The following is a 206,732-nucleotide window of genomic DNA, read 5'->3' as shown; positions in this document are numbered from 1 at the left end:
TCATCCGCTGCCTCAAACGCTACCTCGCCCGCGAGATCTATCCCCGCCTCATCGCAGACCTCGCCGCCATACCCAGCACAGCTTGACAATCCATAGGAGCATCTTCGGGGCCCTTGCGAGGCGCTGGCCGGACCGGAAAAGCCGGGCTGAAAAGCGCCCGGCCGAGCCACAAGTGGTAGCACCTCGCACCCGACGTCAAGCCCGATCCCTTCGGGTGCGTGGCTGGGTTTCGTTTGGTCACCTAGCTCTTGGCCACCAACGCTCGGCCGCACATCGCTCGGCAGCACAACTCTCGACTGCCCAGCGCTCCGCCGCCGCGCCTGCCGCCAGCGCTCGTCCAGCGTGCCGTGCCCTGCCGTCCTCCGGGCTTCCTCCCCCAGGCGGGGCGTCAGGACGCGATGCGGCGGGTGCGGCGTGCTTCCAGCCTGCGCTGCAGGTGGTCGGCGGTCAGTTCGAGTTCGTAGGTGCGCAGGGCCTGGTAGCGCGGCGAGACGCGGAGCCCGAAGGTTCCGCTGAGGCGTTCGATCGCCGACGCCGACCGGTCGAGCCGCCTCCTCGCCGCGTCCAGGCCGCCCGCGCGCAGCATGCGCAGGCAGTTCTCCGCCTCGCAGTTGTACGAGCGGAGCATCAGCGCCGACCAGTCCTCGACGAGCCTGCGGCCGGTCGCGTCCGATCCGTTGTAGGTGACCTGCCCGCCACCTTCGATCGCCGCGCCGGTCTTGATCAGGGTCTTCATCTCGTCGTGGACCAGGTCCAGCTGCGCCTGGTGGTCCGCCGCGGCGTCGGTGCGGAACACGCCGGCTCGCTGGAAGGTGAGTTCTTCCTTCAGCGGCTGGAGTTCGGCTCTCGCGTTGGTGATCCGGTGCCGCAGCGCTACTAGTTCGGCACCGGCTCTGTCCACCTCTTCCAACGCGCTGGTCTGCGCCGTTCGGGCTTCGCCGATCCGGGAGAGGAGTTCCTGCAGACCCTCCACGGCCTGCTCCAGCTCAGCGATCCGGCGGTCTTTGCGCCCGAGCATGCTTACCTCCCCGATCAGCGACGAAAGGCCCATGACCGTTCCATCGCAAGGGGGAATCCGCCGTTATCTCCAGCGCTATGCACTCACACCATCGAGTGATCCCACGAAACGGACGAACCCTTCGGGGTCCTCGCTCGTGGCGGACTGCTGCAAGATCACGCTGGTCGCGCCCGCGTCGGCCACGGAAGCCACCAGGTCCGTGACGAACGCACGGTCGCGCGAGTCCGTCTCCACGTAGACGACTACGGGGTGCGTGCGGGTCGAGCTGATCGCCTTGACCCGCACGAGGTCGGCGGAGGCGTCGAGGACCGTGCCGTCGCCCACCTCACCGGCGAGGTCGAGGGTCTTCATGCCCAGTCCGCCCACGTAGATCGGCATCGGCGCGGCGGGCGGCCAGTCCAGGGCGACATCGGTCAGGTTCACGTACCGGCCGGACACCGTCACGCGTTCGCCGGCCAGCAGCGCCTTCAGGGCGACGGTGTACTCGCGCAGCAACGTCAGCGGTGACGCCACCCGCGCGCCGACCTGACCCATCCAGTCCTGCACGCCGTGCCCGACGGCCAGCGTCACGCGGCCGGGGAACAGGCGTTCCAGAGTCGCGGTCTCCATCGCGGTCAGCGCCACGTTGCGCAACGGCACCGGCAGCAGCCCGACGCCGACCTTCAGACGAGAGGTCCAGGCCAGGGCGGCGGACGCGCAGGCGATGCCGCTCTCCAGGAAGCAGTCCTCCCACAGCCACAGGGAATCCACTCCGGACTCCTCCGCGGCGAGGACGACGGAACGCAGGTTCTCGGGAGGGAGCTGGGGCCGGTAGACAACGCCGAGTGTGGTCACCCCACCAACCTACTACCGGCCCCCGACAGAGCTACGACGTCAGCACCCGCAGTTGTGGTACGTGACGTCCCAGTGGTTCGACTCCAGGTAGTAGACGTTGCCGGCGTTGGAACGCCACTTGTTGCCACCGATGGAGGTGAAGCTGCCCTTGATGTAGTTGGTGACGCAGCTGCTCAGCCGGTAGTCGACCTTGTAGCCGTTCCAGTGCGAGTAGGTGCCCGACGCGTGGCCGGTCTCCGTGCCGCCGGTGATGGTCAGCGCGCAGCCCGAGGCGCTCTTGAACGTCTTCGCGCCCGCGATCGTCGTCTGGTTGATCTGCTCGAACGACGTGCAGTTCGGGCGGTTGCGGTCGCTGCAGCCGCCGCTGGACGTCCAGGAGATGCCGGCCGCGCGCAGCTGCGCGGTCGCCTGGGCGTGGGTGTACTTGGCAGGGGCCGCCGACGCGACGGACGCGCCCATGATCAGAGCGGCGAACATCGCGATCACGGCTGCGATCGTGCGAACGAACATGTGCTCTCTCCTTCAAGCCCGAAGCAAGGTGCCGCGGAAGCTAGGAAGGAGCGGTAAAGGAAGGCCTAAAGCGGTCTTTGGCCGATCTTTGGCGCCACCGTGGACAGTTCCGGTCATCACCAACGATCGGAGCAACACCATGCGCATTCGCCACGCCGTAGCGGCGACCGCCCTCTCGCTGGGGCTGCTGGGCGGCATGAGCGGCATCGCCCAGGCCGCGCCGGAGGGTCCCTCCGAGCAGGCGACCGCCTCTCAGGTGGAGGCCGCGGCCGGGTACGGCGGCTCCATCAGCCGCACCGAGGTCATCAAGCGCGCCAAGGACTGGTGGGACCGCAAGGTCCCGTACAGCCAGTCGGCTTACGCCTGGGACGTCAACAAGGGCAAGAAGTACCGCACCGACTGCTCGGGCTTCGTGTCCATGACGTGGAAGCTCACGTCCAGCCTCAACACGTCCACTTTGGACAGCGTGGCCACGAAGATCTCGTGGGCGAACCTCAAGCCGGGCGACATGATCCTGCGCAACGGCCACGTGAAGCTGTTCGAGAAGTGGGCCAACTCGGCCAAGACCTCCGCGTGGATCTACGAGGAGGGCAGCACCGCCACGGACATGGACCACGAGACCGTGACGATCTCGTCGCTCAAGAGCGGCGGCTACGCCCCGTGGAAGTACAAGAAGATCACGGGCTGACCGACGCGAGGCCCCACCGAGCCGGCCACTGGTGCACCTCTCCCATCTCTCTGGTGCCCAGCCGCGTGAACAGGCCGGCGGCCTCGTCCCAGGAGCGGTCCGCGCCCTCGACGTCCCCCAGACGGGCGTGGACCGCTCCCAGGTCGCGCAAAGTCCGAGCACGCCACAACGGCAGGCTCAGGTCGTTCCACACCGGCAGCAGATCGGCCAGCACGGCCCGTGCGCCGGCGTGGTCGCCCGCCGCGAGCCGCCACTCCCCCAGCGTGCGGCGGACCAGGGCCTCGCCGAACCGGTCCCCGACGTCGCGGCAGCCGTCCAGCGCCTGCCCGATCAACTCCTCGGCCTGGTCGAGGAAACCCCGGCGCAGCAACACCTTCGCCAACGCCTGCGCGGTGTAGCAACCGAGCAGTTCGTCCCCGATGCCCGCGACCATCTCGTGCGCGCGCCGGATGTGCTCCTCGGCGAGGGCCAGTTCGCCGCGCGCCCGGTGCACCAGCCCTATCCCGCGCGCCGCCAACGCCTCGCCCCGGCGGCTGCTCGCCCGCCGGTACACCTCCGCGGCCTGCCGCAACGTCTCGAACGCACCCGCGTCGTCGGCCAGTTCCCTTTTGATGGAGCCGATTCCGTACAGCGCGTGCGCCTCGCCCTCCAGGTCGTGGGACGCCAGCAGCTCACGGGCGCGGTCCAGCGCCTCCAGCGCGCACGGGTACTGGCCGAGGTCCCGGCACACCATGCCGATGCCGTTCATCGCGACGGCCTCACCGCGCTGGTCTCCCAGGCCCACGAACAACGTCTGCGCGGTGTCGAACCAGGACCGCGCCTCGACCAGGTTGTCCCGCTTGTAGTGCATCTGCCCGAGGCTGCACCGCAGCACCGCCTCCAGCCGCACGTCCCCGGTCCGCCACGCCGCCTCCAGCGCGGCCGTGTGCGTCCTTTCCCAGGCCTCGTACCGGTTCCTGAGCCCGAACCAGGCGAACACCAGCACCTCGGCGAGCTGCGCGCCGATCTCCACCAGGCCGAGCTCGGCCGCCCGTTCCACCAGCCGCACGAGCAGCGGTTCCTCGTGGGCGAACCACGCGTCCTTGTCGGCGGGCCGCGCCACCGGGGCGAGCACGCCCAGCGAGTCCTGCATCCGCGGCACGGCGAGGAACAGCTGCTCGGTCAGCCCGTCCACAGTGGACAGCGCCGCGACGACGGCCCGGCGCACCACGTCCTCCCGGTCGGGCAACGGGTCCTCGGCCTCGGCGAGCTCGCGGGCGTGCAGCCGCACCAGCTCGTGCATCCGGTACCGCGCGCTGCCGATCACGTCGAGCAGCCGTGCGTCCACGAGCTGGTCGAGCACGTCCTCGTCCAGCAGGTGCACCCACAGGAAGCTCGGCACCTCGGGCAGCCCGAGGAACCCGAAGATCCGGTACGCGCGGCGGGCGTTCGCGTCGAGCGCCCGGTAGGTCAGCTCCAGGCTCGACCGCACCGCCAGGTCGTCGGCCACCAGCTCGTCGAGCCGCGACCGTTCGTCCGACAGCCGCCTGACGAGCTTCGACACCGGCCAGTGCGCGCGTCCCGCGAGCCGCGCGCCGGTGATGCGCACCGCGAGCGGCAGGTAGCCGCAGAGCCGCGCGACCTCGTCGGCCTGGTCCGGTTCCGCGGCCACCCGGTCGTCGCCGAGGATGCGCCGCAGCAACGTCACGGCCTCGTCGTTGCCCAGCACGTCGAGCGGGATCCGGCGCACGCCCTCGAGCCCGCACAGCCTGCTGCGGCTGGTGATCAGCGTCAGGCAGCCCGGACTGCCCGGCAGCAGCGGCCTGACCTGCGAGACGCTCGTGACGCCGTCCAGCACGATCACGACCCGCCGCCCGCTGACCGTGGCCCGCCACAGCGCCGCGCGTTCCTCGGCCGACTCCGGGATCCGTTCGCTCGGCACGTCCATCGCCCGCAGCAGGGCGTCGAGCGCGCCGGACGGCGAGTGCAGGTCCACGAACAGCTGCCCGTCCGGGTAGCGGTCCGCCAGCCGGTGCGCCGCGTGCACGGCCAGCGCCGACTTGCCGACACCGGCCGGTCCCTCGATCCACCAGACGCCGCCGTCGCCGTCGAGCAGCCGGGACAGCTCCCGGTCGCGGCCGGTGAAGTCGCCCGCGTCGCGCGGCAGGTAGTTGCGGCGGCTGTCCCGCGAGCCCTCCAGCACGTCCCGGTAGAGCTGCTGCAACTGCTCACCGGGCTCGACGCCGAGCTCGTCGACGAGCACCTTGCGCGTCTCGCGGAACACCCGCATGGCGTCCGCCCGCCTGCCCGCCCGCGCCAGCGCCGTCATCAGCTGCCCGCGCAGCCGTTCGGCCAGCGGGTACTCCGCGACGAACGCCCCGAGCCGGTCGACCAGCTCGGCGTGGCGGCCCAGCGCCAGTTCCGCGTCGACCCACGCCTCGGCGGCGGCGAGCCGTTGCACGTCGAGGGTCTGCGCGAACACCACCGGCGTGCCGCGCCACAGCTGCAACGCGCTGTCCAGGGCCTCGGCCTTGAGTTTGAGGTCGACTTCGTCGTGGGCTCGCGCCACGAGCCGGCGGAACGCGTGCAGGTCGACGGACTCGGGGTCGGTGTTCAGCACGTAGCCCGCGGCCCGGTGCTCGACCGGCAGCCCGGTGCGGCGCAGGCTGGAGATGTGCACCTGCAGCGACTTGCGCGCCTGCGGCGGCGGTTCCTCACCCCAGATGAGGTCGATCAGGCGCTCGACGGGCACGATCTTGCCGCACTCGACCGCCAGGACGGCTAAGATCTGCGCGGGCTTCGGCGGCACCGTCGGTTCCACCGGCCCGAGAATCCTGATCTCCACTGCGCCCCCACCAGTGTTGAAGATTCACCAAGTCCTGCACGGCATTGCCAAATTTTGACGCAGCCCGGCATTCCGGGGTTCCACTTCCAGGTGAATGCACTCGAACGGACGCAGATCTGGATGCAACCAGACCAGACCCCGCTCCGTCCAGCCCACTTTCAGTGGGCATGAATGTGAACTTTCGTTCCCTTTCTAGAGGCTGCTTTTGAGACGCCTGAACTCCTCCGCGAGCGCCGGCAACTGCCAGTGGGCGTTCAGCCCGCTCGGATTCGGCAGGATCCACACCCGCACCCCGCCCACCGTGTCCTGCTGCGCCCCGACCTGTGCTTTCTTCCGGCCGAACGCGGCCCGGTACACCGTCACGCCGAGCACCGCGAGAACCTTCGGTGAATACCGCTCGACCTTTTCGGTCAGCTCCACCGCACCTTGCTTCATTTCGTCAATTGTCAATTCGGCGGCCTGGGCGCTCGGGCGGGCGACGACGTTCGTGATGCCGAGCCCGAGATCGAGCAGTTTCTCCTGCTCAGCCGGTGCGAACTGGTACGGGGTGAACCCGGACGAATGCAGCGCGGGCCAGAACCGGTTTCCGGGCCGAGCGAAGTGGTGCCCGGTCGCCTCGGACACGAGCCCCGGGTTGATCCCGCAGAACAACACGTCGAGTCCGGGCTTGATCACATCGGCAATCACCTGACGAGTTTACGGTGGTGCCGTGCGCCCCATCCTCTTCCTCGACGTCGACGGCCCGCTGCTGCCGTTCGGCGACGGCGTCCCCGGCGATCCCGGTCTCCCCCGCCTCGACCCCGCGCACGGCCCGTGGCTCGCCGCCCTGCCGTGCGAGCTGATCTGGGCCACGACCTGGATGGACGACGCCAACACCCACATCGCGCCCCTGCTGGGCCTGCCACCCCTCCAGGTCGCGAACTGGGCGGACGACGAGGAACCGGAGAACTGCCTGCACTGGAAGACCCGCGGCCTGACAGCGATCGCCGGCACCCGGCCGTTCGCCTGGGTGGACGACGAGATCAGCGAGACCGATCGCCGCTGGGTCGCCGAGCACCACGGCAACGCCCTGCTGCACGCGGTGAACCCGCGGCACGGCCTGACCGACGCCGACTACCTGACCCTCGACGCCTGGCTGCGCACGCGCTGAGCACTTGGCCAGGAGTCCTGTCCGTGGCCGCGCTCGCTTCACGAGCGCGTTTCACGTTGCCGGGGTGCACGCGGGGAGCTTTCGTTCGCGCTGGGCGCACGCGAGGGTCCCGCGTGCGGCAGGGAAACGTGAAGCGGGTTCGGGTGGGGCGGACAGGGCTTCCGGGCAGTTGCCCAGCGACGCGCTAGGCGTCAGCGGGAACGCGCGGGCGGGGCGTCCACATCGTGTACCCGGCGCGGCGGGCGTCCTCCGGCGAGTGGAAGAACGCGTCGCCCTTCATGCGCTTGTAGTACGGCGAGTCGGGCGTGTGGAACATCATCGTGCGCGAGTTCGCCTTGATGGCGGGCACGGCGGCCGCGGGCTCCTCCATGATCGACAGCGGCCGGGCCTCGGCCGCCGCCGCGTCGCGCGAGCGCATCGTCAGCCACGTCAGCAGGACGCCGGCCAGGAACGCGCCCGCGCACAGCAGGAACATCTGGAAGAAGAACCCGAACACCGAACAGCTCCTAGCCCGTAGTGGTGAAGTCCTCGTCGACGCGCAGTCCGGGGGCGGCCGAGCGCAGCGCGTCGCTCAGCGACCCCGCGCGCTGCGGGTCCGCCACGCGTGCCGACGCGGTCAGGTGTCCTTCGTGGACGACACCGGTGAACTCGGTGACGCCCCGGTCGAGCACGGCCCGCAGCAGCGCGGCGGCCACGGCGGCGCTGACGGGTGCGCGGTCCCCGAGCGTCATCACGTCGGTGACCCTGCGGTCCGACAGGGCGCGCACGGCGTCCACGACCTGCTGGCGTTCCCCGGCGGACGCGGCGGTGCCCGCCAGCACGACCTCGGCCGGCCGCACCGCGATCACCAGCTGACCGGGTGCCACGGCCGGAGCGGGGTGCGCGGCGAGGCCCACCGAAGCGAGCAGGGCAGGCACGACGAGTGCGCCGACGGCAACGCGTTGCGGCAACTGCACGCGCTTGGCCTATCTCAAATGCTTGGTCGACTTCCACCGCCCCGGCGGGAACCAGCAGGACGCCGGGCCGGAATTCACTCTTTGGTGGAAACCACCACGGGTTCGCCACCGGACACCAGCCGCCAGTCCGAGCCCGCGAACGCGGCGGGGTCGAGCGAGCCCGCCGCCTTCACCCAGTCGATCAGCAGCTGCCGGATCTCCTGCTGCCGGTTGTGCAGCACGGGCGCCGCCGCGACGTGCGGGAAGTCGCCGCCGCCCGCCTGCCGGTAGTTGTTCACGGCCACGGCGAACTCGGCCGAGTCGTCGATCGGCCGCCCGTCGTAGGACAGCGCGCGGATCCGCGCGCCGGCCGGGGCGGCGATGTCGATGTCGTACGTCAGCGGCGCCGACAGCCCGTACGCGATGTCGAAGTTGTAGTCCGGCACGTCGTGGGAGACCTGCGCGGCGGTGAACGGTCCCGGGCCGGAGACCTGCGCGAAGTACCGCGCCGACTCCTCCAGGAAGTCGCGCAGCTGCCCGCCCGTCATCCGCACGCCCACCAGCGTGTTGTCGAAGATGTAGAGCCCGGCCACGTCCCGGACGGACACGTCCCCCGCCGGGATCGCCGCCGCCCGGTTGAAGGGCGCGCACAGCGACAGCACCGGCAACGACGTGGACTTCGCCAGTTCCAGCGCCTGCACGTGGTTGATGAACCGCAACGCGGGCGTGTCCTCGAACCGCGAGCGCGCCGCCGACATCGCGGCCGTGCACGTGCCCACCCGCGCGTTGACGTACGACACGACCTTCTCGTGGTCGCGCCGCAGCAACCGCACGATCCGCGGGTCCTCGTCCACGGAAGCCGACGACAGCACCGAGGCCCGCGACTCGGTGAGCTCCCAGCGCCCGTCGTGGCGCAGGTCGAACTCCATGACGGACAAGCGCTTGCCCCAGAACAACGGCTCGGTCAGCAGCACCGGCCGTCCGGTCACCTTGTTCACCACGGTCCGCGACGGGATCTCCACGTGCGCGTGCCCGACCAGGATCGCGTCGATCCCCGGCACCGTCTCGGCCACCAGTTCGGCGCAGTTCTCCGGGAACGGCACCTGGTCGCCGAGCGACGACGACAGGTCGGCCCCCGAGTGCGCCACCACGATCACCAGGTCGGACTTGCGGCGGATCTCCGGAACCCAGTGCAGCGCCTGCTCCACGAGCCCCGGGAACGTCAGCACGCCGTCGACGTGGGCGCGGTCCCACACCGCGATCCCGGGGTTGGTGAGCCCGAGGATCCCGATCTTCAACGGCGCCCCGCCGGTGCGCCACACCGTCTTCACCACGTACGGCGGGAACGCGGGCAGTCCCGTCGCGACGTCCACCGCGTTCGCCGCCAGCAACGGGAAGTCCAGCTGCCGTTCGAACGTCCGCAGCACCTTCAGCCCGTAGTTGAACTCGTGGTTCCCCAGGGCCGCGGCGCTGTAGCCGATGGCGTTCATCGCCGCCGCCATCGGGTGCACGTGCCCGCCACGCGCGATGGGTTCGACCTTCGCGTAGTAGTACGCGAGCGGGGTGCCCTGGATGGTGTCACCGGCGTCGAGCAGCAACGTCCGATGCCGCCCGACCGCCGACCGCACGTCGTTCACCAGGGTCGAGATCTTCGCGAGCCCGACGTCGTTGTGCGCGTGGTCGTCGAACTCGCGGTTGAGGTAGTAGTCCCAGTTGAACAGGTTGCCGTGCAGGTCTGTCGAACCCATCACCGTCAGGGTGAACGTCCGCACGCTCACCTCCGGTCGTGGTCGGGCTGATCACCCGACCATAACCGCTCACACTTGACCCCAAATCACCTCGTGGGAGGGGCCTGCCCGGTCCGCTGACCGCGTTGACCGGGTTCGACGACGCTCGTGGCGACGGACCTGCCGTCTTCTGTGGTGGCGATCACCGTCACGGTGTCCCCCTTCTCGACACCTTCGGCCACGGTGTCGGCGTCGATCACGTACGTCTTGGAGTAGCCGTCCGTCGACTTCACCTCGACGGAGGAGTCGCTGATCGCGGTCACCTCGCCGGTCTGGAACTCGCCGTGCGTCGTGTCGCCGAAGCCGAGGCCCCCGCGCAGGCCGCCGCCCATCCCGTCCGGCGGCGCGCCGCCCATGCCGCCGGGTCCTCCCGCGCCCATCGCGTCACCCTGCTGGTTCGTGCCGCTGGCCGCGTAGATCGCGACGCCTCCGGCACCGGCGATCGCGACGGCGATGGCCACGGCCGCCACCGTCTTCTTCGCGGTCCACGCGGGGCGAGCCTGCTCGACGGGCTGCGGTGCTCCCCACTCCGGGGGCTGTTGTTCGGTCATGGGGCAACCGTCGCGGCCGCGCCTGTGCCGGACCTGTGTGCGCCGTAGGCCTGAGCTGTGGGGATCGCTCACAGCTGGTACACAGGATCCGCGTTCACGATGGGAGCCATGCGCGCGATGAAGACCGAACTCCGCAGGCCGGACGGAACGCCGGTCCGGGTGCTCGTCGTCGACGACGAGTCCACCCTGGCCGAGCTGATGTCGATGGCGCTGCGCATGGAGAAGTGGGACGTGCGCACGGCGCTCGACGGCACCACGGCCGTGAAGACCGCACGGGAGTTCCGCCCGGACGTCGTCGTGCTCGACGTGATGCTGCCCGACTTCGACGGCTTCGAGGTGCTGCGCAAGATGCGCGCGGAGGCCCCGATCCTGCCCGTGCTGTTCCTGACGGCGAAGGACGCCGTCGAGGACCGCATCGCCGGGCTGACCGCCGGGGGCGACGACTACGTCACCAAGCCGTTCAGCCTGGAGGAGGTCGTGCTGCGGCTGCGCGCACTGCTGCGGCGCACCGGCGTGACCGACGCGGACGCGGGCACCCGGCTGGTCGTCGGCGACCTGTCGCTGAACGAGGAGACCCGCGAGGTCGAACGCGCCGGCACGTCGATCGACCTGACCGCCACGGAGTTCGAACTGCTGCGCTACCTCATGCGCAACCCGAAGCGGGTGCTGAGCAAGGCCCAGATCCTGGACCGGGTGTGGAGCTACGACTTCGGCGGCCAGGCGAACATCGTCGAGCTCTACATCTCGTACCTGCGCAAGAAGATCGACGCCGGGCGCACCCCGATGATCCACACGATGCGAGGCGCCGGGTATGTCCTCAAGCCTGCGACCTAGAACCCTGCGGGCGCAGCTCGTCTCGGGCCAGATAGTCCTGCTCACCGCGCTGTGCCTGGTGATCGGCGGGGTGTCGGTGCTCGCGCTGCACGCGTTCCTGCTCAACAACCTCGACCGCGAGGTCACCATGATGCGGCCGGGACCGCCCGGCCAGCAGTACGGTCCGCCCGGCATCAACGCGCGGATCTTCCCGGACGGCAGCGTCGCGGGCACCGTCGAACGGCCCGGCTGGGACGCGCCGCGCCTGCTCACCGCCGACGAGATCAGGGTGCTCGAGGCCGCGCCGTCGACCATCAACACCGTCGACCTGGGCGACGCCGGCGAGTTCCGCGTGGTCACCGACCGGATGGGCATCAAGGGCCTGCCGATGTCGAACGTCACCGACATCGTCTGGCAGATGGTGTGGATCCTCGCCGGGTTGCTCGTCGCGGGCGTCGCGGCGGTGGCGCTGGCGGGCCGGGTGATCGTGCGGCGCGCGCTCGTGCCGCTGGACCGCGTCGCCGAGACGGCCACCCGCGTCTCCGAACTGCCGTTGCACGAGGGCGAGGTCGCGCTCGCCGAACGCGTACCGGAGGAGGACACCGATCCCGCGACGGAGGTCGGCAAGGTCGGCCTGGCGCTCAACCGGATGCTCGGCCACGTCGACCAGGCCCTGAAAGCCCGGCACGACAGCGAAACGCGCGTCCGCCAGTTCGTCGCGGACGCCTCGCACGAACTCCGCACGCCGCTGGCCGCCATCCGCGGGTACGCCGAGCTGACCCGGCGCACCGACGCCGACGTGCCGCCCGAGATCACGCACGCGATGGGCCGCGTCGAGTCCGAGGCGGTGCGGATGACCTCGCTCGTCGAGGACCTGCTGCTGCTCGCCCGCCTCGACGCCGGCAGGCCGTTGGAGAGCGAGGACGTCGACCTCTCCCGGCTGGTGCTCGACGTCGTCGGTGACGCCCGGATCGCGGGCCCGGACCACCGCTGGAAGCTCGCCCTGCCCGGCGACCCGGTGACGATCACCGGTGACGTGCAGCGGCTGCACCAGGTCATCGGCAACCTGCTGTCCAACGCCCGCACGCACACCCCGCCCGGCACCACCGTGACCACCGGCCTGTCCGTCCACAACGGACAGGTGGACCTGACCGTCACCGACGACGGCCCCGGCGTCCCGCAGGGCCTGGAGGTCTTCGAACGCTTCGCGCGCGGCGACTCCTCGCGGTCGCGTGCGGCCGGCAGCACGGGCCTCGGCCTGTCGATCGTGGCGGCCGTGGTCGGCGCGCACGAGGGTGAAGTGTCCGTGGCGAGCCGTCCCGGCCACACCACCTTCACGGTTTCGCTGCACACAGGTCGCTCACAGCAGGGGCACACGACCGACCCAGCGTAGGCCGCGAGGCTCGTCGCCATGAGACGAGAACGCCTGGCGCTGGCGGCCCTGCTGATCGCGACCGGCGCGCTGTACCTGTGGCGGCTGGGGGACTCGGACTGGGCCAACGCCTACTACTCGGCCGCCGCGCAGGCCGGTGCGACGAGCTGGAAGGCGTGGTTCTTCGGTTCCTCCGACGCCTCGAACGCGATCACCGTCGACAAGACGCCCGCCTCGCTGTGGGTGATGGGCCTGTCCGCCCGGCTGTTCGGCGTCACCGCGTGGAGCATCCTGGTGCCGCAGGCGCTGATGGGCGTCGGCAGCGTCTGGCTGCTGTACTCGACCGTGCGCCGCTGGTTCTCCCCCGCCGCCGCGCTGATCGCCGGCGCGGTGCTCGCGTTGACCCCGGTCGCCGTGCTGATGTTCCGCTTCAACAACCCCGACGCGCTGCTGGTGCTGCTGATGATCGCGGGCGCCTGCTGCGTGACCCGCGCGGCCGAGAAGGCCAGTCCGCTGTGGCTCGCGCTCGCCGGCGTCGCGATCGGGTTCGGGTTCCTCACCAAGATGCTGCAGGCGTTCCTGGTGCTGCCCGCGTTCGCGCTGGCGTACCTGATCGCCGCCCCCACGACCGTCGGCAGGAAGCTCCTGCACCTCGCGGGCGCGTTCGGTGCGATGGTCGTGGCGGGCGGCTGGTGGATCGTGGCCGTCGAGCTCACGCCCGATCGTCCGTACATCGGCGGCTCGCAGACGAACAGCGTGCTCGAACTGACGCTGGGCTACAACGGGTTCGGCCGCCTCACCGGCGACGAGGTCGGCAGCGTCGGCGGTGGCCGGGGCTGGGGAACGGCCGGCTGGAGCCGGCTGCTGGGCGCCGAGATGGGCACTCAGATCGCGTGGCTGCTGCCCGCCGCCGTGGTGCTGCTGGTCGCCGGGCTGTGGCTGACTCGGGGCCGCGCCCGCACGGCACTCGCGCTGTGGGGTGGCTGGCTCGTGGTCACCGCCGGCGTCTTCAGCTTCATGAACGGCATCATCCACTCCTACTACACCGTCGCACTGGCCCCCGCGATCGCCGCGATCATCGGTATCGCCGCCACCGAACTCTGGGAACGACGTGCGGAACCCGTTGCGGCGGCAGTGCTCTCCGGTTCGGTCGCTCTCTCCGCGCTGCAGTGCTACGTCCTGGTCAACGGCTTCTCCACGCCCGTCGCGCTGCTCGTGCTGATGACGGGCCTGATCGCCGCCGTAGGCCTGGTGCTGTCGTTGCGCTGGGCCATCCCCGTGGCCCTGATCGCCGCCCTGCTCGGCCCGACCACCTACTCGTTCGCCACCGTCACCACGCCGCACACCGGGGCGTTGCCCGTCGCAGGCCCGTCGAACGGCCGGATGGGCGGCAGGGGCGGCGGCCTGCTCGACGCCACCACCCCGGACGCCGAGGTGACGAACCTCCTGCGGGACAACGCAAGCAAGTACAAATGGGTCGCCGCCACCATCGGCTCCAACAACGCCGCGGGCCTCCAGCTCGCCTCCGGGCAGCCGGTCATGGCGCTCGGCGGCTTCAACGGCACCGATCCCGCCCCCACCCTCGCCGAGTTCCAGGAGATGGTCCGAAGTGGACAGATCCACTTCTACGTCAGCGCCGGACGGATGATGCAGGGCGAGACCGGCAGCGACGCCGCCCACGAGATCGCCGAGTGGGTCGCCCAGAACCACACCGCGACCACCGTCGCCGGTGCCACCCTCTACGACCTGGACGCGTCATGACCGCCACCCTCACCCCCGCGCCCGCCGCGGCGCCGCCCGCCCCGGAGCGCGACCCGAAACCGGTGCACCGCCTGGCCTTCTTCGCGTTGCTGGCCGGAACGGCCGTGCTGTACCTGTGGAACCTGACCGCCTCCGGCTACGGCAACGAGTTCTACGCGGCGGCGACGCAGGCGGCGTCGCAGAGCTGGAAGGCGCTGCTGTTCGGCTCGCTCGACCCCGGCAACACGATCACCGTCGACAAGCCGCCCGCGTTCCTGTGGGTGAGCGGTCTGTTCGCGAAGGTGTTCGGCTTCTCCAGCTGGACCGTGCTAGCCCCCCAGGCGTTCGAGGGTGTTGCGGCCGTCGCGCTCCTCCACGCGACGGTGAAACGCACCTCCGGCCCGCTCGCGGCCCTGTTCGCGGGCGCCGCCTTCGCGCTGACTCCGGTGGCGGCGTTGATGTTCCGCTTCAACCTGCCGGACGCCCTGCTGGTGTTGCTGATGGTCGCGGCCGCCTACTGCACGGTCCGCGCGCTGGAGAAGGCGAGCCCGCTGTGGCTGGCGCTGGCCGGCACCGCGATCGGCTTCGCGTTCCTCACCAAGATGTTGCAGGCGTTCCTGGTGCTGCCCGCCCTCGCGCTGGCGTACCTGGTCGCCGCGCCCACCTCGCCGTGGAAGCGCCTGCTGCACCTGCTCGGCGCCGGTCTCGCGGTGGTCGTCTCGGCGGGCTGGTTCATCGCGCTGGTCGACCTCTGGCCCGCCGGCAGCCGTCCGTACATCGGCGGCTCGACCGACAACTCGTTGTGGGAACTGGCCATCGGCTACAACGGCCTCGGCCGCATCTTCGGCAACTCCGGTGGCGGAGGGGGCGGCGGGATGGGCGGCAACGGCAACATCGGCTTCGGCGGTGAGACGGGCATCGGCCGGTTGTTCGGCGCCAGCATGGGCCCGGAGATCTCCTGGCTGCTGCCCGCCGCGCTGATCGGCCTGGTCGCCGGACTGTGGTTCCTGCGCCGGGCACCACGCACCGACCGCACCCGTGCGGCGCTGGTGCTGTGGGGCGGCTGGCTGCTGGTGAGCGGCGCGGTGTTCAGCTTCATGAGCGGCATCACCCACCCCTACTACACGGTGGCGCTGGCTCCCGCGATCGCCGCTCTGGTCGCCATCTCCGGTCGCGAGCTCTGGCGGGGCAGGGCGCACTTCCCGGCGCGCACGGCGTTGACGGCGATGGTCGCGGTGACCGGCGTGTGGGGCTACATCCTGCTCGACCGCACCCCGGACTGGGCGCCGTGGCTGCGCTGGCTGCTGCTGGCCGTCACCGCGCTCGCCGTGCTGGCCCTGGTGTTCGGTCTCGACCGCCGCTGGGTGGCCGGAGTGCTCGTCGTGGCCGCGTTGCTCGGCACGTCCGGGTACGCGGTCGCCACCGCCGCGACGACGCACAGCGGCTCGATCCCGTTGTCCGGCCCGCGTTCCCAGCAGGGCGGCGGCATGCGTGGGGGCACCTCGTCCGCGGAGGTCGTGCAGCTGCTCAAGACCACGGACACCGAGTGGGCCGCGGCCACCACCGGAGCCCAGAGCGCGGCGGGACTCCAGCTGGCGTCCGGCCGTCCGGTGATCGCGATCGGCGGCTGGAACGGCAGCGACCCCGCCCCGACGTTGGAGGAGTTCCAACAGCTCGTCGCCGACGGCAAGGTGCGCTACTACGTCGAAGGTGGACGGGGTGGAGGTCCCGGTGGCGGCAACGAGATCGGCGAGTGGGTCGCCGCGAACTTCACCGCCACCACGGTCGGCGGCCAGACGCTCTACGACCTGACGGGCTGACCGTCAGAGGCGGCCGGTGTCGGCGGGGAGGACCTCCGCCGACACCGGCACGAACACCTCGGCGGGTTCCTGATCCGCCCACAGCAACGGCACCAGGTCGGCGCCGCGCTTGAACAGCCACGGCACGCCCTTGAGCACCAGCCACGCGAGGTGGTGCCACACCGTCAGTTCGCGCCCGCCCGAGCACTCCAGGCTGACCTCGCCGAACTCGTGCCCGGCCGCCCGCAGTTCCGCCGCGAACGCCCGCGCGAGCATCCGGTGCCCGCGTTCGGACGGGTGCAGCCGGTCGACCGCCCACGTCTCCAGCTCGTACGCGCCGGGCATCGTGTGCAGGTCGACGCACCGGACCCCGTGTCGTGCCACGACGACGTCGACCACGCGGTTGTACTCGTCGATGCGGTCCTTGAGCACCCGCCGCAGCCGGCCGGGCAACTTGAACACGCGGCCCTGGTCGTGGAACCGCACGGTGACCACCGAGACCCCGGCGGCGGTCAGCTCGCGGCAGACGTGGTCGAGGTCCTCGTGCATCCGCCGCACCGAGAAGTCGGACCGGAGCGTGTCGTTGACGCCGGCGATGACGACGGCGGCGGTGGGCTCGTCCCGCAACGCCTGCGGCAGCTGGGTGCGCCTGACGTCGGCCAGCCGGGCACCGGAGACGGCGTAGTTGCGGTAGCCGTTGTCCGTGCAAGCGGACGAGAGGATCGGGCCGAAGCCGCGCCAGCCGCCGGGCACGAGGTCGCCGATCCCGACCGCTGTCGAGTCACCGAGTAACACCAGCACGCGAAACAGCTTCGGCTGGCCCGGTGATCCGGGAATGACCGTGCGGGAACGGTTCAGCGAAATGCTGGGTAAAGCGGGAGTTCGAGCACCTCGGGGCCGTACCGGTCGGCCAGCGCCCCGATCACCGCGTCGGCGTGCGACGCGACCGTCTTCTCACCGAGGATCAGCGCGTCCGACCGCAACCTCAGCCAGCGGCCGGCGAGCACCACACTGCGCGGCGGGGCACCGGCGTCCGGTTCCGGCATGGGCTTCGACAAGGCGCGCCACGTCGCGAGCCACACCCACAGCAGCTGGGCCTCCAGCAGCCGGGGTAAGAGGATCGCGTCGTCGTCCATCTCGGGCCACACCGACCCGACCTCGGCCCGCCAGGCGGCGACCATGGCCTCGGACATGCCGGGCGGCAGCCCCCACCCGCACCAGCAGGACGGGAACGGCACCCGCAGGGCGGCGGCGTCGAACACGATGTCGCGGACGCACCCGCCCTCGAAGTCGACGAACCGCACCCCGCGCGAGGTGACGAGGTGGTTGTCCGGGCACGACGTCGACGGGCTGAACGCGCGCCGCCGCGACGTGCTGAACGCCCGCGCCGCACCGGCCGCGAACTCGACGGCCTGCGTCGACGTGGCGACCCCGAGCGTGGTCTCCAGCAGCCCCGGCAACCCCGCGATGGCCGCGTGCACGTCGACGGCGATCGGGTCCTGGCAGCACTGCGCACCGGCCCGGCGCATCAACGCGTCGAAGTCCGCGTCCCTGCCCGCCGTCGTGGCGTGCAGCCGGCCCATCGCGTGCGCCCACGACAGCAGCCCTCGTTCGGCGGCCCGCGCGTCCTTGGCGTGCAGCTTCTCCGACAACCGGGGCGCTCGCCCGAGGTCCTCCAGCACGACCAGGCGGGTGCCCGCGTCGTGCGCGAAGAGTTCGGGGGTGGCGCGTTCCTCGGCCGGCAACGCCGTCAGCAGCTGGTGGCTGACGGCCTCGTGCGCCCACGGATCGCGGTCGCCGCTCGCCTCCGGATACCGCTTCACGACGAGCGTGCGCGGCATGGAGAACGGCGACGAGGCCACTCTCACCCGAATCACGACGGAACGACCGGTACCCCCGAGAGCCTCGGGGTCCGCGAGGCGCACCTGTGCGCCCAGTCGCCTGGTCAGTACCCGCTCAGCCGCCCCGACAGCGTCCAAGATCTCTGGTGAAGTCGTGTCGGGAGGGCCCGCGGTGATCTCCACGCTCATCCCCTCCGACCCTACTCCCCATGTCCGTGAGCCGGACCGACGCTAATCGGGCCAGGCCGCGACCACCACCACTCGTTGGTAACGGCTCGCGCTGTTCCCGAATCCCCCTACGACGTGTGGACGTGTGAAAACACCTTCCGTTGCCCACTACGCACCGATCAAGGCGCTCGATCGACGCGCACACGTCAATACCGATCAAGTAGCTGCTCGATCGGGCGAACCGGTCTCATGTTCTGAGACGCGGGGAGGCGCCCCGAGGGTTGCCTCCCCGCGTAGATGACGTGACCCGGAACGTGGACGGGCGCATTCACGCTCAGCAGGGCGCCTCGCGGCACCGCCCCCACGTCCCCGTACCACCAGTACGAGGACGCGGGGGCGGCACCACGATCCACCCGTCTGACCGCGAATCCACCCGGCAACGTTCCGGGCCACGCCACCAAAGATCGTCAGGCCTTCTCGGCTGCCTTGTCGGCGGCCTTCTCCTGGGGCTTCGCGTCCACTCCGGCCTCCTTGCGCTGGAGCGCCGTGATGGGCGCCGGCGCCGCCGTCAGCGGGTCGTAGCCGCCACCCGACTTCGGGAACGCGATGACCTCGCGGATCGAGTCCGCGCCCGCGAGCAGCATGCAGAGGCGGTCCCAGCCGAGCGCGATGCCGCCGTGGGGCGGGGCGCCGTACTTGAACGCGTCGAGCAGGAAGCCGAACTTCTCCTGCGCCTCCTCGGCGCCGATGCCCATGACGTTGAACGCGCGCTGCTGCACGTCGGCGCGGTGGATACGGATGGAGCCACCGCCGAGCTCGTTGCCGTTGAGGATCACGTCGTAGGCGTAGGCCAGCGCCTCGCCCGGGTTCTCCTCGAAGCTGTCGATCCACTCCGGGGTCGGCGAGGTGAACGCGTGGTGCAGCGCCGTCCAGTTGCTGCCGCCGACCGCGACGTCACCGGCCTCGAGCTTGTCGACCGACTCGAACATCGGGAAGTCGACGACCCACGCGAACGCCCACGCGTTCTCGTCGACCAGGCCGACGCGGTGCGCGATCTCGACGCGCGCGGCACCGAGCAGGGCGCGCGCGTCCCGCGGGTCGCCCGCGCCGAAGAAGATGCAGTCGCCGGGGTTGGCGCCGGTGGCCTTCGCGAGACCGTCGCGCTCGGCGTCGGTCAGGTTCTTCGCGACCGGGCCGCCCAGCGTGCCGTCCTCACCGACCAGCACGTACGCGAGGCCCTTGTGGCCGCGCTGCTTCGCGAACTCCTGCCACGCGTCGAGCGTGCGGCGCGGCTGCGAGGCACCGCCCGGCATGACCACGGCACCGACGTACGGCGCCTGGAACACGCGGAACGTCGTGTCCTTGAAGTACTCGGTGAGCTCGGTGAGCTCCAGCTCGAAGCGCAGGTCCGGCTTGTCCGAGCCGTACTTGGCCATCGCGTCGGCGTAGGAGATCCGGCGGAACGGCAGCGGCAGCTCGACGCCCTTGGTCTCCTTCCAGATCGCGGCCAGCAGCTTCTCGGTCAGGCCGATCACGTCGTCCTGCTCGACGAAGCTCATCTCGATGTCGAGCTGGGTGAACTCCGGCTGGCGGTCGGCGCGGAAGTCCTCGTCGCGGTAGCAGCGCGCGATCTGGTAGTAGCGCTCCAGGCCACCGACCATCAGCAGCTGCTTGAACAGCTGCGGCGACTGCGGCAGCGCGTACCAGGAACCCGGACGCAGCCGCGCGGGCACCAGGAAGTCACGCGCGCCCTCGGGCGTCGACCGGGTCAGGGTCGGCGTCTCGATCTCGACGAACTTCTCGGAGTGCAGCACCTCGCGGGCGATGCGGCTGACCTCGGACCGCAGCCGGATGGCCTTGGCCGGCGCGGCGCGGCGCAGGTCGAGGTAGCGGTGCTTGAGCCGCGCCTCCTCGCCCGGCTCGACCTCGCTCTCGACCTGGAACGGCAGCGGCGCGGCCTCGTTGAGGACCTCGAGCTCGCTCACGTAGACCTCGATGGCGCCCGTCGGCAGCTCGGGGTTCTCGCTGCCCTCGGGCCGCGCGCTCACCTCGCCGGTGACCTTGACGACGTACTCGCTGCGCAGCCGGTGCGCGCGCTCCGCCATCTCGCCCTCGCGGAAGACGACCTGCGCGACGCCGCTCGCGTCCCTCAGGTCGATGAAGATGACACCGCCGTGATCCCGCCGGCGAGCGACCCACCCGGTGAGGGTGACGGACTGCCCGGCGTGCTCGGCCCGGAGTGATCCGGCCTCGTGCGTGCGCAACACGGTGGTGGCTCCTTGTAGACGAAGTAAACCTTGCCGTCAAGGCTAGCCGGAGCCACCGACAGATTTTCAGGCAGGGCTTTCTCCCTGCTCAGATGATCTTTTCCAGCACGGCTCCGCCCTGGCCCACGCCGCCGCCCAGCCGGGATCGACCTGCTCGGCGTCGCCCCACTCCGCGATCCGCCGGAGCAGGTCCGCCAGTGCGGCCCGGTGGTCCTCCCGCAGCCGCGGCAGCACCTCCACCACGAACGGCAGCATCGCGGTGGCGGCCGGGCACACGAATCCGCCCTCCTCGTGCACGGTCTCGTCCAGGTCCCGGATGGCCTGCTCGACCACCTCGGGATCGTCCGACAGCAACGCCCTCAGGTGCCCCGGCGTGTCCAGCGCGGGCCCGTAGGCGTGGTCGATCGAGTGCCACGGCACGTCGTCCAGCCCTTCGAGGCTCATCCCAGCTCCAGCAGCACCGACGTGGCGAGCGTCGACACGCGTTGCCCCAGCGACGTCACGCCCTGGTCGTGCACCCGCTCGGCCACGAGATCCCGGTGCTCGCGCGCCATCGCCACGCCCACCAGCCACACCGCGAACGCCCTCAGCCGCACGTCCGGGTCGGCGATCCACACCGGCACGAACGGCACGACCTGGCCCACGTCGGTGGTGTCGCGTTCGAAGAGGCGGCGCAGGTGGTCGAGCGCTTCGGTCCGCCACGGCAGCACGTCCACCAGTGCCAGCACGAGGTCGATGCCGTCGAAGTCCTTGGGGCCCACCAGCCAGAGCACGTGCTCCAGCACCTCTTCGTAGCCCATCTCGAACGACCCGGTGGCGAGGAACAGCTCCAGGTCTCCGGTCAGGCCGCGCAGGATCACGTCGGCGTCGGGCCCGGTCGCGGCCGACACGAGCATCCGCGCCGGCTGCTCGACGTCGGGCAGGTCCCGCAGCCACGTCACCGCCGCCTCGTCGCCCCGGCCGGCGTACTCCGTGACGACGATCACCAGGCACAGCCGCGTGGCCGGGTCGAACTCCTCCTCCCAGCGCGCGGACAGGGCGGGCAGCACGGGCGCGCTGTCGCCGAGCCCCTTGCCCAGCACGAACAACACGCCGCGCCGCACCGCCGCCGAGCCGTGGCCGAGCAGCGCGAGCAACGCCGGTTTCGACGCCTCGAACGCGGGCGGCCAGCTCGGGTGCACCCCCGCGGAACCGCTGCCCCCGGCCACCGCGATCGCGCCGCACAGGTTCTCCAGCAGCCACTCGCGGCTGGGGGTGTTGTCGTGCGCGACGAGGTCCAGCAGGAACGGCCACGCCGCCGCCGTCGCCTCGCTGACCTCCCCCGGCTCACCGGTCAGCTGCCGCACCAGTTCCTCGTGCGGCTCGACGGACGTCCTGGCCTGCTTCAGCAACCGAGGAAGGTCGTCGGCGTACCCGTCATGACTGCGCAACCGGTACCAGTCGATCTTCTTGAGACCCTCCACCATGGACGTCAGCATAGGAAAAAGGCCGCGACCGGGGGTCGCGGCCTTCTCGGTGCGGCAGCTCAGCTCACGCGGTGGGCGCGAGGTACAGCAGGCGGTTCGGCGAACCCGAACCCGGGTTCGTCACCTTCGACGGCGTGGACTGGCCGATCAGGTACGAGGCGACCTGGGCGGGCGTCGCGCCGGGGTTCGTCGAGAGGTAGCGAGCGGCGGCACCCGCGACGTGCGGGGTGGCCATCGACGTGCCCGAGATGGTGCTCGTGGCGGTGTCGGAGGTGCTCCAGGACGAGGTGATGTCGCGGCCGGGGGCGAAGATGTCGAGCACCGAGCCGTAGTTCGAGAACGACGAGCGGGCGTCGTTGCGGTCGGTGGAGCCGACCGTGATCGCCTCCGTCACGCGGGCCGGCGAGAAGCCGGACGCGTTGGCGTTGGAGTTGCCCGCCGCCACGGCGAACGTGACGCCCTTGGCGATGGCGTTGCGCACGGCCGTGTCGAGGGTGGCGTTGGCGCCGCCGCCGAGGGACAGGTTCGCGACGGCCGGCTTGGCCGCGTTGGCACCCACCCAGTCGATGCCGGCCGCGACGCCCGCGAGGGTGCCGGAGCCGTTGTTGTCGAGCACGCGGACGGCGACGACCCGAGCGGCCTTCGCGACGCCGTACTGCGAGCCCGCGATGGTGCCGGCGACGTGCGTGCCGTGGCCGTTGCCGTCCTGCGCGACGTTGTCGTTGTCCACGAAGTCACGGCCGTTCACGGCGCGGCCGCCGAACGTGGAGTGGCTGATGCGGACACCGGTGTCGATGACGTACGCGGTCACGCCCGAGCCGGTCGAGGTGTAGCTGTAGGAGCTGTTGAGCGGCAGGTTGCGCTGGTCGATGCGGTCGAGACCCCACGACGGCGGGTTCGTCTGCGTGGCCTGCGTGTGCACGACCTGGTCGGCCTCGACGAAGTCCACCGACGGGTCGGCGGCCAGGCGCTTGGCCTGCTTCTCGGTGAGCTTCACGTTGAAGCCGCCGAAGGTCTTGTACTCGCGCTCGACCGAGCCGCCGAAACGGGAAGCGAGGGCGTGCCCGTTCGTCTTGCCCTCCTTCAGCTTCACGATGAAGGAGCCGGCGATCTTCTCGGGGTGGTTGAGGGACAGCACCTCGCCCTCGGCGGCGTAGGCGCTGGGAACCATCAGAACCGACATGGCGAGGGTCGCCGCGCCGGCACCGGCCAGGAACCGGATCTTTCGCGTCATGATTGCAATCCGTTCTTTGCAGGGGAACGAAGCGCTTTCGACGTTATGGAGAGATCCGGTTCCTGCCAAGGGTGTCTTAGGGATTAAGACGGGCTTGCATTGCCGGACAATTCACCTTTCACAGGGATGGCGGCCAGTAGAGGATACGGTTGACGGGTGGCGTGCCCGCAGTGGCCGTGGTAACCAGCGCGCGCTCGACCTGCGCGGGCGTGGCCGCGCGGTTGCGCTCCAGGTACCGGGCCGCGACACCGGCCGCATGCGGTGCCGCCATTGAGGTTCCGCTCAGCGTGGCGGTCGCGGTGTCCGAAGTGTTCCAGGCGGACGGGATGCCGACGCCCGGCGCGTAGAGGTCCACCAGCGGTCCGTAGTTGGACGAAGGTGCCTTGGTGTCGTTCTGCGTCAACGCTCCCACGCAGATCGCCTGCGAAACCCGTTGCGGCGACGAGTTGACCGGGTCGGTGTTGCTGCCGCCCGCCGCGAGCGTGTACGAGACCCCGGAGTCGATCGACTTCTTCACGGCGGTGTCGAGCGCCGCGGAAGCGCTGCCGCCCAACGACATGTTGGCGACCGCGGGCTTGACGGCGTTGCGCGTCACCCAGTCCACGCCCGCGATGACCCCGGCGATCGTGCCGGACCCGGACCCGTTCAGCACGCGCACGCCCCACACCGTCGCCTGCTTGGCGACGCCGTGCTTGGTGCCGGCGGCGATGCCCGCGACGTGCGTGCCGTGCCCGTTGTCGTCCTGTGCGATCGCGTCGTTGTCGACGGTGTCCCAGCCGTCGCGCGCCCGGCCGCCGAAGTCCGCGTGCGTCACACGCAACCCGGTGTCGATCACGTAGATGTTCACGCCACGACCGGTGGTCGTGTACTCGTAGCGCTGGTTCAACGGCAACGCGCGCTGGTCGATCCGGTCCAGCCCCCACGGCGGGTCGAGCTGGGTGCCGAGCGCGTGCACGACCCCGTCACGCTCCACAGAGGACACGTTGGGGTCGGCCTTCAGCGCACGCAGCTGGGACGAGGACAGCCGCGCGCTGAACCCGTTGAAAACACTCGAATACCTGTACTCGACCGTGCCGCTGAACGACGACACGGCTCCATCCTTGAGCACCACGATGTACGACGACGTGGCCGCGGACGCCGGGGCGACCACGACCGAGGCTGTCAGGGCAGCGACTGCCAGCAGGGCTCTCACGGGCAGGTTTCCTTCCGGTTGCAGGGGAAACGGCCCCGGCTCGCGAGAGGAGCCGGGGCCGCACATCACGGGACTGCCGGGTTCAGCTGGTCGGCGCCCAGTACAGGAGCCTGGTCGTCGTGCTCGGGCCGGGGTTGGTCACCTTGCCGTTGGTGGCGTTGCTCGTGATCGCGGTCGCCACCTGGGCGGGCGTCACGTTCCGGTTGCCCTGCAGGTAGCGGGCCACCACACCGGCGACGTGCGGCGACGCCATCGAGGTGCCGGAGATCGTGTTCGAGGCCGTGTCACTGGTGTGCCAGGCGGAGGTGATGCCGCCGCCGGGTGCGAACACGTCGACGACCGGGCCGTAGTTGGAGAAGGAGGAACGGGCGTCGGTGCGCTCGGTGGAGCCCACGGTCAGCGCCGCCGCCACGCGCGCGGGCGAGGTGTTCGCCGCGTTCGTGTTGGAGTTGCCCGCCGCGACGGCGAACGTCACGCCGCGGGTGATCGCCCCGCTCACGGCGTTGTCGAGCGAGGTGTTCGCGCCGCCGCCCAGCGACATGTTGGCGACAGCGGGTTTGACGTGGTTGTTCGCCACCCAGTTCACGCCGGCGACGACACCGGCGATGGTGCCCGAACCCGAGTTGTTCAGCACGCGGACACCGATGATGGTCGCCTGCTTCGCGACGCCGTAGGAGGTGCCCGCGACGGTGCCGGCGACGTGCGTGCCGTGGCCGTTGCCGTCCTGCGCGACGGCGTCGTTGTCCACGAAGTCGTAGCCGTTGCGGGCGCGGCCGCCGAAGTCGCGGTGGGTGATGCGGACACCGGTGTCGATGATGTAGGCGTTCACGCCGGAACCGGTGGAGTTGTAGGTGTAGCGCTGGTCGAGCGGCAGGGTGCGCTGGTCGATCCGGTCGAGCCCCCACGACGGCGGGTTGACCTGGGTCGCCTGGATGCTGACCACCTGGTCGCGTTCCACGTACTCGACCGCGGGGTCAGCGGCGAGTCTGCGCGCCTGGGCGTCGCTCATCTTCACCGAGAAGCCCTGGAACACGGCGTCGTAGACGTGGCCGACCTGACCGCCGAACCGGGAACCGAGAGCCTGCGCGCTCGCGGTGACCGCGTTGTCCTTGAGCTTGACGATGAAGCTTCCGGCGATGTTCTGACCGGGCGAGACGCGGATCTCGCCCACCGCGGCGGTGGCCGGTGCCGCGAACGCGGCGATCATGACCGCCGAACCCAGCAGAGTTGCAGTCTTGCGCATTGTGCAGTCCTGTTCGTCGCAGGGATGCAGCAGGGAAACCGACGGGCCTATTGGCGGCGTAATAGTCCCGAGATCTGAACCTGGCGGGTTTCCCAGCCGGTGAAAACCGCCGATCGGCTGTACCGCGTTCCCTTTGCTGCCGATAGCCTTCCGATCTTGACTCCGTGAAACCGGAGGACCGATGCTCACGATTTACCCACCGCGCGAGGAGCTCGCCGACCTTCTCGTGACGGGTCCGTTCGCGGACGCGTTGCGGGTCGCGATCCAGGTGCGGGGACTCAGCCTGGAACGGTTGCAGCACCGGCTGAAGGTGCGGGGCGCGCCGATCAGCGTGACGGCGCTGAGCTACTGGCAGTCGGGCAGGCGCAGACCCGAGCGCCCCGAGTCGTTGATGGCCCTCGCGCACCTCGAGGACGTGCTCGGGTTGCCCGAGAGCGCTCTCAGCCGCCTGCTGGGACCACCGCGGCCGCGAGGCCGTTCGCGCAGGCGGGAGCCGTCCGCACGGGCCGCGTGGGACTCCTCCGGCCTGGCGCTGACCGCCCAGCACGACCGGGTGGACGTCGCGGCGTGCGGCGGGGTGCGCGGCGTCCGGTCACGTCAGGTCATGCGGGCGAGTTCCGCCAATGTGGACCGCTGGATCCTTTGTCAGGAAACGGGTTCCGCGCAGCCCGCGCTCACCGCCGTGCGCTCCTGCCGGGTCGGGAGGATCGCCCGCGAACGCACGAACGGCGTGCTCGTCGCGGAGCTGTTGTTCGACGAACCGATCTCCGCGGGCGAGTCCGTCGCGATCGAGTACGAATTGGTCTATCCACATCCGACGGCCGAGCACACGCATTTCCGCCGGTTCGCCGAACGCGTCCACGACTACGTGCTGGAGATCAAATTCCAGGACGCACCGGACGCCTGCGAGCAATTCGCGACCGGCCCCGCCGGAACGGAGGCGGGCGGCGTGGCCCCCGCCGCCGTGGACGACGGGGGTTACGCGCACGCGGCCGCGCTCGACTTCGGTCCCGGCGTCTACGGAATGCGCTGGAGCAGCTCCACGAATGCGCCGGGGTCGTCCACCCAGGGGAAGTGACCGGCACCGGCCTGCAGCGCGAACCGGGCGCCGGGGATCAACGCCGCGTACTCCCGCGCGCGGTTGGGCGGCAGCGCGACGTCGTGCTCGCCGCTGAGGAGAACCGTTGGCACATCGAGCTCTCCCAGCGCCGCGCGCACCTGCGCCGGGTCGAACGCGCCCTCGGCGTAGAACTCGGCGGCGGCCTCGTCGTTGCGCGGGTGGTCTTCGAGCGCGCGTGCGGCGTCGTCCCAGCGCCCGTGGTGGAACGGGGCGATCTTCGCGAACGCGTCCTCGCTGAGGTTCCCGGCCCAGATCTCCTCGAACCCCTGGATCGCCTCGGCGTACCAGGGTTCTGCCGACCGCCGCAGCGCCACCGCGCGGCGGTCGTCGTCGGTCACGTCGATGCCGACCACGCGCGCACTGGGCGCGATGAGCACGAGTTCCTCGACGTGCCGCGGAAAACGGGTCGCGTACAGGATGGCGAGCGTGCCACCCGCGGAGTGCCCGAGCAGCCGCAGCCGGTCGAGCCCCAGGTGCTGCCGCAACGCCTCGACGTCGTCGGCGACGTGGTCGGCGCGGTAGCTGTCCGCCTTCTCCGATTCGCCGGTACCGCGCAGGTCCAGCCTGATCACGTCGCGCAGCGGCAGGCCGCCCAGGTACGACGAGGCCTGCATCGGCCCGCCGGGCAGGCAGATCACCGGGTCGTCGGCCTCGCCGTGGTGGACGAGGCCGACGCCGTTCGAAGTGAAGGTCCCCATGCCCCGCAGTGTGTCAGTAGGACCGGGGAAGCTTCAGCGAGTTCTGCGCGACGAAGTTGAGCACCATCTCCCGCGACACGGGCGCGATCCGGGACAACCGCGACGACGCGAGCATCGAGGCGAGGCCGTACTCCCGGCTCAGCCCGTTGCCGCCGTGGATCTGGATCGCCTGGTCGACCGCGGCCGCGATGGCCTCGCCCGCCGCGTACTTGGCCATGTTCGCGGCCTCGCCCGCCTCCTTGTCGCGGCCGGAGTCGTAGAGCGCGGCGGCCTTCTGCGTCATCAGCCGGGCGAGTTCGATCTCGACGTGGACCTTCGCGAGCGGGTGCGCGAGGCCCTGGTGAGCACCGATCGGCGTGTCCCAGACCTGCCGCTCCTTCGCGTACTTCACGGCCTTGGCGACCGCGAGCCGCGCGGACCCGGTGGCCATGCTCGCACCCATGATCCGTTCGGGGTTGAGCCCGGCGAAGACCTGCAGCAGCCCCTGGTCCGGCGAGCCGACGACCGCGTCGGACGGCAGCCGGACGTCGTCGAAGAACAGCGTGAACTGCTTCTCCGGCATGAACAGGTCCATGTCGATCTCCTGCCGGGTGAAGCCCTCGGCGTTCGTCGGGACGACGACGAGCACCGGTCCGGTCTCCAGGATCGCGACGACGAGCACCGCGTCGGCCTCGTCGACGCCGGAGATGTAGGTCTTGCCGCCCTTCAGCACCCAGTCGTCGCCGTCGCGGCGCACGCTCGTGCGGAGCTTGTGCGAGTTCGACCCCGCGTCCGGCTCGGTGATCGCGAACGCCATCTTGAGCGTGCCGTCCGCGAAACCGGGCAGCCACTTGGCCTTCTGCTCGTCCGTGCCGAACCGGGCGATCACCGTCGCGCAGATCGCCGGCGAGACCACCATGAGCAGCAACGGACAGCCCGCCGCCGCGAGCTCCTCGCACACCGCCGCGAGGTCACCGATGCCGCCGCCACCACCGCCGAACTCCTCCGGTACCGCGACGCCGAGGTAGCCGAGTTTGCCGGCCTCCTCCCACAGTTCGGTGGTCTTCTCCCCCGCCCTCGCCTTGGCGGTGAAGTAGTCGTGGCCGTACTTCGCGCCGAACTCGGCGACGGCCTTGCGCAGCGCGATCCGCTCTTCGGACTCGACGAAGCTCACTGTTCCTCCACTACGACCAGGACGTCTCCGGCGTTGACCTGCTGGGCGTTCTCCACGAGCAGTTCGGTGACCGTGCCCGCGTTCGTCGCGAGCACGCGGTGTTCCATCTTCATCGCTTCCAGCACCAGGAGTTCGGCACCGGCTTCGACGGAGTCGCCCTGCGCGACGCTGACCCGGACCACGGTGCCGGGCATCGGCGCGACGGTCGCGCCGGGCGCGAGCTTCGTCTCCGGCTCGGGGAAGCGCGGCACGACCTTCAGCGTCACCGATCCGCGCGACGAGTCGACCTCGACCACGTCGCCGTAGCGGGCCACGTGGAACGGCACCCGCACGCCGTCCAGGTCCAGCACGACCGTGTCCGGCGTGGCCTGCGCCGGGTCGTACTCGACCTCGACCAGCTCCTCGCCGTGCAGGAACCTCGCCTTCGGCCGCTGCGACCGGACGTTGCGCCAGCCCAGCGGCAGGTGACCGATCCTCCGCGTCGCGGCGGACGCCAGCGCCGCCGCGAGCGCAAACGGTTGCGGGTCAACGGACCTGCTGAAGTCGTGCTCGTCGAGGAACCCGGTGTGGGTGTCGCCGTTCAGGAAGTCGGCGTCGCTCACCACGTCCACGAGCAGCTGCCGGTTCGTCACCAGCCCGTGGATCCGCGCGTTCTCCAGCGCCGTCACGAGCTTGCGGGCCGCGGCCCTGCGGGTCGGCGCGTACGCGATCACCTTGGCCAGCATGGGGTCGTAGTGCACCGACACCACCGAGCCGTCCTCGACGCCGCTGTCCAGCCGCACGTCGCCGGGCACCTCGAACCGGTGCAGCGTGCCGCTCGCGGGCCGCCAGTCGTGCGCGGGGTCCTCGGCGTACAGCCGGACCTCGATCGCGTGCCCGCGCGGTTCCGGTGCCTCCGCGGGCAACCGCGCGCCCTCGGCGATCCGCAGTTGCCACTGCACCAGGTCCACGCCGTACACGAACTCGGTGACCGGGTGCTCGACCTGCAGCCGCGTGTTGACCTCCAGGAAGTGGAAGTCCTCGCCCTTCAGCATGAACTCGACGGTGCCCGCGCCGACGTACCCGATCGACTCGGCCGCCGCCGTGGCCGCCGCGAACAGCCGCTGCCGCACGTCGTCGCCGACCGCCGGGCTCGGTGACTCCTCGACGATCTTCTGGTGCCTGCGCTGGATCGAGCACTCGCGTTCGCCGAGCGCCCACACCGTGCCGTGCGCGTCGGCGAGGACCTGCACCTCGACGTGCCGCGCCTGCTCCAGCAACGGCTCGCAGAACACCGTGGGGTCGCCGAACGCCGACTCGGCCTCGCGCCGCGCACTGGCGAGCGCGTCCGCGAACCCGGACCTCTCCCGGACGATCCGCATGCCGCGCCCGCCACCACCGGCGGACGCCTTGATCAGCACCGGGAACTCGGTGACGGTCTCGGGATCGAGTTCGGGCAACGTCGGCACGCCGGCCGCCGCCATCCGCTTCTTGGCCGCGACCTTCGAGCCCATCGCCTCGATGGAGTCAGGCTCCGGCCCGACCCACGTGAGTCCCGCGGCCTGCACCTTGCGGGCGAAGCCGGCGTTCTCGCTGAGGAATCCGTAGCCGGGGTGCACCGCGTCGGCACCGGCCTTGACCGCCGCCTCCACGAGCAGGTCGGCCCGCAGGTAGGTCTCGGCGGGCGACGCGCCGGGCAGCCGGACCGCGAAGTCGGCCTCCCGGACGTGCGGCGCGTCGGCGTCCGGGTCGGAGAACACGGCGACCGTGCGGATGCCGTTGTCCTTGCAGGTGCGGATGATCCGGCGGGCGATCTCGCCGCGGTTGGCGATCAGCAGACTCTTGATCATCTCGCTCACATCCGGAAGACGCCGAAGCCGTCGGCGCCCCTGATCGGTCCGCTGTGGACAGCGGAGAGGCACAAGCCGAGCACGGTCCTGGTGTCGCGCGGGTCGATCACGCCGTCGTCGTAGAGCTTCCCGGACAGGAACGGCGCGAGCGACTGCTCCTCGATCTGCGCCTCCACCATCCTGCGCATGGCGGCGTCGTGCTCCTCGTTGTACTCCTGTCCCTTGGCCATCGCGGCCTGCCGCCCGACGATCGACAGCACGCCCGCGAGCTGGGCCGGGCCCATCACGGCCGACTTGGCGTTGGGCCACGTGAACAGGAACCGCGGGTCGTACGCCCGGCCGCACATGCCGTAGTTGCCCGCGCCGTAGGAGGCGCCCATCGTGATCGTCAGGTGCGGCACCCGGCTGTTCGAGACGGCGTTGATCATCATCGAGCCGTGCTTGACGATGCCGCCCTGCTCGTACTGCGCGCCGACCATGTACCCGGTGGTGTTCTGCAGGAACACCAGTGGCGTGTCGCTCTGGTTCGCCAGCTGGATGAACTGCGTGGCCTTCTGCGACTCCTCGCTGAACAGCACACCCCGCGCGTTGGCGAGGATGCCGACCGGATAGCCGTGGATGCGCGCCCAGCCGGTGACGAGGCTGTTGCCGTACAACGGTTTGAACTCGTCGAAGTGCGAACCGTCGACCAGCCGCGCGATGACGTCGCGCGGGTCGAACGGCACCCGCTGGTCCTCGGAGACGACGTCGAGGATGCTCTCCGCGTCGAACAGCGGCTCCTCGACGGCGGCGGGGTCGGGCCCGAGCTTGCGCCAGTTCAGCCGCGCGACCACCCGCCGTGCCAGCCGGATCGCGTCGGTCTCGTCCTCGGCGACGAAGTCCGCGAGCCCGGACGTGGCGCCGTGCATCGTCGCGCCGCCCAGCGACTCGTCGTCGGCGTCCTCGCCGGTCGCCATCTTGACCAGCGGCGGACCGCCCAGGAACACCTTGGAGCGGTCCTTGATCATGATCACGTAGTCGGACATGCCCGGCACGTAGGCACCACCGGCTGTCGCGTTGCCGAACACCGCCGTGACCGTCGGGATGCCCGCCGCGGAGAGCCTCGTCAGGTCGCGGAACGCCCGCCCGCCGGGGATGAAGATCTCGCTCTGCGTCGGCAGGTCCGCGCCGCCCGACTCGACCAGGCTGACCAGCGGAAGCCGGTTCTGCAACGCGATGTCGTTGGCCCGCAGCGACTTGCGCAACGTGTACGGGTTCGACGAGCCACCGCGCACCGTCGGGTCGTTCGCGACGATCACGCACTCGACGCCCTCGATCCGCCCGATGCCCGTGACGCACGAGGCGCCGACCGGGAAGTCGGTGCCCCACGCGGCGAGCGGGGACAGCTCCAGGAACGGGCTGTCCTCGTCGATCAGCAGCTCGACCCGTTCGCGGGCGAGGAGCTTGCCGCGCTTGTGGTGCCGTTCGACGTACTTCGGCCCACCTCCGGCCAGCGCTTTGGCGTGTTCGGCGTCGAGGCCCGCGATCTTCGCGAGCAGCGCCTCCCTGTTGCCCATCAGGCGAACCCCAATCGTCGTGCCGCGAGCTCGGTCATCACTTCACTCGCCCCGCCCCCGATGCCGAGGATGCGGGCGTCCCGGTAGTGACGCTCCACTTCGGACTCCCGCATGTACCCCATGCCCCCGTGCAACTGCACCGCCTCGTCGACCACGGCGCCGCACGCCTCGACGGCGGCGTTCTTCGCGAAGCAGACCTCGGTCACGCAGTCCTCACCGCGTTCGATCCGCGCCGCGACCTCCCGCGTGTACGTCCGCGCCAGGTCGATCCGTTGCGCCATCGTGGCGAGCTTGTGCCTGATCACCTGGTTCTTGATGAGCGGCTTGCCGAACGTCTCGCGGTGGCGCGTCCACTCGACGGTCAGGTCCAACGCCCGTTGCGCGGTGGCGTACGCCTCGACCGCCATCGTCACGCGTTCGACCTGGAACTGCCGCATGATCTGCGCGAACCCCTGGTTCTCCTCGCCGACCAGGTTCGCGACCGGCACCCGCACGTCGTCGAAGTGCAGTTCGGCGGTGTCGCTGCAGTGCCAGCCCATCTTGTCGAGCTTGCGCCGGGTGAACCCGTCCTCGACCACCAGCAGCGAGATGCCCTGGTAGCCCTCACCGCCGGTGCGCACCGCGGTCGTGACGAAGTCCGCGCGGCACCCGGAGGTGATGAAGACCTTCTCGCCGTTGACGACGTAGTGGTCGCCGTCGCGGCGCGCGGTGGTCCGGATGGCCGCGACGTCGGAGCCGGCACCGGGTTCGGTGACGGCGAGGCTGCCGATCTTCTCGCCCCGGATCGCGGGCTTCGCGAACCGCTCGATCAGATCGTCGTTGCCGGACTGCCAGATGTGCGGGATGGCGATGCCGAGCGTGAACAACGCCGCCATCACCCCCGACGAGCCGCCGTTCTGGATGATCTCCTCGGTCAGCGCGACCGAGTCGAGCAGGTCGCCGTGCTCGAACCCGATGCCGAGCAGGTCGAGCGCCGCCGCCTTCTCGTGGAGTTCGCGCGGGATCTCGCCGTCGCGTTCCCACTGGTCGAGGTGCGGCACGATCTCCTTGCGGGTGAAGTCCGCGACGAGTTGCCGGAGTTCCTTGCGCTCGAACAGGTCCCTCGTGATCACAGCAACTCCTCCGGGATCTCGACAACCCTCGCCCGCAACCACTCGCCGAGTGCCTTGGCCTGCGGGTCGAACCGGGTGCTGCTCGCCACGCCGTCACCGAGCAGGCCGTGCAGCACGAAGTTGAGCGCTTTCAGGTTCGGCAGCTCGTACCGGCTCACGTCCTGCGCTTCCGGCAGCAGCTCCTTGAGCTTCTCGACGGTCAGGAACCCGGTGAGCCACGCGAAAGCCGCGTCCGATCGCACCCACACGCCGAGGTTCGCGTCGCCGCCCTTGTCCCCGCTGCGCGCACCCGCGATCGTTCCCAACGGCCTCTTCACAGCATCACCGCCTCGGCGCTGACCTCGTCGCGGTGCACGTAGGCCGCCCGGTAGACCCCGAACGGCGTGCCGTCGCCCGGCGGCGCGGTCACGTGGAACCCGGGGTAGCTCGCGAGCGCCAGCTCGATGGCCGCCCGGCTGAACCCCTTGGCCCGCTTGGGGTCTGCGGTCTTGATCATGACGTGCAACAACGCGCTGGCCTGCTCCTCGGTCGCCGCGTCGGCCTGGTCGGTCCGCGCCAGCGTCCACGTCAGGCCGTCGTCACCGATCGCGTCGTGCAGCTGCCGTCGCACCAGCTCGGCCTTGGCCTCGACATCCAGTCCGGTGAGGACGAACGTGGTCGAGTTCCGGAAGCCGCCCAGCGTGTTCAGGCACACCTTGAGCGTGTCCGGCGGCGGAGAACCCCGGACGCCGCTGATCCGGACCCCGCGCTCGTGTTCTTCGAGCCGGATCGTGTCGAAGTGCGTGGTGACGTCCGGCCCGAGGTACTCCGGCGCGCCGATCTCGTACAGCAGCTGTGCCGTCACGGTGTCGACGGTGACCGCGCCACCCGTGCCGTCGTGCTTGGTGATCAGCGACGACCCGTCCTCGTCGATCTCCGCGATCGGGAAACCCGGTCGGGTCACGTCGATCTCGGTGAAGAACGAGTAGTTGCCACCCGTGGCCTGCGTGCCGCATTCCAGCACGTGGCCCGCGACCGTGGCGCCCGCCAGCCGGTCCCAGTCGTCGCGCGCCCAGCCGAAGTGCGCCGCCGCGGGCCCCACGACCAGGCTGGCGTCGGTGACGCGGCCGGTGACCACGACCTGTGCGCCCTGGTTCAGGCACTCCGCGATCTCCCACGCGCCGAGGTAGGCGTTGGCGGTGAGCGCGTCGGGAAACCGGGCCTTGAGGTCGTCGCCGGTCACGTAGCCGACCTTGGCGTCGAGCTTGCGCGCCAACCCCTCCGGGTTCAGCCCGCCGGCGTTCACGACGATCTTGACGCCCCGGTCGAGCGCCAGCGCCAGGCAGTCCTCCATCTGCCGCAGGAACGTCTTCGCGTACCCCAGCGACGAGTCCTTCATCCGGTCGCGCCCGAGGATCAGCATGGTCAGCTCGGCGAGGTAGTCGCCGGTCAGGACGTCGAGCTCACCGCCCTCCAGCTGCTCGCGCATCGCGGACAGGCGGTCGCCGTAGAAGCCGGACGCGTTGCCGATCCGGATCACCGTCCACCACCGGGAGGCCCCGCGAAGGCCTGCGCGATCGGCACCCACTCCTGCGCGACCGGCCCGACGGCCTCGATCGCGAGCTCCTCGCGGTTGCGCCGCTGCGTCACCAGCCACGCGAAGTCCAGCGCGGGCCCGGAAACCCGGTTCTCCGCGTCCTGCGGCCCCCACGTCCACAGCTCACCGGACGGCCCGGTCAGCTCGACCCGCACCGGCACCTCCGGCACCGCCAGCCCGTTGAGCAGGAACGCGAACCCCATCGTCCGCACCCCGATGTGGCACACGTGCTTGATGCGCGCGGTCGGCTCCCGCACGACGCCCAGCGCGTCGGCGACGTCCTGGCCGTGCGCCCAGGTCTCCATGATCCGCGCGGTGGCCATCGACGCCGGGCTCATCGGCGGCCCGAACCAGAGGATCTTGCCCTCGGCCTTCGCGAGGTGCTCCCGCAGCGCCGCGCGGCTGTCCCGCCACAGCTCCACCAGGTCCGGCAGCACGGCCGCCTCGGCCGCCGTCCGGTCCACGATGTCGGCGGTCAGCGGCTGCGCCTTGAACGCCTCGGGGTCGGTGATGGCGAGGATCGCCGCCTTGTCCGTCCACATGAGATGACCGATCTGGTGCCCGACGGTCCAGCCCTCCGCCGGCGTCGGCACCGAGAAGTCGGCGCCCTGGACGATCTCGTCCAGCGAGCGCGACTCGGCGTCGAGATCGGCCAGCAGTTCCGTGATCACAGCTGTTCCTCCAGCATCCTCGCCCAGTACCGCACGACGTGCGCGCGGCGCTTGGCGTCGTCAGCGAGTTGGTTCGCCAAAGCCAGCCCGCGCACCAGGTCCAGGGTGGCCTGCACCGCGTCCTTCACGCCGGGCTCGCTGTCGTCCACGTCGAGCAGTTCCAGCGCGAGCCGGTACACCTCGCGCCCCAGCCGTGCCTGCAACTCGAGCACCTGCGTGCGCAGTTCGGGATCGGTGCGCGCCGCCACCCACAGCTCCAGCGCGGCGGTGAACAGGTCGCTCGCGTGGAAGTCCGCGATCAGCTCCACGACGGCATGGGTGCTCTTCTCGGCGATCTCCGCGCGCCGCCTGAGCACCTCGACGCTCTCCGCACCGACGTGCTCCACGGCCGCCGCCACCAGCTCACCGCGCGTGCGGAAGTGGTGCAGCTGGGCGCCGCGGGAGACGCCCGCGCGTTCGGCCACCTCGGTCGTCGTGGTGCCCGACCAGCCGCGTTCCACCAGGCACTCGACGGTCGCCTCCATCAGCTTCCGCTTCGTCTCCCGCGTGCGGTCCGCCTGGCGCTGCCTCGTCTCCACGCGGCCGAGTCTTCCGCCGAACAAACAAACAGTCAAGACTGCTTGTAAGTACGCTTGCTAGCGTCCGCGACCGATGAGCATCGTGGAACGCCTGCGCGCCGCCGGCTGCGTCTTCGCCGAAGAGGAGGCCGCGCTACTCGAAGAGGCCGCCGAGTCGCCGCGGCACCTGGAAGAGCTGGTGACCCAACGGGTCAACGGCCTGCCACTCGAACACGCCGTCGGCTGGGCGATGTTCTGCGGGCAGCGGATCGTGGTCACCAGGGGCGTCTTCGTCCCCCGCCACCGCACCGAACTCCTGGTGGACCTCGCCACCGACCTGAACCCGTCCGTCGTCGTCGACCTGTGCTGCGGCTCGGGAGCGGTCGGCGCCGTGCTCCAGCACCGGCTGCCGCACGCCGAGGTGCACGCAGCCGACATCGACCCCGTGGCTGTCGCGTGCGCGCGCCAGAACCTCGCCGACGTCCACGAGGGCGACCTGTTCGACGCCCTCCCTCCCCACCTCAAGGGCACCATCGACGTCATCGTCGCCAACGTCCCGTACGTGCCGACCCTCGACATCCCGTTCATGCCGGTCGAAGCCCGCGACCACGAGGCCCGCGTGGCCCTGGACGGCGGCACGGACGGCCTGGAGGTCCTGCGCCGGGTGGCCGTCCAGGCGGTGACCTGGCTGCGGCCCGGCGGGCACCTGCTGAGCGAGACCAGCGAGCGCCAGGCCCCTGCCGCACTGGTCGCGTTCACCGCCGCAGGACTCACTGCCAAGCTCGTGACCAGCGAGGACAGCAACGCGGTGGTCGGACGCCGCTAAGTTCCGTACAATGTACGGTATGTCGTACGACGAGGTCATGCAGTGGTTCGAGAAGTGGGACGCGCTCGCGGTGGAGGGCGACGTCGAGGCGATGGCCGACATGGCGCTGTTCCCGATCAACACGGTCACCGACGGCTCGGCGACGTCGTGGGACCGCGAGACGTTCCTCAGGGAGATGGGCGCCCAGCTGGGCGGAGACGTGCAGATGGAGTCCACCAGGACGCCGCACTTCATCAACGACAACCTGGTCTTCGTCATCACGGACGGCACGATCAACGGGATGACGGTGCGCTACGGCGACCTGCTCACGCGGGTCGGCGGCGAGTGGAAGTTCCAGACGATGGCCCAGGGCGGGTGGGCCTAGCGCGCAGACGGCCCCGGGGAAGAGGGCGTCCGCGTCCAGCGATGATCACAGCAGGGTGAGTTGTTCCTGGTCCACGCGGGGCGCCGGCACACCGACCGGCAGGCTTCCGTCGGGCCACACGCCGTCGTCGTCGCCGGGCACCCCGGTGACGGCGTCGGTGGAACGCCCGCGTGGCGCCAGCCCGTGCTTCTCGATCAGCGGGACCACGCGCGCGGCCAGCCGGGCGCGGTACCGCTTGTCCACGTAGGACCGGTTGCCGTACAGGTACCGGTACGTCTCCACGAGGTCCGGGTGCTCGCGTCGCAACCAGGTCGCGAACCACTCCTTCGCCCCGGGCCGCAGGTGCAGCGGCAGCACGGTGACGCCCGTGGCACCCGCCGCCGCGATCTGCTCCAGCAGGAAGTCCAGCTGCTCCACCGAATCCGTCAACTCGGGCAGCACCGGCGCGACGAACACCCCGCACGGCAGGCCCGCCTCACGGACCTTGCGCACCAGCTCCAGCCGCGCGGCCGGCGTCGGCGTGCCCGGCTCCAGCGACTTGTGCAGGTCGCGGTCCATCAACGCGAGCGAGACGGCGATCCCGACCGGCACGACCTCCGAAGCCGCGGTGAGCAACGGCAGATCACGCGCCAGCAGGGTGCCCTTCGTGAGGATCGAGAAGGGCGTGCGGGAGGCGGTCAGCGCCTCGATGATCCCTGGCATCAAGGCGTACCGCCCCTCCGCCCGCTGATAGGGGTCGGTGTTCGTGCCGAGCGCCACGTGTTCCTGCTTCCAGCGGGACGACCGCAGCTGGCGCGACAGCACCTCCCCCGCGTTGACCTTGACGATCAGCTGGTTGTCGAAGTCCTTGCCGGTGTCCAGGTCCAAATAGGAATGAGTCTTGCGGGCGAAGCAGTTGTGGGACACGATCCCGTTCGCGATGAAGTCCGCGGTGCCGGTCGAGATGTCGTAGAGGGTCTTCTCCCCCAACGGTTCCACGGACACGACGCCGAGCGGCTGCTGCGACTTGATGGCCACGCCGTCGATGTCGCGCTTGCGGGTGATCGCCGGGTCGACGGTGTGGAAGAAGCGCAGGTTCTCCCGCAGCCCGCCGCGCAGCCGCACGACCCGCACACCACGACGGCGGCGCAGCTCCTCGATCGCGAAGTCGAAGTCGAAGTGCTTCAACGCCAGGCAGATCGCTTCCAGCACGGTGGCGTTGCGCGTCGAGAGCCGCAGGATGCTGCGCGAGCAGGTCCCGAGGTAGTCGAACGCGCCCGCCAGGAATCCCTTGAGCCAGTCCGGGTTCGGGGCTATCTGCCAGTGCGCGAGCTCGCGCACCTGGTGCAGAAATCCCCTCCCTTCTCGCACTCCGAAGTAGTCGAGGTACTCCTGAGTGCGGTCCATGGCCTCGATGTCGGCGACCGGGATGCGGAAGTCGGTTTCGTCGTCGACCATGCCGCGCAGGTAGCCGCGGCGGTAGTCGTCGGTCACGGCGGGCTGCTCGACGAAAGCCCCCGTGCCCATCAGCTTGTTGCCCGTCGTGAGGTGCGGGCGGCGGCCCACACCGGCGGTCTCGCCGGTCACGTGCTTCCAGCCGCGGTCGGTCAGGAACCGGTGGTCCCCGGACGCGACGACGGTCGTGCCGTCCTCCAGCGTCAGCCGGTACGCCTGCTTGCGCGTCTCCCAGTGCGCGAGCACGGTCGTGAGCTTGTAGCGCCGGTAGTTGCCGACGAGTTCGGTGCCGTAGATCTCATCGCCCGCACGCAGCTCGGACAGCGGTTTCGTGCGACCGTTGCCCATGAGGATCGGCGTGTCGCCCGCCATGCAGTACGTGCAGGCGTGGGAACAGCCGCGGTACGGGTTCACCGTCCACGAGAACGGCAGCGACGACCCCGGTACCCCGTTGAGCACGGATTTGGCGCGGACCTCGTGGAACACCACGTCCGCGAACTCAGGAGTTCGTACGCTGCGCACCAGTCCCGGTAGCCCCGGTAGTGCCTGCTGCGGCTCTGCCTCGAGTTTCTGCCCGTCCCATCGCACAACACCGATTCGAACACATGTTCGAACGGCGGTCAAGGAGCGCACGTGTCACCCATTGAGGTAGCAGGCTTCATCACCGGCGCACTGTGCGTGTGGCTGGTCGCGCGCCAGAACCCGTGGAACTGGCCCATCGGGATCGCCAACAACGTGGCGTTCCTCGTGCTGTTCTGGGGCAGCGGCCTGTACGCCGACTCCGGCCTCCAGATCGTCTACATGGCACTCGCGCTCTACGGCTGGTGGGCGTGGGTGCGCGGCGGCGAGCAGCACTCGACGTTGCACGTCAGCCGCACGACCCGGACGCAGTGGCTGTGGCTCGCGGTGGCCGGCGTGCTCGGCACCGCGCTGCTGCACTGGATCCTCGTCAGCAACGGGTCGACGGTGCCGTTCTGGGACGCGATCACGACCGTGCTGTCGCTGCTCGCGACCTGGGGCCAGACGCGCAAGAAGGTCGAGTGCTGGTGGCTGTGGATCGCCGCGGACATCATCTACGTGCCGCTGTACGCCTACAAGGAGCTGTACCTGACGGCCGTGTTGTACGTGGGGTTCATGGTGCTGTGCGTGATCGGCCTGCGCAGCTGGACGAAGGACATCAGGACCACCGAGGTGCCCGCGTGAAGGAGTTCGCGCACGCGCTGGTGCTCGGGAAGTTCTACCCACCGCACAACGGACATCACCACCTCGTCGAGATGGCGGCGGCCAGCAGCGAACGCACGACCGTGACCGTTCTGGCCGCTTCGCACGAAACGATCCCGCTCGAACACCGCGTGCGCTGGCTGACGGAGACGCACGCGCAGACGCCAGGTGTGCGGATCATCGGCGACCTCGACGACCACCCGATGGACTTCGACTCCGACGAGATCTGGGACCTGCACGTCGCCCTCACCCGCGCGGTGCTGGCCAGAAGGGCCATCGCGGACGGCGAACCGGGCAACGCCCGCGTCGACGCCGTGTTCTCCAGCGAGAAGTACGGCGACGAACTCGCCCGCCGGCTCGGCGCCCGGCACGTGCTGGTCGACCTCGACCGCCTCACCCACCCGGTCTCCGGCACGGCCGTGCGCACCGACCCGGTGGCGAACTGGCACCACCTCGCTCCCGCCACCCGGCGCGGACTGGGCCGGAAGGTCGTGGTGCTCGGCGCGGAGAGCACCGGCACCACCACGTTGTCGAAGCAGCTGGCCGACCACTTCGGAGCGCCCTGGATCGCCGAGTACGGCCGCGAGCACACCGAGCACAAGCTGACCGCCGCCCGGTCGTTCGCGCCGGACGCCACCCTGGACGGTCTGGTGTGGACGCTGGGCGACTTCGAAGACGTCGCGCACGAACAGGAACGCCGGATCCAGGCCGAGACCGCGCCGCTCGTGATCGCGGACAACGACGCGTTCGCCGCCACCGTCTGGGGCGAGCGCTACCTGGGGTTCCGGCCGGAGATCCCCCTGGGCAGCGAACCGGACCTGTACCTGCTGACCGACCACGTGGGCGTTCCGTTCGAACAGGACGGCTGGCGCGACGGCGAGCACCTGCGCTCGTGGATGACCGGCGTGTTCGAACGGGAGCTCGCGGCGCGCGGGGTGCCGTGGCTCAAGCTCACCCGGGACAGGTTCGCCACCGCCGTGACCGCGATCGAACACCTCATGCGGCAGGATGTCGCGCGTGGGTCACGGTCACGGGCATAGCCACGCGCTGAGCGAGGAACCGGCATCGCAGCGCGTGCGCACGTTGCTGGTGTGGCTGCTGGTGCCGCTGGCGCTGGCCACGATCGTCGGCGCGGCGCTGCTCTACCCGTTCGGGGTCGAGCAGAAGACCGGCGCCGAGGTCGGCCTCAACCAGACGCCGGTCGAGGCCGTCGTCACGGGTCTCGCCGAGAACTGCGGTGAGAAGTGCGTCGCGATCACCGTGAAGATGACCGACGGCCCCTCGCCCGGCCAGAGCATCACGATCCCGAGCGTGAAGGGGCCCGGCGCGCCGAGCTTCGAGCTGGGCGACGAGGTCGTGCTGTCCTATTCGGGCACCCAGCCGCAGGCCGCCGAGTCGTACCAGATCGTCGACTACCAGCGCGGCTGGTCGCTCGCGGTGCTGGCGCTGCTGTTCGCGGCCGCCGTGCTGCTGCTCGGGCGCTGGCAGGGACTCGCGGCGCTGGGCGCGTTGCTGCTGAGCTTCGTGGTGCTGGTGCTGTTCATCATGCCGTCGATCCTGGCGGGCGAGAACCCGCTGATGGTGGCGGTGGTCGGCGCCGGACTGATCATGTTCGTGGTGCTGTACCTGACGCACGGGGTCTCGGCGCGCACGTCGACGGCCGTGCTGGGCACGATGGTCAGCCTCGCGCTGATCGGGGTGCTGGGCGCGTTGTTCTCGGCGCTGTCGAACCTGACCGGCCTGGACGACGACACCGCGAACCTCGTCCGGCTGCTCGGCACCGACATCGACACCCGCGGCCTGCTGCTCGCGGGCACGTTGATCGGCGCGCTGGGCGTGCTGGACGACGTCACGGTCACGCAGACCAGTGCCGTGTGGGAGCTGCGGCGGGCGAACGACGAGCTGACCTGGCGGGAGCTGTTCGCGGCGGGCTCGCGGATCGGCCGCGACCACATGTCGTCCGTGGTGAACACGCTGGTGATGGCCTACGCGGGTGCCGCGCTGCCGTTGCTGCTGGCGATCTCGCTGGCCGGCCGCTCGATGGGCGAGATCCTGACCGCGCAGCAGATCGCGCAGGAGATCGTCCGGACCCTGGTCGGCAGCATCGGCCTGGTGGCGGCGATCCCGGTCACGACGGCGCTCGCCGCGCTGGTCGCGGTGCGCCAGGAGGTCACCCCGATCGCGGCACCCGAACCGGAACCCTCGGAACCCGAACCTGCGCCGAAGACGGTGAAGCGCGCGAAGCCGGAGCCCCGGCCCGCGCGCATCGAGGGCGACCTGTTCACCGGCTACGACCCCGACAAGGGGCCGTGGGTGCGGCCTAGCCGGCCAGCAGCACGAAGAGCAGCGCCAGCGAACCCGGCACCACCTGCACGAAGAAGATCTTCCGGCTCGCCGTGAACGTGCCGTAGACGCCCGCGACGATCACGAACACCGTGAACAGCACGGACGCGCCGAAGTCCTGGCGGATGAGCGCGTAGATCAGACCGGCCGCGAGGAACCCGTTGTACAGGCCCTGGTTCGCCGCGAGCGCCTTGGACTCCTGCGCGAACTCGGGCGTCAGGCCGAACGCCTTCTGCCCGCGCGGGGTCGTCCAGAGGAACATCTCCAGCACCACGATGTAGATGTGGATCAACGCCACGAGGGCGAGCAGAACGCCTGCGATGACCTGCACTTGGGTTCCTCCTCAGAGCTGACACACGCGGTGAGACAATAGAGCAGTGGGAAGACAACGGCCCGACACAGAGGCGATCACCGAGTCGATCGACTCCGGCGTGGCGGAGCTGGTCCCCGACCTCGGTGGACGGAACTCCTGGACGTTGCGGGTCAACGGAACCCCACAGTCGCATGTGGACCTGGACGACCCGACCTACCTGGAGTTCGAGTACGTCCGCAGGCTGGGTCACATCGTCGATCTCACCGCGCCCTCACGTGTGCTCCACCTCGGTGGTGGCGCTCTCACGCTAGCGCGCTACGTGGCCGATCTACTGCCTCGCGCGTCTCAGCAGGTGGCGGAGATCGACGCGGGCCTGATCGCGTTCATCCGCCGCGAGCTGCCGCCGCCCTCCCGCGTGCGGATCACCACGGGCGACGCCCGCGCGGTGCTGGTCAAGGCCCGTCCCGGCTCGTTCGACCTGATCGTGTCGGACTGCTTCGCGGGCGCCCGCACCCCCGCGCACCTGACGTCGGTGGAGTTCGTGCGCCAGGCGTCCGCCGCGCTGGCCCCGGACGGCATCTACGCCGCGAACATCGGCGACGGCAACGGTCTCCAGTTCGCCCGCTCCCAGTGCGCCACCGTGCGCGACGTGTTCGAGCACGTCTGCGTGATGGCCGAACCGGGCGTGTTCCGCGGCCGCCGCTTCGGCAACTTCGTGATCATGGCCTCGCACCGCGGCCTGCCGATGCAGCAGCTGACCAGAGCCACCGCCGGCGACCCGTTCCCCGGCCGCGTCGAACACGGCACGGGCCTGACGAAGTTCATCGGCGGCGCCCCGGTGACGACGGACGCCACCGCCACGTCGTCCCCCGCGCCGCCGTCGGGGCTCTGGGGCACCTGATCAGCCGGGAGTGTCCTCGTGGTGGGCCAGGTCGGCATACACGACCAGGTGCACCGCGAGCCCGATGACGGCCAGTGCCTCCACGATCGACACGGACATGTACACGACGGTCCTGGGACCCGACGCCCAGTAGACGACCAGCGCGGCCGTCGGCGCCAGGCAGAACATGCCGAGGTCCACGGCGAGCTGCAGGACCTTGCGCGTGCGGCGGCGCCGGTCACCGCGGTGGAACGACTCCCAGCCGAACACCAGCGTGCCCTCGGGCAGGTGCGCGGCCAGCCGGGGCGCGAGTTCCGTGCGGATGTAACGACCGGCGGCGGAGATCTTCTCGTCGTTGACCAGGTAGGTCCAGCCGAGCAGCAGGGCGACCGGTGGCAGCAGCAGGGCGAGGTTCGCCTGGCCCTTCGCGCTGAGCGTCGCCGCCACCACGGCGGCCATCGACGCGAGCGTCGCGTAGACCAGGTTGTCCCGGAACCCGATCCTCGTCTTCTGCTCTTCCTTCAACCGCTCGTACTCCAGCGTCAGCACCTTCGCGACGCTGATGTCACCTTCCGCCATTCGTCCCCCTCTTCGCCCGCACCATCCTCGGTCATGATCGCCCCGGATGTCGACGGGCAACGGAACGTCCTCTTCCGGGCACCATCCGCAACACCCATTTTCCCGAACTCCACCGTGGTAACTTGACTTGTCCGTCGGGGTGGATCGGACACGGGCAGCGAGGAGCGAATGAGCGTTGCGCAGTACGGGCCCTGGCGCGCCAAGCTGGCCGGAAAAACGGTGGAACACTACCTCGCCCCCACTTTTCGGGTACGCGATTCAACGGACGACTCCGCTCAGCACGTCCGATTCGAGACGTTGCTGGACCAGCTGTCCACCCGCAGGGACAAGGCGGAGTACCGGCCCAGGAGTTGGCTGCTCATCGGCGGTGCGGGCAGTGGCAAGAGCACCGCGCTGCTGCAGTACGCGATCGCACTCCTCGACCGCGGGATCCCGTGCGTGTTCATCGACAACCGCCAAATGCGGCAGCAGAAAGTCGACGGACTCAGCGTCAAGGAATTCGCGAAACTGCTCCGCCCGATGGGCATCGACGAGAAGCTGTGGAAGGCGCACGTCAAACAGAAACGCGTGATCTTCCTGGTAGACGCGTTGAACGAACTGGAACGCGAGTTCGAAGGCCACCCGACGTGGAATTTAATCTGGCAACTGGTGGCGGGATCGCACGAATTCACCGTCGTCGCCACTTCCCGGCGTGAGATCGACGACCTGAACGAGACCATGCAGCGCGAGGTCGAGACGATGTCGATCGAGCCGCTGAGCGAGCAGGACATCGAGACCTACCTGGGGATGCGCGGCTCCTCCCCCGCCGACGCCCTGACCGAGATCAAGTCGGGCAACATGCTGAGCGTCGCCTCCAACCCGTTCATGCTCTCCCTGCTGACCGACTGGCTGCTCGGCACGAGGTCCGGCCCGGCCCGCGCCATCCCGCGCAGCCGTGCCGAACTGCTGCGCGAAACCCTGGTCCGGCCCAGGGGCGAAGGCCGGTTCGACAACGCGGCCAAGGAGGCCGAGAAGCACGGTCTCGGCATGGAGGCCGCGCTGTCCGCCGCCGCGCTGGCCGCGATCACCACGGGCAAGGGCAACGCGGACTTCCTCGCCGTCGACCTGGAGGCGTTGCTCGGCCGCGTGTGGGAGGACCGCGACGAGATCGCGCGCGTCGTGAAGACCTTCCTGGACACCCAGATGGTGACGCCGGTGGGCGATCCCTCCGGCGGCCAGCACAGCCTCATCCACCCGGCGTTCGTGGACTTCGGCCTGGCGCTGGCGTGGCAGCGCACGACCCTGCCGGCGGTGGCCTTCGACCCGTACCTCGACCAGTGCCTGGGCGACTGGATCGGCCTGCAGCCGAACCCGGACGAGGCCGCGCTGGGCCTGCTCGGCAAGGGCGCCCCGGAACTCGCACCCGAACTGCTGGTGGACGTCCTGCTCGCCAACCGGGGTGTGCTCGGCGACGAGGTCCGCGGCCTGCTGTGGCGCCGCCTGGGCGACTTCTTCGTCCAGGGCCGCCTGGTGCGCGACCGCCTGCCGGCCGCCCTGGTGAGTCTGCCTCCGGCGGTGCTGCTGGACGGGATCCAGCACGGCCTCCTGCGCGCGCTCGACGACGACGATCCGGACCTGACGGACGGGGTGCTGGCCGCCCTGCGCAACAGGTCCCTGACCCCCGCGTCCCTGCAACGGATGCGCCAACGGATCCGTCGTATCTCCAGACGCGGCGCCAAGTCGAGATCCGGAGAAACCGCGCGCACCCGCAGCGAAGAACTGGCCTTGCAACGGCGGGAAACGCTGCGTCAGAGTTCCGATCCCGACCTCCGCCGACGCAGCAGCAACTGGCTCGGCACCAATGGCAACGAGCGGGACGTCGACGACCTGTGCGCGGCCACGACCGGGGACGACAACGGGGTGGTGCGCGGAGCCTCCGCCACGGCTCTCGGCAGCATCGGCTCGCCCCTGGCGGTCCCTGTCCTCACCACCGCACTCACCGACGACGACGCCCACGTCCGCGGCTCCGCCGCCACCGCACTCGGGCGCATCGGCTCCGCGCACACCATCCCCTCCCTCACCAGCACCCTCGTCTCCGCACTCACCTCCGCCCTCACGGACGCGCACGCCAACGTCCGCGGCTCCGCAGCCACCGCACTCGGCCACATCGGCATCACCCGAGCCGTCCCGTCGCTGACCACCGCACTCACCGACGCGCTCACCGATGCGTACGCCAACGTCCGCGGCTCCGCCGCCACCGCGCTCGGACGCATCGGTCTGACCCGAGCCGTCCCCTCTCTTACCGCCGCACTCAGCGACAAGGACGCCAACGTCCGCGGCTCCGCCGCCACCGCACTGGGACACATCGGCGACCCCAAAGCCATCACCGCCCTGACCACCGCGCTCACCGACGACGACGCCAACGTCCGCGGCTCCGCCGCCACCGCACTCGGCAACATCGGGTCTTCCAAAACGATCTTGTCGCTGAGCACCACACTCAGCGACAAGGACGCCAACGTCCGCGGCTCCGCAGCCAACGCACTCGGCAACATCGGCGACCCCAGAGCCATCCCGTCCCTCACCACCGCACTCACCGACGACGACGCCCACGTCCGCGGCTCCACCGCCAACGCACTCGGCAACATCGGCGACCCCAGAGCCATCCCGCCCCTCACCACCGCACTCACCGACGACGACGCCAGCGTCCGCGGCTCCGCCGCCACCGCGCTCGGCAACATCGGCTCGCCCCTAGCCATCCCCGCACTGACCAGCACGCTCGAAGACAGCGACGCCGTGGTCCGCGGCTCCGCTGCCAACGCGCTCGGCAACATCGGCTCGCTCGTGTCCATCCCCGTGCTCACCGCCGCACTCACCGACGACGACGCCAGCGTCCGCGGCTCCGCCGCGACCGCACTCGGCAACATCGGCTCACCCCTGGCCATCCCCGCACTCACGACCGCGCTCAGCGACGCCAACGCCTACGTGCGCAGTTCCTCCGCCAACGCGCTCGGCCGCGTCGGCGACCCCCAAGCCACTTCCTCGCTCACCACCGCGCTCACCGACGAGGACGCTTACGTTCGCGGCTCCGCCGCCACGGCACTCGGCAACATCCGCTCGCCCCAGGCCGTCCCCGCACTCACCGCCATGCTCAAGGATGAGGACGCCTACGTCCGCGGCTCCGCCGCCACCGCACTCGGGCGCATCGGCGACAGCGAGACCGCTCCGGCGTTGAGGGCGACGATCAGAAACCCTGACGAGACCTACCGAACCCGACGCGCCGCGGTAGGGGCCCTCGCCCATCTCGACACCGAAGGCGAGGAGTGGATCACTGGCGTCGCCGACCGGCTCAGGCGCGCCGTCCACCGCGACCGGGAATGCCGTGCCCTGCGCGGAGCGATCATCGACCTCGTGGCACGCCGCGAGATCACTCCAGCGACGAAGAAGTGGCTGGTCGACGTGATCCACACCGACGGCGACCCGACGAACCGGACGAACGCCCTGGAAGGACTCGCGCTGGCGGGCAAGGCGGACGTGAGCCTGATCAGGTTCGTCATCGCTCCCGAGGAGCCGCGGAAGGACCAGCGCCCCCGTGACCCGGACTCGGGCGTCTGCGGCGTCGCGGCGGCCGCCGTCATCCGAGCCGTGACCGAGCGCCCCAAGTTCACGGACGCGCTGCTCCCCCACGTCGTCCGGCTGCTGCTGCACAAGGACACGCGCCTGGCGACCATCGCCTCCTCGCTCAGCCAGCTGCGGCTGCTGCCCCTGCCACACGCGGAGAGGATGTTCGCCCGCATCACGGACCTGGTGGCGGGCCGGAAGGCGGACAACCCCTCCTTCGAGGCGCGGATGGAGGTCCAGCGCAAGGAGCTCGACAGGCGCCGGCAGGTGCAGGCCGACGTCGAGTCGTTCACCGAGAAGCCGGAAGCGGTGCTCGAAGGGTTCCGCGTGCAACGAAGGTCGAGGTTCGACGTGGACGCCCCCAAGCCCAGCGACGAGTTCCACGTCGCGCTGCTCACCGCCGTGCCGGTGGAGTCCAAGGCGCTGTACCGCGTGCTCGAGGAGCGCGGGATCGACACCACCGAGGTCCAGCGGGACGGGCGGTACTACGACGTCTTCGAGTTGACGCCCGCGGGTGGGCCGCCGGTGCGGGTGGTCACCACGGTGGCCACGGAGCAGGGCGGGCAGTCGGCCGGGGCGGTGACGCGGGACCTGCTGGCCGCGTTCCGGCCGGACCTGGTGTTGCTGGTCGGGGTGTGCGGCGGGTTCGACGAGCGCGGTGTGAAGCTCGGGGACGTGCTGTTCGCGCGCGAGGTGTGGGACTACGGGCCGGAGAAGGTGCGGCCGGAGGGTGGCGGGCTGCGGCCGCAGGTCTACCGGACGGACGAGCAGGCGTTGCGACTCGTCACCCGGCTGGAGACCAAGCGGCGGCTCGAGCAGTCGCTCGACGGGCACGCGTTGCGGGTCAAGGACTTCGCCAGCGGCGAGAAGGTGATCGCCTGGCGCGACTCCGCCCTGCGCGCCGAACTCCTCGGGCTGTCCGTCGAGATCGGCGGCGTGGAGACCGAGGCGCACGGGATGCTGCACACGATCTGGGAGTGGTTCAAGGCGAAGAAGCTGGCCGGCGGCGCGATGCTCAAGTGCGTGAGCGACCTCGGCGACGAGGACATGGCCACCGACAAGGAGGCCAGGCAGACCGAGGCCGCCCGACGGGCGGCCAGGGTCGCGCTGGACGTGGCGGAGGCGTTCCGCCGCGCGGACAGCTGAGGATCAGTCGAGCGAGGTCACGAACTTCGACACGGCGTCCGGGTGGAGCTTCTGCGCCATCCGGCCCGCCGGGGCGAGCGACCCGAGCCGGTACAACGGCCGTTCCGCCGCCGCCAGGCCGCGTGCTTCTGCCCGCAGCTGGGCCACGAGGAGTTCCGAGAACACCAGGCCGGGCGTGTCACCGCGGGCCGCCAGGGCGTCCGCGAGCCTGCGCAGCTGGTAGACGCCCAGCTCCCGGCCGCCCGTTCCGGCGTACATCGACAAGGCCACGTTGATGGCCTTCTTGCCGCCGCGCACGAACAGGCCGACCGTCCGGGCCCCGCGCAGGTCGGTGACCAGCAGGTCGAGGCCGTCGGCGGTGGCCAGGTCGACCTTGCGCGTGCCGAACGCCCGCACGTGCACGGTCGTGCCCTCGAGCCACACCGTGCGGCGCGCCTCGGACATGGCCAGCAGGATCACCGGCACCGACACGATCAGCGCCGCGATCACGCCGGGCCAGCGCCCGCCGATCAGGCCCACGATCGCGCCGAAGGCGAGGGCGACCATCAGGCCGCCGATCGCCACCATCCGCGCGCGCTTGCGGACCGTCACCTTGTCGAGCAGGTCGAGAACGAGCTTGTCGTCGCTCACGGGGTCTCCCGCACCGCCTCGGCTGCTGTGTCACCCTGGGCCAGCGCGTCCCGCACCGCCGACACCACGTCCGTCAACGCCACGTCCACCTGGTCGCCGGTCGCGAGCGTCTTGACGCCGATGGTGCCGGCCTCCAGACCGCGCTCGCCGAGCACCAGCGCGAGCTTCGCGCCCGACTTGTCCGCCGCCTTGAAGCCCGCCTTCATCGACCGGCCGCCGTAGACCAGGTCGGTGCGCACGCCCTCGGCCCGCAGCTCGCCCGCGATGGCCACCAGCCGTGCGCGCGCGCCCTCGCCCAGCGGCACGCCGATCACGTCGACGCGGCTGAACTCCGGCAGCACGCCCTCCGCCTGCGCGGCGAGCAGCGCCCGGTCGACGCCGAGGCCGAAGCCGACGCCGGACAGCTCCTGACCGCCGAGCTGCGCCATCAGGCCGTCGTAGCGACCGCCGCCGCCGATGCCCGACTGGGCACCGAGGCCGTCGTGCACGAACTCGAACGTCGTCTTGGTGTAGTAGTCGAGACCGCGGACCATGCGGGGATTCTCGACGAACTTCACGCCCAGCTCGGTCAAGTACCCCTTGACGAGCTCGTAGTGCTCGCGGCACGCGTCGCACAGGTTGTCGACCATCAGCGGCGCGTCGGCGACCATCTCGCGCACCTCGGGGCGCTTGTCGTCGAGCACGCGCAACGGGTTCAGCTCGGCGCGCTGACGGGTCGCCTCGTCGAGCGGCAGCTCCGCGAGGAACGCCTGCAGCTTCTCCCGGTACGCGGGACGGCAGTTCGCGTCGCCCAGCGAGGTGAGCTCCAGGCGGTAGCCGGTGAGGCCGATCGCGCGGAAGCCCGCGTCACCGACGGCGATGACCTCGGCGTCCAGGGCCGGGTCGTCGATGCCGATCGCCTCGATGCCGACCTGGTGGAACTGCCGGTACCGGCCCGCCTGCGGGGCCTCGGCGCGGAAGAACTGGCCCGCGTAGTAGAGCTTCGCCGGCAGCGAGCCGCGGTCGAGGCTGTGCTCGATGACCGCCCGCATCACGCCGGCGGTGCCCTCGGGGCGCAGCGTGATGGACCGCTCGCCGCGGTCGAGGAAGGTGTACATCTCCTTCGTCACGACGTCGGTCGACTCGCCGACACCGCGCGAGAACAACGCCGTGTCCTCGAAGACCGGCAGTTCGATGTAGCCGTAGCCCGCGAGCTCGGCGGCGCGGGTCAGCGTCGACCGGACGTGCGCGAACGCGGCGGACGTCGGCGGGATGTAGTCGGGAACGCCTTTGGGTGCGGAAAACACGTCTCTCAAAGTCCTCGGTGCGGGGCGGCCGCGCTTTTGGTGTGAACAGTGTCCCGAACGTCCTGCAGCTGCAGGAGGTAAGGATTCGTCGCACGCTCGCGGCCTATGGTCGTCGTCGGGCCGTGGCCGGGCAGCACCACTGTGTCATCGGGCAAGGTCATGACCTTGTTCTGCAGAGACGACAGCATCTTGGAGTGGTCGCCACCCGGCAGGTCGGTGCGTCCGATCGATCCGGCGAAGAGCGTGTCACCCGAGATCACCAGGCGACCGCCTTCCTGCACACCGGAGCGGAACATCACCGACCCGCCGGTATGGCCCGGCGTGTGGTCGACGCTGATCTTCAGCCCGGCGAGGTCCAGGTCGGCGCCGTCGGTCAGCTCGCGGACCTCGGACGGCTCGCGCATCTCGAGGTTGCCCCCGAAGAACGCGGCCGACTCGCGGCTGATGCCCTTCAACGGGTCCGACAGCATCGCCACGTCATCCGGGTGGATGTAGGCGGGCACGTCGTTGCCGTCGCACACGGGCGTGACGGAGAAGGTGTGGTCGAAGTGCCCGTGCGTGAGCAGCACGGCGACAGGCGCGAGACGGTGCTTGCGCAAGGCCTGCTCGATCGGTTCGACCGCGTCCTGACCGGGGTCGATGATCACGCAGGGCTCGCCCTCACCGGCCGCCAGGACGAAGCAGTTCGCCTGGAGCGCCCCGGTGGGGAACCCGATCACGAGCACGAAAATGACCTCCCTGTTCAACCACAGCCTAACCACCACACAAAGCTCATATGCCCAGGCCCTAGACTCCCGAGCCGACCGCCCTATTCGCATGAGTCCCTGGGGAGGGAGCACGTGCCCACCAACGAGCAGCGACGCGCGAACGCCAAGCGCAAGCTTGAGCGTCAAATGGTCTACCGCCAGGAGCGGGCCAAGAAGCGTCGCATCATCGCCGTCGTGTCGACGGTCGTCGTTGTTGCGCTCGTCGGAGGTGGCGTGTGGTTCCTCGCGACCAATGACGTATTCGGCAATGGCGATGCCGCCGCGTCGGAGACTCCCACCCAGGAGTCGGTGGACAAGGCGGAGAACATCCCCACCGCGCTGCACCAGATTCCGAAGCGCCCGACCGCGCTTCCGGCCAACGTGAATTGTGAATACACGAAGGGCCAGGAGCCGGCGGCCAAGGAGAACACGCCGCCCGCGAACGGCGAGCAGCCCGCCACCGGCACGGTCGGCGTCACGCTCGGCACCTCGATCGGTGACCTGAAGTTCACCCTCGACAAGGCGCTCGCGCCGTGCACGGTCAACAACTTCGTGAACCTGGCGAAGCAGAAGTACTTCGACAACACGACGTGCCACCGCCTCGTGGTGACCGGCATTCAGGTCCTGCAGTGCGGCGACCCCGGCGGCAACGGCATGGGCGGTCCCGGTTACTCGTTCAAGGACGAGGTCTACCCGGAGCTCACCTACGGCCGCGGCGTGCTCGCCATGGCGAACTCGGGCCCGGACACGAACGGTTCGCAGTTCTTCATCGTCTACGGCGACGGCGCGAACCTGCAGGCGAAGTACACGATCTTCGGCACGGTCGACGAGGAGTCGCTGAAGAAGATCGACGAGGTCGCCAAGACCGGCACGATCTCGCAGGCGCCCGGCCAGGGCGACGGCAAGCCGAAGACCCCGGTCGACATCAAGTCCGCGCTGGTCGCGAACTAGGTCCCGACACCGCGTCCTCGACACGTCAGAAGGGCCCCGGAGCATCCGCTCCGGGGCCCTTCTCGTTGGTCCACCCCAGTTGCCTCGCCGGTTACGACCGTCCTGCCGGTTACGACGCGGAGGTCACGCGGTAGACGTCGTAGACGCCCTCAACGCTCCGCACGGCCTTCAGCACGTGCCCGAGGTGCTTCGGGTCACCCATCTCGAACGAGAAGCGGCTGACGGCCACCCTGTCGCGTGACGTCGTCACCGACGCCGACAGGATGTTGACCCGCTCGTCCGCCAGCACCTTCGTGACGTCCGAGAGCAGCCGGTGCCGGTCGAGCGCCTCCACCTGGATGGCGACCAGGAACACGCTGGACGCCGACGGCGCCCACTCGACGTCCAGGAGCCGTTCCGGCGACTTCAGCAGCTCGTCCGCGTTCGTGCAGTCGGTGCGGTGCACGGACACGCCACCGCCGCGCGTCACGAAGCCGAGGATGTCGTCGCCCGGTACCGGGGTGCAGCAGCGGGCGAGCTTCACCCACACGTCGCCCGCGTCCTTGACGATCACGCCCGCGTCGCCGGTGGGGCGGCGCCGGGTGACCGTGGACGGGGTGGCGCGGTCGGCCAGTTCCTCCTCGGCGTGGTCCACACCGCCGAGCTGCGCGACGAGCCGTTGCACGACGTGGCGGGCGCTGGTGTGCCCCTCGCCCACCGCCGCGTACAGCGCGCTCATGTCCGGGTAGTGCAGTTCCTTCGCCAGGGCCTGCATCGAGTCGACGCTGACCAGGCGCTGGATCGGCAGCCCGACGCGCCGGACCTCCTTGGTGATCGCGTCCTTGCCCTGCTCGATCGCCTCTTCCTTGCGCTCCTTGGCGAACCACTGCTTGATCTTCGCCTTGGCGCGCGGGGACGCGACGAAGCTCAACCAGTCGCGGGACGGGCCCGCGCCCTCCGCCTTGGAGGTGAAGATCTCGACGACCTCGCCGTTCTCGAGCTTGCGCTCGAGCGCGACCAGGCGACCGTTCACGCGGGCGCCGATGCAGCGGTGACCGACCTCGGTGTGCACGGCGTAGGCGAAGTCGACCGGCGTCGAGCCCGTCGGCAACGTCTCGACGTCACCCTTGGGGGTGAACACGAAGATCTCACGCGCGGCGAGGTCCCACCGCAGCCCTTCGAGGAACTCGCCGGGGTCCGCGGCTTCCCGCTGCCAGTCGAGGAGCTGGCGCATCCACGCCATCTCGTCGATCTCGACGGACTTGCCGTTGTGCGTGCCCTTGGTCTCCTTGTAGCGCCAGTGCGCCGCGATGCCGTACTCGGCCCGCTGGTGCATCTCGTGGGTGCGGATCTGCACCTCGAGGGGCTTGCCGTCGGGACCGATGACGGTCGTGTGCAGCGACTGGTACACGCCGAACCGGGGCTGCGCGATGTAGTCCTTGAACCGCCCCGGCATGGGCTGCCAGGCGGCGTGCACGACGCCCATCGCGGCGTAGCAGTCGCGCACCTCGTCCACGAGGATCCGGACGCCCACGAGGTCGTGGATGTCGTCGAAGTCCCGCCCGCGGACGATCATCTTCTGGTTGATCGAGTAGTAGTGCTTCGGCCTGCCCTCGACCTTCGCCACGATCCGCGCGGTCTCGAGCTGACCGTTCAGCTCGTCGACCACGGACCGCAGGTAGGTGTCACGACTCGGCGCGCGCTTCGCGACCAGGCGGACGATCTCGTCGTACTTCTTGGGCTGCAGGATCGCGAACGCGAGGTCCTCCAGCTCCCACTTGACCGTCGCCATGCCCAGCCGGTGGGCCAGCGGTGCGAGCACTTCGAGCGTTTCCCGGGCCTTGCGGGCCTGCTTCTCCGGCGGCAGGAACCGCATGGTGCGCATGTTGTGCAGCCGGTCGGCGAGCTTGATGACCAGGACCCGCGGGTCCTTCGCCATCGCGATGACCATCTTGCGGATGGTCTCGGCCTCGGCCGCTGCCCCCAGCTTGACCTTGTCGAGCTTCGTGACGCCGTCGACCAGCCGGGCGACTTCCTCACCGAAGTCTTCCTTGAGCTGGTTGAGCGAGTAGTCGGTGTCTTCCACGGTGTCGTGCAGCAGCGCGGCGACCAGCGTCGTGGTGTCCATGCCCAGCTCGGCGAGGATCGTCGCCACGGCGAGCGGGTGGGTGATGTACGGATCGCCGGACTTGCGGCGCTGCGGGCGGTGCTTCTCCTCGGCGACGTCATAAGCGTGCTGCAGAAGCGCCAGATCGGCCTTGGGATGGAGGTCACGGTGCACGGCGGCGAGAGGTTCGAGGACCTGCTTCACCGGGGCCGCACGTTGGGCGGTGATGCGCCGCGCGAGGCGGGCGCGCACGCGCCGGGTAGCCGACGGTTGAACAACCGTCGCAGCGGGTTCGGTGTCTTGACTCAACCCCACGCTCCTCGGGTCTCGCGAGTACCGAGGATAACGCGTTTACGCTGACGAAACTTCCGATGGCGCGCTGAGCGGCGCAGCTCACACGATGAACGCCCGCCGAACTTCCGCCGCACCGATCAGAGGATCTCCCGAAATCCCTCTCAGAGGCTCTCCAGGATTCTTCGCGAACTCCCTTCGTCCAACGCGATGGCGTCCAACCACTTGAAGAACTCGCGACTGTCCGCGATGGAGCCACCGTCGTGCGTGAACACGGTGCCCACGGCCACCTCTCCGCAGGCGAGTGGTGCCAGCTTCTCGAAGCTGATGAGCGTTCTCGGGGATGCCCGGATCGGGCCTGGGCCGGCGGCCAGCGGCACGATCCGCACCGCGTGCGCGGGGTGCGCCGGGAGCAGCATCCGGAGGTACTGCTCCGCCATGACCTTCTCGCCGCCCACGTGCAGCCGGAGTGCGAGTTCGTGGACGAAGAAAAGACATTCCGGACTATTCGGCCATCTCAGGGCCTCCTGTCTGTCCATCAGCCGGCGGAGGCACTTGTCGACCTCGGCCGCCGGCCCGCGGCCTGATTCGAGGAGCGCTCGCGTGTAGCCGGGGATCTGGAGGAGTGCGGGAATCGCCAGCACGTCGTAGCTGGTGATCTTCGCGGCCTGCGCCTCCGCCAGGGTGAGCGGGCGGAGATCGGCCGGGGCGATCAGCACGGCCGGGTCGAACGCGTGGCGGTAGCGGGCGCGGAAGGACTCGAAACAGCCGGTGTCGCGGCCGCACGTCATCAGGTACTGGACGAGGTCGATGTCGCTCGCGCGCGCCTTGCCCTTCTCGATGTTCGAGACCTTGCTCGGGTCCCAGCCGAGCTGCTCGGCGAAGGCGTGGCCGGTGAGCCGCGTGAACTTCTCGCGGAGGCGGCGCAGTTCGTCACCCAGGGCGCGACTGTAGGCGGTGGAGGTGGTCGCGCTCGCGCGGCCGACGACGGGCATGGGGCCTCCTGTCCGGAGGGGACGGTGGGAACGGCGTGGCGGTGCGGGAGTTGCTGGCGCGGCGGGATTTCGGCGTGCGGGCGGGGACGGGCCCGACGGGAGGGAGACGAGGCGGGAGTCCACTGTGGAGCTTCACCCGCCGGCCGCCGCGACGGATCGGGGTGACGCCGAGGCGACGGGCGACGAGGAGGCGAACGTCGGTGGACAGGAGAGGAAAGTTCGGGTCGCTCATACGTTCGACCGTACCGCAGCAAAGCGGGATAAAAGCACGTCAAACGGCACACGTTCGGGTGAACGAGCTGGACGAGCGGGCATAGGTGCCGTAGGTGCCCTTCTCTCTCGCGGCAACGCAAAACACCCACGAAAATGAGCCGCAGAAATGCGCTGAACAACGAGCCGAGAGGCATACGCGCGCGACCTGACAGACTCAGGCGTGTGAGGACTCTGCTGTGGTGCGCGGCGTTGACGTTCGTGTGGCTGGGCACGATGGCGTACCTGGCCCTCGACGACCCGGGCCACGTCGACCAGCGGTCCCTGGTCGGGTCGGCGGTCGGCTGGGTGATCGCGACCGCGCTCAGCTGGCTGGTGCTGCGCCGGGCGGTTCCGCCGAGGCCTCGGCTGTGGGAGATCGTGGTGGTGACGGCGCCCGCGTCGCTGGTGACGCTGGTGTTCGTGAGCGTGGGCGCGGCGTTCATGGCTCCGCCGCCGGTCGCCTGAGGTGCGACCTCCACCACCAGGCGGTGTTTTGGCGGTTACGCGGCTGCCATGATGGTCACTCGACGTGAGCGCGAGGTCTGGGGGGACCGCATGTCTGATTCACCGCACCCTGCCGCGGAAGTTCGCACGCGGAGCAGAGAGCAGAGCAACGGAACGCCGTTCGGTCACGCTGCCGCCGGTGCCGGCGTCTGGTTCGTGGCGCTCGTGGTCGGGATCGGCGTCTGGACGCTGCGGACCGGCGCCGCGTACGACCCGATGATCGGCGCGCTGGTCTTCGGGTTCGTGTTGTGGATCCTCACCACGGTGATCATGTGGGCACTCGCCAAGAAGGTCCGGATCAAGCCGTGGGTGCTCATCTTCCTGAGCTTGGCGATCTACTACGTGCTGGCGCAGGTGCTCATGCTGCTGGGCTTCGCCGTGGGGGTCACGTTCGCGGTTCTCGCGCAGTGACCCCCGGCGGCGTCACACGGCCAGCAGGGCGTTGACCTCTCGGCCCGCCAGGCGGGAACGGCCGCCCAGCGCGGAGATCTCCAGCACCACCGACACACCCGTCACGATGCCGCCCGCGCGCTCCACGAGCGTGCAGGCGGCCTCCGCGGTGCCACCGGTGGCGAGCACGTCGTCGACGACGACCACGCGCTGTCCCGGTTCGATGGCGCCCGCGGGCAGTTCCAGGGAGGCCTCGCCGTACTCCAGGGCGTACGCCACGGAGTCGGCGACCACCGGGAGCTTGCCCGGTTTGCGCAACGGCACCACGCCGTAGCGCCAGCCGTAACCCAGAGCAGCACCCAGCAGGAAGCCGCGCGACTCGATGGCGGCGATCAACTGGGTGCTGTCGTCGATCTTGTCCTGCAGTGCGTCGACCACGGCGCGCAGGGCGTCCGGGTCGGTGAGAACCGGCGTGAAGTCCCGGAAGACGACCCCTGGCTGGGGGAAGTCCGGGACTTCACGCATCAGTCCCAGAGCACGATCCAATTTCAACGCTGGCGCTTCCCGGTCGGACGGCGGCGCGCGTCGGCGGCCTTGGCGGTGCGGTGGGGCACCGACGCGGCGGCGGCGTACGCCTCTTCCTTGCGCAGGTCGGCGGCGAGGTTGTCCTCGTCGACCGACTCGATGCCCTCGGCGACCTGCGGGCCCGTGGCCTTGGCGCGGCGGGCCGCCACGCGCTTGGCCTGCGCGATGTACTTCGGGTCGCGCATCTTCAGGTCCACCAGCACCGGGGTGGCGATGAAGATCGAGGACAGGGCGCCGATGAACATGCCGACGAGCTGCACGAGCGCGAGGTCCTGCAGGGTGCCGACGCCCAGGATGCCGACGCCGACGACCAGCAGGCCGATGACCGGGAGGAGCGCGATCAACGAGGTGTTGATCGAGCGCATCAGGGTCTGGTTCAGCGCCAGGTTCGACGCCTCGGCGTAGGTGCGGCGAGTCAGGCCCAGCAGCCCTCGGGTGTTCTCCTTGACCTTGTCGAACACGACGACTGTGTCGTACAGCGAGAAGCCGAGGATGGTGAGCAGACCGATCACCGTCGCGGGCGTCACCTCGAAGCCGATGAGCGAGTACACACCGGCGGTGATGATGACGTCGTGGAACACGGCGACGAGCGCGCCGACGGCCATCTGCCACTCGAAGTAGAACACCAGGAAGATCGTCACCGCGACGAAGAACCAGAACAGGGCCCAGAGGGCCTTGCCGCTGATCTCACCGCCCCAGGACGCGGAGACGGCGCTGTCGGAGATCGCCGTCTGGCCGCCCTGCGGCTGGAGGTCCTGCGCGAGGCCCGTCTTCAGCGCCGAGACCTCGGCGACGTTCAGGGCCGGGGACTTGAGCTGGATCGTCGCGCTGGCGCCGGAACCGACGGCCTGCACGGCGTTCGGCTTCTTGCCGGGGACGGCCTTCGCGTAGGCGTCCTCGACGGCGGCCGGCGTGATCGTCTGACCGCTGGCCGAGATCGACGGCAGGGAGATCTTGGTGCCGCCCTCGAAGTCGATGCCGAGGTTGAAGCCCTTGAACACCATCGAGCCGATGCAGACCAGCAGGATGATGCCCGAGACGATGTACCAGCGGGTGCGCTTGCCGACGATGTCGAAGGCGCCGTTGCCCACGTAGAGCCGTGAGAACACGCTGCTCATGTCAGGCCTCCTTCACGGCGGTGGTCTTGCCGGTCGTGGTGGCGCGGTGTGCGGCACCCTCGCGGGCGGCACCGCCCAGGCCCGACAGGCTCGGGTTGGAGAGGAACTTGGACTTCGACGCCATCGCGACGAGCGGGTGCGTCACGAGGAACACGACCACGAGGTCGAGGACCGTGGACATGCCCAGGGTGAACGCGAAGCCCTTCACCTGGCCGACGGCGATGACGTACAGCACGGCGGCGGCGATGAAGCTGACCGCGTCGGCCGAGAGGATCGTGCGGCGCGAACGGACCCATGCGCGCGGCACGGCCGAACGGAACGAACGCCCCTCACGCACTTCGTCCTTCAGGCGTTCGAAGAAGACGATGAACGAGTCGGCGGTGATACCGATGGCGACGATGAAGCCCGCGATGCCGGCGAGGTCGAGCGTGAACCCGATCAGGCGGCCCAGCAGGACCAGCACGGCGTAGATGACCACACCGGACAGGACCAGCGACAGGATCGTCAGGATGCCGAGCAGGCGGTAGTAGAACAGGCAGTAGACGAAGACCAGCGCGAGGCCGATGCCGCCGGCGATCAGACCGGCCTTGAGCGACTGCAGGCCGAGAGTCGGGGAGATCGTCTGCGCCTCGGACGAGTCGAAGGACAGCGGCAGCGCGCCGTACTTCAGCGTGTTCGCGAGGTTCTGGGCTTCCTTCAGCGTGAACTTGCCGCTGATCTCGGTCGAACCGCCCTCAATGGCCGACTGGATCGTCGGCGCGGACATGACCTCGCCATCGAGCACGACCGCGACGGCCTGCTGGACGTTGGCGGCGGTGAACTTGGCCCACTTGCTGCCGCCCTCGGACTTGAAGTCCAGGTTGACGACGTAGCCGGTGCCGTTCGGGTTGTTGTTCGCCGCGGCGTTGTTGATGTCCTCACCGGTCAGGCGGGAGTAGTTGGCGAAGTCGTCCGCCTTGGTCTCGGTGTCCTCCTTGGGAGGGTTGACCGGGGCCAGGGTGTACTTGAACTCGCCCTTCTCGTCGCACGTGACGAGCGGCTTGTCGAGGTCGTCGTTGCCGCGCAGCGGGTCGGGCTGCGTGCAGTCGAGCATCAGGGCGGCCTGCTGCAGCACCTGCGGGTCCGTGGACTGGCGCAGCGCCTTGGCCTCCTGGATCTCCTTCGCGACCTTCGGGTCGACGTTGGAGGGGGCGGACGGCGTGCTGGGCGGCGTGCTCGCGTTGCTCGACGGCGGCGTGCTCGTGCCGGACGGCGGCGTGCTGGACGGCTGCGCGGCGAGCTGCGGCGCGGGGCGGCCCTGCGGGGCACCGCTCGACGGCGGGGCCTGGCCGACGCTCTGGCTCGGCGGTGCGGACGGCGGCGTGCTGGTGCCGGACGGCGGCGTGCTCGAGGACGTCTGCGTGGGGTTCGGCGCGGCGCCGGCGGGGACCGGCTGGCCGACGACCTTGCGGAACGCGAGGCGGGCGGTCTGGCCGAGGCCCTTCGCGCCTTCGCTGTCCGCGCCCGGGACCGTGATCACCAGGTTGTTGCCGTCTCGCACGACCTCGGCACCGGAGACGCCGAGCCCGTTCACGCGGACCTCGATGAGGTCGCGCGCCCGGTTGAGCGCCTCTTCACTCGGCTGCGCGCCGTCTTCCTGCCGAGCCGTCAGGGTGACGAGCGTGCCACCCTGGAGGTCGATTCCGAGCTTGGGTTTGGCCGAACCGTTCCCGGTCAGAAAGACCAGGGCGTAGAGCGCGACCACGATGAGGACAAAACTCGCCAGATACTTCGCAGGGCGAATTTGCCCGGCCGGAGGTGCCACGATCCGTCCGTCTCCTAGTAGCGATGGTTTCCGAGCGCGCAGCGTAACGCGCGCCGCGTGAGCTGCGCGTCACTACCTGGAGTTGGCGGTGTTCACAGTTGCCAACTCCAGGTGTCACGACTCTGTTGGTTACTTCTTGGCGTTGTGGTCCAAGGGCTCGGCGACCTGTGCGGTGGTCACCTGCTCCTCGTCCTCGTCGGCCTTGTCCTCGACCACTGCCTCATCGGTCTCCGCCACCTTCTCGCGGATCGCGGCACGCAGCCACCGGGTGACGACGCCCTCGGAGATCTCGATGTCGATGGTGGTGTCGTGGCTCGCGTCGGCGACGGTGCCGTACAGGCCCGACGTCGTCATCACCTTGTCGCCCACCGTGAGCGAGCTCTGCAAGGACTGCTGCTCGGCCATCGCCCGCTTCTGCTTGCGCGCGCTGAGGAACAGCGGCACCGCGAGCAGAACCAGAAGCAACGGGAACATCAAACTGCCAAGGTCCATCATTCTCCGATCAAATGGACATGCCTCGACGCACGCCCGATATGTCCAGGTGCTTTCACCGATTGTGCCAGGTCACCACAGTTGATCACCGGCGGGCGGTTCCAGTCCCAGGTGGAGCCACGCGGCGGGCGTCGCCACTCGGCCGCGTGGTGTACGGGCCAGCATGCCAGCCCGCACCAAATACGGTTCGCAGACCTCTTCGACGGTGGTGGTCTCCTCACCGACGGCGACCGCCAGGGTCGCGACGCCGACGGGACCGCCGTGGAAGCTCTTGACCAGGGCGTTCAGCACCGCGCGGTCGAGCCGGTCGAGGCCGAGTTCGTCGACGTCGTAGACGACCAGGGCCTGCCGGGCGATCTCCTGCGTGACCAGGCCGTCGGCCCTGACCTCGGCGAAGTCTCGGACGCGGCGGAGCAGGCGGTTCGCGATGCGGGGGGTGCCTCGGGACCGTCCGGCGATCTCGATGGCGGCGTCCTCGGCGATGTCGACGCCGAGGATCTTGGCGCTGCGCTTCACGATGAGGTCGAGCTCTTCGGGCGCGTAGAACTCCATGTGCCCGGTGAAGCCGAAGCGGTCCCTGAGCGGTCCGGTCAGCGCACCTGACCTGGTCGTGGCACCGACCAGGGTGAACGGCGCGATGTCGAGCGGGATGCTGGTCGCGCCGGGGCCCTTGCCGACCATCACGTCGACGCGGAAGTCCTCCATCGCGAGGTAGAGCATCTCCTCCGCCGGCCGCGCCATGCGGTGGATCTCGTCGATGAACAGCACGTCGCCCTCGACCAGGTTCGACAGCATCGAGGCGAGGTCGCCAGCGCGTTCCAGGGCGGGGCCGCTGGTGATGCGGATGGCGGCGTCGAGCTCCTTGGCGATGATCATCGCGAGACTGGTCTTGCCGAGGCCGGGAGGGCCGCTGAGCAGCACGTGGTCCGGGGCCGCGCCGCGCCGCATGGCGCCGTGCAGGACCAGCTCGAGCTGTTCGCGGACGCGCTGCTGACCGACGAACTCGTGCAGGTCGGCGGGACGCAGGCTCGTCTCGACGTCGCGTTCGGCGGGGGCGACGTACGGGCTGAGCTCGTCCTCCATCACTTGCGCCCCAGGGTGGCGAGCGCACGGCGCAGGACGGCCGGCGTGGACTGGTCGGGGTTGTCCGCGAGGACGGTGTCGACGGTGGCCTCGGCGGCCTTGGCCGGGAAGCCGAGGCCGAGCAGCGCCTCCACGACGTGGTCGCGCGTTTGGCTGTGCGCGGGCGTGGTGGGGGCGGCGAGCTGGCCGACCTTGTCGCGGAGCTCGATGATGAGGCGTTCCGCGCCCTTCTTGCCGATGCCGGGCACCTGCGTGAGCACGGTGATGTTGCCCTCGGCGAGCGCGTGGCGCAGCTTGTCGGGCTCCAGCACCGCGAGGGTCGCCAGCGCGATCCGCGGGCCGATCCCGCTCACGGTCTGGAGCAGGCCGAACAGCTCGCGGGCCTCGGCGTCGGCGAAGCCGAACAGGGTGAGGCTGTCCTCGCGCACGATCAGGGTGGTGGCGAGGGTGGCCTCCTCGCCTCGGCGCAGGCTCGCGAGGGTGGTCGGGGTGGCCTGGACGGCGAACCCGACACCGCCCACCTCGACGACGGCGTGGTCGAGGCCGACGTGCTGCACCTGGCCGCGCAGTGACGAGATCACCTGGTTCCTCCGGACTTCACGCTCACGCAGGCGTCCCCTCGCGAAGGGGACCCCTTGATTTCATTCTTCCAGCAGGCACTGACGATTTCGGCGAGCGCTGAAACGATCACGGCGCGCTCCGCCGGGCCGCTTCGGCGAGCTTCGCCCGGTGCACGCGGGCGAGTTCGGCCGCCTTGGCCTGGGCTTCTTCCAGGCGCGAACGCATCGGCGCGCGCCAGTGGTGGCAGATCGCGATCGCCAGGGCGTCCGCGGCGTCCGCCGGTTTCGGGGCGGTCTTGAGACCGAGGAGTTTGGTCACCATGGCCGTCACCTGTGCCTTGTCCGCGCGGCCCGAGCCGGTGACGGCGGCCTTCACCTCGGACGGCGTGTGGAACTCGACCGGCAGGTCGCGTTGCGCGGCGGCCAGCGCCACCACGCCGGACGCCTGCGCCACCCCCATGGCGGTGCGGACGTTGTGCTGCGCGAAGACCCGTTCGATGGCCATGACCTGAGGTTCGTAACGGTCGAGCCACACGCAGAGGCCTTCGTACAGCTCATGCAGACGCACGGACAGAGGAGCGTCAACGGGCGTGCGCAGGACGTCGACGGCGACGGCGCGCACGACCCGGCCAGGGCCGCCGTCCACCACGCCGAAGCCGCACCTGGTCAGACCGGGGTCGACCCCGAACACCCGCACAACCGGCTCCCCGCATCGCTGGACGAACAACAGTTCGAACCATATCCGGTGCACCCATAGGCGCCAGTCACCGACACGGTTCGACAAGTCCACTCCGCCGTTACTACGGTAGTCGGGTTTCGATCACGGGAGTGCACGGGTGAAGCGGTTCTGGATCATCGCCGGGTGCGTCGGCACCTTCATGGCGATCGCCATCCTCACCGCCCTCGCCGCCCCGCGCGATATCGGTATCGCAATCGACAAGGTGGTGCAGCTCGGCTTCGCCGTGGCGGCGCTGATCGCATACGCGCGCAGGCGGAACCGCTGGATGACGGCGGCGATGGCGAGCCTGAGCGTCGGCCTGTCGGCGTGGATCTGGGGCCAGCAGATCATGGGCGTGCAGCTGCCGTCGTCCACGATCGCGCCGCTCGGGTTCACGATGGTGCCGGTGCTGTGCCTGGCCGCGCTCATCGCGAAGGCGCAGCACCGCCGCGCGGACGACCTGCTGCCGAACTACCGCAGCCGCACGGTCGTCGTGCTGGACGGGCTGATCGTGATCGGGTCGCTGTTCGTGCTGACGTGGGTGTCGGCGCTGGAGTCGCTGACCCGCGCGTGGGCCACCTCGGGGCCCGGGTTCGCCACGGTGATCGCGCATCCCGCCGCGTACCTCGTGCTGCTGGTGGCGATCGTCGTGATGTCGTGGACCCATCAGGCCGTGCGCCAGTGGCCGATGCTCTTCGTCGCGCTGGCGGGCATCGCGCAGTCGTCGTCGGGCTGGGTGTTCGCGTTCTACATCTCCAAGGGCAACACGGCGATTCCGGCGACGGTGGACATCGGGTTCATGCTGTGCCCGGCGTTGTTCCTGCTGAGCGCGCTGGCCCCGGCGCGCAACCTCGACCCGACGCCCGGACGGATGCGCACGGCGGACCTGCTGCACCTGCTCGTGCCGTACCTGCCGCTCGCGATCACCGGGTTGTTCGTCATCTGGAACACCGCGACGGGCGGGCGGCTGAACCCGGTCGAGATCTACGTCGGGCTGGTGGTCATGTGTCTCGTGATCGTGCGTCAGTTGCTCACGATGATGGACAACGTACGGCTGATGGATCAGCTGCGCGTCTCTCGTGAGCAGCTGCGGCACGAGGCGACGCACGATCCGTTGACCGGTGTCGCGAACCGCTCGTTGTTCCGCGAACGGCTGGAGCGCGCGCTTTCCGTGCGTGACCGCGCCAAGCCGTTGATCCTGTTGTTCATCGACGTGGACGGCTTCAAAGCGGTCAACGACAACAACGGCCACGCGGAGGGCGACGTCGTCCTGCGCAACGTCGCCGCACGGCTGGAGAACAGCGTCCGCCCGGAAGACACCGTGGCCCGGCTCGGCGGGGACGAGTTCGGCGTGCTGGTCGACGGCGGCGACGCCGAGGAGATCGGCGCCCGCCTGCTCGACTCGCTCGGCCACCCGCACGAGGTGCGCGGACGGACCCACCGCGTGCACGCCAGCATCGGTGTGGCCCAACGGTTCTCGTACGATCCCAAGATCACCGCCGACGACGTGCTGGGAGCCGCGGACGCCGCGATGTACACGGCGAAGCGGCTCGGCAAGGGCATGGTCGTCGTGCACGGTTCACCGCTTCCGGAGATGACGTGACCCCAGAGCAGTTGATCGCCTCGCTGGACATGCAGGAGCTGCCCGTCGAGGGCGGGTACTTCGCGCAGACGCACCGCTCCGACGAGGTGTCGGCGATCGCGTACCTGTTGCGCAGCCCCGACTTCTCCGGCATGCACGTGCTGGAGCACCTGGAGATCTACCACTTCCACGCCGGCTCGCCGTTGCGGATGCTGCTGCTGCACCCGGACGGTTCGGTCACCGAGCCGGTGCTCAGCGCGTCGAACCCGCAGGTCGTGGTGCCGGCCGGCGTCTGGCAGGGCAGCACTCCGGCGGGCGACTGGTCGTTGGTCGGCACGGTGGTGGTGCCGCCGTACACCGACGACATCGTGGAGTTCGGGCACGCGGACGCGCTGTGCGAGCGTTATCCCTCACACGCCACCGTCATTCGACCCCTGTGCAGGTTCTGAATCCCTAGGATCTCGGGAATGGCGCTTGTCCCGCTCAACGGCATCGAGCTGAACGTCCAGACCGAGGGTTCCGGCGATCTCGTCGTGCTCGTGATGGGCACCGGCAGTCCAGGCCGCGTCTGGCGCACCTACCAGGTGCCCGCGCTGGTCAAAGCCGGGTACCGGGTGGCGTACTTCGACAACCGCGGCATCAGGCCGTCCTCGGAGTGCGGCGAGGGCTTCACGCTCGACGACATGGTGGCGGACACCGCGGCGGTGATCGAGCACCTGGGCGGTCCGGCGCACGTGATCGGCACGTCGCTGGGCGCGCGGATCACCCAGGAACTGGCGCTGGCACGCCCCGAGCTGGTGCGGTCGGCGGTGCTGATGGCGACCGCCGGGCGTCCCGAACCCGTGCAGCAGGCGTGGTCGCAGGCGTTGTGCGACCTGCACGACAAGGGCGTCGAGGTCCCGCTGCCGTTCTACGCGGTGGCGTCGGTGGTGCGGAACCTGTCGCAGGCGACGCTCGCGGACCCGATGGTCGCGCGCGACTGGTTGCAGATGTACGAGTTCGCGGGTTCGACGCTCGGCCCGGGCGAACGCGTCCAGCTGGCGCTCGCCGAGTACGACACGCGCCTGGACGCCTACCGCGCCATCACGACGCGGTCGCTGGTGATCGGTTTCGCGGACGACCTGGTGCTGCCCGCGCGGCTCTCGCGCGAGGTGGCGGAGGTGATCCCGGGCGCGCGGTACGCGGAGGTCGCGGACGCCGGGCACGTCGGGTACCTGGAACGGCCGGACGAGGTGAACCGGCTGCTGGTCGAGTTCCTGGGCGGCGCGTGAACCGCCGGGCCCCGCGGGCCCACGAGCACGAGCCGGCGGAGGCGAATCCGGGGTTGCACGCGTTCCTGTGCGGGTTGCGCCACGGGCAGCACCTGTCCGGCACGGTCACGCTCAGTTCGCCGTGACGAACGCGTAGGTCCCGCCCACGGCGAGGAGCACGGTCGAATCGGTCCTCCCTCAGCGGTGTGCCGCCTGACCGGTCGGCCTCAGCAGGATCTCGTTCACGTCCACTGTGGACGGTTGGGACACGGCGTAGAGCACCGCCCTGCCCACGTCTTCCGGCTCGAGCTTCGGGTCGTTCGCGCGCGAGGCCGGGATGCCCTCGGTGTCGACGAGACCGGGCTGGACCACCGTGACGCGGACGCCGGTGCCCACGGCCTCGGCGCGGATCGCCTGTGCCAGACCGGTGATCGCCCACTTGGTCGCCGAGTACAGGTTGCCGGGGCGGACCCCCCTGCCCGCGGCGGAGCCCGTCAGGACGAGGTGGCCGCCGGACCGCATCAGCGCGGGCATCGCGGCGCGGGCGGTGAAGGCGGGGCCGCAGACGTTCGTGACGACCATGTCCGTCCATTCGGAAGGCTCGGCACCGGCCGAAGAGACGAACGAGGTGTCCACCGAGACCCCGGCGTTCGCGAACACGACGTCGATCCGTCCCCACCGCGATTCCACTCGGGACATGAGATCCTGCACGGAATCCCAAGAAGAGACGTCGCATCGCGCGTCCCAGCCGCGATCTCCGACAGATTCTTCGGCACTGCGGGAGGCCCTGACGACGCGATACCCCGCCTGAGCTGCGAGAACGGCGGTAGCCGCCCCGATGCCGCGGGAGGCGCCGGTCACCACGAAGACGTGTTCCATGATCGGCAACCCTAGTCAGGGAAACGTCAGTGCCGCCTGTTTTGATTGCGCCATGACTTTGAACCGCAGGTCCGTGTTCGGGCTGGGAACCGTCGCGGCCGCGACGGCCGTGCTCGGCTCCAACGGTGCAGCACAAGCGCAGGAAGACGCGGAGGCAGAGATCGAACGTTCCCCGGCGACGGCTGACCGGTCGCGCAAGCGCGTGGCCCAGGTCTACAGGCGACAGGCCCGCAAGGCGCGGGGAACCTGGTCGTCGCTCATCACGGTCGCCGACCTGGACGGCGCCACCAAGCCCGCCGTGGACGAGAACGCCGACGTGGTGGTCGAGGCCTACAGCGTCAACAAGATCGCGGTCGCCGTGGCCGTGCTGGACAAGGTGGACCGCGGGCTGATCAGGCTCGACCAGACGGTCACGGTGTCGTCCGCGATCGTCATCCAGGACACCGACGGCATCTTCGCGCTCGACGGCGCGTACCCGAGCGAGGTGACGGTCGGCCACGCGCTCGCGAACCTGCTGACCGTCTCGGACAACACGGCCGTGCGCCTGTGCGGTCTCGTGGTGCCGGCGTTGGAGCTCAACGAAATCCTGCGCTCCAAGGGTTTCGTGCACACGCAGGTCGTCCCGGTCGCGAACCCGAACCGGTTCTTCCTCGGCACCACGACGGCGCGCGAGACGCACACGTTGCTGCAGAAGCTGGTCGACGGCCAGCTGCTGTCCGCGGCGTCCACCGCGTACCTGTTGAACATCCTGCGCGCGACGGCGAGCTTCACCGACGGCGTGCGGCTCAACCTCACCACCAACGAGCGGCTGCGCGTCGCGACGAAGGCGGGCTGGTTCGCCGACGGCCGCAACGAGGCCGGGATCATGTTCAGCGCGGACGACCGGGCGATTCTGATCTACTCGCTGTTCGCGTCGGGCGAGTTCGCGGGCGACAAGGCGGTCAACGACGAGGACTTCAGCACCACGCACCCGGCCGTCGCGGCCCGCGCGGAGCTCGGCCGGTCCCTGTTCGACGCGGTCATCAAGATCACGACCACGAAGCCCAAGCACCGCGCAAAGGTTTACAGGTTCTTCAACGGCGGCTGATTTCTGGGATTTGGCCGAAACTCGGACCCGGTGACCCTGGTTTCGGATATACAGGCATCACGCCGGGGTCGGTCGTCGCCGCCGTCGACGACCGGCTTCCCCGCGCCGGTGGTTCAGAGCGCCGGTTCCACAACGTCGTGGTACCTGCGTGACACCTGGCCGATCACCTCGTCGAAGTCCGCCGCCCAGACGGCCGCGTTGAAGATCTCGACCTCGACGTCCCGCGCGTATCCCGTCGCCGCGACCACGCGCGTCAGGCGGTCCAGGTCGATGTCCCCGTCACCGGGATAACCGCGTCCCAGCAACACGTCCTCGGGCACCGGCGTGAGCCAGTCGCACACCTGGTAGGAGGCGATGCGCTCACCCGCCCGCGCGATCTGCTCGTCCACGGCGGGGTCCCACCACACGTGCAGCGCGTCCACGACGACGCCGACGGACTCGTGGCGTTCGGCGATGTCGAGCGCCTGGGCCAGCGTCGACAGCACGCCGCGGTCCGCGCAGAACACCGGGTGCATCGGTTCCAGGGCCAGGATCACGCCTGCCTGCCGCGCGTACGGAGCGAGTTCCGCGATGGCGTCCGCGACGCGCTGACGTGCGCCGACGAGGTCCTTGTCGGCCGCCACTCCCCCGACGACCATGACCAGTGTGTCGGTGCCGAGCGCCGCCGCCTCGTCGATGGCGCGGCGGTTGTCGTCGAGCGCCTCGCGGTTGTCCACGGCCGTGAGGAAACCGCCGCGGCACAACGACGAGACCCGCAGCCCGGCGTCGCGGACGATCTTGGCGCTGCGTTCCAGGCCCTGGTAGGCCACCGGTTCGCGCCACAGGCCGATCGACTCGATGCCGTGCCGCGCGCAGCCGTCGACGGCCTCGGCGACGGTCGCGCGTTTGATCGTGGCCTGGTTCAGCGAGAGGCGAGCCACGCGCTCCACCTCCGTTCCGCGAAGTCGGGGTCGATCACGCCGGCGATCTCGGCGAGTCGTTTCGCCTCGGCGAGGTGTTCGACCGTGCGGGCGGATTCGAGGCCGCCCAGGAGCTGGAAACGTTCCTGGTGACCGGCGAGCCAGGCCAGGAACACCACGCCGGTCTTGTAGTAATAGGTCGGCGTGCTGAACAGATGGCGGGACAACGGAACTGTCGGCGCCATGATGCGGTGGAACTCGTCGGTGTCCCCCTCGGCGAGCTTGGCAAGCGCTTTCGCGGCCACCGGGGCGATCGGGTCGAAGATGCCGAGCAACGCGTGGCTGTGGCCGTGGTCGTCGCCCGCGATCAGCTGCGGGTAGTTGAAGTCGTCGCCGGTGTAGCAGAGGACGCCCTCGGGCAACGCCCGGCGCAGGCCGATCTCGTGGTCCGCGTCGAGCAGCGAGACCTTGACGCCGTCGACCTTGTCCGGCCGCGAGCGGATGATCTCCAGGAAGTTGCGGGTGGCCTGGGGAACCTCGGCCGCGCCCCAATAGCCCTCCAGCTTCGGGTCGAACGCCGTGCCGAGCCAGTGCAGGACCACCGGTTCGCTGACGCGGTCGAGCACCGTGCCGTAGACCTTCTCGTAGTCCTCGGGACCACGGGCGGCGGCAGCGAGCTGGCGCGAGCACATGAGCACGGGCTGGGCGCCCGCTTCCTGGACGACGTCGAGCTGTTCCAGGTAGGCGTTCAGCACGTCGTCGAGGCTCGGCTCACCGGTGAGGTGGTCCGTGGCGACGCCCGCGCAGATCCGCCCGGTCTTCTCGGCGGCGCTGCGGCGGATCAGCTCCGCGGCGGTCGGCCAGTCGAGGCCCATGCCGCGCTGCGCCGTGTCCATCGCCTCGGCGACGCCCAGGCCGTGCGACCAGAGGTGGTGCCGGAACGCCAGCGTGGCGTCCCAGTCCACCGTGGTCTCGTTCTTCGCCACGACGTGTGCCGCGGCGAACACGATCCGTTCGTTCCGGCTAGACATCGGCGATCTCCACCCGGCGACCCTCCGAAGAGGACTGGAGACCGGCGGCGGCCAGCGCCACACCCCGTGCGCCCGCGCGGAAGTCGTGCGGGAACGGCGCGTCCTCGTACACGTGGCGCAGGAACTCCGCCCACTGCACCTTGAAGCCGTTGTCGAACTCCTCGTTGTCCGGCACCTGCTGCCACTGGTCGCGGAACGGGTGCGTGACCGGGAGATCCGGGTTCCACACCGGTTTCGGCGTCACCGCGCGGGGCTGCACGAAGCACTCCCGCAGCCCCGCGACCGCACTCCCGTCCGTGCCGTCCACTTGGAACTCGACCAGCTCGTCGCGGCGGACGCGCACGCACCAGGACGAGTTGATCTGCGCGATGACGCCGTTCTCGATCTCGAAGATGCCGTACGCCGAGTCGTCCGCGGTGGCGTCGTAGGGGTTGTTCTGCTCGTCCCAGCGCGTGGGGACGTGCGTGACGGCCTTCGCGGTCACCGCCTCCACCCGCCCGAACAGGTCGTGCAGCAGGTAGCTCCAGTGGCAGAACATGTCCGAGACGATGCCGCCGCCGTCCTCGGCCCGGTAGTTCCAGCTCGGGCGCTGCGCGGGCTGCCAGTCGCCCTCGAAGACCCAGTAGCCGAACTCGCCGCGCACGCTCAGGATCCGGCCGAAGAAGCCGCCGTCGATCAGCCGCTTGAGCTTGCGGATGCCCGGCAGGTACAGCTTGTCCGCCACCACGCCGTGCTTCAGGCCGCGCTCGTCGGCCAGGCGGGCGAGCTCGACGGCCTGGCCGACCGTTTCCGAAACCGGCTTCTCGGTGTAGACGTGCTTGCCGGCCTCCAGGGCCTTCGTGATCGACTCGACGTGCTTCGAGGTGACCTGCGAGTCGAAGTAGATCTCGACGGACGGGTCGGCGAGCGCCGAGTCGAGGTCCGTCGTCCAGCGCGCGAGGTCGTGCCGCTCGGCGATCTCCTTGAGCTTGTCGGCGTTGCGGCCCACCAGGACCGGTTCCACCTTGAGCAGCGTCCCGTCCTGCAACCGCACGCCCTCGTCGCGCAACGGCAGCAGCGAGCGGACCAGATGCTGGCGGTACCCCATCCGCCCCGTGACGCCGTTGACCGCCACGCCAATGGTCCTGACCGCCATCGCACCTCCCTGGTAGCAGCGCTGGAAAGCGCTTTCCCGCCACGCTAATCGCGGCGCTTCACGGACGTCAACCTCCTCGCGAGTTAGTCTCAGCGCTCACATGCACGTTGACGGAGGTGGTCGTGTCCGCCCGACAGGTGACGCTCGCCGAGGTGGCGAAGCAGGCGGGTGTGTCGTTGGCGACGGCTTCCCGCGTGCTCAACGGCAGCACGCGACAGGTGAGCGGGGACCTGAGCGATCGCGTCCTGCGCACCGCGGAGGAGCTCGGCTACGTGCCGAACGCCTCGGCGCAGGCGCTGGCCCGCAACTCCAGTTCCCTGGTGGGGCTGGTGGTCCACGACATCACCGACCCGTACTTCTCCTGCATCGCGGCGGGGGTGACGCGGGTGGCCGAGGAGGCGGGGCTCGTCGTCGTCCTCGGCACGACGGGGCGTCGCCCGGAACGTGAGGCGGAGCTGCTGTCCACTCTGCGTGCGCATCGGGCGCGCGCGGTGGTGCTGGCGGGGTCGCGGACCACGGACCGCGCGGCCCAGTCGCGGCTCGCGGCGGAGATCGACGCGTTCACCGAGCAGGGCGGCCGGGTCGCGTGCGTCTCGCAGGCGAAGCTCGGCACCGACACGGTCGTGCCCGGCAACCGGGCGGGTGGCCGGGCGCTGGCCCGCGCCCTCACCGAGCTCGGTCACAAGAAGTTCGCCGTATTGGGTGGTCCTTCGGAACTCGTGGTGGCCCGCGACCGGCTGGCCGGGTTCAAGGCGGGCCTGAACGACGCCGGCATCGCCCCGCCGGTGGTGGTCAACGGCGCCTTCACCCGCGACGGCGGCTACGAGGCCGCGATGGAGCTGCTGGCCTCGAAGTCCCGCGCCACCTGCGTGTTCGCCGTGACCGACGTCATGGCGATGGGCGCGATGGCGGCGCTGCGCGAGCGGGGTGTGCGGATTCCGGACGACATGTCGATCGCCGGGTTCGACGACATCCCGACGTTGCGCGACACCGTGCCCGCTCTGTCCACCGTGCGCCTTCCGCTGGAGGAGATGGGCGAGATCGCCGCAGGTCTCGTGCTCGACGGCGGGGGTGACGAGGCCCGCACCGTCCGAGTGGCGGGTGAGGTGGTGCTCCGGGCCTCGACTGCCCACAATTAGACTCGTCTGGCTATTCACGTTCTTTTAGTCATGAGGAGTTGAGCCGTCCCCATGGGGTCTGGCCCTGACTGGCATATACGCCCGGTCGCCTGTTCTGCTGGAGCGCATAGGTGACCGGCATCCTTCTGAGCGTGCTCGGACTGCTCGCCGTCGTCGCGCTGACAGCCGGCACCTTCATCGCGGTGGCGGCGGAGTTCTCGCTGACCGCGCTGGAACGCAGCACGGTCGAGCGGCACGTCGCCGAGGTCGGTGACGCGAAGGCGCACACCATCGACCGCGCGCACCGCACACTGTCGTTCCAGCTCTCCGGCGCCCAGCTCGCCATCACCCTGACCACGCTGATCACCGGTTACATCGCGGAGCCCGCGATCGCCGAGCTGATCGAGCCCGGACTGACCCTGGTCGGCGTGCCGGACACGGTCGCGAACGGGCTGTCGCTCGCGTTGGCACTGGCCATCGCCACGGCGTTGTCGATGGTGTTCGGCGAGCTCGTGCCCAAGAACCTGGCGATCGCGAAGCCGCTGGAGACCGCGCGCGGCGTGGTCGGGTTGCAGGCGGCGTTCTCGACGGTGTTCCGCTGGCTGATCACCGCGATGAACAACTCCGCGAACTGGCTGGTGCGGCGCTTCGGCGTCGAACCGGTCGAGGAGCTGGCGTCCGCGCGGTCACCGGAGGAACTGGGCGCGCTGGTCCGCACGTCGGCCGAGCACGGCACGCTGGACGAGAGCACCGCGGTGCTGCTCGACCGGTCGCTGCGCTTCGGCGACAGAACGGCGGGCGAGCTGATGACGCCGCGCGTGCGGGTCGAGGCGCTGCGGGCCGACGCCACCGTCGCCGACCTGGTGCGCAAGGCCCGTGACACCGGGTTCTCGCGGTTCCCGGTGCACAACGGGTCGCTGGACGAGGTGAGCGGCATCGTGCACGTCAAGCAGGCGTTCGCGGTGCCGGCCGCGCTGCGCGGGTCCACTCCCCTGTCGGCGGTGACCCGGCCGGTGTACTCGGTGCCGGAGACGCTGGAGGGCGACGCGCTGCTGGACCGGCTGCGCGCCTCCGGGCTGCAGTCCGCGCTGGTCGTGGACGAGTACGGCGGCACGGCCGGGCTGGTGACGCTCGAGGACGTGGTCGAGGAGATCGTCGGCGACGTGCGCGACGAGCACGACCGCGGTGAGGCGGCGCCGGTGCGTTCGCTCGGCAAGGACAGCTGGATCGTGTCCGGGCTGCTGCGCGACGACGAGGTGGCCGACGCGACCGGGTTCCAGATGCCCGAGGGCGACTACGAGACGCTGGCCGGCCTGGTGCTGGCGCGGCTCGGCCGGATCCCCGACGTCGGTGACGAGATCCGCGTCGACGGCTGGAGGGTCACCGTCATGCGGATGGACAAGCACCGCGTGGCCGAGCTGCGGGTGGTGTCGTCGTGAACTTCCTCGTCATCGCGTTCCTGCTGGCGGGCAACGCGTTCTTCGTCGGTGCCGAGTTCGCGGTGATCACCGCGCGCCGGGACCGGCTGGAAGCGTTGGCGGACAGGGGTTCTTCCCGCGCCCGCACGGCGATCAAGGCGTCGCAGCAGCTGCCGTTGCTGATCGCGGGAGCCCAGCTGGGCATCACGCTGTGCTCGCTGGGCCTCGGTGCCATCGCCGAACCCGCGCTGGCTTCGGTGCTGGAGGGGCCCCTCCGTGCCGTTGGCCTGCCGTTGGCCGTGGTGCACGGGGTGGCGTTCGCGGTGGCGTTGGTCATCGTGGTCGCGCTGCACACGATCCTGGGCGAGATGGTGCCGAAGAACCTGGCCATCGCCGGTCCCGAACGGGCGGCGGTGTGGCTGGTCCCCGTGCACTACGGGTTCTCGCGGATGATCGCCCCGGTGCTGGCGATGTTCACCGCCGTGGGCCGGTGGGTGCTGCGGCGGTTCGGCGTGGAGCCCGTGGACGAGCTGGAGTCGGCCTACACGCCGGACGAGCTCGCGTTGCTGATCGGGCAGTCCCGCTCGGAGGGCCTGCTGGAGGACTCGGAACACCGGCGGCTGGCGCAGACGCTGTCGTCGGCCGAACGCACGGTGGCCGACGTGCTGGTGCCGCTCGACCGGCTGACAACGGTGTCCTCGACGCCGACGGTGGGCGAGATCGAGGCCGCCGTCGCGGCGACCGGGTTCTCCCGCTTCCCCGTGCTGGCCGACTCGGGACTGATCGGGTACCTGCACGTCAAGGACGTGCTGGACCTCGAAGGCGCGGCGACCTCGGTGCCGCGCGACCGGGTGCGCGGGCTGCCGGAGGTGCCGGCGGACGCCCGGCTGGACGAGGCGCTGGCCGCGTTGCGCCGGGCTCAGTCGCACCTCGCGCGCGCGGTGTCGTCCGACGGCGCGGTGCTCGGTGTCGTGGCGTTGGAGGACCTGGTGGAGGAGTACGTGGGCACCGTCCGGGACGGCACCCACGTGCGCTGGGTCTGATGCCGTTGGTGCTCGGGGCGGGCGATCTGGAGATCGACCTGCCCCGGCTCGCGGCGGAGCTCACCGAGGCGTTGCGGGTGGGCGCGGAGCCGGGCCAGCGCGTGCGGGCGGCCGTGACGCCGGACGTGACGGCGATGGTGCTGATGCCGGGGACGGCGCCGGGGATTCCGGCGTACACGGTGAAGGTGCACGCCAAGAACCCCTCGCGGTCCCCCGCCATCACCGGGGTGATCTGCCTGCACGACCTGTCGGGCGACCTGCTGGCGTTGATCGACAGCCCTGGGCTGACCGCGGTGCGGACCGGGCTGGGTGGCGCGTTGGGCGCGCATCTGCTGGCGCGGCCGGAGGCGCGGACCGTGACGGTGATCGGCGCCGGGGTGCAGGGGCGGGCGCAACTGGAGGCGCTCGCGGCGTTGCGGCCGGTGGAGTCCGTGTGCGTGCGGGACGTCGATCCCGCGGTCGCCGCGGAGTTTTCGACGTGGGCCGCCGGGCTCGGGATCCCGCCCGGTCCTGAGGGTGAGATCGTGCTGATGGCGACGTGGGCGCGGGAGCCGGTGCTGCGGTCGGTGCCGCCCGGCACGCACGTCACGAGCCTCGGCGCCGACGAACCGGGCAAGGCCGAACTCGGGCCCGAACTGCTGGAACGCGCGCTGGTCGTGGTCGACGAGCCCTCCCTCGCCCACGTTCGCGCCGACACGACGATCGGCGCGGTGCTGCGCGGGGAGCACCCCGGGCGGGCCTGCGCGGAAGAGGTCACGGTGTACAGCCCGGCCGGGTTGCCGTTGCAGGACCTGGTCATCGCGTGGCACGTGTACCGCAACGCGCTCAGCTAGAGGTGCGGATCTCCAGCATCACGCAGCCGTTCTCGGTTCGGTACGGGCCGTGGGGCATGCCGGGGCGGCGGCTCGCGAAGTCGCCGGCCCGGAACGTCTGGTCGAGGGTGAGGTCGGTCAGGTCGCCTTCGAGGAGGTAGACCTCCTCGTGGAAGTCGTGCCTGAGCACGCCCTCGGTCTCCAGCCCCGGTTCCCAGCGGGCGATCCGGGTGAGGGTCGCGGTGTCCGGATCGCGACTCAGGACCCGTTCGGTGACACCCCGGGTGGCCGGTTGCCAGGCGATGTCGCTCGTGGGGAAGAACTCGTGTTCCTCGCGCATCTACAGCCTCCGGTTGGCGAGCACGGGCAGTTTCGCGCGCACTTCTTCGACGAGCGCCGGGTCCACATCGGACAGGATCGTGCCCGGCTCGCCGTCGAGGCGCTCGCGGACCGTGCCGATCGGGTCGACGACGGCGCTGCGGCCGATGCCCGTCGGCGCTGAGCCGTGATCGGCGTCGGGGTGGGCCTGGCCGCAGGCGACGACCCACGAGGTGGCGTCGAGGGCGCGGGCCTGGACGAGGAGGTCCCACTGGTCGGCCTTGCCGGGGCCCGCTCCCCAGGAGGCGCCGACGAGGATCACCGGCGCGGTGGTGGCGAGGGTGCGGAAGAGTTCGGGGAAGCGGACGTCGTAGCAGGTGGCGAGGCCGATCGTGGTGCCGTCGACCTCGAACGTCACGGGCTTCTCGCCCGGCGTGACGTTGTCGGACTCCCGGAAGCCGAACGCGTCGAACAGGTGGATCTTGTCGTAGCCGAGGTGCAGGCCGGCGCCGGTGACGAGGGTGGTGTTGGTGACCCTGGTGCCCTCGCCGGGGGTGAACATGCCGGCCACCACCACGACGTCGTGCTCGTCGGCGATGGCGCGGACTTCGGTCGCCCACGGGCCGTCGAGGGGTTCGGCGACCGGCTCGAGGTCGACGCCGAAGCGGCACTGGGTGGCTTCGGGGAACTGGACGACCCGTGCGCCCTGTCGTGCCGCACTGGCTACTTCGGCACGCACGGTGGCAAGGTTCTCCTGCGGATCAGCGGTGGAGCTGATCTGGCAGAGCGCGAAGCGCATGATCCTCCTCTGGTATACATGTTGTATGCAAGCCGCAGACTCGTTGTCCGGCAGGGAAAAGGCCTACGAGTTCCTCAAGGACACCATTCTCGCCGACCCGGAGATGCAGGGGCGGTTCATCAGCGAGCAGGACGTCGCCAACCAGATCGGCGTCTCCCGCACGCCGATCCGCGAGGCCCTGCTGCTGCTCGCGGCCGAGGACCTGGTGCAGCTCGTGCCGAAGAGGGGCGCGTACGTCGCGCCGTTGTCGTCGCGGCAGATCAGCGAGCTGATGGAGGTGCGCGGCGTCGTCGAGCGGTACGCGGCGGAGCGCACGATGGCCGAGGGCACGGTGCCGTTGCGGCAGATGCGGGAACTGATCGAGCGGCAGCGGTTCCTGGTCGAGGACGCGCGGCAGTTCATCGACGTCGACCGGCAGTTCCACGCGTTGCTGGTGGCGGCGACGGGCAACGAGCTGCTGACGAAGACCTACGAGGGGCTGCGGGCCCGGCAGGTGCGCGCGGGTGTCGTCGCGCTGTACCGGGCGCACGGCAGGCAGCAGGCCGTGATCGACGAGCACGACGAGATCGTGGCCGCGCTCGAGTCCGGGGACGTCGGCGCGGCCACAGCGGCGATCACCGCTCACTTGGACACCACGCTCAAGGTGCTGCTCAACGGTTGATCCTCCTCCTGGGGATCACGGCCGAGCCACAGGCCGACGAGCGTCACCACACACGCGACGGTGACGTACAGGCCGACGACCACCCACGTGCCGAAGCCCGCCAACAGCGCGGTGAACAGCAACGGCGCGATGGCGCCACCGATCACGCCCGCCAGCGTGTAGGCGAGTGAGCTTCCCGTGTAGCGCAGGCGTTCGGTGAACTGCTCGGCGATGAACGCGGCCTGCGGCCCGTACATGAACGCGTGGAAGCCCAGGCCGACCACGACGCCGAGGACGATGAGCGGCCACGACTTCGTGTCGATGAGCGGGAAGAGCACGAACGGCCACACGGCGCCGAGCACGGCGGCGACGGCGTAGAGACCGCGGCGGTTGACCTTGTCGGACAGCCAGCCGGCGAGCGGCATCAGGAACAGCTGGAAGCCCGAGGCGATCAGCACGGCGACGAGGCCGACGTTGCGCGGCAGCTCGAGCTGGGTCGTGAGGTAGGTCAGCACGAACACGGTGTGCAGCGCGTACAGCACGTCCGGGCCGACGCGGCAGAGCACGGCGGCGATCAGCGGCCGGGTCTGGGTGCGGAAGACCTCGCTGACCGGCGCGGTCGGCCGGTCGCCGCGCGCCTCGATCGCCTTGAAGACCGGCGTTTCCTCCAGCTTCACGCGGATCCACAGGCCGAAGATCACGAGCACCGCGGACAGCAGGAACGCCACCCGCCAGCCCCACGACATGAATGCCGCGTCGGACAGCGCGACGCCGAGCAGCGCCAGCACGCCGTTCGCCATCAGGTTGCCTGCGGGCGGGCCGATCTGGGCGGCTGAGGCCCAGAAGCCGCGTTGCTCCGGGTTGCCGTACTCGCTGGACAGCAGCACCGCGCCGCCCCACTCGCCGCCGAGGCCGACACCCTGCGCGAACCGCAGCAGCACGAGCAGCACACCGGCAGCGGGGCCGATCGCGTCGTGCGTGGGCAACAGACCGATGAGCAGCGTGGCGATGCCGGTGATCAGCAACGTCGTGACCAGCACGCGTTTGCGGCCGATCTTGTCGCCGAGCCTGCCGAACAGGAACCCGCCGAGCGGCCGGGACAGGTAGCCGACGGCGTACGTCGAGAACGCGAGCAACGTGGCGGTGAGCGGCTCTTCGCTGGGGAAGAACAGCGGGCCGAGCACGACGGCCGCGGCGACGTTGTAGATCGCGAAGTCGTACCACTCCAGGGCGGTACCGGAGAGCGAGGCCACGAACGCCCTGATGAGAGCGGACCGGGGTACGTCCGGCACGCCCGGCTGTGGCGAGGCTGTCGTTGCAGTGTCTGGCGGCATGGCGTAATACTGCCTGTATACAACTCGTATGCGCAAGGAGTACCGCATGTCTACCGTTCGTACACAGGCCGCCACGCTTGCTTTCGACCTGCCGGACGGCACCGTCGCCGAGGTCGCCGTCTCCACGTTGCTCAACGGCGGTTACGCGGGCCGCAGCCAGGAGGACGTGGCAGCTCACGTGCGCGAACTGGCGGAACTGGGCGTGCCGGCGCCGTCCGTGACGCCGAGCCTCTACCCCGTGTCGCCGTACCTCGCGCAGCAGACCTCGTCGGTTCCCGCACAACACGGCAAGACCTCCGGCGAGGCGGAATGGGCGTTGGTGGTCACCTCCGACGATGTCCTGCTGACCGTCGCATGCGACCACACGGACCGCGCGCTGGAAGTGCACGGCGTCGCCTGGAGCAAGAACGCCGGCCCCGACGTCCTGGGCCGCAAGGCGTGGCGCCTGTCCGAGGTCGCGGACCGCGTCGACGCGATCGAGCTCACGGCGTGGGCGGACGGCGTCGAGATCCAGCGCGGCACCCTCGCCGAACTGCTGACCCCGCAGTACTGGGTGGAGCGGCTGAAGGAGCTGAACCTGCTGGCGCCCGGCACCGTGCTGCTGTCCGGCACGATCCCGATGCACCACGGCGTGGACCAGTTCGCGTCGTCGTGGCGGGTCGAGCTGCGTGACCCGGCCACCGGTGACGTCATCGACTGCTCGTACGAGGTCACTCGCCTGCCCGACCCCATCGGCTGAACCCCGGTATGTGCCCCGCGGACCCGTGTCGATCGCGGACCCGACCTGGTCGACGTCCTCGTGCAGGACCACCACGGGGAGGCACAAGATGAGCAAGGTCTACACGGGCGCCAGCACCTCGATCGACGGCTACGTCGCGGGCCCGGACTTCTCCGGCTTCGACCGCCTGTTCGCCTGGTACCAGGCGGGCGACGTGGCGTTCACCGTCCCGACGGGCTCGATGACCGTGCACCTCACCCCGGCCAGCGCCGCGCACTACAGCGGCCTGATCGAGGCCACCGGCGCGCTGGTCGTGGGCCGGAAGCTCTACGACATGACCAACGGCTGGGGCGGCCGGCACCCGATGGGGGTGCACACCGTCGTGCTCACCCACAGGCCGCTGCCGGACAACGAACACTTCACGTTCATCAACGGCAGCATCGAGGAAGCCGTTTCCGTGGCCGCTGAGCACGCGGGCGACAAGGGCGTGGGCCTGAACTCCGGCGAGATCGCGCGGCAGGCCATCGACGCGGGCCTGGTGGACGAGATCTTCCTCGACCTGGTGCCGGTGATCCTGGGCGGCGGCACGCCGTTCTTCGCGCCCGGCAGGGGTTACCAGCTCGAAGGCCCGACCTCCGTCGTGGAGAGCACGTCGGTCACGCACCTGCGGTACGAGGTGAAGTACGAGACCGCGGAGGCCGGCTGAGACCGGCGCGCGGGAGCTGCTCCGGGCGGTCGAGCCACTCGACCGCCCCGGTCAGCACCGTCTCAGGAGGCCAGTGACGCCTTCACCGCGCGCGTGCCCTCGTCGGCCAGCACCTCGTCGTCACCGTTCTGGATCGCCTGCAGCACCTGCGAGACGACGTCGGCGGGTGCGATCTTCGGCCCGTCGATGTGCGCCGCCATGTCGGTGTCGATGTAGCCGACGTGCACGCCGACCACGCGCGTTCCCTGCTCCCGCAACGCATCCCTGGTCGACCTCGTGAACGACCAGGCCGCCGCCTTCGAGGCCGCGTAGCCGCGTGCGGCCGGGTAGCCGAGCCACGACAGGATGCTCAGCACGTTGACGAGGGTGCCGCCGCCGTTGGCCTTCAGGACGGGCGCGAACGCGTCCGTCGTGCGGACCACGCCGTAGAAGTTGACCTCGAACTCCGCCTTGATGCGGTCGACCTCGTCGCCGGGGCCGGTCGTGCCGGCGTTGTTGACCACGATCGTGACGTCGCCGAGCTCCTTCGCGGCCGCTTCCACGGACGCGGAGTCGGTCACGTCCAGCTGGACCGGGATGACGCCCTCGTCCACGACGGACGCCGGGTTGCGCGCGCCGCCGTACACCTTCGCGCCGCGCTTCGCGAACTCCTGCGCGAACGCCTTGCCGAGCCCTCGGTTGGCCCCGGTGACCAGCACCACAGCACCGTTGAAGTCCATGACTACCTCCTGAGTTTGATTTCCCAACTCACATTAGCGCCGGTCCGTTGGATTTGCCAACTGACTGCTACGCTGGTCACATGACAACGCGAAGCTGCTCCATGGCGAACGCGCTGGAGGTAGTGGGCGAGCGCTGGTCGTTGCTGGCGTTGCGCGAGGTCTTCTTCGGCTGCACCCGGTTCGACCAGATCGCCGCGAACACCGGCGCCTCGCGGGACGTGCTGACCGTGCGACTGAAGAAGCTGGTCGCGGCCGGTGTGCTGGAGAAGCACCAGTACTCCGAGCACCCGCCGCGGTACGAGTACGTGCTGACGGAGTCGGGCCGTGCGTTGCACAACCTGATGCTGATGCTCAAGGAGTGGGGCGACGAGTACGTCACGCAGGGGCCCCTCCCCCTCGTGTGGCAGCACTCGTGCGGCGCCACTCTCGAGCCCCGCGTGGTGTGCGCGGCGTGCGGCGAGGAGGCCACGCCGGAGTCGCTGACCCGTGCGGAGCAGGTGACCCACTAGGTTGGGCGGCATGAGTGAGGACGACGAGGACGAGTTCGCCGAGGACGACGACTTCGAGGACGAGGAAGACCCGGACGACCTCTTCGCCGTCACGCCCGAACCGCGCACGGTCTGCCACCTGTGCGGGGGCGCGAGCTACATCGCGGCGCCGACGCTCGCGATCATCGGCGGCGCGCCCAGGACCGTGGACAACGGCCGGGAGTGCCCTCACTGCCACGGCGCGCGGACGTTCACCGGGCTCGTGCCGCCCCTTTAAGCCTCACGCGTACCGTATTTGCCCGTGGAGGTCCTGACCCGAGCCGAGTGGCACGAGCTGCGTGACGCGCACATCGCGCGCATGCGCCGGTTCACCGGGCCGCACCAGGAGCGGAAGCTTCGCAAAGAGAAGCATCCGGTGATGGACTTCCTCTTCACCTATTACAGCCATCGGCCCGTGCGGCTCGAACGGTGGCATCCGGGGCCTGGCGTCGTCCTGGAGGACGCGGCCGAGTACCTGGAGTTCCCGCACTACCGGGCCACGGCCGACGGCGTCACGCTCGACGTCGAGAGCTTCGTCGGGCAACGGGCCAAGACCTTGGAGTTCGTCCAAGCTCTGCTCACCGCGACGTTGAGCCGTCCCGCCCGGCTGGGCTGCTTCGGGTTGCACGAGTGGGCCATGGTCTACCGGCAGCAGCCCGAGGAGGTCCGGCACAACGCGTGGCCGCTGCGGTTGGGCAGCGGCGGCACCGACCAGGTCGTCGAGGCGAGCCGGATCCAGTGCGGGCACTTCGACGCCTTCCGGTTCTTCACGTCACCCGCTCGGCCGCGTAACGCTCTGCAGCCCACCCGCGACGGACAGTTGGAGAACGAACAGCCAGGGTGCCTGCACGCGAACATGGACCTGTTCAAGTGGGCCTACAAGTTGGAACCGGCGACCCCGTCATCGCTGGTGGCCGACTGCTTCGAACTGGCCGCTGACGTGCGCGAACTCGACATGCAGGCCTCCCCGTACGACCTGGCCGACCTCGGGTACGGGCCGGTGCGGATCGAGACGCCGGAGGGACGTGCCGAGTACGTGCGGAGGCAGTCGCAGTTCGCTGACCGGGCACAACCGTTGCGAGAACGGCTCATCTTCGTGTGCCGGTCGATACTTGCAGTGACTTCACTCTGCTGACTTAGTTCACCTGTTAGCGTGATCGGCGGTCGTCGGGGGCCGCTGAGTAGTTGTGAGGGATCGATGTCTCGACACCGCACTCTGCGGGCGAAGGTGAAGCGCGGAATCGCGAAGTGGCCCGTGCTCATCGTCGTGCTCGTGGTGCTGCTAGGCCTCAGCTGGCTCGCCCTGTCGTGGGCCGGTGACATCCTCGACAAGCGCTCGCAGGCGCTGGCCCAGAACTGCAGCGAGGGCGACTCGGTGCTGCGCGTGTCGGTGACGCCCAGCGTCGCCGAGGCCGTCCGCGACGTCGCGCAGGCCTACAGCGCGACCCGGCCCGTCGTCTACGACCACTGCATCGCCATCGAGGTGACGTCGGCGGACTCCTCCGCGGTCCTCGATGGCCTGACGACGACCTGGGACGAGAACAAGCTCGGCAAGCGCCCGCACGCGTGGCTGCCGGACTCGACGCTGTGGGCGAACCGGCTGTCCGCGTTGAACGCGAAGCTGGTGGGCTCGGCGCCGAAGTCCGTCGGCACGTCGCCGGTGCTGCTCGCCGCCCCCGAGGCCGCCGCGCCGGTGCTGAAGGACTTCCGCTGGTCGGACCTGCCCGAGGTGACGGACTGGAGCAAGTACGGCCAGTCGTGGGGCCGGTTCAGCGCCGCCATGCCCGACCCGGCGGCGAACACCGCGTCGGCGCTCGCGATCCAGGCGGCGCTGGCGGGCGGCGCGGGTCCCGTCACGGCCGAGTCGCTCGGGTCGGACGCCTCGAAGTCCGCGCTGACCAAGCTCGCGGCCGCGGTACCGCCCGAGGTGCCGCCGACGACGCGCGACGCCTTGGCACGCCTGGGAGACAGCGCGACCGTGAACGCGGCGGGCTTCTCCGTGACGCCGGTGTCCGAAGTGGACCTGTTCAAGCACAACACGGGCAAGGACGCGCCGTCCAAGCCGCTGGTCGGCGTCCTGCCGGCCGGACCGGCGCCGGTGGCGGACTTCCCGTACGTCGCGCTCGGCGGGTCCGAGGTCGGCGAGGCCGAAGTCCGTGCCGCGCAGGCGTTCCGCGACTTCATGACCGAGCCCGACCAGCAGCGGATCCTCGCGCGCGGCGGGTTGCGGGTGGAGTCCACTCAGGACCGTCCCTCGCCCTCGCCCGGCGTGGCCTGGGCCCCCGTGACCGAGAACCTGGTCGCCGCCGACGCGACGACCACGCAGCAGATCTCGTCGGCGTGGGCGTCGGCGGACCGCGGCGGACAGGTCGTCACGGTGCTGGCGGACGTGTCGACGTCGATGAAACCCAGGCTGGACAAGGTGAAGGCGGCGTTGCGCGGCCAGGTCGACCGGGCGGTGTCCGGGTCGTTCGGACTGTGGGAGTTCTCCCGCGACCTCGACGGCGCCAAGCCGCAGAAGCAACTCGTCGCGACCGGTCCGGTGGCCGAGAAGCGCGACGCGTTGAGGCGGGCGATCGACGGGCTGAAGACGTCCGAGGGTTCGCAGCTCTACAGCGCGCTGGCCGCCTGCTACGAGACCGCGCACGACGGGTTCGTGGCGGGCCGGGTGAACCGGGTCGTGGTGATCACCGACGGCAGGTCCGACGGCGGCATCGACCTGGCGGCGTTGAAGGGCCAGCTGCACGGGACGGACCTGGCGATCAGCTTCATCGCGATCGGCGGTGACGTCGACAAGGCGGCGCTGACCGACGTCGCGCAGACGACCGGCGGCTCGGTTTCGGTGGTGGAGAACGAGAACGGCGTCGAGGCGGCGCTCGGCCAGGTCCTGTCGACCAAGGCCTGACCGAGCGACCGGCTCAGGGCTCGGGGTATTGGGGCTCAGGCGGCGTTGAAGCGGTCGGGGTCCGGTCCGGTGCGGGCGCCGCGGTCGAGCTCGTTGATCACCAGCATGTCGTCCTGGGCCAGCTCGAAGTCGAAGATGTCGATGTTCTCCTTGATCCGGTAGGGCGTGACGGACTTCGGGATCACGACGTTGCCGAGTTGTACGTGCCAGCGCAGCACGATCTGGGCGGGGGTCTTGCCGTACTTCTCGGCGAGGCCCGCGATGTCCGGTTCGCGCAGCAGCGCGCCCTGGCCGAGCGGCGACCACGCCTCGGTGACGATGCGGTGGGTGACGTGCACCTTGCGCATCTCCTCCTGTTGCAGCAACGGGTGCAGCTCGATCTGGTTCACCGCCGGGGTGGTCGGGAACTCGTCGAACAGCCGCTGCAGGTGCGGGGTGTGGAAGTTGGACACGCCGATCGCGCGCACGCGACCGTCGGCGTAGAGGCGTTCCAACGCGCGCCAGGTGTCGGCGTAGAGGTCGCGCTTCGGCGTCGGCCAGTGGATGAGGTAGAGGTCGAGGACGTCGAGACGCAGGCGGCGCATGCTCTCGTCGAACGCGCGCAGCGTCGCGTCGTGGCCCTGGTCGGCGTTCCACAGCTTGGTCGTGATGAACAGGTCGGGGACGCCGGCGATGGCGTCGCCGACCCCGGACTCGTTGCCGTACGCCGCCGCGGTGTCGATGCTGCGGTAGCCGGCCTCGATCGCCGTCGTGACCGCACCGGCCACCTGGTCCTCCGGCACCTGGTAGACGCCGAAGCCGAGTTGGGGGATCCGTACTCCGTTGTTCAACGAGATCAGCGGAACCATGCGGGTAGCTTCGCACCGTTGTAGACGTCCTGCATCGCCTTGATCGTCGCGACGAGTTCGTGCCGGAGTTCGTTCGGTGCCAACACTTCCACGTCCGCGCCGAATTTGAGCAGGTCAGCGACGGCGTGCCGGAGCGACTCGGTGGGGAAGCCGAACTCCTGCCCCGGCTGGGGATCGGCGTCCCGGATGACGCGCGCCTGGTACCCGCTGAGCAGGTACTGCGACTTGTCGAGGCCCGCCCGGGTCATCCGGACGGTGACGCGGTCGCCGTACATGCGGGCCTCGAACTGCTCGGACCAGCCGGCCCAGAACGCCGCGAGGTCGAAGTCCTCCGGGCGTTCGAACGTGTCCGTCGTGACCTCCAGGGCGAGCACCCGCGAGACGCGGTAGGTGCGGCCGCTGCCGACGAAGTACCAGGTGCCCGCCTTGAGCACGAGGCCGTGCGGGTCGACCTCGCGTTCGACGGTCCGGTTGCCCCAGCGCAGGTAGGTCATCCGCACGCGGCGCTGCTCCCACACCGCGTCGGCGATCGTGGCGAGGTGCTCGGTGGGTTCGTCGCCGCGGAACCACGTCGGGGTGTCGAGGTGGAACCGCTGGCGGATCTGCTCTGCTTTGGAGCGCAACTCCGTGGGCAGCGCGGCGAGCAGCTTGAGCTGGGCGGCGGCCGCGAATTCCCCCAGCCCCAGCGCCTGCGCCGGGCCGGGCAGGCCCGCGAGGAACAACGACTGCGCCTCGTCGGTGGTGAGGCCGGTGAGCCGGGTGCGGTAGCCGTCGATCAGCCGGTAGCCGCCCGCCGGGCCGCGGTCGGAGTAGATCGGGATCCCGGCGGCGTTCAGGGACTCGACGTCGCGGTAGATCGTGCGCGGCGAGACCTCCAGCTCGGACGCGAGCTCGTCGGCCGTCATGCGGCCCCTGGCCTGCAGGAGCAGGAGCACCTGGATGAGCCTGCCGGATTTCATGGACTGAACCTGACACGTTCTGTCAGGAATTGCCAGCAGAGTGGCCCGCATGAAGGCAACGGGAACCATCGCGGTGAAGAGCTGGGACGAGAAGACCTGGGACGGGCGTCCGTACACCGAGGTCGAGGGCCGCAAGCTCACCGAGGCGCACGTCCAGTTCACCTACGGGGGCGAGATCAGCGGCGTCGGCAGCTGCCGCTACCTCATGTACTACGGCGAGGACGTCGCGTGGACGACGGCGCTGGAGGAGATCACGACCGACGACGGAACGCTGGTGCTGCGGCACGTCGGCGCCTACCGGTCCGCTGTGGAGGGTGCCACCGAGATCGTCGACGGCACCGGGAAGTTCCTCAACGCGCGAGGTGCGGTGACGGTGGACTGGGCGGAGGATGGCAGCGGCACCTACACCCTGGAGTACGAGGTCTGACGATGACCAACGCCCCCATCTACGACGCGGCCAAGCAGCGGATCACCACGCTCGTCACCGGCGCTGATCCGCAGACGCCCGTGGCGGCGACGCCCGGCTGGTCGGTCAAGGACGTGGTGGCGCACCTCGCCGGCGGTCTGCGCGACTTCGCGGACCGCCGGTTCGACGGCGTCGAGTCGGGCGAGTGGGGCGAACGGCAGGTGCGCGACCGCCGCGACAACTCGCTGGAAGACGCTTTCGCCGAGTGGGACGCGAACCTGGAGCGGGCCAGGCCGTTGTTCGACACCCCGCTCGGCCCGGTGCTGGTGTCCGAGGTGATCGCGCACGAGCACGACCTGCGCGCGGCCCTGGGCGTGCCGGGCGACCGGACCGGGGTCGAGGTGCGGGCGGCGCTGGTGAAACCGTTGCAGCAGCTCGACCAGCGGATGCGGGAGAACGACGTGCCGGCGTTGCGGATCACCCTGGAACACGGTGACCGGGTGCTGGGCCACGGCGAGCCCGCCGGGACGTTGCGGACGACGTCGTTCGAGCTGATGCGGGCCATCGGCGGTCGGCGGTCGGCCGACCAGATCAAGGCGCTCGACTGGGACGGCGATCCGGACGTGTGGATCTCGTCGCTGGCGTTGTTCGGAAGGCACCGCCCGAAGCCGTTCAGCGAGTAGTTTCGGGCGTCGTGAACGACTGGCTGGCGGACACCCGCGACTCCTACGACACGGTGGCGACCAGCTACGCGGAGCACACCCGTGAGTTGCTCGACCAGCTGCCGCACCTGCTGGCGGCCCTGCGGCTGTTCGCGGAGGAGGTGCGCGGACCGGTGCTGGACGTCGGCTGCGGTCCCGGCGACATCACGGCGCGGCTGGCCGCACTGGGCGTGGACGCGTCCGGGATCGACCTCTCCCCCGGGATGATCGCCCTGGCCCGGTCCACGCATCCGGCGCTGCGGTTCGAGGTGGGGTCGATGACCGAACCGCTGCCCGGTGGGCTCGGCGGGATCCTCTGCTGGTGGTCGCTGATCCACGTGCCGGACGAGCTGGTGCCGGTGGTGTTCGGGCACTTCCGAGAGGCGGTGGTGCCGGGCGGGCTCGTGCAGGTCGGTTTCCACGTCGGCGACCGCACGAACCTCAAGACCTCGGGCTACGGCGGGCACCCGATGCGGGTGAACGTCCACCTGCGACCGCCCGAGCGGGTCGCGGGGTGGCTGCGGGAGGCGGGGTTCGTCGTGGAGGCGCAGTGGCTGCTCGGGGACGACGGCGCGGTGCTGTTCGCGCGCGGGTGAGACGATCTGCGGCGTGTCAGAGGAACAGACGTGCCAGCGTTGCGGTGAGACGGTCGAGCTGGAGGCCGAGGACTTCGAACTGTTCGAGCGGATGCACCCGGACTGCTTCCACTTCGCGTTCGAGCACGACCTCAACAAGCCCGGCATCGGTGTCGACGAGAACTGCGGCGACGAGGCCTGCCCGGTCGGAGCATGAACGAAAGGGGCGCACCCCCGACGGATGCGCCCCTTTCGGACCTGCTCGGATCAGCTGCTGTACGCCTCGAGCGGCGGGCAGGAGCAGACCAGGTTGCGATCGCCCTTGGCGCCGTCGATGCGGCGGACCGGCGGCCAGATCTTCGGCGCCGCGGTGCCGGCCGGGTAGACGGCCACCTCACGGCTGTACGGGTGGTTCCACTCGCCGACGGTCACGCACGCCGCGGTGTGCGGGGCGTTGCGCAGCGGGTTGTCCTCGACGGACCACTCGCCGGCGCCGACCTTGTCGATCTCGCCCTTGATGGCGATCATCGCGTCGATGAACCTGTCGATCTCGGCCAGGTCCTCGGACTCGGTCGGCTCGACCATCAGGGTGCCGGCGACCGGGAACGACATCGTCGGGGCGTGCAGGCCGTAGTCGGCGAGGCGCTTCGCGACGTCGTCCACCGTCACGCCGGTGGCCTTGGTGATCGGGCGCAGGTCGAGGATGCACTCGTGGGCGACGAAGCCGCCCTCGCCGGTGTAGAGGACCGGGTAGTGCTCGTCGAGGCGGCGCGCCACGTAGTTCGCGGCGGCCACGGCGGTCAGGGTCGCGCGGCGCAGGCCGTCGCCGCCCATCATGCGCACGTACGCCCACGAGATCGGCAGGATCGACGCGGAACCCCACGGGGCACCCGAGATCGGGCCGACGCCGGTGGCCGGGCCCGCGGTGGGCTGCAGCGGGTGGTTCGGCAGGAACGGCGCGAGGTGTGACTTCACGCCGATCGGGCCGACGCCGGGGCCGCCGCCGCCGTGCGGGATGCAGAACGTCTTGTGCAGGTTCAGGTGCGAGACGTCCGAGCCGAACTTGCCGTACCTCGCCAACCCGATGAGAGCGTTGAGGTTCGCGCCGTCGACGTACACCTGACCGCCCGCGTCGTGGACCAGGCCGCAGACCTCGCGGACGGTGTCCTCGTACACGCCGTGGGTCGACGGGTAGGTGATCATGATCGCGGCCAGGTCGTCGGCGTGCTCCGCGACGGTGGTGCGCAGGTGACCCATGTCGATGTTGCCCTTGTCGTCGCACTTCACGACGACGACGCGCATGCCGGCCATGACGGCGGACGCGGCGTTGGTGCCGTGCGCGGACGACGGGATCAGGCAGACGTCGCGGTCGGCGTTGCCGTTGGCGCGGTGGTACGCGCGGATCGCGAGCAGACCGGCGAACTCACCCTGCGAGCCCGCGTTGGGCTGCAACGAGACGGCGTCGTAGCCGGTGACCTCGGCGAGCCACGCCTCCAGGTCCGACACGATCTTCAGCAGGCCCTTGGCGTCCTCGGCGGGCGCGAACGGGTGCAGCGTCGAGAACTCCGGCCACGTGATGGACTCCATCTCCGCGGTGGCGTTCAGCTTCATCGTGCAGGAGCCGAGCGGGATCATGCTGCGGTCCAGGGCGACGTCCTTGTCGGACAACGCGCGCAGGTAGCGCAGCAGCGCGGTCTCCGAGCGGTGCGCGTGGAAGACCGGGTGGGTCAGGTAGTCGGACGTGCGGCGCAGGTCGGCCGGGATGCCGTCGGCGGTGTCGGCGTCGATCGCGTCCACATCGGACCCGGTGACCCCGAACGCGTTCCACACGGCGATGAGGTGCGCGCGCGTGGTCTTCTCGTCGCACGCGATGGCGACGACGTCGGAGTCCACGAGACGCAGGTTGATGCCGGCCTCGCGGGCCTTCGCGACGACCGCCGCGGCCTCACCGGGGACGCGGACCTCGACGGTGTCGAAGAACTCGCCGTGCACGACGTCCAGCCCGGCCTCGCACAGGCCCGTGGCGAGCACGGTGGCCAGGCGGTGCACGCGGGTCGCGATGGCGCGCAGGCCCTCGGGACCGTGGTAGACGGCGTACATGGACGCGATCACGGCCAGCAGCACCTGCGCGGTGCAGATGTTGGACGTGGCCTTCTCGCGGCGGATGTGCTGCTCGCGGGTCTGCAGCGCGAGGCGGTAGGCCAGCGAGCCGTCGGAGTCGACGGAGACGCCGACGAGACGGCCGGGCAGCTGGCGCTCCAGACCGGACCGGACGGCCATGTAGCCGGCGTGCGGGCCGCCGAAGCCGATCGGGACGCCGAAGCGCTGGGTGGTGCCGACGACGACGTCCGCGCCGATCTCGCCCGGCGCGCGCAGCAGCGTCAACGCCAGCAGGTCGGCCGCGACGACGGCCTGCGCGCCCGCGGCGTGGATCTCCTCGATCAACGCCTTCTGGTCGCGCACCACACCGGACGCGCCGGGGTATGAGAGCAGCACGCCGAAGAAGTCACCGCCGAGGCCCAGGCCCTCGATGCCCTGCGACAGGTCGGCGACGACGATCTCGATGCCGAGCGGCTCGGCGCGCGTCTCGATCACGGCCAGCGTCTGCGGCAGCGTGTCGGAGTCGATGACGAACTTGTTCGACTTGGACTTGCCCGCGCGGCGCACCAGCGTCATCGCCTCGGCGGCGGCGGTCGACTCGTCCAGCATGGACGCGTTCGCGACCGGCAGGCCCGTCAGGTCGCCGACCATCGTCTGGAAGTTCAGCAGCGCTTCGAGGCGGCCCTGCGAGATCTCCGGCTGGTACGGCGTGTAGGCCGTGTACCAGGCCGGCGACTCCAGGACGTTGCGCAGGATCACGCCCGGCGTCACGGTGTCGTAGTAGCCCAGGCCGATCATCTGCGTCATCGGCCGGTTCTGGGAGGCGAGCTCGCGCAGTTCGGCGAGCGCCTCGGTCTCGGTGGCCGGGGCGGGCAGGTCCAGCACGAGGTCGCGCTCGTGGATGGACGACGGAACCGCGTGCTGCGCCAGTTCCTCCAGCGATCCGACGCCGATGACGTCGAGGATGCGCGCGAGTTCGGCGGGGCGCGGGCCGACGTGGCGGTCGGCGAACGGGGTGCCGTGCTCGAGAGCGGCGAGCGGAATGCGGTCCTGCGTCATCAAACGCCTCCGGGGGCTGGCTTCGGGCACACGTGTCCTGGTGCCCTCCCCGCTCTGTCCGTACCCCGAAGGGCGCCTGAGAGGTTCACCCGTTGCGAGAACGGGCTTTCACCGTCGGCGGGATTCCCTTGCGGGAGTCCACTTTCCAGAGGCGTCTCGCTCTGGCGGTCCTGGATGCCTGAGAGGTTCCCGGGGAGGGACTTGCTCCTTCGGCGCCGGGTTCGAGACCCGGACTCTCCCGCCTGAGTTCAGCGACTACCCGAGAAGAATACCCGCAGGCAGCCCGGGTAGTCGCTAGGGACGCGACCTACGTCTCAGCACGAAGACCGGCGAGGGCGGCGGAGACCGGGTCGGCGGGGTCGTCCCGCACGGCCAGCAGCAGGTGCTTGGTACCCACGACCGGGTCGCCGCTGCGGGCCGCGACGAGCTTCGCGCGTTCCATCGCGCGTTCGACGGTGCCTCCGGCGGGCAGGGAGCTGCTGTCCACGCCCGCCGCGCGCAGGGCCGCCGCGCCACCCGACTCGAACTCGGGCTTGAGCCTGCGCCCCGCCACCGCCAGCTGGTGGTCGAGCGTGAGCACCGCTGCCACGAGATCGCGCGACGACACGTCCCGCCGACCGGCCACGGCCAGCCGGTCGGCCTCGTTGCGCACGGCGGTCAGCACCGGGCCGCCGAGGCCCTGGCCGCGCGAGACGAGCTTGGTCAGCCAGCGCACGTACCCACCGCCGGACTCCCCCTCCAGCGCCCCCGCCTTGCGCAGCAGCCACACGGCGGGCGCCTCCTCGACCTCGGCGTACTTCCGCGTGGCGTCGGCGCGCACGGCCGCCGCGGTCGCCTCCGCGTCCACGCCGTGCAGGAACATCAGGTCGGCGACCCTGCCGGAGTCGAGCGACAGCAGCGCCAGCGCGAGGTGGGTGGTCGTCAGGACGCCGTCGCCCGCCTGCGCCACGGCGGCCCGCAGGCAGGTCTCCAGCGCGCGGCTGACGGGCAGGACGGTGTCGACGCGGGCGTGGTGATGGGCGGCGCTCATCAGCGCCATGACGTCCGGGTGGGACTCGGCGACGACTCCTCCGTCATCACCGGCCCAGTGGTCGGTGCCCCGGGCCATCGCCTGTGCCGTCAGCGAGGTCGTGCCGAGTTTGCGGCCGGGACCGACGGTGTCGACCAGTGAGATCAGCAGGTTCTCGGTGCCGACGAAGCCGAACTCCAGCCGGAAGGCGCGCTGCGCGGCCGCCGCCAGGACCTTGACCACCTGCGCTGAAGGGGTGTGCGTCATGGCAGGAACGCTAGGGAGACCGGGGTTTGCGGCGCTGCCGCCGACCGGCCACGAGGGACGGCCAGTCGGCCATGATCTCCTCGGCCGGTCAGCCGGTGGCGCGCTCGCGACGGCGGCGGGTCAGCTCGTCCTCGGTCATCGGCGCGATCTCGACACCGTCCGCACGTTCGGCCGGGAACTCGTGGATCGTGCCGGAGATCTCGCGCATAGCACCGCTCACCGCGATGCCGAAGACGCCCTGACCGCCCTGCAGCAGGTCGACGACCTCCTCCGGCGAGGTGCACTCGTAGACGGTGGTGCCGTCGGAGAAGAGCGTGATCTTCGCGAGGTCCTGCACGCCGCGGCGGCGCAGGTGGTCGACCGCGACCCTGATGTTCTGCAACGAGACGCCGGTGTCCAGCAGGCGTTTCACGACCTTGAGGACCAGGATGTCCTTGAAGGAGTACAGCCGCTGACTGCCCGAGCCGTGCGCCATCCGCACCGTCGGGGCGACCAGCCCGGTGCGCGCCCAGTAGTCGAGCTGCCGGTACGTGATGCCCGCGATCTGGCACGCCGCGGGACCTCGGTAACCGACGAGCTCGTCCGGCAGCGAGGAGTCCGGGAACAGTTCACCCTGCAGCCCGGATTCCGCCCTCAAGGGCGCTTCCTCGACCACGCCTGCCTCCCCTCGGAACGGCCACGAAACTCATGACCGTCAAGCCGCCACGTCCGCTCGCGCGAAGCGGCGACGTCCACTCGAGTTCGACGGTAGGACCGGTCCGAGGGCAGGTCAACGCGACGCGCGGGGAGTTACGACCCTCAACCTCAGGTAGAGAGTCACACCGTCACCCGAACTAGGCGTTTCAGGTGACGTTTAGTGATCGTTTAGCGAGAAAAACGACCTAAAGTAGTCCTGTCGAGTGACGTCCAAACGAACGTTCGAAAGCCCATACGAGACGGAGTGCGACGCACCGAAACTCACTCACAGGCGTCTCAGGCGTCGCACCGCACGGCCTGCCCACGTGTCCGCTCCGCGACGGTGCCTACGTGTCCGCTCCGCGGAAGTCCTCCGGGGAAACAGAGTCGAGGAACTCGCGGAACTTCTCGACCTCGTCCTCCTGCTCGTCCGGGATGATCAACCCGGCCTCGGCGAGCACGGCCTCGTCCGCGTGGATGGGCACGCCCACCCGCAGCGCGAGCGCCACCGAGTCGGACGGCCGCGCGGACACCCGCACGTCGCCGTCGAACACGAGCTCGGCGAAGAACGTGCCCTCCTGCAGGTCGGTGATCCGCACCTGCTCGAGGTTGCGCCCCAACGCCCCGATGACGTCCTTCAGCAGGTCGTGGGTGAGCGGACGGGCAGGACGGACGCCCTGCTGCTCGAGCGCGATCGCCGTGGCCTCGACGGACCCGATCCAGATCGGCAGGTACCGCTCGCCCTCGGTTTCCCGGAGCAGGAGGATCGGCTGGTTCTGGGGCAGCTCCACCCGGACGCCCACGACGCGCATCTCACTCATCGGGTCTCGCCTCCCTCTGACTCGTTGGGGAGTACCCGGTTCGTCTCCGAGCATCCCCCGGCGTATGCGTTCGACGCTACCCGCCAAGCGGGCCGTGTGCTCAATCGTTGCGGGCAGAACGTGATCAAGATGATTGCCGCAGACCCGCTCTCACCAACAACGTGTGCAACGAGGTGAAGAGGTCAGCCAATTCCCGGACCGTCTCGGGATCTGAGAAAGATTTCAGCAGAACCACCTCGTGGTCCGCCGCAGCGCGCACCGCGCGCAGGTGCTCGCGCTCGACGCCGAGCCCGGTCATCGTCCGGATCGTGCGGAGCGCGGTGATGTCGTCGGTGGTGAACCGGCCACCGGGGCCGGGGCGCAGCAGACCGTCGCGTTCCAGCTGGGAGAGCTGCTCCGCGGTGAGACCGGTCTGGGCCAGCAGATCGATCCGCGTCACGAACGTCGTGCCGTCGGGGACGGCGTCGAGCTGCTCGCGGATCACCTTGAGCGGTAAGTACCTGTCCCGTTGTGCGGACAGCACGAAGCGCAGCCTCTCGACGTCCGCCGCGCTGAACTGGCGGTAGCCGGAGGCGGTGCGTGCCGGGCGGACCAGCCCCTCCGCTTCCAGGAAGCGGATCTTGGAGATGGTGACGTCGGGGAACTCGGGCCGGAGCTGCGCGAGCACAGCACCGATGCTCGAGCCCCCGCGTTGTGGCCGCCCGGCCGTCACGCGTCAGGCTCCCGCGGAGCCAGGACCCGTCAGGAAGACGAGGCGGAACTTGCCGATCTGGACCTCGTCACCGTTCGCGAGAACGGCCTGGTCGACCGGCTCGCGGTTGACGTAGGTGCCGTTGAGGCTGCCGACGTCGATGACGACGAACTCGCCGCTCTCCCGGCGGAACTCGGCGTGCCGGCGCGAGACCGTCACGTCGTCCAGGAAGATGTCGCTGTCGGGGTGGCGCCCGGCGCTCGTCGTGTCTCGGTCCAGCAGGAACCGGGAACCGGCGTTCGGACCGCGCTTGACCACGAGCAGCGCGGAACCGGCGGGAAGGGCGTCAACACCGGCAACGGCCGGCTCCTGTGCGGGCGCCTCGGCGCCGCCTTCCATCTCCTGGAGGAAGTCCGCCCGGAAGACGGAGGTCCGCTCCGGGGACTGCTCCGGCGGAACGCCTGGGCCGTCGTTCGTGCTCACCTGAGCTCTCCTCCTGCTGCTGGATCCGTCACTTCCGGTAAAACCTATCGCGTTGGGGTCACCGCCTTCAGCGCGGCTCCCCTTCCGGCCGAAGATCCGGCGAAAGATCGACGTCACTCCTTCTCCACCAACGCCTTGTACCCGTCCGCGTCCAGCAGTCCTTCGAGCGCGTCCGCGTCGTTCAGGCGGATCTCGACCATCCAGCCCTCGCCGTACGGGTCGCTGTTGACGGAGTCGGGCGTCTGGACCAGAGCGTCGTTGATGGCCACGACCTCGCCGTCGAGCGGCGAGTAGAGGTCCGACACGCTCTTGGTGGACTCGACCTCACCGAACGTGTCACCCGCCGAGACGGTGTGACCGACCTCGGGCAGCTGGACGAAGACGACGTCACCGAGCTGTTCCTGGGCGTAGTCGGTGATGCCGACGCGCACGGTGTTCTCGCCTGTGCTGGCGACCCACTCGTGCTCCTCGGTGTAGCGAAGCTCCTCGGGAATCAACTGACTGCGCTCCTCGTGCTGAACCTGTATGGGGTGATCTTTTCACGCGACCGTGCGAGGTGTGACCCGCAGGGCCAGGAAGAACTGGTAGACGTACAGCAGCGCCGACCACAGGTAGAGCGCCCCGCCCCAGGCCGTGAACGCGTAGGCGATCGGCTGCGCGGCCTGCGCCCAGCCGGAGTCGCCCTGCGCGAGCAGCAGCAGGGGGAACGCGTACAACAGGTTGAAGGTCGCGGCCTTGCCCAGGTAGGTGACCTCGAACGGGCCCCACCCGCGTTGCCGCAGGACCAGCAGGCAGATGCCGACGACGATCTCCCGCCCCACGAGCACGAGGGCGATCCAGAGCGGCACGATGTCCCTGATGACGAACGCCAGCAGCGTGCAGAACACGTAGAGGCGGTCCGCGGCGGGGTCCAGCAACGCGCCGAGCCTGCTCATCTGGTTGAGCCAGCGCGCGAGCTTGCCGTCCAGCCAGTCGGACAGCCCCGCGAAGACGAGGACGAGCAGCGCCCAGCCGTCCGCGCGGGGTCCGAGGAGCAGGTACAGGAAGAGCGGAACACCGGCCAGCCGCAACACGCTGAGCAGGTTCGGAATCGTCAGCAGGCGATCAGCCGGATCACGCACACCCGCACTCTAAACGAGTGACTGCGCAGGGGCTGCCGGATGGCGTCACGGCACGCGGTGCGACTGGTTGCGGGGATGCGGTCGTTCTGCGTTCTTGCGGGGTCGTGCTCAGGCTGTGCGGGTGAACGTCCAGCCCCGGCGCTGCATCTCGGCACCGGTGATGGCGTGCGGGCGGCCCCGGTCGTCCCGGCCGACCCAGCGAGCGCGGAAACCCTCGAGCACGTAGGCGTGACCCCGGCTCCACACCACGCTGCACGGCGTGGTCGGCAGGCTCGAGCCGGACTCCTCGGCCTGCTTCGGGTGGGTCTCCATGGCGGTTCTCATCTCTGTCCCTCCGTGACACCAGGGATGTCGCGTACCGGGGCTCCGGCGTTATCCCTGGAAACGAATTCTGTCCGACTGTGGTTCAGAACACGTACGTGATGTGGATCCTGAGCGTTGGATGGATCGATCGGCGCGCCGAGCTGTTCGGGCCCGAAGCGGAACGGATCTCCCGGTCCTTGCCTGCGCAACCGTTCGTCGTTCGTCGATGACCGCACGGCTCGTGCTCGTCTTCTGCCCGGCCTAACCTCTTACCGTGGAATCCCAGGTGAAGTACGGAGAAGAGCTGCTCAGCCGCTTGATGACGCACCTGTGCTCCCAAATGGACGGTTGCCCCGGGGTGGGGTTGAGCATCTGGCCCGGCGCTCAGCGGCTGCGTTCGGTCGGCGTGGCGGCCGACCTCGACCAGGCCCAGCTGGACGCCGGCGAGGGGCCGCTCGTCGAGGCCTCCCGCGACGAGCGGCAGTCCTCGGGGGAGGTCGGTGGTCTGCACGTGATCGCGGTGCCCGGCAGCTGGGGTGACAGCGGGCCGGTGGTGCTCACGGTCTACCTGGACCACCCGCCGCGCCTGGAGGACCTGAAGGCGATAGAGGAGATGGAGCCGCTCGTCGCGACGGCCGCCTCGGTGGTCGAGTTCTGCGCGGGCGAGGTGCTGCGCGCCGACCAGATGGTGCGGATGGTCCAGCACCGCCGCTACATCGAGCAGGCCAAGGGACTCGTGATGGGGGCGCGTCCGTGCGCGCCGGGCGAGGCGTTCGAACTGCTGGTCAGAGCCAGTCAGCACGCCAACGTGAAGCTCCGTGACGTGGCCACGGCGTTGGTGCTGGTCGTCGGCGGCACGCTGGAGGACAGAGCCGAGGAGGTGGTCGCCGCGCCGGGCGAGGCGTTCGGGGTCGCGCGGAAACTGTGGGACGCGATCCGCGTTTGAACCAAGTGTTGTCCGGGTACGGACCACACGACCTGTCCTGTCGAGCGGCCACTCCCGTACGGTGGTGTCCGCAGCGGTTGAGCCAGCAGCCGCGTCGGGGCCGCTGCGTGGCGGCTCCCTGTCCGTGAAAGGGAGTACTTCGGTGACTGTGCAGGACCCACGTGCGGAGCAGATCGAGCTGAAGGTGCGGCAGCCGGCGCCCGGAGTCACCGTCCTCGCCGTGTCCGGTGAGGTCGACATGGTGTCCGCGCCCGTGTTGCGCGAATCGCTCGTCAACGGTCTCGGTGACGGCGGTGTGTTCGTCGTCGACATGACCGGCGTGACGTTCCTCGGCTCCGCCGGGCTCGCCGTCCTCGTCGAGGCCGCGAAACTCGCCCAGCAGCAGAGCGCGACCCTGAAGGTCGTGGCGACCGCGCGGAGCGTGACGCGTCCGCTGGAGGCCACCGGACTGGGTGAGGTCTTCAGCCTCCACTCGTCGGTGGACTCGGCGCTGAGCTGACGACCAGGCGGTTGCCCGCCTGCCGCAACGCCTCCGCGACGTCCTGGAGAGCCATCTCCACGCCGCCGCACTCGGGGCCGAGGCCGCTGAGGTCCACGGTGAGCGGCACGGTTCCGCCCCTCGCCGCCGTGGTGAGGGTGCGGCGCAACGACGGAGCGGCTTCCACCGGGACGTCGCCGCAGACCACCGCCACAACGCCCGAGGAGGAATCGTGGACCTTCACATCGCACTCGGGCGCGATCGCGGACGCCGGGGTCACCCCGGCCGAGGGGGTCAGGCGCAGGCGCACGGTCGTACCGCTCGCCCTGCGGGCCAACTCGACCTCGTCCACGCTCTCCCGCATGAGCAGGAGTCCCCGGCCGCGCATCGTGAGCGCGGGAGGCGGTGTGCGCCACTGGCCGCGATCGGTGACGTCGACACGGGCCGAACCGTCCGGTTCCACGCGGGCCCGCACGTCGACGGTGCCGTCCGACCCGGCGGGGTAGGCGTGCTCGACGGAGTTGTTGATCGCCTCGCTGGCCGCGAGGACGAGGGCGCTCGCCTCGTCGTCGGTGAGTCCGCTGTCCTTCAGCCACGTGCGCAGGCGGTGCCTCACCGGGCCCACTTCGTGCGCGTCCGCCGGGAAGCGGAGAGCGAGGAAGTCCTGATGCACCAGCACAACGCTCCTCCCGGGTGAACCTCGTCTGCTTCCAGCAGAGGATTTCCCAGGGGCCGGCGCGACTACACGTGCGACTGCGCGTGTAAGACGAGAACGATTCGGGTACGGCAGGACATGCCGGCCTTCAGCAGAACGGACTACGAGGTGGCTGTGACTCAACTGTCAGGCGTCGAGCTCCGGATGGCCGCGGATCCCACGCAGCTCTCCATCGTGCGTGCGGTCGCGGCGGACATCGCCATGCGACAGGACTTCGACCTCGACTCGATCGAGGACCTGAAGCTCGCGGTGGACGAGACCTGCTCGACGTTGATCACGCTCGCGGCCCACGACGCGGTGCTCAGCTGCCACTTCGCGGTGGACGACAGGGGCGCCGTGCACGTCTCGGCCAAGGTGTCCGCGAAGGCCGGCTCCGGGCCGGACGAGGGCAGCTTCGGGTGGCGCGTGCTCACGGCGCTCGTCGACTCCGTGCAGACGAGAGTCGACGAGACCGAAGGGTTCGTGGTGCACATCGCCCTCGTGAAGTCCACGGCAGGGGCGGTGGATGCGTGACCGGATCGGAAGAGATCACCAAGACCGAAGAGCCGGCCACGTCGGAGGAGTCCGCGCAGGAGGAGAAGAAGTCCTCCCGCTCGGGTGACTACGACCACCTGGCCCCGCTCTTCGCGGAACTCGCGGCCACTCCCGCGGGCGCGGCGCGCGAAACGCTGCGGGACAGACTCGTCACCGAGCACCTGCCCGTGGCGCAGCACATCGCGCGACGCTTCGGGCACCGCGGCGAACCGCACGAGGACCTCGTGCAGGTGGCGACCGTGGGCCTGATCAACGCCGTCGACCGCTTCGACCCCGAGCGCGGCAGCGACTTCCTGTCGTTCGCGGTGCCGACGATCATGGGTGAGGTGCGGAAGTACTTCCGCGACTCCAGCTGGTCGGTGCGGATGCCGAGGCGGCTCAAGGAGCTGCACCTCGCGATCAACGCGGGCACCTCACGCCTGTCGCAGTCGCTCGGCCGCGCGCCGACGCCGTCGGAACTGGCGGAGCACCTGGGACTGTCGCGTGAGGAGATCCACGAAGGACTCGCGGCCGGAAACGCTTACCAGAGCGCGTCTTTGGACGACATGCTGATGAGCGAGGACTCGTCGATCTCGCTGGGGTCCACCATCGGCGAGGAAGACCCCGAGATCGCGATGATCGAGCAGCGCGAGGCGCTGCACCCGTTGCTGGAGAAGCTGCCGGAGCGCGAACGCAAGATCGTGATCATGCGCTTCTTCGGCAACATGACCCAGACGCAGATCGCGCAGAAGGTCGGCATCTCCCAGATGCACGTCTCGCGATTGCTCGCGAAGACGCTGCGTCAGCTGCGGGACGTGCTGGAGGAGTGAACGCGGACACGGCGCCGGGCCGCTGACACGATCTGGCGCCGTTCGTCCTCGCCCATGCCGCCCCACACGCCGTACGGCTCCTGGGCCTCCAGGGCATGGGCGCGGCACTGCGCCAGCACCGGGCAGTGGCCGCAGATCGCCTTGGCCCTGTCCTCCCTGGCCGCCCTGGCGTAGCCCCGCTCGTTGTCGGGGTGGAAGAAGATCGCACTGTTCTCGCCCCGGCAGAGGCCGTCCATCTGCCAGTCCCAGACGTCGGTGACCGGCTTGGGCAGGCGGGTGGTGCAGGTCATCGCGACTCCCTGGCGACTAGGGGGTAAGAGTTGCGATCTCTGCGTACCTCTGGGTCGGGGACGGTAAACCTGTTCCCACCGTTCGAGTGTGCTGGTCCCGTCACCTGGGGCAGGCGGCCCTCCGCCCACTCGCTCGAGCGCACCCCACGTTTCCTCGCCGCACGCGGGGCGCTTTCGTGCGGTGTGCCCGAACGAAAGCGCCCCGCGTGCGGTTCAGCAACGTGAAGCGGGCTCGCGAAGGGCGCACAGGACTTCCGGTCACCTGCTCGGGCGGGCAACGGCCTGAGGCTCGGGCCCCGGAGCTCCGCACCCCACCCGACCCGGCAACCCCTGGCCTCAGAGCCTTTCGGGCGCCCCGATGCCCAGCAGCGACAGGCCCAGCGTCAGCACCCGCGACGTCAGCGTGAGCAGGTGCAGGCGCGAGTCCTGCAGCTCCTGCGACTCCGCCGTCGCCACCGGGCAGTTGTTGTAGAAGGTCGAGAACGCGGTGGCGGTCTCGAACAGGTAGCCGGTGAGCTTGTGCGGCGCGAGCTCGTCGATCGCCGCCTGGATGGCGGTCGGGAGCTGGAGGAGCTTGAGGGCCAGGTCGCGTTCGGCCTGTTCCTGGAGCACCAGGGGTGCGTCCTGCGGGGCCTCGCGGCCCACCTTGCGGACGATGGAGAGGATGCGGGCGTTGGCGTACTGGATGTACACCGAGGTGTCGCCGGTGGTGGCGAGCATCTTCTCCCAGGTGAAGACGTAGTCCTTCTCGCGGTCGTTGGAGAGGTCCGCGTACTTCACGGCGCCCAGGCCGATGGTGCGGGCTAGGGCGTCCTTCTCCTCACCCTCCACTTCGGACGACTCGGGCATGACCTTGTAGGAGTTCTCGACGGCCTCGGTGAGCAGGTCGATGAGTTTGATCGTGCCGCCCGCGCGGGTGCGGATGGTCTTGCCGTCGCTGCCCAGGATGGTGCCGAAGCCGGTGTGGACGGCGGTGTGGGCGTCGTCGAGCCAGCCCGCCTGCTTGGAGGTGGCGAAGATCATCTGGAAGTGCTGGGACTGCGGGGTGCCGACGACGTAGATCAGTTCGTCGACCTTGCGGTCGCGGACCCAGTAGCGGACGGTCGCGAAGTCCGTGGTGGCGTAGCCGTAGCCGCCGTCGCTCTTGCGGACGATCAGCGGGAGGCGGTCGCCCTCGCGGTTGGTGAAGCCGGGCGGGAACACGCAGAGCGCGCCGTCGCTGGTCTCGATCAGGCCCTTGCCCTGGAGCTCGGTGATCGTGTCGGCGAGGTACGGGTTGTAGAAGCTCTCGCCGTAGTTGTCGTCGGCGCTCAGGCCGATCTCCAGCAGCTCGTAGACCTGGTTGAAGTGGCGCTGGGACTCGCCCACGAGTTCGTGCCAGAGCGCCAGGGTGGCCTCGTCGCCGCCCTGGAGCAGGACGACGCGGCGGCGGGCCCGGTCGGCGAAGCCCGGTTCGTTGTCGAACTTCTGGCGGGCCTGCTGGTAGAACGCGTTGAGGTCGCTGATCTCGTGGTCGGCGCCGCGGCCCTCGTCGGTCAGGTGCTCGATGAGCATCCCGAACGGGGTGCCCCAGTCGCCCAGGTGGTTGTGCGGGATGACCTCGTGGCCCGCGAACGTGAGCAGGCGGCAGAACGCGTCGCCGATGATCGTCGAGCGCAGGTGGCCGACGTGCATCTCCTTGGCCACGTTGGGACTGCTGTAGTCGATCGCGATGCGGCGCGGCTCCTCTGTCCGCGGCACGCCGAGGCGCTCGTCGCCCAGCAGCCGGGCGGCCTGGGCCTCCAGCCACTCGCGCTTGAGCTTCAGGTTGATGAAGCCGGGGCCGGCGATCTCCGGCGTCTCGATCGCGTCGGCCGCGTCGAGGTGCTCGACGATCAGCGTCGCGACCTCACGCGGGTTGCGGCCGACCTTCTTCGCCAGGCTCATCGCGACGTTGCACTGGTAGTCGGCACCGTCTCGGTTGGACGGTCGGATCAGCGCTTCCTCGGCGGTGATGTCCACGTCCAGGGCGACGCGCAGCGCCTGCGCGACCCGCTGGCCCAGTTCCAGCCCGACATCCCCACGCAGCACTGAACCCACCTCTCACCACGGCTTGTTCACCTCAGTATTTCACCCGTGGCAAAACGGTTCTTCACCACCGCCCGAGCAGCAGCGCTCCCCCGCCCACCAGTGAGGCCAGGCTCACCAGGCCGAAGAACGTCACCCAGCCCAGCGCGGGCACCCCGGTGAGCCACGCGAGCTGGTCCGCGTCGGACTTCGGGGCCTGCCGGCGCCACCGCTTGACCTGGAGCTCCCACACCGGCCGCACGCCTCCGAGCAACAGGAACCACGCGAAGACGTACGCGGCCGCGTCCCGGACCTCCAGGGAGGCGTAGAAGGAGACGAAGAAGAAGATGCCGCCGGTGATGATGATGGACAGCACGCCGAAGACGTTGCGGATCATGATCAGCATGGCGGCGAGGAACCCGATGCTGATCCAGAGCATCAGCTGGATCTTCTCGTTGGTGATGAGCACGGCCGCGCCGAAGCCGAGCAACGACGGGGCGATGTAACCGGCGAGGGCGGTGAGCACCATGCCGGGGCCGCGGGGCTTGCCGCGCGAGACGGTGAGGCCGGAGGTGTCCGAGTGCAGCTTGATGCCGCTGAGGCGCCGTCCGGTCAGCACGGCCAGCAGGGCGTGACCGCCCTCGTGGGCGATGGTGATGACGTTGCGGGTGACCCGCCAGATCCCGTGCAGCGCGACGGCCAGGAACGCGGCGGCCGCCGTCCCCCACGTGATCAGCACTTCCCGGGTCAGCAACTCGTCAGGCATCGCGACATCGAAACAGACGCGCCGTGAGAGCCGCATGTGGGCTCTCACGGCGTGTCTGCGTCCGGACAGGGGTGCTAGTGCTTGATCTTGTCCTTGCCCACGCGTTCGGTCTTCGGGTCGACGACCGCCTGCTCCTGCGTGACCGGCTCCCGGTGGTGCATCGGGAGCGGCTCGGTGATGGCGTTGTTCGCGGGCGGCGTGACGGTGTCCGGCTCGTCGCGGAACGCCTCCGACCGCGGTTCCGGCACGACCGGGACCTCGTCCTCGACCAGCTTGCGGCGCGCGGGCATGACCGCGAGCAGCAGGCCGAACAGGGCCAGGCCGAGGTGCAGCCAGTTGTCGTTGGCGTTGACGGCCAGCGGGTTGCCGTACTCCTGCGCCGGGTTCTGGGCGAGGATCCCCGTGATCATCAGGTCCCACACGAAGAGCGCGCCGAAGCCCGCGAACAGCAACCAGCCGTACATCCGGGAGAGTCCCGAACCGAGTGCCGTGAGCACGCCGAGCACGCCGACGGCCACCATCACGAGGTTGTGCAGCGGGTTCACCGAGAACCCGAGCACGAACGACTGGGCGGCCCAGTCGCCGACCCCTGTGCGGGTGAAGCCCACGACGCCGAACACGATGAACGCGATGCCGGCCAGTCCGGCCAGCACCTGCACCGGCTGCAGACCGGCGACCTTGATGCGGTGGGTCATGTCGCCCTCCAGGCTCCGTTTCCGTGCCCGGCGGGCTACCCCCGCTTCACAGGGACCAAACGTCTCAGCCGCTGGCCTTGCGCCCGATACCGGCGTACGCGCCCGGCACGACGGCCGGCGCTTCGATCTGCAGGCCCTCCATCAACTGCTCGACCGGCTGCGGATGCGACACGACGAGGAACCCGCCCGCGGGCAGCGCGTGCCGGTAGCGCCTGACGACCCGGCCGGGACCCGTGACGTCGTCGACGTACCTGAGGACGTCGACCATCAGCACGGCGTACGGCTCGCGCAGGTCCAGATGCGACAGCACGCCCGGATGCCGGAGCACTTGGTCGGGACGGCGCAGATCGGCCTCCACGGCGCAGGCGCGCGGTTCGCCGCGCAGCAGTCCACGGGAGAACGCGACCGTCACCGGGTCGGAGTCCACGTAGACCACCCGCGCGTCGGGCAGCGTCTGGTGCGTGGCACCGCACGTCGGGATGCCCGAGCCGAGGTCGAGGAACTGGCGCACGCCGGACGCCCAGCAGTGGCGGACGGCGTGGCGGAGGAACGTGCGCTGCGCCCGGGTCACGAGCGGCAGCTCCGGATCGATCCGCACGGCCTGTTTGGCGAACGCGCGGTCGGCGGCGTAGTTGTGCGCGCCACCGAGATAGAAGTCATGGATCCGTGCGGCGTTCGGCCGACGTACGTCGACCTCGTAGCGTGCGAAGGCGGGGACCGCAGCCATTCGCAGAGCGTAACTGGCGCCTAGACCATTCGGGCGAAGTTTTCGAAGATTCTTTGGGTCCGTCTGACATGGACCACCGTGCGGGAGGGCCCGGCCCACCCCACGAAGACCGGGCCACGTAGCGCGTACGGGGATCGAACCCGTGTTTCCGGATTGAGAGTCCAGCGTCCTGACCACTAGACGAACACGCCAAACACGAGCATTGATACAAAATGCTCGCAAACAATAGGAGAATGTGAACCTGCTGGTCAGAGCTTGGAGGGCGCTCCGGCCCATTCGTCAGCTTGAATCATGGAACAATGATGACGCGCCGCGCACACCTCGCGCAAAGCAATTAATCGAGCCAGGTGAGCGCGAGCCACAGCCTGGCCCGCGCGTCGGCCGTCCCAAGATCATGACCGAGGAGCCGCTCGGCGTGAGAAATTCGGTGCCGAACGCTGTTGCGGTGCACTTTCAGCACGCTCGCGGCCCGGTCCCAGCTGCCGTGCTGGCCGAGCCAGGCCCTCAGGGTGTCGAGGAGGTCGGGACGGCCGAGGAGGGGTGCGAGCTCGCGGCGGGCGAACGCGCGGGCCGTGCCGGGGTCGACGAGGGAGGCCAGGTCGGAGGCGGGGTGGGCGGGCTCGCCGGTGGCCAGGGCCCTCGGCAGGAGGGCGGCGGCTTCGGAGGCAGCGGCTTCGACGGCGGCTCGGGTCAGGGCCTGTGCGGCGGCGGTCGAGTCGGTCACCGGTGCGACTCCTACCGGCCCCGACACCTCCACGCCCGCCCCGACCAGCGCCAGGAACCCCTCCCCCTCCTTGGTCACCAGCGGCCCGTACCGCTGCGCCAGCACGTCGTAGTCCGCGCGCGACTCCCCCGCCACCACTCGATGGGGGCCAGGTCCGGTCACCCCCTCAAGTCCGGAGACCTCCTGCCGCAGCAACGCCGACGCCGCCAGCCGGGCGGTCTGGCCGCGTTCGCTCTCCAGGTCGCGGTGCAGCAGGCCGAGCAGTGCCAGCGCCACCGCGACCACGGCCCGTTCGGCCGCGGAAAGGGGCGCCGGGCGGCGCACGACGAGCACCGCGGACCCCACCGGGTCGAGGGTGACGTGGTCCTCGCCCGCCTGGGTCGAGGCCGAACGGGGGCCGCGGCCGGACGCGACGCGGTTGGCCAGCGACGCCACGTCGGACGGCGCGGTGGCGGGGTCGACGAGGTCGGCGCGGCAGTTCAGCACCACGGCCAGGGTGGTCAGGACCGACTCGACGGGACGGACTCGGGTGGCCGCCCTGGTCAGGGCGCGCTGGCTGTCGGCGAGCAGGCGTTGCTCGCGCACGGCGATCTCCGCGAGCAGGGCGCCCAGCGCCTGCGAGACGGCCAGGAAGGGGGTCGACGGCGGCACCTCCAGCAGTGGCATGCCCTGGGCGGCGCAGGCTTCCACCAGTGACGACGGGGCCGTCGGGAACTCCGGTTCCACGCCGAAGCCGATCGCCGACGCACCGGAGGACACCAGGCCCGCCACGTAGGCGGGCACGTCGGACGGGAAGCGCACGCCCGCCGTGAGCAGGAGTTCCTCGCCGACCAGGTACGGGGTCGGGTCCTCCAGTTCGGACACGTGCGCCCAGCGGACCGGGCGGTCGAGGGCGTCGGCGCCACAAAGGACGGTCAGGCCCAGGTCCGCTCGCGCGACGAGGTCCCGCAGTGGGACGGTGTGCACAACCACAAGCCCAGGATTGTGCAGAACGACCACTTACCGGCGCCAGTCCCCGTTCCTACTGTGACCTGCAACCCCAAGGAGGTCGGCAGTGGCTCTCGACTACGCGGTGATCGCCGCCTACGTGCTCGGCATGATCGGCATGGGCTGGTGGGGCATGCGCCGCGCCACCAGCAAGAGCGAGTACCTGGTCGCCGGGCGGCGGCTCGGGTTCGCGATGTACTCGGGGACCATGTCGGCGGTCGTGCTCGGGGGCGCGTCGACCATCGGCGGCGTCGGGCTCGGCTACCGGTACGGCGTCTCCGGCGCGTGGATGGTGTTCGCGATCGGGCTCGGCATCCTGTTGCTCAGCGCGCTCTTCGCGCGCCGGATCGTCAAGTTGAAGGTCTACACGGTCAGCCAGATGCTCGACCTCCGGTACGGCGGCAACTCGTCGTTGATCTCCGGCGCGGTCATGTGGGCGTACACGTTGATGCTGACCGTCACGTCGACGATCGCCTACTCGACCATCTTCAACGTCCTCTTCGGACTCCCGAAGACCCTCGGCGTGATCATCGGTGGCGGCATCGTGGTGCTGTACAGCGTGCTCGGCGGCATGTGGTCGATCACGCTGACCGACATCGTCCAGTTCGTGATCAAGACGATCGGCATCCTGTTCCTGCTGCTCCCGATCAGCATCTTCGCCGCGGGCGGGTTCGACGGGATCCAGCGACGGCTCGATGATCCGGCGATGTTCGAGATCGGCAACATCGGCACCGGCACGATCATCACGTATCTGCTGATCTACGTGTTCGGTCTGCTCATCGGACAGGACATCTGGCAGCGCGTGTTCACCGCCAAGTCTCCGGAGGTCGCGACCTGGGGTGGCATCACGTCCGGGTTGTACTGCCTCGTCTACGCCGTCGCGGGCGCGTTGATCGGCACGGCCGGCAGGGCGTTGTACCCGGACATCGCCAACAAGGACGACGTTTTCGCCACGATGGTCGAGAACCTGCTGCCGACCGGTGTGCGCGGGCTGGTGCTCGCTGCGGCATTGGCGGCGATGATGTCCACATCGTCCGGTGCGTTGATCGCATGTTCGACGGTGGCCGCCAACGACATCTGGCGGCGCAAGACCGACGTCCACTCCAACCGGGTGTTCACGCTCGTGCTCGGCGTCATCGCGATCATCATCGCGGTCATCCTCAACGACGTCGTGGCGGCGCTGACCGTCGCCTACAACATCCTGGTCGGCGGCCTGCTGGTGGCGATCATCGGCGGTCTGGTGTGGCAGCGCGGCACGCGGATCGGTGCGATGGTGTCGATGGCCGTCGGTGCTCTGACGTCGATCACGTTCATGGTGATCGACGGTGTGCTCGCCGACTCGCCCATCTACTACAGCCTGGGCGCGTCGCTCGTCACGTACGTGATCGTCAGCCTGGCCACCCCCGCGACCGACCCGGCGGTGCTCGCCCGCTGGGGCCGCAGGGTGGCGGGTAAGTCCGATGAAGAAGAGGAACTGGTGAACGCATGATCGGCCCCGTCGACTCCCGGGAGGTCCCGCGCTACGCGGGCCCGGCGACCTTCGCCCGGCTGCCGCGCCTCGACCAGGTGGCGCACGCGGACGTCGCGGTGGTGGGAGTCCCGTTCGACACCGGCGTCTCGTACCGGCCGGGCGCGCGGTTCGCGCCCTCGGCCGTGCGGCAGGCGTCCCGGTTGCTGCGCCCGTACCACCCCGGCCTGGACGTGTCCCCGTTCGAACGCGTGCAGGTCGTGGACGCGGGCGACATCGCGGTCAACCCGTTCCACATCGGCGAGGCCATCGAGACGATCGAGGGCGCGGCCACCGATCTGCAGGCCGACGGCACCAAGCTCGTCACGATCGGCGGCGACCACACCATCGCACTGCCGTTGCTGCGGGCGGTGTCGCGCGTCCACGGACCGGTGGCGCTGCTGCACTTCGACGCGCACCTCGACACGTGGGACACCTACTTCGGCGAGCCCTACACGCACGGCACCCCGTTCCGCCGTGCGGTCGAGGACGGCGTCCTCGACACGGAAGCGCTCTCGCACGTCGGCACGCGCGGGCCGTTGTACGGCAAGAAGGACCTGGAGGACGACCGGCGACTCGGGTTCGGCATCGTCACGTCGTCGGACGTGCTGCGGCGCGGGGTGGACGAGACGGTGGACGCGCTGCGGCAGCGGATCGGCGACCGGCCGCTGTACGTGTCGATCGACATCGACGTGCTGGACCCGGCGCACGCGCCCGGCACCGGGACGCCCGAGGCGGGCGGGATGACGTCGCGGGAGCTGCTGGAGATCGTGCGCGGCTTGCGCGGGCTGAACCTGGTGGGCGCGGACGTGGTGGAGGTGGCGCCGGCCTACGACCACGCGGACATCACGTCGGTGGCGGCGTCGCACCTGGCCTACGACCTGGTGAGCCTGCTGGCTGCGAAGGAGGGGAAGTGAACGCGACGGGTGGCGGCCTCGGTGAGGCGGCCGGCGAAGAAGGCGTGAGCGAGCGCAACGGCGGCGACGTCGTCGTCGAGACCCTCGAAGCCCTCGGCGCGCACACCGTGTTCGGCATCCCCGGTCAGCACGCGCTGGGCCTCTTCGACGCGCTGCGCCGTTCCGGCCTGCGCTACGTCGGCTCGCGCACCGAGGTCAACGCCGCCTTCGCCGCCGACGGCCACGCCCGGATCACCGGCGAGGTGACGCCGCTGCTGGTCTCCACCGGGCCGGGTGCGCTCCAAACGCTGGCGGGACTTCAGGAGTCAGCCGCTGCCTCGGCACCGGTGCTGGGCATCTCCTCCCAGATCCCCTCGGCGGGCCTGGGTGGTGTGCGAGGCGGCTACCTGCACGAGCTGACCGACCAGCTGGCCTCGTTCCGCGACGTCGTGAAGCACGCACGGGTGGTGCGGCACGCGTCGCAGATCCCCTCGGCGCTGGCCGAGGCGTGGGAGATCGCCCTCACCGCGCCGTTCGGGCCGGTGTGGGTCGAGGTCCCGCAGGACGTGCTGCTCGGCCCCGCGGGCGTCCCGCCCGTGACGTCGGTGTCGTGGTCGCCGCGCGCACTGCACCCGCGCACCGAACTGGTCGAGGAGGCGGCGATGCTCCTCGACGGCGCGGAACGGCCGGTGATCCTCGCCGGTGGCGGCGCCCTGCACGCCCGGGACGAACTGCTGGAACTGGCCGAGAAGCTGCGCGCGCCGGTCGTGACCACGTTCGGCGGCAAGGGGAACTTCCCGTGGGACCACCCGCTGTCGGCGCGGTCGTGGCTGGAAGACAGGCATACCACGGAGTTCCTCGCGGACGCGGACGTGCTGCTGGTCGTCGGGTCGGGGCTGGGTGAGCTGTCGAGCAACTACCGGACGTTCCGGCCGCGCGGCGCGGTGGTCCAGATCGAGGCGGACCTCGGCAAGCTGGAGTCCAACTACCCCGCGCTCGGCATCCACGCCGACGCCCGGCACGCCCTGCGCGCGCTGATCACGGCGACCACCGCGACACCGGCGGACGGGCTCGCCGAGGAACGGGTGCTCGGGCTGCTCGCGAGCGTCCGGGAACGGCTGGCGGCGCAGCACCTCGACCTGGAGCGGCAGGTCCTCGACGCCGTGCGCGAGGCCGTTCCGGACGGCACGCCGACCTGCTGGGACATGACGATCCTCGCCTACTGGGCCTGGTCGGCGTGGGACCCGCGCGGTGGCGCGCAGTTCTCGGGACAGGGCGCGGGCGGGCTCGGGTACGGGTTCCCCGCCGCCCTCGGGGTCGCCGCCGCGACGGACGGGCCGGTGCTCGCGGTGTCCGGCGACGGCGGCGCGATGTACGGGATCTCCGAGCTCGCGGCGGCCGCGCAGCACGGGTCGCGGGTGGTGTGGCTGATCGTCGACGACGGCGGCTACGGCATCCTGCGCGAGTACATGACCGACGCGTTCGGGCAGGCCACCGGCACCGAACTGGCGCGGCCCGACTTCGTCGCGCTGGCGCGGGCGTTCGGGGTGCCCGCCACCCGCAGCACCCCCGAGTCGTTGCGCGAAGATCTGATCAAGGCGTTCGCCGGGGACGGCCCGCACGTCGTCGTGCTGCCCGCGGTGTTGCGCATGTTCGCCCCCACGCACCTGGAGCACACGTGATCGTCGCGAACTTCGTCAACGGCACCTCCACCGGTGCCGGCGAGACCTCCCCGCTCGTCGACCCCGCGACCGGCGAGGAGTTCGGCCGCACCGTCGTCTCGCGCGCCGCCGAGGTCGACGCCGCCGTCCAGGCTGCCGCGCAAGCGTTTCCGCGGTGGTCGCGCACCACACCGGGTGAACGCCAGCAGGCGTTGCTGAAGCTCGCCGACCTGCTGGAGGCGAACGCCGAGCAGGTCGCGGACGCCGAGGTGCGCGAGACCGGCAAGATCCGGTCGGTGCTGCTGGACGAGGAGATCCCGCAGTGCGTGGACCAGATCCGGTTCTTCGCCGGGGCCGCCCGCGCGCTCGGCACGGCCGCCGCCGGCGAGTACCTCCCGGGCCACACCTCGTACCAGCGCCGGGAGGCCGTAGGGGTGATCGCGCAGATCACGCCGTGGAACTACCCGCTGATGATGGCCGTGTGGAAGATCGCGCCGGCGCTGGCCGCGGGCAACACCGTGGTGCTCAAGCCCGCCGACACCACGCCGTCGTCCACGGTGCTGCTCGCCGAACTGGCGTCCCGGGTGCTGCCCGCCGGTGTCTTCAACGTCGTGCTGGGCGACCGCGACACCGGACGACTCCTGGTCGAACACCCGGTGCCCGCGATGGTGTCGCTGACCGGGTCGACGCGCGCCGGGGTCGAGGTGGCGCGCGGTGCCGCCGCGACGGTGAAGCGCACGCACCTCGAACTCGGTGGCAACGCGCCGGTGCTGGTGTTCGACGACGTGGACGTGGCCAAGGCGGCGGAGGGCATCGTCGGCGCCGCCTTCTACAACGCGGGCCAGGACTGCACGGCCGCGAGCCGCGTGCTGGTGCATTCGGCGGTCCACGACGAGTTCGTCGCCGCACTGGTGAAGACGGCGTCCGCGGCGGTGCCCGGCACGGACTTCGGCCCGCTCAACAGTCAGGCCCAGCTGGACCGCGTGCTGGGGCTGCTGTCCCGGTCGTCCGCCACCGTCCACTGTGGAGGCAAGCGGCACGGCGGCGAAGGGTTCTTCCTGGAGCCCACCGTGATCTCAGGCCTGCACCAGGACGACGAGCTGGTGCAGGAGGAGGCGTTCGCGCCGTTGATCACCGTGCAGGCGTTCGCGGACGACGACGAGGCGATCGCGCTCGCCAACGGTGTGCCGCAAGGACTCGCGTCGTCGATCTGGACCCGCGACACCAGCCGGGTGGCCGCGCTGACGGCACGGCTCGACTTCGGCATCGTCTGGGTCAACACGCACGGCGCGGTCGCGTCCGAGATGCCGCACGGCGGTTTCGGTGCGTCGGGCTACGGCAAGGACCTGTCGATGCACGGCCTGGAGGACTACACGCGCGTCAAGCACGTGATGATCGCGCACTGAGCATCGCCCGGTACGGCATCGGGTAGTGCAGCAGGCTCGCCGGGACGACCGCGGAAACCACCCGGATGGCCCGGATCCACCGGCGCAGCCTGCGGTCGTCCCGATCCGCCCACTCCAGACCGAGCTTGTCCCGCAACGCCTCCGGCAGCGTCCCGACGGCGAAGTCCGGCAACACCTGCGCCGCAACGGGTCGCACCAACGGCCACAGGGCGCTGGGCACGTGCTCCGCGCCCGGTGCCTTGCCGGTCCGCAGCTCGAACGCCTCCAGCAGCCCGTCCACGCCGTCGGTCGGCATGAGCTGCGTGGCGATCACGTCGTCGACGTAGCACCGCAACGCCGTGAGGTCGCTCGGCATCGTCCGGATGCCGAGCGACCGTCCCGTTTCCCGCCACTCGCGGTAGAGCCGTTCTTCGCGGATCGCGGGCATCCTGGGCCGCAGCAACCGGTACGCGGTGAGCAGCGAGTCGAAACTCGTGGCGTGCACCCAGCGGAACAGCTCCTCGTCCGCGCCGGGGATCGACGCGTGCGAGCGCAGCAGCCGGTCCGACTCCTCCCCGGCCAGCTCACCGCCGAACAGCCGCAGCTGCGACGACGTGATCGTCCTCGTCAGCCGCCGGAACGGGTCCGCGCGGTAGCTGTCGCGCACGGCGGCCGCGATGACCGGGTGCGCGACCTGCATGAGCACCGCGCGGCCCAGCACCACCAGCTCGAACCGGGTGTACCAGCCGAGCCGCCACGTCACCGACTCAGGTCCCAGCGTCACGCCCATGATCATTCCGAACGACCGGGGGCGTGCGAAGATCCTTACCCCGAAAGGATTAGGGCCGGTGACCCGAGCCGTCAGCCGCAGAGGGCTCCCTTCTGCCACCTCTTCGCGCCGTACAGGTCCGGCCGCGCAGGCGCCATCAGCGTGTACGCGGTCGGGCAGGCACGGTCGGTGTACTCGACGGCGAAGACGAAGCTCGACCCGTCGCTGACCTCCTGCTTCTTCCAGTCCATGTTGATGAGGTTGTAGACACCGGACGACCCGGGCCCGCCGTGCAGCGGGATCTTCCCGCCGTCCCGCACCACGTACTGGTTCTCCCCCAACGGCTGGTGGATCTTCGGCCCGAGCCGCGCGACGACCTCGTCGAACGCCTTCTCGGTACCCCCGGCCGCGAACCACTGGTCGAAGAGGAGCGCTCCCACGCTGCCGACCTCGTTGCGGCGGTCCCACTTCCGCAGCACCTCGCACTCCGGCCGGACGCACGGCATCGAGTCGAGGTGCTTCTCGGCGGCGGTGTTCCTGTTCTCCAGCACCAGCTTCCGCATGACGCCGGCGTCGAACCGACCCAGGTGACGTGGAATCTCCTGCAGCCCGAACTCGGTGCGCAGGTTCGCGATGTTCTCGTCGCCGAACACGCGCGGGAACCCCTTCAACGGCTTGTCCGCGCGCACGAAGGCGTGCGAGGAGTTGGAGTTCGTGGCGTAGGTGTCGCTCGCGATCCACGGCATCCGGTCCACCGGCAGCCGTCCGGCCCGGCAGGCGGAGCGCGTGCCGTCGACGATCGCGACACCCGTGCGGTCGAGGAACCCCTGGTCCACCACGCAGTCGGTGCGCACGTCCGGCACGACCTGGATGCCGGCGTAGAGGGTCTGGCCGCGCCGGTCGGCCGCGATGATGTTGGTGCGCACGGTGCCGCCGAACCGGTCGAGCCCCGCCTTGAGGTCGTCGGTCGTGCGCGCCTCCAGGAACGTCGCGGCCGCGTTCAGCGTCGTCAGCCGGTCCGCGGCGAGGTCGGTGACGGCGTAGGCCTCGGTGTCGGTCCACGGCAGCGGCGTCATCTCGTCGCCGGTGAGGTGCGGGTTGGTGCGGATCTTCCGCGTGACCGGGCCGTAGCGGGTGTCCCAGTGGGTGCCGCGGTCGATCATCCGCTCCGGCTTCCCGTCGACCAGGTAGGTGTGCCGGTCGACGAGCCGCAGCCTGGTGAGCGTGTAGCTCGACGCCGTCGACACCGTGGCCGACCAGGCGACACCGCGGTTGTACCCGTTGAACACGACCGGCATGCCGAGCACGGTGACGCCGTCGACGTCGACCTTGCCGGGAATCGTCAGCCTGGCGTGCCAGAACGACACCATGCCGCGCCACGGCACGTGCGGGTTGCCCAGCAGCACGCCACGACCTCCGCTGGTACCCCCAGCACCAACGGCGATCGTGTTGCTGCCCCGCTCCTTCACCTCCTTGGGCGGCGACGGCCAGATGCCCTCGTACGCCCGGAAGATGCCTTCGTTGAACGCCACGTGGTTGAAGCGGTAGAGCTCGGCTTCGGTGATCGGCCGCGCCCCGCAGCGCGGGTTCCTCGCCACGTAACGGTTGTAGCCCTGCACGTACCCGGTGACCAGGTCGCGGGCCTGCCGGGTCGGGCCGACGGGCGGGGGCTGGGCGACTATCGCCTCAACCACCTCCCGGCGTTCGAGGTCCCGGAACTGGGGATCGGCGGCGAACTCGGTGAACAGCTTCGCGAGGTCGCACAGGTGCGCTTTCGCCTGCCCGTACCCGATGCCGTCCCCCAGGCCGCGGTGGTGCGCTGCGACGACGTGCGGCACCTGCTCGGGTCCGGCCGCGGACGCCACGGGCGCCGAGGTGACCAGGAGCAGGCTCGCGATGACGGTTTTCCACACGACTGTGTTTTTAGCACAGTCGTGTGACTACGTGCCACCGACTAGTCGAGCGGGTGGGTCACGCTCTTCATCACGTACTTCTCGTAGTTCAGGGCGTCGAACGACTCCCAGTCGACGACGTCGTCCTCGGAGTAGAAGAACCGCTCCGCCAGCACGTACCCGCCGGGGAAGTCTGGCGTGGTCAGCGAGTAGCCGCCCGCGACGAGACCGACCGCGACCGTGCTCAGGTCCGGCGGCACCCGCAGCTCCCGGACGCCCTCGAACCTCAGGAGGACCTCCGTGGGTTCGACCGGGTCCGCGGGCGACTGGAAGCAGATCGCGCCGTTCTCCTCGTCGTGCCAGAGCACGGAGAAGCTCCTCGGCAGCCACAGCGGGAACGGATCTCGGTACCCTCCCCAGAAACCGCGGCCGCCGGCCCAGTCCAGCACCAGATCGACGAGTTCCCCGACGTGCGCGCGCACGTCGTCCTCGCCCGGAAAGCTCTTGAGCGCCTCCACCTCCAGCCGTTGCCCGATCACCCGGACCATCTCGCGCACCTCGTCGTCGTCGTAGGCGTTGAAGGCGAGCCAGTCCGGGCCTCGCACGAGGAGCTTCGCGGCGAGGGCCTGGCTCGGGACGAGCCGTGCGAGGACTTCCTTCACCCAGCCGACCATCCCGACGGAGGCGTTCCAGCTGAACGTCCACGCGGGGTCTTCGCCCGGCCGGTTGAGGAACACGCAGGAGGACACGGGCCCGCAGCCTAGTGGCTGTTGACCTCCAGTTAAGTGGAGTTCGTAGCGTCAGCCGCATGTTCGCGATTCGGCAGTACGAGTTCGGCCCGGCGGAGAACCTGCGCTTCGAGGAGGTTCCCGATCCGGAGCCCGCGGCGGGCCAGGTCCGCGTCACCGTGGCCGCCGCCGGCGTCCACCTCGTCGACACCACCATCCGCAAGGGCGCCTTCGGCCCCGTCGAGTTCCCGATGACACCGGGCCGCGAGGTCGCCGGGGTCGTGACGGCCCTCGGCGCGGACGTCACCCCGGACTGGCTCGGCCGCCGGGTCGTCGCGCACCTCGGCACCGCCAACGGCGGCTACGCCGAACTCGCGGTGGCGAACGTCGGCGCGCTGCACGCGCTGCCCGACTCCGTGTCGTTCGAGGCGGCGGTCGCGATGATCGGCACCGGCCGCACGGTCGTCGGCGTGCTCGACGCCGCGAAGCTCACCGAGGACGACGTCGTGCTCGTCCTGTCGGCGGCGGGCGGCATGGGGACGTTGTTCGTGCAGGAGGCGCGCAACGTCGGCGCGCGGGTCATCGGGCTCGCGAGCGGCGACAAGCTCGACCTGGTGATGGACAACGGCGCCGACGCCGCCATCGACTACACCCGGCCCGGCTGGTCGGACGGGCTCAAGGACATGACGGTCGTGCTGGACGGCGTCGGCGGCGACGCCGGGGCGCAGGCGTTGAAGACCCTCGGGCCAGGTGGCCGGCAGATCATCTACGGCTGGGCGTCCGGGTCGTCGACGCCGATCAGCACCGAGGCGTTGTTCGCCAACAGTCTCACCGCGACTGTCGCGTTGGGACCGAACCTGATGCGGAGAGGGTTGCGCGCGCTGGAGGACGAATCGATGGCGGGGCTGGCGAGCGGACGGTTCGTGCCCTCCGTCCACCCGCCGTTCGCGCTGGAGGACGCGGCCCGGGCGCACGAGGCGCTGGAGTCGCGGGCCACGGCGGGGAAGGTGGTGCTCAGGCCGTGAGACCCGGGCGCGCCGCCTGCCACTCGGTGGCCACGCGGACCAGCTCGGCGATCAACTCCCGCCGGTCGGCCGGTGCCTCGCCCGCCACGTCCTCGCGGAGCGCGCGCAGCAGCTCGCGCACCTCGTCCTCGCTGAAGTCCTTGAACGACAACCAGTCCGGGCCTCGCAGCGGGAGCGCGGCGAGCGTGGCGGCCAGGTCCTCGCCGACGTGGCGCGCGAGCGCGTCGCGCACCCAGCCGACCTCGGCGACGGTCGCCTCCCACATCTCGAAGCCGCGCTCGCCGGGTCGTTCGAAGCGGACCGTCGCGGACACCAGCGTGCCGGCGAGCCAGCGGTCCGTGATCGCGACCAGGTCGTCGACCATCTCGCCCATGGCGACGTGGTGCGGGTCCGGTGGCGGGTAGGCGGCCCGGACGGCGGCCGGGAGGTCCTCGCGGATGGCGCGGACGACCTCAGCGCCCTGCTCCGGGGTGTAGTAGGTCAGGGCGAGCCAGGCGTAGCCGCCGTCGAGCAGCTCGCGCAGAGCGGTCGAGACCTCGTCGTCGCGCAGCTGGTCCACGAGCAGGTCTAGGACGCGGAAGAACACGTACCGCGGCACGTCCCACATCTCGCCCTCGTACCCGTGGGGGCCGTCTTCCCGATCAACGACGAAAGTTCCGGACATGGGAAAGACGATAACGGGGCCGTCCTGAAAGGACCGTTCGTTTTCAGGCTTCCCCGGCCTCGATCGCGAAGCCGCGCCACCGGTTCGCCATCTCGACGAGCTCGTCGGCGACCCGCACCGTGTAGTCGCGGACCTCACCCTCGGGTTCGGCCAGCGCCGCCGGGCGGATCCTCGTGCGGATGACCTCCACGATCTGCTCGGAGACCTCCGGACCGAAGCTGCGCCCGAAGTCCTCCACGAAGATCAGCCCGCCGGAGAACTCCCTGAGCTCGGCGACGGCCCCGGGGTGCGTGACGTGATCGGCGATCACGTCGAGCGCCCAGCGCACGGTGCCGCTGGACTGGTTCCAGCAGTGGTCGCCGATGAACAGGTGAGATGACATGGGAAGAAGATAATTGGGGCCGCCCCGGAGGACGGCCCCAATTATCCGTGCTCACGCCTGGACCGGCACCTCGACGAACTTCTTGCCCTCGAAGTTCTCGACCACCACGGACTTCACGTCCGCGGGGGCGACGAGTGCTGATCCGTCCAGGTTCGTGCCCTCGGTGGCGCCCCTCTTGGACACCACCCAGGAACCCGCCTCCTGGCGGCTGCCGTCCTTCGCCACGACGAAGATCCGGCACTTCTCGCCCTCGGGGATGCCGTTGATCGACATGTTCGTCCGCACCCAGCCGGCGGCGGGGACGACCTTGACGGCCATCGACGCCTTGGTGTCGGGGTCGGTGAACGTGGCGAGCCTGGTACCGCTCGGATCGGGTGCGACCGTCGGAGTGGGAGAGGCGACGTTCGCATCGGGCGACGTGGCCTTGCCGACGAAGACTCCCGCTCCGAGCACCACCGCGGCCACCACGGCCGCCGCGGCACCGAGCGCGAACTGACGGCGTTTCGCGACGCCGCCCCGTTCGGTGCGCACCTGGCGGAGCGTGCGCTGCAACAACAGGTCACCGCCCTCGGGCGGGCCGTCCATCATGATCTCCGGAGGCACCTCGCCGAGGAACGCCTCCATGTCGCGGAGCTCTTCGAGTTCACGCTTGCATTCGGGGCAGGACGCCAGGTGCTCGTCCATGTCGCGCACCTCCTGCTCGTCGAGTGCTCCGAGAACGTAAGCACCGAGCAGCTGCGGGTCGTGCTGCGTGGTCATCCAGCCACCCCCTTCAGTGCGACCTTCTGACCTCCGAAGGTCTCCCTCAAGGCTCGCAACGCGTAATACGATCTCGACTTCACTGTGCCAGGTGGCACCCCGAGCGCCTCCGCCGCCTCCGTCACGCTCCGGCCTCGGAAGTAGATCTCCATCAGCACGTCGCGGTGGTCGGACGAGAGCCTGTCGAGCGCTTCGAGCACCACCACCGAGTCAACCACCTGGTCAGCGTGGTCGCGCTCGATGGGGGGCGTCGCCGGGGACTCGGCCACCTCCTGCGGGCGTGCCGCCTTCGCACGCACACGGTCCGTGACGATGTTCCTCGCCACGGTCAGCAACCAACCGCGCACCGATCCCTTGCCGTTCACGAGGGCGTCGGGATGGCGCCACGCTCGGACCAGGGTCTCCTGGACCACGTCCTCGGCAGCCGCCCGATCACCGGTCAACCGCGTCGCGTAGGCCAGCAGAGCCCGACCGTGCTCCTCGTAGAGCGATCGGATCAGCGCCTCGTCGGCCGCGGTCTCCCGTTTGCGGGAGAACAAAGCCGCCATCCACCCACTCCTCCCCGCCCGCGAACACCTCGTGCGGGCGTCCTGTTCAAGACCTCAGCCGTCACACGAGCGGCAGAGGGCTTCGGTTCAACGGGTTTCAACCAAAAAGAGACGCCGGATGTTAGCGGGACCGGTTGAGGTACCCGACCAGTTCCGCCATGCGCGCCTCCGGCATCGCGTTGATGGCCATCCCGTGGTCGGTCGCCGGATCACGCAACTCCTCCTGGAAGGAGTCGATCGCGAACGGCCGGCCCGCGGGGATGTCGTAGCCCACGGTGATGTGCAGCCGCGGAATGGGGAACGTCTTGGCGGGGCAGTTGCCGCTCGGCAACGGGAACACGACGTGCGTGCGGTGCGAGGCGCTGTCCCTGTTGTTGCCGTCCCAGCAGCTGCCGAAGTCGTAGGTGCGCAGGGTGGTCGCGCTTCCGCACAGCGGGTACTTCGTCGTGTACCGGCCCGGCTGGTCCGAGCAGCCCCAGCGGGCGCGCGTGTTCGGGCCGTAGTCGTTGGTGAACGCGGCCGGGTCGCCGGTGATCAGGCGCAGGAACCTCGGCATCGGCAGCACGTCGCTCGTGGCGCTGCCGTCGTAGCGGATCTCGACGCTCCTCGGGGCGAGCACCTCGCCGGTGTTGCCGTGCAGGCCGCCGCCGTCCGCGTGCGCGTCGTGGCCCGCGCCGTCGGTCAGGCGCAGCACCGGCCAGTAATAGGTCGAGAGGTCGTCGTTCTCGCACGTCGTGGTCGACGCCGCGAGGGACGCGTCGGTCGACATCGCGTCGGCCGACCTGTTGCCGACGTACTCGTGCGTGTGGTGCGCGCCGAACGGGATGCCGGGCGAGACCACCGGGTTGTCCGCGTTGAGGTGGCGTTCCTCGTTGGCGCCGCACTTGATCACGACGCTCGCGGTCTTCGGTTCGGTGATCACCTGGTCGAGCTCGCTGACGTACTGCTCGGCCGCGGGCTCGCCGTTGGACGTGCCGCGCAGCAGGACGACCGAACCCACGACCACGAGGACGGCCACCACCGCGACCGCGACGGTCGCCGGTTTGTTCCGGGCCACGGTCACAGCCTGCCAATCGATCCGGGCAAACCAAAGTGCCGCGTCTCAACACGCCGGCTCATCGCTTCTCCACCAGTTTCACGGAGGAACCGCGCAGGTGTTCCTCTGCCGCACACCCTGCCGCACCGGGGTCGCCCGCGCGCAGCACGGCGGCCAGGCCGGCGTGCTCCGGGACGACCAGCTCCTGGTAGGTGGGGTCGTCGGCGACCCGCGCGAGCAGGAAGAGGTGGACCTGGCAGCGGATCGCCCGCCACGCCTCCTGGAGCCTGCGGTGGCCGGTCGCGGCGTAGACGGCGTCGTGGAACTCCATGTCCAGCGCGACCCGTTCGGTGTCCGTCCGGGCATGTTCCATTGCCCTCACGACCTCGTCGATCGGGCCGAAACCGGACCCCTTCGCGGCGGCGGTGCGCATCGCGAGGACGTCCAGCGCGGTGCGCAGGGTGTACAGCTCGTCGACGTCGTCCGGGGTCAGTTCGCGCACCCAGGTGCCGCGGTGCCACTCTGAGACGACGAGCCCCTCGCTCTCGAGCACGACCAGGCCTTCGCGCACCGACCCGCGGCTGACCCCGAGCACGCTCGCGAGCTCGACCTCCTTCAACGCGGTGCCGGCGGCCAGCTCGCCGGCCAGGATCGCGTCCCGGATGCGGTCGGCGGCCTCTCCCGCGACCCCGCGACGGGCCACGGGTCTCACTGCGGGAGGGGGCATGTCCGAATGTTGACATTGCTCCAAATGAGCGTCAAGCCGGTCGGCTAACCGTGCCCTGAACAACTCTCCGTGGTGGGCGGGCGTCCGCGGATGACCCGTCCGGCGGAAGCCCACCCACCTCAGTTCGCGGTGACCAGCGGCTCGCGGTCGTGGTTGACGACGCTGACCCCGGCGACGTCCTCCGCCCGCACGATCGCGGACCCGGCCAACGTGACTTCACCTTCGTGCGCCCTCCACGAGCCCGCGGTGAAGGTCCGTCCGTCCTTCGTGTGCACGACGAGCCAGCAGGCTTCCCCGTCCTGCATCCCGTCGACCGTGGCGACGAGCCTCAGGCCACCCTCGGTGTCGGTGACCTGCACGGCCATGTGCGCACCTGTCGCCGAGGTCCCCTGCAGGACCTCGCCGGCGGTGCCGCCCACCCCCATGCCCTGGCCGAGCCAGACGCCCCCGGCGAGGACGCCCGCGACCATCAGGGTCGACGACAGGGCCGTGATGCGTCCACGGCGACGCACGGCCTGCTGTCTCTCTTCGCGGACCGTGCCGAGCGTGCGCTGCAGCAGGTGGTCCATGTTCGGTGGAGGCCCGTCGAGCGCGGCCTCCGGTGGCAGTTCTTCCATCAGCATGTCGTTCTCGTTCAACTCGTTGGTGCCCAGGACGTTCGGTGCCATGCGCTGGCGGACGCGGCTATGGACACGGTTACGCGGAACGATGCACTCAAATTTCTCCTTCTCCAGTCCCGCGGGCAGCGGTGACCAACACCTTCAGAACGAGCCGTCGAGGAAGTTGGTTCAACGCAGATACAACTGCGTTGCGCAGCCCACACCGGATGGTTGACCGGGGGTTCTACCTGCTCCTACGCTCTCATATATGATGTATGACCGAGCGGGAGCGCTGCCGGCGTCCCGGACGGACTTTGTTCTGGAATCGATCAAAGAAGCGATTCTTTATGGAAAGCTGAAGCCGGGTCAGGCTCTCGTCGAAACCGATCTCGCCGCTTCGCTGAACGTCTCGAAGACGCCCGTGCGCGAGGCCCTCAAGACGCTCGCCGGGTCGGGGCTCGTCGTGATGAGCCCGTACAAGGGGGCGACGGTCCGCACGGTGGACGCCGCGATGGCCGCCTCCGTGTACGACGTGCGGTTGCTGGTGGAGCCCGAGGCGTTGCGCCGCTCGGTGCTGAGGGGCGCGGACTTCTCCGAGGCCAGGTCAGCGTTGCGCGACACCGAGGACCTGACCTCGCGCAACCTCGCCAACCGGCGTTTCCACCGCGCGTTGCTCGTGGGCTGCGGCAACCCGTTGATGATCCAGATCCTGGACGGGCTGCACGACCAGGCCGCGCTCGTCACCGCAGCCGGCTGGGGGCTGCACCCGACGTGGGAGGCCGAGGACGCCGAGCACCGGGCGATCCTCGTGACCGCCGAGGAGGGCCACGCCGAGGCCGCGGCCGACCTGCTGCGCCGCCACCTGCAGACCTTCGCCGACCGTCTCGCCGAGGAGCTCCCCGATGTCGTTCGATGACCTGTCCGGGAACCTGGCGTCCGTGGTCGCGATCACCGTCACGCCGTTCGACGCGGGCGGAGAGGTGGACGAGAAGAGCTGCGCGGCGGTGCTGGACCGGGTGGTCGGGGGCGGCGTCTCGGTGGTGACGCCGAACGGCAACACGAGCGAGTTCTACACGCTGTCCGCGGCCGAGACGGAACTCGCCGTGCGGATCGCGGTGGACGCCGTGGGCGACCGCGCCGCCGTGGTCGCCGGGGTCGGGCACGACGTGGCGACCGCGGTGGCCGGGGCGCGGTTCGCCGACCGGGCGGGGGCGCGCGGGATCATGATCCACCAGCCGGTGCACCCGTACGTGTCGCTGGACGGGTGGGTCGACTACCACCGCGCTGTCGCGTCCGCGGTGCCCGAACTGAGCGTGGTGCTGTACGTGCGGAACCCGCGGATCGGCGGGGCGCAGATCGCGGCGCTGGCCGACGCGTGCCCGAACGTCGTCGGGGTGAAGTACGCGGTGCCGGACCCGGTCCGGTTCGCGTCGGTGGCGCGCGACGCCGGACTGGACCGGCTGACGTGGGTCGCGGGGCTCGCCGAGCTGTCCGCGCCGGGGTACTTCGCGGTCGGGGCCACCGGGTTCACGTCGGGGCTCGCGAACGTGGCGCCGGAGCTGTCGGTGCAGCTGCTGCGCTGCCTGCAGGCCGGTGAGTTCGGTGCGGCGATGGAGTTCTGGGAGTTCGTCCGCGGCTTCGAGGAGCTGCGCGCGTCGCACGAGTCCGCGAACAACGTGTCCGTGGTGAAGGAAGCGCTGGCACAGCTGGGGTTGTGCCGCCGGGACGTCCGCCCGCCCGCCTCGGTGCTGCCGGAGGCCGATCGGTCGGCCGTCGGGGTGCTGCTGAACTCGTGGAGCCTGCTGTGAAGTTGCGCAGCGCCGAATGGTTCGAGGGTGAGGGATTGCGGGCGTTCTCGCACAACGCGCGCATGCGGCAGCTCGGGGTGAACGCGTCCGAGCACCTCGGCAAGCCGGTCATCGCGATCCTGAACACCTGGAGCGGGATCAACCCCTGCCACATGCACCTGCGCGAACGGGCGCGGCAGGTCGAGCGCGGGGTGTGGCAGGCGGGCGGATTCCCCTTGGAATTCCCCGTGTCCACGCTGTCGGAGACGTACCAGAAGCCGACTCCGATGCTGTACCGGAACATGCTGTCGATGGAGACCGAGGAGGTCCTGCGGTCCTACCCCGTCGACGGGTGCGTGCTGATGGGCGGCTGCGACAAGACCACCCCGGCGTTGCTGATGGGCGCCGCTTCCGCCGGTCTGCCCACCGTGTTCGTGCCGGCCGGGCCGATGCTGCGCGGGCACTGGCGGGGCGAGCAGCTGGCCTCCGGCACGGACATGTGGCGGTTCTGGGACGAGAAACGGGCGGGCACGCTCTCGTCGTCGGCCTGGGCGGAGATCCAGTCGGGGCTGGCCCGCTCCCCCGGCACCTGCATGACGATGGGCACCGCTTCGACGATGACGGCGGCCGCGGAGGCGCTGGGGCTGACGTTGCCCGGCGCGTCGTCGATCCCGGCGGTGGACTCGGCGCACCACCGGATGGCGGCGGCGTCCGGCGCGCGCGTGGTCGAGATGGTGCGCGAGGGACTGACCATCGGCGACGTGCTGTCGGCCGAGGCGTACGAGGACGCGATCCGGACCGTGCTGGCGCTGGGCGGGTCCACGAACTCGTACATCCACCTGATCGCGATGGCCGGGCGGTCGCAGATCCCCTTGGCGTTGGCCGACTTCGACCGGTTGTCGCGGGAGGTGCCGGTGCTGGCGTCGGTGCAGCCCGCCGGGACGCACCTGATGGAGGACTTCCACTACGCGGGCGGGCTGCGCGGGTTGTTGTCGCGGTTGCGGGAGTCGTTGCACCTCGAGCGGATCACGGTGACGGGGCGGACGTTCGGCGAGGACCTCGACGGTGCCGAGGTGCACGACTCGTCGGTCATCCGTGCGCTGGACGACCCGATCTCCGCCGAGGGCGGTCTGGCTGTGCTGCGCGGCAACCTGGCTCCGGACGGTGCGGTGATCAAGTACGTGGCGGCTGATCCCGCGCTGTGGAGGCACACCGGGCCCGCCGTGGTCTTCCACGGGTACGAGGACCTGCGGGCACGGATCGACTCACCGTCGCTGGACGTCGCGAAGGACTCGGTGATCGTGCTGGCCGGTGGCGGGCCGAAGGGCGGGCCCGGTATGCCCGAGTACGGGATGCTGCCCATCCCGGACAGGCTGCTGCGCGAGGGCGTCCGGGACATGGTGCGCGTGTCGGACGCGCGGATGAGCGGAACCTCTTACGGCGCCTGCGTTCTGCACGTCGCACCGGAGGCGCACGTCGGCGGGCCGCTGGCGCTGGTGCGGGACGGCGACCTCGTGACGCTGGACGTCGAGGCGCGGGTGTTGCGCGTGGAGATCTCCGACGAGGAGATGGCGCGTCGCCGGGACGCGTGGACACCGCCGCCGCCGAAGTTCGAACGCGGCTACGGCGCTCTGTACTACGAGCACATCACGCAGGCCGACGAGGGCTGCGACTTCGAGTTCCTGTCACGGCCGGGGCACAACCCCGAACCGAACGCGCACTAGCTACTTCGACTCGACGCGGCCGTTCGCGATTTCCGTTGTGTCCCAGTCGTTCGTGCCGTGCAGCTGGGTGCGCAGGTACGCGGTGGTGAGCCGCAGCACGTCCGCGACCCGTTGCGGGTCCTCGTCCGTGGTCTCGGCGACGTCGTACCCGCTGACGCCGCCGAACCCGTGCTCGGCACCGAACAGCGTGAGCAACACCTTCGGTCCGGGCGCGAGGTGGTACGGGTCGGCGTGCCAGTCCGGGCCCATCGTGGTGAGGTGCGCGGACGCGTCGGCGTCCCCGGCGACGACCAGCGCGGGCGCGGTCATCTCGCTGAAGTCCGTGCTCTGCATGAAGGAGTAGTTCTCCTTCACCACGTCCGTGACGGCGTCACCGCGCCCGGTCGAGCCGAGCAGCACGCCCGCCTTGATCCGGTCGTCCCTGAGGCTGGTGCCCTCGGTGCGCATGCCGAGCAGCAGGCTCGCGGTGTGGCCGCCCATCGAGTGGCCGGCGACGGCGATCTTGCTGGTGTCGAGGCGGTTCCGCAGCTGCGGCACGGCCTTCTCGACCTCGTCGAGGCGGTCGATGATCTGCGACATGTCCTGGGCCCTCTCCCGCCAGAACAGCGGCGCGCCGGGCGTGGTGGCGGGCAGGGCCAGGCTGCGGCTGCTCAGGTGCGTCGGCTGGAGCACCACGAAACCCTGCTCGGCCCAGTGGTTCGCGAGCGGCGCGTAGCCGTTGAGCGAGGACAGGTGGTTCGAGTAGCCCTGTCCGTGCGAGAGCAGCAGGATCGGCAGGTCGGTGCCCTCGGTCGGCGCGGACACCTTCAGCTGCAGGTCGACGGGCCTGCCGGGGATCTCGAGCACGACGGGGCTCACCGTGAAGACGGTCATGGGGGTTCCTCTCGGGTACGCTCTCCGACTGAAGCGGAGCGATGTTCCGGAACGATACGGAGCGCTGTTCCGCTTTGTCAACCGCCCGGGATCGAGCACGCGCCACCGCGCAAGCGAGCCGACGCCGTGCGCGGCGAGCAGGCCCTGCTCGCCGCGGCGAGCCCGCCTCGCCCTCCACTTCGGACTTGTCCTTCGCGGCGTTGCGGACGTGGGCCGATCGCTCGTCGACTTCCCGGTGACCACGCACGAACTCGCGGGCGCGCCGCGGTCGGGCGGCAGCGGGCTCCAGTGATCGCGCTGCCACTGGGCGGCCTGCACCGCTGAACGCCGGGAAGCCCCGCGGGGCTTCCCCTTGCACCGCCACGGGTTGCGCCCGAGCCGTTCCTCCTCGGCGAGCCCTTCAGCAAGCAGGCGAACTTGCCGTAAACGTTTTCGCCGCGAAGACACCGGCTTGACGCCTGGCCCGTCATGATTGGTTCAACCGGCCGGTGAGGGTGAGGTACAAGTGGCAGTCACGATCCGCGACGTGGCCCGCAGGGCGCACGTGTCGGTCGCCACCGTTTCGCGTGCGCTGACGTCCCCCGAGCTCGTGCGGCCGGAGACGAGGTCACGCGTGCTGGCTGCCGCGACGGAACTCGGCTACCAGCCGAACAGGGCCGCGCGCGGGCTGATCACGGGCAAGACGGGCAACATCGGCATCGTCGTGCCCGACCTCGACAACCCGTTCTTCACCGGTGTGCTCAAGGCCGTGCAGGCACGGGCGGTGCAGGCCGACTACGCGGTGTTCGTGGCGGACAGCGACGAGGACCCGGTCACCGAGGCCAAGCTCGTGCACGCGATGGCCAAGCAGGTCGACGGGGTCGTGCTGTGCGCGCCGGGGCTGGAGGACGCGCAGATCCACGAGGTGGCCGGGGCCACGTCGCTGGTGCTGCTGAACCGGCGGCTGCCCGGCGTGCCCGCGGCGTTGATGGACTCGGCGGGCGGCATGCACGCCGTCGTCGACCACCTCGTCGCGCTCGGGCACCACCGGATCGCCTACCTCAACGGGCCGCGCACGTCGTGGTCCAACCAGGAACGCCGGCGTGGGCTGATGAAGGCCGTGGCGAAGCACGGGGTGGACCTGGCCGACCTCGGGCCGTTCGCGCCGCGCTACGAGGGCGGCCTGCAGGCGGCGGACCTCGCGGTGGCGGCCGGCACGACGGCGATCGTCGCCTACAACGACATCATGGCGCTGGGCGTGCTGGCCCGGCTGCGCGATCGCGGCATCTCGGTGCCGGGCGACGTGTCGGTGACCGGGTTCGACGACCTCACCTACGCGTCTTTGTGCTCGCCCGCGCTGACGACGGTGGCGATGCCGGTCGCACAGGCCGGGCGGACGGCGGTGAACCTCCTGCTCGACTGGCTCGATTCCGACCACTCGGAAGCGCCGCAGATCGTGGCGGAGACGCAACTCATCGTGCGCGGGACAACTGCTCCGCCGCGCGAGTAGTGGTGTTTTGACAAGGTGCGGCCCCTTTGTTTCGAAACTTCTCTCGCGTTTCGAAACAAAGGGGCGGACGCAAGGCGGCCCCGGCTGGGCGTCTGGGGGGAGTACGCCTTGAGCCGGGGCCGCGAAGCGGCTGGGCCCGAGGGGGGAGGGGGCCTAGCGCCGCTTGGTGTCCCACTCTGCCCTGACCGGAAGAAATGCGCCAGGGTGGATGTACCTGTTTTTGGATTTCTCGTACGTACGGGTTACTCGTAGAGGCCTTCGTACAACTCAGAGTGAAGACGGTGCACCACGTTCCGTTTGACCTTCAACGTGGGGGTGAGCTCCCCTTCCTCCTGGGACAGATCACGGGTGAGCAGCACGAACTTCTTCACCTGGGAAACACTGGCGAAGTGCGAGTTCGCTTCGTCAACGACTTCCCGCACGAGCGTTCGCACGTCCGGGTGACCCACCAATGATTCGAGATCGGACGGCAAGCCGCGCTGGGTGGCCCACGGCACGATCTCGTCGGCGTCCAGTGTGATCAGTGCCACGCAGTACGGCTTGCGGTCGCCGAAGAGCACGGCGTGCGAGATCCAGCGGGACTGGCGCAGCACGTTCTCGACGTTGGCCGGCGCGATGTTCTTGCCGCCCGCGGTGATGATGATGTCCTTCTTGCGGCCGGTGATCGTGACGAAGCCGTCCTCGTCGATCTCGCCCAGGTCGCCGGTGTGCAGCCAGCCGTCCTGCAACGTGGCCGCCGTCGCCTCCTCGTTGCGCCAGTAGCCCGCGAAGACGTGCGGGCCGCGCATCAGCAGCTCGCCGTCCTCGGCCACCTTCACCTCCAGGCCCGCGATGCCGGACGCGCCGACCGAACCGATCTTGAAGCGGTCCAGGGTGTTGATCGTGCCCACCGCCGTGGACTCGGTCATGCCGTAGCCCTCGAGCACCGGCACCCCGGCCGCGTGGAAGAACTGCAGCACCTCGGTGGAGATCGGCGCGGCACCGGACAACGCCTGCACGAGGCGTCCGCCGAACACCGCGCGGACGTTCGCGAACAACGCGTCGACCTGCTCGAACGCGGCCGCCATCTCGGCCGGCACGGCCTCACCGGCGGCCCGCCTGCGGCGCACCTCCAGTCCGAGCCGGACGGCCTGCGCGAGCTGGTCGGCGGGCACGCTGGAGGTGACGAACGTGTAGATCTTCTCGAAGATCCGCGGCACGGACGGCAGGAACGTCGGCTTCACCTCGGCCAGTTCCGGCACGATCGCCTTCATGTCGCCGCCGAAGTACGCGAGCGAGCCGCCGCGGTACATGGTGCCGAACATGATGATCTGCGCGAACACGTGCGCCAGCGGCAGGAACAGGTAGACCGTGTCGGTGATCGCGTCCATCCGGGTCTCCTCCGCGACCCGGCACAGCGCGACCCAGTTCGCGCTCGTCAGCACGCACCCCTTGGGCGGACCGGTGGTGCCCGAGGTGTAGATGATCAGGCTCGGGTCGTCGGGCCTGATGGCCGCGCGGCGGGAGTCCAGCACGTCGGCGAGCGGTGAGGTGCGGCCGGAGTCCTGCAGGCCGGCGAGGCGCGGGCGGTCACCGGCCGGGTCGATCGCCAGCACGGTGCGCAGTTCGGGCAGTTCGGTGGCGACGACCTCCACCTTGACGCACTGCTCCTCGTTCTCCGCCACCACGATCGACGCGCCGGAGTCGCCGACGACCCAGGCGATCTCCTCGGAGGTGCTCGACGGGTAGATCGGCACGACGATGCCGCCCGCCGCGAGCACCGCGAGTTCCACGGCCGTCCACTCCGGACGGGTGCCGGCGAGCACGCAGACCCGGTCGCCCGCCCGCAGTCCGGCGTGGACGAACCCCGAGGCGAGGTCCAGCACCTCCTCGGCGACCTCGGCGTAGGTCTGCTCGTGCCACTGCCCGTCGCGCTTGTACCGCCACGCCACCGCGTCGCCGTACGCCTGCTCCGCGAGGAACGGCAGGTCGGCTATCCGGCGGACGGCTCGCACCGCGTTCGGGGTGGTGACTCCGGCGGTCATGGCGGCTCCTAGAAGGCGCGTTCTGGCGAGTGGGGACTTCAGGCGGGCACGACCCGCACGCGGGTGCCGTTCAGCACGGCGGTGCCCGAGAGCGGGTCGAGGCGGAGGTCGTCGGTGAGCAGGTTGACGTTCACGCCGGCGTGCTCGTTCGCGACGGTGAGCCGCGTGCCGGGCTGATCGTGGCCCCAGCCGTGCGGCATGGACACGACGCCGGGTGCGATGTCGGCGGTGACCTCGACCAGCACCTCGACCTCGCCGACGCGCGAGGTGACCTGGGCGGGTTCGCCGTCGGTGAGGCCGAGGCGGTCGGCGTCGCCGGGGTTGACCAGCAGCGTGCACAACGGCTTGCCCTTCACCAGCGCGGGCACGTTGTGCATCCAGGAGTTGTTGCTGCGCAGGTGCCTGCGGCCGACCAGCACCATCCCGGTCTCCGGCCGCTCCAACGCCTCCCGCACGCGCGGCAGGTCGTCCACGATCGGCTGCGGGGTGAGCTCGACCTTCCCGAACGGCGTGCGCAGGATCTCCGGCAGGCGCGGGGTGAGCGGGCCGAGGTCGATGCCGTGCGGGTGGTCCAGCAGCTGCTTGAGGCTCAGCCCGTACGCGCCGGTGCGGAGTTTGAGGTCCAGCAGGCGTTCCTCGCGCGTCTCGCCTTCGGGTTCGAAGTCGACGCCGGCCTTCTGCCTGAGGTCGTTCAGCTGGAACGCGGCGATGGCGTCGAGGTCGGCGGCCGGGCCCAGGCCGGAGAAGATGGTGATGAGGCGGAAGAAGATGTCCGTCTCGTCGACCCTGCCTTCCTCCAACGGGATCGCGGCGCGCGAGTACTTCACGACGTTGCGCACGGAGTGGTTGAGGAACGCGATGTCGTAGTGGACGCGCCGGGACGGCGGCGGCGTCGGCAGGATGACGTCCGCGTGCCGGGTGGTCTCGTTGAGGTACGGGTCGACGCTGACCATGAAGTCCAAAGAGGACAGAGCGGCGTTCACCCTGGCCGAGTTCGGCAACGACAGCGCGGGGTTGCCGCCGATCGTGAACAGCGCGCGCACCTGGCCCTCGCCGGGCGTCTCGATCTCGTCGACCAGCGTCACCGCCGGGAACTCCCCCATCACCTCGGGGTGGCCCCGCACGCGGCTGTGCCAGCGGCCGACGGCGAACCCCTTGCCGCTGCCCCTGCCGCGGTTCAGGTGCGCGGGCAGCGGCCACATCGCGCCGCCGGGCCGGTCGAGGTTGCCGGTGAGGACGTTGAGGACGTCGACCGCCCACGAGGCGATCGTGCCGAACTCGACGGTGGTCGTGCCGATGCGGCCGTAGACGACGGCGCGGTCGGCCGCGGCCAGTTGCGCCGCCAGTGCCCGGGTCGTGGCCGCGTCGACGCCGGTGCGGTCCTCGACGGCTTCGGGGCTGAACGGCTCGACGTGCGCGCGGATGACCGTGTGGTCGGTGACGTGGCCGGCGAGGTCCTTGAGCCGCACCAGGTCCTGCGCGAACAGCTCGTGGATCAAGGCCAGCAGCAGGAACACGTCGGTGCCCGGCCGGATCACGACGTGCTGGTCGGCGGCCTGGGCGGTGCGGCTGCGGCGCGGGTCGACCACGACGAACTTCCCGCCGCGCTTCTGCAACGCCTTGAAGCGGCCCGGTGCGTCCGGCACCGTCCACAGGCTCCCGTTGGACGCGAACGGGTCGGCGCCCAGCACCAGCATGAAGTCGGTGCGGTCGATGTCGGGCACGGGGATCGAGAAGATGCCGCCGAACATGTGGCCGACCTGGACGTGCTTGGGCATCTGGTCGACGGTGCTCGCGGTGAAGATGTTGCGGCTGCCGAGCGACTTGCGCAGCGGTCCGGCGTAGAGGCCGCCGGCGAGCGAGTGCGCGACCGGGTTGCCGAGGTACATGGCGACGGCGTTGCGGTCCGGGAAGTCCTTCAGTCGTTCGTCGACGTACGCGAAGGCCTCCGCCCAGCCGACCTCGTGGAACTCGCCGTCGCGCTTGACCAGCGGGGCGCTCAGCCGGTCGGGGTCGGCGTCGAGGGTGCCGAGCGAGGCGCCCTTCGGGCAGAGGAAGCCCTTGCTGAACTCGTCCTCGCGGTCGCCGCGCACCTTCGTGATCCGGTCGCCCTCGACCGTCAGCTCCAGCCCGCAGGTGGCTTCGCAGAGCGGGCAGGTCGTGAACACGGTCCTCATGGGTCCCCTTATCGGCTTGTTACCAACGAGTACTAGCTGTCTGGCGCAGGGCGCAATCGCCCAGCCGAGGTCAACCCGAACAGCTCACCGACAGCTCTCGCGGCGAGTCCCCGCCTATCGGCCGTGCCGTCCCGGTGCTGCCCTCGCGCTGCTCGACATACCGCTCAGTATGCTCGTTGGAGCTGGTCAGGGCCATAGCGGTCAACCTGGGGGAACGCCTTGAGCGCGGGCTGCGGGGGCACCGGGGCCGCCCGTCCGCCCCGTCCGCGGTGCTGGCCCGGGCCCCGGAGCGAGCCGGGTGAGTCCAGGTGGGTACGCCCTGGCACGAGGTCTGGCGGTGGCGTGGGCACGGGTGGAGCATGTTGCGGTGAACGCCGCACTCCGGACCGTCGCCACGATCGCCGCCTGCGCGCTCGCGTACTTCGCGACCGCACAGGTCGGCCTGGTCCTGGCCCTCGTGGAGGGTCAGGTCACCCCGCTGTGGCTGCCGACGGGGATCTCCGTGGCGGCGCTGCTGATCTGCGGGCCGCGGATCTGGCCGGGCATCGCGCTCGGCGCGTTCGCCGCCAACGTCACCCTGAGCGCACCGCTGCTGTCGGCGTTGCTCATCACGGCGGGCAACACCGCCGCACCCCTGCTCGCCTGGTACCTGCTGACCCGCTTCGGTTTCCGCCCGGCGATCGACCGGCTGAAGGACGCGTTGCTGCTCGTCTTCGCGGCCGCGCTGGGCTCGATGCTGGTGAGCGCCCTCGTGGGCACGACGGCGTTGCGGCTGGGCGGCGTGATCCCGTGGCGCGATGCGCCGGCCGTGGCGTCGGTGTGGTGGACCGGTGACGCGATGGGCGTGCTGGTGTTCACGCCGTTGCTGCTCACGCTGGCGCGCCTGCGGTGGCGCGTGTCCCCCGCCCGGCTGGCCGAGGCGTGCGTGGTGCTGGTGACGACGGCCGCGCTCGCGTCGTTCGTGACCGTGTCGGCCCTGCGGTTGCTGTTCCTGGTGTTCCCGATGCTGATCTGGGCGGCGTTGCGGTTCCAGCACGCGATCGCGGCGCCCTGTGCGGCGATCATCTCCGTGGCCGCCGTGATGTCCGCCGCCGGCGGGCACTTCTCCCCGGGCGGCCTGCTGACGACGATGATCGTGCTGCAGGCCTTCAACGGATCGGTGGCGCTGACCGGGCTGATCCTCTCGGCGATCACCAGTGAGCGCGACGAGGCCCGGCGCACCGTGGAACGGGCCTGCGAGCAGCTGGCCGAGACCGTTGCGCGCTACCAGGAGGAGGGAGTGCGCAAACGGCTCGGCCGCGTCGTGCCGCCCGCCTAGTCCTTGTCCTAGAAGGGTTTGGTCTCCGCGGCGATCTCGCCGAGGATCGCGCTCAACGGCCGCCCTGCCGACTGCACCCCGGCGGAGGCCGCCGCACCCGGAGGCACGTCCTCCGCGATGTCGGTGCCCGCACAGGTCACCCGGGACGCGGGCAGGATGCCCGAGACCAGGTACTTGTTGACCAGGGTGTCGACGCATGCGTTGCGGCGCAGGGCGTAGTGTCCGTGCTGGCCGTCGTTCGACACGCTGATCAACGGCTGGTTCAGGTGTTCCGCCATCACCCGGCCGTTGGCGAGCGGGGTCTGGGTGTCGCCGTCGGAGTTGACCACCAGGCCGGCCGGGTACTTGCGGGTGATGGCCGGGATCTTCTCCGGTCGCTGGAACGACCGGAACGTGCAGTTGGTCGGCGCCATGTAGTCGACGGTGCCGCCGTAGGGGTTGGTGTCACGCCAACGCTTCATGTCGTTGTAGTAGGTGTTGACGTCGGTGGACCAGTCCCATTCGCAGACGACGGCCTGGAACGTCCCCGCCGAGGTGGGCTCGACGTCGCCCTTCTTCAGCGCCGCGACGATCGCCGCGGCCTCGCCCTGGTCGGCGACCCCGGCCTTGATCGAGGCGATGTGCCGGGAGAAAGCGGCCCACGAACGGCGGTACCGCGTGGCACCGACCGCGTAGTCGAAGGACGTCACGTCCGCGTAGCCGCCGTACGGCCCGGACTTCAGCTTCTCGGCGATCGCGTCCAGCTCACCGCGCACAGCGGCAGCGGTCGTGCCCAGCCCGTAGGCCGAGTTGCGGGCGGCGGTCCACGCGGTCCACTTGCGGAGGTTGTCCGTGATGGCGTCGACCACGTCGACGTCCTGCTCGTGCCACGTCTTCAGCGGGTCCAGCGCCGAGTCGAGCACGCTGCGGTCCAGGTTCTTCGGGAACATCGACCCGTAGACCGCGCCGAGCTGCGTTCCGTACGAGTACCCGACGTAGGAGATCTTCTTCTCCCCCATGGCCCCGCGGATCACGTCCATGTCGCGCGCGGTGTTCATGGTGGAGATGAACCGGCGCATCTCACCGCCGCCGCGCCGGCAGTTGTCCTCGACGGCCCGCGCGTAGTCGGACCAGTTCGCGAGCTGCGCATCCGTTGGGCGCGAGGGGAACTCGTCGTCAGAAGGCGTCGAGATGCACCGGATCTGGGTGGATCGGCCGACCCCGCGCGGGTCCATGCCGATCACGTCGTAGATCTTGAGGACGTCGGTCTGCGCGGTGAACCAGTGCACCGCCCCGAGCCCGGAGCCGCCGGGCCCGCCGGGGTTCGTCATCAGCACGCCTCTGCGCCGGGACGGCTCGGTGGCCTTCTTCCGGGAGATCGCGATCTCCAGGTTCCCGTTGCCGGGGTTCTTGTAGTCCATCGGCACCACGACGGACGCGCACTCGACCCCGGTCGACGGCGACACCCACCCCGCCGGGCACTCGGCCCACGCGATGGTCTGCGCGTAGTACTCGTCCAGCGGCCCAGGCGCGGCCTGAGCGGTTCCCACCAGAGACACGAACAACGGAGCGACCAAAGCCGCCGCGCCCCAACGCTTCCTCACGCGCACCCTCCGATTCGTCGGCCAGGGCCAGAACGCTGTCGCAGTACGTGGTCCTGTCGACACCTCCGAAGGTCGGGTGATGTTCACCGCTGAGCAGCCAAACAAGACGGCATGGGGTAGGAAGAGATATGGATCCGGTCAAGGCTTTGAAGCAGGTGGCCTTCCACCTCGAACGGGCGGGGGAGCCGACCTACCGCGTCCAGGCGTTCCGCAACGCCGCCGCCGTCCTCGCCGGCCTCGACCCCGCCGACGTCGAGAAGCGGGCGAAGCTCGGCACGCTCACCGACCTCAAGGGCGTCGGCAAGTCGACCGCGGGCGTGGTCGTGGACGCGCTGGCCGGCCGCGAGCCCTCCTACCTCGCGAAGCTCCGGCACGTCGACATCACCGGCGGCGAGGAGATGCGCGCCGAGCTCAAGGGCGACTGCCACGTCCACTCCGACTGGTCCGACGGCGGCAGCCCGATCAGGGACATGGCGGAGGCCGCCCGCGACCTCGGCCACGAGTTCATGGTGCTGACCGACCACTCCCCGCGCTTGACCGTCGCGAATGGACTGACGCGTGCCCGGCTGGAGAAGCAGCTCGAGGTCGTCGTGGAGCTCAACGAGGACCTCGCGCCGTTCCGGATCCTCACCGGCATCGAGGTCGACATCCTCGACGACGGCAGCCTCGACCAGGACGAGGACCTGTTGGCACGCCTGGACGTCGTGGTCGCGAGCGTCCACTCGAAACTCAAGATGCCCCGTCCGGACATGACCAGGCGCATGATCAACGCCGTGAAGAACCCGCACGTCGACATCCTCGGCCACTGCACCGGCCGCCTGGTCGTCGGCAAGGGCAGGCCCGAGTCCCAGTTCGACGCGGCGAAGGTCTTCGAGGCGTGCGCCGAGCACGGCACCGCCGTGGAGATCAACTCACGGCCGGAGCGCCTCGATCCCCCGCGCCGGCTGCTCAGCCTCGCCGTCGACGCCGGCTGCACGTTCTCCATCGACAGCGACGCGCACGCCCCGGGCCAGCTCGACTGGCTGAACTACGGCTGCGCCAGGGCCGAGGAGGTCGGCGTCACCCCGGACCTGGTGATCAACACCCGGAGCGCATCTCGGCTGCTGTCCGGGTGAGGTGCTCGTACCAGGAAACGAGAGGCCCGGTGTCGGCCAGCGCACGGGTCAGCGCCACCCGGCACAGATCGCGGACGGGCTCGGGATCCCACCCCTCCAGCAACTCCTCCCACGACCCCAGCCGCCCCAGGGCGAACCCCTCCAGCCCGGCGCAGATCGGCACGACGGTCCCGTCCGCCGTCACCACCAGCGGATCCACCCGCACGAACGCGGATGGATCAGCGCGCAACAAGGCAGCCGACGTGACGTCGAACTGCACCTCCACGGCGTCGTCCTCGGCCACCCGCCCCAGCTCCACCGCCGCGTGGACGAGGTCCACCCGATCCACCCCGTGCGGCCGCACCCGCACCTTGCGCGCGCCCTCCCCCACGGCCTCGGCGGCCAGTCCACGCAGCACGGCGACGTTGTCGGGCACCAGGTCGATCAGCACCGTCACCCGGTGCCCCGCGGCGGCGTGCGCGCTCACCTCGTCCAGCGCGACCACGAGCTCGGCCCCAGGCACGGCCGCGAGCCAGCGAGGGTCGCAGACCTCGACTCCCATGCCTTCACAGAGTCCCGAGGCTGCGGGGAAATACCGCAACAACGTCATTCGCCCGCCGTTCACCCAACCGCCGCCGAACGACCGTCGGACACCGAACGATTCCGCTCCGCTTCTCCCGACGCGAGATCACCGAACTCGCCGAGGCCCGCGGCGTCGTCGACCAACCGGCGTGGGTCGACGACAGGACCGTCCGCGTACTCGATCCAGCGTGACGACGGCCTGAACGACGTGTGGTCGGTGCCGGCGGACGGCAGCGGTGCCCCGGCGGTCCTGGCACCGGACGCCAGTTCACCGACACCGATCACCTGATCGAGAGGATCAGGCAAGATCGAGACAGCATCGATCTCCTATCTCCCCTGTTCAAGCGGTCTTATTGAGACATCGCCAGAACGACGAGAGGTAGGAACAGATGAGCGTCCAGCACGGTTTCCACGCCACCCTGACCGCGAAGCCCGGCAAGGGCGACGAGGTCGTCGAGTTCCTGCTCGACGCGCCGTCGCTCACCAACGACGACTGCGTCGTCTTCCTGGTCGGCCGCTCGACCACCAACCCGGACGTCGTGTACGTGACGGAGGGCTGGACGACCCCCGAGGCGCACAGCGCGTTCTTCGCGAGCGACGAGGCGCAGGCGCTGGTCGCGAACCTGCAGACGTTGCTCGACGGCGAGTCCACGTACCTGGACGAGCTGCCCGTCGGTGGCAAGGCGGCGTTCTGATGCCCCTCGCCCTCGACCCCGAGCTGCGCGCCCTCCTCGCCGAGATGCCGCTGTCCACCGAACTCACGCCCGAGCTGCTCCAGCAGATCCGCCGGATGCCGTCCCCGCCGTTCACGACCGACGCCGACCGGCAGGACGTCGACCTCGGTGAGATCGTGCTGACCGTGTTCCGCCCCAGGGGGATCACGCCCACCGCGTGCGTCTACTGGATCCACGGCGGCGGCATGGTGATGGGCGACCGGTTCTCACAGATCGACATCCCGTTGCAGTGGCTCGCGGAACTCGGCGTCGCCGTGGTCACCGTCGAGCACCGGCTCGCCCCGGAGGCGACCGGCAGCACACTCGTCGACGACTGCTACCGCGGTCTCTTGTGGACAGCGGAGAACCTCGGTACCGGGAAGCTCGTCGTGGCGGGCATCAGCGCGGGTGGCGGGCTTGCCGCCGGGATCACGTTGATGGCCCGCGACCTCGGCGGTCCGGAGATCGCCGCGCAGGTGCTGATCTGCCCGATGCTGGACCACCGCAACGATTCCACGTCGAGCAGGCAGCACTCCGGCGTGCCGGGCGTGTGGACGCGCGAGATGAACGAGTTCGGATGGCGCGCCGTCCTGGGTGACCGCACGACCGTTTCACGTTATGTGTCACCGGCTCTGGCCGACGACCTGGCGGGCCTGCCCGCCACGTACGTCGACACCGGCACGGCGGAGGTGTTCCGGGACGAGGACGTCGCCTACGCCTCCCGCATCTGGGCGGCGGGCGGTGACGCGGAACTGCACACGTGGGCGGGCGGGTTCCACGGGTTCGACGCGATCTTCCCCGAGGCCGCGCTCTCCGTGCGGGCGCGGCGCACCCGCACGGAGTGGCTTGCGGCAAAACTCCGTTAGACCGGAAGTGGCCTCATGCGGTCCGGCATGTGCGCGCGGAGCGCGGTGGACAACGTCGCCACCTCTTCGGCGTCCAGCAGAACGGACCCGGTCTCGCACTTCAGCACCGCTTCACCGGTGCGCTGGTCGGGCACGAACGTCAGTGCCACGTCCGGCACCGTGCACGACTCGGTCTGACGAATGGCTTCCAGCAACTCCGACACCCGGTCGTACCCCAGCCGCGCGTTCCAGCTCAGCGCGGCCGGGGGACGGACGAATAACCGGAGCCCTCCAGCGGATCGGCGAATCTCGACGCACGACAACACCGCTAACGACCTCCTAAGGGCTCACCACGAGGGTAGTCAGAGATCGCGACGGTCAGGGTCGAGTATCACCCGTTCGGTTCATTGGTAGCAGGGCTTCTCGAACTTGAAGTCCTTGGCCGTGGAACCGGTGAAGAAGTCCTCTACCAGCGTGACTCCGGTCGGAGAGGCGTCGTCGGGCTGGTAGAGGGTGCTCTGGCGGAACAGTGCGTCCTGGGGCGAAGCGGAGAAATTGCCTGCACCCGAAGGGAGCATCCCCTCGTAGTCCACAGAGGTGAGCTGCTTCACAGCGTTCAGCACACCGGCCCGCGTCAGGTCCTTGTTGGCGGCCGCCTTTTCGAGCGCCGCCTTCAACGGGTACGCCCACACCCAACCGGCCGTGTAGCCGTCGTTCGGCGTCACGCCCGGCAGTGCCGCGCGCATCGCGGTGTGGCCGACGGACTCGGTGCTCCACGACTTCCACGGCGCCGACTGCATGTACAGCGCCTTGATCGCGGGAGCGGCCGGCGACTTCAGCAGACCGGGGTTCCACGTCGGCGAGGTGCCGATGAACCTGCCCTTGAAGCCGCGGGCCGCGGCCTGCCCGATGATCACGGCCGCGTCGGTCGGGCCGGTCGTCAGCACGACCAGGTCCGGCTTCTTCGACACCACCGCGTCGATCGCGCCGCCCTGGTTGTCCTGGCCCGCCTGGGTGGTGACGTTCTCGAACGTCAGCCCGCGCTTCTCCGCCGCGATCTTCGCACCGGCCGCCGCGTCGTCGCCGTAGTCACCGGCGTTGTGCACGGCCATGACGGACTTCACGCCCATCTTCTCGACGGCGTAGTCGACGGTGTTCATCGACTCGACGCAGTAGTTCGCGCCGGACTCCAGCACGCCGTCCTCGAAGCCCCACAACGAGGTCCACGACGCCGGCACCGCGACCATCTGCGTGTTCTTCATGTCCGGCAGGATCGCGGCGGTCGTCGGCGAGCCCAGGGTCTGGGTCAGCGCCAGCACGTTGCCCTTGATCTCCTGGTAGACCTGGTTGTGGATCTGCGGGTTGTACTTGTTGTCCTTGACGTACTTGGTGACGTCGACCTCGTACCCGCCGATGCCGCCCTTGTCGTTGACGCGCTTCCAGAACGCCTTCTGCGAGTCCGTGATCGGCACGGCCAGCGTCTTGAACGGGCCTTCGGTGAGGTCCGAGATGGTGCCCAGGTAGATGCAGCCCTTGGCCTTGTCGACGGCGTTGGGACACGCCTCGGACGTCACTCCGACGTCGACCTTGATCCCGCCCGCGCCCTCCTGCGGCGCCGCGCCGTCGGATCCTCGGCACGATGCCAGGGCTAACGCCCCTACGAAAATCACGGCGACTCTCTTACCAGACATGGGGAATCTCCTCAGTACGAGAACGGCCAGGTGCGCCAGTAGTTGCGGACGCGGACCCAGATGCCGAACAACCCTCGTGGCTCGACGATGAGGAACACGATGATGAGCACGCCGTAGAGCACGGCCTCCACCTGGAAGACCGTGATCACGCCGGTCGCGTCACCACTGATGAACGGCAGCACCGTGGGCAGTTCCCTGGTGATGCGTGGCAGCAGAGTGATGAAGAGCGCGCCCATGATCGCTCCGGAGATGGTGCCCGCGCCGCCGATGAGCACCATCGCGATGTACTGCACTGACAACAAGAGGTTGAACGAGCCGGGATCGAAGAACCCGTTCACCACGAACAACAACGCGCCCGCGACACCCGCGTAGAACGAGGACACCGCGAACGCGAGCACCTTGTACCTCGTCAGGTCCACGCCGATGACCGACGCGGCCAGGTCGCGGTCGCGCACCGCCGCGAACGCCCGCCCGACCCGTGACCTGACCAGGTTGCGGGCCAGCACGCCGAAGATCACCAGCAGCACGAACATCAGCAGGTAGAGCATCTGTGCCGCGGTGAACACCGAGTTGCTCTGGTCCAGCCGCACCCCGAACAGCTCGGGGACCGCCGCCGGTCGCCCGATACCGGGACCGCCGGTGAGCGAGGTCCACTCCTTGAAGACGTGCTCTCCCAGGAAGACCAGCCCGAGCGTCACGATCGCGAGGTAGAGACCGCGCAACCGCACCGCCACCGGCGCGACCAGCACGCCGAAGAACGCGGCCACCAATCCCGAGGCCAGCAGCCAGATCGGCAGCGACGTGACGCCGAACCCGATCACCCGCCCGGTCTCGGAACCGCTCAGCGCCGCACCCGTGTAGGCGCCGATCGCCAGGAAGAAGGCGTGGCCCAGCGAGACCTGGCCCGCGTAGCCCGTGACGATGTTGAGCCCGATCGCACCGATCGCCGCCACGAACCCCGTCGCGAGCAGCTGGAGGAGATCGTCGGTGATCATGAACGGCATCAGCAACGCGATCACGACCAGGCCGGAGACCGAAACACGCTTCGGGCGCGTGTTCAGGAACGCCATGTCCTGCCCGTAGGAGGTGTAGAGCTCTGGCCTGCCCTTGATGGTCTTCGGCCCTTTCACAGGCGCTCCACCTCCTTCTTGCCGAACAGTCCGTACGGTCTGACGAGCAACACGAGCAGCATCAACGCGTACGGCGCGACCAGTCCGAAGTTCGGTCCGAGCCACGGCGCGAAGTCGTTCTGATAGGTGCCGAAGAGCGACTCGACGACACCGACCGTGAGCCCGCCGACGACCGCACCGCCCAACGACTCCAGACCTCCGATGATGATGGCGGGCAACGCTTTCAGCGCCACGATCCACAGCTGCTGGTCGACCCCGGCGCCCGTCGCGACGAACACCCCGGCCAGCGCGGCGAGCCCGCCGGCCAGCGCCCACGACAACGCGAACACCGATCCGACCGACACACCCTGTGCCAGCGCGACTTCCTGGTCGTAGGCGACCGCCCGCATGGCGAGGCCGATCCGCGAGTAGCGGAAGAACAGGAACAGCGCGGCGGTCACGACGGCGGTCGTCGCGATCATGACCAGGTAGCGTTGCTGCACCTCGGCGCCGAGGAAGTTCACCGTGTTCAGGCCCCACGGGTCGCCGACCTGCCGGACGTCGAGGCCGATGAACGCGTTGGTGACGACCCTGACCACGACGTCCACGCCGATGGTGATGATCGCGACCACGAACACCGGCTTGCCGACCATCGGCCGCAGCACCGTGCGTTCCACGCCCAGGGCCAGCACCGCGATCACCACGGCGGCCACGACCACCGCGCCCACGAACGTCACCGCGGGCGAGAGGTACGAGACCAGCACGGCACCGGCCAGCATGAACGCCGGCTGCGCGAAGCTGATCACCTGCGTCGACTTGTAGATGATCACGAAGCCGAGCGCGAGCAGCGCGTAGATCGACCCGGTGCCGAGGCCCCGGATCAACGACTGGAGAAACTCATCCATACATGCTCTCCACGAGGTCGTCGAACATCTTGCCCAGCGCGGATCTCTTCACCTTCTGCGTCGCGGTCAGCTCGCCGTCCTCGTGGTCGAGCTCCTTGGGGAACATCCGGAACTTCTTGATCTGCTCGACCTGGGCGAACTTCCCGTTGGCCTCGGTCACGATCTTCTGCACCAGCTCCAGCACCTCGGGTTTCTCCGACAGGTCCCGGTAGGTGGTGTAGGTGATCTTGCGCTGCTGCGCCCAGTGGCCGACGGTCTCGTACTCGATGCCGATCAGCGCCACGAGGTACGCGCGCTGGTCGCCGATGACGACCGCCTCCTTGATGTACGGCGAGGTCTTGAGGGCGTTCTCCAGCTCGGACGGCGCGATGTTCTTGCCGCCCGCGGTGATGATGATGTCCTTCATCCGGTCGGTGATCTTCACGTGCGTGCCGTCGACCCACTCGCCGACGTCACCGGTGTGCAGCCAGCCGTCGCTCATGACCCGCGCGGTGGCCTCGGGGTCCTGCCAGTAGCCGGCGAACGTGCCGCCGTGCCTGGTGAGGACCTCGCCGGTCTCCTCGTCGATCCGCAGTTCGGTGCCGGGCTGCGGTTCGCCGACGGTGCCGAGCTTGACCCGGCCGGGGCGGTTCCCGGTGGCCACGGCGGTGTTCTCGGTCATGCCGTAGACCTCGTGCATCGGCACCCCGATGCCCATGAAGAACTTCAGCACGTCCGGCGCGATCGGAGCGGCGCCCGAGGCGGCGTACCGGACGTGCCGCATGCCGATGCGGGCCTTCAGCGCACGGAAGCAGACGAGCCAGCCCAGCGCGTAGACGATCCGGCTCCGTGCGGTGTGCTTGCCGCCGGTCCTCACCAGCGTCTCGCCGATGCTTTCGGCCCTGCGCAACCAGAACCGGGTGGTCGTGCGCTTGATCCAGGACGCGCTGGAGACGCCGATCTTGACGCCCGCCAGCACCTTCTCCCAGATCCGCGGCACGCCGAACAGGATCGTCGGCTGGACCTCGCGCAGGTTCGCCTGCACCGTCTCGATCGACTCGGCGAAGTGGACGCGCACGCCGCTCGCCGCGCTGAACCACGTCGTGAAGATGCGCTCGGCGACGTGGCACAGCGGCAGGTACGACAGCGTGACGTCGGCGGAGGACGGCGGTGGCGAAGTGAAACCGCCGCCCTCCACCAGCACGTGGACGGCGAACTCGACGTTCGCCACGGTGAGCATCGCGCCCTTGGGTGGCCCGGTGGTGCCGGACGTGTAGATCAACGTCATGACGTCCCCGGACTCGGTCGCCGCCATCCGCTCGGCGAGCTCGGCCGGGAACTCGTCGCGGTGGGCGGCACCGAGTGCCAGGAAGTCGTCCCAGGCCAGCAGCTTCGGGTTGTCGTAGCGGCCCTTGATCCCGCGCGGCTCGACGTAGACGATCCACTCCAGGTCGGGCGTGTCCTCCAGCACCAGCAACGCCTTGTCGACCTGCTCCTGGTCCTCGGCGATCAGGATGCGCGTGCCGGAGTGCGACAGCAGGTAGGCGACCTCGGAGGCGGGGTTCGTCGGGTAGAGGCCGACGGTGATGCCGCGCGCCGCGACCGTGCCGAGGTCGGCGTAGAGCCACTCGCGCCGGTTCTCGGAGTGGATCGCGACCCGTTCGCCCGGCTGGAGTCCCAACGCCAGCAGCGCGTGACCGACGAGTTCGACGTTCGCCCAGTAGCAGGCCCAGGTGACCTCCTGCCAAATGCCGAAGTCCTTGGCGCGCAAGGCGACCTGGTCGGGTGTTCCGGAAGCGCGGTCCCGCACGCGCGTGACGACGGTCGTTGTTGTCATGGCGTCACGCTCTTGTGCTGCTCGCCGAGGTACGCGCGGATGACGTCCGGGTCCTGCTGCACCTCAGCAGGGGTGCCGGTGCGGATCGGGCGACCGAAGTCCATGACCATCACGCGGTCCGCGAGGTCCATGACCAGGCCCATGTCGTGCTCCACCATGATCATCGGGATGTTCAGCTCCTCCCGGACGTCGAGGATGAACCGCGCCATGTCCTCGGTCTCCTCGACGTTCATGCCGGCGACCGGCTCGTCGAGCAGCAGCAGCTTGGGTTCCATCGCGAGCGCGCGGCCGAGTTCGACGCGCTTCTGCACGCCGTAGGGCAGCAGGCCGACCGGGAAGCGCCGCCACTGCTCCAGTTCCAGGAAGTCGATGACGTCCTCGACCGCCGCCCGGTTCTTCAGCTCCTCGTTGCGTGCTTTGCCGAGCCAGACGAACGCCGAGAGCGCGCCGTACCGCATGTGGTTGTGGCGCCCCAGCATCAGGTTGTCGACGACCGTGAGGTGCGAGAACAGCTCGATGTTCTGGAACGTGCGGGCCATGCCCCGCGCGGCGATCTTGTGCGGCCGCATGCCGACCAGGTCGTCGCCGTGGAACCGGACGGTCCCGCGCTGCGGCCGGTAGACGCCGCTCAGGACGTTGAAGATGGACGTCTTGCCGGCGCCGTTCGGGCCGATGATGGCGAAGAGCTCGCCTTGCTCGACCGTGAACGACACGGTGTCGACGGCCACGACGCCGTCGAACGCGAGCCGGATCTCGCTGACCTCCAGAACGGAGGTGGAGGGCGCCTCCGCTGAGGTGCGCACGTCGACGCTCAAGACAACCACCGCTTCCGACGCTTGTAGTGCTTGACCGCACGGAACGAGGAGGTGCCGAGACCGAGGTAGAACTCGCGGATGTCGTCGTCGGCGAGGAGTGCGTCCGCCGGCTTGTCCATGACGACCTTGCCGGTCTCGAGCACGTAGCCGTGGTCGGCGATGGAGAGCGCCATGCTGGCGTTCTGCTCGACCAGCAGGACCGTGGTGCCCTGTTCGTTGATCTTCACGACGAGGTCGCGGATCTGCTGCACGAGCAGCGGCGCGAGGCCGAGGCTCGGTTCGTCCAGCAGCAGGTAGGACGGTTCCGACATGAGCGCCCGGCCGATCGAGAGCATCTGCTGCTCGCCGCCGGACAGGTAGCCCGCGCTCTGTCTTCGCCGCTCCAGCAGCCGCGGGAACATCTCGTAGCAGCGTTCGAGGTTGTGGTTGAGCCTCTTCGGCCTGGCGTGGCCGCCGACCTTGAGGTTCTCCTCGACCGTGAGCTCGGCCAGGATCCGCCGGCCCTCCAGCGCCTGCTTGATGCCGCGGTCCGCGATCTTCGCCGGTGAGAGGCGGTGGATCGGTTCACCGTCGAGCGTGATCGAGCCCTTGGTGACCTTGCCGTCGTGCACGTCGAGGAGCCCGCTGAAGGCCCTCATCAACGTCGTCTTGCCTGCTCCGTTGGCACCGAGCAGGGCCACGACCTTGCCCCGCGGCACCTTCAGGCTCACGCCCCTGAGCACCAGCATCACGTCGTCGTAGACAACCTCGAGGTTGTTCGCTTCGAGCACCAGCGCCTCCTGTGGGGCGTCGTGACATACCGCGCAGTATGCCGCTCGTGAGACTTGGATCACAGAGCGGTTTGACCACTGTGGGCGATTTCGTGATGTGCAGATCGCGATTGGTGCACCACTCTGCGTGACCGTCCTGAGTGGACACATGACGGATGTGTAACGGCGCGTGACGCGGGTACTCACCTTCCGACGCCAAGATGAAGGAGGAGGTTTCGTGACCACCATTGAGAAGTCGGTGGACGTCCACGTGCCGGTGAGCACGGCCTACAACCAGTGGACCCAGTTCGAATCCTTCCCGGCGTTCATGGACGGCGTCGAGAAGATCGACCAGCTCACGCCGACGAAGACGCACTGGACCACGAAGATCGGCGGTGTCGTGCGCGAGTTCGACGCCGAGATCACCGAGCAGCACCCGGACGAGCGGGTCGCGTGGACGACGGTCGACGGCGCGCCGCAGGGCGGCGTGGTCACGTTCCACCGGATCGACAACGACACCACTCGGGTGCACGTCCAGATGGAGTACCACCCCGAGACGTTCATCGAGAAGGCGGGCGCGGCACTCGGCGTCGTCGGCCAGCGGGTGGAGGGCGACCTCAAGCGGTTCAAGGAGTTCATCGAGAACCGCGGTGTGGAGACCGGCGCGTGGCGTGGCGACGTGACGCCGCCGCCCCAGGTCTGATCGCGGTGCGCGTTGACGCCAGACCAGCACGCGGCGTTCGAGGAACTCGGCCGCACCGCGCGTAACTCGCCTCGTTACTACGTGCTGCGAGACAAGCTGGTGCGCGAGTACCTCCCGCTCGCCCGGCACATCGCCCGTCGCTTCAGCGAACGCGGCGAGCCCATGGAAGACCTCGCGCAGGTGGCCGCAGTAGGCCTGATCAACGCCATCGACCGATTCGACGTCGGCCGGCAGACGGACTTCCTGTCCTACGCCGTGCCGACGATCACCGGCGAGGTGCGGCGCCACTTCCGCGACCAGTGCTGGGCGGTGCGCGTGCCCCGCAGGTTGAAAGAGCTGTGCGACTCGATCGACGGAGCCACCGCCGAACTGTCGCACCGCACCGGGCGGTCTCCCACTCCCTCCGAGATCGCCCGGCACCTCGGGATCCCGCTCACCGACGTCTACGAGGGTCTGCGGATCGAGAAGAACATCGCGTTCGCGTCCCTCGACACGCTCGAAGGTTCCACCGTCGACGACCCGGCACTGGAAGGCGTCGAGATCCACGAGGCCCTGCAGCCCATGCTGCGGGGCCTTCCTCGCCGGGAACGCACGATCGTCGTGCTGCGCTTCTTCGGCAGGCTCACCCAGACCGAGATAGCCCGCCGCGTGGGCATCTCGCAGATGCACGTGTCCCGGCTGCTCACCAAGTCCCTGGAGCAGTTGAGGCACGACCTGCTGGCGGAGGAGTGACATGAGCGAGCGAGAATGTCCGGTTCTGGCGATACTGCTCCCATGAACCGGTTGCGGTGGCCCCAGAAGCTCGCGATCAGCACTGGCGCGCTGCTCGTCGTCTGGGGAGTGGCCGGGTTCTTCGTGACCGGGTTCTCGCCGTTCGCGGGCGAGGCCGGCACCTGGATCCTCGGTCTGCGGGTGAACCCCCTGCAGAACGTCATCCACCTGGTGTTCGGCGCGGCGCTGCTGGCGTCGTACGCGCGTTTGAAGGCGTTGAGCAGCACCGGCCTGCTGCTCGCCGTGCTGTTCCTGGTGATGTTCGGGCTCGGGCTCGCGCGCTACGACGATCAGGTCGTGAACTTCCTGAACGTGAACCCGGGCTCGAACGCGCTGCACTTCGTCGCCGGGTTCGCCTGCCTGGCGGCGGCGCAGGGTGCCGCCTGGTGCAGGCAGTGCGACAAGGCCGCTCTCAAGCCCGCCTGAGGCGGCCGGTCGCCCCGGCCGCCTCGGTCACGCGCTCTTCAGCAACCTGAGCACCGCGCGTTCCGGATCGCCCCGGCCGATGACGCTGCCGTGCTCGAACGCCTCCACCAGGCGCGGATCCACGTAGGACTTCCTCGCGACGGACGGCGTGTTGCCCAGGTCCTCGGAGACCTCCTTCATCACCGCGCTGATCGCGCGCTTCGACGGCTTGCCGCGTTCCTTCAGGGCGTCGGCGAACGCCTGCGCGGCGAACACCGTGGCGTGCCAGGTGCGCAGGTCCTTCACGCTGAACTCGTCGCCGACGAGTTCGCGGAAGCGCTCGTTGACGTCATCGGCGGTGAGGTCGAAGACGCGGCAGTCCGGGGTCTGGCCGCGCAGCAGCGAGCGGACCGCCCTCGCGAGTGCCGGGTCGGTGATCTCCTGGTCCACCTCGACGCCGGACTTGGCGGGGAAGGTGAACCGGACGCGGTCGCCGCGGACGTTCAGGTGTTCGCAGAGCAGGGTCGCGACGCCGTGGGTGCCGTTCTCCTCGGCGTACTGCTCGTGGCCGACGCGGAAGATGCCCAGGTCGAGCACGCGCAGCGCGATGGCGAGCAGGCGCTTGCGGCCGCGTGACCTCATGTCCTGCTCGACCTGCGCGCGGAACGCCTTCAGCTTCGGAGCGAGTTTCAGCACGCGGTCGAACTTCTCGGCGTCGCGGTCGGTGCGCCACTTGTCGTGGTAGCGGTACTGCTTGCGGCCCGCGTCGTCGTAGCCGACGGCCTGGATGTGGCCGTTGGGGTGCGCGCTGATCCACACCTCCCGCCACGCGGGCGGGATGACCAGGTCTTTCACCCTTTTCACGGCGTCGGCGGGCAGGGCGTGGCCGTGCTCGTCGAGGTAGCGGAAGCCGCTGCCGTGCCGCCTTCTGGTCCAGCCCGGTCCGGCCGGGTTGCTGCGTCGCAGTCTCAAGTGGTCACTCCAAGATTGATCTCCGTAGCACGCGGGTACCCGCTCGCCGATGAGTCACCACACGGTCGGTGTCGAGCAGGAGTTCCTGCTCGTGGACCCCGCGTCGCGGCGGCCGGTAGCACTGGCGCCACGGGTGCGGGAGCTCTCGCGCGCGCCTGGCGACCTCGACGTGCAGGGTGAGCTCACGCCGTTCCAGATCGAGATCGCGACCGGGGTGACCTCGTCGTTCGACGAGCTGTCCGAGCAGGTCCGGCTGGGACGCCGGGTGCTCGTGGACGCCGCCGACCAGGCCGGCTGCCGGTTGGTCGCCACCGGGATGCCACCGATCGGCGAGGCCGGTCCGCCTCCCGGATCGGACGACCCGCGCTATCACCGGATCGAGTACTCCCACCGAAGACTCGTGACCGGAACGGGTGCGTGCGGGCTGCACGTCCACGTCGGAGTTCCATCGAAGTCCGAAGCGTTGGCGGCGTCCAACAAGCTGAGGGTGTGGCTGCCGACGTTGCTGGCGCTGAGCGCCAACTCCCCCTACCACCAGGGGGAGGACACCGGTTACGCGAGCTGGCGGTCGATGGTGTGGTCGCGCTGGCCGGTGAGCGGGCCGCCGCCGTTCTGGCGCGAGCCCGCCGACTACGACCGCACCGTGCAGGCGTTGATCAGCTCGGAAGCGCTGATGGACAGGGCGATGGTGTACTGGGACGTCCGACCGTCCGCCGATCATCCGACGGTCGAGGTGCGCGTCGCGGACATTCCCCAGCTGGCAACGGAAGTCGCCGTGCTCGCCGAGCTGATCCGGGCCCTCGTCGTGACGGAACCCTCCGAAGGGCGGGTGGACGATCCCGTGCTGCGGGCGGCATATTGGCGGGCGTCGCGCGACGGGGTCGACGGACTGGCCGCCGATCCACACACCGGAAAACTCTCCCCCGCGTTCGACCGGGCAGTGTCGCTCGTTGAGCACGTCGAGGTCGCGCTGCGCGATCGTGGCACTCTGTCTACTGTGGAGCAGCAGTTGGACTGGTTGCGCCACAACGGCTGCGGTGCCGCTCGGCAACGACGCTGCCCGGACCCCGAGTCCCTTGTGGACATGCTGATCGCCCGAACGCGTGAGGAAACCTGATGCGCCTCCCCGCTCCCCGCGGCCACATGAGCTCAGCCCTGGTCGCGGCGCTGCGCCTGCCTCCCCCACCCCGCCCCGCGCTGCTCGCGAGCGGCGGCACCAGGGACGCCTGGCAGGACGACGACCTGCAGCTGTCGCTGTGGATCTGTTCCGAGCTGCGCACCCGCGGTTTCGACGACGCCGCCCCCGGCTGGGACGAACACCCGGCGCTGGCCCAGTTCCACGCGACGCTGGAAGCCCGCTGGGAGGAGGCGCTGAGGTCGCTGGCCGAGACCACCTCCCCCGCCGTGCTGGGCCCCGAAGGACTTCAGGAGCTCCGCAAGCACCACGCCTTCTGGCAGCCGCGCCGCGAGATGCGCTCGGTGCTGCGCGACCTCCACGGCGACGCCTACGGCACCCGCACCCACCCGGTGCTGTTCTCCGTGACGTTGCGCGACCTCGCCCCGGCAGCCGCCGTCGACGAAATGCCGGCCCCGACCCTCGCCCTGGTGAACGCGCTGTCGTTGTTCGGCGCACACCAGCGCCTCGTCGGCGCCCTCGTCGGCTTCCTGACCGCGGTCGACACCATCGGCGGCGACCCGTTCGCCCAACTGCTGCCCGTCCAGTGCCCGCCGGAGGACGTCCGCCTCGGCTTCACCGCGTGCCACGAACTGCACGCCCGCCTCACCCAGCACGTGCACTCGTCGCTCCAGGCGGGACGCACATCGCTGAGGGGGCGTTGGATGGCACCACAGCCCCGCGTTAACGTGGGGTGCTGACGTTTTTCTGTGAAGGGAGCAAGAGTGCCCGACCCCTCCGCCCTGGCCACCGTGGCTGTCGACAGGATCGCGGCCGACGTCGTCGTGCTGCGCGTGTCCGGCGAACTCGACACCACGTCCAGCGGCGAGCTGACCGGGCCGCTCGACGCACACGTGACCGACGGCCGGCGAGCCGTCGTCGTGGACCTCGGCGGGGTGCGGTTCCTCGGCTCCGCCGGTCTCGAAGCCCTGGTGCTGGGGCAGCAGCGCGCCTCGAAGGCCGGGGTCGAGTTCGTCGTGGTGGCGTCCACGCGTGCGGCGCTGCGGCCGATCGAGGCGACGGGGCTCGACCTGGTGTTCACGATCGTGGGGTCGGTGGACGAGGCGGCCGCGCGTTACTCGTCCTGACCGGCGAGGACCGGAGCCGACCCCGCTACTCGGACTCGAAGTAGGCGCCGGACGGCCCGTCCGGCCCGACCTGCGCGGTGGCAGCGATGAGCGCCGCGTCCGGGCCCGCGGCGTTGATCCGCAGCCGGGGGAACGACCTGGCGTACTGCACGGCGACCAGGTTCGCGATGGCCTCGGCCACCTCGTCGTGGCCGGTGATCACGACGGTCGGCGCCGCCGACCGTTCGAGCAGGGGAAGGTGCTCCTGCAGGACGCGGACCACCTCGGCGAGGGCGCTCTCGAACTCGCGCGGGGCACCGGCGTCGATGATCAGCACGTCGAGGTCCCCGGCCGCGGCGACCACGGTGTGCCCTGCGGACGTGAGCAGGCGGGAGGTCTCGCGTGCGAGGGCCTCGTCCGCACCGGTGATCAGCACAGCAGCCACGCCGCCCAACCTAGTCCTGGCCGATGTCCTCGTACCAGAGTTCGGGGCGCTCGGCGATGAAGGAAGTCATCAGCTCGATCAGCGCGGGGTCCTCGACGACGGTGATGGCCACGCCGTGTTCGGCCAGCCAGTCGTGGCCGCCGTGGAACGTCGTGGCCTCGCCGATCAGGACGTTCGAGATGCCGAACTGGCGCACCAGGCCGCTGCAGTACCAGCACGGCGACAGGGTGGTGACCATCGTGGTGCCGCGGTAGCCGCGCTGGCGGCCGGCGTTGCGGAAGGCCGAGGTCTCGGCGTGCATGGAGGCGTCGCCGTCCTGCACGCGCCGGTTGTGGCCCCTGCCCAGCAGACGGCCGTCGCCGCCGAAGAGGGCCGCGCCGATGGGGATCCCGCCCTCGGCGAGTCCCATCCGCGCCTCTTCGACGGCGACGGCCAGCATTTCCTCAGCTGTCATGCAGAGCAAGCTACTTGGTCTTGAACAACTTCACCGTCATTGAAGTGCCGGACTGCCGCACAACGCGCAGCCCAACACCCACGGCGGGCAGCTTCACGCCCGCGTTCGGCTGCTCGGCGTACCAGAACTGCTTGGTGTCGTCGAACGTCGGCTGGGCCGCCGCACCGCGGACGTAGGACGCCTTGCCGTTGACGTGCAACGTGAAGGAGTCCGACTTCTGCAGGCCGAACGGCGCGTCGTAGCCGCTGACGGTCGGCGACCAGCGCTGACCCTCGAGGTTGTACAGCGGGGCCGGGTTGGCGTCGATCGGCAGGATCAGGCCCTCACCGGGGTGCTCGCTGACGTTGTTGTCGAGGAACGAGGTGTTCCACAACGACACCAGCAGGCCGTCCTGGTACGGGAAGTGCTCCACGAAGTCGGGCTTGTCCGGGAAGCTGTAGCGGTACGGGCCGGTCTGGTTGTACTTGCCGTACGACTCGTACGTGCGGTTCGACGCGATGTAGAACTGGTCGAACGTCTTCGTCTCCTTGCCGGCGGTGGTGCGGAAGCCGCGCGTGGTCCACACGCCCGCGGTCTCGCCGCCGTCGGTCAGCACCGGCGTGCCGTCGGCGGTCACCACGATCTGGTCGGCGAAGAAGCCCTGCAACGCCAGTGCGCCGTCGGTGCGGTAGGCGAAGCGCAGCTTGGTGTTCTTGCCGGCGTACGCGGCCAGGTCGACGTTCACGTCGACCCACTGGCCACCGGACGAGCTGGAGATCGCGGGCGAGTCGCCGGAGTCGCGGGCGAACGGGACGCCGCCGGCGGTGCCGTCGAGCTGGGTCCAGCTGCCGTCCTCGTTGGACGCTTCGACGTAGAGGTAGTCGTAGTCGGCCTCGATGTCGAACCGCGCCTTCAACGTCAGCGACGCGGTGGTCTTGCCGCGCAGGTCGAGAGGCGCGGTCATGGAGTGGTCGAGGTCGTTGCCCTTCTCGCTCCACCACATCTTGCCGCCCGCGAACGGGGCGCCGTAGTCGAAGTCCTTCGAGATGTCGGGCAGCACGACGACGAGGCCCTGGGCCTTGGCGCTGTTGTACTCGTGCGGGCCGAGTTCGAAGACGCGTTCCTGGCCGGCGACGGCGACCTCGTAGTCGAGCCAGCCGAGCTGGAGCTTGTCCCACGCGGAGAACTCGTTGGCGCGCTCGCCGGGAGCCTCACCGGGCGCGTTGACCCGGTTCTGCGCCATGATCGACCACCAGTTGACGCCGTTCGTGCCGCCGTTGGTGTCGTAGTGGTCCGGCAGGCCGAGGTCGTGGCCGAACTCGTGCGCGAAGACGCTCACGCCGCCGTTCTCGGGCTGCACGGTGTAGTCGCCGACCCAGAGGCCGGTGTCCCCGATCTGCGCGCCGCCGAGCTTGTTGGTGCCGGGACCGGTCGTGTAGTTCTTGAACGCGTAGCCGCGGTGGCTCCACAGGGCGTCCTCGCCCTGCAACGGGTCGCCGTCGGCCTGGTCGCCACCCGCGTGCACGATCTGGAAGTGGTCGATGTAGCCGTCGGGCTCGTTGAAGTCGCCGTCACCGTCGTAGTCGTAACGGTCCCAGACGTCGTACTCGGACAGCGTCGCCTTGATCTGCGCGTCGGTCCTGCCGGCGGCCTTCTGGTCGGCGACCCACTGCGTCACCGCGTCCTTGATGAGCTCACGCGAGTTGTTGCAGATGTTGTCGTTGCAGGGGAAGCCGTTGCTGCGGCCGTACCGCGCCTCGTTGTACCTGACCTTCACCCAGTCCGTGACGAGACCGTTGACGGTGTAGCGGCCGGACGACTGCTTGTCGTAGAAGTTCGCGACGGAGTTCGCGTCCTTCTTGCGGCTGAAGTAGAGGTCCTGGAAGTACTTCTGGCTGAAGTCGGGACGCCAGATCGTCGTGTTGTCGACGGCCCGGTTCGGCTCCGGGATCTGGTTGTGCGTCGGCCCGTCGAACCGCTGCGGCCCCGGTGTGGCGGGGTTCGTGTCGCGGTCGGGGTAGTCGGGGTGCCGCTCGTCGCCGAACTCCGTGAGGATCACGAAGATCTTGTCGGTCTTCTCCCGCTTGAGCTCGACGTACTGGTCCTTGTCCTTCTTCTTGCCGACCTTCGCGACGGTGCTGGTCCCCCGCTTCTCGGTCTTGGCCTGACCGGTCAGCACGTCGGCGAGCGCCTGCTGCTTCAACGCGCGGCGCTTCACCTCCAGCTCGTGCGGCTGCTCGTCGGACTGCCGAGTCTCCTGCAGTTCGGGCTGCACGGGCGGCGTCGCGGTGGCCGGTGTGACCATGCCGGCGCTGATGAGCGCGAGCGCCGCTGCTCCCGCCAGAACTCTTCGCACTTGTGTTCCCCTCCTAGGAATCCCGTGGGGAACCTACGTTCGGGATCTGCGCCTCGACACGTCCGATGGTCGGGAGAAATGGGACAAGCCGGGATCGCATGACTGCTTTCGCAGGTGGTTTCGCGCGGCCGGTCCGCGCTAACGTCGACGTCGATCCAGTTGTGGCTCGCGGCAGTGGCGAAGGGGGTCAGTGCCGCGGCGACCAACTGGAGGAAGTTCGTGCACAGCAACACCGATTTCGACGCGCTGTTCGTGGAGTTGTTGCCACGCCTGCTGAGGCGGACCGCCCAGCTCGCGGGCGACCGGGCCGAGGACGTGGTGCAGGAGGTCTACGTCAGGTTCAGGAGTTCACCGTCGCGGCAACGGGTCCTGCTCGCGCACCCGAACCCGTACGGCTACGCCCTCACCGCCGCGGTGAACCTCGCGCGCAGCGGCTGGCGGGCCGAACGGCGCCAGGTGCTGCGCGAGGACGTCGAACCCGGCTCGTACGACGCCGGGTTCGAAGGACGGCAGTTCGTCGCCGAGCTCTTGGCGCACCTGACGAGCACACAGGCCACGACCCTGTTGTTGGTCGACATCGCCGGCCACAGCCTGACGGAGGCGTCGCAACTGTTGGGCGTGCACAAAGGGACCGTGCAACGGAACCGCATGCGCGCGTTGAGCAGGCTTCGTGCCGTGGTCGCGGGTCACCAGACCAGCAGGTAGCGGCCCTCTACCACGGCGGTCTGGTCCTCCTCGTGCTCCAGCAGCGGCTGGAGGGCCGCGATGTCGCCGTCGTGCTCGAGGACGAAGTGCAGGCCGGGTTTCGCGGGATCGGACAGGCGGCAGCCGTCCTCGTCGACCGTGTGCGTCCGCTCGACCACCCGCTCGCAGAGCCCGCGCACGTACTCGTACAACGACGGCAGCGCCTCGCCGTGCGGGATCACGACCACCTCGTCGGGTGCCTCGACCAGCGCGCACTGCCGGGCGACCTCGGCGTCGCCGGGCGGGGCGATGACCACCCACGGCACGGAATGCCTGCGCCACAACGTGAACGGGTGGATGGCCGACTCGACGTCACCCAGCGCGTCCTCCGCCACCCCGCGCAGGTCGGGGTCGTCGAGGAGTTCCTCCAGGCGCGGCACCACCTCGGGCAGCACGGCACGGTCGATCCTGCCCACGTGGCCGAGGCACGTGACGGCGAGCTGCCGCAGTTCCGGTCGGCGGGTGAGGTCGAGCAGGAGTCGTTGCAGTTGCTCGCGGTCCGGGTCGTGCCGGACGAGCGCCAGCAACGCCTGGTGCGCGCCGGGGCCAAGCGCCCAGATCTCCTCGTGCCAGCCCTCGACGCATTCCGCGAGCACCACCCGGCAGGCGAGCAGGACCGCGGCCTCCACGTCCCCCGTCACCGTTGCCCAGCCGCCCTCGACGCGGACGCGCGCGACGCCGTTCTGGACGCTCGCCACCGCGTCGCCGTCCCACTCGAACACGACACCGCCGGGCACCTCGACCTCGCGCAGCGGGCCGTAGCCGGCCAGCGCCGCGCGAACCTCGTCGATCACTTCGGCGGCAGCGCTTCCACGAAGTCGCGGCAGCGTGCGAGCCACGAGTCGAGGGCCTCGTCCTCCGAGATCGCCTCGCCGTCGACGACGACCCAGCCCCTCATCGGCTTGCCGGTGAAGTCGAACACGCGGGTGCCCGGCAACCCCAGCGCCTCTTCCTGTGCCTCGGGCCCGACGCGGGCCAGCAGATCCGACCCCAACGCTCCTACCAGCATGTTTCCCCTCCACAGGAAGACGAGGGTGCCGAACATCTTCCGTGTGCTGAGGTCCGGGAGGTCGCCGAGCGACTCGCCGAGACGGTGGGCGAGGCCCTCGTCGTACGCCATGTGCTGAATGTTGTCTCAGCGAGTTGCCAGGCGCCTCTCAGTTTCGTGTGGCTTCATGGACATACAGGACAAAGGGAGGCCCGAGTTGTTCGGCTTGATCGGCTGGATCGTCGGCTGGGTGTTGACGCTGTTCATCCTCGTGATGATCGGCCGGATGATCGTGGACTGGGCGGTCACGCTGCAGGCGCGCGGCGACTGGGTGTGGAAGGTGCGGCGGGTGACGCACGGCATCACCGAGCCCGTGCTCGCGCCGGTGCGCAAGGTGCTGCCGCCCGTGCGGTTCGGCGGGTTCGGGCTGGACCTGGCGTTCACCGTCGTGTTCATCGCGGCGTTGATCCTGCGGTCGATCGTGTGGTGAGGACGCCGGGGTTGAGCAGGCCCTGAGGGTCGAGCGCGGCCTTGGCCCCGGACAGGGCCGCGTGGAAGACGTCCGGCCGTTGGCGCGCGTACCAGGGCATGTGGTCGCGGCCGACGGCGTGGTGGTGCGTGATCGTGCCGCCGGAGCCGATCAACGCCTCGGAGACCGCCGCCTTGATCTCGTCCCACTGCGCGGTGAGGCTGCCCCACCGGCCGGGCGCGTAGACGCCGTAGTAGGGCGCGGGACCGTCCGGGTAGACGTGGGTGAAGCGGCACGTGACGACGCCGACGCCGCACACCTCCCGCAACGCCCTGGTGGCCGCCTCGACGACGGCCGCGTGCAGGCCTGGAAACCGGTCCCAGGTGCAGGCCGTCTCGAACGTCTCGGTGATCATCCCGTGCTGCGTCATCGCGTCACGCTGGTAGGGCATGCGCAGGAACGACTTCCGCCACCGTCCGGCAGCACCCTCGACGACCTCGCCGTCACCGCACAGCTCCAGTGCCCGCGCCAAGAGCCCGTCGACGGGGTGGTCGGCCGACTCGAACGCCAGCACCAGCACGGAGTGCGGCGAGCCCGCGTTGAGGAACGCCTCGGCGGGGTCCAGCAGACGGCAGTTGGCCGGGTTGAGCCCGGACTGGGCGATCAGCCGCGTCGCCTCCACAGCCCGTTCCCACGAGGCGAACCGCACCGAGGCGGAAGCGCGGTGCACCGGCGGCGCCTGCAACCGCATCCACGCCTCGGTGATCACGCCCAGCGTGCCTTCGGAACCCAGGAACAGCCGGTCCGGCGACGGCCCCGCCCCCGAGCCCGGCAGCCGGCGCGACTCCGAGATCCCCTGCGGCGTCACGACCCTGAGCGACTCGGTCAGGTCGTCGATGTGCGTGTAGAGCGTGGCGTAGTGGCCGCCGGCACGGGTGGCGAGCCAGCCGCCGAGGGTCGAGAACTCGAACGACTGCGGGAAGTGCCGCAGGGTCAGGCCGAATGGCTTGAGCTGCGCCTCCAGCGCCGGCCCGAGCACTCCGGCCTGGACCCGCGCCGCCCGGCTGACCGGGTCGACCTCCAGCACCCGGTCGAGGTGCCCGAGATCGAGCGTCACGACCCGGTCCAGGTCACGAGGTTCGACACCACCGACCACGGAAGTGCCGCCACCGAAGGGAATCACCGCGACATCCCGCGAAGCACACCAGTCCAGCACGTCCACGACGTCCTGCTCGGTGCGCGGCCGCGCCACGGCATCGGGCACCGGACCGACGTCCCCGGCGAGGTTGCGCGTGACGTCGCGGTAGGCCTGGCCGCGGGCGTGCGCGAGCCGGTCGACGGGATCGGTCGAGAACAGCGCGGACGGCTCGACGCGTGACTCCGGTACGTCGAGCGAGGCGGGATCGGGCGGCTCGTGGAACGTCAGATCGGCGTCCGGCAACACCGCCCGCACCCGCTCGACCAGCGCACGACGTTCCTCCGGGGTGACGGCGTCCTCGACGGTGCCCCAGCCCCACCACGACCTCGTTGTCATGGCGAGCAACCATAAGCGAAACGTGCGAGTTCTGGAATGCCTCGCGTGAAGACGCACTACCGTCACCACGCATGAAGCCCTGGGGGATCGCGGCTTTGCTGGCTCTGGTGATCATCGCGGGATCGGTCGCCTACTTCGGCACGCGCCCGCCCGGTACCTCGTCGACCGACGCGAGCGCCAAGCACACCGCCTGGTGCATCAGCGCGTTCCCGGTGCCGGAAACGGCGGCCGAGTTCGTGGACCGCGCGCACAATTACCACGGCGAATGCGGCGGCGGGGAGGTCATCGAGTACGACGACCTCGGTGACGGCGCCGACCGGCGCAAACCCCACGCGCGGCTGGTCCTCCGCATCGACATGCCCGGCCACCAAAGCACCTTCGGCGCACAGCCACCCGTCACGGCCTGCTACCGCATGGCGTTCAACCGCGTCGGCCTCACCGACGGCCCCGACCGCATCGACTGCCCGGCCGACGTCAGCCCCCTCGACATCCCGAACGGCTACGAGGACGCCTTCAGGACGGTGCTGGCGGGACTACCACCCGCGACCACGGCCGACGAGGTGCTGGGGGCGCTGAGGGCGAAGTTCCCGCCGCTGCCGGTGGACGAGAAGACCGGCAGGCCGTGGCGCGCCCCCAGGCTCTACGTGAGCGTGAAGGACGGCGACGTCGGCATCACCGCCGACGCCAAGCGCGGCAGGTGCCTCGAAGGCACCCGCTTCGCGAACGGCATCATCACCGTGCGGTTCCAGCCGCCCCCGCGCGAGGGACGGGACACGTTGCCCTGCGTCCCCGAAGTCCCGCTGACCACTCACCGGCCGCCGAAGTGATCCCCCTTGGCCGAGTCGAGGAACGCCTCCCACGCCCGTGCCGACAACGCGATGTGCGCCGCAGGAGCCTTGCTGTCCCGGACACCGATCCCCGCGCCGATCTCCACGCAGTTGTCGCCGTCGGGGCTGTAGCTGCTCTTGCGCCACACAGTGGCCTCCTCAGGAGACGATGTCGGTGATCAACCTCCTCGATTGTTCCTCATCCAGGGCCACGCCATCGAGGGCCGTGAGGATGGACGTGTAGAGGGCGAAGGTCGCCTTGTCCTCCAGGAAGATGCAGGAGTTGTTCGTCTCCAGGTAGACGATGGGCTCCAGCTTGTGGAACTTCATCATCTTGAACTCACCCATCGTGCCGGGGTGCGCGCCGATCGCGGTGGGCACGACCCGGAGGTGGATGTAGGGCCGCACGGACATCCGCAGCAGGTGGTGCAACTGGTCGCGCCACACCGACTCACCGCCGACGGGCAGCCGCAACGCCTGCTCGTGCACGTAGAAGGTGAAGCTCCGGCCTCCTTCCAGCACCCTCTGCCGGTCGACGCGGACCTTCAGCCGCTGCTCGACCTGCTCGGGCTTCTTGATCGTGGGCCACTGCTCGATCAGCGGTCGCATGTAGTCGGGGAGCTGGAGCAGGCCCGGAACCAGCGACAGGTGCCAGCTCACGATCTCCTTCGCGACGTCCTCGTGCTCGAAGAGCGTGCGCAGCTGCATCGGCAGGTCCGCGCCGTAGAACTGCCACCAGCCCTTCTCCCTGGACACCTTGAACAGGGCCATGAGGTGGTCGAAGTCCTCTTCCGTCACCCGGCACAGGCCGAGCAACCGGGCGAAGTCGACCTCGGTGACCCCTCCCTTCCCGGCGAGCAGGTCCGAGAGCTTCTGCGGATCCCACCCCAACACTTCGGCTACGGCGCGGTGCGACATCCCCGTCGAATCGACCGCCGCGCGGACGAGCGCGGCGAACTCGCGGCCGCGCACCGTGGAGGCTCGTACTGGCATGTCAGGAAAGTAGGGCCGGTTCCACCCGGCCAGACACCGTTCGGGGCCAAGTCCAACCGAAGAGATGGCCGTTGGAGGGTCTCCATCACCCCGCGCCGAAGCAGACGAACCCCACTGCCGCGGCATAAGCGGCGTCATCCGAAGCAGCCCGTTGCACAGCGGCCAGCGCTTCGGCCGGGGCCGTGCCGGCGGCGAGTTTCTGGTGCAGCTCCACCATCACCGGGGCCGTGCCGTCGGTCGGCACCGGCACCACGGGCGCGATCAACGTCCGGGTGCCGAGGCTCAGCAGCGCGGCGGTGAAGCCCATCAGCTCGTCGCCGGGGCGCACGGCCGACTGGCCCGTGTCGCACGCCGACAGCACGACCCGCGTCGGCGGGCGGCGCAGGCGTTCGATGTCGTAGACGGTCAGCGGGCCGTCGGCCAGTTCCAGCGCGGAGAACAGCGGGTTGTCCACGCGGAACGAGCCGTGCGCGGCGATGTGGGCCAGCGCGGCACCGTCCATTGAGGACGCGACGGCGCTCACGGTGGCCTCGGCGTCGACCAGGACGCGGCCCGCGACGTGGGCGCTGATGGCCTTGATCTCGGTGGGGGCGGCGGCCATCCGCGGCCCGGCGGCGAGCACGGCCTCGCCCGCGGCGTCCGGGACCGACCAGGCGCGCAGCCAGACGGAGGCGGACGGCGCGACCGTCACCTGGCGGTTCAGCACGGCCCACGGCAGGCCGTTCAGGGCACCGGTCGGCACGACCACCAGCGGCCTGCCGTCGATGCGCGCGGCCAGGGGTTCCAGCAGGCGGCGGGCCAACAGGGCAGCGGCGTGGGACGCGGACGACCGCGCCACGGCCAGGTTCGGCAGGTTCGGCGGCAGGGTCACCAGGCGGTGCAGGGCGAAGCGGAGCAGGCGGATCTCGCGGACCACGCCGTCCACCGGGCCCAGCGGGTGCAACGTGGCCCGGCCGTCCGCCAGCACCACGGCCAGCAGCGCGCCGTCGTGCTCGACGAACTCGATCAGGGCCGACGATCCCAGCGCGGCGGCCAGCGACGCGACCGACGGCGGCTTGAAGACCGAGACCTCGCCGGACACCTGGCGGGTGAGGTCGCGGACGCGTTGCTCGGCGCGCACCAGCTTGGCGCGCAGCGACCCGGCCGGTTTCCCGGCCAGCACGGCGGACTCCACGTCGGCGGAGACCGCGCGCAACGACGCGAGGGCGTCCTCGAGGCGGGGATCGTCCGGCGGCGAGACCGACTTCATCCGCAACGCGCCCGCCCGCCAGCTCTCGGTCCAGGACAACACGCGGGACGCACTGCCCGACGCCATCGCCAGCGCCAGCCCCTCCGCCGCCAGCGCCTGCCCCTGCACCCCTGCGGAGGCGCGCAACTCGGCCGCCCCCAGCGACACCCGGTACTCGTCGAGCAGCCCGATACCGCGGCGCAGCGCGGACGACGTGCCCCGGACGTCACCGCAGAGCTTGCGGCGCAACGCTTCCGCGTACCAGCCGCGCACCCGCAGCCCCGCCGGGCCGCGCAGCCGGGCGGCAGCCGCGACGGAGAGCTCGGACACCGCACGGGCGCGGTGCCCGAGGTCGGCGGCGACCAGACCGGCGTCGATGCGGGCTTCCAGGGCGGGCAGCCGCCAGTCCATCGCGTCCAGCTCGGCGGAGACCCGGGACAACGCGAGGCGCAACGGCCGGGACCGGTCACCGCGCAGCACGGCGGCGTGCAGTTCCAGGTACCGCGCACCGGCGGCCCACAGCAGGCGTTGCTCGCGGCGGAACCGGCGGCGCGCCTCGGCCGCGAACGCGTTGGCGGCGTCCGGATCGTCGTCCAGCAGGGCGATGCGGGCGCGGAAGTACAGCGCCTCCGAGACGCCCAGGGGGTTCTTCAGGTCCTTCAGCTCGACGATCGCGCGGTCGGCGGCGGCGCGGGCCTCGTCCAGCAGCGGCACCGAGACCAGCAGTTCGAGGCGGTTCACCAGCAGCACCGGGCGCATGACGTCGAGGCGGCGGTAGACCTCCTCGGCCTGGTCGAACAGCGACAGCGCGGCCGGCACGTCACCGCCGCGCGTGGCCATGATGCCCGCGTTCCAGTTGACGTCGGCGACGCCGAGCTCCTGCCCCAGCTCCCCCAGCAACGAGGCGGCCAGCGAGAAGTCGGCCGACGCCTCGCGCATGTTGCCGACGTACGCGCGCACGAGCCCGCGGTTGTTGAGAGCGCGCGCTTCGACCAGTTGGTCACCCACGCGGCGGGCGCCGGCGATGGCCGCGGTGTAGTCGCGCTGCGCATCGTCGTACCGGGTCAGGTAGTGGAAGACGACGCCGCGTTGCATCAACGCCGCCACCGAGTCGGCACCGGACAATTCCGGCATCGCGTCGTCGAGCAACGTCAGCGCGGCCTTCTGCTTGCCCGTGTAGGCGAGCACCCACGCGAGGCTCATCTGCGCCAGCGCGGCCAGCCGGGGCAACGAGGCCTCGGACGCGATGCGGATCGAGCGGCGCAGGTGCCGGGCCGCGCCGGGGAAGTCGTGCAGCTCGCGCAGCGCGAGGCCGATCGCGCGCTCCGCGATCGAGGATTCCGAGCGATCTTCCGTCGAGCGGAGCACCGCGCGCGCCATCTCCACGGCGGCGCGCGGGTTGCGCTGCCTGGCCTCCAGCGCGTCCTCGGCGGAAAAGTCGGTCACGGCAACACTTTATCCGCTGTGGTAGCTTGATCAAGCTCGGTCGGGGTGCCCGTCAACGCTGCTTTAGTGAGGCCGTGGTGTCGAAAACGCCAGAAAGCGCGGAGCTTTACCAAAGAGCTTTCCTGCAGCTCATCGCCGAGGACAAGAACATCAGCTTCCACGCCGAACGCGGGCGTGAATTCCTTTATCGGCCGGGGCAGTTGCTCGTCGGAGCCGAGGACCAACAACGCGTGGTCGAAAAGCTGCGCGAAAACAACATCGACGCGCGGCCCGGCGAAGGATTCGCCGGTTTGGCGCGATTGACGTTGCCGAACAACGCGGAGGACATTCCGCGCATTGTCCGCCTCCTGCGCGACCAGCGGAACTGGCCGAACGAGCGCGTGCCGCTCGTGCAGCCGCACCACGTGGTCGTCGGCCACGGCGGTCTGGTCATGGGCAACCCCGGCGACCGTCCACACCCGACGGACCCGGTCGCGGCGCCGAAGTTCGACGAGCGCCTGAAGGAGGTCCGGGTCGGCATCATCGACACCGGCATCTCGCAGGGCGCGAGCAGCGAGCACTCCGACTGGTTCGACGGCCGCTACGCCAAGGAGGCCGACGACGTCGACGCCGCCTACGCGAGTGGCGACAACTTCGCGTTGCAGGGCGGGCACGGCACGTTCGTCGCGGGCGTCATCCAGAACGCGGCGCCCGGCGTCACGTTCGACCCGGAGGTCGGCCTCGACCCCAACGGGTTCGGTGACGAGGAGCGGATCTGCCGCAAGATCACCGAACTGGGCCGCAAGAAGGTCAACGTCCTGAACCTGTCGCTGGGCTGCTTCACCGAGGACGACGTGGCGTCCGAACCGCTGCGCCGCACGATCGAGGCGCTGCCGGACGACATCGTCGTGGTCGCCTCCGCGGGCAACCAGGGCACGCAACGGCCGAGCTGGCCCGCCGCGCTGTGCGGGGTCACCGCCGTCGCCGCCGCCCAGCAGGAACGCGACGGCTCGCTCGCCCCGGCGTTCTACTCGAACTGGGGCCACTGGGTCGACGCCTGCGCCGTCGGCAACCGCGCCTCGACCTACCTCAAGGGCGAGTGGCAGCTGCCCGGTGAGGCCTCGGCGACGCCGTTCGCGCTGTGGGCGTACTGGTACGGCACGTCGTTCGCCGCTCCCCTGGTCACCGGACGGATCGCCGCCACGATGGTCGCGGACGGCATCGACGCACGTCAGGCGCGTGACAAGCTGCTCGCCGGGCCGGTCTTCCACGCCGGCTACGGAGTTTTTGTCAAATAGTTGTATCTGCGAGGCAACCTCGGCCTCCGCCAGTTGTGACCGCAAGGAGTCGACGTGACCTCTGCATCCCCGATCGCCGCGCTCGTGAGCGCGGCGGCCGAGGGCGACCAGTCGGCGTGGAACGAGATCGTGGACCGTTACACGCCGCTGGTGGTGTCGGTGATCTACAAGCACCGGCTGCGCCCTTCGGATGCGGCCGACGTGAACCAGACGCTGTGGCTGCGGCTCGTGGAGCAGATCGGACGGCTCCGCGAGCCGGAGGCGCTGCCCGGCTGGATCATGACGACCACCCGCAACGAGTGCCTGCGCGTGCTGCGCGTGCAGCAGCGAACGCACCTGTACGACCCGCTGTCCGAATCGGACGCGCTGGAGTCGGAACAGGTGGACGCGGACGTGGAGGCGGACCTGCTGGCGGTGGAACGGCGGCAGGCGTTGCGCGACGGGTTCGCCGAGCTCACGGACCAGTGCAAGCGGTTGCTGACGAAGCTGATGACCGATCCGCCGCCGAGCTACCAGGTCGTGAGCGAAGAGCTCGCGATGCCGGTCGGCAGCATCGGCCCGACGCGGATACGTTGCCTGGAGAAACTGCGGAAGACCACGGCGCTCTCGGCGTTCCTGGGGTCTCCGGCCAAGAGAGGAGGTGTGCTGGGTGCGGCACGACTGGGACAGTGACGAAGTACTGCTCGACGCCTTGCGCGACGCGTTGAGCACACCTTCCGAGGAGGTCCCGCCGGAGTTCGTGGAGGCTGCCAAGGCCGCCTTCACCTGGCGGACCATCGACGAGGAGCTGCTGCTCATCACGTCGTACGACTCCGTTCTCGACGACACGTTGTTCGCCCGTGCGCGCTCCACGGCCACGGCGCGGCAGCTGGTGTTCGACGCGGACGGCGTGATGTTGCAGGTCGAGGTGTCCGCGGCCGGGGTGACCGGTCAGCTGGTGCCCGCCTCCGGGCCGATCACGCTCGTGACGCCGAACGGCGACCACGAGACGGCCGAGGTGGACGAACTGGGGTCGTTCGTGATGGGGGTCGCGCCACGAGGGCCGGTGAGGTTCCGGTTCGCAAGTGGCTGCACCGATTGGTTCATCCTCTGACTCACCATTCGTGTGAAGGCCGAATTCCCTCATTCGGCCCACACCTGCCGCCAGTAGGGTTGTCGACGCTCAGAATTCGCATCGTGAGAGGTGTGCTGCTGTGGTCGGTCGAGTCAGCTGGGTTCCGGAAGGTGTCAACGTCGACGTCCCGAGTTCCGCCCGGATCTACGACTACCTGCTCGGCGGCGGGCACAACTTCGAGGCGGATCGGGCGACGGCGGAAGCTCTGATCAAGGTCCTGCCCGTGCGGGCGATGGCGCGGCTCAACCGTTCTTATCTGCGCCGGGCCGTTCTGGAACTGGCCGGGCTCGGCGTCCGGCAGTTCCTCGACCTCGGGTCGGGCATCCCGACGGTCGGCAACGTGCACGAGGTGGCGCACGAGGTCGCCCCGGACTCGAAGGTCGTCTACGTCGACTTCGAACCGGTCGCGATCACGCACGCGGAGCTGATGCTCTCCGAGGAGCCGAACGTGACGGCGTTGCTCGCCGACCTGCGCGAGCCGGAGAAAGTCGTTGCGCAAGCAAGGGAACACCTCGACTTCACTCAGCCGATCGGGCTGCTCGTCGTCGGCGTCCTGCAGTTCATCCCCGACTCGGACGACCCCTGGGGCGTGTTGTCCCGTTACGTGGAATCGCTCCCCTCCGGCTCGTACCTGGCGCTGTCGCACTTCACCGCGGACAGCATGCCGGCGGCCATGGCGGCCGGCGCGGAGATCTTCGCCAAGACCGCGGAGCCGATCACCCCGCGCACCAAGGAGCAGGTCGCGAACATGTTGGCGGGCACCGAGATCGTGGAGCCCGGCATCGTCTTCACGCCCGAGTGGCGGCCCGAGTCCCCCGAGGACGTCGGCGACGAGCCGTCGAAGGCGAACCTCTACGCCGCGGTGGGTCGCAAGCCCTGATGGCCTCTTCGCCCCTCGCACAGCGCTGGGCGGCTGTTCTGATCGAGAGCGCGTACTCGCCGATGTCGCGGCGGAAGCTGACGCAGCACCTCGACGAACACGCCGCCCGACTGCGTGCCGGGCAGGCGGCGGTGGCCATCGGGGAATGGTTGGTGCGCAAGCGTTTCACCGGCCCCGACTCGTTGCGCCGCACGCTCGAGGTGCTCGGTCCGGAGTTCGGGCCCGAGGTGCTCGGCGCGCTCGCGTCCGGGTACGTGCGGGCGACGCGCGACCAGTTGTTCGCCGAGCAGGAGAAGGTCAGGGACTCGCTGCTCAAGGCCGTCGAGGACGCGCAGCGCGACCTGCACGACAGCGAGGCCCGGTTCGCCCAGGTCTTCGCTACGACGGCGGTCGGCATCGCGATCTTCGACCTGCACGGCGCGGTCGTCGAGGCGAACGAGGCGCTGGCGGCCATCCTCGGTCACGAGGAGATGCCCAAGGAACTGTTCGCCGAACTCGACGCGGCCGCGCTCGCGGCGGCCTGCCGGCGCATGCTGGAGTCCTCTGTGGACACCGACCGGCGGGAGTGGGAGCTCGCGCGGGAGAACGGCGACACGGTGTGGGCCAACGTCGTGCTGTCCGTGCTGCGCGGGTCGGACGGGCTGCCGAAGTTCCACGTCGCGCTGATCGAGGACGTCACCGAGCAGCGGATGCTCCAGGAGTGGCTGCGGCACCAGTCGCTGACCGACCTGCTGACCGGGTTGCCGAACCGGGCGTCGTTCACCGACAAGCTGGAGTCCGCGCTCGCCACCGGCGAACCGCACACGCTCGCGTACCTGGACGTCGACAGCCTCACGATCGTCAACGACGGCCTCGGCTACGTCGCGGGTGACGCCGTGCTGGTCGAGGTGGCGCGCCGGCTGCGGGTCGTGCTGCCGGACGCGGTCGTCGCACGGGTCGGCGGCGACGAGTTCGTGGTGCTCATCCACGGCTCCCCCGACGTCGCGGCGCTGGCGGCGACGATCGACGAGGAACTCTCCGAGCCGGTGTACCTGCAGGGCGCCGGTGTCGCGGTGTCGACGTCGATCGGGTTCGTGCACACGTCCGGCTCCGGCGTCGACCCGACGGCGGTGCTGCGGCGCGCGCACTCGACGTTGCGCAGAGCCGAGGCCGGCGGCAAGCGGCAGTGGGCTCTCTACGACCACGAGGCCGACGTCGCCGGCCGGGAGAGGTACGCGCGGATCGCCGCGATGCCCGGCGCCTTCGAGAACGGCGAGATCTCCGTGGAGTACGCGCCGGTGTCGTGGGCCTCGGGAGACCTGGCCTTCGTGGAGGCCTCACTGCACTGGGGCGTGTCCGGCCACGACGAGGTGGCGGACTACGCGGACGCGCTGGGCCTCGCCGGTCGCGTCGGCCGGATGGTGCTGCAGGACGCGTGCTCGCGCGGCGAGCCGGTGCTGATCAGGCTGTCCCGCGACCAGTCGCGTGACCAGGACCTCGCCGCGCACGTGCGGTCGACGTTGCGGGCCTGCGCGTTGCCGGCCTCGTCGCTGTTCCTGGCGCTGGACGTGCGGGCACTGCCGGACGGCGAGGAGAACCTCGAGGTGCTGCACGACATGGGCGTGCACGTACTGCTGCACGAGTTCGGCGGAGGGTTCGCCGGGCTGTCCACTGTGGATCGTTATCCGATCTGGGGCGTCCGGCTGGCCCGTCCGCCGGCGGAACGGCTGGCCCGGCAGGGACTCGCCCTGCTGGTACCGCTGGTGCGCTCGGCCGGGGTGCACGTGATCGGCGGGCCGGGCGACCCGGACGAACTGCGCGCCCTGGGCGCGGACCTGGTGGTGACGCGGTGAGCGGCCGTGGCCGTCAGGAAGACCACGACCGCCCACGCGCTTCAGGCACTTAGGCGGCGTCCTCGAACGTCTCGGCCTTGACCGTCACGGCGCCAGTCCGGAAGTTCGCCTCGACCTCGGCCTTCTCCCGCGCGTTCGGGTTCGGGTTCTTGCACGACGTGCCGGCGCTCGCACCGGACATCAGGTCGGTGCACAGCCCCGTCCTGCGGTCGGGCAGACCGAGCAGGTGGCCGAACTCGTGGGACGAGATGCGGACCGTGTCGTGGCCCTCGTTCACGGCCTGGCGACCCATGACCCAGCGGCCGCGCCCGAGGCTCGTCACGTAGGCACGGGGCCACTGGTTGTCGACGCTCACGGTCACGTTCGCGGCGCCGGTCACCTTGCGGAACTGCACGTTCACCACGCTGGCGTTCCAGATCTGCGCACCCTTGTCGATGGCCGCCTGGAACTCGCCGGTGTTGCTCGAGTTGTAGGTGACGATCCGGGGCGCGGCCTCCGCGGTGCCGATGAGGCCGACCGAGAGGCCGACGACACTGGCCGCCACGGCGAATGTTTTGCGCAGGGACACAGGAATCTCCTCGCAATGCAGGGTAATTGCACTCCGACTGTATCGCCGAGGTGTTGGCGCACAAGAAGAGTCAAGTGTGAAGCCCGGCTGACACGGTCAAGAGCGTTCGTAGGTGAGGTCGCGCCGGAACGCCCCGAAGCCGCGCGTGGCAAGGGAAAACGCGCCCTACCACCGGGTTTTCCGGCCGCTGCCCACCTCGAACAGGCGCCGCCGAACGGGCGAATAACTGTTCACACGCGACTGGTCGTGATGGACCGGTCGGCGCAACCCCTCCGACGGGCCGAATGGGACGATCTGCCGTACGGTCACACGATGTCCCACCCGCCGGATTATGTGCAACAGCGGATTCACGTCCTCACCGCGCTGTGCCGTGCGGTGGACTCCCACGCGGAGGTCGGCACCGCCATCGCCCGCTCCGCGACCGAGGACGAGGCCCTCACCGCGGTGCGGGACCTGCTCGGCACGACCGAGGTCGGCGCACGAGCCGTGCTGGAGACCCAGTTCCGCCGGCTCCTGCCCGGCGAACGCGAGAAGCTGCGGGCCCAGCTGGACGAGTTGCTCGCACAGGCGTGAAAAAGGCCGGTGTCTCCTGGACACCGGCCCTTCTTTCCGCGGGAGTGCGGTCTTATGCGAACGACGGCTGGCGCAGCGCGTGTTCCACCAACGCGATGAGGATCTGCTTGGTCGACTGCCGGTTCCGCGCGTCGCACGGGATGATCGGCACCGACGCGGAGATGGTCAGGGCGTCCCTGATCTCCTCGGCCCGGTGGTGCATCAGGCCGTCGAAGCAGTTCACCGCGATCACGTACGGCAGATCGCGGTCCTCGAAGAAGTCGATGGGCGCGAACGCCTCGTCGATGCGGCGGGTGTCGACCATGACCACGGCGCCGATCGCGCCGCGGACCAGGTCGTCCCACATGAACCAGAACCGGTGCTGACCGGGCGTGCCGAACAGGTACAGGATCAGGTCCTTGTCCAGCGACACGCGGCCGAAGTCCATGGCCACCGTGGTGGTCACCTTGTCCGGCACGTGCGACAGGTCGTCGACGCCGACCGATGCCTGGGTCATCACGGCCTCGGTCGTCAGCGGGGTGATCTCGGAGACCGACCCGACGAACGTCGTCTTGCCGACACCGAACCCACCCGCGACGACGATCTTCGACGACACCACGTTCAGGTCGGCCCCAGGTGACCCCGGACGACCCGGAGCACCGTTGCTCATGGGAACTTCTCTCTACTCGAACTCAGGCTCGCATGGAAACGTGCAGCTGGGCGCGGATCTCCGGCGTGAGCTGGAGGCCGACCCTCTCCACCAGGCGGGTCATCGCGTAACCGATGAGCCCGATGTCGCAGTTGGGCGCGGCGAGGACGGCGAGGCACGACCCGTCGCTGATGGACATCAGGAACAGGTAGCCGCGTTCCATCTCGACGACGGTCTGCTTGACCTCACCCGCCTCGAAGCAGCGGGCGGCACCGAGGTTCAGCGAGACCAGACCGGACGAGACGGCGGCGAGCTGCTCCGCCCGGTCGTGCGGCAGCCGTTCCGACGTTGCGAGCAACAGGCCGTCGGCGGAGACGACGATCGCGTGCGCGACACCGGCCACCCTGCTGACGAAGTCCTCGACCAGCCAGCTGAAGTTGTCCAGTTCCTCAGTCGCGGTGGTCACTGGCGTTCCCTTTCTGCGATCACGGGGATGCCTCCGACGGCGGAGTCGAAGAGCGACTCACGGCCCATCTGGACGCCCTTCTGATACGTGGCGAACCGTGCGCGCAGCCGGTCGGCCGAACGGCCGGGGACTGCGGCGGCGGTGGCGAGCTGCGGTGCCGGGGACGACGGCTTCGGCAACGATCCGGGGACCAGCCGCGCCTGGGGGACGCGCTTGGGCAGACCGTTCTCCGTCGTCTGGGCGGGTGCGTTCTTGTCGAGCGCGCCCGCGGCCTTCCAGCCTTCGTCCGCGGCTCCCCAGTCGGACGCGAAGTCGGCGACCGCACGCGGCACCGCCGTTGGTGCCTCGATCTTCGCGGTCTCCGCCGAACGCTGCCGCTTGGGCAGGCCGTTCACGGTGGCGGGTTCCGCGTCGTCCTCGTCGTGGGCTGCACGCACCGGCTCCGCCGACGGTACGTCCCTCGTGGACGGTTCCGGCGCCGAGGGGGTCTGGAACCACCTCGACAGGTCGTCGTGCGAGATCTCCGGCTCGTCCACGATGGCCGGGAAGATCTCCGTGGCCGGGTCGGCGGGGCGCTGCACGGGAGGCTCGTAGGAGTAGCCCTCCTCCGCCGCCTCCTCGTTCGCCTCGATCCGCGCGGTGAACAGGCCGTCCGCGGACGTCTGCTCGATGCGGTGCCGGCCGGAGTTCTCGTCGGCGGCGGCGGGCGACGGCATGAGCGCCGGCTGCTCCGGAGTCCACTTCGGAACGCCGGACAGCGCCTCGCCCGCGCTGGTGGACTCGATCGCGGCCTGCTGCGGGGCGGCCGGCAACGGCAGTGCCGGTGCGGGCCCCTTGTGCAGCAACGAGATCGGCAGGATCACCTGCGCGGTGACGCCACCCTCTATGTCGTCGTTGTTCGCCAGCGTCACGCGGATCTCGTGGCGCTTCGCGAGCTGGCCGACCACGTACAGGCCCATCTCGCGGGCCACCGAGACGTCGACCTCCGGCGGCTCGGCGAGCTTCGCGTTGAACTCGACGACCTCGTGCTCCTGCATGCCGACACCGCGGTCGTGGATGCGGATCGCGACTTCGCCCTTGCGGGTCTCTATCGTCCGCACCGTCACCTTGGTGCTGGGCTTGGAGAACGCGGTCGCGTTGTCCAGCAGCTCGGCGACGAGGTGCGCGAGGTCGTTGACCACGCGGCCCTGCACCATGAGCTCCGGCGTCGGCGCGATCTGCACGCGCGCGTACTTCTCGACCTCGGACACCGCGGCGCCGAGGACCTCGGCGATGGCGACCGGGCGGGTGACGCGGCGGTTGACCGTGGTGCCCGAGAGCACCAGCAGGTTCTCGCTGTTGCGGCGCATCTGCGTCGCGAGGTGGTCGAGCTCGAACAGCGACGCGAGGTGGTCGGGGTCCTGCTCGTCCTGCTCCAGCCGGTCGATCACGCTGATCTGGCGTTCCACCAACGCCTGCGAGCGCCGCGACAGGTTGATGAACATGTCGTTGACGTTCGCGCGCAGTGCCACCTGCTCGACGGCGAGGCGGACCGCTTCGCGTTGCACGAGGTCGAACGCCCGCGCGACCTGCCCGACCTCTTCGGTCGTGTTGATCGGCACCGGGACGATCGCCTCTTCGGCGGCACGCTCCGGCTCGCGGTGCGAACGGATTCGCTTGATGGCCTCGGGCAGCTGGTTGCGAGCCACGTCGAGCGCGCTGCGGCGCAGCACGCGCAGCGGCCTGAGCATGGACTGCGCGACCATCGCCATGAGACCGAAGGCGATCAGCAGCGAGATCGCGACCAGTGCCGCGTCCCGCCACGCGTCCGAACGCGCGGTCGACTGCAACCGCGTGGTCGTCGCGTCGGCCTGGTTCTCCAGGTCGGCCGCGACCTCGCGAACCAGGTTCGCGGTGTCCTGGCCGATCTTCAGGACCTCGGCGTCGGTGATGGTGATCGCCTCGCGCTCGAAGTCCTGCGCGAGCGCGAGCCGCACCAGCCGGTTGCGTCCGTCCACGGACGAACCGGACACGATGTCCTGGAACCTCTGCCGGTTCTCCGCCGACGCCGCGTCGTTGAACTCGCCGAAAGCGGCGTCCAGACGGGACTGCGCGGCACGCAGTTCGTCGGCCGAACCGGGAGCGAAGCTCCGGCGCAGCGCGGTGGACGTCAGGATCGAGTTCTGCTGGCCCAGCTGCTCCTGCGCGCTGTAGAGGGCCTGCGCCGCGGACACCAGCGGAACGATCTCCGGCTCGCTGAGCGAGGAGATCGCGGCGCGGTGCACCGTGGTCAGCGAAGCGATGATCTGGTTGTACGCACTGATCACCGCGACGTCGGGGTACTTCGTGGTCAGCAACGTCACGCGCAAGCTCGCCAGCCCGTCGAGGGACTGCAGCGACTTCGTGAACGTGTCCTGCAGGGGCGCGCTCAAGGCCGAAGCCGTCGCGCCCGAGTCTCGGTACTTGCCGAGTTCAACATCGGTGAGGCCCGTCCGGGCGGCGTGCTCGGGGCACGCGTTCTGCCTGCCTGCGGCCACACACTGCACTGCCCAGTCACGTTCGACCTGTAGAGCGTTCTCCACCTTCGCGGCCTGGTGGCTCACGGCGAGCTCGCGCTGGACTTTGCCGAAGAGTTCGACGTCGTCGAGCTGGGTGTTCAGCCTCAGGCCCGCGAGAGTCGCGGTGCTCAGGGCCGGAACTAGCAACACCACTGCGAGCTTGCTCCGCAGCCGCCAGTTGCGTAGGCGAAACCGGTCGATGCCTCGCTGGTCCTCACGACCGCGCACCGTCAACACTCCCCGCCCCGTTTAATAGCAGCAAACCTGGTGGATCTTGGAGTAAAACGCGCTGTTCTCATACCGCCGTTCGGACGACAAAACGCTGGTTCGAGAATCAACAACTTTGGACTGCGCGGCTAAACGGCCCTCGCGCGATAATTCATCTGGAGGAAACGGTCGTGCGGGTGACCGTGATCACGGCCTGATCACAGTCACCCGCACGGTTCGTCAACTACCGGAGGGCTGGATGAGCATCGGCTTGACGTCGAGCTCCTTGTCCAGCATCTGGTACCGCTGCATCAGCTGGACGACGCGCTGCAGGCGCGTCGCGTCGAGCGTCGTCGGGAACGCGCCGAAGTGGACAAGACCTGCGGTTTCCTTGTCGACCTTGGCGTACTCGACGAGCAGCGGCTCGACCGTGGGACGGTCGGTCGCAGCGGCCTGGCCCTTGGCCATCGCGCGCTGGAAGGCGGCGACGGTCTTGGGGTTCTCCTTCGCGAAGGCACCAGTGGTGGCGTAGCCCGCGATCGGGATGTTGTCGGTCGGGCCGGACGCCGCGTCCAGCACCTTGATCTGACCGGCGGCGCGCTGCGCGCGGGTGATGAACGGCTCGACCATGAAGGCCGCGTCAACGGTCTTGTTCTGGACCGCCGCCTGCATGTCCGGGAACGGCATCTCCTTGAACTTGACCGTGCTCACGTCCACGTTCGCGGCCTCGAGCGTGGCCTTCGCGGTGAGTTCCGCGATGTTCTTGAACGTGTTGATCGCGATGGTCTTGCCCGCGAGGTCCGCCGGGCTCTTGATGGCGGAGTCCCCGGCCGCCAAGATCAGGAACATGTCGGGTTTCGCCTGGTAGCCGTCGGAGATGAGCTTGATTCCGTCGACCGCCTTGGCGGCGTCCTTCGACTGGGCGGCGAAGAACGAGACCCAGTTGCCGAACGTGAAGTCCAGCTCCTTGCTGACCAGGCCGGGGATGGCCGCGGCGCCACCCTGGATGACCTTCAGGTCGACTTCGAGGCCTTCGGCCTTGAAGAAGCCCTGCTTGATCGCCACGTGAACGGACGCCACGTCGAGAATCGGCAGAACCCCGAGGGTGATCTTGGCCTTCTCGACCGGACCGCTGCTGCTCGCAGCATCGGACGCGGGCGCCTGCTCTTTGCCGCCCAGAGCGCTACAGCTCGCCACCGTGGCGAGCAGCGTGGCGAGGGCGATGCCACGGATAGCGATGCGGCGGACTCTTCGAGTCATCGGGAGCACTCTCCTGTCGGAGCGGTGTCGTCGTTGCGGGGAAAGGCCGCGCCGGTCAACCACTCAGAGTAATGATGCTGCTCCAAAAGACCCCAGTTGACCGACACGAGCAGGTTCCAGTCCACTACCTGCGGTGAGCATCTAAGCACAGCAGGTCTAGGGCTAGGAGAACCCCAAGTGAAGCGTCCCGTGACCGTCATCGGCGCAGGGCCGGCCGGTCTGACCTTGGCAAACTTGATCCAGCAGTCAGGTATCGACTGCGTTGTGCTCGAAAAAGCTAGTCGCACCCATGTGGAAACCCGGCCACGGGCGGGAGTCCTGGAGCACCGCTCCGTGACCATGTTGGAGTCACTCGGTCTGGCAGATCGTTTGCTGATGGAAGCAGACCGTCACGGAACGTGTGAATTCCGCGTCAACGGCCAGTCCTTCCAGGTGTCCTACAGCGACCTGTATGGGGGACGCGAACACTACGTCTACCCGCAGCAGGAAGTGGTCAAGGACCTCATCGGGGGATTTCTGGCGCGAGGAGGTGACATCCGGTTCGAGGTCAGCGACGTCGAGCTGGGAGACCTGACGTCGTCGTCCCCCGCAGTGGCCTTCACCAGCGCGGACGGCACCAGGGAAACCATCACGAGCGACTTCGTGGCGGGGTGCGACGGCTTCCACGGCGTGAGCCGCCCGTCCATTCCTGTGGGAGCGCTCTCAGAATTTACCCACCAGCACGGGATCGAGTGGCTCGCCATTCTCGCGGAAGCCCCTCCGTCGACTAAAGCCATCATTTATGCATTGCACGAAGATGGATTCGCCGGTCACATGTTGCGGTCGCCGTCGGTGTCCCGCTTCTACCTTCAGGTGCCGGTCGGAACCAAAGCCTCGGATTGGTCCGATGAACAGGTCTGGGAAGCACTCCACAAACGCTTCGCACTGCACAACTCGACCTGGGCGCTGACCGAGGGAAAGATCATCGAGAAGCGCGTGCTGGACATGCGCAGCCACGTGGTCGAGCCGATGTCCTACGGCCGGCTGTACCTGTTGGGTGACGCAGCACACATCATCACCCCGGTCGGCGCCAAGGGCATGAACCTCGCCATGAACGACGCCGCAACGTTCGGACGTGCACTTATCGACTTCTACGCCACCGGATCCGAGACCGGGCTCAAGACCTACTCGGAGGACTGCCTGCGCCGGGTCTGGAGGGCCCAGGAGTTCTCGCAGTGGATGGTGAACATGATCCACACCGATGTGAGCTCTCCCTTCTTCGGACGGTTGGCCCAGGCGAGGCTGGAGCACCTGGCCGAGTCCCCCGCCTACCGCGCGACCTTCGCGGAGAACTACGTAGGTCCATGAGGGTGAAAAGTCGACCCTCTGGGGTGAATTCCCGTGTCCCCTAACGAGTGAGTGCAACCCCCTAGGGATCTCGCAGGGTCACGGTTTGGGGCCAACTCCCGATGCCGGGGGATGTCGTTCATCCATACGGTTCATCACGACATCCCCCGATCCACCTACAGGAGCTTGAGTTTCCATGGGCACCCAGACGCTGCACGACTTCACTCTCAACCTGCTCGGCGACCTGGACGCCCGCGAGGCGTTCCAGCTCGACCCGGAAGGCGCCCTGGAGGCGGCCGGCCTGGGTGACATCTCCCCGGTCGACGTGCAGGAGATCCTGCCCCTGGTGCTCGACAGCGCGTCCGTCGTGAAGATCGACGCCGTCGACAAGGTCCTGGTCGAGGCCGGTGACCTCACCGCCGTTGACAGCCTCAAGCTCATCACCGGCAACATCGAGGGCGTCACGCACATCACCGACGTCGCGGGCGTCTCCGGCGTCACCGCGCTGGTCACGGACTTCGGCGGCCTGGGCGACATCACCAAGACGCTGGACGTCGCGAACGCCAACGAGATCGTCGCGGACGTCACCGACAACTCGGTCGTCTCCAAGGTCACCGACGTGGTGGACGTCAAGAACGTGACCGACGTGTCCCACGTGGTCGGCGACCTCGACACCGACGTGCTCGTCAAGGACGTCGTGGACTCCGACGTGCTGGTCAAGGACGTGCTGGGCGCGACGGACATCGACGTCAAGGACGTCCTCGACGTGACCGACAACCTCTCCGGTGACATCACCGGCGACGTCACCGGCAACATCGTCCAGGACGTCGCTCAGGTGGGCGACGTGCACACCGACCTCGGCCAGGTCATCGGTGACGTGAAGCTCGGCGACATCGACGTGCTCGACGGCGGCATCGGCAACGGCGACATCGACCTGCACCTCTGAAACGAGCTCTGGTCGGCTCCAGGGGACCTCGATCGGACGCTCTGAGCCCTGCCCCCGGGCGATGGGCGGCCGTCTCCCCACAACAGTGCTGACAGCCTCCAGTCAGCACTGAGAAACGCACTGAGGGCCCCGACCGCGACGGTCGGGGCCCTCAGTGCTTTTTACGTTCCTGTAAAGCTTTCAGACTTCTGTCAGCTGGAGACGGTCTCGCTCAGGGATTCGCGCTCCGCCGCCGCCCACTTGTCGACGTCCATCGCGGGCTTGCCACCGACGTTCAGCAGCCGGGCCACCTTCGACCGCAGCTCCACGAACGTCTCGTCGGTGCGCGTGGTGACCTGGTCGCGGTCCGCCGGCAGCGGCACCTCCAGGTTCGCCACCAGCCGCGCGGGCGACGTGGACAGCACCAGGATGCGGTCACCCAGGTACACCGACTCGTCGATGTCGTGCGTGACGACGAGAACGGTCGTGTCGTGTTCGCGGCGGACGCGGAGCAACAGGTCCTCCAGTTCGAACCGGGTCTGCGCGTCCACGGAGGCGAACGGCTCGTCCATCAACAGCAACGCCGGCCGGTAGGCCAGGGCGCGGGCGATCGCCACCCGCTGTTGCATGCCACCGGAGAGCTGCCACGGGCGCTTCTTGGCCGCGCCGGACAGTCCCACCCACTCCAGCGCCTCGGCCGCGCGCTTGCGGCGTTCGGCTCGGGGGAGCTTGCGGAGCGGGAACTCGACGTTGCCCTGCACCGTGAGCCACGGGAACAGGGAGCGCGAGTAGTCCTGGAACACCACCGCGAGGTGGGAGCCGTTCAGGGTGACGTCGCCGCGGGAGGGCTTGATCAGCCCCGAGATGGTGCGCAGCAAGGTGGACTTGCCGCAGCCGGACGGTCCGACCACGCAGACCAGCTCGCCGGCCTTCACCGTGAACGTGAGGCCACCGATGGCCTCGTAGTCGCCGTAGGTGTGGCCCAGGTCGGCCACCTCAAGCATGTTGCTCATCCCTGCTCCTCGGTTGCCATGCCAAAGCCCTGCGTTCCACCGCCAGCAACACGGTGTTGAGTCCGTAGCCCAGGACGCCCAGCAGGACGATCCCGGCCCACATGCGCGTGTAGTCGAACTCGCGCTGTGCCGTCATGAGTTGCGAACCGATGCCGTTGTCCGTGCCCACGAGCTCGGAGATGACCATCAGCACCAGGGAGAGCGACAACGACACCCGCAGGCCCGCGAAGATCTTCGGGGAGGCCGCGGGCAGAACGACTCCGAGCACCCACTGGTAGCGCGGGATCCGGAAGACGGCCGAAGTGTCCACTTTGGTCACGTCGACGGAACGGGCCCCGTCGACGCTGTTGAGCAGCACCGGCCAGATGACGCCGAAGATGATCGTGGCGAGCTGCATCGACGTGCCCGCCTTGAACAGCAGCAGGAACACCGGCACCAGCGCGGGCGGCGGGATCGAGCGCAGGAACACGAGCAACGGGCCCGCGTACTCCATCGCCCGGTCCGACCGGCCGAGCATCAGGCCGAGCGCGACGCCGATGACCGACGCGATCGCCCAGCCCGACAGCAGCCTGCCGATCGACGGCAGGATGTGCTCCGTGACGTTCTCCGGTTCGAGCACCCACCACTCCCACGCGGCCGTCACGATCTCGGACGGCGGCGGGAAGAACGGGTCGTCGGCCCACACGCCGAAGACCTGCCACACCACGATCAGGCCGGCGAACACGGTCCACCGTTGAAGGAACTTGTTCACCAGGCCACCCAACGCCGGCGGATGCGCTCCAGACCGCTGTTCAGCAGGACGCCGATGACGCCCGCGACCACGGTGCCGACCAGCACCTGGTCCATCCGGCCCGGTCCGCTGCGGGCCTCCATGATGAAGTAGCCGAGTCCGATCTGAGCGCCCGCCATGAGTTCCACGCTGACCATGACGATCAGAGCGGTGGTCGCGGCGAGCCTGATTCCGGTGAGGACGAACGGCAACGCGCTCGGCAGCGCGACGCGGAACAGCACGCCCACCCGGCCGGTGCCGAACACCCTGGACGTCTCGACGAGCAGCGGGTCGAGTTCGTCGAGCGCGTAGATGGTGTTGAACAAGATCGGCCACAGCGCGGCGTAGACCGCGAGCGTGATCTTCGTTTCCGGGCCGAAGCCCAGCACCACGAGGGCGAGCGGAATCAGTGCCACAGAAGGGATCGGGCGCAGGAACTCGATCACGGCGCGGGTCGCGTGCCGGACGGCGGGGACGCTGCCGAGAACGAGTCCACTCGGCACCGCGATGGCGATGGCGATCCCGATCGCGATCAGCACCGCCAAAACCGTTGCCACGACGTGACTGATGAATTCGGGAGAGGTCAATTGCGTCACGAGCTCACCGATCACTGCGGACGGTGGCGGGAGCGCGTGAGCGGGGATGAGGGGAGAGCGCCCCAGAAGTTCCCAGAGCGCGAGGAACCCGGCTATGCCGATGAGTCCCCTTGTGAACGCACGCACTCGGTCACCCTAGAGAGTGGATCTCCAGTTCACAATGCGTGCTCGGGCAACTGCGCGTTGTTCCCCCACAACGCGGCGGTTCAGCAGACTTCCACGCGCTCCACTTCGCCGAAGCTCTTCACCCATTCGGAGTCCGTCAGCCGAGCGCCGTCCTGCGCGTGGCACATGCGGTCGATGATCCGGGTGGTGTCGAGGTCGTACGGCAGCAGCTCCGGGTCCTGCCCGCCGCTGCGCACCAGGAAGTCGCGGTTCTGCGGCCGGTAGACCGCGCGCATCGAGTTGCCGTGCCCGACCACGTACACGAGCCGGTCCGCCGGGCGGTCGGTCGTGTAGAGCTGCTGGACCTCGAAGACGTTGTCGCGCACGACCGCCACCCGGCCGTCGTCGGAGAACGACACACGTGCTCCCGCGCGCAACGCCGTGTCGAGCCGGGCACGCAGCACGGGCGTGCCGCTCGGCACCCGTTGCCACACCTCGACGACCGACTCCGGCGCCGAGTGCTCGACGGCGAGCCAGCGGCCGTCCCCGCTGTAGGTGATGCCGCGGACGTAGACGTGCTGCGACAGCACGGGGCCCGCCGGCTCGACGGTGCCGCCGATGCGCCAGAACTCGATCGTCGTGGTACCGGTGGCCGGGTCCCAGGTGCCCGTCGCGAGCTCGCGGCCGTCGTTGCTCAGCGCCACGGTCTCCGGGTTGCGCACCGGCATCGGCAGCTTGCGGGGGTTGCGCGGGTCGCTCAGGTCGTAGAGCTCGGCGTGCTCGGACTCGTCCGGCGTCGGCAGCCCGATCTCGACGGCCTCGCCGACCTTGCCGACGAGGCGCGAGCCGTCCGGGCTGAGGTCGAGCGTGCGGAACCGCCGGGGCAGCGCGGTGAGGTAGCCGATGTCGCCCGCGTCGTTGACGGCCCACAGGTGCTCGTCACCGTTGAAGTCGCGCGTGACGGCACGGCGTTCGGCGAGCTTCACGACCCGGTGGCGGTCGGCGAACCGCTTGCCCGGCGTCGCCCTGTCCTCGTCGATCGACCACATCCGGTCGGTGCCGTCCTGGTCGGTCACGGCGGCCATGTCGCCGCGCGGGCCGACCACGACGTCCGCGTCGTCCTTGGGCGTGCCGGTGAACGGGATGCCGCGCGCGACGGCGTTCGCGAGCCGCAGCACCTTCTCGGCCTCCGCCGACGGGCTGACCTCGTAGCCGACGAGCGCGTACTTGTCCGCGTACGGGCGGCGTTGCTCCAGCAGCGCCTCCGACTGCGACAGCGCCTTGCCGCCGAGCGCGGTCGCGTTCATCTCGGTGATCTTGCGTTCGTTCGCGAGCGCGTAGACGACGGTGCCGGGCACCAGTGCGAGCAGCACGGCCATCACCGCGATCAACGCCGTGGAGCGGCGCGTCTCGCGTTTGGTGCTCATCTCGACGAACCGGCGTTCGCCCGCGGTCAGGAACTCGCCGAGTTCCTTGGCCTTGCGCAGCCGCACGCCCCGGTAGAGCGCCAGCGGGTCGCGCTCGCTCGCCTCCCAGAGCTCGATGGCGGTGACGAGTTGCTGGTGGGTCTTGAGGTTCTCGCGTTCCTCGTCGACCCACCCGGCGAGGCGCTGCCAGCGCAGCGCGGTGTCGTGGGTGAGCTCGGCGCCGTCCTCGGTGAGGGTGACGAGCCTGGCCTTCGCGAGCCGGTCGAGCAGGTCCGCGTCCAGGTCGGGTCTGCGGGTGCCTCGCTGCGCGAGTCCGTTGCGCTGCACGGAAACCAGCCTCAGCAGCAGCTGGCGGACGGCACGCCGGTCGGCCTCGTCGAGGCCCTCGTAGAACGTCTCGGCGGCCCGCGCCACGACGTGTTCGACGCCGCCGGACTCCTCGAAGCCCGCGAACGACAGCGTCATGCCGCGCTTGCGCCGCCACGTCTCGACGAGCGCCTGCTGCACCAGCGCCAGCGCGTGCTGGTTCGCGGCGTCGGCGACCAGGTGCGCGATGACGGCGGTCTCGACGGTGGCGCCGATCTTGGCGGCGGGTTCGGTGATGGCGCGGCGCACCTGGTCCGCGCTCATGGGTTCGATGACGACCTCGGCCGCGTCGAGGCCCCTGGCCCGCCAGCGCTGCTGGTGGTCGGCGCGGATCGCGAGCACGACGTGGGGGCAGCCGGTGACGGCGGCGAGGAAGGCTTCGTCGTGGAGCGCGCGTTCGGCGTCGTCGACGAGCAGGACGAGCCCGGGGCGGTGCTGGCGCAGCCGCAGCCGCAGGTGGTCGGGGTCCGCGCGGAACTCCTCGGCGAGGCCGTCCGCGGTGGTGTTCTCGAAGACCTGGGTGAGCGCCTCGGCGAGGTCGTGCAGCGGGTCCTCGCCGGGTGTGATCACCACGGCGTCGTCGAGCGCGGGCACCAGACCCGCGCGCAGCAGGGACGTGCGGCCCGAGCCCGAGGCGCCGAGGACGACGGTGAGGGGCTTGAGCTTGACCGATTCGACGACCTGCTCGACGAGGCACTCACGGCCGAAGAACCGCTTCTCGTCGTGCTCGGTGAACGGCTCGGCGCCGGGATACGGAGCGTTGGGCTGCGGCGGCTGTGCGTGTTCGGCGGCGAGCTCGCGCCAGCGCCGGGTCCACGGCGTGGCGTCGGCCTCGCAGGCGCGCACGAACGCGAGTGTCAGGGCGAGCGAGGGCAGCTTCCGCCCACCGGCCGCGTCGGACAGCGCGGTCGGCGAGTAGTTCGCCCGCCGCGCCAGCTCCCGATAGCTCGGTTTGCCTGCCTGGTCCCGCAGTCTGCGCAGGTCACCGGCGAACCGCAGCAGCGCGGTGTCCTCCGGACCCAGCGGTCGTTCCCCTCGTGGCATGCCGCCTCCTGGCCGGATTGTCCACCAGAGGTTCGCCCGCCGTCTAACGGGCCGCTAATCGCTCACCACCCGGACCTGCGCTTCGTGATCGTTCCACCTGCCTGGTCCAGGGCGTTCAGCCCGGGCACGGCGGCGTGAAGTCGAGTCCGCCGAAGAACCGGTCCCACTCGGCGCGGGTCATCCGCGGGTAGGCCTGCTCGCAGATGCGGGTGGCGGGGTCGCGCGGGTCGGCGTTCCACAGCCGCACGGCCCGGTCCGCACCGCCCGTCACGACCTCGTCGCCGCGGGGCGTCAGGCCGACCGCGGTGACCGGCCCGGTGTGGCCGCGCAGCAGTGCCTGCTCGACCGGTTCGCCGCCGTCCACTCCCCAGAGCCGCACGAGGCCGTCGTCGGTGGCGACCGCGACCCGGCCCGCGCCCAGCCACGCCGCGGTGACCTCGCCGCCGCCGGACGGGATCTCGGCGCGGCGCACCGGGTTGCGCGGATCGGTCGTGTCCCACAGGTGCACGGCCGCGCCCGCCGCGGTCATCAGCTCGTGCTGCCCCGCGAACTGGGCGCTGCCGGCGAACTCCCTGGTCAGCGCCAGGAGCTTGACATCGCTCTGGTCGGTGACGTCGACCAAGTGCACGGCGCGGCCGGTGGTGACGGCGGCGAGGACCTGGCCGTCGGCGCGGAACGACAGGCCGGCGAGTGGCCCGAGGCCGAGCTGGGCCGTGCCGGCGAGGCGGGCGCGGCCGAGGCGCAGGTCGGTCCAGAAGCTCAGCGCGCCGTCGTCGCCGGTCGTGACGAGGGTCGTGCCCTGCCAGGCGAGCGCCTCGGCGCGGACGGGCAGCACGGTCAGCTCGCGCGGTCTGCCCAGCGACACGTCGACGACGTGGACGGAGCCGTCCTCACCCGCGGACGCCACGAACCCGCCCGCCGGGTCCATCGCGAGCGCCGTGACCGCGCCGGTGTGCCTGGTCGCGTCCAGCGAGGTGCGCGGGGACGGCAGGTCGTTCAACGTCGTCAGCACGACCGTGCCGTCCTGGTGCCCGGTGACGACCTGCTGCTGGGTGGGGCCGACGACGAGCGCGGTGACCGCGGTCTGGGCTTCTCTGAGCACCTGCGACGGCACGTCCTCCTGCCTGAGCCCGTTGCGCGCCTGGGGCAGCGGCACGAGCCGGTACGCGGCGAGGGCGACCTGCTGCGCCAGTGCGGGGTTGGTGGACCTGAGGGCGTTCGCCTCCCCCACGGCTCTCAGCACGACGGCGGTGGCGCGTTGCTCGTCGGCGGTCCTGCCGGCCTGCAGGGCGAACGCGGTCGAACCGGCGGCGACGACCACGAGGGCCGCCAGCGCGGCGAGCAACTGGCGGTGCCGGCGGGTGCGTCTTCGCGCGCTCACCGACACCTCTTCCTCCGCCGCCCGGCTCGCGGCGAGGAAGGCGCGTTCACCGGCGTTGAGGGACAGTCCGTCCGGGACGTTCGCGAGGCGACGTCCTCTCAGCAACGCCCCGGCGTCGCGGTCGAGCGACTCCCAGGTGCGGGTGGCGTGCGTGATCTCGCGCTGTGCCTTGATGTTCTCGCGTTCCTGCTCGACCCAGCCCTGGAACTCGGGCCAGCCGCGGATCAGCGCCTCGTGCGCGAGTTCCACGCCGTCGCGGTCGATCACGACGAGCCGGGCCGCCGCGAGGGCGAGCAGCACGTCGTCATCCGCTTCGAGTTCGTCGTGCCGCGCCCGGCGCTTGGTGTCCTCGGCGGTGACGAGCCGCAGCAGGATCCGCCTGGCCTGCTCCCGTCCCCGCGGGGAGAGCGCGTCGTAGGCCTCCTGGGCGGTGCGGGCGACGGCGTGGTCGAGACCGCCGATCTCCTCGTAGCCCGCGAGCGTCAGCGTCATGCCGCGCCGGTGCTGCCAGGTCTGCGCGAGGGCGTGCGACAGCAGCGGGAGCACGGCCGCCTGGCCCACCGCGTCGGCCATGAGCCTTGCCAGCAGGGCGGTTTCGACCTTGGCGCCGACGGCCGCGGCGGGTTCGGTGATGGCGAGGCGCAGCTCGTCCGGGGTCATCGAGCCGAGCAGGAGGTGCGCGCCCTTCAAGGCCTCGACAAGGTCGGGGTACCGCGCGCAGTGGCCGTAGAAGTCGGCGCGCACACCGATGACGACCTTGGCACAGTGCAGGAGTGCGGTGATCAGCCACTGCCGGAGCTCTTCGTCGTGGCACAGCGTGAACAGCTCCTCGAACTGGTCCACGACCACGAGGTGCGGGTGGTGTTCGTTGAGCCGCAACGGATCTTTCAGGTCGTCGGCGAGGTCGGCGGCTTCCAGGCCGGTGAGCCGGGCGAGCGCGAGCGCGCACTCCTCCACCGGGTTGGCGCCAGGGGTGAGGAGCAGGACCGGTTCTCGCGTGCGGGCGATCAACCCGGCCCGCAGCAACGACGACTTCCCCACCCCGGACGGCCCGAACACGCCCGTGAACCGGTTGCCCGTGGCGAGCAGCTCGGCCGTCGCCCGCTCGCGCCCGAAGAACTTCGGCGCGTCACCGGGCTGGAACACGGCGAGCCCGACGTACGGACTGTCGTTCGCCGCATGGGGTTCCGACTCGACGACGGCGCGCCACCGCCGTGCCCACTCCTCCGGGTCGGCGTCGCAGGCCTTCGCGTACGCCTTCGTCACCGCGAGGCTCGGCAGCTTCCGCCCGCCCGCCGCCTCCGACAACGCCGCCGCCGAGTAGTGCGCCCGCCGGGACAGCTCCCGGTAGGTGGGGCTGCCCGCGCGCTCCCGCAGCCGGCGCAGGTCCGCCGCGAACCGCAGGAGACCGCTCTCGCCCTCGTCGAGAGGGCGTTCCCGTCTCGGCATCCCGTCATTGTTCAGAGAACTTTGTTCATCGGCCAAGAGATGACCGTGAACAACCCGTTCGCCCTAACGTCGTGGGCAGACGCTGTCTGGACGGGGAAGACCCGGTGCTCGCGCCCCGAACCGGCGCCGGAGGTGGCCGTGGGTGGCCCGCGCACGCGCCACCCACGGCTCACGACCTCAGCACACGGGCACGCGGGCGATCCCCGGGAAGTACTTCTCCCACTCCTTGTCGGACAGTTCCGCGCCACCGAGGCAGAGGTCCCGGGCGACCTGCTCGGGGTCGAGGCGCAGCTGCCAGACGGTGGTGTTCGCCGTCATCGCCGCGAATCCCCGTTCCCAGAAGAAGACCGCCGTGACGTCCGCGGTGAAGTTGTCGAACGCCGCGAGCTTCCTGGGGGCGCCGGGCTGCCCCAGGTCCCAGACGTCCACGGTCCTCGCCGTGCCGAGCGCGACCCGGCTGCCGTCCGGCGAGAACTGGATCAACGGGTTCATCGTGTTGGCGAACTGCTGCGGAAGATCCGCCCGGCGCACCGGGTTCGCCGGATCGGAGACGTCCCACACGGAGGCCGAAGCACTGGTGGGCGTGACCATCAGCAGCAGACGGCCGTCCGGGCTGAACCTCGGCCCCGCCGTGGCGACGCGGGACTCGAACCCTCCCACGAGGTGCAGCCCGGTGCCGTCGAACCGCCAGAGCTGCACACCCGCGCCGTTGCCCCGTTCGACCGCGAGCACGTCGCCGTTCGGGGAGAACCGCACGGAGAAGGCCCACCCGTCACCGGGCGGCGCGATCTCCCGGACGGCGCCGGAGCCGTCCTGCACCCAGACCTTCGGTCTCGCCTCCTCGCCCTCGCCCACCAGACCGGCGACGACGCCGACACCGTTCCTGGTGGCGACCGCGGTGCCGCGGTGCGCCGGGAGGTCGGCGAGCCGGGTCACCTCGCCGGTGGGGGCGATGTCGTACAGACCGAACCTGGTGCCGGTCTCGGGGACCACCGCGCGACGGTTGTCGTCGCTGATCGCGATCGGGACGTTCGGCAGCGAGCCGACGAGCCTGTCCGTCTCGACGTCCCAGAGCACCGGGGAGGACGACCCGTGGTCGTCGGCCAGGAAGAGCGTGCCGCCGTCGGCCTTGGCGGTGATCCGGCGGTTGCCGGGCTGGAAGTGCCGCTGGTACAGCGCGGCGTCGGTGCCGAGCAGCAGATCGCGGCTGGCGTCGCTGGGCGCGACCCGGTGCACGGCGAGGGCGAGGCGCACGGCCTGTCCGTTGTCCGACGGCAGCCTGGCGAGCCAGCGCGCCTCGGCGGCGGCGTTGCCCGCGATGGCGAGGTCGCGCTGGTCCTGCGCCTCGTTCGCCTTGCGCATCGCGAACACGACCGTGCCGGCCAGCAGCAGCACCAGGACCGCGAGGACCGCGGTGAACGCACGGGCTCGTCTCGTTCTGCGACGGCCTTCGGCCTGGCTCGCGGCGAGGAACTCCCGTTCGTCGCCGGTCAGGTCCTGCGGGCTGAGTTCGGCGGCCTGGGCGAGCCGTGCGCCCTGGTAGAGGGCGTCGGGGTCGCCGTCCCAGGTCCTGGCCGCCTCGGTCAGGCGGTGGTGCACGCGCAGGGTCTCGCGGTCCTCGGCGATCCAGTCGCGCAGCCTCGGCCACGAGCGGATGAGCGCCTCGTGGGTGAGTTCGGCGTGCTGCTCGGTGAGGGTGACCAGGCGTGCGGTGGCGAGGCGTTCCAGCACGTCGGCGTCCAGGTCCTCGCGGTTCGCGCGCCGTTTGGTGTCCTCTGTGCCTTCGCCCAGTGCTATCAGACGCAGGAACGTCTTTCTGGCCGTGTGCTGCTGCTCTGCCGTGAGTTGCCCGTAGACGGTCTCCGCCGTGCGGGCGATGGCGTGGTCGACGCCGCCCGCTTCCTCGTAGCCGACGAGCGTGAGCGTCATGCCGCGGCGGCGGTGCCAGGTCTCGACGAGGGCGTGCTGCACGAGCGGGAGGGCGGCCGGCTGGCCCGCCACGTCCGCGACGAGTCTCGTGACCAGGGCGGACTCGACCGTGGCACCGACGTGCCGGGCGGGCTCGACGATGGCGCGGCGGAGTTCCTCGGTCGTGAGCGGTCCTACCAGGACCTGCGCGTCTTCGAGGGCCTCGACCAGTGCCGGGTGGCGGCCGACGTGACCGTAGAAGTCGGCGCGGACGCCGATGACCACGTGCCGGGCCTGGGTGAGGGCGTCGATGAACCAGTCGCGTTGCTCGGGGCTCGCCAGCGTGAAGACCTCCTCGAACTGGTCGACGACCAGGACGAGGTGTGCGTCGTGCTGCTGGACGATGAGGGTGAGCGCCCTGGGGTCGTCGAGTTCGGCGCGCAGGGTCACGGCGGAGTGGCCGGTGAGCTGGGCCAGCCGGACCGCGCACTCGTCCTGCGGCTGCGGGCCCGGCGTGAAGATCAGCGCTCGGTCGAGGTTCGGGAGCAGGCCCGCCCGCAGGAGCGACGACTTGCCGGACCCGCTCGCGCCGAAGACACCGACGAACGGGCGGGTGGTGACGAGTTCGGTGAGCTTCGCGGTGAGCTTCTCGCGGCCGTGGAACCTGGCCGCGTCCTCCTGCTGGAACGCCTTGAGGCCGACGTACGGCGCCTGCGCGGTCGGTTCCGGCGGGGCGGCGATGGCGCGCCACCGCTGTTCCCACTCCTGCTCGTCGCCTCCGCAGGCCTTCGCGTAGGCGAGCGTGACCGCGAGGCTCGGCAGCTTCTTGCCCCCGGCGGCGTCCGACAGCGTCGCGGCCGAGTAATGCGCGCGTGAAGCGAGCGCTCGATAGGACGGTGTGCCCGCCTTCTCGCGCAGTTTCCTCAGGTCTCCCGCGAACCGGCCGAGTTCGGTGTCCTCGCCGGTCAACGGACTTTCAGCACGTGGCATGTCGGTCTCCCCCAGAGACCGATTGTCTACACGTTGTTGTTCAAAGCGCACTGCCGACCCCTTACAACGTCGTCGCCGTAGCGTTTCCGTCGCAAGGTGAACGGGGGTTCACCGCAGACCGCCCCTCCGGCTCTGGGGGCCGGAGGGGCGAGCGGGGGTTCAGATTCTGATCACATGCCGACGAGCTTGTACAGCCCGCCGACCTCCTGGCGGTTCAGCACCCGCATGGAGCCGGGACGCTGGTTGCCGAGCGACACGTCACCGACCGCGACCCGCACCAGCGACTGCACCGGGTACCCGGCCGTCTCCATGAGGCGGCGGACGATGTGCTTGCGGCCCTCGTGCAGCACGATCTCGACCAGCGCCTTGCCCGGCACCGCGCTGATGAGCTTGAAGGAGTCGACCTTGACCGGCCCGTCCTCCAGTTCGATGCCCGCCTTGAGCTTCTTGTTGAGGCCCTTCTCGACCGGCCCCGGCACCTCGGCGAGGTACGTCTTCTTGACGTTGTAGCTCGGGTGCATCAACCGGTGCGCGAGCTCACCGTCGTTCGTGAGCAGCAACAGCCCCTCGGTCTCGGCGTCGAGCCGGCCGACGTGGAACAGCCGCTCCTTGCGGTTGCGCACCAGGTCACCCACGCAGGGCCGGCCGAGGTCGTCCTCCATCGTGGACAACATCCCGAACGGCTTGTTGAGCGCGATCGTCACGACGTCCTCGCGGATCTGCACCCGCACCCCGTCGACGTGCACGACGGCCGTCTCGGGGTCGATCCGCCGCCCCTGCTCCCGCACGACCTTGCCGTCGACCTGCACACGCCCTTGGTCGATCAGCTCCTCCGAAGCACGGCGCGAGGCGATCCCCGCCTGCGCGAGCACCTTCTGCAGGCGCACGCCCTCGTTCTCAGACATCGTCGATCGCATCCACTTCGGGCAGGAGCGGAGCGATCGGCGGCAGATCCCTCAGCGAGGACAGCCCCAACCGCTCCAGGAACAGTTCGGTCGTGCGGTACAGGATCCCACCAGTGTCGCTGTCGGTGCCCGTCTCCTCGATGAGCCCCCTCGCCACAAGGGTCCGGATCACACCGTCCACGTTGACGCCGCGAACCGCCGCGATCCGCGCCCGCGTGACGGGCTGCCGGTAGGCGATCACCGCGAGCGTCTCCAGGGCAGCGCGGGTGAGTTTCGCGCGCTGACCGTCGAGCAACAGCTTCTCCACGAACGGGGCGAACCGGTCCCGCGTGTAGAACCGCCAGCCGTCCCCCGCCCTGCGCAGATCGATACCGCTGCCGGACTCGGTGTACCGAGCTGAAAGTGTACGGAGTGCCTGCTTGACGCGCTTCACCGGCTGCTCGAGGGCACTGCTGAGCTGGTCCTCGGCGATCGGGCTGTCCACGACGAGCAGCACCGACTCGAGGGCGGCCTCGAAGGTGGCGTCGTCGGTGAGGTCGGGGAGGCCGGAGTCCTCGATGTCCTCTTCGGGGGCGGCGGCGAGCAGCTGGGCCTCGAGGGTGGCGGCGTCCGCTGAGTCTGCGGGGTCGGGCTCCGGCTCTGGTTCCGCGGCGGCTTCGGGTGCGGGCTCGTCCAGCACCACGGCGGCGGGCGCCGCGTCGTCCAGGGCGGCGTCGCCGGGTTCCTCGGTCGGTCGCGGGGCGGCGGGCGCCTCACCCGACGTGTCGGGTTCCTCCAGTTCGACGGCAGCGGGCGCGGCGTCGTCGAGAGCGGCGTCGGGCTCAGCCTCGGCCTGCTCCCCTGCGGCGTCCTGGCCAGCGGCTTCGGGGGCTGCGGGCCGAGTGCCGTCGAAGGCCGGTCCCGGCTGCTCGACCTCTGCCGCGTCCGGTCCCACCAGTGGCTCGCTCATCCGCCGTAGTCCTCATCCTCGTCGCCGGCGTGCACTTGTGCCTGCACCTGCTCCAACGTTCCGCCCACCCACGTCACCTGCAGCGGGCCCAGGGGGTCTTCCTGCTCGAAGGCCAGCGACTTCTCGCGGTACAGCTCCAGCAGCGCCAGGAACCTCGCCACGATCTGCATGGTCTCGGTGCAGTCGGCGACGATCTCCGAGAACGAGGCCGTGCCCTTCTCGATGAGCAGGGCGCGGAGTTCGTCGGCCGTTTCGCGGATCGAGACCCGGTGCTGGTGGATGTGGTCCACCGACAGGGTGCGCTTCTGCTTGGGGCGGAAGGCCGCGGCCGCGATCAGGGCGAACTTGTCCGGGGTCACGCCGAGCATGACCTCGGGCAGCAGGCCCTCGAAGCGGGGTTCCAGGGAGACCGAGCGCGGGTAGCGGCGGAAGGCGCCCTGTTCGAGTTCGGCGAAGAGGGCCGCCACCTGCTTGTAGGCGCGGTACTGGAGCAGGCGGGCGAACAGGAGGTCGCGCGCTTCGAGCAGCGCCAGGTCGTCCTCGTCCTCCACGTCTCCGGTCGGCAGGAGGCGGGCCGCCTTGAGGTCCAGCAGGGTGGCGGCGATGACCAGGAACTCGGTGGTCTCGTCGAGGTCCCACTGGTCGCCCATGCCGCGGATGTGCGCGATGAAGTCGTCGGTGACCTGGTGCAGCGCCACCTCGGTGACGTCCAGGGTGTGCTGCGAGATCAGTTGCAGGAGCAGGTCGAAGGGGCCCTCGAAGTTCGTGAGCCTGACCTTGAACTTGCCATCGTCGGGAGGAGCGACCTCAGCAGCGGGGGCTTCCTCGGTCACTGCTCGCGCAACCTGCGTACCAGCAACGACGCGTCACCGAGCGTCTCCAGGTCGTCCAGCACGATGGCGATCGCCTCGCGGACGACACGTCCCCGGTCGACGCCCAGGCCGTAGGACGCGCGCAGCGCGAGCCGCGCGGTCTCCAGCGCGAGCAGTTCCTCGTCGGACACGTAGACCGTGATCTTCGTGGTGTGCTTGGTGCGGCCGGAGCCACGGCGTTGCTGCGGGGCGTCCTCGGAGGTGGAGACCTCCGGAGCCGGAGCAGCGGTCAGCCTGAACAGCTCCGCCGCCCCCGGCAGTGATGGGCGACGGTTCACCGGGCGATCACCTCGCGGGCCAGCGCGCGGTAGGCGTTGGCGCCGGAGGAACGCGGGGCCCAGCGGGTGATCGGCTCGCCGGCCACCGTGGTCTCGGGGAAGCGCACCGTGCGGTTGATGACCGAGTCGAACACGATGTCGCCGAACGCCTCCACGACGCGGGCCATCACCTCGCGCGAGTGCAGGGTGCGCGGGTCGTACATCGTGGCGAGGATGCCGGTGATGTTGAGCTTGGGGTTCAAGCGTTCCTTGACCTTCTCGATGGTGTCGATGAGCAGCGCCACCCCGCGCAGCGAGAAGAACTCGCACTCCAGCGGGATCAGCACACCGTCCGCGGCCGCGAGGGCGTTCACCGTGAGCAGGCCGAGCGAGGGCTGGCAGTCGACCAGCACGTAGTCGTAGTGGTCGATCACGGGACGAAGGGTGCGCACGAGCGTGTGCTCGCGGCCCACCTCCGACACCAACTGGATCTCGGCCGCCGACAGGTCGATGTTGCTCGGCAACAGGTCCATGTCGTCGACCATGGTCTTGCGGATGACGTCGGGAACGGCGGTGTCGTTCTCCATGATGACGTTGTAGATCGTGGTTTCCAGCTGGTGCGGGTGCACGCCGAGGCCGACCGACAGCGCGCCCTGGGGGTCGAAGTCCACGAGCAGCACGCGGCGCCCGTACTCGGCCAGCGCCGCGCCCAGGTTGATGGTCGTCGTCGTCTTGCCGACGCCGCCCTTCTGGTTGCAGACGGCCAGGATCTTCGCCGGGCCGTGGTGCAGCAACGCCGGCGGGTCGGGAATCGCGCGGCGCTGTCTGCCGGTCGGGCCGATGCCGTCGACCTGCTCGGTGGCGACGTCGTCCACCGGCGCGGCGTGCGGGGCCAGGTTCAGGTCGGCACGGGGCGCGAAAGCGTGCTCCGGTGTCGACATGGCTGGCGTTCCCTCACTGGTCGTAGTCGTCTCTCGGGGCGCAGCCTAGGCCGCACCCGTGCGAGCGGCAACGCGCCTCGCCGGAGTTTGTCAAGACTGAGTTAGACCGCGACATCCGTTCGTGTTCGCCTGTCGACGGCGGAGAGCACGACGTCCAGCAGCCCCGGGAAGAGAAGATCCAGGTCATCACGACGCAGTGAGACCCAGCGCTGGTTGCCCCGGCAGCGTGTTCGTGTGATGCCCGCTTCGCGCAGCACGCGCAGGTGCTGAGAGAGCGTCGACTTCGCCACGTCAACCTCGAAGGCCCCGCACAGTCGTTCGCCGCTCGACTGGATCTGGCGCACCACCGCGAGCCTCGTCGGATCGCTCAGGGCGTGCAGCACAGCGGCAAGATCAATGGCCTGTGGGGACGGCTCGTCCAAGTTCGGCACCCGCCCACCGTACCCGTGGAAGCCTCATGTTCCAGTGGCCCGAGGGTGTGCAGTTGCGTAGACCTCCCTCAAAGTCGTAACGGTTACCAGTGTGTACACCTGAGTGGTCGTAACGGATGCGTGCCCGAGGAGTTCTTGCACCACCCGAACGTCAGCACCCCCTTCGAGCAGATGGGTGGCGAACGAATGTCGCAACGTGTGCGGAGACACCGCGGCACTGATTCCCGCCTCCTCCGCAGCGGTCTTCAACACCGTCCACGCGCTCTGCCGCGACAGCCTTCCGCCGCGCGCGTTCAAGAACAAAGCCGGTGTGCCACGCCCCTTCGCCGCCAACGCGGGACGCGCGCGAACCAGGTACGCGTCCACCGCCGCCAACGCCGGACGCCCCACCGGAACCAGCCTCTGCTTGCCTCCCTTCCCGTCGAGCAGCACGGTGCGCTCGGACGCGTCGATGTCGTCGACGTCGAGCCCCACCACCTCGGAGATCCGGGCTCCCGTCGAGTACAGCAGCTCCAGCAACGCCTTGTCCCTGAGGTTTCCCACAGTGTCGAGGAGGGTGAGAACCTCATTCACCGGCAAGGCCTTCGGCAACCGCTTGGGCGGCGAAGGCGGGTGCACGGCCCGTGCGACGTCATGGGGCACAACGCCTTCACGGTGCGCAAAGCGGTGCAACCCGCGCACGGCCACCAATGTCCGTGCGGCAGAAGAAGCCGCAAGCCCGCTTTCCCGCAGCACGGCGAGAAACTCGCTCACCTGCATCTCGGTCACCGCGCCCAGATCCGTGACACCGAGGGACTCCAGGTGCTCGGTGTAGCGGCGAAGGTCGCGAGTGTACGAATCGAGGGTGTTGCGGGCCGTGCCGCGCTCCACGGCGAGGTGGTCGAGGTAGGTCGCCACCAACTGAGCGATCACGCCAGCCCTTCCAACACGATCTTCCCGTTCCGTGCGTTGACACCCTTGGCCAGCGCGGGATCCGCGCCGACAGCTGTTTCGAAACCCTTGTCCGCCAACGCGATGACGTACGGCAGCGTCACGTTCGTGAGCGCGTACGTCGACGTGTTCGGCACGGCACCGGGCATGTTCGCGACGCAGTAGAACACGGAGTCGTGCACACGGTACGTAGGCGCATCGTGTGTGGTGGGCCGCGTGTCCTCAAAACATCCGCCCTGATCGACGGCGATGTCCACCAACACGGACCCAGAACGCATAGAGGACACCAATGCGTTGCTCACGAGCTTCGGCGCCCGCGCACCGGGCACCAGCACCGCACCGACCACGAGGTCCGCCCAACGGCAGGCCTTCTCGATCTCGTACGCGTTGGACGCGATCGTCTGCAGGTGCCCGCGGTACACGAAGTCGATCTGCCGCAACCGGTTGACGTTGTTGTCCAGCACCACGACCTCGGCCTGCATGCCGACCGCCATCGTGGCCGCGTTCATCCCCGCCACCCCGGCCCCGATCACCGCGACCTTGCCGGCGGCCACCCCGGGCGCACCGCCGAGCAACACCCCGCGCCCACCTTGGGCACGTTCCAGGCAGTGCGCGCCGACCTGCGCCGCCATCCGCCCGGCGATCTCGCTCATCGGCGCCAGCAACGGCAACGAGCCATCCGCGAGCTGCACCGTCTCGTACGCGATGGCCGTGATCCCGGCCGCCGCGATCGCCGCCGTGCACGCCGGCGACGCCGCGAGGTGCAGGTAGGTGAACAGCACCTGGTCACGGCGCATCCGGTGGTACTCGGGCTCGATCGGTTCCTTGACCTTCAGCACCAGGTCCGCGAGCCCCCACACCTCGTCGGCCGTGCCGGCGATCCGCGCCCCCGCCGCGGCGTACTCGTGGTCGGGGAACGACGATCCGGCCCCGGCGTCCCGCTCGATCACGACGGAGTGCCCGCGGCGCACCAGCTCCACCACACCGGCGGGCGTGATGGCCACCCGGTACTCGTGGTTCTTGATCTCCTTTGGGACACCGACCAGCATCGTCGCAGCGTATTCCCGATATCGATCTGCTGCATCGGATAACGTGGCCAGCCGTGTCAGAAGCATTCGGGCCAGAGCACCAGCGCATCGGCAACCAACAGCGCGAAGAGGCGATCACCGCCCTCAACGACCACTTCGCGATGGCGCGGCTCGACATCGGCGAGTACCAGGAACGCGTGAACCGCGCGTCCAACGCGCAGACCTACGTCGAGCTCGCGGAGCTGTTCCGCGACCTGCCGCAGCCCCACCCGCCGTTCCTCGCACCGAACTCGGTGCCGTTCGCCGCCGTGCCCCCGCCCCCGCCGCCCGGCTACGTGCCGCCGCCCACGCAGGCGTACTACCCGCCGCCGACGGGCCCGCAGCAGCAGTACCCGGTTCCGCCGCCGCCGATGGGCTACCCCGGTCCCGGCGCGCCGTACGGCGTCGACCCGTACACGGGCATCCCGTTCTCGGACAAGTCGAAGATCGTCGCGGGCCTGCTGCAGCTGTTCCTGGGCAACCTGGGCATCGGCCGCTTCTACACCGGCCACACCGGCATGGCCGTGGCCCAGCTCCTGACCTGCGGCGGCTGCGGCATCTGGTCGCTGGTCGACGCGATCATCATCCTGGTCAACGGCGGCACGGACGCGGAAGGCCGCAGGCTCCGGGACAGCTAGTGCCGCACTAAACGCCCGCGAGGTTGCGGCCCACGCCCCACACGACCGCGACGACGAGAACGGCGACACCGACCGATCTGGGCACGGATCGCCGTTCGCCCGTCCACCGGTCACGGCTCCACCGCACGAACAGCCACAACACCAGCGGCACACCGAACGCGAGCATCACGGCGTTGAAGTGGAACGCGCTGACGACATCGCCGTGCAGCAGTGCGTGCAGCATGCGCGTGACGCCACACGCGGGGCAGTTCAGGCCCGTCAGCCAGTTGAACGGGCACTTGGGCAGCAGGTTGCCCGGCTGGTTCGGGTCGACGAACAACAACAACGTCGCGCCCGCCGCACCAGCGGCGAGCACGCTGAGGGGCCCCCTCATCCGTGTGAAGGAACCCGTCAGCGTCTGCATGAACCCAACTTACTTCTTGCGCGCGGCGAACCGGGTGGGCCGGTCGCGGAACGGGGCGTCGGCCGGACGCGGCTCGGCCCGTCCCTCCAGCACCTCCCGCGCGGCGAGCAGCCCGGCGACGGCCGAGGAGTTCACGATCTCCCCCGCCAGCACCATCTGCACGGCCTCGCTGATCGGGAAGCGGTGGATCTCCAGGTCCGCCTCCTCCTCGCCCTGCACCTCCCGGTCCACCTCGCTCAGGTCGCGCGCCAGGTAGACGCGCACGACCTCGTCGGTGAACCCGGGCGACGCGGCGGAGTCGACCAGCACGTCCCAGCGCGCCGCGTCGAGCCCGACCTCCTCGGCCAGCTCCCGCCGTGCGCCGACGACCGGCTCCTCGCCGTCGTGGTCGAGCAGCCCGGCCGGCAGTTCCCACAGGTGCCGGCCCAGCGGGTGCCGGTACTGGTGGATCAGCACGACCTGGCCGTCGGCGTCCACGGCCACGACCGCGACGGCGCCCATGTGCTCGACGACCTCGCGCTTGGCCGTGCCGCCGCCGGGCATCTCGACGTCGTCGACCCGCAGCGCGACCACACGGCCGACGTGCAGGTCCTCGCTGGAGACCGTCCGGAAGTCGTGGCGCGTCACTGGGATGCGCCCGCCGTCAAAGGGAGGCGGTCAGCCACCCGGTAGTCGATCGCGGCCTTCACGAACGCCGCGAACAGCGGGTGCGGCTTCGTCGGGCGCGACTTGAGCTCCGGGTGCGCCTGCGTGCCCGCGTAGAACGGGTGCACGTCGGCCGGCAGCTCCACGAACTCGACCAGGCGGCCGTCCGGCGACGTGCCGGAGAACACCAGGCCGGCGTCGGCGAGCTTGCCCCGGTACGCGTTGTTGACCTCGTAGCGGTGGCGGTGCCGCTCGGACACCTCGGTCGAGCCGTACGCCGAGGCGACGACCGAACCGGGCGTGAGCTTCGCGATGTACGCGCCGAGGCGCATCGTGCCGCCCATGTCCCGCTGACCGGACACGACGTCCTGCTGGTCGGCCATGGTCGAGATGACCGGCGTGCCGCCCTCCTCGAACTCCGAGGAGTTGGCGTCCTCGATGCCCGCGAGGTTCCGCGCCGCCTCGATCACCATGCACTGCAGGCCGAGGCACAGGCCCAGCGTCGGCACGCCGCGGGTGCGCGTGTACTTCAGCGCGCCGAGCTTGCCCTCGATGCCGCGCACCCCGAACCCGCCGGGGATCAGCACGCCGTCCATGCCGGACAACGCCCGCGCCGCGCCTTCCGGCGTCTGGCACTCGTCCGACGGCACCCACTTGATCTCGACCTTGGCGTGGTGCGCGAACCCGCCCGCACGCAGCGCCTCGGTGACCGAGAGGTAGGCGTCGGGCAGGTCGACGTACTTGCCGACGAGCGCGATCTTCACCGTCTCGGACGGGTTGTGCACCCGCTCCAGCAGGTCGCCCCACACCGTCCAGTCGACGTCGCGGAACGGCAGGCCGAGGCGGCGCACGACGTAGGCGTCGAGGCCCTCGGAGTGCAGCACCTTCGGGATGTCGTAGATCGACGGCGCGTCCACCGCGGCGACGACGGCGTCGGTGTCGACGTCGCACATCAGGCCGATCTTGCGCTTGAGCGCGTCCGGGATCTCCCGGTCCGCGCGGCACACGATCGCGTCCGGCTGGATGCCGATGTTGCGCAACGCGGCCACGGAGTGCTGCGTCGGCTTGGTCTTCAGCTCACCCGACGGCGCGAGGTACGGAATCAGGCTGACGTGCAGGAAGAAGACGTTGTCGCGGCCGACGTCGTGGCGGACCTGGCGGGCCGCCTCGAGGAACGGCAGCGACTCGATGTCACCGACCGTGCCGCCGACCTCGGTGATGACGACGTCCGGCGTCACGCCGTCGGCGTCCGGCTCCGCCATCATCCGGATGCGGCGCTTGATCTCGTCGGTGATGTGCGGGATCACCTGGACCGTGTCGCCCAGGTACTCACCGCGCCGCTCCTTGGCGATCACCTCGGAGTACACCTGGCCGGTGGTCACGTTGGCTTCGCCGCTCAGGTCTCGCGCGAGGAACCGCTCGTAGTGGCCGATGTCGAGGTCCGTCTCCGCGCCGTCGTCGGTCACGAAGACCTCGCCGTGCTGGAACGGGTTCATCGTGCCGGGGTCCACGTTGAGGTACGGGTCGAGCTTCTGCATCGTCACCCGCAGGCCGCGCGAGGTGAGCAACTGACCGAGGCTGGAGGCCGTGAGCCCCTTGCCCAGGGAAGACGCGACGCCTCCCGTGACGAAGACGTGCTTGGTCGTACGTGCCTGCTGCACCAACGGGGCTCCCGTGAAAATCGTGGGGGCCGAAATCCCCCTATCCACGGGCCATAACGCTAACACGCCGTCCGTCACTCAGCGCACCACGACCCGGCAGATCACATCACCCGATCGGCGCAGCGAGGGGTTTTGCCGAACCTCCCACGGCACGGCCCGGCATCAGGAAAAGTTGTCACGTGACCTTCGACGTGGCGGGGAACGCGGCACTCGCGGTGCGCGGCCGCTCGGCGGCGTGGCGGTTCATCGAGGGGTTCGCGGCCGAGTGGGCCGAGCCGATCGAGGCGCGCGACGGCTGGAACCACGCCGACCTGAACGCCGCCGAGGACCGGCTCGGCGTGCGGCTGCCGGACGCCGTGCGCGACGCCTACGCGTTGTTCGGCAAGCGCCCCGACCTCACCAGCAACCAGGACTGGCTGCTCACCCCGGCCGAGCTGCGCCTCGACGACGACGTGCTGGTGTTCCGCGACGAGAACCAGTCGGTCGCGTCGTGGGGTGCCGCGCTCGGCGCCGAGGACCCGCACGTGGTGGTCAAGCTCGACCTGGTGCACAAGGCGCAGGAGCACTGGGACGCCTGGCTGCCCCGGTTCTCGCTGGCGTGCGTGGAGCTGGTGCTGTCGGAGTCGTTGTTCCGCGACGGGGCCGAGACGGCGGACAGGGAGATGTCCGAGGTGGACATCTCCCTGCTGGAGAACCGTTTCGCCCTGCTACCGCTGCACAGTCCCGGCACCCGCTGGTTCGTCGCCGACGACCTGATCGTCCGCGAGGACGAGGGCGAGTGGCTGTGGGCCCGCGCCCGCACCCCGCGCGCCTTGGAGCAGCTCCACCGGGCGTTGCCCGGTGAGTGGACGACCGAGCACTAACCCGCGGTGCCCGGCGAGGACGCCTCCGCGTTGCCCGCCACGCCGTAACGGCCGGAGCGGCCCTCCAGCTGTTCGCGCAACGCCATCACCACGACGACCTGGCCCGCCGGGGTGTCGGAGTTGTCGACCGTGGACAGGATCGAGGTGGCGGCGGTGTCCGCGCGGACCACGCCGATCGCTCCCGTGCCGTTCGCGGAGCCGTTGGCCCCGGCCAGCACCACGCCCGCTCCGGTGCGGTCGAGCTGGGTGGCGAAGCGGGCGATGGTCGACGCGCGGTCCGCGGCCGAGTCACCGATCGCGGCGCCGCCGGTGAGCACGATCGCGAGCTGCGCGGGCTTCACGCCCGAGGTCGCCTTCACGAACCCCGCGTTGGTGAGGCCGGACAACGCCGACGCCATCTCGTCGGCCGTGGCCTGCGGCTGGTTCGAAGTGGAGTTGAGCAGCAGCAACGTGCCGAACAGGCCACCCGCGCGGGTGCCGGGGTCGGCGGCGGTGGGCAGTTGCGAACCGGCGGGCTGCAACCGGGCCACCAGGTCGCGCAGCTGGTCGCCGCGGGACGGGTCGGAGAACGCGTCGGTCAGCTGGATCTCGCCGGTGACGGTGGAGCCGGCGGACTTCAGCAGGCTCGTGAGGGCGTCGCGGTCGGACGGGCGCGCATCGGCCGTGGTGACGATGACGACCGTGCGGTCGGTGAGCCGGTCCTTGACCGCGAGCGGGCCGACGGACGAGGCGAACTTGTCCGCCTCGGTCAGCTTGGCGTTCAACGCGTTGCGGTCGTTCTGCAGGTCGTTCACCTGCTGTGCCAACGAGTTCTTCTCGTCGCTCAGCCCCGACAGCAGCCGTCCGCTGATCGCGGTCGACCCCAGCACGACACCGACCGCCAGCGCGAGGAACACGGCGGTGATCGAAACTATGTGGTAGCGCAGCGTGATCACGAGAAGAACCCCTTGAACCAGTTGACGACGGATTGCCAGCCGTCGACCACGATGTCGACGTAGACGTGACCGACGCCGGACACCGCCAGCGCCGCCGCCATCGCGACGACCGCGGCGGTCACCAGCAGGACGATCACGCCCAGCGAGACCCGGCTGCGGTGCAAGGTCGCGACGGCCTCCCCGTCGACGAGCTTGCTGCCGAGCTTGAGCCTGGTGAGGAACGTGGAGGGGTTGGAACCGGAGTGCCCGCGGTCGAGGAACTCGCGCAGCGTCGCGCGCAGCCCCACCGTGACGACCAGGGACGCTCCGTGTGCTTCGGCGAGCAGCAGCGCGAGATCCTCCGCGTTGCCCGACGCGGGGAACGTCACCGCGCCGATGCCGAGGTCCTGGATCCGCTGCAGGCCGGGCGCGTGGCCGTCGGTCTGCGCGGGCACGACCACCTCGGCGGCCGCGCGCAGTGACGCGGTGCCGATGCCGTCGGGGTCGCCGACGATGATGTCCGGCTTGAGCCCGGCGTCGTGCAGGGTGTCCGCGCCGGTGTCGACGCCGATCAGCACCGGCCGGTACTCGCGGATGTACTTGCGCAGCTTGCGCAGTTCCTCGGCGTGCGACGGGCCGCCCGCGACGACGAGCACCTGCCGGTCGCGCATCGGGACGTACACCTCGGGCACGCCGACGCCGTCGAGCACGAGCGCGCGTTCGCGGCGCAGGAACTCGATGGTGTTGGCGGAGAACGCCTCGAGCTGAGCCGACATGCCGGCCTTCGCCTCGATCATCGCGTCGGCGATGCTTTCGGCGTTCTGCTCGACCCCCTTGGCGAGCTCGCGTTCGCCGGCGTACACGACTCCTTCGTGCAGCCGGATCTTCGCGCCTTCCTTGATCTCCCGCAGCGCGACCGCGCCGACGTGGTCGATCAGCGGAATGCCCGCCTCGATCAGCAGTTCCGGCCCGAGGTTGGGAAAACGCCCCGAAATGGACGGCGAGGCGTTCACGACGCCCACGACCTCGGCCGTGACGAGCGCTTCCGCGGTGCGCCGGTCGAGGTCGACGAGGTCCATCACCGCGATGTCACCGGCGCTGACGCGCCGCACCAGGTCGCTCGCGCGCCGATCAACCCGCGCGACGCCCGTGACACCGGGAAGTTCGTGGTTGGTGCGGCTCAGCAGCCCGGAAAGCTTCATGGGCCGATAGTGACCCACGGTGCCCACGTGACAGGTGAGGCACGCCGGGCAATTCCAGGTGGCTCAGTCGTCGGGGTGAACCACTACGGCACCAAACGCGAGGACCACAGCGGTGATGAGGACCCAAATACCGTTGCCGAACCCGGCTTCCAGCGCCGGATCGATGGCGATGTTGCCTTCCTCGTGAAAGCTGATCGCGTTCAGCAAATACACGAACAACATTCCGGTGACGCCCGCGAGCGCCGCCGCTCCGGCATACGCGACTTTTCGCCACCTGACGCCCGCGAGCACCGCCACGGCCGCGAGCACGACCGGAATGGCGAACAACGGGCCGTGCTCGTCCTTGGTGCCCCCGAAGTGCGTGCTCCACCCCGTCGTGACGTAGGCGGTCTGCGGCTGGCCGGGCGCGAGCCTGATCAACAGCTCCGAGAACGGCAGGAACGTGGCCCCCACCGCGGCGGCCGCGGCGAGCACGAACAACACGGTGCCGGCGATCTTCCTCATGCCGCCTCCCGTTGCACGGCAACGGCTCCGGCGAGCGCGACGACCGTGCCGACGGCGAGGAACACCAGCCCGAACCCGATCGCGAAGTCGCCCTGCTGCTCGATCGCGTGGCCGCGTTCGGACACCACCAGCGCCGCGATGATCCCGGCGGCGCCGAGCTGTCCGGCCGCACCGGCCAGTGCCGCGCGGGTGACCCAGACCCCCGCGACGAGCAACGCCAGCGCGACCGCGACCGGCAGCCCGTACCAGGGGGACAGTTCACCCGCAGGCCAGTCGCCGGGCTTGTTGACGATCTCCGTGCCCCACGCGCGAACCACGACCTCGACACCGCCCGCGTAGCCGGTCGAGTACCACGGCAGCACCAGGGCCGTCGCGGTCAGCACGACTCCGATGGCGATCAGCGCGATCGCGGTGGGTCTGCCGATCACCGGGTCTCCTGCTGCGGTTCGTCGTGCGGGATGGCGAGCCCGAACGGCGGTGTGTCGTCGTCGTTGCCGAGCTGGTGCACGACCACCCCGTCCTCGTTCTCGTCGTCTTCCTCTTCGTCTGCCGACGGTGCCGTGCGCTGCTGGGCGAGCGCGGCCCCGACGAGTCCGATGATCGCCGTGATGACCAGGAGGTGGAAACCGCCGTGGAAGCGAACTTCGTTGTTGTCGTTCGCGGACTGGTACTGCGGGTCGGAGATGTTCGCCGCCAGCTCCCGCACCAGCACCACGTAGAGGAACACGACCCCGGCCAGCACCCCGGCACCGCCCATGGCGAGCGGCCGCCCGACGAACGCGGTCCGTTCGCGGACCAGCAGCACCACGGAGGCGGCCACGACCAGCACCGCGAGCACGACGGGCCAGCCGGCGCCGAAGATCGCGGGCTGGTCGGGCGGGCCGTCGGCCGGGTCCGAGGTGGTGTTCCACAGCGTCGTGGTCACCGTCATCCGGTGGCTGAAGCCCCGGTAGACGATGCTGAACATGGGTTGCAGCGTCCCGATCGCGGCCAGCAGGGCCGTGAGGACGAGCAGCCCGAGGCTGATCCTGCGACGGTCAATCACTCTTCGGCTCCACGATCACCGGATACCCGTACGGCGGGGTGTCCGTGTCGTCCGCGTCGTCGGCCTGGTGGATCACCACGCCGTCACCGGTGTCCGGACGGGGTTCGGTCCGCGGCAGTTCCTGGTGCAGCACGGCCGCGATGACGGCCAGGCCCGCGGCGACGATCAGCATCGTGACGCCGTCGCCCTGCTCCACCTCGATGGGCACGGGCGAGTCGAGCGAGCCGAGTTCGTCGATCAGCCCCTGCACCCGCACGACCGCGGACCAGGCGGCACCGACCAGCAGCCCGGCGCCGAGCAGCGTGCCGATCCGCAGGGCGGGCACCCGGAACGCGAGCACGGCCGACACCAGCACGACGACCGCGCCGCCCACCACCGGCTCCCCGAACTCCAGGGGTTTGAGCAGCAGGAACTCGCGGAAGTCGTCGCGTTGCACGGCCCACGTCGTCGCCTCGAAGCGCAGCGTGCGGCGGTTGACCACGAACTGCACCGAGTAGGCGTTCAGGAACGTGGCCACCACCGCGAGCCCGGCCGCGACGCACACCAGCACCGCGCCGAAGACGCGGCGCGTCGTCACAGATCCGGTCACCCTGCCCATCATGCCGAACTCGAGCGGTGTCAGCCCTTCTTCTTGCGCCTGCGCACGACCGGCGCCGACGACTTGTCGGCCTTGGCCGCGGCCAGCAGCTCCTCGGCGTGCGCGCGACCGGTGTCCGTCGAGTCCATGCCGGCGAGCATGCGGGCCAGTTCCACGACCCGTTGCGTCTCGTCCAGCTTGCGCACGGCGGACCGGGTGAACGTGCCGTCGGCGGACTTGTCCACGACGAGGTGCCTGTCCGCGAACGCGGCGACCTGCGGCAGGTGCGTCACGACGATGACCTGGTGCGAGCGGGCCAGCCGGGCGAGCCTGCGCCCGACCTCGACCGCCGCCCGGCCACCGACACCGGCGTCGACCTCGTCGAACACCAGCGTGGGCACCGGGTCGGAGTGCGACAGCACGACCTCCAGCGCGAGCATGACGCGCGAGAGCTCACCGCCGGACGCGCCCTTGTGCACCGGCAGCGCGGGCGCGCCGGGGTGCGAGATCAGCCGCAGTTCGACGTCGTCCACGCCGGACGACCCGGCGTGCAGGATCGAGCGGCCGACGGTCAGCGCCTGCGCGTCGCCCGACTCGGCGTGCCGGGGGCGGACGGCCAGTTCGACCGTGGCGTGCGGCATGGCGAGCCCGTCGAGCTCCTCGCTGACGGCCTTGCCGAGTTCCAGCGCGGCCTCGGTGCGCGCGGCGGTGACCCGTTCGGCCAGGCCGGCGAGTTCGACGGCCAGCTCGTCGCGCCGGGTGGCCAGCGCGGTCAGCGCCTCCTCCGACGTGTCGAGGCCGTCGAGCCGGGCGCGGGCGTCCGCGGCCCAGGCGATCACGCCGTCGACGTCCGCCGCGTACTTGCGGGTGAGCGCCTTCAGCTCGGCCTGCCGTTGCAGCACGGCCTCCAGGCGGCCGGGGTCGGCCTCCAGGTGGTCGAGGTAGCCGGAGATCTCGGCGCCGACGTCGGCGAGCAGCGTGGCGGCCTCGACGAGCCGGGGTTCCATCTCGCGGAGCTTCGGGTCCTCGGACGCGGACAACCTGCGCGCGGCCTCGGAGATCAGCCCGAGCGCACCGGGGTTGTCCGGGTCGCCCTCCAGGGACCCCGACACCGCGAACTGCGCGCCCTGGGCGGCTTCGCGGAGCTGGTCGGCGTCGGCGAGGCGGCGGGCCTCGTCGTGCAGCTCGGTCTCTTCGCCCGGCTTGGGGTCGACCGCGTCGATCTCGGTCAGGCCGTGCCGCAGCAGGTCGGCCTCGCGGGCGAGCTCGCGGGAGCGTTCGGTGCGTTCGCGCAGCTCGTTCGAGACGCGCAGCCACTCCTCGCGGACCGACTGGTACGCGCGCAGCGGCTCGCCCACGTCCTCGCTCGCGAACCTGTCGAGCACGGCACGCTGCTCGGTCGGGCGCATGAGGCGCAGCTGGTCGTTCTGACCGTGCACGGCGATGAGCTGCTCGGCCAGTTCGGACAGGACTCCGACCGGCACGGAACGGCCGCCGACGTGCGCGCGGGAACGGCCGTCGGACCCGACGGTGCGGATCGCGATCAGCGACCCGTCCTCGTCGGCCTCGCCGCCGACCTCCTCCGCCACCTTCGCGGCAGGGCTGCCCGCCGGAGCCTGGAAGCGGCCTTCGACCACCGCTTTGTCAGCCCCGGTACGGACCCGCGACGCCTCCGCCCGGCCACCGCCGAGCAGGTGCAACCCGGTCACGACCATGGTCTTGCCCGCGCCGGTCTCACCGGTGACCACGGTGAATCCGGGATCTAGTTCAAGGGTGGCCTCGTCGATCACGCCAAGGCCATTGATGCGCATCTCGGCCAGCACAGGGCGAACCTTACTTGTCGACTCCGACATTTCCTCGCGGGCACCGTAACGAGCCAGTGCCGACGCACCGAGCGGCGCGGTCAGCCTGCCGATGGTCCCCGCCAGCCCTTCACCGGCAGGTCGAACTTCTCGACCAGCCGGTCCGTGAACGGTGCCTGGCGCAGCCGCACGACCTTCAGCGGTACCGCGCCCTCCACGATCTCGATCCGCGCGCCCGCGGGCAGTTCGAACGTGCGCCGCCCGTCCGCGGACAACGCCGCCGGGTGCCCGGTCGCCTCGATCTCGAACGCCACGTGCGACTTCGGCGAGACGACCAGCGGTCTCGCGAACAGCGCGTGCGCGTTGCTCGGCACCACCAGGATCGCCTGCACGTCCGGCCACACGACGGGTCCGCCGGCGGAGAACGCGTAGGCGGTGGACCCCGTGGGCGTCGCGCACAGCACGCCGTCGCAGCCGAACGCCGACACCGGGCGTCCGTCGACCTCGACGACGACCTCGAGGATGCGTTCGCGGATCAGCTTCTCGACGCTGATCTCGTTGAGCGCCCAGGTCTGCACGACGACCTCGCCGTCGACCTTGGCGATCAGGTCGAGCGTCATGCGCTCTTCCACGAAGTAGTCGCGTTCCAGCACGTGCCCGACGGCCTCGTGCAGCGCGTCCGAGTCGGCCTCGGCGAGGAACCCGACGCGGCCGAGGTTGACGCCCAGCACCGGCACGCGCGCGGGGCGGGCCAGTTCGGCACCACGCAGCAGCGTGCCGTCACCGCCCAGCACCAGCACGAGTTCGGTGCCTTCGGCCGCGTGGTCGTCGGCGGGCACGACCTTGGTGCAGCACGACGGGCCGAGGTCACGCGCCTCGTCGTCGAGCACCCTCGTCGTGACGCCCCCGACCGCGAGGCGGCCTGCCACCTGACGGGCGAGATCGATGTTGCTCTGGTGACCGGTGTGGACGACCAGCAGGACTTCCCTCATTGGGGCCCTTCTTCGACGGCGGTGCGCACCATCTCTGCGGCATCGGTCGCTTCACCTTTGCGCAGCCAGAGGAAGTATTCGACGTTGCCGGACGGGCCGGGCAGCGGGCTCGCGACGACCCCGTGCACGGCCAGGCCGAGTTCGGCGGCGGCCTTGGTCACCTCGAGCACGGCGTCGACGCGCAGTTCGGGTTCACGCACGACGCCACCGGAGCCGAGGCGTTCCTTGCCGACCTCGAACTGCGGCTTGACCATCGGCAGCAGATCGCCTTCCTCGTCGAGGCACGCGGCGAGTGCGGGAAGCACAAGCCTCAACGAGATAAACGAAAGATCGGCCACCACGAGTTCAACTTCGCCGCCGATGTCCTCGGGCGTGAGGGTGCGGACGTTGGTCTTGTCCTTCACCACGACCCGGTCGTCGGTCTGCAGCTTCCAGTCCAGCAGGCCCCTGCCGACGTCGGCGGCGACGACCTGCCGTGCGCCCTTGCGCAGCAGCACGTCGGTGAAACCGCCAGTGGATGCGCCCGCGTCGAGACAACGCTTTCCGGTCGGGTCGATCTGGAAGCCCTCGAGCGCACCGATGAGCTTGTGCGCGCCCCGCGACGCCCAGTTGGGGTCGTTGTCGATGTCCTTGACGACGACCGCGTCGGAGGTCTCCACGGCGGTCGCGGGTTTGGTCGCGACGGTGCCGCGCACCTTCACGCGCCCGTCCGCGACGAGTTGGCTGGCGTGCTCACGGGACCTGGCGAGCCCCCTGCGCACGAGTTCGGCGTCGAGCCGCACCCTGCGAGGCACTGTGCATCACACCTTGTCGATGCTCGACAGCGCGTCGGTGAGCGTCGCGTGCACCGCGTCGAACCGGGCCACGTGCTCGTCGAGGGGAACGTTCTCGAGCCCGTCGAGCCGCTCCAGCGCGCCTTCGATGGCGTCGGCCGGGTTGGGCGGCGGTCCGGGCAGGGGGTAGCTCACTCCTCTTACGGTAGCCGATGCAGTACCGAGAGGTCCGCGCCGACATACGTGGGCTTTTGCTCATCCGGAAGCGCTTGCGCTTCTTGTTCGGTCGATACACCCGTGAGCACGAGCAGTGAGTCCATGCCGGCGTTCACCGCGCCCAGGATGTCCGTGTCGAGGCGGTCGCCGATGACCAGCGGGCGGTGGGCGCCGAGGTCCTTGGCCGCCTGCTGGAGCAGCGGGGTGGCGGGCTTGCCGGCGACGAGGGGTTCCTGGTCGGTCGCGGCCTTGAGGGCCGCGACGAGGCTGCCGTTGCCGGGGAGCAGGCCGCGTTCGGTGGGCAGGGTGGCGTCGACGTTGCACGCCACCCACAGCGCGCCGTTGCGAATGGCCACGGTGGCCTCGGCCAGCTCACGCCAGCCGAGGTCCATCGAGAGGCCCTGCAGGACCGCCACCGCGCCTTCGGCGGTGTCGGTCGGGACGAGCCCGCGCTTCAGCACCTCGGCCTGCAGGGCCTTGGTGCCGAGCACGAGCACGGTGGAGCGCTTCGGCAGGCGTTCGGCCAGCATGGCCGCGCCCGCCTGGGAGGAGGTGCTCACCTCGTCGACCGTCGTCTCGAACCCGAGCTCGACGAGGTGGTCGGCCACCGTCTGCGGTGAGCGGGAGGCGTTGTTGGTGACGTAGCGGATGCCGACGCCCTTGCTCCTGGCCGCCGCGATCGCTTCGGCGGCCCCTGGCACGGCTTCGTTTCCGCGGTAGACGGTGCCGTCGAGATCGATCAGCAACGCGTCGTACCTGTCGACCAACGTCTCGCTCACTGCTGCCCGGTCTCCTCTGGGGTGTCCTCGTGGGTCAGCTCGAACGCGCGCTCGGCGGCGTCCGTCTCCCCCTCGTCGTCAGCCTCGGCGGCGTTGAGGAACCACTTGACGGCTTCCTCGGTACGCCCGGCCGCGGCCAGGTTGTCGGCGTAAGCGTAGAAGAGCCGCGCGGAGTACGGGGTGCGCTGCCCCGGGTCGAGGTCCGGCCCCTGCAACGCGACGACGGCCGCGTCCAGCTGACCCATGTCCCGGCGAGCACCGGCCGCGACGATCCGCAGCTCGATCTCGTCCTCCTGGCTGAGCTCCTTGGCCGCCGGGTCCTTGGCGAGGTCGATGGCCCGCTCCGGCCGGCCGAGCGCCCGCTCGCAGTCCGCCATGATCGCCAGGTGGCCCGGTCCGGGCATCATCCGGCGGGCGGCCCGCAGTTCGCTGAGCGCCTCGGCCCACTCGTCCGCGAAGTACGCCGTGAGCCCGGCCGCCTCGCGCACGACCCCGACCCGCGCAGCCTTGCTGCGCGCGTACCGGGCGTGCTCGAGCGCGAGCTCCGGCTCCTCGTCGATCAGCAGCCCGGCCGCGGCCAGGTGCTTGCCGACGAGCTCCGCGAGGCCCTTGGGAAGGCTGCGCAGCTCCAGCTTGATCTCGGGGTCGAGCAGCGACAGGTCGGCTTCCTCCGGCAGCTCGGGCCGTCCGCCACGGGGCGCGGGCGCCTCGTGGCGAACCTCGCCGGGCTCGTCAGCGTCATCGGCCTCGACGCTCGGGGTGCCGGCCTCGACGACCTTCTCGGTCTCGTCGGTCTCGTCGGTCTCGTCGGCCTCGGTCTTGCTCTCGACCGCGTCCTCGTCGGTGTCGACGTCCTCGTCGGCATCCTCGTCGACATCGGTGTCGGCCTTGGCGGCTTCACGGCCGGCGGCGGCACGCGTGGCGGCAGCGCCGTCACCGAGCCGGTAGCCGGCACGCTCGCCGGTCTGCCCGGTCACCTCGGCGGCGCCGTCCTCGACGGTGTCCTTGCCAACGGTCTCCTGCTCGGCGATGCGCTCCTGGAACCGCGCCGCCCGCTCACGGCTGCGCTCGTCCCGCTTGTCGTCAGCGGCCGGACGCTCGTCGTTGCGGTAGCCACCCCGGTCGTCGTCGCGACGGAACCCGCCCCGGTCACCGGAGTCGTTCTTCCGGTAGCCACCGCGGTCGTTCGAGTCGCTCTTGCGGTACCCGCCGCGGTCGCCGCCGCGGTCGTCCTTGCGGAACCCACCGCGGTCGCCCGAACGGTCACCCCGGTAGCCACCGCGGTCGTTCGAGTCGTCCTTGCGGAAGCCCGGACGGTCACCCCGGTCGCTGCGGAAGCCACCACGATCGCCGGAACCCTGCCCACGGCGATCGCCGCCACGGTCGTCGTCACGCCGGAAACCGCCGCGGTCGCTCGAACCCTGACCCCGGTAACCACCACGGTCACCGCCGCGGTCGTCCTTGCGGAATCCGCCACGGTCGTTCGAGTCGCTCTTGCGGTAGCCGCCGCGATCGCCGGAGTCGTCCTTGCGGTAGCCGCCGCGGTCGCTGGAACCCCGGTAGCCGCCACGGTCGTTCGAGTCGTCCTTGCGGAAGCCCGGACGGTCGCCCCGGTCGCTGCGGAACCCGCCGCGCTCGCCGGAGTCGCTCTTGCGGTAGCCGCCACGGTCGTCATCGCGACGGAAACCGCCACGGTCGCTGGAGCCCTGACCCCGGTAACCACCACGATCGCCACCGCGGTCGTCCTTGCGGAACCCGCCACGGTCACCCGAGCGCTCGCCGCGGAAGCCGCCACGATCGCCGGAGTCGTCCTTGCGGTAGCCGGGACGGTCGCCGGAGCCCTGCCCGCGGTAACCACCACGATCGCCGCCACGGTCGTCGTCACGCCGGAAACCGCCGCGGTCGCTCGAACCCTGACCCCGGTAACCACCGCGGTCACCGCCGCGGTCGTCCTTGCGGAACCCGCCACGGTCGTTCGAGTCGCTCTTGCGGTAGCCGCCGCGATCGCTGGAGCCCTGACCCCGGTAACCACCGCGGTCACCCGAGTCGTCCCTGCGGAAGCCGGGCCGGTCGCCCCGGTCGCCGCGGTAACCACCGCGATCGCCGGAGTCGTCCTTGCGGTAGCCACCACGGTCACTCGAGCCCTGGCCGCGGTAGCCACCGCGGTCGTTCGAGTCGTCCTTGCGGTAGGCCGGGCGGTCGCTGCGGAAGCCGCCGCGGTCGCCGGAGCCCTGGCCGCGTGAGCCGCCGCGGTCGCTCGAACGGTCGCCGCGGTAGCCACCGCGATCGCCGGAGTCGTCCTTGCGGTAGCCACCACGGTCACTGGAACCCTGACCGCGGTAACCGCCGCGGTCGCCGGAGCCGGCGCGGTTGTCTCGACGGTCGCCGCTGTTGCTGCGGTCACCGGAGCTTTCGCCGCGCTGGGAGTTGTTGCTGAACTTCCGATCGCCTGCTGGACGGCCACCCTCGGAACGGCGCGGTCGGTCTCCCTGGCCACGCTGACGGTCGCCGGGACGATCCCCGAACCTAGACACCAAATCCTCCTATGGACACGCTGAAAGGGGCCTGTGAGCGAGCACTTAAATTGTGCCCCGCAATCACAAGCCCCTTCAGGGAAGAAGTTCGGCGGCGACCTACTCTCCCACACCGTAACCAGTGCAGTACCATCGGCGCAGAAGGGCTTAACTACCGGGTTCGGAATGGGACCGGGTGTTTCCCCAACGCTATAACCACCGAAACACTATG

Annotated in this window: 205 protein-coding genes, 1 tRNA gene, 1 rRNA gene, 1 pseudogene and 1 riboswitch; of the genes and pseudogenes, 72 read left to right on the top strand and 136 right to left on the bottom strand. The window is 69.9% G+C overall.

The window, feature by feature from the left end:
- Window positions 1-388 precede the first annotated feature (388 nt).
- From QSK25_RS35220 to QSK25_RS35210, 3 genes are all read right to left on the bottom strand, one after another.
- A complete protein-coding gene (locus QSK25_RS35220; protein ID WP_285644783.1) occupies window positions 389-1,018 on the bottom strand; it encodes an SNIPE associated domain-containing protein in 630 nt (209 codons plus the stop codon).
- Window positions 1,019-1,093: 75 nt separating this feature from the next.
- Window positions 1,094-1,852, bottom strand: coding sequence for an LLM class flavin-dependent oxidoreductase (locus QSK25_RS35215; RefSeq protein ID WP_285644781.1), 759 nt, complete (start codon window positions 1,850-1,852; stop codon window positions 1,094-1,096).
- 39 nt (window positions 1,853-1,891) lie between these two features.
- On the bottom strand, window positions 1,892-2,362 hold the full coding sequence (locus tag QSK25_RS35210; protein ID WP_285644779.1) for a hypothetical protein: 471 nt from the start codon (window positions 2,360-2,362) through the stop codon (window positions 1,892-1,894).
- 139 nt (window positions 2,363-2,501) lie between these two features.
- On the opposite strand from QSK25_RS35210, the gene QSK25_RS35205 reads away from it, so the two are divergent.
- A complete protein-coding gene (locus QSK25_RS35205) occupies window positions 2,502-3,050 on the top strand; it encodes an NlpC/P60 family protein (protein WP_285644776.1) in 549 nt (182 codons plus the stop codon).
- Here the strand turns inward: QSK25_RS35205 and QSK25_RS35200 are convergent.
- On the bottom strand, window positions 3,040-5,874 hold the full coding sequence (locus tag QSK25_RS35200) for an AfsR/SARP family transcriptional regulator (RefSeq protein WP_285644774.1): 2,835 nt from the start codon (window positions 5,872-5,874) through the stop codon (window positions 3,040-3,042). The two genes, QSK25_RS35205 and QSK25_RS35200, sit on opposite strands and share 11 nt — an antisense overlap.
- 192 nt (window positions 5,875-6,066) lie before the next feature.
- Complete coding sequence (gene mug, locus QSK25_RS35195) at window positions 6,067-6,561, bottom strand: G/U mismatch-specific DNA glycosylase (RefSeq protein ID WP_285644772.1); 495 nt, start codon at window positions 6,559-6,561, stop codon at window positions 6,067-6,069.
- A 22-nt stretch (window positions 6,562-6,583) separates the two neighbouring features.
- Between mug and QSK25_RS35190 the strand changes: the two genes are divergently transcribed.
- On the top strand, window positions 6,584-7,024 hold the full coding sequence (locus tag QSK25_RS35190) for an HAD domain-containing protein (RefSeq protein ID WP_285644771.1): 441 nt from the start codon (window positions 6,584-6,586) through the stop codon (window positions 7,022-7,024).
- Window positions 7,025-7,208: 184 nt separating this feature from the next.
- On the opposite strand, the gene QSK25_RS35185 is transcribed toward QSK25_RS35190, so the two are convergent.
- The 4 genes from QSK25_RS35185 to QSK25_RS35170 form a co-directional block, all read right to left on the bottom strand.
- The gene (locus tag QSK25_RS35185) at window positions 7,209-7,520 is read right to left on the bottom strand and encodes a sunset domain-containing protein (RefSeq protein WP_285644770.1); all 312 of its coding nucleotides are present in this window, start codon (window positions 7,518-7,520) and stop codon (window positions 7,209-7,211) included.
- Between the two features lie 10 nt (window positions 7,521-7,530).
- The gene (locus QSK25_RS35180; protein WP_285644768.1) at window positions 7,531-7,980 is read right to left on the bottom strand and encodes a hypothetical protein; all 450 of its coding nucleotides are present in this window, start codon (window positions 7,978-7,980) and stop codon (window positions 7,531-7,533) included.
- A 74-nt stretch (window positions 7,981-8,054) separates the two neighbouring features.
- Window positions 8,055-9,707, bottom strand: a complete 1,653-nt coding sequence (locus tag QSK25_RS35175) for a bifunctional metallophosphatase/5'-nucleotidase (protein WP_285644766.1) — start codon at window positions 9,705-9,707, stop codon at window positions 8,055-8,057.
- Window positions 9,708-9,793: 86 nt separating this feature from the next.
- On the bottom strand, window positions 9,794-10,297 hold the full coding sequence (locus QSK25_RS35170) for a hypothetical protein (protein ID WP_285644764.1): 504 nt from the start codon (window positions 10,295-10,297) through the stop codon (window positions 9,794-9,796).
- A gap of 108 nt (window positions 10,298-10,405) precedes the next feature.
- Between QSK25_RS35170 and QSK25_RS35165 the strand changes: the two genes are divergently transcribed.
- Genes QSK25_RS35165 through QSK25_RS35150 form a run of 4 tightly spaced genes read left to right on the top strand, consistent with a single transcriptional unit; the run spans window position 10,406 to window position 16,042 of the window.
- On the top strand, window positions 10,406-11,131 hold the full coding sequence (locus tag QSK25_RS35165) for a response regulator transcription factor (RefSeq protein ID WP_285644762.1): 726 nt from the start codon (window positions 10,406-10,408) through the stop codon (window positions 11,129-11,131).
- The gene (locus tag QSK25_RS35160; RefSeq protein ID WP_285644760.1) at window positions 11,109-12,503 is read left to right on the top strand and encodes a sensor histidine kinase; all 1,395 of its coding nucleotides are present in this window, start codon (window positions 11,109-11,111) and stop codon (window positions 12,501-12,503) included. The genes QSK25_RS35165 and QSK25_RS35160 overlap by 23 nt, the downstream gene beginning before the upstream one ends.
- An 18-nt stretch (window positions 12,504-12,521) precedes the next feature.
- Window positions 12,522-14,243: an ArnT family glycosyltransferase gene (locus QSK25_RS35155; protein WP_285644759.1), complete on the top strand. Its 1,722-nt coding sequence runs from the start codon at window positions 12,522-12,524 to the stop codon at window positions 14,241-14,243.
- Window positions 14,240-16,042, top strand: a complete 1,803-nt coding sequence (locus tag QSK25_RS35150; protein WP_285644757.1) for a glycosyltransferase family 39 protein — start codon at window positions 14,240-14,242, stop codon at window positions 16,040-16,042. The genes QSK25_RS35155 and QSK25_RS35150 overlap by 4 nt, the downstream gene beginning before the upstream one ends.
- A 3-nt stretch (window positions 16,043-16,045) precedes the next feature.
- On the opposite strand, the gene QSK25_RS35145 is transcribed toward QSK25_RS35150, so the two are convergent.
- The 8 genes from QSK25_RS35145 to QSK25_RS35110 form a co-directional block, all read right to left on the bottom strand.
- Window positions 16,046-16,822: an SGNH/GDSL hydrolase family protein gene (locus tag QSK25_RS35145; protein ID WP_285644756.1), complete on the bottom strand. Its 777-nt coding sequence runs from the start codon at window positions 16,820-16,822 to the stop codon at window positions 16,046-16,048.
- Between the two features lie 53 nt (window positions 16,823-16,875).
- The gene (locus QSK25_RS35140; protein ID WP_285644754.1) at window positions 16,876-17,889 is read right to left on the bottom strand and encodes a hypothetical protein; all 1,014 of its coding nucleotides are present in this window, start codon (window positions 17,887-17,889) and stop codon (window positions 16,876-16,878) included.
- A 608-nt stretch (window positions 17,890-18,497) separates the two neighbouring features.
- The gene (aspS, locus tag QSK25_RS35135; RefSeq protein WP_285644752.1) at window positions 18,498-20,297 is read right to left on the bottom strand and encodes an aspartate--tRNA ligase; all 1,800 of its coding nucleotides are present in this window, start codon (window positions 20,295-20,297) and stop codon (window positions 18,498-18,500) included.
- 66 nt (window positions 20,298-20,363) lie between these two features.
- Window positions 20,364-20,741, bottom strand: coding sequence for a hypothetical protein (locus QSK25_RS35130; protein ID WP_285644749.1), 378 nt, complete (start codon window positions 20,739-20,741; stop codon window positions 20,364-20,366).
- Window positions 20,738-21,763, bottom strand: coding sequence for a hypothetical protein (locus QSK25_RS35125; protein WP_285644747.1), 1,026 nt, complete (start codon window positions 21,761-21,763; stop codon window positions 20,738-20,740). The genes QSK25_RS35130 and QSK25_RS35125 overlap by 4 nt, the downstream gene beginning before the upstream one ends.
- A gap of 64 nt (window positions 21,764-21,827) precedes the next feature.
- The gene (locus QSK25_RS35120) at window positions 21,828-22,997 is read right to left on the bottom strand and encodes a S8 family peptidase (RefSeq protein WP_285644746.1); all 1,170 of its coding nucleotides are present in this window, start codon (window positions 22,995-22,997) and stop codon (window positions 21,828-21,830) included.
- 118 nt (window positions 22,998-23,115) lie between these two features.
- Window positions 23,116-24,189 carry a S8 family peptidase gene (locus tag QSK25_RS35115; RefSeq protein ID WP_352236715.1) on the bottom strand — a complete coding sequence of 358 codons (1,074 nt, stop codon included), beginning with the start codon at window positions 24,187-24,189 and terminating at the stop codon, window positions 23,116-23,118.
- Between the two features lie 82 nt (window positions 24,190-24,271).
- Window positions 24,272-25,432 (bottom strand): S8 family peptidase, encoded by a 1,161-nt coding sequence (locus QSK25_RS35110; protein WP_285644745.1) that lies wholly within the window; start codon window positions 25,430-25,432, stop codon window positions 24,272-24,274.
- A gap of 181 nt (window positions 25,433-25,613) precedes the next feature.
- Between QSK25_RS35110 and QSK25_RS35105 the strand changes: the two genes are divergently transcribed.
- Window positions 25,614-26,510 carry a helix-turn-helix domain-containing protein gene (locus QSK25_RS35105; RefSeq protein WP_285644743.1) on the top strand — a complete coding sequence of 299 codons (897 nt, stop codon included), beginning with the start codon at window positions 25,614-25,616 and terminating at the stop codon, window positions 26,508-26,510.
- Here the strand turns inward: QSK25_RS35105 and QSK25_RS35100 are convergent.
- From QSK25_RS35100 to QSK25_RS35065, 8 genes and pseudogenes are all read right to left on the bottom strand, one after another.
- Window positions 26,450-27,250 carry an alpha/beta fold hydrolase gene (locus QSK25_RS35100; protein WP_285644742.1) on the bottom strand — a complete coding sequence of 267 codons (801 nt, stop codon included), beginning with the start codon at window positions 27,248-27,250 and terminating at the stop codon, window positions 26,450-26,452. The genes QSK25_RS35105 and QSK25_RS35100 overlap by 61 nt on opposite strands.
- Before the next feature lie 13 nt (window positions 27,251-27,263).
- Window positions 27,264-28,403, bottom strand: coding sequence for an acyl-CoA dehydrogenase family protein (locus tag QSK25_RS35095; protein ID WP_285644739.1), 1,140 nt, complete (start codon window positions 28,401-28,403; stop codon window positions 27,264-27,266).
- Entirely contained in the window at window positions 28,400-30,232 is a 1,833-nt protein-coding gene (locus QSK25_RS35090) for an ATP-binding protein (protein WP_285644737.1), read from the bottom strand. The genes QSK25_RS35095 and QSK25_RS35090 overlap by 4 nt, the downstream gene beginning before the upstream one ends.
- 5 nt (window positions 30,233-30,237) lie before the next feature.
- Window positions 30,238-31,788: an acyl-CoA carboxylase subunit beta gene (locus QSK25_RS35085; protein ID WP_285644735.1), complete on the bottom strand. Its 1,551-nt coding sequence runs from the start codon at window positions 31,786-31,788 to the stop codon at window positions 30,238-30,240.
- On the bottom strand, window positions 31,788-32,900 hold the full coding sequence (locus QSK25_RS35080; RefSeq protein WP_285644733.1) for an acyl-CoA dehydrogenase family protein: 1,113 nt from the start codon (window positions 32,898-32,900) through the stop codon (window positions 31,788-31,790). The genes QSK25_RS35085 and QSK25_RS35080 overlap by 1 nt, the downstream gene beginning before the upstream one ends.
- Window positions 32,897-34,368, bottom strand: a pseudogene (locus QSK25_RS35075) (acyclic terpene utilization AtuA family protein). Before QSK25_RS35075 ends, QSK25_RS35080 begins: the two are co-directional and overlap by 4 nt.
- Before the next feature lie 47 nt (window positions 34,369-34,415).
- A complete protein-coding gene (locus QSK25_RS35070) occupies window positions 34,416-35,147 on the bottom strand; it encodes a TIGR03084 family metal-binding protein (RefSeq protein ID WP_285644731.1) in 732 nt (243 codons plus the stop codon).
- The gene (locus QSK25_RS35065) at window positions 35,144-35,671 is read right to left on the bottom strand and encodes a TetR/AcrR family transcriptional regulator (protein WP_285644789.1); all 528 of its coding nucleotides are present in this window, start codon (window positions 35,669-35,671) and stop codon (window positions 35,144-35,146) included. The genes QSK25_RS35070 and QSK25_RS35065 overlap by 4 nt, the downstream gene beginning before the upstream one ends.
- A 127-nt stretch (window positions 35,672-35,798) precedes the next feature.
- On the opposite strand from QSK25_RS35065, the gene QSK25_RS35060 reads away from it, so the two are divergent.
- Both QSK25_RS35060 and QSK25_RS35055 read left to right on the top strand, forming a co-directional pair.
- Window positions 35,799-36,530: a putative protein N(5)-glutamine methyltransferase gene (locus QSK25_RS35060; protein ID WP_285644730.1), complete on the top strand. Its 732-nt coding sequence runs from the start codon at window positions 35,799-35,801 to the stop codon at window positions 36,528-36,530.
- Between the two features lie 19 nt (window positions 36,531-36,549).
- A complete protein-coding gene (locus QSK25_RS35055) occupies window positions 36,550-36,894 on the top strand; it encodes a nuclear transport factor 2 family protein (protein ID WP_285644728.1) in 345 nt (114 codons plus the stop codon).
- Window positions 36,895-36,939: 45 nt separating this feature from the next.
- Here QSK25_RS35055 and QSK25_RS35050 read toward each other — a convergent pair whose 3' ends face one another.
- Window positions 36,940-38,916 (bottom strand): intein-containing Rv2578c family radical SAM protein, encoded by a 1,977-nt coding sequence (locus QSK25_RS35050; RefSeq protein WP_285644726.1) that lies wholly within the window; start codon window positions 38,914-38,916, stop codon window positions 36,940-36,942.
- A 45-nt stretch (window positions 38,917-38,961) separates the two neighbouring features.
- On the opposite strand from QSK25_RS35050, the gene pnuC reads away from it, so the two are divergent.
- Genes pnuC through QSK25_RS35035 form a run of 3 tightly spaced genes read left to right on the top strand, consistent with a single transcriptional unit; the run spans window position 38,962 to window position 41,949 of the window.
- Complete coding sequence (gene pnuC / locus QSK25_RS35045) at window positions 38,962-39,531, top strand: nicotinamide riboside transporter PnuC (RefSeq protein ID WP_285644724.1); 570 nt, start codon at window positions 38,962-38,964, stop codon at window positions 39,529-39,531.
- Window positions 39,528-40,589: an AAA family ATPase gene (locus tag QSK25_RS35040; RefSeq protein ID WP_285644723.1), complete on the top strand. Its 1,062-nt coding sequence runs from the start codon at window positions 39,528-39,530 to the stop codon at window positions 40,587-40,589. Before pnuC ends, QSK25_RS35040 begins: the two co-directional genes overlap by 4 nt.
- 34 nt (window positions 40,590-40,623) lie before the next feature.
- On the top strand, window positions 40,624-41,949 hold the full coding sequence (locus tag QSK25_RS35035) for a YibE/F family protein (RefSeq protein ID WP_352236713.1): 1,326 nt from the start codon (window positions 40,624-40,626) through the stop codon (window positions 41,947-41,949).
- On the opposite strand, the gene QSK25_RS35030 is transcribed toward QSK25_RS35035, so the two are convergent.
- Complete coding sequence (locus tag QSK25_RS35030; protein WP_285644719.1) at window positions 41,870-42,223, bottom strand: DUF1304 domain-containing protein; 354 nt, start codon at window positions 42,221-42,223, stop codon at window positions 41,870-41,872. The two genes, QSK25_RS35035 and QSK25_RS35030, sit on opposite strands and share 80 nt — an antisense overlap.
- A gap of 46 nt (window positions 42,224-42,269) precedes the next feature.
- Here QSK25_RS35030 and QSK25_RS35025 point away from each other — a divergent pair, with 46 nt between their 5' ends.
- Window positions 42,270-43,106: a spermidine synthase gene (locus QSK25_RS35025; protein ID WP_285644717.1), complete on the top strand. Its 837-nt coding sequence runs from the start codon at window positions 42,270-42,272 to the stop codon at window positions 43,104-43,106.
- On the opposite strand, the gene QSK25_RS35020 is transcribed toward QSK25_RS35025, so the two are convergent.
- Window positions 43,107-43,664, bottom strand: a complete 558-nt coding sequence (locus tag QSK25_RS35020; protein WP_285644715.1) for a hypothetical protein — start codon at window positions 43,662-43,664, stop codon at window positions 43,107-43,109.
- Window positions 43,665-43,832: 168 nt separating this feature from the next.
- On the opposite strand from QSK25_RS35020, the gene QSK25_RS35015 reads away from it, so the two are divergent.
- Entirely contained in the window at window positions 43,833-48,407 is a 4,575-nt protein-coding gene (locus tag QSK25_RS35015; protein WP_285644713.1) for a HEAT repeat domain-containing protein, read from the top strand.
- A 3-nt stretch (window positions 48,408-48,410) separates the two neighbouring features.
- Here QSK25_RS35015 and QSK25_RS35010 read toward each other — a convergent pair whose 3' ends face one another.
- The 3 genes from QSK25_RS35010 to QSK25_RS35000 are packed head-to-tail and all read right to left on the bottom strand — an operon-like array spanning window position 48,411 to window position 51,048.
- Complete coding sequence (locus QSK25_RS35010) at window positions 48,411-49,037, bottom strand: hypothetical protein (protein ID WP_285644712.1); 627 nt, start codon at window positions 49,035-49,037, stop codon at window positions 48,411-48,413.
- Window positions 49,034-50,323, bottom strand: coding sequence for a histidine--tRNA ligase (gene hisS, locus QSK25_RS35005; RefSeq protein ID WP_502881923.1), 1,290 nt, complete (start codon window positions 50,321-50,323; stop codon window positions 49,034-49,036). The genes QSK25_RS35010 and hisS overlap by 4 nt, the downstream gene beginning before the upstream one ends.
- Before the next feature lie 5 nt (window positions 50,324-50,328).
- Window positions 50,329-51,048, bottom strand: a complete 720-nt coding sequence (locus QSK25_RS35000) for an MBL fold metallo-hydrolase (RefSeq protein WP_285644710.1) — start codon at window positions 51,046-51,048, stop codon at window positions 50,329-50,331.
- Between the two features lie 114 nt (window positions 51,049-51,162).
- Between QSK25_RS35000 and QSK25_RS34995 the strand changes: the two genes are divergently transcribed.
- Window positions 51,163-52,020: a peptidylprolyl isomerase gene (locus tag QSK25_RS34995; RefSeq protein ID WP_285644708.1), complete on the top strand. Its 858-nt coding sequence runs from the start codon at window positions 51,163-51,165 to the stop codon at window positions 52,018-52,020.
- Between the two features lie 109 nt (window positions 52,021-52,129).
- Here the strand turns inward: QSK25_RS34995 and QSK25_RS34990 are convergent, their stop codons facing one another.
- Together QSK25_RS34990 and QSK25_RS34985 are read right to left on the bottom strand one after the other, a co-directional pair.
- Window positions 52,130-54,415: a RelA/SpoT family protein gene (locus QSK25_RS34990; protein ID WP_502881922.1), complete on the bottom strand. Its 2,286-nt coding sequence runs from the start codon at window positions 54,413-54,415 to the stop codon at window positions 52,130-52,132.
- 146 nt (window positions 54,416-54,561) lie between these two features.
- Window positions 54,562-55,392, bottom strand: a complete 831-nt coding sequence (locus tag QSK25_RS34985; RefSeq protein ID WP_285644703.1) for a helix-turn-helix domain-containing protein — start codon at window positions 55,390-55,392, stop codon at window positions 54,562-54,564.
- Window positions 55,393-55,827: 435 nt separating this feature from the next.
- On the opposite strand from QSK25_RS34985, the gene QSK25_RS34980 reads away from it, so the two are divergent.
- Window positions 55,828-56,109 carry a hypothetical protein gene (locus QSK25_RS34980; protein WP_285644702.1) on the top strand — a complete coding sequence of 94 codons (282 nt, stop codon included), beginning with the start codon at window positions 55,828-55,830 and terminating at the stop codon, window positions 56,107-56,109.
- Window positions 56,110-56,304: 195 nt separating this feature from the next.
- The gene (locus QSK25_RS34975; protein ID WP_285644701.1) at window positions 56,305-56,559 is read left to right on the top strand and encodes a hypothetical protein; all 255 of its coding nucleotides are present in this window, start codon (window positions 56,305-56,307) and stop codon (window positions 56,557-56,559) included.
- 12 nt (window positions 56,560-56,571) lie between these two features.
- Here QSK25_RS34975 and QSK25_RS34970 read toward each other — a convergent pair whose 3' ends face one another.
- From QSK25_RS34970 to ruvC, 7 genes are all read right to left on the bottom strand, one after another.
- A complete protein-coding gene (locus QSK25_RS34970) occupies window positions 56,572-57,090 on the bottom strand; it encodes an adenine phosphoribosyltransferase (RefSeq protein WP_285644700.1) in 519 nt (172 codons plus the stop codon).
- Window positions 57,087-58,241, bottom strand: a complete 1,155-nt coding sequence (gene secF, locus QSK25_RS34965; protein ID WP_285644698.1) for a protein translocase subunit SecF — start codon at window positions 58,239-58,241, stop codon at window positions 57,087-57,089. Before secF ends, QSK25_RS34970 begins: the two co-directional genes overlap by 4 nt.
- A gap of 1 nt (window position 58,242) precedes the next feature.
- Window positions 58,243-60,045, bottom strand: coding sequence for a protein translocase subunit SecD (gene secD / locus QSK25_RS34960; RefSeq protein ID WP_285644696.1), 1,803 nt, complete (start codon window positions 60,043-60,045; stop codon window positions 58,243-58,245).
- A gap of 129 nt (window positions 60,046-60,174) precedes the next feature.
- Complete coding sequence (yajC, locus tag QSK25_RS34955; RefSeq protein WP_285644694.1) at window positions 60,175-60,519, bottom strand: preprotein translocase subunit YajC; 345 nt, start codon at window positions 60,517-60,519, stop codon at window positions 60,175-60,177.
- Between the two features lie 90 nt (window positions 60,520-60,609).
- Complete coding sequence (gene ruvB / locus QSK25_RS34950) at window positions 60,610-61,620, bottom strand: Holliday junction branch migration DNA helicase RuvB (RefSeq protein WP_285644692.1); 1,011 nt, start codon at window positions 61,618-61,620, stop codon at window positions 60,610-60,612.
- Window positions 61,620-62,201 (bottom strand): Holliday junction branch migration protein RuvA, encoded by a 582-nt coding sequence (gene ruvA / locus QSK25_RS34945; protein WP_285644691.1) that lies wholly within the window; start codon window positions 62,199-62,201, stop codon window positions 61,620-61,622. Before ruvA ends, ruvB begins: the two co-directional genes overlap by 1 nt.
- Window positions 62,202-62,307: 106 nt before the next feature.
- Window positions 62,308-62,877 carry a crossover junction endodeoxyribonuclease RuvC gene (gene ruvC / locus QSK25_RS34940; RefSeq protein WP_285644689.1) on the bottom strand — a complete coding sequence of 190 codons (570 nt, stop codon included), beginning with the start codon at window positions 62,875-62,877 and terminating at the stop codon, window positions 62,308-62,310.
- 139 nt (window positions 62,878-63,016) lie between these two features.
- On the opposite strand from ruvC, the gene QSK25_RS34935 reads away from it, so the two are divergent.
- Genes QSK25_RS34935 through QSK25_RS34925 form a run of 3 tightly spaced genes read left to right on the top strand, consistent with a single transcriptional unit; the run spans window position 63,017 to window position 65,751 of the window.
- Window positions 63,017-64,501 (top strand): GGDEF domain-containing protein, encoded by a 1,485-nt coding sequence (locus QSK25_RS34935; RefSeq protein ID WP_285644687.1) that lies wholly within the window; start codon window positions 63,017-63,019, stop codon window positions 64,499-64,501.
- Window positions 64,498-64,929, top strand: a complete 432-nt coding sequence (locus QSK25_RS34930; RefSeq protein ID WP_285644685.1) for a cupin domain-containing protein — start codon at window positions 64,498-64,500, stop codon at window positions 64,927-64,929. The genes QSK25_RS34935 and QSK25_RS34930 overlap by 4 nt, the downstream gene beginning before the upstream one ends.
- Window positions 64,930-64,947: 18 nt before the next feature.
- Window positions 64,948-65,751 carry an alpha/beta fold hydrolase gene (locus QSK25_RS34925; protein ID WP_285644684.1) on the top strand — a complete coding sequence of 268 codons (804 nt, stop codon included), beginning with the start codon at window positions 64,948-64,950 and terminating at the stop codon, window positions 65,749-65,751.
- 177 nt (window positions 65,752-65,928) lie between these two features.
- Here the strand turns inward: QSK25_RS34925 and QSK25_RS34920 are convergent, their stop codons facing one another.
- On the bottom strand, window positions 65,929-66,612 hold the full coding sequence (locus QSK25_RS34920; RefSeq protein ID WP_285644788.1) for an SDR family oxidoreductase: 684 nt from the start codon (window positions 66,610-66,612) through the stop codon (window positions 65,929-65,931).
- Window positions 66,613-66,661: 49 nt separating this feature from the next.
- Between QSK25_RS34920 and QSK25_RS34915 the strand changes: the two genes are divergently transcribed.
- Complete coding sequence (locus QSK25_RS34915) at window positions 66,662-67,696, top strand: serine hydrolase (RefSeq protein WP_285644682.1); 1,035 nt, start codon at window positions 66,662-66,664, stop codon at window positions 67,694-67,696.
- 113 nt (window positions 67,697-67,809) lie between these two features.
- Here the strand turns inward: QSK25_RS34915 and QSK25_RS34910 are convergent, their stop codons facing one another.
- From QSK25_RS34910 to QSK25_RS34900, 3 genes are read right to left on the bottom strand one after another with little or no spacing between them, the layout of a single operon-like run.
- Complete coding sequence (locus tag QSK25_RS34910) at window positions 67,810-68,616, bottom strand: sugar phosphate isomerase/epimerase family protein (protein ID WP_285644680.1); 807 nt, start codon at window positions 68,614-68,616, stop codon at window positions 67,810-67,812.
- A complete protein-coding gene (locus tag QSK25_RS34905) occupies window positions 68,598-69,626 on the bottom strand; it encodes a dihydrodipicolinate synthase family protein (RefSeq protein ID WP_285644678.1) in 1,029 nt (342 codons plus the stop codon). Before QSK25_RS34905 ends, QSK25_RS34910 begins: the two co-directional genes overlap by 19 nt.
- The gene (locus QSK25_RS34900; protein ID WP_285644676.1) at window positions 69,619-70,761 is read right to left on the bottom strand and encodes a Gfo/Idh/MocA family protein; all 1,143 of its coding nucleotides are present in this window, start codon (window positions 70,759-70,761) and stop codon (window positions 69,619-69,621) included. The genes QSK25_RS34905 and QSK25_RS34900 overlap by 8 nt, the downstream gene beginning before the upstream one ends.
- A 122-nt stretch (window positions 70,762-70,883) precedes the next feature.
- On the opposite strand from QSK25_RS34900, the gene QSK25_RS34895 reads away from it, so the two are divergent.
- The 4 genes from QSK25_RS34895 (at window position 70,884) to QSK25_RS34880 (ending at window position 75,173) form a co-directional block, all read left to right on the top strand.
- Window positions 70,884-71,900, top strand: a complete 1,017-nt coding sequence (locus QSK25_RS34895; protein WP_285644674.1) for a LacI family DNA-binding transcriptional regulator — start codon at window positions 70,884-70,886, stop codon at window positions 71,898-71,900.
- A gap of 110 nt (window positions 71,901-72,010) precedes the next feature.
- The gene (locus QSK25_RS34890; protein ID WP_285644673.1) at window positions 72,011-73,318 is read left to right on the top strand and encodes a hemolysin family protein; all 1,308 of its coding nucleotides are present in this window, start codon (window positions 72,011-72,013) and stop codon (window positions 73,316-73,318) included.
- Complete coding sequence (locus QSK25_RS34885) at window positions 73,315-74,340, top strand: hemolysin family protein (protein ID WP_285644671.1); 1,026 nt, start codon at window positions 73,315-73,317, stop codon at window positions 74,338-74,340. Before QSK25_RS34890 ends, QSK25_RS34885 begins: the two co-directional genes overlap by 4 nt.
- Window positions 74,340-75,173: an ornithine cyclodeaminase family protein gene (locus tag QSK25_RS34880; protein ID WP_285644670.1), complete on the top strand. Its 834-nt coding sequence runs from the start codon at window positions 74,340-74,342 to the stop codon at window positions 75,171-75,173. Before QSK25_RS34885 ends, QSK25_RS34880 begins: the two co-directional genes overlap by 1 nt.
- Here the strand turns inward: QSK25_RS34880 and QSK25_RS34875 are convergent.
- Both QSK25_RS34875 and QSK25_RS34870 read right to left on the bottom strand, forming a co-directional pair.
- The gene (locus QSK25_RS34875; RefSeq protein WP_285644669.1) at window positions 75,166-75,492 is read right to left on the bottom strand and encodes a cupin domain-containing protein; all 327 of its coding nucleotides are present in this window, start codon (window positions 75,490-75,492) and stop codon (window positions 75,166-75,168) included. The two genes, QSK25_RS34880 and QSK25_RS34875, sit on opposite strands and share 8 nt — an antisense overlap.
- Window positions 75,493-76,269, bottom strand: a complete 777-nt coding sequence (locus tag QSK25_RS34870; protein ID WP_285644668.1) for a carbon-nitrogen hydrolase family protein — start codon at window positions 76,267-76,269, stop codon at window positions 75,493-75,495.
- A gap of 25 nt (window positions 76,270-76,294) precedes the next feature.
- Here QSK25_RS34870 and QSK25_RS34865 point away from each other — a divergent pair, with 25 nt between their 5' ends.
- Window positions 76,295-76,930, top strand: coding sequence for a GntR family transcriptional regulator (locus QSK25_RS34865; protein WP_285644667.1), 636 nt, complete (start codon window positions 76,295-76,297; stop codon window positions 76,928-76,930).
- On the opposite strand, the gene QSK25_RS34860 is transcribed toward QSK25_RS34865, so the two are convergent.
- Complete coding sequence (locus QSK25_RS34860; RefSeq protein ID WP_285644665.1) at window positions 76,891-78,243, bottom strand: MFS transporter; 1,353 nt, start codon at window positions 78,241-78,243, stop codon at window positions 76,891-76,893. The genes QSK25_RS34865 and QSK25_RS34860 overlap by 40 nt on opposite strands.
- 46 nt (window positions 78,244-78,289) lie before the next feature.
- On the opposite strand from QSK25_RS34860, the gene QSK25_RS34855 reads away from it, so the two are divergent.
- Together QSK25_RS34855 and QSK25_RS34850 are read left to right on the top strand one after the other, a co-directional pair.
- Window positions 78,290-78,982 (top strand): DUF2848 domain-containing protein, encoded by a 693-nt coding sequence (locus QSK25_RS34855; protein WP_285644663.1) that lies wholly within the window; start codon window positions 78,290-78,292, stop codon window positions 78,980-78,982.
- Window positions 78,983-79,070: 88 nt separating this feature from the next.
- Window positions 79,071-79,667, top strand: coding sequence for a dihydrofolate reductase family protein (locus QSK25_RS34850; protein WP_285644661.1), 597 nt, complete (start codon window positions 79,071-79,073; stop codon window positions 79,665-79,667).
- Between the two features lie 62 nt (window positions 79,668-79,729).
- On the opposite strand, the gene QSK25_RS34845 is transcribed toward QSK25_RS34850, so the two are convergent.
- On the bottom strand, window positions 79,730-80,386 hold the full coding sequence (locus tag QSK25_RS34845; protein WP_285644660.1) for an SDR family oxidoreductase: 657 nt from the start codon (window positions 80,384-80,386) through the stop codon (window positions 79,730-79,732).
- A gap of 80 nt (window positions 80,387-80,466) precedes the next feature.
- Here QSK25_RS34845 and QSK25_RS34840 point away from each other — a divergent pair, with 80 nt between their 5' ends.
- From QSK25_RS34840 to QSK25_RS34825, 4 genes are all read left to right on the top strand, one after another.
- Window positions 80,467-80,895 (top strand): winged helix-turn-helix transcriptional regulator, encoded by a 429-nt coding sequence (locus QSK25_RS34840; protein WP_285644659.1) that lies wholly within the window; start codon window positions 80,467-80,469, stop codon window positions 80,893-80,895.
- A gap of 10 nt (window positions 80,896-80,905) precedes the next feature.
- Window positions 80,906-81,151 (top strand): hypothetical protein, encoded by a 246-nt coding sequence (locus QSK25_RS34835; protein ID WP_285644657.1) that lies wholly within the window; start codon window positions 80,906-80,908, stop codon window positions 81,149-81,151.
- A gap of 24 nt (window positions 81,152-81,175) precedes the next feature.
- On the top strand, window positions 81,176-82,048 hold the full coding sequence (locus tag QSK25_RS34830) for a 3-methyladenine DNA glycosylase (protein ID WP_502881921.1): 873 nt from the start codon (window positions 81,176-81,178) through the stop codon (window positions 82,046-82,048).
- A gap of 63 nt (window positions 82,049-82,111) precedes the next feature.
- Window positions 82,112-83,818: a substrate-binding domain-containing protein gene (locus QSK25_RS34825; RefSeq protein WP_285644656.1), complete on the top strand. Its 1,707-nt coding sequence runs from the start codon at window positions 82,112-82,114 to the stop codon at window positions 83,816-83,818.
- Window positions 83,819-83,853: 35 nt separating this feature from the next.
- Here the strand turns inward: QSK25_RS34825 and QSK25_RS34820 are convergent, their stop codons facing one another.
- Entirely contained in the window at window positions 83,854-84,666 is an 813-nt protein-coding gene (locus tag QSK25_RS34820; protein ID WP_285644654.1) for an aldo/keto reductase, read from the bottom strand.
- Complete coding sequence (locus QSK25_RS34815; protein WP_285644652.1) at window positions 84,654-85,625, bottom strand: helix-turn-helix transcriptional regulator; 972 nt, start codon at window positions 85,623-85,625, stop codon at window positions 84,654-84,656. The genes QSK25_RS34820 and QSK25_RS34815 overlap by 13 nt, the downstream gene beginning before the upstream one ends.
- Window positions 85,626-85,674: 49 nt before the next feature.
- On the opposite strand from QSK25_RS34815, the gene QSK25_RS34810 reads away from it, so the two are divergent.
- Genes QSK25_RS34810 through QSK25_RS34795 form a run of 4 tightly spaced genes read left to right on the top strand, consistent with a single transcriptional unit; the run spans window position 85,675 to window position 87,524 of the window.
- Window positions 85,675-86,052 carry a DUF3224 domain-containing protein gene (locus tag QSK25_RS34810; RefSeq protein WP_285644651.1) on the top strand — a complete coding sequence of 126 codons (378 nt, stop codon included), beginning with the start codon at window positions 85,675-85,677 and terminating at the stop codon, window positions 86,050-86,052.
- A gap of 2 nt (window positions 86,053-86,054) precedes the next feature.
- Complete coding sequence (locus QSK25_RS34805; RefSeq protein WP_285644649.1) at window positions 86,055-86,714, top strand: maleylpyruvate isomerase family mycothiol-dependent enzyme; 660 nt, start codon at window positions 86,055-86,057, stop codon at window positions 86,712-86,714.
- An 11-nt stretch (window positions 86,715-86,725) separates the two neighbouring features.
- A complete protein-coding gene (locus QSK25_RS34800; protein WP_285644648.1) occupies window positions 86,726-87,328 on the top strand; it encodes a class I SAM-dependent DNA methyltransferase in 603 nt (200 codons plus the stop codon).
- 13 nt (window positions 87,329-87,341) lie between these two features.
- Complete coding sequence (locus tag QSK25_RS34795; RefSeq protein ID WP_285644647.1) at window positions 87,342-87,524, top strand: hypothetical protein; 183 nt, start codon at window positions 87,342-87,344, stop codon at window positions 87,522-87,524.
- Window positions 87,525-87,574: 50 nt separating this feature from the next.
- On the opposite strand, the gene gcvP is transcribed toward QSK25_RS34795, so the two are convergent.
- The 9 genes from gcvP to QSK25_RS34750 all read right to left on the bottom strand — a co-directional run bounded on the left by gcvP (window position 87,575) and on the right by QSK25_RS34750 (window position 95,857).
- Window positions 87,575-90,466 carry an aminomethyl-transferring glycine dehydrogenase gene (gene gcvP, locus QSK25_RS34790; protein WP_285644646.1) on the bottom strand — a complete coding sequence of 964 codons (2,892 nt, stop codon included), beginning with the start codon at window positions 90,464-90,466 and terminating at the stop codon, window positions 87,575-87,577.
- A 155-nt stretch (window positions 90,467-90,621) separates the two neighbouring features.
- A riboswitch (glycine riboswitch) is annotated at window positions 90,622-90,717 on the bottom strand.
- Window positions 90,718-90,773: 56 nt separating this feature from the next.
- Window positions 90,774-91,742 carry a Clp protease N-terminal domain-containing protein gene (locus QSK25_RS34785; protein WP_285644645.1) on the bottom strand — a complete coding sequence of 323 codons (969 nt, stop codon included), beginning with the start codon at window positions 91,740-91,742 and terminating at the stop codon, window positions 90,774-90,776.
- Between the two features lie 88 nt (window positions 91,743-91,830).
- A complete protein-coding gene (locus tag QSK25_RS34780) occupies window positions 91,831-92,397 on the bottom strand; it encodes a MerR family transcriptional regulator (protein ID WP_089913860.1) in 567 nt (188 codons plus the stop codon).
- A gap of 367 nt (window positions 92,398-92,764) precedes the next feature.
- Window positions 92,765-93,238: a bifunctional nuclease family protein gene (locus QSK25_RS34775; RefSeq protein ID WP_285644641.1), complete on the bottom strand. Its 474-nt coding sequence runs from the start codon at window positions 93,236-93,238 to the stop codon at window positions 92,765-92,767.
- A 124-nt stretch (window positions 93,239-93,362) separates the two neighbouring features.
- Window positions 93,363-93,905, bottom strand: coding sequence for a MerR family transcriptional regulator (locus tag QSK25_RS34770; RefSeq protein WP_285644640.1), 543 nt, complete (start codon window positions 93,903-93,905; stop codon window positions 93,363-93,365).
- A gap of 48 nt (window positions 93,906-93,953) precedes the next feature.
- Entirely contained in the window at window positions 93,954-94,412 is a 459-nt protein-coding gene (gene garA / locus QSK25_RS34765) for a glycogen accumulation regulator GarA (RefSeq protein WP_030476302.1), read from the bottom strand.
- Between the two features lie 113 nt (window positions 94,413-94,525).
- Window positions 94,526-94,909, bottom strand: coding sequence for a glycine cleavage system protein GcvH (gene gcvH / locus QSK25_RS34760; protein WP_285644639.1), 384 nt, complete (start codon window positions 94,907-94,909; stop codon window positions 94,526-94,528).
- A 42-nt stretch (window positions 94,910-94,951) separates the two neighbouring features.
- Window positions 94,952-95,533, bottom strand: a complete 582-nt coding sequence (gene clsA / locus QSK25_RS34755; RefSeq protein ID WP_285644637.1) for a cardiolipin synthase ClsA — start codon at window positions 95,531-95,533, stop codon at window positions 94,952-94,954.
- Between the two features lie 108 nt (window positions 95,534-95,641).
- Window positions 95,642-95,857, bottom strand: a complete 216-nt coding sequence (locus QSK25_RS34750) for a hypothetical protein (RefSeq protein WP_285644635.1) — start codon at window positions 95,855-95,857, stop codon at window positions 95,642-95,644.
- 253 nt (window positions 95,858-96,110) lie between these two features.
- Between QSK25_RS34750 and QSK25_RS34745 the strand changes: the two genes are divergently transcribed.
- Together QSK25_RS34745 and QSK25_RS34740 are read left to right on the top strand one after the other, a co-directional pair.
- Window positions 96,111-96,782, top strand: a complete 672-nt coding sequence (locus QSK25_RS34745; protein WP_285644634.1) for an ANTAR domain-containing protein — start codon at window positions 96,111-96,113, stop codon at window positions 96,780-96,782.
- Window positions 96,783-96,924: 142 nt separating this feature from the next.
- A complete protein-coding gene (locus tag QSK25_RS34740) occupies window positions 96,925-97,281 on the top strand; it encodes an STAS domain-containing protein (RefSeq protein ID WP_285644632.1) in 357 nt (118 codons plus the stop codon).
- Here QSK25_RS34740 and QSK25_RS34735 read toward each other — a convergent pair.
- Window positions 97,244-97,939 (bottom strand): ATP-binding protein, encoded by a 696-nt coding sequence (locus tag QSK25_RS34735; protein ID WP_285644630.1) that lies wholly within the window; start codon window positions 97,937-97,939, stop codon window positions 97,244-97,246. The genes QSK25_RS34740 and QSK25_RS34735 overlap by 38 nt on opposite strands.
- A gap of 150 nt (window positions 97,940-98,089) precedes the next feature.
- On the opposite strand from QSK25_RS34735, the gene QSK25_RS34730 reads away from it, so the two are divergent.
- Window positions 98,090-98,488, top strand: a complete 399-nt coding sequence (locus tag QSK25_RS34730; protein ID WP_285644629.1) for an ATP-binding protein — start codon at window positions 98,090-98,092, stop codon at window positions 98,486-98,488.
- 98 nt (window positions 98,489-98,586) lie between these two features.
- Window positions 98,587-99,318, top strand: coding sequence for a SigB/SigF/SigG family RNA polymerase sigma factor (locus tag QSK25_RS34725; protein WP_502881924.1), 732 nt, complete (start codon window positions 98,587-98,589; stop codon window positions 99,316-99,318).
- Here the strand turns inward: QSK25_RS34725 and QSK25_RS34720 are convergent.
- The 7 genes from QSK25_RS34720 to QSK25_RS34690 form a co-directional block, all read right to left on the bottom strand.
- A complete protein-coding gene (locus QSK25_RS34720) occupies window positions 99,291-99,608 on the bottom strand; it encodes a WhiB family transcriptional regulator (protein WP_285644628.1) in 318 nt (105 codons plus the stop codon). The two genes, QSK25_RS34725 and QSK25_RS34720, sit on opposite strands and share 28 nt — an antisense overlap.
- 336 nt (window positions 99,609-99,944) lie before the next feature.
- Complete coding sequence (argS, locus tag QSK25_RS34715) at window positions 99,945-101,678, bottom strand: arginine--tRNA ligase (protein WP_285644627.1); 1,734 nt, start codon at window positions 101,676-101,678, stop codon at window positions 99,945-99,947.
- Between the two features lie 61 nt (window positions 101,679-101,739).
- A complete protein-coding gene (locus QSK25_RS34710) occupies window positions 101,740-102,420 on the bottom strand; it encodes a M50 family metallopeptidase (protein WP_285644625.1) in 681 nt (226 codons plus the stop codon).
- Window positions 102,421-102,494: 74 nt separating this feature from the next.
- A complete protein-coding gene (locus QSK25_RS34705) occupies window positions 102,495-103,115 on the bottom strand; it encodes a DUF4383 domain-containing protein (RefSeq protein WP_285644624.1) in 621 nt (206 codons plus the stop codon).
- 64 nt (window positions 103,116-103,179) lie between these two features.
- Window positions 103,180-103,842: an SAM-dependent methyltransferase gene (locus QSK25_RS34700; RefSeq protein WP_285644623.1), complete on the bottom strand. Its 663-nt coding sequence runs from the start codon at window positions 103,840-103,842 to the stop codon at window positions 103,180-103,182.
- A gap of 119 nt (window positions 103,843-103,961) precedes the next feature.
- A tRNA-Glu gene (locus QSK25_RS34695) sits at window positions 103,962-104,033 on the bottom strand.
- A gap of 143 nt (window positions 104,034-104,176) precedes the next feature.
- Window positions 104,177-105,532: a PucR family transcriptional regulator gene (locus QSK25_RS34690; protein WP_285644622.1), complete on the bottom strand. Its 1,356-nt coding sequence runs from the start codon at window positions 105,530-105,532 to the stop codon at window positions 104,177-104,179.
- 88 nt (window positions 105,533-105,620) lie between these two features.
- Between QSK25_RS34690 and QSK25_RS34685 the strand changes: the two genes are divergently transcribed.
- Genes QSK25_RS34685 through QSK25_RS34670 form a run of 4 tightly spaced genes read left to right on the top strand, consistent with a single transcriptional unit; the run spans window position 105,621 to window position 111,023 of the window.
- Window positions 105,621-107,042, top strand: coding sequence for a sodium:solute symporter family protein (locus QSK25_RS34685; RefSeq protein ID WP_285644620.1), 1,422 nt, complete (start codon window positions 105,621-105,623; stop codon window positions 107,040-107,042).
- Window positions 107,039-107,977 (top strand): agmatinase, encoded by a 939-nt coding sequence (gene speB / locus QSK25_RS34680; protein WP_285644618.1) that lies wholly within the window; start codon window positions 107,039-107,041, stop codon window positions 107,975-107,977. Before QSK25_RS34685 ends, speB begins: the two co-directional genes overlap by 4 nt.
- On the top strand, window positions 107,974-109,638 hold the full coding sequence (locus QSK25_RS34675) for a thiamine pyrophosphate-binding protein (RefSeq protein ID WP_285644617.1): 1,665 nt from the start codon (window positions 107,974-107,976) through the stop codon (window positions 109,636-109,638). Before speB ends, QSK25_RS34675 begins: the two co-directional genes overlap by 4 nt.
- Window positions 109,635-111,023 carry an aminobutyraldehyde dehydrogenase gene (locus QSK25_RS34670; protein WP_285644616.1) on the top strand — a complete coding sequence of 463 codons (1,389 nt, stop codon included), beginning with the start codon at window positions 109,635-109,637 and terminating at the stop codon, window positions 111,021-111,023. The genes QSK25_RS34675 and QSK25_RS34670 overlap by 4 nt, the downstream gene beginning before the upstream one ends.
- Here the strand turns inward: QSK25_RS34670 and QSK25_RS34665 are convergent.
- The 3 genes from QSK25_RS34665 to QSK25_RS34655 form a co-directional block, all read right to left on the bottom strand.
- Window positions 110,998-111,786, bottom strand: a complete 789-nt coding sequence (locus tag QSK25_RS34665) for an oxygenase MpaB family protein (RefSeq protein ID WP_285644615.1) — start codon at window positions 111,784-111,786, stop codon at window positions 110,998-111,000. The genes QSK25_RS34670 and QSK25_RS34665 overlap by 26 nt on opposite strands.
- A gap of 77 nt (window positions 111,787-111,863) precedes the next feature.
- A complete protein-coding gene (locus QSK25_RS34660) occupies window positions 111,864-113,684 on the bottom strand; it encodes a penicillin acylase family protein (protein WP_285644614.1) in 1,821 nt (606 codons plus the stop codon).
- Window positions 113,685-113,725: 41 nt separating this feature from the next.
- Window positions 113,726-114,412 carry a hypothetical protein gene (locus QSK25_RS34655; RefSeq protein WP_285644612.1) on the bottom strand — a complete coding sequence of 229 codons (687 nt, stop codon included), beginning with the start codon at window positions 114,410-114,412 and terminating at the stop codon, window positions 113,726-113,728.
- A 59-nt stretch (window positions 114,413-114,471) separates the two neighbouring features.
- Between QSK25_RS34655 and QSK25_RS34650 the strand changes: the two genes are divergently transcribed.
- Window positions 114,472-115,416 (top strand): zinc-binding dehydrogenase, encoded by a 945-nt coding sequence (locus QSK25_RS34650; RefSeq protein WP_285644611.1) that lies wholly within the window; start codon window positions 114,472-114,474, stop codon window positions 115,414-115,416.
- Here the strand turns inward: QSK25_RS34650 and QSK25_RS34645 are convergent.
- The 7 genes from QSK25_RS34645 to QSK25_RS34615 form a co-directional block, all read right to left on the bottom strand.
- Window positions 115,406-116,080 carry a hypothetical protein gene (locus tag QSK25_RS34645; protein ID WP_285644610.1) on the bottom strand — a complete coding sequence of 225 codons (675 nt, stop codon included), beginning with the start codon at window positions 116,078-116,080 and terminating at the stop codon, window positions 115,406-115,408. The genes QSK25_RS34650 and QSK25_RS34645 overlap by 11 nt on opposite strands.
- 43 nt (window positions 116,081-116,123) lie before the next feature.
- Window positions 116,124-116,462: a hypothetical protein gene (locus QSK25_RS34640; protein ID WP_285644604.1), complete on the bottom strand. Its 339-nt coding sequence runs from the start codon at window positions 116,460-116,462 to the stop codon at window positions 116,124-116,126.
- A gap of 51 nt (window positions 116,463-116,513) precedes the next feature.
- Entirely contained in the window at window positions 116,514-117,221 is a 708-nt protein-coding gene (locus QSK25_RS34635) for an anti-sigma factor family protein (protein ID WP_285644603.1), read from the bottom strand.
- Window positions 117,218-117,769 (bottom strand): sigma-70 family RNA polymerase sigma factor, encoded by a 552-nt coding sequence (locus tag QSK25_RS34630; protein ID WP_089953784.1) that lies wholly within the window; start codon window positions 117,767-117,769, stop codon window positions 117,218-117,220. The genes QSK25_RS34635 and QSK25_RS34630 overlap by 4 nt, the downstream gene beginning before the upstream one ends.
- 121 nt (window positions 117,770-117,890) lie before the next feature.
- Window positions 117,891-118,826 (bottom strand): DUF1996 domain-containing protein, encoded by a 936-nt coding sequence (locus QSK25_RS34625; protein WP_285644596.1) that lies wholly within the window; start codon window positions 118,824-118,826, stop codon window positions 117,891-117,893.
- A gap of 58 nt (window positions 118,827-118,884) precedes the next feature.
- Window positions 118,885-119,532 carry a GntR family transcriptional regulator gene (locus QSK25_RS34620; RefSeq protein ID WP_285644594.1) on the bottom strand — a complete coding sequence of 216 codons (648 nt, stop codon included), beginning with the start codon at window positions 119,530-119,532 and terminating at the stop codon, window positions 118,885-118,887.
- A gap of 119 nt (window positions 119,533-119,651) precedes the next feature.
- Window positions 119,652-120,200, bottom strand: coding sequence for an anti-sigma factor (locus tag QSK25_RS34615; protein ID WP_285644593.1), 549 nt, complete (start codon window positions 120,198-120,200; stop codon window positions 119,652-119,654).
- Between the two features lie 199 nt (window positions 120,201-120,399).
- Here QSK25_RS34615 and QSK25_RS34610 point away from each other — a divergent pair, with 199 nt between their 5' ends.
- Genes QSK25_RS34610 through araD form a run of 3 tightly spaced genes read left to right on the top strand, consistent with a single transcriptional unit; the run spans window position 120,400 to window position 123,642 of the window.
- Window positions 120,400-121,047 (top strand): GntR family transcriptional regulator, encoded by a 648-nt coding sequence (locus QSK25_RS34610; protein WP_285644591.1) that lies wholly within the window; start codon window positions 120,400-120,402, stop codon window positions 121,045-121,047.
- Window positions 121,034-121,939 (top strand): dihydrodipicolinate synthase family protein, encoded by a 906-nt coding sequence (locus QSK25_RS34605; protein WP_285644590.1) that lies wholly within the window; start codon window positions 121,034-121,036, stop codon window positions 121,937-121,939. Before QSK25_RS34610 ends, QSK25_RS34605 begins: the two co-directional genes overlap by 14 nt.
- Window positions 121,936-123,642 carry an L-arabinonate dehydratase gene (araD, locus tag QSK25_RS34600; RefSeq protein ID WP_502881920.1) on the top strand — a complete coding sequence of 569 codons (1,707 nt, stop codon included), beginning with the start codon at window positions 121,936-121,938 and terminating at the stop codon, window positions 123,640-123,642. The genes QSK25_RS34605 and araD overlap by 4 nt, the downstream gene beginning before the upstream one ends.
- Here the strand turns inward: araD and QSK25_RS34595 are convergent, their stop codons facing one another.
- Window positions 123,643-124,515, bottom strand: coding sequence for an alpha/beta hydrolase family protein (locus QSK25_RS34595; protein ID WP_285644588.1), 873 nt, complete (start codon window positions 124,513-124,515; stop codon window positions 123,643-123,645).
- A gap of 505 nt (window positions 124,516-125,020) precedes the next feature.
- On the opposite strand from QSK25_RS34595, the gene QSK25_RS34590 reads away from it, so the two are divergent.
- Complete coding sequence (locus tag QSK25_RS34590) at window positions 125,021-126,004, top strand: LacI family DNA-binding transcriptional regulator (protein WP_285644586.1); 984 nt, start codon at window positions 125,021-125,023, stop codon at window positions 126,002-126,004.
- A 242-nt stretch (window positions 126,005-126,246) separates the two neighbouring features.
- On the opposite strand, the gene QSK25_RS34585 is transcribed toward QSK25_RS34590, so the two are convergent.
- Together QSK25_RS34585 and QSK25_RS34580 are read right to left on the bottom strand one after the other, a co-directional pair.
- Entirely contained in the window at window positions 126,247-128,028 is a 1,782-nt protein-coding gene (locus QSK25_RS34585) for an AMP-dependent synthetase/ligase (protein ID WP_285644583.1), read from the bottom strand.
- Window positions 128,029-128,066: 38 nt separating this feature from the next.
- Window positions 128,067-130,205 carry a molybdopterin-dependent oxidoreductase gene (locus QSK25_RS34580; RefSeq protein ID WP_285644582.1) on the bottom strand — a complete coding sequence of 713 codons (2,139 nt, stop codon included), beginning with the start codon at window positions 130,203-130,205 and terminating at the stop codon, window positions 128,067-128,069.
- Between the two features lie 367 nt (window positions 130,206-130,572).
- On the opposite strand from QSK25_RS34580, the gene QSK25_RS34575 reads away from it, so the two are divergent.
- Window positions 130,573-131,523, top strand: coding sequence for an MASE1 domain-containing protein (locus tag QSK25_RS34575; RefSeq protein ID WP_285644580.1), 951 nt, complete (start codon window positions 130,573-130,575; stop codon window positions 131,521-131,523).
- A gap of 8 nt (window positions 131,524-131,531) precedes the next feature.
- On the opposite strand, the gene QSK25_RS34570 is transcribed toward QSK25_RS34575, so the two are convergent.
- Entirely contained in the window at window positions 131,532-133,106 is a 1,575-nt protein-coding gene (locus tag QSK25_RS34570; RefSeq protein WP_285644578.1) for an alpha/beta fold hydrolase, read from the bottom strand.
- Between the two features lie 128 nt (window positions 133,107-133,234).
- Between QSK25_RS34570 and QSK25_RS34565 the strand changes: the two genes are divergently transcribed.
- A complete protein-coding gene (locus QSK25_RS34565) occupies window positions 133,235-134,221 on the top strand; it encodes a PHP domain-containing protein (RefSeq protein ID WP_285644577.1) in 987 nt (328 codons plus the stop codon).
- On the opposite strand, the gene QSK25_RS34560 is transcribed toward QSK25_RS34565, so the two are convergent.
- Entirely contained in the window at window positions 134,184-134,762 is a 579-nt protein-coding gene (locus tag QSK25_RS34560) for a hypothetical protein (RefSeq protein ID WP_285644576.1), read from the bottom strand. The genes QSK25_RS34565 and QSK25_RS34560 overlap by 38 nt on opposite strands.
- Window positions 134,763-134,821: 59 nt before the next feature.
- On the bottom strand, window positions 134,822-135,067 hold the full coding sequence (locus tag QSK25_RS34555) for a hypothetical protein (protein WP_285644574.1): 246 nt from the start codon (window positions 135,065-135,067) through the stop codon (window positions 134,822-134,824).
- Between the two features lie 104 nt (window positions 135,068-135,171).
- Here QSK25_RS34555 and QSK25_RS34550 point away from each other — a divergent pair, with 104 nt between their 5' ends.
- Complete coding sequence (locus QSK25_RS34550) at window positions 135,172-135,477, top strand: putative quinol monooxygenase (RefSeq protein ID WP_285644572.1); 306 nt, start codon at window positions 135,172-135,174, stop codon at window positions 135,475-135,477.
- On the top strand, window positions 135,477-136,361 hold the full coding sequence (locus tag QSK25_RS34545; protein WP_285644571.1) for an alpha/beta hydrolase: 885 nt from the start codon (window positions 135,477-135,479) through the stop codon (window positions 136,359-136,361). Before QSK25_RS34550 ends, QSK25_RS34545 begins: the two co-directional genes overlap by 1 nt.
- Here QSK25_RS34545 and QSK25_RS34540 read toward each other — a convergent pair.
- The 7 genes from QSK25_RS34540 to QSK25_RS34510 form a co-directional block, all read right to left on the bottom strand.
- Window positions 136,358-136,564: a hypothetical protein gene (locus tag QSK25_RS34540; protein ID WP_285644569.1), complete on the bottom strand. Its 207-nt coding sequence runs from the start codon at window positions 136,562-136,564 to the stop codon at window positions 136,358-136,360. The two genes, QSK25_RS34545 and QSK25_RS34540, sit on opposite strands and share 4 nt — an antisense overlap.
- 180 nt (window positions 136,565-136,744) lie before the next feature.
- Entirely contained in the window at window positions 136,745-138,031 is a 1,287-nt protein-coding gene (locus tag QSK25_RS34535) for an ABC transporter substrate-binding protein (protein WP_285644568.1), read from the bottom strand.
- An 11-nt stretch (window positions 138,032-138,042) separates the two neighbouring features.
- Window positions 138,043-139,161: a branched-chain amino acid ABC transporter permease gene (locus tag QSK25_RS34530; RefSeq protein WP_285644566.1), complete on the bottom strand. Its 1,119-nt coding sequence runs from the start codon at window positions 139,159-139,161 to the stop codon at window positions 138,043-138,045.
- A complete protein-coding gene (locus tag QSK25_RS34525; RefSeq protein WP_285644563.1) occupies window positions 139,158-140,045 on the bottom strand; it encodes a branched-chain amino acid ABC transporter permease in 888 nt (295 codons plus the stop codon). Before QSK25_RS34525 ends, QSK25_RS34530 begins: the two co-directional genes overlap by 4 nt.
- Window positions 140,038-141,861, bottom strand: a complete 1,824-nt coding sequence (locus tag QSK25_RS34520) for an AMP-dependent synthetase/ligase (RefSeq protein ID WP_285644561.1) — start codon at window positions 141,859-141,861, stop codon at window positions 140,038-140,040. Before QSK25_RS34520 ends, QSK25_RS34525 begins: the two co-directional genes overlap by 8 nt.
- Window positions 141,858-142,676: an ABC transporter ATP-binding protein gene (locus QSK25_RS34515; protein ID WP_285644559.1), complete on the bottom strand. Its 819-nt coding sequence runs from the start codon at window positions 142,674-142,676 to the stop codon at window positions 141,858-141,860. The genes QSK25_RS34520 and QSK25_RS34515 overlap by 4 nt, the downstream gene beginning before the upstream one ends.
- Window positions 142,673-143,446: an ABC transporter ATP-binding protein gene (locus QSK25_RS34510; RefSeq protein WP_285644557.1), complete on the bottom strand. Its 774-nt coding sequence runs from the start codon at window positions 143,444-143,446 to the stop codon at window positions 142,673-142,675. Before QSK25_RS34510 ends, QSK25_RS34515 begins: the two co-directional genes overlap by 4 nt.
- A 217-nt stretch (window positions 143,447-143,663) precedes the next feature.
- On the opposite strand from QSK25_RS34510, the gene QSK25_RS34505 reads away from it, so the two are divergent.
- From QSK25_RS34505 to QSK25_RS34495, 3 genes are read left to right on the top strand one after another with little or no spacing between them, the layout of a single operon-like run.
- Entirely contained in the window at window positions 143,664-144,128 is a 465-nt protein-coding gene (locus tag QSK25_RS34505; protein ID WP_285644556.1) for an SRPBCC family protein, read from the top strand.
- A gap of 12 nt (window positions 144,129-144,140) precedes the next feature.
- Window positions 144,141-144,860 carry a SigB/SigF/SigG family RNA polymerase sigma factor gene (locus QSK25_RS34500; RefSeq protein ID WP_285644555.1) on the top strand — a complete coding sequence of 240 codons (720 nt, stop codon included), beginning with the start codon at window positions 144,141-144,143 and terminating at the stop codon, window positions 144,858-144,860.
- 42 nt (window positions 144,861-144,902) lie between these two features.
- Complete coding sequence (locus QSK25_RS34495) at window positions 144,903-145,325, top strand: DUF4383 domain-containing protein (RefSeq protein ID WP_285644554.1); 423 nt, start codon at window positions 144,903-144,905, stop codon at window positions 145,323-145,325.
- Between the two features lie 27 nt (window positions 145,326-145,352).
- Here QSK25_RS34495 and QSK25_RS34490 read toward each other — a convergent pair whose 3' ends face one another.
- Window positions 145,353-146,276, bottom strand: a complete 924-nt coding sequence (locus QSK25_RS34490) for a DNA topoisomerase IB (protein ID WP_285644552.1) — start codon at window positions 146,274-146,276, stop codon at window positions 145,353-145,355.
- A gap of 49 nt (window positions 146,277-146,325) precedes the next feature.
- Here QSK25_RS34490 and QSK25_RS34485 point away from each other — a divergent pair, with 49 nt between their 5' ends.
- Genes QSK25_RS34485 through QSK25_RS34475 form a run of 3 tightly spaced genes read left to right on the top strand, consistent with a single transcriptional unit; the run spans window position 146,326 to window position 148,538 of the window.
- Window positions 146,326-147,393, top strand: a complete 1,068-nt coding sequence (locus tag QSK25_RS34485; protein ID WP_285644550.1) for a carboxylate-amine ligase — start codon at window positions 146,326-146,328, stop codon at window positions 147,391-147,393.
- A complete protein-coding gene (locus tag QSK25_RS34480) occupies window positions 147,393-148,151 on the top strand; it encodes an iron-containing redox enzyme family protein (RefSeq protein ID WP_285644549.1) in 759 nt (252 codons plus the stop codon). Before QSK25_RS34485 ends, QSK25_RS34480 begins: the two co-directional genes overlap by 1 nt.
- A 24-nt stretch (window positions 148,152-148,175) precedes the next feature.
- Window positions 148,176-148,538: an STAS domain-containing protein gene (locus QSK25_RS34475; protein ID WP_285644547.1), complete on the top strand. Its 363-nt coding sequence runs from the start codon at window positions 148,176-148,178 to the stop codon at window positions 148,536-148,538.
- A 25-nt stretch (window positions 148,539-148,563) separates the two neighbouring features.
- Here QSK25_RS34475 and QSK25_RS34470 read toward each other — a convergent pair whose 3' ends face one another.
- The 3 genes from QSK25_RS34470 to QSK25_RS34460 are packed head-to-tail and all read right to left on the bottom strand — an operon-like array spanning window position 148,564 to window position 151,751.
- Entirely contained in the window at window positions 148,564-148,962 is a 399-nt protein-coding gene (locus QSK25_RS34470) for a hypothetical protein (RefSeq protein ID WP_285644545.1), read from the bottom strand.
- A gap of 10 nt (window positions 148,963-148,972) precedes the next feature.
- Complete coding sequence (locus QSK25_RS34465) at window positions 148,973-149,416, bottom strand: nucleoside deaminase (protein WP_285644544.1); 444 nt, start codon at window positions 149,414-149,416, stop codon at window positions 148,973-148,975.
- A gap of 10 nt (window positions 149,417-149,426) precedes the next feature.
- Window positions 149,427-151,751, bottom strand: coding sequence for an immune inhibitor A domain-containing protein (locus QSK25_RS34460; protein ID WP_285644543.1), 2,325 nt, complete (start codon window positions 151,749-151,751; stop codon window positions 149,427-149,429).
- A 174-nt stretch (window positions 151,752-151,925) separates the two neighbouring features.
- Between QSK25_RS34460 and QSK25_RS34455 the strand changes: the two genes are divergently transcribed.
- Entirely contained in the window at window positions 151,926-152,456 is a 531-nt protein-coding gene (locus QSK25_RS34455) for an RNA polymerase sigma factor (RefSeq protein WP_285644542.1), read from the top strand.
- Here QSK25_RS34455 and QSK25_RS34450 read toward each other — a convergent pair.
- Both QSK25_RS34450 and QSK25_RS34445 read right to left on the bottom strand, forming a co-directional pair.
- On the bottom strand, window positions 152,438-153,289 hold the full coding sequence (locus QSK25_RS34450) for a hypothetical protein (RefSeq protein WP_285644540.1): 852 nt from the start codon (window positions 153,287-153,289) through the stop codon (window positions 152,438-152,440). The two genes, QSK25_RS34455 and QSK25_RS34450, sit on opposite strands and share 19 nt — an antisense overlap.
- Entirely contained in the window at window positions 153,286-153,615 is a 330-nt protein-coding gene (locus QSK25_RS34445; protein ID WP_285644538.1) for a TfoX/Sxy family protein, read from the bottom strand. The genes QSK25_RS34450 and QSK25_RS34445 overlap by 4 nt, the downstream gene beginning before the upstream one ends.
- 85 nt (window positions 153,616-153,700) lie before the next feature.
- Here QSK25_RS34445 and QSK25_RS34440 point away from each other — a divergent pair, with 85 nt between their 5' ends.
- Complete coding sequence (locus QSK25_RS34440) at window positions 153,701-153,973, top strand: YggT family protein (protein WP_285644537.1); 273 nt, start codon at window positions 153,701-153,703, stop codon at window positions 153,971-153,973.
- On the opposite strand, the gene QSK25_RS34435 is transcribed toward QSK25_RS34440, so the two are convergent.
- Window positions 153,936-155,486, bottom strand: coding sequence for an FAD-binding oxidoreductase (locus tag QSK25_RS34435; RefSeq protein WP_285644536.1), 1,551 nt, complete (start codon window positions 155,484-155,486; stop codon window positions 153,936-153,938). The two genes, QSK25_RS34440 and QSK25_RS34435, sit on opposite strands and share 38 nt — an antisense overlap.
- A gap of 71 nt (window positions 155,487-155,557) precedes the next feature.
- Here QSK25_RS34435 and QSK25_RS34430 point away from each other — a divergent pair, with 71 nt between their 5' ends.
- Window positions 155,558-156,313 carry a hypothetical protein gene (locus QSK25_RS34430; RefSeq protein ID WP_285644534.1) on the top strand — a complete coding sequence of 252 codons (756 nt, stop codon included), beginning with the start codon at window positions 155,558-155,560 and terminating at the stop codon, window positions 156,311-156,313.
- Here QSK25_RS34430 and QSK25_RS34425 read toward each other — a convergent pair.
- From QSK25_RS34425 to QSK25_RS34410, 4 genes are all read right to left on the bottom strand, one after another.
- Window positions 156,295-156,462: a DUF397 domain-containing protein gene (locus QSK25_RS34425; RefSeq protein WP_285644533.1), complete on the bottom strand. Its 168-nt coding sequence runs from the start codon at window positions 156,460-156,462 to the stop codon at window positions 156,295-156,297. The genes QSK25_RS34430 and QSK25_RS34425 overlap by 19 nt on opposite strands.
- Window positions 156,463-156,472: 10 nt before the next feature.
- A complete protein-coding gene (locus QSK25_RS34420; protein WP_285644531.1) occupies window positions 156,473-157,306 on the bottom strand; it encodes a helix-turn-helix domain-containing protein in 834 nt (277 codons plus the stop codon).
- 85 nt (window positions 157,307-157,391) lie between these two features.
- Window positions 157,392-159,980: a CHAT domain-containing protein gene (locus QSK25_RS34415; protein WP_285644530.1), complete on the bottom strand. Its 2,589-nt coding sequence runs from the start codon at window positions 159,978-159,980 to the stop codon at window positions 157,392-157,394.
- The gene (locus tag QSK25_RS34410; RefSeq protein ID WP_285644529.1) at window positions 159,977-160,399 is read right to left on the bottom strand and encodes a hypothetical protein; all 423 of its coding nucleotides are present in this window, start codon (window positions 160,397-160,399) and stop codon (window positions 159,977-159,979) included. Before QSK25_RS34410 ends, QSK25_RS34415 begins: the two co-directional genes overlap by 4 nt.
- On the opposite strand from QSK25_RS34410, the gene QSK25_RS34405 reads away from it, so the two are divergent.
- The 5 genes from QSK25_RS34405 to QSK25_RS34385 all read left to right on the top strand — a co-directional run bounded on the left by QSK25_RS34405 (window position 160,361) and on the right by QSK25_RS34385 (window position 165,083).
- Complete coding sequence (locus tag QSK25_RS34405; RefSeq protein ID WP_285644528.1) at window positions 160,361-161,257, top strand: S8 family peptidase; 897 nt, start codon at window positions 160,361-160,363, stop codon at window positions 161,255-161,257. The genes QSK25_RS34410 and QSK25_RS34405 overlap by 39 nt on opposite strands.
- A 54-nt stretch (window positions 161,258-161,311) precedes the next feature.
- Entirely contained in the window at window positions 161,312-161,929 is a 618-nt protein-coding gene (locus QSK25_RS34400; RefSeq protein ID WP_285644527.1) for an RNA polymerase sigma factor, read from the top strand.
- The gene (locus QSK25_RS34395) at window positions 161,907-162,350 is read left to right on the top strand and encodes a hypothetical protein (RefSeq protein WP_285644526.1); all 444 of its coding nucleotides are present in this window, start codon (window positions 161,907-161,909) and stop codon (window positions 162,348-162,350) included. The genes QSK25_RS34400 and QSK25_RS34395 overlap by 23 nt, the downstream gene beginning before the upstream one ends.
- Window positions 162,351-162,450: 100 nt before the next feature.
- Window positions 162,451-163,251: an SAM-dependent methyltransferase gene (locus QSK25_RS34390; protein ID WP_285644525.1), complete on the top strand. Its 801-nt coding sequence runs from the start codon at window positions 162,451-162,453 to the stop codon at window positions 163,249-163,251.
- A complete protein-coding gene (locus tag QSK25_RS34385; RefSeq protein WP_285644524.1) occupies window positions 163,251-165,083 on the top strand; it encodes a diguanylate cyclase domain-containing protein in 1,833 nt (610 codons plus the stop codon). Before QSK25_RS34390 ends, QSK25_RS34385 begins: the two co-directional genes overlap by 1 nt.
- Before the next feature lie 49 nt (window positions 165,084-165,132).
- Here QSK25_RS34385 and QSK25_RS34380 read toward each other — a convergent pair whose 3' ends face one another.
- Window positions 165,133-165,651: a snapalysin family zinc-dependent metalloprotease gene (locus tag QSK25_RS34380; RefSeq protein ID WP_285644523.1), complete on the bottom strand. Its 519-nt coding sequence runs from the start codon at window positions 165,649-165,651 to the stop codon at window positions 165,133-165,135.
- Window positions 165,652-165,963: 312 nt separating this feature from the next.
- On the opposite strand from QSK25_RS34380, the gene QSK25_RS34375 reads away from it, so the two are divergent.
- A complete protein-coding gene (locus QSK25_RS34375) occupies window positions 165,964-166,224 on the top strand; it encodes a hypothetical protein (RefSeq protein WP_285644522.1) in 261 nt (86 codons plus the stop codon).
- 52 nt (window positions 166,225-166,276) lie between these two features.
- Here the strand turns inward: QSK25_RS34375 and QSK25_RS34370 are convergent, their stop codons facing one another.
- The 4 genes from QSK25_RS34370 to QSK25_RS34355 all read right to left on the bottom strand — a co-directional run bounded on the left by QSK25_RS34370 (window position 166,277) and on the right by QSK25_RS34355 (window position 171,322).
- Complete coding sequence (locus tag QSK25_RS34370) at window positions 166,277-166,873, bottom strand: GTP-binding protein (protein ID WP_285644521.1); 597 nt, start codon at window positions 166,871-166,873, stop codon at window positions 166,277-166,279.
- A 22-nt stretch (window positions 166,874-166,895) separates the two neighbouring features.
- Entirely contained in the window at window positions 166,896-167,318 is a 423-nt protein-coding gene (locus QSK25_RS34365) for a roadblock/LC7 domain-containing protein (protein ID WP_065917166.1), read from the bottom strand.
- Window positions 167,315-170,005 carry a sensor histidine kinase gene (locus tag QSK25_RS34360; protein WP_285644520.1) on the bottom strand — a complete coding sequence of 897 codons (2,691 nt, stop codon included), beginning with the start codon at window positions 170,003-170,005 and terminating at the stop codon, window positions 167,315-167,317. The genes QSK25_RS34365 and QSK25_RS34360 overlap by 4 nt, the downstream gene beginning before the upstream one ends.
- 297 nt (window positions 170,006-170,302) lie before the next feature.
- Window positions 170,303-171,322, bottom strand: a complete 1,020-nt coding sequence (locus QSK25_RS34355; RefSeq protein WP_285644519.1) for an ABC transporter substrate-binding protein — start codon at window positions 171,320-171,322, stop codon at window positions 170,303-170,305.
- Window positions 171,323-171,499: 177 nt separating this feature from the next.
- Between QSK25_RS34355 and QSK25_RS34350 the strand changes: the two genes are divergently transcribed.
- Entirely contained in the window at window positions 171,500-172,669 is a 1,170-nt protein-coding gene (locus QSK25_RS34350; RefSeq protein ID WP_285644518.1) for a 4-hydroxybenzoate 3-monooxygenase, read from the top strand.
- A gap of 175 nt (window positions 172,670-172,844) precedes the next feature.
- Window positions 172,845-173,594, top strand: a complete 750-nt coding sequence (locus QSK25_RS34345; protein ID WP_285644517.1) for an IniB N-terminal domain-containing protein — start codon at window positions 172,845-172,847, stop codon at window positions 173,592-173,594.
- Between the two features lie 191 nt (window positions 173,595-173,785).
- Here the strand turns inward: QSK25_RS34345 and QSK25_RS34340 are convergent, their stop codons facing one another.
- The 14 genes from QSK25_RS34340 to ald form a co-directional block, all read right to left on the bottom strand.
- On the bottom strand, window positions 173,786-174,586 hold the full coding sequence (locus QSK25_RS34340) for an ABC transporter ATP-binding protein (protein WP_285644516.1): 801 nt from the start codon (window positions 174,584-174,586) through the stop codon (window positions 173,786-173,788).
- Window positions 174,570-175,337 carry an ABC transporter permease gene (locus QSK25_RS34335; RefSeq protein WP_285644515.1) on the bottom strand — a complete coding sequence of 256 codons (768 nt, stop codon included), beginning with the start codon at window positions 175,335-175,337 and terminating at the stop codon, window positions 174,570-174,572. The genes QSK25_RS34340 and QSK25_RS34335 overlap by 17 nt, the downstream gene beginning before the upstream one ends.
- The gene (locus QSK25_RS34330) at window positions 175,334-175,912 is read right to left on the bottom strand and encodes an ABC transporter permease (RefSeq protein WP_502881919.1); all 579 of its coding nucleotides are present in this window, start codon (window positions 175,910-175,912) and stop codon (window positions 175,334-175,336) included. The genes QSK25_RS34335 and QSK25_RS34330 overlap by 4 nt, the downstream gene beginning before the upstream one ends.
- Before the next feature lie 245 nt (window positions 175,913-176,157).
- The gene (locus QSK25_RS34325; RefSeq protein WP_285644513.1) at window positions 176,158-178,893 is read right to left on the bottom strand and encodes an nSTAND1 domain-containing NTPase; all 2,736 of its coding nucleotides are present in this window, start codon (window positions 178,891-178,893) and stop codon (window positions 176,158-176,160) included.
- A gap of 115 nt (window positions 178,894-179,008) precedes the next feature.
- The gene (locus QSK25_RS34320) at window positions 179,009-181,723 is read right to left on the bottom strand and encodes an nSTAND1 domain-containing NTPase (RefSeq protein WP_285644512.1); all 2,715 of its coding nucleotides are present in this window, start codon (window positions 181,721-181,723) and stop codon (window positions 179,009-179,011) included.
- Window positions 181,724-181,900: 177 nt separating this feature from the next.
- The gene (locus QSK25_RS34315; RefSeq protein WP_285644511.1) at window positions 181,901-184,621 is read right to left on the bottom strand and encodes an nSTAND1 domain-containing NTPase; all 2,721 of its coding nucleotides are present in this window, start codon (window positions 184,619-184,621) and stop codon (window positions 181,901-181,903) included.
- Window positions 184,622-184,791: 170 nt separating this feature from the next.
- On the bottom strand, window positions 184,792-185,526 hold the full coding sequence (locus QSK25_RS34310; protein ID WP_285644510.1) for a pseudouridine synthase: 735 nt from the start codon (window positions 185,524-185,526) through the stop codon (window positions 184,792-184,794).
- Entirely contained in the window at window positions 185,519-186,475 is a 957-nt protein-coding gene (gene scpB / locus QSK25_RS34305; RefSeq protein ID WP_285644509.1) for an SMC-Scp complex subunit ScpB, read from the bottom strand. The genes QSK25_RS34310 and scpB overlap by 8 nt, the downstream gene beginning before the upstream one ends.
- On the bottom strand, window positions 186,472-187,308 hold the full coding sequence (locus QSK25_RS34300) for a segregation and condensation protein A (RefSeq protein WP_285644508.1): 837 nt from the start codon (window positions 187,306-187,308) through the stop codon (window positions 186,472-186,474). The genes scpB and QSK25_RS34300 overlap by 4 nt, the downstream gene beginning before the upstream one ends.
- Window positions 187,305-187,625 carry a hypothetical protein gene (locus QSK25_RS34295; protein ID WP_285644506.1) on the bottom strand — a complete coding sequence of 107 codons (321 nt, stop codon included), beginning with the start codon at window positions 187,623-187,625 and terminating at the stop codon, window positions 187,305-187,307. Before QSK25_RS34295 ends, QSK25_RS34300 begins: the two co-directional genes overlap by 4 nt.
- Window positions 187,622-188,545 carry a ParA family protein gene (locus QSK25_RS34290; RefSeq protein ID WP_285644503.1) on the bottom strand — a complete coding sequence of 308 codons (924 nt, stop codon included), beginning with the start codon at window positions 188,543-188,545 and terminating at the stop codon, window positions 187,622-187,624. Before QSK25_RS34290 ends, QSK25_RS34295 begins: the two co-directional genes overlap by 4 nt.
- Window positions 188,546-188,646: 101 nt before the next feature.
- Window positions 188,647-188,976, bottom strand: coding sequence for an ArsR/SmtB family transcription factor (locus tag QSK25_RS34285; RefSeq protein ID WP_285644500.1), 330 nt, complete (start codon window positions 188,974-188,976; stop codon window positions 188,647-188,649).
- 24 nt (window positions 188,977-189,000) lie between these two features.
- Window positions 189,001-189,888, bottom strand: a complete 888-nt coding sequence (gene xerD / locus QSK25_RS34280) for a site-specific tyrosine recombinase XerD (protein WP_502881918.1) — start codon at window positions 189,886-189,888, stop codon at window positions 189,001-189,003.
- Entirely contained in the window at window positions 189,885-190,955 is a 1,071-nt protein-coding gene (gene ald, locus QSK25_RS34275) for an alanine dehydrogenase (protein ID WP_285644499.1), read from the bottom strand. Before ald ends, xerD begins: the two co-directional genes overlap by 4 nt.
- Window positions 190,956-191,008: 53 nt before the next feature.
- On the opposite strand from ald, the gene QSK25_RS34270 reads away from it, so the two are divergent.
- A complete protein-coding gene (locus QSK25_RS34270; protein WP_285644498.1) occupies window positions 191,009-191,611 on the top strand; it encodes an NINE protein in 603 nt (200 codons plus the stop codon).
- Between the two features lie 7 nt (window positions 191,612-191,618).
- Here the strand turns inward: QSK25_RS34270 and QSK25_RS34265 are convergent, their stop codons facing one another.
- Genes QSK25_RS34265 through pyrG form a run of 3 tightly spaced genes read right to left on the bottom strand, consistent with a single transcriptional unit; the run spans window position 191,619 to window position 194,320 of the window.
- Window positions 191,619-191,984 carry a DUF2752 domain-containing protein gene (locus QSK25_RS34265; protein ID WP_285644497.1) on the bottom strand — a complete coding sequence of 122 codons (366 nt, stop codon included), beginning with the start codon at window positions 191,982-191,984 and terminating at the stop codon, window positions 191,619-191,621.
- 39 nt (window positions 191,985-192,023) lie between these two features.
- Window positions 192,024-192,641, bottom strand: coding sequence for an NUDIX domain-containing protein (locus QSK25_RS34260; protein WP_285644496.1), 618 nt, complete (start codon window positions 192,639-192,641; stop codon window positions 192,024-192,026).
- Window positions 192,638-194,320 carry a CTP synthase gene (gene pyrG / locus QSK25_RS34255; RefSeq protein WP_502881917.1) on the bottom strand — a complete coding sequence of 561 codons (1,683 nt, stop codon included), beginning with the start codon at window positions 194,318-194,320 and terminating at the stop codon, window positions 192,638-192,640. The genes QSK25_RS34260 and pyrG overlap by 4 nt, the downstream gene beginning before the upstream one ends.
- Before the next feature lie 179 nt (window positions 194,321-194,499).
- Between pyrG and QSK25_RS34250 the strand changes: the two genes are divergently transcribed.
- Window positions 194,500-195,183 carry a hypothetical protein gene (locus tag QSK25_RS34250; RefSeq protein ID WP_285644494.1) on the top strand — a complete coding sequence of 228 codons (684 nt, stop codon included), beginning with the start codon at window positions 194,500-194,502 and terminating at the stop codon, window positions 195,181-195,183.
- On the opposite strand, the gene QSK25_RS34245 is transcribed toward QSK25_RS34250, so the two are convergent.
- From QSK25_RS34245 to rrf, 13 genes are all read right to left on the bottom strand, one after another.
- Entirely contained in the window at window positions 195,180-196,118 is a 939-nt protein-coding gene (locus tag QSK25_RS34245; protein WP_285644493.1) for a copper transporter, read from the bottom strand. The two genes, QSK25_RS34250 and QSK25_RS34245, sit on opposite strands and share 4 nt — an antisense overlap.
- Window positions 196,115-197,299: a putative cytokinetic ring protein SteA gene (steA, locus tag QSK25_RS34240; protein WP_285644491.1), complete on the bottom strand. Its 1,185-nt coding sequence runs from the start codon at window positions 197,297-197,299 to the stop codon at window positions 196,115-196,117. The genes QSK25_RS34245 and steA overlap by 4 nt, the downstream gene beginning before the upstream one ends.
- 63 nt (window positions 197,300-197,362) lie before the next feature.
- Window positions 197,363-197,803, bottom strand: coding sequence for a hypothetical protein (locus QSK25_RS34235; RefSeq protein WP_285644490.1), 441 nt, complete (start codon window positions 197,801-197,803; stop codon window positions 197,363-197,365).
- Entirely contained in the window at window positions 197,800-198,231 is a 432-nt protein-coding gene (locus QSK25_RS34230; RefSeq protein ID WP_285644489.1) for a hypothetical protein, read from the bottom strand. Before QSK25_RS34230 ends, QSK25_RS34235 begins: the two co-directional genes overlap by 4 nt.
- Window positions 198,228-198,848, bottom strand: coding sequence for a hypothetical protein (locus QSK25_RS34225; protein ID WP_285644488.1), 621 nt, complete (start codon window positions 198,846-198,848; stop codon window positions 198,228-198,230). Before QSK25_RS34225 ends, QSK25_RS34230 begins: the two co-directional genes overlap by 4 nt.
- Window positions 198,841-199,437 carry a hypothetical protein gene (locus QSK25_RS34220; protein WP_285644487.1) on the bottom strand — a complete coding sequence of 199 codons (597 nt, stop codon included), beginning with the start codon at window positions 199,435-199,437 and terminating at the stop codon, window positions 198,841-198,843. Before QSK25_RS34220 ends, QSK25_RS34225 begins: the two co-directional genes overlap by 8 nt.
- A 29-nt stretch (window positions 199,438-199,466) precedes the next feature.
- On the bottom strand, window positions 199,467-201,248 hold the full coding sequence (gene recN, locus QSK25_RS34215) for a DNA repair protein RecN (protein ID WP_285644486.1): 1,782 nt from the start codon (window positions 201,246-201,248) through the stop codon (window positions 199,467-199,469).
- An 80-nt stretch (window positions 201,249-201,328) separates the two neighbouring features.
- Complete coding sequence (locus QSK25_RS34210) at window positions 201,329-202,219, bottom strand: NAD kinase (protein WP_285644485.1); 891 nt, start codon at window positions 202,217-202,219, stop codon at window positions 201,329-201,331.
- The gene (locus tag QSK25_RS34205; protein ID WP_285644484.1) at window positions 202,216-203,013 is read right to left on the bottom strand and encodes a TlyA family RNA methyltransferase; all 798 of its coding nucleotides are present in this window, start codon (window positions 203,011-203,013) and stop codon (window positions 202,216-202,218) included. Before QSK25_RS34205 ends, QSK25_RS34210 begins: the two co-directional genes overlap by 4 nt.
- 6 nt (window positions 203,014-203,019) lie before the next feature.
- Entirely contained in the window at window positions 203,020-203,187 is a 168-nt protein-coding gene (locus QSK25_RS34200; RefSeq protein WP_189159503.1) for a hypothetical protein, read from the bottom strand.
- Between the two features lie 5 nt (window positions 203,188-203,192).
- Window positions 203,193-203,987, bottom strand: a complete 795-nt coding sequence (locus tag QSK25_RS34195) for an HAD-IIA family hydrolase (protein WP_285644480.1) — start codon at window positions 203,985-203,987, stop codon at window positions 203,193-203,195.
- Window positions 203,984-206,521, bottom strand: coding sequence for a hypothetical protein (locus QSK25_RS34190; RefSeq protein WP_285644478.1), 2,538 nt, complete (start codon window positions 206,519-206,521; stop codon window positions 203,984-203,986). The genes QSK25_RS34195 and QSK25_RS34190 overlap by 4 nt, the downstream gene beginning before the upstream one ends.
- 86 nt (window positions 206,522-206,607) lie before the next feature.
- Window positions 206,608-206,724 (bottom strand): 5S ribosomal RNA (gene rrf, locus QSK25_RS34185).
- Window positions 206,725-206,732: the final 8 nt, after the last annotated feature.

It is taken from the genome of Lentzea sp. NBRC 102530, assembly GCF_030269365.1.
GTDB lineage: Bacteria > Actinomycetota > Actinomycetes > Mycobacteriales > Pseudonocardiaceae > Lentzea.
The sequence above is the reverse complement of the archived record's forward strand: the minus strand, read 5'-3'. Positions and strand labels throughout refer to the sequence as shown.

Coding starts and splice junctions, on each gene's coding strand:
- QSK25_RS34545 (WP_285644571.1), top strand. CDS start 135,477: ATGCCCCTCGCCCTCGACCCCGAGCTGCGCGCCCTCCTCGCCGAGATG.
- QSK25_RS35150 (WP_285644757.1), top strand. CDS start 14,240: ATGACCGCCACCCTCACCCCCGCGCCCGCCGCGGCGCCGCCCGCCCCG.
- QSK25_RS34355 (WP_285644519.1), bottom strand. CDS start 171,322: ATGACTCGAAGAGTCCGCCGCATCGCTATCCGTGGCATCGCCCTCGCC.
- QSK25_RS34580 (WP_285644582.1), bottom strand. CDS start 130,205: ATGAGGACCGTGTTCACGACCTGCCCGCTCTGCGAAGCCACCTGCGGG.
- QSK25_RS34310 (WP_285644510.1), bottom strand. CDS start 185,526: ATGTCTGAGAACGAGGGCGTGCGCCTGCAGAAGGTGCTCGCGCAGGCG.
- QSK25_RS34375 (WP_285644522.1), top strand. CDS start 165,964: ATGTCCCACCCGCCGGATTATGTGCAACAGCGGATTCACGTCCTCACC.
- QSK25_RS34645 (WP_285644610.1), bottom strand. CDS start 116,080: ATGTCCGGAACTTTCGTCGTTGATCGGGAAGACGGCCCCCACGGGTAC.
- QSK25_RS34815 (WP_285644652.1), bottom strand. CDS start 85,625: ATGAAATCCGGCAGGCTCATCCAGGTGCTCCTGCTCCTGCAGGCCAGG.
- QSK25_RS34880 (WP_285644670.1), top strand. CDS start 74,340: ATGCCGTTGGTGCTCGGGGCGGGCGATCTGGAGATCGACCTGCCCCGG.
- QSK25_RS34840 (WP_285644659.1), top strand. CDS start 80,467: ATGACAACGCGAAGCTGCTCCATGGCGAACGCGCTGGAGGTAGTGGGC.
- gcvP (WP_285644646.1), bottom strand. CDS start 90,466: ATGACGCAGGACCGCATTCCGCTCGCCGCTCTCGAGCACGGCACCCCG.
- QSK25_RS34630 (WP_089953784.1), bottom strand. CDS start 117,769: ATGGCGGCTTTGTTCTCCCGCAAACGGGAGACCGCGGCCGACGAGGCG.
- QSK25_RS35125 (WP_285644747.1), bottom strand. CDS start 21,763: ATGGTGGAGGGTCTCAAGAAGATCGACTGGTACCGGTTGCGCAGTCAT.
- QSK25_RS34465 (WP_285644544.1), bottom strand. CDS start 149,416: ATGACAGCTGAGGAAATGCTGGCCGTCGCCGTCGAAGAGGCGCGGATG.
- QSK25_RS35020 (WP_285644715.1), bottom strand. CDS start 43,664: ATGGCGGAAGGTGACATCAGCGTCGCGAAGGTGCTGACGCTGGAGTAC.
- QSK25_RS34430 (WP_285644534.1), top strand. CDS start 155,558: ATGAAGCCCTGGGGGATCGCGGCTTTGCTGGCTCTGGTGATCATCGCG.
- QSK25_RS35105 (WP_285644743.1), top strand. CDS start 25,614: ATGCTCACGATTTACCCACCGCGCGAGGAGCTCGCCGACCTTCTCGTG.
- QSK25_RS35130 (WP_285644749.1), bottom strand. CDS start 20,741: ATGAGCCTCGAAGGGCTGGACGACGTGCCGTGGCACTCGATCGACCAC.
- QSK25_RS34315 (WP_285644511.1), bottom strand. CDS start 184,621: ATGCCACGTGCTGAAAGTCCGTTGACCGGCGAGGACACCGAACTCGGC.
- QSK25_RS35065 (WP_285644789.1), bottom strand. CDS start 35,671: ATGGAGGCGACCGTCGAGTGCCTGGTGGAACGCGGCTGGTCGGGCACC.
- QSK25_RS34635 (WP_285644603.1), bottom strand. CDS start 117,221: ATGACCACGCAGCACGACCCGCAGCTGCTCGGTGCTTACGTTCTCGGA.
- QSK25_RS35055 (WP_285644728.1), top strand. CDS start 36,550: ATGTCGTACGACGAGGTCATGCAGTGGTTCGAGAAGTGGGACGCGCTC.
- QSK25_RS34445 (WP_285644538.1), bottom strand. CDS start 153,615: ATGGCGTACGACGAGGGCCTCGCCCACCGTCTCGGCGAGTCGCTCGGC.
- QSK25_RS34235 (WP_285644490.1), bottom strand. CDS start 197,803: ATGAGGAAGATCGCCGGCACCGTGTTGTTCGTGCTCGCCGCGGCCGCC.
- QSK25_RS34915 (WP_285644682.1), top strand. CDS start 66,662: ATGACTTTGAACCGCAGGTCCGTGTTCGGGCTGGGAACCGTCGCGGCC.
- QSK25_RS35090 (WP_285644737.1), bottom strand. CDS start 30,232: ATGATCAAGAGTCTGCTGATCGCCAACCGCGGCGAGATCGCCCGCCGG.
- QSK25_RS35170 (WP_285644764.1), bottom strand. CDS start 10,297: ATGACCGAACAACAGCCCCCGGAGTGGGGAGCACCGCAGCCCGTCGAG.
- QSK25_RS34985 (WP_285644703.1), bottom strand. CDS start 55,392: ATGCCCGTCGTCGGCCGCGCGAGCGCGACCACCTCCACCGCCTACAGT.
- QSK25_RS35110 (WP_285644745.1), bottom strand. CDS start 25,432: ATGCGCAAGACTGCAACTCTGCTGGGTTCGGCGGTCATGATCGCCGCG.
- QSK25_RS34550 (WP_285644572.1), top strand. CDS start 135,172: ATGAGCGTCCAGCACGGTTTCCACGCCACCCTGACCGCGAAGCCCGGC.
- QSK25_RS34810 (WP_285644651.1), top strand. CDS start 85,675: ATGAAGGCAACGGGAACCATCGCGGTGAAGAGCTGGGACGAGAAGACC.
- steA (WP_285644491.1), bottom strand. CDS start 197,299: ATGAAGCTTTCCGGGCTGCTGAGCCGCACCAACCACGAACTTCCCGGT.
- QSK25_RS35175 (WP_285644766.1), bottom strand. CDS start 9,707: ATGGGTTCGACAGACCTGCACGGCAACCTGTTCAACTGGGACTACTAC.
- QSK25_RS34865 (WP_285644667.1), top strand. CDS start 76,295: ATGCAAGCCGCAGACTCGTTGTCCGGCAGGGAAAAGGCCTACGAGTTC.
- QSK25_RS34565 (WP_285644577.1), top strand. CDS start 133,235: ATGGATCCGGTCAAGGCTTTGAAGCAGGTGGCCTTCCACCTCGAACGG.
- QSK25_RS34520 (WP_285644561.1), bottom strand. CDS start 141,861: ATGACAACAACGACCGTCGTCACGCGCGTGCGGGACCGCGCTTCCGGA.
- QSK25_RS34620 (WP_285644594.1), bottom strand. CDS start 119,532: ATGCCCCCTCCCGCAGTGAGACCCGTGGCCCGTCGCGGGGTCGCGGGA.
- QSK25_RS34615 (WP_285644593.1), bottom strand. CDS start 120,200: ATGGCACCGAACGTCCTGGGCACCAACGAGTTGAACGAGAACGACATG.
- QSK25_RS35060 (WP_285644730.1), top strand. CDS start 35,799: ATGAGCATCGTGGAACGCCTGCGCGCCGCCGGCTGCGTCTTCGCCGAA.
- QSK25_RS34525 (WP_285644563.1), bottom strand. CDS start 140,045: ATGGATGAGTTTCTCCAGTCGTTGATCCGGGGCCTCGGCACCGGGTCG.
- secF (WP_285644698.1), bottom strand. CDS start 58,241: ATGAGCAGCGTGTTCTCACGGCTCTACGTGGGCAACGGCGCCTTCGAC.
- QSK25_RS34595 (WP_285644588.1), bottom strand. CDS start 124,515: ATGACCGTCTTCACGGTGAGCCCCGTCGTGCTCGAGATCCCCGGCAGG.
- QSK25_RS34485 (WP_285644550.1), top strand. CDS start 146,326: ATGAGTCACCACACGGTCGGTGTCGAGCAGGAGTTCCTGCTCGTGGAC.
- QSK25_RS34435 (WP_285644536.1), bottom strand. CDS start 155,486: ATGACAACGAGGTCGTGGTGGGGCTGGGGCACCGTCGAGGACGCCGTC.
- QSK25_RS34925 (WP_285644684.1), top strand. CDS start 64,948: ATGGCGCTTGTCCCGCTCAACGGCATCGAGCTGAACGTCCAGACCGAG.
- QSK25_RS34340 (WP_285644516.1), bottom strand. CDS start 174,586: ATGAGCAACATGCTTGAGGTGGCCGACCTGGGCCACACCTACGGCGAC.
- QSK25_RS34560 (WP_285644576.1), bottom strand. CDS start 134,762: ATGGGAGTCGAGGTCTGCGACCCTCGCTGGCTCGCGGCCGTGCCTGGG.
- QSK25_RS34705 (WP_285644624.1), bottom strand. CDS start 103,115: ATGACCCACCGCATCAAGGTCGCCGGTCTGCAGCCGGTGCAGGTGCTG.
- QSK25_RS34805 (WP_285644649.1), top strand. CDS start 86,055: ATGACCAACGCCCCCATCTACGACGCGGCCAAGCAGCGGATCACCACG.
- QSK25_RS35160 (WP_285644760.1), top strand. CDS start 11,109: ATGTCCTCAAGCCTGCGACCTAGAACCCTGCGGGCGCAGCTCGTCTCG.
- QSK25_RS34320 (WP_285644512.1), bottom strand. CDS start 181,723: ATGCCGAGACGGGAACGCCCTCTCGACGAGGGCGAGAGCGGTCTCCTG.
- QSK25_RS34535 (WP_285644568.1), bottom strand. CDS start 138,031: ATGTCTGGTAAGAGAGTCGCCGTGATTTTCGTAGGGGCGTTAGCCCTG.
- QSK25_RS34775 (WP_285644641.1), bottom strand. CDS start 93,238: ATGAGTGAGATGCGCGTCGTGGGCGTCCGGGTGGAGCTGCCCCAGAAC.
- QSK25_RS34610 (WP_285644591.1), top strand. CDS start 120,400: ATGATGTATGACCGAGCGGGAGCGCTGCCGGCGTCCCGGACGGACTTT.
- QSK25_RS35100 (WP_285644742.1), bottom strand. CDS start 27,250: ATGGGGACCTTCACTTCGAACGGCGTCGGCCTCGTCCACCACGGCGAG.
- QSK25_RS35085 (WP_285644735.1), bottom strand. CDS start 31,788: ATGGGCAACAGGGAGGCGCTGCTCGCGAAGATCGCGGGCCTCGACGCC.
- QSK25_RS34875 (WP_285644669.1), bottom strand. CDS start 75,492: ATGCGCGAGGAACACGAGTTCTTCCCCACGAGCGACATCGCCTGGCAA.
- QSK25_RS34835 (WP_285644657.1), top strand. CDS start 80,906: ATGAGTGAGGACGACGAGGACGAGTTCGCCGAGGACGACGACTTCGAG.
- QSK25_RS34325 (WP_285644513.1), bottom strand. CDS start 178,893: ATGCCACGAGGGGAACGACCGCTGGGTCCGGAGGACACCGCGCTGCTG.
- QSK25_RS34420 (WP_285644531.1), bottom strand. CDS start 157,306: ATGCCAGTACGAGCCTCCACGGTGCGCGGCCGCGAGTTCGCCGCGCTC.
- QSK25_RS35205 (WP_285644776.1), top strand. CDS start 2,502: ATGCGCATTCGCCACGCCGTAGCGGCGACCGCCCTCTCGCTGGGGCTG.
- QSK25_RS35220 (WP_285644783.1), bottom strand. CDS start 1,018: ATGCTCGGGCGCAAAGACCGCCGGATCGCTGAGCTGGAGCAGGCCGTG.
- yajC (WP_285644694.1), bottom strand. CDS start 60,519: ATGTTCCCGTTGCTTCTGGTTCTGCTCGCGGTGCCGCTGTTCCTCAGC.
- scpB (WP_285644509.1), bottom strand. CDS start 186,475: ATGAGCGAGCCACTGGTGGGACCGGACGCGGCAGAGGTCGAGCAGCCG.
- QSK25_RS34385 (WP_285644524.1), top strand. CDS start 163,251: ATGGCCTCTTCGCCCCTCGCACAGCGCTGGGCGGCTGTTCTGATCGAG.
- QSK25_RS34640 (WP_285644604.1), bottom strand. CDS start 116,462: ATGTCATCTCACCTGTTCATCGGCGACCACTGCTGGAACCAGTCCAGC.
- QSK25_RS34720 (WP_285644628.1), bottom strand. CDS start 99,608: ATGACCTGCACCACCCGCCTGCCCAAGCCGGTCACCGACGTCTGGGAC.
- QSK25_RS34900 (WP_285644676.1), bottom strand. CDS start 70,761: ATGGCGGTCAGGACCATTGGCGTGGCGGTCAACGGCGTCACGGGGCGG.
- speB (WP_285644618.1), top strand. CDS start 107,039: ATGATCGGCCCCGTCGACTCCCGGGAGGTCCCGCGCTACGCGGGCCCG.
- QSK25_RS34650 (WP_285644611.1), top strand. CDS start 114,472: ATGTTCGCGATTCGGCAGTACGAGTTCGGCCCGGCGGAGAACCTGCGC.
- QSK25_RS34855 (WP_285644663.1), top strand. CDS start 78,290: ATGTCTACCGTTCGTACACAGGCCGCCACGCTTGCTTTCGACCTGCCG.
- QSK25_RS34860 (WP_285644665.1), bottom strand. CDS start 78,243: ATGCCGCCAGACACTGCAACGACAGCCTCGCCACAGCCGGGCGTGCCG.
- QSK25_RS34495 (WP_285644554.1), top strand. CDS start 144,903: ATGAACCGGTTGCGGTGGCCCCAGAAGCTCGCGATCAGCACTGGCGCG.
- QSK25_RS34290 (WP_285644503.1), bottom strand. CDS start 188,545: ATGTCGACACCGGAGCACGCTTTCGCGCCCCGTGCCGACCTGAACCTG.
- QSK25_RS34265 (WP_285644497.1), bottom strand. CDS start 191,984: ATGAGGGGGCCCCTCAGCGTGCTCGCCGCTGGTGCGGCGGGCGCGACG.
- QSK25_RS34605 (WP_285644590.1), top strand. CDS start 121,034: ATGTCGTTCGATGACCTGTCCGGGAACCTGGCGTCCGTGGTCGCGATC.
- QSK25_RS34585 (WP_285644583.1), bottom strand. CDS start 128,028: ATGACCGCCGGAGTCACCACCCCGAACGCGGTGCGAGCCGTCCGCCGG.
- ruvB (WP_285644692.1), bottom strand. CDS start 61,620: ATGGAGGACGAGCTCAGCCCGTACGTCGCCCCCGCCGAACGCGACGTC.
- QSK25_RS34785 (WP_285644645.1), bottom strand. CDS start 91,742: ATGACGCACACCCCTTCAGCGCAGGTGGTCAAGGTCCTGGCGGCGGCC.
- QSK25_RS34480 (WP_285644549.1), top strand. CDS start 147,393: ATGCGCCTCCCCGCTCCCCGCGGCCACATGAGCTCAGCCCTGGTCGCG.
- QSK25_RS34825 (WP_285644656.1), top strand. CDS start 82,112: ATGTCTCGACACCGCACTCTGCGGGCGAAGGTGAAGCGCGGAATCGCG.
- QSK25_RS34870 (WP_285644668.1), bottom strand. CDS start 76,269: ATGCGCTTCGCGCTCTGCCAGATCAGCTCCACCGCTGATCCGCAGGAG.
- QSK25_RS34850 (WP_285644661.1), top strand. CDS start 79,071: ATGAGCAAGGTCTACACGGGCGCCAGCACCTCGATCGACGGCTACGTC.
- QSK25_RS34750 (WP_285644635.1), bottom strand. CDS start 95,857: ATGAGAACCGCCATGGAGACCCACCCGAAGCAGGCCGAGGAGTCCGGC.
- QSK25_RS35120 (WP_285644746.1), bottom strand. CDS start 22,997: ATGACGCGAAAGATCCGGTTCCTGGCCGGTGCCGGCGCGGCGACCCTC.
- QSK25_RS35155 (WP_285644759.1), top strand. CDS start 12,522: ATGAGACGAGAACGCCTGGCGCTGGCGGCCCTGCTGATCGCGACCGGC.
- QSK25_RS35210 (WP_285644779.1), bottom strand. CDS start 2,362: ATGTTCGTTCGCACGATCGCAGCCGTGATCGCGATGTTCGCCGCTCTG.
- QSK25_RS35165 (WP_285644762.1), top strand. CDS start 10,406: ATGCGCGCGATGAAGACCGAACTCCGCAGGCCGGACGGAACGCCGGTC.
- ald (WP_285644499.1), bottom strand. CDS start 190,955: ATGCTGGTCGGTGTCCCAAAGGAGATCAAGAACCACGAGTACCGGGTG.
- QSK25_RS34700 (WP_285644623.1), bottom strand. CDS start 103,842: ATGGCTGCGGTCCCCGCCTTCGCACGCTACGAGGTCGACGTACGTCGG.
- QSK25_RS34210 (WP_285644485.1), bottom strand. CDS start 202,219: ATGAGGGAAGTCCTGCTGGTCGTCCACACCGGTCACCAGAGCAACATC.
- QSK25_RS34710 (WP_285644625.1), bottom strand. CDS start 102,420: ATGCCTGACGAGTTGCTGACCCGGGAAGTGCTGATCACGTGGGGGACG.
- QSK25_RS34905 (WP_285644678.1), bottom strand. CDS start 69,626: ATGTCTAGCCGGAACGAACGGATCGTGTTCGCCGCGGCACACGTCGTG.
- QSK25_RS35015 (WP_285644713.1), top strand. CDS start 43,833: ATGAGCGTTGCGCAGTACGGGCCCTGGCGCGCCAAGCTGGCCGGAAAA.
- QSK25_RS34370 (WP_285644521.1), bottom strand. CDS start 166,873: ATGAGCAACGGTGCTCCGGGTCGTCCGGGGTCACCTGGGGCCGACCTG.
- QSK25_RS34820 (WP_285644654.1), bottom strand. CDS start 84,666: ATGGTTCCGCTGATCTCGTTGAACAACGGAGTACGGATCCCCCAACTC.
- QSK25_RS34845 (WP_285644660.1), bottom strand. CDS start 80,386: ATGGACTTCAACGGTGCTGTGGTGCTGGTCACCGGGGCCAACCGAGGG.
- QSK25_RS34345 (WP_285644517.1), top strand. CDS start 172,845: ATGGGCACCCAGACGCTGCACGACTTCACTCTCAACCTGCTCGGCGAC.